We start from the raw sequence: 230,686 nt of genomic DNA, 5'->3' as shown, positions 1-230,686 counted from the left end.
TGGTTTCATCATCAACATACTGAATTAATTCTTCAGCAGCTCTCCATGCTTCCTCGTTGGTTTCGCGGACGATGACATGTAAACGAATACCGTAATCTAGGGTGCGACCTTTAGCTGCCGCCTTAGCGCGGACATTTTCAATTTTTTCTTTAACCGCTGCTGGAGGCTCTCCCCAAGTTAAATAGGTATCTACTTGATCAGTTGCCAGTTCAACAGCATCATCAGAAGAACCACCAAACCACAATGGTGGATAAGGTTTTTGGACGGGTGGATATAATAATTTTGCATCGTCCACGCTTAGACGTTCACCATGGAAAGTGAAGCTTTCACCCGTATGTGAGCGTTTTAAAATTTCGCGCCAAATCGTAGTATATTCAGTCGCAGTTTTATAACGCGTTTTATGATCTTCATAGACGCCGTCACCTTTTAACTCTTGCTCATCACCACCAGTGACCAAGTTCAATAGAACACGGCCATTTGAAAGACGGTCAAAGGTTGCTGCCATACGTGCAGCCAGTGCAGGAGTGGTTACCCCTGGACGCAAAGCAACGAGAAATTTAAGATTTTTGGTGGCATCAATTAAACTTGCGGCAGTCAACCATGGATCTTCACAAGAACGACCAGTCGGGATAAGCACACCTTCATAACCTAGATTATCCACCGCCACAGCGATTTGTTTCATGTAGGCATGGTCGACAACACGTCCGCCTTTGCTTGTACCTAGGTAGCGACTATCACCATGAGTAGGAATAAACCAGAAAATTTTCATTACTTAAGTCCTTAATATGAGTTACTTACCAGTCCATACGACTTGGTTAATTTGTATCGGTTTAGGAATGATTTTGAGTTCAGCAAAGCGATCAGCCAGTTGTTGCTGATCTGCAATGACTTTCGCGGTTAAAGGTGCTGCATAAGATGGACGAGGTCGGCGCTGAACAAAGGTTTGGCTCACATTCGGCTTTAAACCTGTTGTTTTGGCAAAAATCGTTGCTGTAGTTTTTAAGTTCTTTTGAACCCATTGATCAGCAAGATTAATCTGTTCAATGACACCTGAAATCGCTTGAGGATGTTTGTCGATAAACTTGCCTGAAGCGAGATAGAACGTGTAATTCGGGCTCAGCCCTTGTCCAGTGGTCAAAACTTTTGCTTTATCTTCAAGTTCAGCAGCAGCGTAATACGGGTCCCAAATGGCCCATGCATCAACAGCACCTTTTTGGAATGCTGCGCGTGCATCAGCAGGACTTAACCAAATTGGTTTTACATCGCTCCATTGCAAACCTGCTTTTCGGACGGCTTGGACCAATAGATAATGTGAACTAGAGCCACGATGTACTGCGACACGCTTGCCTTTGAGTTGTTTAAGCTGAGTAATGTTGGATTTTTGCGGTACTAAGATTGCTGAAGAAAGTGGCTTCGCCGCCTCATAAGCAATGTAATGCAAAGGTTTGTTTCCTGCTTGAGCATAAACAGGGGGGGTATCACCTGTTGCACCAATATCCACTGAACCCACTGCAAGTGCTTCTAAAATTTGAGGACCACCAGGGAACTCATTCCATGTAATTTTGGCATTGGGAAATTCTTGCTCAAACAGTTTTTGCTGTTGAGCAATCACCAAATTCACGGAAGATTTTTGGAAGCCAATGCGTAATTCTTTCACTGAGGGATCAACAGCCCATGCAGCTGAGCAACCCAACATCGCACAGGCAAATAGCATCGTTGTCATTGAATGACTCGAGGTTTTAAACCAAGTGTGTGCTGTATTTGCTGATTGATATTGAGTCATGTTCATCACCTTTTCATGTTGTTATTTGGGTGTAGGCGCAATAATTGCGGCCTGAATATTGATTTTGTTTGGAATCAATTTCTGTTGATGGAATACATCCGCAACTTTTTGCTGATGTTGAGCAACTTCAGTACTAATTGGGTAAACGCCGAAGCTCATACGTCCAATTGAGGTTTGAAGAATTTTGAAATCTAGACCTGTAGGCTTCACGAGCAGTTGAGCTGCTTCGTCTTTATTGGAAGCAATCCAATCTGATGCTTCATTAAGTTCTTGAACAACGGTTTGTATAATTTCAGGATTCTGTTCAACGAACTTACGATCAGCCATATAGAACTGGTAGTTATTGGCATTCCCTTCGCCAGAAGCGAGAACACGTGCGCCGATTTGATGCTCTGCTGCTGCAAAGAACGGATCCCAGATTACCCATGCATCGACTGCACCGCGCTCAAATGCTGCGCGAGCATCCGATGGTGGTAGGTAAACCACTTCAATATCATCAAGCGTCAAATGATTCTTTTCTAAGATCTTCAAGAGAAGATAATGAACGTTGGAACCTTTGTTTAACGCTACACGCTTACCTTTAAGTTGTTGAATATCTTTGATGTTCGAATTTTTTTGAACAATCAACGCTTCAGCGCGTGGAGTCGCAGGTTGATTTGCGACATAAACCAAATTTGAATTCGCTGCTTGGGCAAAAATAGGGGGTGCTTCACCGACTTCACCAAATGAAACACTGCCGACATTCAAACCTTCTAACAGTTGTGGTCCACCTGGGAACTCTACCCATTTCACTTGAATGTTTTGATCCTTCAAAGCGGCTTCTAATTCACCACGTTCTTTAATCACGGGCAGTAAGCCATACTTTTGATAACCGATATTTAACACTTGGGTTTTATCTTCTTTTTTTGAGTCGCAACCAGTGAGTAGCAAAGCACCTGTTAACGCAGAAGACAAAATGAGTGTTTTTTTCCAAAGATTAGCGTTAAAGCTGCTCATATTGAAAATCCTGAAAACTTAAAAATAAAAAAATCAAAAAAAATAAATGCGTCATGTAACGCGCCTAAGTTAATGAATTTTCTATTTCGTAAAAAATAAGAATTCAGGAATTCCTAATGAATAAAAAAGATAAAATTAAAAGAGAAAAAAATATCTAAAAAAATGCAAAAGGCTCAATCTAAGAATAACGATATTTTGTTTCTAAGTTTATGAAATATATAAATATATATTAAAATATTAAATTGTGATAAGGATATGATTTGTATGAATATATCGAATGATTGTGAAGATAGTTCACCTAGGAATATCGATATATAAAAGAAAGATAAAGCAGTTCATAAGGGTGCAATAAAAAAGCCACTTTAGAGTGGCTTTTTACAAACAATTGAGTTTCTTTGGAAATTATAAAGTGCCTGACGCGCTTGTGGTAAGTCATCCACCGATGCTTTGACAAACCCTTGTTCCAAAAACCAATGTGCGGTTCGTGTCGTAAGAATAAATAACTGTTGGATATTAGACTTTTTTGCTTTCTCTTCTAAATAGTGCAAGATTTGGCTACCACGGTTTGATTTTCGGTAACTTGGATGTACCGCCACACAGGCTATTTCTGCAGAACGAATTTCATTTGACTCAGTTGGTATTGGATATAATGCTGCACAAGCCAGAACCATACCGTCACGTTCAATCACAGCGAAATGATCAATTTCATTTTCCAAGCGTTCTCTCGAGCGGTATACCAAAATGCCTTCTTGTTCTAATGGGCGTAATAAACTGATTAATCCACCGACATCTTGAATCGTTGCCGTGCGGACTTCTTCATAATGTGCATCGGTGATCATCGTGCCATGCCCATCACGAGTAAATAATTCTTCGATTAATGCACCATCATGTTCATATGACAATAAATGAACGCGGTTAACGCCATTTAAAGAGGCTTCCTTGGCATTTTGTAAATGCAATGCCAATTCATAATTTTGCTCTAAAGCAACGTCAATATGTTGATCAAGCTGATGCGGGGTCACTTCGCGCAACAACTGCTGTGGGTTTTGCATTAAACCTTGTTCGGAACCGAGAAAAATGAGTTTATCGGCACCGAGTTGGATAGCTGTTTTGGTCGCCACTTCTTCAGCAAGCAGGTTATAGACTTCACCAGTGGTTGAATAACCTGAGGGGCCAAGCAATACAATATTGTGATTGTCCAAATGCTTTTGAATCGCATCTGCATCGACTGAACGCACTTCACCGGTAAGTTGATAATCGATGCCGTTACGAATGCCATAAGGTTTAGCTGTTATAAAATTACCAGATACCACATCAATGCGAGCACCATACATGGGTGAGTTTGCAAGTCCCATAGACAATAAGGCTTCGATTTGTAAACGGATTGAGCCTACGGCAGACATGACCGCACCTAATGAATCACGTGTTGTTACTCTACGATGATTATGAAAAGGGCTATCTAAATTCTTCTCAGCAAGATTTGCACTGATTTGTGGTCTTGCTCCATGAACCAGAATAAGTCGAATGCCGAGAGAATGTAAAAGCGCAATATCATGAATAATATGTTGAAAATTTGGTGATTGAACTGCTTCGCCACCAAACATTAAAACAAAGGTTTTATTACGATGGGCGTTGATATACGGCGCTGAGTTTCGGAACCAATGCACATATTGCTGTGTCATATTTTGAGTTGTATCTATTGAGTCCGATTGCATGCATGTACCGATAGAAGCGGGAAGTGGTCATCAGATTCTAAACAAAAAAATGATTTTCCACACCTGCATTAAAATAAAGACATAAAAAAGCCCAAACTGAGTTTGGGCTGAGTGCAGGGAAGATCAATTTGAGAAGATCTAGGAATAAGCTTATCCGATAATACGCACGATGCGATCTGTACGCTCATTCACTAAGACATAGTCACCATTAATTTTGTACCACTGCTGGTTACGCGCCGCTTTAGGTAGATTCTTCGCTTGACGATCACTTAACTCAAATTTTGAAGAGTTGAATTGACGTGGTAACTGTTGACCTACTCGCCATTGACGGCTTGGATTTACATTTTGGAAGCCACGATTTTGTTCATAGCGGTCATGTTGATATTTCGCAGGCTGACCTTTATTCCAATGCGCTGGTGGTGGAGTTGGTTTTGAATAGTGACGGCCATCGTCATGTGGACCAGCCATCGCAGATGTTGCCAATAAACCACTCATTGCTAATGTAAGTACTGATACTAACTTTTTCATGTGGGATACCTCTAACTTTGTTATTTATCCGATATCGCTAAAGTACAAAATGATTTGAGATAAACCGTGGAGAGATATAGTCAATTTGTGAAATGTATGAAGAAGTGATGAAGATGAATGATTAGGATTGCACTCAACAAAAAACCCGACATAAAGTCGGGTCGATTTACACGTCAAAATTAATCTTGCTGGATTTTCAAAATACTATTGCTGTTTGAATCCACCAGAATAAAGTCATTATTCACTTTGTACCATTGTTGGTTTTTACCAGGTTTTGGTAGGTTATGATCTTTATATTCGGTTTTATAACTATTGCCACGATAGTGTTGAGGCATGACGTAGCCAGTTTGCCATTTATGTTGACGTAAACGTTTTACGCCACGCTCTTCTCTGTTTTTACGACGATCTTGGAACTCTTGATCTGATGAAGCATCATATTGAGTACGTTGCTCAAATCCTTTACCGCGTTCACGTGAACCTTTATCTTGGTAGTCATCAGAGTAAGGAGCAGCATTGGCAATATTTGCTGTAAATATTGCACTTAAAGATAATGTCAAAACTGTCATAATCTTTTTCATATTCCGCCCTCGTTGACCTTATAAATTGGGGTTCACACTAATGTACTGAAAAAATGCAGAGAAACTGTGAAGATAGAATGTAATTTAGATTAAAAATAACGAGATAATAAGAACATATTTTAATAGGAATGAAAATAGAAACCGATGCTTTAGCTGAGTAATCGTTGCTTTGAGCAATTTTAAATTTTGAATCCTAATATGATTTTTAAATTGTAAATATTTTAATAACACAGAAGATGATCTTCCTTTAAATGTGAAAAATCATCTGATCCGTTTCATCTCAGTGCCACTGATTATGATATTCCTGCAATTGTTGAATGGCTTCGATAATGATCCACGCAGTTTCGGCATGATCTAAACCTTGAACTAATGAAGCATCCAACTGTAACTGTTCGATCGTTTGGATCGTTGATAATTTTCGAGCTTGGTCTGCCATATTATTTCCTTATAAAAGTGTTGAATTTCATGGCATTGATCATAGTTAAAATTTATAAATATAAAAAACCGAATATTTTTCTCAATTTAATCTGATTATTCGATTAAAGTTCAAATCAAATGCTTAGAAGACAGCATAATTTTTTATATCGATAAACTTAGCGTATGTATAGACTTTTGTTATAGTAAGAACAATTTTAAAGCAACACTAGGAATAGGTTATGTCTGTCGCTCCGCGTATTGGGATTTTAGGTGCTGGTGGCCGTATGGGTCGTACATTGATTCAAGCAGTTCAAGATGCCGGTTATCAATTAGCAGCAGCGGTAGAGCGTCCAGGCAGTAGCCTTATTGGCGCTGATGCAGGCGAATTAGCGGGTATTGGTACACTTGGTGTGAAAGTCGTGGGTGATATCCAAGATGTTTTAAATGATTGCGATGTATTTATTGATTTTACTGCACCAGTTGCAACTGAACAGCATTTGAAACTGTGCCGTGAGGCTGGTGTTGCATTAGTGATCGGTACGACGGGAATGAACGATGAGCAAAAAGCATTTTTAGATGAAAGTGCAACGATTGCTCCTGTAGTGTACGCAGCAAACTACTCCGTAGGCGTGAACGTATCCATTAAACTTTTAGAATTAGCATCTAAAGTCTTTGGTGACAGTGTCGATATTGAAGTGATCGAAGCACATCATCGTCATAAAGTTGATGCGCCATCAGGTACTGCTTTAATGATGGGTGAGGCGATTGCTGATGCATTAGGTCGTGATTTGAAGCAAGATGCTGTGTATCACCGTGAAGGACATACTGGTCCTCGTGAACGTCAAAGCATTGGTTTCCAAACCATTCGTGGTGGCGATATTGTGGGTGAACATACGGTAATGTTTATTGGTGAAGGTGAACGTGTAGAAATCACACATAAAGCCACGAATCGCATGAATTTTGCTGCAGGTGCAGTACGTGCAGCTGCTTGGGTTGTAGGTAAAGCACCGAAAAAATATGACATGAAAGACGTTTTAGGCTTCAACGATATCAAAGTTTAAGTTTAAAAAAACTGCGTGATCATCTAAATAATAATGTTAAATATGAAGAATAAAAATGAAGAAAATTTCTATGATCTGCTTGCTTGTCAGTGCCATTGGCCTGACAAGCCAAGTTCAAGCCAATGAAGCCTCACGACTCACCATTAACAAAAACAATATTAAGGTGTGGACGATACAAAATCCTGATCATCCTGTGTTGTCCTATCGTGCTGAAACAGTAGTGGATGCTTCACTCGAAAGAGCAGTTGCAATTGTTTTAGATGTAGAAAATGCAAAATCATGGGTACCCAATGTCGGTTCAGCACAGGTGATTTCTCAAGATTTGAAGCAAGGTGAATTTAAACTCTACATGGTGTTAGATTTTCCATTTCCTTTGAAAGATCGAGACCTGATTGTGCAAGGGAAAATGTATAAGGACTCAAAAGGTATTATTCATATTAAGAATAAAGCTTCGCAAACGGGAAAATCGAAGAATCCTCAGTATATTCGGCTGCAACACTATGTTGGAGACTGGAGCTTTGAACAGATTGGACCGAATAAGGTGAAGGTCAGTACTTCAGGATATGCGGATCCAGAAGGTGCAATTCCACAAAGTGTGACCAATATGTTTGTACAACAGCAGCCTTATCAAATGTTGCAAAAAATGAAAACTGAATTAGCAAAATCTCAATCTGCGCAGATACCGTTACCAGATATTTTGAAATAATGAGTTTAAATTAGGCATTTAATCATTTTTCAAAGTGTAAGCTGTAAATTGCTTTAACTCTGCTGCTTGAGGCAAATGAAAACTCAAAATTGGTTGCTTTGTCTTAGATGCCTGATCCAATAGAAAAACTTGGTAGGTCTGTTTTTTGGAATCATCACATTGAAAATTTAAATTTTTTTGTGTGGGACTATTGAGCTTGACTGCATGATCAGAAGACACGGTGTAAAGGTAAATTTTCTGCTGATCTGGAGATTCAATACTTTTTGTAAAACGATAATGACTGTTGTGCGTCACTTTTAAGAATCCATCAATTAAGGATGTACAAATAAATTTTTGCTCAAGTGCAGCTTGATCGATCGCATGCTCTGGTTGGCAAGCTGTCAAAAGTGTTACCAAGGGTAATATCAAATATAATTTATCGTTGTTCATGTGGCCTCCTGTGTCTTTTTAACTGTAAGACCATCATAAATTTGCTAGGTTTATAGATACAGATACACAAATTTTATAAAAATGAGCACAGTTCATGTTTCAGTATCAAATCTTAGCCAAACATATCAAACAGAAAATTTTGAGTGGAGAACTTTGTTCAGGACAGAAGCTCATTTCCCTTCGACAATTTTCAGCATTACATGCCGTCAGTTTAAATACAGCAAAAAATTGTTATACATTATTGGAATCGGAAGGGCTCATTACTGTTAAAAATAAATCGGGTTATTTTGTTCAACATTTGAAATCCAGAAACGATCCGCCAGTGTTGCCTTATCATCGTGAATTTGATGCTGAAGCAAAGGATATCACTAACTTAGATTTGCAAATTGAAATACAGGAGTCTTCAACCAATAATCGATCAATTCATTTAGGTGCAGTACAAATCTCTCCAAATCACGTGCCTGTAGATGCAATCCGAAAGTCAATTCAACGTGCTTTAAAACACAGTCAACCAGAAGATTTCCTTTATAGTAATCGACAAGGGCATTTGAGATTGAGACAAGCTTTATCAGACCATTGGGCTGAAGATGGGTTTTATATCAATCCAGACGAGATTTATATCACCAATGGCTGTATGGCTGCGTTATCACTCGTGGTTCAGCTCTTGACCAAGGAAGGGGATGGCATTGTGATTCCAACCCCAAATTTTAATGGTCAATTACAGTTGTTAGGGACACTGAAACGCAAGTTGATTGAGATACCTGCAAATGTGGATGGTTTTGATTTAGAACGTCTAGAAAGAGCTATGCAGCACCCCGATACCAAAGCCTGTCTATTGACTGTGAATTATCAAAATCCACTAGGATTTGAGCTTTCAAATCATGATAAGCAGAAGATTGTGCAATTGGCTGAACAGTATCAATGCTATGTGATTGAAGATGATATTTATGCTGAATGTAGTTTTAATTTACAACGACCTTTACCGATCAAACATTGGGATGAAGCAGGCTATGTCATTTTATGCAGTTCAATATCAAAATCATTGTCCAGCGCATATCGAGTAGGTTGGTTTTGTTTACCGCCAAGGCTTAAACATTTACATCGTCAAATTGTCATTCAAAATGTCAGTGTGAATACACCTTTGCAATTGGCTTTGGCTGACCTGATGTATAGTAGAGCCTATCGTGAGCATCTACTCCGATTAAAACCAAAATTAAATCATCAAGTTGATGAATATCGACAAACGATATTAAGCGCTTTTCACGGGATTGACATTGGTTTAAGTCAGCCAGATGGTGGCTATGTTTTATGGCTGCAATTGCCGACACATATTGATGGTTTAGAACTCTATTATGCCGCACGTCAACATGGTATTAACATTGTTCCCGGAGATGTTTTTGGAGAAGAGCGCCGTTATAAAAATTATATTCGCTTAAATGCAGGGCATGAACTGACTCATGAAATTCATGACTCCATCGTGTTTTTAGCGGATTGGGTGAAACAAAAAATGAGGTCATCATCCCAAGCACCTTCTTAAAAGGATTATGGCGCTAAACTAAGCTTTTTAAAGCAGTGATTTTCATGATCATCAATCATTCCTACCGCTTGCAGATAAGAATAGATAATGGTTGGACCCACGAATTTAAAACCATTCTTTTTTAGAGTTTTAGACAGTTGCAGGCTTAATTCGCTTTGTGTTGGTGCTAAGCGATAGTCTGGCACAGAATGAACTTTGGGTTGATGCCCTACAAAACTCCATAACCATTTGACCATATCAGGCATGATTTGGCGCATATTCAACCATGCTCGAGCATTATCTCGAATCGCCTTTAGTTTACCTAAATGACGAATTATGCCCGGATCTTGTGTTATTTCGATTAAATGTTCATCTGTAAAAGTCGCAATTTCTTCAATGGTGTATTGAAAGAAATGATGTCGATATCGCTCGCGTTTTTTTAAAACAATAATCCAAGCGAGTCCTGCTTGCTGACCTTCTAAACAGAGCATTTCAAATAAGGTGTGTTCATCATATACAGGAACACCCCATTCTTGATCGTGATAATCAATATAAATCTGCTCATCGGAGCACCAGCTACAGCGTTGAATCGTCATGCGAATGCTCCGAAGTGATCAAATGGTAAAAGCAACCCACTGATCGTTTTGATTGTCCCAAAAGAACAACTCTGCTTGTTCTAAATCCGAAAAATTAATCCAGAAATCTTTACCTGCTTTATTTGCAAAACCAGTGCTAATCAACAGAGCTTCTTCGGTAATTTCCATAATCCAGCCCTGATGGCTTTGTCCATTTAAGACAATACGTTGTTGATTGCCAGATTCTGCAAATTCAACTAGACGATTAATCAAGGCTTCTGACATGAAAACTTCCTAAAAATAAAAACTTTAATTTAACGTAAATAAGGGTATGGATTGACAGGGCCTCGACCGCGACCATCTAAGTAAATTCCATAATGTAAATGAGGGGCAGTATGTCGAGCATTACCCGTATTGCCGACATAACCAATATGGTCACCTCGTCGCACGAAGTCACCCTCATTGAGACCTTTTTTATGCTGATCTAAATGCGCATAATAATGCCAAGAACCAGCGGGTCCTAAAATCCAAATGACTTTCCCACCCAGCTTATTATCGCGCATACTGCGAACAATTCCATCAGTTGCACTATAAACTTTTGTACCACGAGCCGCCAAGATATCAATGCCTTCATGTGTTCGACCGTGACTTCGTGATGCACCCCAAGTGTCTGTCAGTTGTCGCGCTTTTACACCTTGTACTGGGATAGGTAATTTTCGATCCAAAGGAAGCATATGTAAGCGAGCAACGAGGGTTGGATCAAGCGGCGTTTGTTTTGGAGGTTGGCTACTGCAGGCGACAAGTAAAATAGCTACACTTAGGATGATGTAATGTCGCAAATACTTAGTCACTCGAACTCCTTGATATGATACAGCCACACTTATTTGAATCGACTATGTCACAAATTCACGGCTGAGATCAATTTTTTCATCGCAGTTGGAATGCCCATTTCTGTTACAACTTGTGGAGCGAGCCATTCACCTCCTAATTCTGTTTGGAGGTATTCCATCTGGTCGAGATCAACATGGAAAATATGTGCATTCAGTAACCAGGTAAAGTGGGTGAAACTGTGTGAAATTTGAGTTGGTAATTGATTACTCACCAAACCATATTGCTGAGTCAATTGACTAAATTCTGAAGTTTCATCAATGATGGGTAAGGTCCATAAACCACCCCATAAGCCTGAATGCGGACGTTGTTGCCATAACCATGTATTTTCAGTACTTCGCAGTAATAAAACATCCGCAGTCTTTATAGGCACTGCTTTTTTTGGCTTTTTAAATGGTAACTCTTGTGTCAGACCCTGCTTTAAAGCTTGGCATTCTGACTGCATTGGACAGTACAGGCAAAGTGGTTTTTTAGGAGTACAAATTGTTGCACCCAAATCCATAATGGCTTGCGTGTAATCATGGTTGCGTTGTTCAGGACAGAGTTGCTCGGCTAATTCCCACATTGCACGTTCATGGACAGGCTTCGATAAATCATCTTCAATGGCAAAGAAACGTGCTAAAACACGCTTAACATTTCCATCCATTATCACGCCGTATTTGCGTAATCCAAGTGACATCAATGCACCAGCAGTTGATCTACCTATTCCTGGCAGGGCCATCCAAGCTTCTAAAGTCTCTGGAAAATGTCCATTTTGACTTACGATTGTGGCTGCTTTATGCAGGTTGCGAGCACGCGCATAATAGCCTAGACCTGCCCAGTAAGGAGCAACTTCATCCCAAGTAGCACGACCTAAATCGGTGACCGTCGGAAAGCGCTCAATAAAACGATCATAGTATTTCAGAACAGTTTTCACTTGGGTTTGCTGCAACATAATTTCAGAGACCCAAACTTTGTAAGGATCATCTGCGACTTGCCATGGCAGGTCATGTCGACCATGTACATCAAACCAATCCAGTAACGCAGTTGAAAAAGAAAACATGAAAATACCATTAATACAATCTGTGCTCAGTATAACCAATCTAGGCAAAGACCTTTTAAAAAAGCATGAAAAAAGGCGCATATTGCGCCTTTTTGTAAAATCAACATTACTCTTGAATAATGCCCCAACGACTATCTAATTTAAGCGGTTGGTTTTTGTAACGAGGAATAATATGGATGTGTAAATGTTCCGACTCTTCATCGCCAAAAACTTTGCCATCATTAAAAGCGATATGAAAGCCTTCCGGATGATGACGGATTTTTAACTCGTTACGTGCCAGTTCTAACAATGACTGTAAACTTTTACGCTCTTTATCGGTAATTTCAAAAAAAGAACTCACATGACGTAAAGGAATAATAACGGAATGTCCTTTAGTCAACGGCTGCTGTTCTGGCAAAATCACACCGAATTCATTTTTATCAATCACATCATATTCATCGTGATTGCAATAAGTACATTGTTCACTCATCCTTATATTCCTCTTATATTTTATCTTCTTTCTTCAATAATCTTAGCGCTAATAAACTTTGAAAGTAATTAATCTAAGTGACGCGACAGTAACTCATACATCGCAGCTAAGCTTTTTTCCTCAGCTTCAGCGTTATAACCGAGATCTACATCATTGGCTTTTGCCCGTTCATCAGCTTGTGGATTGCTAAAACCATGTTTTGCATCCTCAAAGATAATGACCTCATGTGGTACCTGAGCTGCAAACATTTCTTCTTTAAATTGTGCCACATCATCTAGCGTGACCATGCTATCTAGCTCACCATGCAAAACCAGAATTTCAGCTTTTACTTGACCTTGTTGAGCAGGTGTTTGCGCAGATAAATTAGCATGGAAGGTAGCAACTGCTTTTAAGTTCGCACCAGAGCGAGCAAGATCTAAAACAACTTTTCCGCCGTAACAAAAACCAATCGCAGCTAATCGAGTTGCGTCAACTTCAGGCTGTGCAGATAAAGTGTCTAACGCAGCTGTAGCGCGTTGTACAATTGTTTCAGGCTGTGCGAAAGTTTGCATCATCCACTCATTTGCTTGAGAAGCTTCAGTGGTTACCTTTTTGTCGCCGTACATATCAATGGCAAAAGCAGCATATCCTTGTTCTGCAAGTTCTCGAGCACGTTGTTCTGTATATTCATTACGACCCCACCACTCTGGGGCTACAATAATACCCGCAGCTCCTGAAGAGTTTTCAGGTGCGGCAAAATAACCAATCAATTGTGTACCATCTGCCGCTTTATACTGAATTTCTCTTGTTTGAATTGCTGAAGTCATTATTGAAAGTCCTTTCGTTTATGAAAATCAGCAAAGATTAAAGCATAAATGTTTTCCGAAGTGATGAATTTGCAATAAGAAAGTAAAATCAAATGTGAGAATTTATGAAAGATTAGAATATGTAAAACGCGTATCAATGAACGGATAAAAAGAAATAAAAAAGAAGAAGGAGTACCTTCTTCTTTTCATCAATCTTGTGTTTTCAATTTAATCTAGTGATTTATAACACTAGACTTTGCCTCTTGAAATAAAGCCTACAATTGCGAGAATCACTGCAATCACAAGTAAGATAATTGCGAAATCTTTAGATAAGCCTGCTACACCACCAAACCCTAGCAAACTTGCTATCAATGCAATCACTGCAAAAATAATCGCCCAACGGAACATTTTGATTCTCCATAAATTTTTATTAATGTTCATTCAGTATAAGAAAATAAACTGAGCAAAATGTATACAAAGGGTATTTTAACGTAGAGTATTGATATTCTTTAGTTAATCAACTGTAACTGAGATTGATGAAATTTTATGAGAATTATTAGTGATATACTGACTCAAATTTTTGATATTTAGCTGAATCATGAGCACATCTTTACGCCCTGAATTTTGGAAACATTATTCACTGTTTGAAATGAACCAAGCAGAGTGGGAGGCACTGTGTGATGGTTGTGGTATGTGTTGTTTGGTTAAATTAGAAGATGATGAAACCGAAGAAATCGCATATACCAAAGTTGCTTGCAAACTTCTAGATTGTCAGACGGGGCATTGTTCAGATTATGAAAATCGTCAGGTGCATGTACCTGACTGTATTCAGTTAACGCCTGAAAAATTACAACAAATACGATGGCTACCTTCGAGTTGTGCATATCGACGTATTAATGAAGGTAAAAAGCTACCGAATTGGCATCACTTGGTGACAGGCAATACACAAAGTGTGATTAGTGCTCGAAAATCTGTAGCAGGTCGTTGTATATCTGAACAGCTTGTTAATGAAAATGAAATAGATGAATACATCGTGCGGTGGGTACGCTAGTACATTCAATTGCTAGACTGCACATATTTTGTAATATAAAAACACTTTTAAAATGATCATTGCCGTTTAATCCTTGAGACTGATATTCAAGGATTTAAAAAGGGAAAGGCATGTTAAAAGCTGCAAAACTGATTTGGATTGTTGGTTTGAGCGGAATCATAATGGCGTGTCATGCCAATCAAAATAAAGCCACTGAAGCACAGAATCCGCAGGAATCAACAGTCAAAAACGAAAATTCAAAAGCTCAAGAACAACGATATCAAGTTGAAAAAATTGCTCTATTTAATGAACCATGGGCGATTGCAACTTTACCAAATGGTCAACTGTTAATTACAGAAAAGTCAGGCATACTTAAGTTGTTTGACCCACAATCAAAACGTAGTTTTAACGTGGCTGGTGTGCCTCAAGTTGCTTATGGCGGACAAGGTGGGTTAGGTGATGTTTCAATTCATCCTAATTTCAATAATAACGCTTGGTTATATCTCAGTTATGCCGAAGAAAAAAATGGATTGTTTGGTGCAGTGGTAATCCGAGCGAAATTGGATTTATCGAATATCGAAGCACCGAAACTAACGGATATCGAACGCATATGGGAGCAAGTCCCTAAAGTGTCGGGTCAGGGGCATTATGCACATCGTATAGTGTTTGACCAGCAAGCGAATTTATGGATTAGTTCAGGGGAACGGCAGAAGTTTCAGCCTGCACAGGATATGCAGTCTAATCTAGGTAAAATTGTATATTTGTATGATGATGGTCGTGCTCAAGAATCTAATCCATTTGCCAAACAAGGTGGTGTCTCAGCGCAGATTTGGAGTTTAGGTCATCGTAATCCTTTAGGTATGGCATTTGATCATCAAAATCGTTTGTGGGTGGCAGAAATGGGCCCTAAAGGTGGCGATGAGTTCAATCTTATTGAAAAAGGTAAGAATTATGGCTATCCAATTGTATCTAATGGTGATCACTATGATGGGAAACAGATTCCGAATCATGAAACGCGACCTGAATTTATAGCCCCTAAACTTGATTGGTCTCCAGTGATTTCACCCTCGAGTCTGATTTTTTATAAATCTAACTATTTTCCACAATGGAAGAACAAAGCCTTAATCGGTGGATTATCATCGAAAGCCATTATTGTGGTAGATCCACAATCTGAACCTGTACGAGAAATTCAGCGCTTGGATATGGGGGTTCGAGTACGAGACTTGCATGAAGCGAAGGATGGCACAATTTGGGGAATAGAAGATGGACCGCAAGCTTATTTATTCAAATTAAAAGCAAAACTCGAATCTGAGTAAAATGAAAAATGTTGAATAGTGATGGTTGTTTTGACTATTAATATTGGAATTTGACTATTACATAGTAGACTAGTCAACAGCACTTTGAGATCTATAAAAAATATGTCCGATACACAAATTCCGCTACCTGAACGCTTACGTCCACGTGATTTGTCTGAGATTATCGGACAAGATCATTTACTTGGTGAAGACGCGCCTTTACGTCAAATGATTGACCAAGGACATTTACCTTCGATTATTTTTTGGGGGCCTCCAGGGGTCGGCAAGACCACTATTGCGCTGTTGTTAGCTCAAGCTGTAGATCGTACTTTTATTAGCTTGTCTGCACTCAACACTGGTGTTAAAGAGCTTCGAGAAATCATTGGGGAAAGTGGCGATCTCATTGTGCCAGTGGTTTTTATTGATGAAATTCATCGCTTTAATAAATCTCAACAAGATGCCTTACTGAGCGCAGTAGAAAAAGGCAAGATTACTCTGGTTGGTGCAACCACAGAAAATCCTTCTTTTGAAGTTAATAATGCTTTGTTGTCGCGCTGTCAGGTGTATACGCTGAATGCATTATCTGAGCATGATATTCAACATTTAATTGAACGTGCACTCAAGCATGACCAATTTCTGAAAGACCGTCATATTCACATCGAAGAATATGATGCATTAATTCAATTTGCCGCAGGTGATGCTCGTAAAGCACTCAATTTATTGGATCTCATTGCGAGCACATTTGAAGCAGATGTTGAAAATATGGTCACTAATGCCATCGTGGTAAAAGTAGCTCAACAAAATATCGCGCGATATGACAAATCTGGTGAGCAGCACTATGATTTAGTCTCAGCTTTCATTAAATCAATTCGTGGAAGTGATCCTGACGCTGCACTATATTGGATGGCGAGAATGTTAAAGGGGGGAGAAGATCCCGTCTTTATTGCACGTCGGATGTTGATTGCCGCTTCGGAAGATATTGGAAATTCTAATCCTAATGCGTTGTTATTGGCTGGGGAGTGTTTTAGATCCGTTCAAGCGGTTGGAATGCCAGAATGCCGTATTATTTTAGGCCAATGTGCAGTGTATTTGGCCACAAGCGCGAAAAGTAACAGCACTTACTTAGCAATCAATAAAGCATTAGAGTTGGCTGAACGTACGTCAAATCTTCCAGTTCCATTACATTTAAGAAATGCTCCGACCAAGTTAATGAAAGAGCAGGGATATGGTGTAGATTATTTATATCCACATCACTATCCAGAACATTTCGTGTTGCAGGATTATATGCCTCCAGAGCTGAAAGGCACCAAATTGTACGAATCAGCTCGTAATAAGCGTGAAGTCGAAGCAGAGCGTTTACAGCAGCGACGCTGGCAGCAAGAGCAGCAACAACAATAAAAAAAGCCCAGTTCTATGGGAAGCTGGGCGAAAAGCGATTCATTTGGTCGGCAACTACAGTCTCTCTCTTGAGCCACCAACTCCTGTAGTTGCCTGGTATAAAAATATATTAGTTGAACTTAGTAATATTGTAAAAACGATCATTTTAATAAATAACATTAATTTATTCGATTAATGGGGGTAAATTTAAAAACAAAAACAACAATTGAGTTTTTTAATGATCAATGACCCAGATTTGTCATCTTATTTAAATATCGATTCGATAAATTAATAGCATTACCAATGAGGAGAGAGCATTGGTAATGCTACTTAACAAAAATAATGAATGTATAACAATAATTTGAAAATATAAAAATAATATCACCAGATACAAAAAAGCCGAGTCATATGACTCGGCTTTATTTTATCTAAATTTTGATTTAGATATCAGAAAGGTCAACACCAATACGTGTTGCAACTTCTTCATAAGCTTCAACCACACCACCTAAACCTTGGCGGAAACGGTCTTTATCTAATTTTTTCTTGGTATCTTTGTCCCATAGACGGCAACCATCTGGAGAGAACTCATCACCAAGAACGATACGGTCATGGAACACACCAAATTCAAGTTTAAAATCAACTAAAAGCATGTTGCCTTGAGCAAAAAGATCTTTTAAAACCACGTTTACTTGGTGAGTTAACTCTTTCATACGCTCAAGTTGTTCAGCAGTAGCCCAACCTAAAGCAATTGCTTGAGATTCATTCACCATTGGGTCGCCCAAAGCGTCATCTTTGAAAAATAATTCAAATGTAGGTGGTGTAAGTTCTAAACCTTCTTCAACACCCAAACGACGGCAAAGCGAACCAGCTGCATAGTTACGGATTACACATTCAACTGGAATCATGTTTAACTTTTTAACCAAAACTTCGTTTGGCGTTAAAAGTTTTTCGAAATGAGTTTCGATACCTGCAGCTGCAAGTTTTTCCATGATAAAGGCGTTAAAACGGTTGTTCACCTTACCTTTGCGATCTAGCTGTTCGATTTTTTCGCCATTAAATGCTGAGGCATCATCACGAAAGACTAAAATCAGGTGGTCTGCACTATCGGTTTCATAAACGGATTTAGCTTTACCAGTATAGAGCAAGGTTTGTTTTAACATGGTGGAACCTTTTTCAGAAAAAATATGCCTAGAACGACTAGGCTGGCCAGTTTTGATAAATCTGGGTTAACAGGCTCGCAGCTTTTTGTTTGTCTGCAAACGCGTTAGTTGGGGTAAACACGGCCAAGGTATGACTCGAACCTACAGATGTCAGTTTAAGCACTAAACTTTCACCATCCACTTGAATTGTCGCGGAATGGGGATTCTTAGGTTGATTGACAAAGTTGTAGTTGAGGCTACTGAGGGTGGCGATTGTGTATTGCCAAATTGTAGCAGAATTTCCGTCAATTTTGATCAACGGATTGCCATTTCCATCAGTTAAAAGTTGTGGACGACCGACAGCAGTTGATTGTTCACTCTCAACAGGATTAGAAACGGTTGGTGCCACATTAGGACGAGGTAGCTCGAAACGATTACCTCGCTTATTAACCATTTGTGGCGCATTGTCTATTGCAAGCTGTTCAACAACAGGCGCTGGATAAAGCGGTGTTGCTGGTCTAACCATTGAACCTTCAGGAAATTTAAGCGGGGTTTGTGCAGTAGATTTTTTATAATCGAGTGAACCATTATCGATACCAATCGTACTACAACCGACCATGCTGAGGGCTGAAAGGGCAAGGGGTAAACCAAAACGTAGTTGCATAGTTGTTAAACTCTTCTTTAAATAATGCTCGCAGCTTTTAATGCATCACGCAGTGAAGCTCGATATTGTTCTGCTAATGGAGTAAGTGGTAAACGGATACCTGTACCAATTAATCCCATTTCATGAAGTGCCCATTTCACAGGAATTGGGTTTGATTCACAAAATAGAATTTCGTGTAAATTTGCAACTTGATCATTAATTGCTTTTGCTTGAGCTGCATCACCCACTAAACCAGCGGCACACACTTGGCTCATTTGCTTTGGAGCAACGTTAGCGGTCACAGAAATATTACCTTTCGCACCATGCTCAATCAGTTGATATGCTGTTGCGTCATCACCTGAATAGACCACCATATCTTTGCCTTCAAGTGCTTTTAAAAGCTCAGCACCGCGAGGAACATCACCTGTTGCATCTTTAATACCTACGATTTGAGGAATATCAGCAAGACGAACTACAGTTTCATTGCTCATATCAACGCCAGTACGGCCAGGTACGTTATAAAGAATTTGCGGTAAATCAACAGCTTCAGCAATTGCTTTGTAATGCTGATACAAGCCTTCTTGAGTCGGTTTGTTATAATATGGCGTTACTAAAAGTGCAGCATCTGCACCAAGCTCTTTAGCTTCTTTGGTAAGCTCAATCGCTTCATGCGTTGAGTTTGCGCCTGTGCCGGCAATAATTGGAATGCGTTTATTGGCTACACGAATGATTTCTTTAATCACTTGAGTGTGTTCAGCCATGCTTAAGGTCGAAGCTTCACCTGTTGTTCCCACGGCAACGATACTATTTGTACCTTGTTCAATGTGCCATTCAACAAGCTTCTCGAGACCCTTCCAATCAACAGTTCCATCTTCAAACATTGGAGTGACGATTGCGACGATTGAGCCTTGAATTACCTGAGCTTGCTGAGTAGTCATTTTAAAACACGATCCTATTTTTCCATCCAGTGAAGGTTGAGAAGCGAAGTTTGGATGGGTATGTATTTTGATTTATATCACGATCCAATATGCCTGCATACTGGATAATGCGTATGCAAATTATGAACTAAGCTACCAATAAGAACAATATGAATTCACTTCAGTCAAAAAAAAGTTTAGTTAAAACAAGTAACTTTTTTTAAAAAAAGCAATTTTAAGACCTTATGGTTAGGCATTTAAATAACAGGGAAGATAGATGTTCGTCTATGAAAGTATTGCGGATAAAAATGAAAATTCGAACTAAAATCTGACCAATTTACCCTGAATTAATAGCTTATATCACTTACATCAGATTTAAGATGTATGTATGTACAGGTGAATAGACTAATAATTTTTAAATTATGTGATTATTATAATTTATAAAACGTCTTAATTTTTTTACTTAAAGGTTAAATTATTCTAATACTTATAGATTTTATAATAGATTTTTCTTGGTTTTTTCCTAAATAAAAAAAATAATTAATCGTTTTGAAGACTAGAATTTATTTTGGTTGGCAAGAGGTATGAAATTTAATCTTATTTTGATTACATTTTATTACACCATTTGATAACTCTCACTTTCATTGACTTACATAGATAATCGGGCATCGGACTCAAATGCTGATGAGTGAGGGAAGTTCAATGCAAGAATCAGTAAGTAACAAACATGCAATTTTGACGGTAGGTATCTGCTTCCTCATTGCAGTAATTGAAGGCTTAGATATTCAGGCTGCAGGTATTGCAGCTGCGGGTATCCGTGAACATTTTGGTTTAGATAGTTCACAATTAGGTGTGTTTTTTAGTGCCGGTATTTTAGGTCTGTTACCTGGGGCACTGGTAGGTGGGCGTATTGCGGACCGTATTGGTCGTAAAACAGTTTTAATTTGGTCTGTTGCTGTTTTCGCTGTATTCACTTTATGTACGGTATGGGTAAATAGTTTTAACAGTTTATTGGCTGTACGTTTCCTTGCAGGTGCAGGACTAGGTGCAGCAATGCCAATTCTCATCACTTTGGCTTCTGAAGCTGTAACCCCACAAAATCGTGGTCGTGCTGTAGGGCTAATGTATTGCGGTATGCCTGTCGGTGCTGCGATCTTATCTTTAATTGCAAGTACAGATTTCGGTGCTAACTGGAAAAATATTTTCTATCTTGGTGGTTTATTACCATTAATTGTTATTCCAGTGATGATGAAGTTCTTACCTGAATCTAAAGAATTCTTGAAAACGCAAAATAGAACTGAAGCTGAAATTGCAGAAGCTCCACAAGGTTCGTTTAAAGATTTGTTTAATTCACAGAATCTTCTTCGTACGATGTTCATCTGGTGTAGCTATTTCTTCACGCTCATGGTGGTTTACATCATGCTCAGCTGGTTACCTTCTCTATTCCAGGAATTAGGTTTCTCAAGAAAAGAAGGTGCAACAGCGCAATTCTACTTCATGGTAAGTGCAACTGTAGGTACTGTGATTTTAGGTGTATTAACTGATCGCTGGAAAAAAGCTTATGTGATCTTGTTAATGTACGGTGGTATTTTGGCTGGTCTTCTTGCATTGAATGCAGCAAGCTCACTCACACAAATGTATTTGGCTTCAGCATTGGTTGGTGCTTTCGTGATTGGCTGTCAAGGTGTGCTTTACGCATTTGGCGGTATTGTGTACCCAACAGAAGTACGTGGTACAGGTGTTGGTGTGGCATCAGCAGTAGGTCGTATCGGTGCTATGCTTGGGCCAGCAATTGCAGGATCATTGTTAACGGCTGGATTTGGTGCAGCAGGAGTAATCTCTGCAGCAATCCCTTGTATTATTATTTCTGCAATCTTCATGTTAATGTTGGTACGTCGTATCCAAAATTAAGACAAAAACATAGATTAAAGCCTGCTTGATGCAGGCTTTTTTTATAGAATTTTGATATCAAATTTTCAACTCAAGCAATTGTAGTTCTCATGATCCTATGCAATAGTCCCTAACAATTTTAAAAATATTGGGAGCTGAAAAGGATGTTCCAACCACAACAAAGTGCACTTATCGTTGTTGATGTTCAGAATGGATTTACCCCTGGGGGAAATTTGGCGGTAGCGAATTCAGATCAAATTATTCCAACCATTAATTCACTTGCTCAGCATTTTGAAAATGTTGTCCTTACCCAAGATTGGCATCCTCAAGACCATATTTCATTTTTTGAAAATCATCCTGGAAAGTCTGCTTACGAGACGATTGAATTAGCTTATGGTCGTCAGGTGTTATGGCCTTCACATTGTGTACAGGGTACACATGATGCAGATTTCCATCCAGAGTTGAATATACCCAAAGCGCAGTTGGTCATTCGTAAAGGTTTTCATCCACATATTGATAGTTATTCTGCCTTTTTAGAAGCTGATCATCGAACATCGACTGGCTTAGCAGGTTATCTGCGTGAGCGTGGAATTCGTGACATCTTCATTGTCGGGATCGCCACTGATTTTTGTGTGGCTTGGACGGCAATTGATGCTGCAAAATTAGGTTTTAACAGTTATGTCGTGTCAGATGCGACTAAAGGCATCGATTTAAATGGTTCGTTGCAACATGCATGGCAAGAAATGCTTGCACAAGGTGTGAAACGAATTTACGCCAAAGAACTGATGACTCTCAGACACTCAGCGCAGACCATTTAAAGGCATGGCTCAAGATCATACGTCGTTAATCCAACAAGTGAACTTCTAAATGAAAGCTATCAATCAATTCGTGCAGAAAACCTTTGCGCTGTGGGTACTCCTATTTGCAGGAATTGCCATGTATATGCCAGAAGCTTTTATTTGGCTTAAGTCTTATATCACTTGGATGCTCGGGATTATCATGTTTGGCATGGGAATGACCCTGTCGTGGGAAGATTTTAAAAGTGTTCTCAGCCAGCCTAAGGCGGTTGCCGTTGGCGTGAGTGCTCAATTTATAGTGATGCCATTATTGGCATGGGGATTGTGCATAGCATTTCGATTACCCGCTGAAATTGCCGTTGGCGTACTCCTTGTTGGATGTTGTCCCGGAGGAACAGCATCTAACGTCATTGCTTATATGGCAAAGGCAAATGTGGCTTTGTCCGTCGCGTGTACCTCAGTTTCAACGATGTTAGCACCTTTGCTGACACCATTGATTTTTTATCTCTTAGCGAGTCAGTGGATCGATATAGATGCGGTAGCAATGCTTGTATCGGTAATGCAAGTGATTTTGTTCCCTATCATTTTAGGGGTGATCGTGAGCGGCCTATTTAAGCAAAAAATAGATCGATATATCGCAATGATGCCTATGGTTTCAGTCATCGCGATTGTATTGATTGTGGCTGCGATTATTGCTGGAAGTAAAGTGCAAATTTTACAGTCAGGTTTACTGATCCTTGCTGTTGTAATTTTACATAATGGATTAGGATATTTTATAGGTTATTGGGCTGCAAAATTATTGCAGCTCAATCAAGCAGATGCTAAAGCAGTTTCGATAGAAGTAGGGATGCAAAATTCTGGCTTAGGCGTTGCTTTAGCTGCGGTTCATTTTGCGGCAACCCCCATTACAGCACTTCCAAGTGCAATTTTTAGTTTGTGGCACAATATTTCTGGACCCGTCTTGGCAAGTTATTGGGCGACGCGTGACAAAGCTCACCTTAAAAAACATGAATATGACGATGATGTGATTAAGTAGCTGATTTTATTTCATTAACTGATCTAGAAATTCTTTTTCAGTCATGATGTGGATACCATGTTGCTTTAAAAGCGCTGCTGTAACACCGTCCGCATTTATTTTTGTACCCGAAAAAGAGCCATCATAAATCTGACCAAAACCACATGATGGACTTTTAGCTTTCAAAATCGCATGAGTAATCTCATGTTTTTTCGCAAAAGCTAATGTCTGTTTTGCTCCTAAAATAAATGCTTTGGTAACATCTTTTCCCGAAAGATCAATCACTTTTGCATGACCACTCAAAACATCGGAGCCTGTTCCTTTTTGAATTTCAGCAGGGGCTCTGGGAGTGCTAAGTCCTCCAGAAATTTCAGGGCAGGTTACGACGGCCTGATCGGTATCAATGAGCATTTTAATTTTTTGTTGAAGGCAATGTTGACCATCGTAGCGAACTGGATGTCCGACTAAACATGCACTGATAAGATATTTCATTTGATAAAAAAAAGACCGATAATTTTCATTATCGGTCTTTTTGTATGAGAGTAATAAAGTTTCATACTGATTGAGCCTTATCTCATTGATATTTCGACTTAGCAATAAATGGAAGAAAAAATAAAGTTTCATACTCAGCTTTATCTTTTCTTCTACTTTAACTTTTAATCGAGTAATAAAGTTTCATACTGAAATGAAACTTTAGGCTCGGTGAATCTACTTTGATATTATATCAGTGATGTTAGAAAGTCAGTATAAGCTTTCAGTTTTTCAATATCTTGAAGTAATTGGTTTTTCTTTCTTAATATTTCAGTTTTTAGTTCTGGAAAGTCTATAAGGGCTTGTTCAGAAGCTTTGATTTGGTTTTCGTAAATCATTTGCTTTTCTTTTAATTCACTTGTTTTGAAAGTAAGTTTTTTAAAATCATTTTTGACAGCTATTAGATTAAATTGTTTTCTAAACTCGAGCATGCTTTCTGTTTCAACGAATGTTGAAAGTCTTGGATTGTCAGAATGAATATTTTTGGCCAAGTGCCCTTGTTTAACAAGTTTTCTTAGAAGTCTATAAAGCTGCTGTTGGTTGATTCGTTGCTTTTCATCTTTTGAAAGATTCAAGTTTTTCCAAATTTTGTTTGATGTCCATCCATCAATTTGATTGTGGGATAGAAGTAATAGAAAAGATTGAAAGATAGGTGAAGCTATTTGTTTCATGATGAAAAACTATAAAACTCAAAAAAAAGAGGATTATAGTCCGTGGATATATAGTCCTCAAATAGTGATAGTTCTGTTTTTTAAGCATTTGAATGTTTATGTCAGAACTTACTATTCAATTTGGGCAATTGGTTCGAAAATACAGAAAAGAAAAAAGCATGTCACAAGAACAATTGGCATTGCTTTGTAACATGGATCGGAGTTATTTAGGGCGGATTGAAAGAGGAGAGGTAAATCCTACATTGGAGAAAATTTATGAACTAGCAGATCAATTAGGTGTTAGTTCAAAAGATTTATTGCCATAATTTCAATCTAGCAAAGATTCTTGAGCAACATAAAAAAAAAGTTCAGCTACTTTTTCATTATTTTCTTCTAAAATAAGATAATTAGTCTTCTTGTGAGTAATAACTTTAAAATAGTTATATGCTTCCTCCAATGAAGTACTATTAGAAATCATAAATCTAAGTACACAAGAGAAAATATCAGCTAAGTGAAATTTAAAAATATTAATATCTGTTTGGTTAAGATTTAATTTTTTCATGGCAGGATGAGCTGCTAGTTCATTTAGTTCTGAAGGAAGAAGACCGAAACCTAAGCATTTTGAGTAGTTTCTATGATTTCTTGAGCTTCTTAATAACTTCTCAGAAAAGCAGGAAATTAAAAATAGTTCTATATTTTTAAAAATAGACATTTGTGATAGTTCTAGTAAAGGTTTTTTTTGAAATTCACTACTTTGTCCTCCATATAAGGTTGCAGATGTACTATGCCCTATAAAGATAACTCTAGAGTTTTCAGAAATTTCATTTATTTGTTTAACCGCCTCTTGATAGGACTCATGATTTGCTTCACAACTAATAAGAACTATTGAACCATCTGCAATAAAATTACTTAAATTTTTAATAACTTTATTCATAAAGTAAATAGTTGGATCATTTGGATAAATTAGATAATACATATTATTCATTTAAATCCAATATATGAGCGTATGTTAGATCAATAAAATATTTCTGGAACTCTTTAGCATGGTGAGAGTCGTGATTAATTTGTTCAGAAATATATTGAAGATTTTTGCCTTTAAATGGAGGATAAACATTCTTAAACTCTAACTCAGGCATTTCTTCTAGTCGAATTTTTAAATAATCTGACATCGAAAAGTTAGAGTTAATTTTTTTTACTAATGCAGTAATATCATCAACTAAATTCTTTCTATGATAAAAGGCATGAATATTTAACTTAATTAACTTAAACAATTCATCATTATCAAGAATATGATCCTTAAATTTATTTTCTTCCGAAGAGTAGCATACAAATTTGGCCTTTCTAAATAGAAAATGTTGTGAATTTGAATGGTTTATGAGCCAGCGAATAAGCTCATAGCCATTTAAAGTATTGCTGGCAAAATTAAAATCACAAGCAACTACATCGTATTTGACAGCTTTGTGGTGCTCATTAATTTCATTTTTAATTTTATCAAAATCAATTTCAAAACTTCCAGAAGGTGTTTCTGTTTTAAACTTATGGTCTTGAGGATTGATAATTTCTATTTTAATTTCAATCCCTTCTCTTCTTAATTTTCTTGTAATACCTTCAATTGATTCAGAAATATTACCATCATCTAGCATTAAAATCTTTCTAAGAGTCATTTGAAAGTTACCTCAAAGCATGCTCCAGATAATAATTCATTATTACCTTTAAATCTAATTTCAGCGTTCATTTCTTCAAGAAGCTGTCTTGAATAAAAGAGTCCAATACCAGAACCTGATATTTCCTCAGGGGGAGTATCACGTACTCCTAAGCTAAAAATTTCTTCAGGTTGATCTATAAATAAATCTGATAAACCTATACCATCATCTGAGATTAAAATAATTAGTTTATTTTCAACTAAAGAAGGGGAGAATTCTATACTTGAAGCTCCCCATTTTACAGAATTTGAAATAATATTGTCTAAGACTATTGATAAATTAAGTACACTCAGACTACGGATAAAATTATAATTATTATTATATATAAACTTTATACTGTGATTACCAAAGGTCTCTTTATAAGTTTCTAGGTACTCGTAAATATATTGAACTATATTTATGTTTTTAATATCTATATCTTTATCAAAATCAGATCTAATTGCAAGTTCTGCCATCTTAAGTGTTTTCAAAGCATAAAGTCTAATATTATTTAGCTTTTTAATAATCTCATTATTATCAATATCATCATATTCAATACTATCAATTAGATTGTCAATTCCATTATTTATTTCTGAATTATTTATTTTAATAGTATGAATTAAGCCATCAGCATCTTTACTAAGTGTCTTTCTAGTAGCAAGAAGATATGCGTGTTTTTTCTTTTCAACTTCTAAAGTTTTAATAATTTTTTTTGTTTCTTCTTTAGCTTTTTTTGTTTCTGATTGAGCTTCACTCACCATTTTTTTGCTGGTATTAATAATGGTCTTTATCACACCTTTTTCTTTGGATGATAATTCTTCTAAAGATTTATTTTGTGTATTTTCAATAAAATCTTCTAAAAAACCTAAATATTTTTCCTGATTTATTAATTGAATTTTATTAATTAAATTATTATCTATTTCGAAATCAATAAGGTCAAAAACAGAGTCTTTAATTCTAAAAATTTCTTTTTGTATATTTTCAACAGATAAATCTTTTGTATAAAAGCGGTCTGGATTCTTTAAAACATCATCAGAAGAAACTGATAGTAGTTTACCCCATCTATCTTCTAACCTATTCCAATCAGTACCTTTAACTACAAAATTTTCTAATTGTCTTATTATAGTTGTAACAAAACCATATTCTTTTTTTCCATTCTTTAATAAAGCTTTTTCTTCTTGGTCGAAGGCTATTAATTCATAATATGCTTTATTGTGAGCTAGACCTTCACGACTAGTAATTACAGCAAAGGTATCATCCTGATCTATAACATCAATTCGACCTATAATTTCACGAGTTCCTAGATTACGAGAAGTCCCTTGTGATTTTCGTTGATCTAGTCCTAACCAGTCATTTTTTTCATTTCCATAAGGTGATATTCTAAAATTATTATAGAAAAGAAAAACAGAGCCATAATTATTAGGCTTGATACCAAAGTTTTTTGTGAAGTAAGATTTAGATAAAGGATCTAAATAATGAATTTCTACTTTAATATTTTTTAATAGCTGATAGGGGTTTTTAGCTTTATATTTATAAACTAATTCTCCCTGAAAATATAAAAAAGTTTCAATAAAATCTCCTGTAGAATCAATAAATGATTTTATATAAGTAGTTTTAAAAGCTAATTTTTCTAAAATATTATTAGTAATTTTGTTATTATTTATTTGCGCTAATTCTCTATCTTCAAACTTGATATTAGATTTAAAAATTACTTGAAAATCATCATCTAATGAAGGTGAGAACTTTTCAATTTCAGCAATTAATTTTTTTAACTTTTGTTCTGACCAATCATTTCTAAGTTTACTAATGATTAAAACAGTACCTTGGTCGAATTTTTGTTCATTAATATTTTTTAAGAATAGGCCTTCTTCTAAAATTTCGATTTCTAAAATAATATCTGAAATAACCTCAGATTTTCCTCTATTTTCAAAATTCTCCCAATTTATTGATAATTTTAAATATTCATCATTTTTTGATTTAGTATAAAGTTCTAAAAAGCTACCTAAGCGATCACAACTGAATCGTCCTACACCTTTATTTCCTGCATATTCTTTATTTCGACTATATTTCTTTTCAGAATAAGCAATATTTAACCATTTATCTTTAATATCTGATTTAGTCATACCATGACCGAAATCTTTAATAATAATTTTCCCTTCAGAAACAAGAGGACTGGTTTGTGTAGAAATATCATTGAATTCTAATATTACTTTGGGAGAGTTGGCATCTTTAGAATTTTTAATTAATTCAATGATTGCGACATTATCATTATAAATTAAACCCCTACCGACAATATCTTTGATACCAGCATTAGCTATAAAGTTAACTTGTAACTCATTATCATCATCTATGTTTAGATTTTCTTCATTTTGCATAATGATCTTCTATTTCTTTGATTAATAAACCTAATGCTTCAGCTAAGAAAGGAGGGACAGCATTACCAATTTGAGTATAACGTGGACATTCACTTGTTCTACGATCACCACCAGTAGTGTATTTTCCTAAGATTTTAAACGTATCAGGAAATGATTGAATACGGGCCATTTCTCTAACAGTCAGAATACGAGGCTCTGAATAATGTAATAAATCATCAGGTAAAGTAGTCAAGGTTCTCGATGGCTGAGATGCATCTAAAACTGTGATCGCCTGTTTTCTAGTACCAATATGAGCTCTCATTTCATCATTGAGACTCGTGCCTGGTTTACAGATTTTTTGAATTTCTTTAAATTTTTTAATAGTTGATTCTTTATGTCTAGCAAGTCTCAAACTATTAGGTACTAAGTCATTAATACCTTCTCGTATTACATTTTGGTATTCAGTAGGTGTAGGTCCAGGTTTATAATCGATTTGCTTAAATCCACTGATTTCATTTCCTGAATGGTATTTAACACCATTATTTTTAACAAGTAAGTCTCCGATTGCTTCTTCAGTCGTTATATGTCGGAAAGGTAAATTTTTAGAATCCAAGAATTTTTTTCTAGATCCGATTAATTGAGAGAAGGGGGCAAATTTTTTTGAAGATAATAACTCTTTTTTAATGCCGATCATGATGAATCGAGTTCTTTTTTGTGGAACACCAAAATCAGCACTGCAAACAAAATTATGGAAAACTTTATAGCCCAGTTTCTCTAGCTTAGCTTTTACGACTAGTGAATATGGTTTCTTAGTTTTACCATTCTCTTTGTTCTTGAAAGATGAGTTAAATCCTCTCACATTTTCCAACAGTAAATATTTCGGTGATATGACTTCAACCATCTTAATGTATTCTTCAGAAAGTTTATTTCGAGGGTCATTTTCATTTCTCTGTCCAGCCAAAGAAAACCCCTGACATGGCGGCCCACCAGCGATTAGATCTACTTTTCCTTTTAAATCATTTAGTTCTTCAGAATAGTTTTTAAGCAACTCTTGAATGGTTGTTTCTTTTTTAGGTAGCCAAGTCGGCCAGTAGAAATGTGAATTTTCACTATCAATTAAATTATATTTGAAAGTAGCAAAAGCCATAGAGTCTTTTTCAACAGCTAAAATACCTTGCCATCCAGCTTTGCCAAGCCCAAGAGACAATCCACCGCAACCCGAGAAGAGATCTATGTATGTTAGTTTTTGATTATTAACATCATTAAGCATTTACAGAAATTCTCTTGAAGTGTGAATCACAGATTTTTCCTATTATAAGATTTTACTCGTGAAAAGATACATGCCATAGCTGTGAATACCATAAAACTCTATTTAAAGTAAAATCTTAAACATACGATTCGCCCAACCAATTAATTCTAGATCAGATATTTCCTGATTCCTTGAATTCATCCTAGGGTGATTTAATGTACTATTTTTATAGCAAATGTGCTTAAAGATTCCTTTTGGCCAACGTAAGCATTGAGTGACAACAAGCTCAAGTACTTTAGTTCGATCAGTTAGGTTCCATTGATTCACATCTTTAAGTAACAAAACACGAGTTGAAAGAGGCTTTTTATTATCAGAAGTATCAACCTCTAAGATCACAATATTTTGACCATTGAATTGGAAGCTGACTTCTGCCACACATCTAGGATTACCATCAGTTTTAACATGCTTAGAGTGGCCTTGAATGTTCGGTAATTTGTGAAGTTGAAAAGTAAAATTTTGAACTGAATTTTCTTTGCAAAACAAATCAATCATTTGTTGAAATGCAGAGAAACGATCAAGATACAGATGAAGATCTTCAGTTTCATCTTCAATACCATTAAATTCAGCAGAGGGGACTGAGCCTTCAGAAATAGGTTCGTTGGTACTAACTCCAGATGATGGATTTGTAGATGGTAAATCTTGATCTTTTGTACCATGATTTCTAAGTCGTGATTTCTTAGTGGTTTTCCTTGTTTCAATGGCTTCTAGGAAGTCGAAGTGTGTCGGTACAACATCAATGATTTGAACATCATCGCTATTGCCATCCTCATCATCTTTAATGGTTGGCTCTTTTCCATTATTTTTAGTTCCTGAAGAGTTTTCACCTTTCCCTCCTGATTTAGACTCAATGAATTTATCGCTATAGAACTCAACTTCTTTAGAAATTCGGCTTGAGATTCTTTCGAAACCTGATATTTCATTGACAAAAAACTCAGAAGTTTCAGCTCTGTAATAGCCATATGTATCAAAGATTACACCATTGAGTAGGGGCGGTTTAAAACAAAAACTCCATATACGGTATTGGTCAACGTCATAGCCATATTTGGTACAAAACTGACTGATACTTTCAAAAGATTGTCGAATATCAGGATCAAGAAGAATCCAAGATAAAATGCGTCGTATACCTGAATCATTGAAATGAGAAATAGGGTATGAGCAGGCTGGTAAAATATTGATGAGATAATGATCTCGATTTGAAACAATATCGAAATCGATACTCAAACTATTCTCTATAATTGCTGACCTTGCTAAATATGGCGTATAGAAAAACAGAGATCGAGCAAGTTCAAATTGTGGTAGACGAACTTTGATTGTTTCGGACATTGGTTGACCGAATTGATCCACACGGACTGCATCAAATAAGAAATAATGTTCAACAAACTTGCCTATAGGTAAGTTTGAATTGTGGACAGAAGATAGCCAATTTTGAGTTGAACTAATTTTAAAGCGTAGGTTGTAGCCTTTGGGATATTCTTGAGTGGGGTTAATGTGACTATTTTTTCTTAATAACTTTGCATTAGAAAAATTAGTGGAAGTGGTCTCAGGTATTTTATTTTCATTTTCCAAAGCTAGATTTATTGCCCAACTGCCTGAGTTATGTTTTTTAAACAAAGAACCAATCTTTTTTATTTTCATGTTCTTAGCGATATGACTGATCTTAGCCATGATTAATCCTTTTAATTTGATTTAGGAATTTGAGTGCTTCATCTGTTAATCGTTCTTCACTTAATCCTGAATGTCGTAATAATTGCCAACTCGCTTGGCGTTGATTAGTTTTTTGAAATTGAATAATTGTTCGAGTGATTCTTCGGATTTGATAAGAGCTAATATCTTCTGAAAAAGTACTCAAAAATTTATGTGTTAAGGGCAGCTGATATAGGTTTTTCTCTACAGTGGAGTGTTGCGGTAGTTGCTTGAGATACCAGTTTCTAGATTGCCTAGGTAAACTCAAATCGTCTAATGATTGATAGAATATTTTGAATAATTGCCTCACCATGTACCAATCCCTAAGGGGCCAATCTACTTTCTTTGGAATACTTGCGGGCCAAGCATGAAAGCTTTTATTTTTTGTGAGTAACCAAGTTTTATCATTGCGATAAAGCCATGCATACAAAGCAGCATTTTTGGCTCTAGAAGGTTTTATTCCAAAATTTTTAATCAAAGACATCCATTCATTACGTTTTTCTTTGAGCATCAATATGTCTTTGCACTTTGTTCTTTCACTAGGTGTATCAGTATTAGAGTAATTAGCAGGTAATTGATGAATTTCACTCAGAATGGCTGTCCATGTCCAGCCTTTAGGGAAAAACGTCTCTAAGACAATAATATGTTCAAGATAACTGAATGACTTACGATGCTTTCTAAAGATAGCTTTAAACCAACTTGTTTCAGACTTCAGTTCATCTAGGTGATGTTGCTGTAGCCATTTTAAATCCCATGTTTTTATAACTGCTGCATGAATTTTCGAATGATCAATGTGTTTAGAACCTTTGTTAAAACCTAATCGCTTTGCAATACGTTGATAAAATTGACTCCATTGATGAAATGTAGGTGATGTTGTTGGTAGAAGTTCTAACAACTCATCAACATGCCTACTCACGATTAGATCTAATTTATGAGCAGGGTTATTAGGTTGCTTGAGATCTAGGATGAAACTTGCAGGAATAAATTGATGTCGTCCATTGAAATGGGCTGGTGGTAAAAATTCTGACAATTTAACTTTATGTTTGCTACAACAATTTGCGCCTTGGATGTACCAAACTCTTGACCAAAAGAATTCTCCATATTGTTGATATTGGTCTTCTAGACAATGATGACAATATCGATGCTTTGATATCTGCTTAACTTTGGATGCTACAACTCCTAATGCTAAATGGATAGAACCTTTTGATTGACTCCCCATCCATTGAAGGCATTTCAAACGTGTGTTTTCTGGAGAAAATAATGCATGGATTGGAAAAAGTGTATGTTTATAAGCAAGGTTTTCGAGCGCATGGTGTGGTGGTAAATGCTTTGAAAGACATATTAGATGGCTAGGTAAATCAATCGTGGCAATAACTTTACGATTAGCAAATACTTCTTCAAGTAATTGCTTCGGGCTTGTAATAGCATGGTGAATTCCAGCTCTTGCTATCGTGCTGTAAATTAACTCATTGGGATATGGTGTAGGAAAATTCAACATACCAATTCAACTATTACATTGATCGAACCCAAGTTTGAGTATCAAAAATTAAATCACTTGATTGAATAACGTCATAAAAATTTTGAGATTTTTGCTTTTGCGAAAACTTAAACCTTAAATCATCTGACGGTAAGGTCATCCATTCGCTCTGCTTTATTTTTTTGAGATTAATTTTTTCAGGTTTAGTTTCTTTATCTGCCTCAACTTCAGTGAGCCAATTCGAAACAATAGGCATGAGTTCTTGCATATTAAGATGAGGAAATTCGACAAAAGCTTTTTTGATTACAGCGATTACTTTAGATTCTGGATATCCAGTGGCGATAAGTAGGTTATGCAATCTTTGCGCATGTATATTTCCATTATATTGTTCAACTTTTTCTTGTTCTTCTTCTATTTTTTTCTGAAGTAGAAGTAAGGTTTTGTCCACATATGGAATAGTTAAGTCGGAATAAAGTGCGATGCGATTAGGATCTCCAGACTTGAGCGCTTCTATCATTGGGTGGACAAATTTGAGTTCATCCTCATAGACTTGTCTAAGCAAACTAGGAGTTATTCTTTCTAGTCCGGTCATGATCGCTCGACATTGAGCCAAAACAAAAAGTTTGACGACTATATCCAGTACTCCTTGAGAGAGTTCATACCAACAGTCTCGAATTTCTTCACTCAGTTGTTCTTTATTCGTTAGCCATTGGTATTTCCAAAGGGCATTGGTGAAAGCCATCCATTCTGTTCTCGTCGCGGTATCTGATAATGGAGGAGTATTCTTCATGGGTTCCCATATAACAGCCCCAAAACCAGCCCCACGACGTGCTGAACGTAGATCTTTATCAAAGATAAATCTGGCTTTAGGTGTGCCGACCATAACTACTGGTAAACCTACAACATTAATTAAGGTGACAAAGAAATTCAGCATTTTGTCAGCACCACCTGAATTCTTAACGCTCAAATGCTGAATTTCATCTATAACGAGAACACCAATAGCGTAGGTATTGGTAATTTGACGCATATAGTTGAGTAGAGCTTCGATTCCTAATCTTTTTAAGGCTACTTTTCTTTCAAAATCTGTTCCTAAAGCAACATCAATCGCTTTAAAAAAATGCAAACATAGATTTTTTAATGAGCCGTCATGAGGGCAGTCAATTTTGAGATAAACGAGTTGAGTGAAGTTGTATTTTTCATGGTAAATCACTTGAGGATAAAGGTTTAGGATGCGCTGTAACGTTGTACTTTTACCACTGCCTGAACAACCGATCAGTGAATAGCTTAAAGCTGTAGATTTTGGTGCATCAAAACGAAAGGCATTGATGTCTCCCGACATAATACGCTCATAACCATTTTGCAAGTGTTGGTGCAATTTACCATCAGCAATATTGCGCCCGACATAGCCTTGACGAATTAATATTGCAATTTTTTGCTCTAGTGAAATATGCCGAGTAATGGGTTGAAAAAATTGATGAAGCAGTTGAGATGAAAGATGAATTCTTTCGTTCTTAGATCTCAGAATATCTTCAGGGTTAAAGTCCACTTTACCAATCAGATTAGCTTTGATATCTGCAATTTCTTGCATGATTGGTGGTAGAGCTTCAATAAATGGATTGTCTTTATATTCACCAAAACTAGGCGTGTAACGTGCTTGAATAAAATTTAATGGCAAAGTCATTTAGTCATCCTCACCAAATAATTCGTCTGTTAAGTCTGGATAATGAACCGCTTCAGCATCTTGAGGCTTAATTGAGGTTTTCAGTTTAGGCATTGGAATAATATTGGTATCCACTATTTCTTGCTGTTTTACCTTAGCTTTACGTTCAATATTTTTTTCTTTTGCTTTATTTTCAGTTATTTCAGCGATTCGTTGAGATGGTTTAATTGGACTCTTCGGAAGCTTAGTTTTAAGTTTCTCACTGATAAAAGCTTCAAGCTCTCTTCGTTTTTTTGAAGCCTCTAGTTCATGCTGTACAAGGCTTTCTTTTTGGGCTTTTTGTTTGTCTTTGATTTCCCACAAAGTACAATCTTTAAATTCTCTCGATCGATCGGAGAGAGCTCCTATCCAATATTCGAGACTATTATCTTTAGGAAAAATATAAATTTTATTCATTGAGTAAGGATCATATGCAGCTTCAAGGTTTTGAGGACGAGAACTTCCTGTTTTACGATGCAACCAACCAAGATCAAGTACTTCTCTCGCTAGGTAATAAAGCCCAAATGCTTTGATGCCTAAGTCTGATATTGTGATTTTAGTACGTGGTAATAATGCGATTCTGAGAGCTTCCTCTGGAACATTTCTCAATTTTCCAGTTCTATTTTGAATACCCCAATTCCATAAATGTAAGGGAATGGTTGGTAAATCATTAGGCATATCTGCTTCACGGTCATATGTTTTTAAAACATGAAATTGATTATGTGAAATGATGCAGGCAAGAATGATTTCAGTAAATTGGTGAATATTTAATGTCGCATCTTGACGATAATCACGACCACCAAATTTTTTTACAGTGCTGCCGTCAACAACACCTTTTCCTTTACCTTCTTTTTTGAAATAAGCTTGATACGTATTGAAAGCCTGTTCCACTATGCCTTTAGCATCACCACGTCTCGCTGGTGCATTTTCGAGTCTTACAGCGAATGTTTTTTCTAAGGCTTCTATTTGATAGCCTAATAATTCTCCTCGATCCGCGAGTAAAGCATCAGGTAGACCGACTGCTGGCCAATCTTCTGGCTGAATTGAGATTCCGTACTCAGCACAATACTTAACCTTATCGGTCATCGCTATATTCAATGCTTGTATTGCAGCTAAATATGAAGGTGATTCAAAACCTATATAAAATCCTGCGACTAAACGACTGAAGACGTCAATCACGAAGTAAATAGTGGGTCTACCAACAATACTTTCAGGATTTGAGTTTGAAACTAGATAAATATCGGCAATCGTGGCATCAATTTCATAACGTGCTCCAGGACCTAAGGCTTGAGCGTTAGACGTTGATTGCAAAGGGCGATAGTCCTTACGGTAGTTTGAGGTACCAATACGAGCTTTTATACTTTCAATTTTTTTGAATTCTTTTTCGTAGTAATACTTAAACTGCCATATTGTCGGAATATCTGATTCTGCTATATCTGGGTAGAGATTTTTATAAGTGGTTTGAAATTTCCGATATACAAATGGAAGTGAATGTTTATTGTCTTTTAAAAAGAATAATTTAATGGTGCGATAAAAAAGTTTTTCAATGTCTTCATTAACATTAATTCCTTGTTCACTATTATAGATACGAGGCCGACCTAATTTTTTGTCTTTAGCCGTTCTTTTTTGACCTTTAGCTCCACTATTTCTGTAATCAGGAAGTAATGCATTAGGAGTTTGTCCTCTTTGCCAATATCTACGAGCTAAGCGATAAATAGTTTGTTTGGTGACTTCATGTTGATTCATGATTTCACTCACTATTTTTCCTCTTTGAGCTGGGATATAAAAGAATTCATGAGAGATCAGGGGATAAATAAGAGCATAATTTTGGTCACGTTTTATTTCTTGTATAGATTCCTTCTCAGTCTGAATGAAAGCAAGTGACTCATGTGGGTCTATTGCTCTTTCAATATTGCCATCTTCCAAACCTTTTAATATTTCTGTTCTACTAAGCTCGATTGGAAAAGCATTTTCAAGGTCAAGACGAATCCAAATCACAGAGTAAGGTAGGATCGTTAAAATCCTAAATAAAGAGCTTTCAAAACTTAATACTTCATTGATTTTCAGCATGAAGTACCTCATTCCAAATATTAAGCTCGCCCAATCGAATATGATCTGTATTCAAATCCTTAAAAGAAATATTCAGATCAAATATGAAATACCTTTGAGCAAGCAAGTCTCTAATTTCTCTTAGCGATTGTCCTAACTCAAAATGATATTTTTGATCAATAATTCTCGCTAATTCATTAATCTTTTGAGATTTATTTTTAATGAAAATATCTGCATAAAAGTGAAGTTTATCTAGCGTATTTTGTTCACTCAGTTGCATAGTATTTATTGAACTGTATAACCATTGGATGTTTTGGCTGACAGTTTTAGGAACTTGGTGCTCGGTAAAAATATAAAAAGGGATATTTTGCTGTTTCCAATACTGTCTTTCGATTTCTATTTTTTCTATTGTGCGTGGGTCATTGAGAGCATTTGAATATTTAACTTGGACTACAAATTTAGGTGTTATTGAACTATTTGTATCCACTAAAAAATCACTTGTCATGATTTGATAGTGTTTCCCAAATCTAGGGTGAGGGATTCCAATTTTCTCCGCAATTTCTAGAGTCTGTTCTAGGTCTAAGGGATATTGCTCTCGAATATCGATAGTCGTTGAATGCCATTCTAGTAATAGAAAAGTAGAAAGTTCTATATCAGAGAGAAGGTGATGAGTTCTTTGGCTTTTATGACCAAAAATTCGGTGAGATCGTCCTTCTGAACTCACATCTCGAATTGTGAGCCAAGGCTTATAGTTATTTCCAAAACCCTGTCCTCGTCCTTCTTTAATCCATTTTTGAATTTTGAGTTCATGATTTTGTGTGTTGTTAAAGTTGGCCATAAAAAAATCCACACATCATGCTGTTTAGAGCATAGCTTGTGTGGATTTTTTGAGCAATTCAGTATTACACTTTATTACTCAGTATGAAACTTTATTACTTAGTATGAAACTTTATTACTCTCATACACTTTTTAAGTGTAGATCAAATTGAATTATTCAACCGTAACTGACTTAGCTAAGTTACGCGGCTGATCTACATCGGTACCGCGTAGTACAGCGACGTGATAGGACAAAAGCTGCACAGGAATACTGTATACGATTGGTGATAATAGTGCTGAAACGCTCGGAACTTGAACAACGTGTTGGCGCTCTTTTTCCTTAATGCCACTATTTTCATCTGCAAATACAAACAGCTCACCACCACGTGCTTGAACCTCTTCCATATTTGATTTGAGCTTATCAAGCATGTCATCCTGAGGAGCAAGAATGACAACAGGCATATCATTATCAACTAAGGCCAATGGGCCGTGTTTCAACTCACCAGCTGCATAACCTTCAGCATGAATATATGAAATTTCTTTCAGTTTAAGCGCTCCTTCAAGCGCGATTGGGAACTGTGTTCCACGACCTAAAAATAGGCAATGTTGTTTTTCAACAAACAATTCAGATAGGCGTAAAATTTCTTTATCACATTGTAATGTGTCAAGAATCACTTTAGGTGTATGCCACAATCCAGTAATGATTTCTGTTACTTGTTCATTAGAAATCGTTTGTTTAACTTGACCGAACTTAAGCACGAGCAGCATCAGGGCAGCAAGTTGTGTGGTGAATGCTTTGGTCGACGCAACCCCAATTTCTGGACCCGCTAATGTCAATAAGCTGTAATCTGTTTCACGCACCATGGAAGATGTTGCAACGTTACAGATCGTCATAGTGGTGATATTAATATTTTTCGCTTTGGCACGTTTTTGTGTATCACGAAGAGCAGCCAATGTGTCGGCAGTTTCACCTGATTGAGAAATACACACATAGAGCGTATTGTTCACGATGACTGGAGTGCGATAGCGGAACTCACTTGCAATTTCAACTTGGCAAGGTACATCAATCAGTTGTTCAAACCAATATTTTGCGATCATGCCTGCATGGTAGCTGGTACCGCAAGCGATGATTTGAACTTGCTGAATATGAGAAAAATCTTCTACAGCATTTGCAAGAAAATCATCACGTAAGTGATCGGCATTTAAGGCTTGAGAGATGGTTTGCTTGATCGCTTCAGGTTGCTCATAAATTTCTTTCAGCATGTAATGCTTATATTCACCTTTTGAAGCATTACTCACTGTCGCATCAAGTTCTTTGACAGGGCGTTCAACGCGCTCACCTTGTACATAGACTTCGATCGTATCACGTGTTAAACGCGCAATATCACCTTCTTCAAGGTATATAAAACGATTGGTAATCGGTAATAGGGCCAATTGATCAGAACTGATAAAGTTCTCACCAATTCCCACACCGATCACGAGCGGTGAACCTTCACGAACAGTGATCAATTCATTTGGGTAATCTGTATGTACGATACCGAGTGCAAATGCACCTTTGAGTTGAGGCACAACTTGTTCAACGGCTTTAAGCAGGTTAGGAGCAGACTTCAGTGCATCATGAACTAAGTGTGCAACAACTTCAGTATCTGTTTGGGATGTAAACACATACCCTAATGCTTCAAGATCATCTTTAAGCTCTTGGTAATTTTCAATAATACCGTTATGAACCACAGCGACTTGACCAGAAATATGCGGATGTGCATTATTTTCTGTAGGTTTGCCATGAGTAGCCCAACGTGTATGTGCGATACCAAGCGCGCCAGTGATCGCTGCTTCTGAAACCGCTTCTTCAAGGTTGATAACTTTACCGACACGACGTTCACGTAAAACTTGACCTGCATTAATTAAAGCTAATCCCGCTGAGTCATAACCACGGTATTCAAGACGCTTTAAGCCTTCAATTAGAATATTCGTTATGCTTCGTTCTGCTACACCGCCGACGATACCACACATATTGTAATCCCCTTAATTCTTAATCTTTTGTGGACGTGGATAATTGTCTTTCACAAATTGTTTAGAGCGTTCTACGGCTAAACTATGATCATCCACATCACGAGTAATCGTCGATCCAGCACCAACTGTTGCACCATTACCAATTTTAACCGGCGCGACTAAAGAGCTGTTTGAACCTATAAAGGCTTGGTCACCAATGATCGTTTTAAACTTGTTGGCACCATCGTAATTACATGTGATCGTACCCGCGCCGATATTTGAACCCTCACCCACTTCAGCATCACCTAAGTACGTAAAATGATTGGCTTTAGAGCCTAAACCAATGGTGGTGTTTTTCACTTCAACAAAGTTGCCAATGTGTACTTCATTTGCCAATTTAGCACCAGGGCGCAAACGTGCGAATGGTCCAATTTGAGCCTGCTCACCCACAATGGCTGAATCAAATACGCTATACGGTTGAACTTTCGTGCCTGCAGCAATTTTGGAGTTTTTAATTACACATCCTGCACCGATTTCGACATTGTCACCAAGTTCACATTCGCCCTCGATAATGACATTGATATCGATACGTACATCTTGACCAACCTTGAGTGAACCTCGGAGATCGAAACGACTCGGGTCGATCAAATGTACACCTTGCTGCATCAGTAATTTCGCTTGGTAGGTTTGGTATTCTCTTTCCAATGCTGCCAATTGCACACGATCATTTACACCTTCAACTTCGAAAGCTAAAGCAGGTTCAACTGAAGCAATTTCGAGTCCATCGTCAATAGCCATTGCTACGATATCTGTTAAATAATATTCGCCTTGCGCATTATTATTATTCAGACGTGGCAACCACTCGTGCAATTTGGAATTGTTTACTGCATAAATGCCAGTATTAATTTCTTGAATTAAACGTTGCGCTTCTGAAGCATCTTTATGTTCAACAATGGCTTGGATTTTACCATTTTCTCTCACGATACGACCGTAACCTGAAGCATCGTCTAGTGTAAGTGTGACTAAGCCAATACCTTTAGATTGTGTTGCTTCAAGTAATTTTTGTAATGTATCGGCTGTAATACAAGGGACATCGCCGGATAAAATTAAGGAAATACCATCTTTGGGTAATACAGGTAAGGTCATTTGAACAGCGTGACCTGTACCAAGTTGTTCAGCTTGTTCAACCCAGTCAATATTTTCTGTCGAAAATGCTTGTTTAACTAGAGCGCCGCCGTGACCGAAAATAGTAATAATATTTTCAGCTTGTATTTTTTTTGCGGTTTCAATGACATGCCCTAAGAGTGGACGTCCTGCTAAAGGCTGTAATACTTTTGGTAGTTTTGAACGCATTCGCGTCCCTTTACCTGCAGCAAGAATAACAACTGTGGTTGACATACAACATCCTTTCTTTGGAGCTTGGCTTAAGCCATATCAATATAGAGATAAATTATAATACAAAGTGCTGCCCACAAACCTGCGATCAGGTCATCAAGCATAATGCCGAAACCACCGTCGACTTGACGATCAATGACGCGAATCGGCCAAGGTTTCCAAACATCAAAGAGACGGAAAAGTGCAAAACCAATAAAAAGCCATACCCAATTCATCAGACCTAGGTAGATTAAAGGGAGAAACGTGATCGATTGACCCGCAAATTCATCCCACACAATTCGTCCGTCATCATGGACGCGCATTATATCAGCGGCTCTTCCACAAATATATATCCCAATCAATGACATAACGATTATGGCAATCGTGCTATACAAAAAACCTATTGCCATGAAAGCAGGAATAAACAACAAGGCAAAAGCTGAACCAAAAGTACCAGGTGCTTTTGGCGCTAAACCAGAACCGAATCCAACGCCACAAAAAACAATGAAACGTTCAGACCAAGTCATCGCTTTAAAATTAATTGGTTGTTTTGGCAAAGTGCTGATATCCCTGTAATTCTAGTTCTTGTGGTTGTTGATGATGATAAAAATCTAATTGCTGAGTCTCTTTTACGACACCAATCACCGTGATCGGTGTATCGCAGTGTCGAGCTTTTAATTCATCCAAGGCAGGTGAAGGAATGGTAAAACACAATTCATAATCATCACCACCTGCTAAAGCCAATTGCCATTTTTGTTGATTGGGCAATGCTTGTAAGGCAGGACTAAGTGGAAGTTGATCTAAGTGTAGGTCGGCACCAACATGAGATGCTTTGAGAATATGTCCTAAATCTTGTGCTAAACCATCGGATACGTCAATCATACTATGCGCCAATCCTTTAAGCGCTTGACCGAGTTCACAACGTGGAGTGGGATAATCGAGACGTTTTTTTAAAGCATGATCGGGATATTTTAATCCGAATGCAGCATCACCGACAGTGCCTGATACACAGATTAAATCACCTGCTTGAGCACCAGAACGTGGCACGGCTTTCCCAATATCCACCCAGCCTAGAGCGGTAACTGATAATGTGAGATGTGGGCTTTGCGTTGTGTCGCCGCCAATTAAACTTACTCCAAATTGATCGCAACAATCATACAAACCCTGACTAAACCCTTTTAGCCAGTGATGATCAATTTGGGGTAGGCTCAATGCCAAGAGAATGCTTTGAGGTTTTGCACCCATGGCTGCAATGTCTGAAAGATTCACAGCTACAGATTTCCATCCAATCGCATGGGGATCTGTATCGATGGGGAAATGTCGACCAGCAACGAGGGTATCGGCACAAATGACCAATTGTTGCTGTAGAGGCGGGGTGAGCAGGGCTGAGTCATCACCGACACCTAGATCGACTGAAGAATAACTCGGTCGATTGAAATAGGTGTCAATAATAGAAAACTCAGCCATTTCAACAACAACTTATTTTGCTTGTTGTTTTTCTGCTTCACGTAGGCTTTGTGCCAAACGGTCTAATACACCATTGATGTATTTGTGACTATCTGCACCGCCGAAGTGTTTAGCCAATTCAATTGCTTCATCGAGAACGACGCGATATGGAATTTCAAGATGCTCTTTCAATTCATACGCGCCAAGACGCAAAGTAGCTAATTCAACGCCGTCCAGTGCCGAGATCTCACGATCTAGTACTGGAATTAATAACGCATCCAATGCTTCATGATTTGCAATCACTTGTGTGAGCAACTCGTGATAATAGCTGAGATCCACTTTGTGCATGGCATTTTCAGCACGTGTACGTGCTTCAATTTCATGCACAGGGTTGTGGCTCATTTGCCATTCATAAATCCCTTGTACAGCAAAACGACGTGCTTTGCGTTTAGCTGCATAAGTAGCTTGGAGTGTCTGCGACATGCTTTAGATCGCCTTTAGCAAGTTAACCATTTCAATTGCAGTCAAGGCAGCTTCGCCACCTTTATTACCTGCTTTTGTACCTGAACGCTCGATGGCTTGTTCAATGCTGTCTGTGGTCAATACGCCATTGATCACAGGTAAACCAGCTTCTAAACCAACAACACCAAGGCCTTTTGCACATTCACCAGCAACAAAGTCAAAGTGAGGAGTGCTACCGCGAATAACTGCACCAAGTGCAATTACCGCATCAAACTTACCAGAATTTGCGAGTTTTTTCGCCACAACCGGAAGTTCCCAAGCGCCTGGCGCGTGAACGACAGTGATATTATCGTCTTTAACACCATGTCGATGCAATGTATCAATTGCACCTTCTAATAAATGTTCAACAACAAAGCTGTTAAAACGACCAACTAGAATCGCGTAACGATCTTCGCTCGCGAGATGTAATAAACCTTCAATACGGCGAATCGCCATAGCAACCTCGATATTTAATAAGAGTTATGAATGAGAGCTCTGATCAGCTGTGATGTATTCGACCACTTCTAAATTAAAGCCAGACAATGCATTGAAGCGTAAAGGTGAGCTCAGGAGCTTCATTTTCTGTACGCCTAAATCACGTAAAATTTGTGCACCCACACCAATGGTTTGGTATTGCTGCGATAAGGCAGCATTTGACTTGGCTGGTTTTGGCGCAGTTAATGCCTCTAATGCTGGACCTAAATCAGACGGCTGACGTTGTCCAATCCATACCAAGACACCACGATCGCTTTGTGCAATTTCTTTTAAAGCACGATCTAAATTCCAAGCTGCTTCACCATCTTGCTTATTAAGCTTTAATAAGTCTCGCGCCGGATTGAAGCCATGAACGCGAACAGTCGTCACACCCTCTTCAGGTTGACCTTTAACCAATGCCAAATGAATATCAGGATTCCCGACTTCACGATAACGGTAAAGATCAAAAGTACCATACTCGGTATCGAGTTTTTGTTGATCCAAACGCTCTACCGTTTGTTCATTGGTCATACGGTAGTGAATAAGATCAGCAATTGTACCAATTTTTAGACCGTGTTTTTTAGCAAAAATTTCAAGGTCAGCACGACGGGCCATAGTTCCGTCTTCATTGATAATTTCACAAATCACAGAAGCTGGTTCAAGACCTGCAAGACGAGCTAAATCACAACCTGCTTCGGTATGACCTGCACGATGGAGCACACCACCTGGTTGTGCCATGAGTGGAAAAATATGGCCTGGCTGAACGATATCTGCTGGTTTTGCATGTGCCGCAACTGCTGTTTGAATCGTGTGTGCACGTTCTGCTGGAGAAATACCTGTAGAAATGCCATTTGCAGCTTCAATAGAAAGTGTGAAGTTTGTCCCGTGTTGAGCGCCATTCGCATCAACCATTAACGGTAAATTTAATTGTTTGCAGCGTTCACGGCTTAAGGTTAAACAAACTAAGCCACGAGCATGTGTGATCATGAAATTAATGTCTTCAGGTCGTACGTGCGTTGCAGCAATAACGAGGTCGCCTTCATTTTCACGATCTTCATCATCCATCAGGATGACCATTTTTCCTGCACGGATATCTGCTACAAGTTCTTCTACAGTATTGAGCGACATCAACCTTCACCTTTTTGTTATGTCATTCTGACATTTGAATAAATTTGTTGCGCCATAGTCTAACGCTTTTTTAGTCAGTTTGCCTATGCTTATGACTGTACCATTCAATACAGTCCAACATACACCTTCATAGCACATTGAAAAGAGAGATAAAATTACCAAAAGAGCAATTTTGTATACAAACTAGACGCTTAGTCTAACTTTTCACGCCTGTAAGCTTTAAAAAAGAAAAACCAGATTTAACTTAGCATCAAATCTGGTTTGCTTATTAAAATTTAATCTAATTAAGAGGTGATTGTACGATCCATCGAGGAGCTTTGGGCTTTGCCTTTCAAAATTTCAGTACGGATATTTTGTGCGAGTTCGGCACAGGCTTCGTTCATACCATTAATCATAAAAGCGTGACGAGTTAACACACTGGTCGGATTCGGCATCGGAACCAATTGATAGCATTCACCAATATGCTTTAACTGATCGTGGGTCAAATATAGCGCCATTTCTTTCGCAATCAGGTGATGTGTGAGTCTTTCCGCTGCTTGTACTGAATCGAGTTGCATTGCCTCCACTGGTGCGGTTACAGCACAACGTGTTTGCAATACGAACCGTTTATCCTCACGGTAACGTTTATAGAGTACTTCTGACAATAATTGAAAAACCGAACCAATCATTAAGATGCAAGCAATCGAATTATTCTTGAGTGAAGAAATACTAATGACAGCACCTTGTTGATCAAAACTACGATTCACAACGATATCATCAACATTCAAATGATAATGCGCTGTACACAGTTCGATACTCTTATTTAAGAAAATTTGACATAAATTAAAATAAGGTAAAGAGACAGATTTGTTGACCGTATTAATTAATTGTTTCGGATCATAAAATTGGATATTCAGTGATAAAGCATCCTGATTTAACTGCAGAGTCGGTACTTTTGGCGTAATTGCAGCTTGTTCTTTATTTTGCTCTGGCGTATGAGGTTGTTTAGGCTGACTCTTTTCCAGTTCTAATGCTTCAGTGAGCAGCTTGATCTCATGACGTAAACGGGACTCATTATTTAATCTCGCAAGATATTCGCTACGCGTAGGGCGAGCAATGGCACGATAAGCCAACCATAATAAGCCATGAATAAAGAGTGACGAGAGGATCGCCAGCCATTGTGTTCTTAATATTTCGCCGATACTTGGTTTAACCAATGTGATTTCCACACTGCCAATTTTCTTTTCATTTTGTAGTGCATCTCGAACGAAGATTTCACCCTGACGCGTCTTAGACAAGCCTGCAGTTGCGAGAACTTGGTCTCCTGTGCCAAGAATACGTATATATGCAACACTTGGATTCGTTGCATAGCGATTGGCTAATAATGCAAGAGATACAGTATTGGCAGGTTCAAGTTCAGTTAAGCTATCTGCGACCAGTTGAGTCGTCATTAGCAAACCTTGGCTTGCACGGTTTTCATTTAATTGATGTGTCGTTGCAATAACCAATAAAAAGGTATGCAAGGCAAAACTTACAATCAGCAGGCTAGCAAATAGCCCTTGTCTAGGCGCATTCAACGTAAACTTCCAAAGAAAATTAATTCAATTTCGATTATGATTCTTACAATATTCGTAGCTCAGACCCGAGTCAATTCATGCGAGAAATCATTCTTATTTCATTTTTAGGACCTGACCAACCGAATCAGTTTACTCGATTGATGCAGGTGTTGTCCGTACATTCTTTGCAAATTTTAGATGTAGGACAAGCAGTTATCCATAACCAATTGACTCTCGGCATCGTGGTTGCCTCCGAAGACCAGACAGCAACAGCTTTGGCCATGAAGGATATTCTGATTTTAGCACATGATATTGGTCTTACTGTGCGCTTTAAACCAATCAATTCAGAAGATTATGAGCAATGGGTGAAAGAAGGTGGGCGTACACGATATATTGTGACAGCATTGGCACCTGAACTTACTGCAGCACATTTGCAAGCAGTGACTAATATTGTTTCGAGTCAAGGCTTTAATATTGAAACAGTCACCCGTTTGTCTGGACGACCAACGTTAAATCATTTTGAAAATGAACCAAAACGTGCTTGTGTGCAATTTGGTTTGAGCGGTCAAATGTTAGATGCTGCAGCAATGCGAGCGGCATGTTTAAGTTTATCAAATGAATTAAGTGTCGATGTTGCAGTACAAGAAGACACGCCGTACCGTCGTAATCGTCGTTTAGTTTGTTTTGATATGGACTCAACCCTTATCGAACAAGAAGTAATTGATGAGCTGGCAATTGAAGCAGGTGTCGGTGAACAAGTCGCAGAAATTACTGAGCGTGCTATGCAAGGTGAGCTGGACTTTCAGAGCAGTTTCCGTGCGCGTGTGGCACTACTGAAAGGCATGGATGCTTCTGTATTGCCTAAAATTGCAGAACGTTTAACGATTACTGAAGGTGCAGAACGTCTTATTTCAACCCTGAAATCTTTGGGTTATCGTACGGCTATTTTATCTGGTGGCTTCCAATACTTCGCTGAATATTTACAAGCAAAACTAGGGATTGATGAAGTTCATGCCAATATTTTGGATGTTCAAGATGGGCAGGTCACTGGCGAAGTTAAAGGGCATATTGTGGATGGCGCTCGTAAAGCATTTTTATTAGGCCAAATTGCGGATGAAATGGGCATTTCACTTGAGCAAACGATTGCAGTAGGTGATGGTGCGAATGATTTGCCAATGCTCTCTATAGCGGGCTTGGGCGTTGCATTCCGGGCCAAACCACTGGTACGCCAAAATGCAAATCAAGCCATCTCTAGTGTTGGTTTGGATGGTGTTCTGTACCTATTAGGTGTACATGATAAAGATTTAAGCCGAGCTTAAAATCAAAAAAGCGCATTAAAAAGGCGACCAAATGGTCGCTTTTTTTAATCTAAGTGAATCATTCTTAGACAAATTTTAATCAGCTAAGTTCAGACGAAAAAACAGATGGTCATCATCGAAAAAAAGATGTTTTGACAAAAAATTACGAGGTATTTTTTTGTAATGACACGCCAAGTTTGACTGATTCTGACTCTATGAAAAATGTCTAATCTTAAAAAATGTAATGACAAAAGAATGTTGCGACAATATGTGTCGCTTACAAAAGCATCAGGTCTTTTTTTCTGAAAAAAACTCACCATAATGCTTTCATAGACGCCAACAAGACCATTGAAGAAAGTGAAGCGTTATTTAATTTGTTGTGAAACACCATTAGGCAGTATTTGAAACATCTAAATTTTGACGGAGATTTTTATGGTCACTTTAACTTTTGCAACGATACTCGGATTTGCTCTGATCGCTGTAGCATTGGCGGCCGTATTCTTTTCACCTTATCGTCATTGGCTAGGGTTTATGTTGGCGGGTATGGTCTTCTGGGGTTTACTTGAAGGTATTCGTTATAGTGTTCAACACGTCTTTGACATGTCCTTGGCATATAGTTATTTAACAGCGATTAGCTTAGCCATGGTGGCTTTAACGGCTTTCTTACTTCGCGAAGATAGTCGTGCGCAAAAGGCTTTAGAAAATCGTCGTTATATTGAACATACTCCTGTATATGAGGACGATTAAATCCTGCGCATGACAGATGAGATGTAGACCAAAACTGCGTAGTAACAATTTTATATTTAAAGGTGTATCAAAATGATATACCTTTTTTTTGCCTATACGTTTTGTTAAACAAAGCTGCATTTCCTTACTTATAAGATATGCTAGGATGAATCAATTATTTTTGATATTAAAAAAACGGACTTAAATTGTCATGAAACTATCTTCAATACCTGTTGTGAAATTACCTATCGTTGATGCAAGCACAGATCCACTAGACCTTTTGGTGTTAGGTTTGGCGTTGCGTATGAAACAATTGTCACGTACGAGTCCAAAATTTATTGAGTTAATTCATGATCGTCAGTTCCGTATTCAAATTGGTACAGATCTAGGTGTTGCACGTCAGATTTTAGTCAACAATGGTCAGATTGATTCTGTTTCAGGTGATGCAGAGAAAGCAGATTTCGTACTTCAGTTTGCTGATAGCGAGCAAGGTGTTAAAACCCTGATGAAAGGTGATCCAACTGCATTCATGACGGGTATGCAAAATGGCAGTATTAAAATGGAAGGTGATTTCAGCTTATTGGTATGGTTTAACCAAGTCGCTAAATTAATTCCACCAAAAATTCCTAAACCTGTAAAAGAAAAAATACAATTTGCTCGTCAATTTATTAAAGAAAAGACAGGTAAGTAATACATCACCTACATACGGACTTTTCTCGTTTTGATTCTAGAGATGAGTATTGAAATGCAAGAGAAAAAGCCCTCATAAGCGGGCTTTTTTTGTCATTCAACTTCAAGATTAAAGGTTACCGGACCATCATTGATGAGATGCACTTTCATATCCGCTGCAAAGATTCCTGTTTGTACATGTTCAAACTGAGATTTTGCGTATTCAACTAACTGTTCATACAGTTCTTTTGCTTCGAGAGGCGGCATTGCAGGGCCGAAGTCAGGACGCAAACCTTTTTGGGTTTGTGCCATCAGGGTAAATTGCGAGACTAATAATAATCCGCCTCCTGCTTGGCTAAGATTCCAACCCATTTTTCCTTGGTCATCATCAAAAAAACGGTATTTTAAAATCTTATCGATGAGCTTCTTACCTTTTTCAAAGTTATCTTCTTTGCCAATACCAATAAAAACTAAAATTCCTTTTTCGATTTGACCAGTAATCTCACCATCCACAACGACTTTCGCTTCAAGGACGCGTTGGAGTAAAGCACGCATAATTCAACCAAGTTTGATGTTTTTTAATTCAAATGAATTGTATCAAATTAAAAAAAAGAAAAGGGATAAAGTCGTCATCTATCGTCATAAGTTATTGATAAAAAAATAATTAATCAGAGTATATACTTTTAATCTAATAAAGCGATTGAAATGATAAAAATTAACCTTTTTACCAATTTTGTTAAAGGAGGTAATTTACGCGTGCAGGAAAGGTAAATTTGAGAGAGAAAACGATGTTTAAGCGTTCAATGTTGGTTGCAATGCTTGCAACTGCGACAGCAGCATCAGCTGCACCATTAACAAAAGATAACGGCGCACCAGTGGGTGATAACCAAAACTCAATCACTGCAGGTCCAAATGGTTCTGTATTATTACAAGATGTACAGTTGATTCAAAAACTTCAACGTTTCGGTCGTGAGCGTATCCCTGAGCGTGTTGTACACGCACGTGGTACGGGAGCTTATGGTGAATTCGTTGCAACTAAAGATTTATCAGATCTTACTATTGCTTCACTTTTCAAAGCAGGTACGAAAACTCCAGTATTCTTACGCTTCTCTACAGTAATTCATGGTAAGCATTCTCCAGAAACTTTACGTGACCCACATGGCTTCGCAATTAAGTTTTATACTCAAGAAGGTAACTGGGATTTAGTTGGTAACCAAACGCCTGTATTCTTCATTCGTGATGCGATCAAGTTCCCAGACTTCATCCACGCAATGAAACCAAGCCCAATTGACAACGTTCAAGACGCTAATCGCGTATTTGACTTCTTGTCTAGCCAGCCATGGGCAACAAATATGTTGACTTATGTATATGGTAACCAAGGTGTTCCTACGAGCTACCGTGAACAAGACGGTTTCGGTGTACATGCATTTAAATTGTACAACGACAAGGGCGAATATAAATACGTTAAATTTAACTTCCGTTCTAAGCAAGGTGTTAAAGGTCTAAACGTTAAAGAAGCTGCTGAATTACAAGGTAAAGACTTCAACCACTTAACGAATGATCTTTATAAGAACATCAATGCGGGCAATTTCCCGAAATGGGATCTTTATATCCAAGTGTTGGATCCTAAAGATTTGAATAGCTTCGATTTCGATCCACTTGATCCAACTAAAATCTGGCCTACTGATTTAGTACCAGAAACAAAAGTGGGTACTTTGACATTAAATCGTATGCCGAAGAATTTCTTCCAAGAAACGGAACAAGTTGCTTTAGCACCAGGTAATTTAGTACCAGGTATCGAGCCATCAGAAGACCGCTTACTTCAAGGTCGTATCTTCTCTTACTCTGATACACAAATGTACCGTTTGGGTGCAAATCACCAGCAAATTCCAGTAAACCGTCCATTGGTAAATGTGAACAACAATAACCAAGATGGTTATATGAATGTTGGTGCAACTTCATCTAACGTGAACTATGAACCAAGCCGTATGGAGCCAAAACCGTCGACTCCTAAAGCACGTGCTGTTGAAACTCCACTTTCTGGCACTGTTCAACAACGTGCTGTGAAAGAGCAAAACTTTAAGCAAGCGGGTGATTTATACCGTTCATACTCTGCTAAAGAGAAATCTGACCTCATTATGAACTTAGCAGCTGATCTTGGTAACGTAAAAGATTCAGAAACTAAACACATCATGTTGTCTTATTTCTATAAAGCAGATGCGGATTACGGCACACGTATGACTAAAGCTGTAAACGGTAACTTAGCGACTGTTAAAGCGAAAGCGGCAGCTTTAAAAGACTAATCAAGATTAGTCCTTAAATTGGTGATTAGGGTATAAGGTGTCACCTCAAAAAAGTCCTGTAAAACTCAATTCCTTTCCTGCAACCCTAGGGGAGTTTTACAGGCATTCGTTATCGAATTTAAACTCAGGTGAGGGAAGAATGAAAAATATTGTATATAGTTTATTAATCGCTTTACTGAGTTTAAGTTCAGTAATGCTTCACGCTCAAACGACGTCTGTCAGTAGCTCACAACAATCAGATCAGAAAGAAGTGATTGACTTATTTTTTGCAGCAGCGAAAACAGGAAACAAAGAAGTTATTCATGAATTTTTGAAACATGGTTTTCCAGTCAATATTAAAAACCATGCTGGTTTTACACCATTAATGATGGCGACCTACTATGGTCATCAAGATATTGTAACGACTCTATTGGAAAACGGCGCAGACCGCTGTGCTCGTGATAATAAGGGTAATACAGCTTTGATGGGTGCTATCTTTAAGCTTGAATGGTCGATTGCCAAACAATTGAGTCAGGTCGATTGTGATGCTCAAGCGAAACAGACAGGACACAAGACCACAGAAGAATTCGCAAAAGTTATTGGGCAAGATAAAGCATTGAAAGCTTTGACTGAGTCATATAGTCAAGACAATGCAAAAAAATAATCAGTTTAAGTTTTAGTAATTAGTCGAATAATCTTCGACAATTACTAAAACGAGCTATGAATCGCAACAAAATGTGCTTTAATGCAATAAGTTGCTAAAAACTGAAAAATAATATGTCTGCCATTATTCAATCCTTACTTGATACTGACTTGTATAAATTCACGATGTTACAAGTGGTATTACATCAATTTCCTCAAACGGATAGTGTCTATCAATTTCGTTGTCGTAACCTTGAAGATACAGCCTATCCACTCGTGGATATATTAGAGGAACTGAACGAACAGTTAGATTTACTGTGTCAGCTCAAATTTAAAGAAGACGAATTACAATATTTAAGAAGTTTGCGCTTTATTAAAAGTGATTTTGTAGACTATTTAGAATTATTTCAACTTAAGCGCCGCTTTATTAAAGCCAGTATCGATGATCAAGGCCGTTTAGATATCCGTATCGAAGGACCTATGGTTCAAGCAATGATGTTTGAAATTTTCGTACTTGCAATTGTCAATGAACTCTATTTTCGTCGTATTCGCGATGAGCAGGTATTGGCAGAAGGAGAGCGCCGTCTTAAAGCTAAAATTGAATTGTTGAAACACTATGAAAGTAGTCAACAACCGAATGATCCACCATTTCTTGTTTCCGATTTTGGAACACGCCGTCGCTATAGTTTTGACTGGCAAAAACATGTGGTAGAAGAGTTTAATAAGGCTGCACCACATATTTTTCGTGGCACAAGTAATGTTTTATTGGCAAAGCAGTTGGGTATTACACCAATTGGTACGATGGCACATGAATTTTTACAAGCTTTCCAAGCACTGGATGTTCGCTTACGTGATTTCCAAAAAGCTGCACTTGAAACTTGGGTGCAGGAATATCGCGGAGATTTAGGCATTGCACTGACAGATGTTGTTGGTATGGATGCATTCCTAAGAGACTTTGATTTGTATTTTGCCAAATTGTTTGATGGTCTACGACATGACAGTGGTGATCCATATACGTGGGGCGATAAAGCCTACGCACATTATAAAAAATTAAAAATTGACAGCAAAACTAAAATGCTCACTTTCAGTGATGGTCTAAACTTAGAGAAGGCATGGGATTTGCATCAATATTTTAAAGATCGTTTCCAAGTCAGTTTCGGGATTGGTACTAACCTCACCAATGATATGGGACAAACTGCTTTGAATATTGTTTTAAAGTTAGTCGAGTGCAATGGTCAATCAGTAGCTAAACTCTCTGATAGTCCAGGAAAAACCATGACTGATAATGATACCTTCCTCGCATATTTGCGTCAGGTATTTGATGTTGAGTCTCCTCAAGCATAATTTCCCTTTTCTGATTTTTTGCTAATACCATGCAAAAAATCAGAATAATTTTGAAAAAGTCTTGTGCTAAGATTTGAACAAGGCCAATAGAACTATTCAATAAATATGACCACTAACGCTTTTGATTTCGGGCTGCTCATTGAAGCAGAACAACTTGTTCCTCATTTAGGAAGTGAAAAGTTACGTATTGTTGATTTGACCCGAAGTTCGGTCTATGAGCAATTACATATTCCGCATGCTATACATCTGAAGCCAAAATTTTTAGTGCGCCAAGAGGAACAAGCTACGGGTTTATTGCCTGATGATGAAGGGCTTCAGCAGCTAGTACAGATATTAAACATATCACCTGAGCATCATGTCGTGGTCTATGATGATGAAGGTGGGGCATGGGCTGGTCGACTGATCTGGAATCTACACTGTATGGGTTTTTATAACACCAGTTTATTAAATGGTGGTATTCATGCATGGTTAGGCGCCAACTATCCTACTTCTTCAGAAGTTGAAGAGGTTCAGCCAGTCACATGTCTTTTTCAAGTTAAGACATCCAATGTTGATCAACACCGTATTGATTATTCAACTTTAATAAAAAAAATTGAAAATAAAACTTGCCAAGTATGGGACTGCCGAACGGCTGAGGAGTATACCGGGCAACGTCTCGCGGCACGTCGTGGTGGACATATTCCAACGGCTAGACATTTTGAGTGGAGTACTGCACTTAATCGTCAAAATCATTTAAAATTGCACCCCTTAGAACGCACGCAACAACGTTTAGAACAATTGGGCTTTCAATTTGATCAGCCAGTCGTCGTATATTGTCAGTCTCATCACCGTTCAGGTTTAGCTTACATTATTGGTCGATTACTGGGTTGGGATATCCAAGCTTATGATGGTGCGTGGAGCGAGTGGGGCAACCGCCTCGACAGTCCAATCATTACTGGAGAGTCACCTGAGTGAGTCTGACAAATTTAAAAAAGAAACTATTTATTCAAGCGCAGCAAATCGTCCCGCAACAAAAACTCAGCCGTTTGGTAGGTAAAGTCGCAGCCAGTGAAAACCCAGTATTAAAGAATGTTGTCATTCAAGCATTTAAAGCAAAATATGGCATTGATATGTCAATTGCTGAGCAACAAAATGCCTTGAAATTTAAATCCTTTAATGAGTTTTTCACTCGCTCTTTGAAAACAGGCGTTCGTTCAATTGATCCTAATCCTAAAAGTGTCGTGTCACCTGCAGACGGTGCAATTTCACAATTGGGTAAAATCAATGAGGGCGATATTTTTCAGGCAAAAGGTCAAAGCTTTTCAGTTGAAAAGTTAATTGGTGATCCTCAATTGGCAGCACCATTCAAAAATGGTGAATTTGCAACAGTGTACTTATCACCGCGTGATTATCATCGTGTGCATATGCCTTATTCTGGTACATTGACTGAAACTTTATATATTCCAGGTGAATTATTTTCAGTCAACCAAACTACAGCTGAAAATATTCCGGGTTTGTTTGCACGTAATGAACGAATGGTATGTTTATTCGATACTGATGTTGGTCGTATGGCTGTTGTTTTAGTTGGCGCAATGATTGTTGCTGGAATTGAAACTGTTGCGACAGGTAAAGTAAAACCAACGGGTCGCTTAGAGCTGAACCATCATGCGATGAAACTTGAAAAAGGTGATGAGCTCGGACGTTTTTATTTGGGTTCAACGGCTGTAGTTTTGTTTGAGAAAGATAAAATGCAATGGGACCAAGCATTTAAGGCGAACTCAACTGTAGTAATGGGTGAAGCGTTAGGTCATCTTATTTGAGTGTATCTTCTGACTAAAAAAAGCGCCTTAGGCGCTTTTTTTTATTCGTGCATTTTATACAAGCGTTCTTTGGGAAACACGGCAATAAATGTAGAGCCTTCGTTTTCTTTCGACTCGATTTCAATATGTGCGCCATGTTGCATAAGTACGTGCTTAACGATGGCAAGGCCTAAACCAGTACCACCTGTTTGACGACTGCGTGCACTATCCACACGATAAAAACGCTCAGTTAAACGCGGTAAGTGTTTTGGATCAATTCCAATACCAGTATCCTGAACAGAAAAATAGCCACGTTCCCCATCATCATGCCAGCCGATGGTGATGGTGCCACCTTTCGGGGTGTACTTTATGGCATTGGTAATTAAGTTACTAAACGCACTCGCCAATTCCATATCTGAACCAATTAAGTCACAGTGGCTGTCTATATCAAGGTTAAGTGTATGACCATAATCAATATTGTAAGCTTGCGCATCATCGAAAAGATGGTTCATTAAACTTGGCATTTCGATAATTTGATTTTTCGCAATTTGTTTTTCATTTTCTAAACGAGACAAAAGCAAAAGATCATTGACCAATGCATTCATGCGTTTAGTTTGCGATTGCATTTGCTCAAAGGCACGTTTCCAGCGCGGATTGATATCTTCTTGATCTGTGAATGTTTCGATATACCCACTTAACACTGTGAGTGGTGTTCTTAATTCATGTGAAATATTATCAACAAAATCTGAACGCATTTGCTCGAGATTTTTCATACGGGTAATGTCGTGCGCAACTAAGAGGCGACTTTCATTGCCAAAGCGAGTCAGTTTGATTTGCGCATACTTATTATCATGATTCACCAATTTAATTTTTACACCATCTGGTGCTTGATGGGTATTATGAAAATATTCAATAAAATCAGGTTGGCGAATAATCGTGAGCAGGTTGCGGCCACGATCAACAGCTTGAATGCCAAATAACTTTTCCGCAGCAGGATTCCACCATTCGATTTGATGGGAATCATCCGTAAGAATAATCGCCTCTGATAAAGCCACAAGAGAAGATTGGGTCCGATCGATCAGTCCAACCATTTCAGACTGTACAATACGTTCTTGGCGTTGAGACCGATATACATTGAACAGTAATGCCCCCCAGATTCCATTTAAATTTGGTGGTACATCGTAAGGACGATTCGAAATCCAATCATTGACTAAATATAATGAGCGTAATTGGATACCAAAAAATATGAGACAGGCAATGCCTAAGCATATCCAAAGATAGCCAATCCCTAACCCGATACAGCCCGCAATAATCAGTAGAAATACCAGTAAACGTAAGTCTTGCTTGGCAAAAGTCCATAAACTGCTATATAGAAACTTTTGATGTTCACGTGCCAATTCTGGGACGGGGTAGGGTTCGTACATAAAATCTAAATTAACCTAAAGCAACATCAGCTCGTGTTGAAAAACGATAGCCAGTACCACGCACAGTTTGAACATAACGGTCTGCACCATAAGGTTCGAGCACTTTACGTAAGCGACGGATATGGACGTCGATGGTTCTGTCTTCAATATACACATTTCCACCCCATACCTGATCAAGTAATTGAGCACGGGTATAGGCACGTTCTGGATGAGTCATAAAGAATGCCAATAGACGATATTCTGTTGGCCCCATATCAAGAATATTTTGATTATAGCTGACACGTTGGCTTACTGGGTCAAGAATTAAGCCATTTGCATCAATGGTTTTTTCGCCATTTAACGCATTTGCACGTCTTAACACCGCTTTAATACGGGATACCAACTCACGTGTTGAAAATGGTTTCGTCATATAGTCATCTGCACCAGCATCAAGACCTTGAACTTTATGGTCTTCTTCGCCACGCGCAGTCAACATAATGACTGGAATTTCTGAAAGTGTTTCATCACGCTTAAGGCGACGACACAAATCTACGCCACTCACGCCACCCGGTAACATCCAGTCGAGTAGGATAAGCGCTGGACGTTGATCAACAATCATTTGATGTGCTTGTTTCGCATCTTCTGCTTCCAAGCATTGAAAGCCTGCCATATCTAAAGAAGTATGGATCATTTCCCGAATTGGGAGCTCGTCGTCGACAATTAAAATGTAGTCATCTTTCACAACGCAATATCCTATGATGAACGGTGAACCGTTTTATATTTATGACAGGCTTATTACAAAGATTAATTATGACAGTATCATTGCAAGATGGAAATCGAAGTTAAATATAGCAATGTTTTGTGACAATTAAGCTGATATTTTGTCTCATTGATATTTATTAATCTGAAATTAAATCAATATCTTAAATTTACTTACGATTTGTCACAATTTCTTCATCTTAATTTGATGCTACTTTTTCATTAGATCATTCAATAGGGCGAGAAAAACGGTTTTACATGCCTGAACGACCTCAGCACGTGGAAGTTTAAAACCACCTACTACCCAGCGAACAGCAACTTGAGTGACATAGCCATTTAGACCAGTTGCAATCAAGGAGATCTCTTTTTCAGTGAGATGGGTATGTGGCATCATTAATGTGACAAAGGCATGAATCATTCGGTCGAAACGGCCCATTGTTTCTTGAATGGTTGCATGATTATGAAGTTCTTGGACGAGCATTGCATCAATATAAATAATCCGAGCGGTACGCGGATCATCTTCTAAAAAACTAAAGAACGCATTTAGACCTCCATCAATCATGTTTAGAGGCTCAGGAGAGGCTTTCATAATAGCTTGCATTAATGTTTGTTGAAGCTTCTCAATCAGTTCTAAAAAGATCGTTTGGAATAAGTTTTCACTTTTCTTAAAAGATTCATAAAAGTAACGTTCAGTTAATTTCGCTTGTGTGCAAATATCTTTAACGGTTACTGAGAAAAAACCATGAGTTCCATATGCTTCAATACCCGCTTCAATAAGTTTCTCACGGCGTGCTTGTTTGCGTTCAGTTAAGGACATCCCTTTAAATTGACGCTCTTTTGCGGGAGGCTTTTCAATCGCTTGCTCGTGTTCTGATGGAGTGAGGTTCTCTGGGTTCATAGCAATTCGAGTCTTTTTATAAAAGTGTTATGCTGCGGTCAGTATAGAGTACTGATCAGCTAAAGATACTAAATTGGCCTATAGTAACAATAAAAATGGTCGATAGTTACATTGACAATAATAATTGTCAAAATTATAGTGAACATGAATGACCCAGATCAACGCTGTGGTGCATAAAAATCAAAAAAAGGATTCACAATGAAAAATTTTAAAAACAAAGTGGCTGCAATCACAGGTGCAGGTTCTGGTATTGGTCAACAACTTGCAGTGTTACTGGCTAAGCAAGGTTGTCATTTGTCTTTAAGTGACGTAAATGAAAAGGGCTTAGCAGAAACAGTTGAACTGACGAAGAATGCAAATGTACGAGTCACAACCAAGAAAGTAGATGTTGCGAATCGTGACGAAGTTAAAGCATGGGCGGCTGAAACTGTACAGAATCATGGTTCAGTGAACATGATTTTCAACAATGCTGGGGTGGCATTGGGTTCGACCGTTGAAGGCGCAACATACGAAGAGTTGGAATGGATTGTTAATATTAACTTTTGGGGTGTCGTGTACGGCACTAAAGAATTTTTACCGTATATTAAAAAAACAGGTGATGGACACATTATCAACATTTCAAGTTTATTCGGTTTAACTGCGCAACCCACTCAGTCTGCTTATAATGCAACTAAATTTGCTGTACGTGGTTTCACTGAATCTCTTCGTCAAGAGCTAGATATTGAAAATGTGGGTGTGAGCGCGCTGTGCGTACATCCAGGTGGCATTCGTACCAATATTGCGAAAGCTGCAAAAATGAATGACAGTTTAAAATCTTTGGGCATGAATCCACAGAAATCTGCACAGACATTTGATAAGTTATTACGTTGTCCACCTGAAGAAGCAGCGCGTCAAATTCTAGAAGCAGTACAAAAAGATCGCCGTCGTTTACTGATTGGCAACGATGCGAAAGTGATTGATTTGATGCAACGTGTGATGCCAACGGGCTATCAAAAAGTGACTGCATTTGCGACTAAAATGAGTAAACGTTTCGATTCTAAATAATCGTTAAAAAAACCCGCGTCATGCGGGTTTTTTATTTTCTTGATTTCTAATTTAAATCAGTACTTGAACAGTTTTCTTTTTCCAAACAAATTGATAATACAAACCTTGCATCACACATAAGCAAACGAAAGCCAAAGCATAAGCGTACCAGATTCCCGCCAGCCCCCACCATGCGCTAAATAGATAAGCTGCTGGGAGTTCTATACAGAGTATGGCTACAATATTGATGATCATTGGCATAGTCACAGTGCCACTTGCACGCATAATTGAGGCGAAAATAGCACTCGCGCCAAAAAATAAAATTGACCACAGCACAATAAACAATAATTGTTGCCCGAGTATCACGACTTTTTCATCTGTAATAAATAATGCCATGAGATATTTTGAGAACAAATAAGCCAAGATTACGAGCCCGCCTGTAAAGACAAAATTCATCCCCAGTGCTGTTTTAGTTACACGTGATAAAGAATCCGCTTTACCTGCACCGATCGCTTGAGCCCCAAAAATAGAGGCAGCAATTGCGATAGACAGAGCAGGGAATTGGATGTAGTTCAAAACCTGATTAACTGCGCCATAAGCAGCTGTTGCTTCTGAACCATAGCGATTGACCAAGCCGACAATGACTAATCCTGCCACAGAGGTCGTGACCATTTGAATGCCTGTAGGAACGCCAAGTCTGAGAATAATTTTGCTCAGTTCAGGATTGTGGCGTACATGTTTACACATTGCTAAATCTGGACGTAATGGATGATTTTTTTTATTTAAATAAACGTACAGAAAAATAAGCACGGCCAGATAACCCACAATCGTGGCGATGGCAGGTGCAATGATACCCAATTGAGGAAATCCAAAATATCCAGCGATGAGAACAGGGGTAATAAAGAGCCCAATTAAACTGGTCATTCCCAAAGCGATGAGAGGTGTAATGCTATCACCGACACCACGTAAGATAGAGGTATAAATAATATAAATAAAAAGGAGTGGGCTACCTGCTAACATCCATTGAACATAAGGCAAAGATAAATGCATGACACTTGGGTCTGTGCCCAAGGCCTCAAGAATGTGGCGTGCAGATAGAACACCTAAAATGGCAATAATCGTCCCGCCGATCAATGTCATAAAAATAGTAGAGCCGACAACCGCTCTTACTTTTTCTAAATTTTGTGCTCCCCACGCTTGACCAACCAATACCGTCGAGCCAGCCGAAAGCCCAATTACAAAAGCCAAGAGACAGAACAAAATTGGGAAGAAGACGGAAACAGCAGCAATTGCTTGAACGCCCATCATTTGCCCGACGAAGATCGTATTAATTGTGCCGGATAAATTTTGCAGGATATTGGTTGCAATCAGCGGAACTAAAAAAACTAAAAAAACTTTCCAGAAACCAGGTTCATCAATCGGCCGTAAGGTTCTCGCCATATATAAGTCTTATCCATTATTGTTTTCTATATCAACGGATTGACCTTAGCACCTTATCATTCAAATTGCTTTAGTAATAAAGTAATCCGTCTCGTCTCTTTTCGTTATTGTGATTGAACCTTCGTTAAAATTTCTCCTGCAAGATGCAAGGTTTCCTCTCGTTTTGCAAAACAGACCCGAATGAGCTTCAGATCTTGAGGTGGCTGTTGATAAAACACTGATATAGGAATCGCTACCAGTTTGTGTTGTTCTGCAAGATATTGGCACATTTCTATATCTGTGAGCTCAGGTCTTAGTGTACTGAAATCTAAGTTTTGAAAATAAGTTCCTGGTGACGGCACATATTGAAATTTTGAATGTTGAATTCCATGGATGAATAAGTCACGTTTAGCTTGATAAAAATTGGGGAGATCTAAAATATGTTCAGGATGTTGTTCGATGAATTGATTAAGCGCGATTTGAATCGGATGGACACCACAGAAATTGGCAAATTGATAAATTTGACGAAATACTTTCATCAGTGCCTGAGGTGCAACGCAATATCCAGTTTTCCAACCAGTAACATGAAACGTTTTTCCGAATGAACCAATCACAAAACTACGATCTCGAAGTTCAGGAAAACTAAGCGCAGAATAATGTTGTTGACCATCAAACACTAAATGTTCATAGACCTCGTCAGATAGTACACAAATGTTTTTATCCTGAATCAACTCGATCAGTTGTTGCCAATCTTGCTTGGACCAAATTGCACCTGAGGGATTATGTGGTGTATTTACAATGATTAATCGCGTTCGTTCATTTATTCGATCTTTCACCACATTCCAGTCAACATGGAAGTCTGGATGTACCAAGTTGATATGGATCGCTTGCGCCCCAGCGAGTTTCACTGCAGGTGCATAACTATCATAAGCAGGATCGAAAATAATTACTTCATCTCCAGCATTTACAACAGCTTGAATCGCACACAAAATTGCAGTCGTTGCACCAGGTGTAATGGTGATTTCGCTGATCGGGTCTAAATCGACTTGGTCTCGTTGGCAGAATTGGGCTGCAATTTTTTGTCTTAAACTCAGCAGACCGTCACCAGGTGGATATTGGTTATAGCCTTGTTGTGTGGCTTGAGCTAAAGCTGCAATTAATTCAGGAGGAGGTGGAAAATCAGGAAAACCTTGAGAAAGATTTAACGCGTTCAACTTTTGGGCGAGTGCTGACATCACGCTAAAAATAGTGACACCTAAGTCTGGTAATTTAGATTCAATTTTAATCATGCTGGATAGTAATATTTAGCCCGTTTCTTCGTAGTTTAGCAGTTGAAATGCCTGCACTAAATACAAATATCTGCGACATATTCGTTTTAATTTTCATAAGATTCTAATGATCTTCAATTAAGTTTAAAACCTTAGATGATCTATGTGATCTCATGTTAAAAATGATTGATCTGACTTTGCTTCATTTCATTTTTTAACCAATTTAAAAAAATAATCTTCCGAGGATCTTCAATAAATCTAGTATGGGACAGTAGATAATAGGCAGAACCATCCTGAAGAATTGGTGTTATTTTTTTTACAGACTTGAGCTCTAATTCTTTTTCAATCATGTAGATAGAAATGATCGTCTTTCCTAGGCCAGCCAAGCAGCCTTCTAAACATAAGTAAAAATGCTCTAATTCTATTTTGGAATGTTTCTTCAAAATATCTTTGAGTTCATCCAATTGGTGTAATTTTTTTGAAAAATAAGGGCGTGATTTAGAAATTAACAATTCTTTGGTTTTAGGGTGGTGAGATGCTTGGACTGCCACAATATATTCATCGCCAATTTTCTCACTAAACAGATGCGATCCCCATTCAAAATCATTTCTTCGTATTGCGATATCGATATTATCTTTTTCAAAGTCGACTACACCACCACCTGTGAGCAAAACCACTTCAAAATCATGTCCAAGTTTTTTAAATTCAACAAGTCGTGGAATTAACCACTTCATCGAAATGGTTGGTTCACAGGACAGTACCAATTGTTTGTTTTCAGTTTTATTTTGAGTTAGTCCAATTAAACAATCATCCAATTGATTGAAAATATTCTGAGCGCAATGAAAAAGAGTTTCTCCTTCTTTGGTGAGTATCAAGGTTTTATTTCGCCGTTCAAATAATGTGATATTTAATATTTCTTCGAGATTGTAAATTTGCTTACTGACGGCACTTTGCGTAACAAATAATTTCTTTGCTGCAATCGTGACACTGCTGTATTTAGCGACAAAATAAAAAAACTTCAGTGAATTCAAAGATATTTTCTCTATCATTCCAAAAACTCATATATTTTTAGTCGATTTTATTGATTTTATTTTTTTAACTTTTGTTCAAAATGAAGATTACCAAAAGCAAAATAAAGCTAATACAATGGAAAATATATTAAAATTCAGTCCATTTAACAAGCAGCATCTCGATGAATACACATATTCAAAAGAGATAATCAAAAAGGGTTATGCGTTTATTGATTTAAATACATTCCAAGAAATACAGAAAAATAATAATTTTCACGATGTTAATGAGCAAGATGTCAGTGATTTTATAGACAGTTGGAACGCTCTAGATTTAGATCAATTTATGTCGGATAAAGGTAAATATCGAACAAGAAAACATGCAACTTTTACTATTAATGATAAGCATAAAATTTTACTGAAAAATTCTTATATTCCTCATTTTCAGACGATTGAATACAACACTTTGAATGGTGGAATTGCGAGATATTTTTCAGAGATTGATAAAAATACAATTGAAAATCCAATTTTTAGAAATTTACTACAATTCGCATATCTCACCTTTTCAGAAATTGAAACTGAAAATTGGTTTATCGAAGCGCATCAATTTCGCATTGAAGCAAAATTTAACGATAGTGGTAAGCCAACCCCTGAAGGGATACATCGCGATGGGGTGGATTTCGTTTTAATGGCCATGATCAACCGTCAAAATGTTCAGGGTGGAATGACCCGAATTTATGACTTAAATAAGAATTTGAAAGCAGAATTTATGCTTGAAAATTTTTTAGATATCGCACTTGTGGATGATCATCAGGTCTATCACAGCGTAACGGAAATCAAAGTCAATGATTTTACGTTGGGTGATATTGGATTAAGAGATGTATTAGTGATCACGTTTAAAAAGGCATAATGAATGGGTGAGTTTATAGCAGTTATTCTCATCACCATACTTGCTGTTGTGAGTCCTGGTGCTGATTTCGCTATCGTGACAAAAAACAGTTACTTATATGGTAGAAGGATAGGTGTTCTCACTTCACTGGGAATCTCTTTAGGTGTGTTGATTCATGTGACTTATACGCTCATTGCTGTCGCATTTGTCATGGCGTATACACCTCAAATTCTAAATATTGTGAAGTATATTGGAGCGATCTATCTCATCTATATCGGTTATAAAACTTTTGTACAAAGTTCGGTTGTCGAGACGTCATCAACTGCTGCAATTAATCCTTTTCAAGCAGTGAAATATGGCTTTTTCACCAATGCACTTAATCCTAAAACGACTTTATTTGTGATTAGTACATACACTCAAATCATCAGTGTGAGTACGCCTAAAGCGATTCTGGTCGGTTATGGGCTATTTATGTCTTTTGCTCATTTTTTATGGTTTGGATTGGTGGCTTTGCTTTTTTCATCGATTGTTTTAAGACAGAAAATGTTAGCTAAGCAAGTACAGATTAACAGAGTGATTGGGACTGTATTATGTCTGCTAGGGATAGCACTTCTGTTTGCTAAATTTCAGTAATAGGGTAGCAATATGAAAAAGATGGCTTTTATCGACATGGAAGGTGTTCTTGTCCCTGAAATATGGAAACACTTTTCAAATGTATACAATATCCCAGAGTTGGCGATTACAACTCGAGAAGTCGCAGACTATAAGTCTCTGATGGAATTTAGAATTAATTTACTGAAAGAAAATAAAATTCCTTTAAAACAATTAATCAATGACATTAAAGAACTGGATGTTATTCCAGATGCTAAGGAGTTTTTAGAATATTTGCAAAAGGCTGAAAATTTTGAAGTTAAAATTATTTCAGATTGCTTTTATGAGTTTTTATTTCCCTTTTTTGAAAAATTAAATCTTCCTGTTAAAAATACATATTGTCATCACTTAGAGATTGGACCAGATGGATTTATAGAAAATGTTCTATATACTCGAGATAAAGGGAAACATGAAATTATTGTAAAGTTCCAAAAAGAAAACGTTTCAATGACCAATAGTATTGCGATCGGTGATGCATTTAATGATTTTTCGATGTTGCATTTAGTTGATTATGGTTTTTTATTTCAACCTTCAGAAGAAGTGAGAAAGAACTCTCCAGCTTATTTTTGTAAAGTAGACTCTTATCAAGATATTATTTCACATTTAAATCGTAAAAAAGTGATATAACTTCATAATATTATTGTAGTTTATATAAGATAAAGCAGATAGAAATGACTCTAGTGAGAGCTTAGTTATTTGAATGACTAAGAATAATAAATACAGCCCATTCATGCAGAAATGGGCTTTTTTATGAGGTCAATTCACAATGAATTAAATTTTAGTCAGCGACCAAATTTAAATTTCATTTCTAAGTTAAATCAAAAATTCAACTGCTGCTCGGATGATCCCTAATACCAAACCGATAAATGCACCAACGACAACACCGTTGACGCGGATCATATGTAGGTCACCACCCACTTCACTTTCAATCTTATCAATCATTTCTCGTGAGTCCCATTCGTGAATGCGTTCACTGATAAATAAAATGACTTTTTCGCTGTATTGATCACTGAGATTGACTGCCATTGAACTCATTTTTTCATTTAATAATTGGCGTAATGCAGGATTGGAAATGATGTTTTGACCGACTTGTTGAATCGCAACACGTAAATTTTCAGCTATACCTGAATCTGCTTTCTCCAAATCTTCACGAATGGCGTTGCACAGAATGACGACGGCACCAGTAATAAAATTTAAAACTTGAGGACTATCTAACAATGCATTTTTAGTTTCATTTAATTTAAGACTCGCCTGACTTTCAGGATTTGCCAGTTCAGTCATTAAATGCTGTGCAATACTCTCAATTTTTTGACGCCATGGGTGCTCTGGATCTGCCAACATTGACTCGACACGCTCTATTAAAGAGTCAATCGTTCTTTGTTGAACATCGATACCGATCCAACTTGCGCCTTTGGCTAAACGCCACACTCCGAGTTCTTTAAATAGGGTGCGGGTTAGCTCCCGAGTTTGTTCAGGATGTGAAGTCACCCAACCGTGCGCAACATCGAGACCACGTTGTAAAACATCTTGGTGGAAGTCATTTTCTAATACGGCACGAATCATTTCACTGGCCAGGGTATTGATTTGAGTGTTCTTTACCCATTGCACACTGTTAGTTTGAATAAACCTACCGACTTGTTCTTGTCCAACAAACTCAAAAACTTTAGGCACTGTCTGTTGAATCACTTGAGTCACTTGACGATTGTTATCTGGATTGGCTAGCCATTGTCCTACTGCCAAACTCACATCTGTTTGACTCAAGCTTTTTGCCACAATTTGTGGCGATAGGAAGTTTTCTTGAACAAAACGTCCCATGGATTCTGCAATACGCGCTTTGTTACGTGGAATAATTTCGGTGTGATCTTTTAAAAACTTAGGAATAGGGATACGACCGAATGGGTTCCGAAACAAAACCGTAATGGCATACCAATCTGCTAAACCACCAACCACACCTGCTTCAGCAGACAACATTAAAATATGAATAAGCCAAACATATTCTGGAAAAATTTTGGCAGCCACCATGAGCGATATCCAAGCCAATACAGCGACAACCAGTGCGATCATGGCAAATCGTTTGCTTCGATCCAGACTAGGGGTAGTCATTGTTGGTGATGCACTCATGCATAATTCCTATGTAAGCTGTTGTATTAATATTATTTTATTGTGATAGAGAAGGCTGTGTTTGTACAGGCAGTACGTCGCCTGTAGCACTTAAACCATATTTAGACCCTAAGGCCTGTAAAATTAAACGTGCATCAAAAGCATCTTGAGGTGCTGTTTTTTGATCTTTAAAACAGGTGATGGTATAGGCTACTTGAACTGGCTCTAAACTGACCACCTGTGGCACATCATAAAAAGGATCAAAGAACATAGGATGTCTACGATATCCATAACCATACGGGTAAGGATTGGAATAAACCACAGCTTGACGAGGTGGTTGTTGTGTGCGATTGCTTGGATCATCTTGGACTTTAAAAAAATGAAAGCCCTGTTTGACCGTTGTTTGTGCAGCTTTAAGTAAGGTTATTTCTTCAGCTGTACCATAGCTCATGTTGGATGAGCCTTGAAAACTAATACGATACGTTGATTGGTTCAAGGGAATAGTTGCGAATTGCCCAAGCTGATCAAATGTAGGCGGTTTACTTGGCGTCGTGACACAACCAGACAGCAGGATCATGCCAGATAATCCCAAAATCATGCATAAGTTCTTCATTTCGCTCTCCTGAAGTCTGTTGTATCAATATCAATTTAGAAGCTACTGTTTGGCTGTTTTAAAAATTCTATTTCCTCAGGTGTAGAGAGACGATTTAAAATTTCATTACGATGAGGATAGCGACCGAAACGTTCAATGATGACTTGATGCTTCTTCTCAAAGTCTAAATTTACAGGGTTGCCTAATGCCTCAAACAGACGAAGTGCTTGAGTGTGAATGATTTTTGATTCGCTATGCATGAAAGGCATATATAAGAAGCTACGTTGTTCAGGTTCCAGTTCGAGATCTAAGCCAAGACGAACCGCTTCTTGAGCTAGCCCAAGTGCTAATGGATCTTGGGCAAAAGATTCAGGTTTGCCACGATAAACATTACGGGAAAATTGATCCAAGACAATGATTTCTGCTAAGCGTCCTAAAGCAGTTTCCCGCCATGTCCATAGTTCGCCTGCGGCAGCTTGTTGGATGGTGTGACCAAATTGCGCTTGAATAAGTTGATCGAAAGCATCGCTTTTCGCAAACCAATGCGGTTGAGTTTCAGCACTGAACCAAAAATCTATAACGTTGTGATAATTCATATTCTTTACAGTTTGTTAGCATTTATTCTGCAATAAAATCACAAATTTCAGATGTCTTAAAGACTAAGATTGTGTTAAAAATTTGCCAAAATAAAAGGTTTATCCAACTGAAATGTATATGCAAACTGCATTTGCGAATATAAATCACGGTATACTTGATATAAATCAATAATTTTTTATCTCAGTCGTTCTTCTAGATAAGCGAGTAAGTAATGAGTCAACCCGAAGCGCTCTCTGAAACAATTTTACCAAATTGGGTGGATTCGACGGTGTTTAAAGGTATGTTACGAGGCATTGAGCGCGAAAGCCTAAGGATGCAAAGTGATGGCTTTATCTCCCAGAAAGATCATCCTAAGGGTTTAGGCTCTGCGTTAACTCATCCTCATATTACGACAGATTATTCTGAAGCCTTACTTGAGTTTATTACCCCTCCTCAATCTTCAATTTCTGAAGCATTAAGCTACTTAGAAGATATTCATGCTTTCACCCATCGACACCTAGAAGATGGTGAAAAGCTATGGCCAATGTCGATGCCATGTATGTTGGATGATGAAGAAGAAAGCATTCGTCTTGCGCAATATGGCTCATCCAATATCGGTAAATTCAAAACTTTATACCGCCGTGGTTTAGGTGTACGTTATGGTCGTCGTATGCAGACGATTTCAGGTGTACATTACAATGTTTCATTCCCTGATGCGTTGTTTCAGCAGTTGCAAGCAAACGAGCAAGATGAAGCTTTAAAACAGCTCAGTTTGCAGGATTATCGCAGCCATCGATATTTCGCTTTAATTCGAAATTTCATTCGTTTAACCCCATTGGTTATGTTCCTGATAGGTGCAAGCCCATCGGTCTGTCGTTGTTTTATGACGGGTCGTGAACATCATTTATTGCCTTTAATTAAGGGAACATTGTATTTGCCATATGCCACTGCATTGCGTATGGGGCGCTTTGGATATCAAAATTCGGCGCAGAAAGAGTTAGGTATTCATTACAATGATTTGAAAGGATATTTAGCAGGTTTACAAAAGGCGGTGAAAACGTCTTATGCTGCTTTCAGTCGTTTGGGATTAGATGACGAAGCGGGTGAGCCGATCCAAATTAATGATCACGTACTGCAAATTGAAAACGAGTACTACAGTCTTGTACGTCCTAAACAAGTACCACAGTCTGGTGAAACACCATCTGATGCATTAGCAAACCGTGGTGTAGGGTATGTAGAATTGCGCGCAGTAGATGTGAATCCATACAGCCCAATTGGTATCAATGAAGATACTGCAGGCTTCCTTGAGGTATTAGCGCTTTATTGTTTATTAAAAGACAGTCCTGAACTGCTAGATGATGAACTTGAAGTGATTGAACAAAACCAGCAAGAAGTTGTGAATCGTGGGCGTGCACCAAATGCTGCCATTGTTGAAAATGGTCAATCAATTGAAATTGAGACATGGGCAAATCAATATCTCAAACAGATGCAGCCTTTAGCAGAAACGTTAGATCAAGCTCACTCGACCTCGTTGTATTCTGATGCAATGCAAATTATGCAATCACGAGTAGATGAAGTGGATGAAACCTTCTCTGCGAAAATAGTAGATGATACAGTAAAACATAGTGGTACTTGGAGCTTAGGTAGTGTGCTCGCGCATCAACATGCTGATCATTATCAAAATTATGTGTTATCTCAGGATAAAGTCACCTATTTTGAACAACTCACAGTGCAATCAATTGAACAGCAACAACAGTTGGAAGCAGAGTCTAGTCTAAGCTTTAAAGAATATCTAAAAGCATATCGATAAAAATATTGAGGAAAGTATATGCAGTGGCAAAATTATCGCATGGTGAGTGGTCTGTTGTTTGTAGCCAGCGTGATTGGAATGGCCTTCGCGTTGTATCTCGAACATGTCCAAGGACTTGAGCCTTGTCCATTGTGTGTATTTCAACGGTTAGGTCTGATCGGACTGGGACTGATTTCTTTTATTGCGGTTCTACACAATCCCGTCCGTAATGGTTTAAAACGAGCATATGCTTTCCTAGGGACATTATCGATTTTATGGTCAGCGGGTGTTGCTGCACGTCATGTCTGGCTGCAGAGTTTACCTCCAGATAAAGTGCCAAGTTGTGGGCCTGGTTTAGATTATTTGGTAGATGCTTTGCCGCTTAAAACAGTGCTTCAACAAGTGCTGTCAGGATCAGGCGAATGTGCGGTAGTAGACTGGACTTTCCTAGGTCAGTCTTTACCTGTATGGTCTTTGGTATTTTTTAGTATTTTGCTGATCATCTCGATTTGGCAGTTATTCAGAAAGTATCCTGCTTAAAATAAAAAAGCCAACTAATAGTTGGCTTTTTTATTGAAGATGGTCAGGTTTCTACGATTCCTTCCATGCTTTCTAATTTGATTAAATATTTACGGATTTGCTCTTCAGCTAATTCATCGTGATGTGGATAGAACCATTTAACGATTTGCTCAGCAACACTGGAATGGTATTGAATCTCCATATGATTGAGCCCGTAGAACACAGCTTTGTGTGATTCTGGCAATTTCAGTTGGAATCGCGGATTTGGATGCTCACCCAAAGCACTTTGCACACTCACTAAGTAATCGCCAATGACTTTGAGTGTACGATTTTTACGATTTTCAAACTCAATTGTTCCAGCTACTAAGAATGTATTGATATGTGAAGGCAGCGGTGCAGGTTTACGATTATCATCCATCATGCCAATACGAGCGTGATTGTGTTCCCAGTCATCATCACGGACACTACCATGGCGTAAATCCAAAATACCATCACTGCGAATATTCACAATGTGGCTGGCTAACTTGATGACGGGAAAGTGTCCAATTTTTTCTTGAACGGCAAAGCCAATACGTTCTAGAACCGCACCATGATGTGGAGAACCTAAGCAGACCAAATTCTCTGCCATGTGAAACCATTGATGGAGATTTTGTTTACCATAAAACAAAGCACTTCTAGAAACCAAACCACCCATACTGTGACCGATTAAATCAAGGCTGGTGATACGTGGATTGCGCTTTACCAAGTCTTCAAGCATATTGGCCAACGAACGACCATTCGCTGAAATTCTGCGACCAGTGTTGTAATGCAAATAAAGCATGGTGTTGTTGTCGCGTTGTGCAAGCAGTTTTTCACCAATACCGCCATAGTTGCGATTGGTCCAATCAAGATGATTCATGCACAGACCATGGCAAAAGATCACGACACGACCTGACAGGTCACCCTGTTGTAACTCTCCATAGTGATCATACAGATTACTGGTAATCGCCAACGGATTTTGATTTTTAAGTAAATAGTCGCCAATCACGCCATTAAGAGCACTGACCAAAAAAATCATTTTTGGCGTGAGGGGCTTATCATGGAGTTTCGGAAATTGATCAATGATTTTGCGCAGGGCTGGTGCGACCAAATAATTTCCGTAATTTAGAAGCGTGTCATATGAAAATTGATATAACTTTCGAACGTAGGTTTTCTTTTGAAATTCTTTTGATGTTTTTTTACTTAAACCAAATACGGTTAAGAGCACTTCACGTTGAAGTGATTGAATGAGATTTTGAACAGCGTGGTTAATTGGAGTGCTGACCAGTTGTGCCAAACCTTCAAGCACATCGGCCTGACTCGGAGGAGATCGATCCCATTTACAATAGGTTTCATGTAGTGGCGTTAAACTCGGCATCTAGTCTTATCCTGATAGTGCATGATCATCTAAAGACACTTTATTTTTAGCAATGATCACTGTATAAAATTCCTTGTATTTATCTTATGTTGTTCATCCCGAACAATTTTTAAGATAACTTTGATTTCAGGTCGGCTCTAATTTTTTTGTCTGACAATATTTGTTATCGTACAAAAGAGAAACAAATATGTGATCTGATTCACAATAAAAATTAGAACAATTTTGAGGAAAATGCAATTAATCAGTTTATGAATATTATCTATCTACATGGATTTCAAAGTAGTCCTTTTTCGATTAAAGGGCAACTGATTCGTCAGTATTTTGAAAGACATGAACATGTACAAGTGCATTTGCCCGATTTAAATATGCCGCCTGATCAGGTCATTACTTCGATTTCGGCACTCATCGAGTCTATGTCGAATGTCGTTTTGATTGGGAGCAGTTTAGGTGGATTTTATGCGACGCAGCTTGCCGCGAAACATGGAGTCGCAGCTGTACTGATTAATCCCGCTATGCAACCATGGAAATTATTTAGAAACTTGTTTTCAACGGCGCAGTTTCCTTATCCAGTCACTGCGAATTGGTCGTTAGATGAAGCTCAGCTTGATCAATTGGAGCATATGGCAGTTCCGTTTGTGCAAGATGCAGACAAAATCTTGGTCTTGTTACAACAAGGTGATGAAGTTTTGGATTATCGTGAAGCGGAACGTTATTATAATTGCGATGGTCATCAAGCGTTCCTCATTACAGAAACATATGGCAATCACGCGATGGATGATTTCGCGGATAAAATACCCTTGGTATATCAGTTTTTAGCTGACAGCTTAAAATAAGGAAACAATTCAACGTGTCTCAATATACGGCCCAATCCCTTGAAGTCTTATCTGGTTTAGATCCTGTACGCCGTCGTCCAGGCATGTATACCGATACCACACGTCCAAACCATTTGGCGCAAGAGGTCATTGATAATGCGGTCGATGAAGCATTGGCAGGACACGCGAATAAAATTACAGTGACTGTGTATAAAGATGGTTCATTGTCAGTAGAAGATAACGGGCGTGGTATGCCAGTTGATATTCATCCTGAATATGGTCAAAGCGGCATTGAAATTATTCTGACTAAACTGCATGCAGGCGGGAAATTCAGCACAGATAATTATCAATTCTCTGGTGGTTTGCACGGGGTTGGTATTTCTGTTGTAAATGCGCTTTCCACACGTGTGGAAGTTCAAGTTCAGCGCCAAGGTAATTTATACAAAATGGCCTTTGAGCAAGGTGAAGCAACGGCACCACTTGAAGTTCTGGAAGGTAAAGCACCTAAACGTGCATCGGGTACCTCAGTTCACTTTTGGCCTGAAGCGAAATATTTTGATTCACCTAAATTTGCATTAAAGGCACTTAAACACAATTTAAAAGCGAAGGCGGTATTAGCTGCTGGCTTACAAATCAATTATGTTGATGAAATTAACGACGAAAAAATCACGTGGCAGTTTGAAAATGGTCTCGTCGATTATTTGATGGATGAATTAGAAGATCGTGAAATCATCCCTACGCCTGCATTTGTCGCTACAGGTGACGCGGAACGTGCCAGTGCGGAGTTTGCGATTTGTTGGAATGTTGAAGGTGGAGAGAGCATTCAAGAATCTTATGTGAACTTGATTCCAACGGCTCAAGGTGGCACACATGTGAATGGTCTTCGTTCAGGTGTGACGGATGCGATCCGTGAGTTCTGTGAGTTACGTAATCTCTTACCACGTAATATGAAGCTTTCAGCGGAAGATGTGTGGGATGGCGTGAACTATATTCTGTCTTTGAAATTTCAAGAGCCACAATTTTCAGGTCAAACCAAAGAGCGTCTTTCAAGTCGTGAAGCCTCTGGGATTGTGCAGAACATCGCAAAAGATGCTTTTGCCTTATGGTTGAATCAAAACTCTGAAATTGCAATGCAATTGGCTGAAATGGCGATTTCAAAAGCGGGACGTCGTTTAAAAGCTGCAAAGAAAGTTGAGCGCAAAAAAATCGTTTCAGGTCCAACTTTACCAGGCAAATTATCTGATTGTGTGGGACATAGTTTGGAAGAGTCAGAACTATTTATTGTGGAAGGTGATTCTGCTGGAGGATCTGCCAAACAGGCGCGTGATAAGAATTTCCAAGCGATTATGCCGATCCGCGGAAAAATTTTAAACACTTGGGAAGTATCTTCAGATGAAGTACTTGCTTCTCAAGAGGTGCATAATATTGCAATCGCAATAGGAGTCGATCCGGGTTCTGATGATTTGTCTGAACTCCGCTATGGCAAGATCTGTATCTTGGCCGATGCTGACTCAGATGGATTACATATTGCGACTTTGCTGTGTGCATTATTTGTGAAGCACTTCCCAAGCCTAGTTGAAGCAGGGCACTTATTTGTTGCGATGCCACCTTTATTCCGTATTGATGACGGTAAAGATGTGCATTACGCGCTTGACGAAGCAGAATTAGAAGGCATATTGAAAAAAGCCAAAACTAAATCCCCACAAATCACACGATTTAAAGGTTTGGGTGAGATGAATGCAAGTCAGCTCCGTGAAACAACATTGGATCCCAATACTCGTCGTTTGGTGCAACTAGATTTGGATGATGTGCATTTTACTTCAGGTTTATTAGATAAATTATTAGCCAAGAAACGCGCAAGTGATCGTAAAGAATGGTTGGAACAAAAAGGCAACTTAGCTGAATTAGTCGTTTAATTTTCTGCAGACACGAGCATTAAAGCCCGCAGATGCGGGCTTTTTTATACTTCACAGAGTGAACAATTCACACCACGACAGTTGTGTAGCACTGAACTGCGTGCACTATTTTTATTGGTACCTGGACCGCCGACTAAAGGTCCTGCAAGTTGTTCTGCGCCTGACCCTGGACGCCATTTGGTCTTCATGTTGATTTGTTGTCTGCCAGTAATCATTGGTTTAGCTAAGGTGGGTTGTTGACAGTATTTACATTCGATAGTGTCAGTTGCAATCCTAGAAATAGGCACACGTTGTTCAAAAATTCCTTCGCAGTGCTCACAGCGGAAATCGTATAATGGCATGGTCGTGCTCCTACTTATTTTTAAGCATGTGCATGTTTAAAAGTTAAAAAGGAGGTAGCTCGCATGCTTACTCAAGCTACCCCGTAAAATGGTGAAACCTGTAACAACAATAATGCGCTAATTAGCGCTTATGCCCCCAAAATTTATCGTCATTTAAAGCACCTTGCGGCAATATATTTTGTTCAAAAATGGAGGTTGGGAGTGAGACGGTACATGCACAGTTTGGAATATCTACAATACCTCCGATACGACCTTCAACCGGTGCAGCGGTAAGTAACATGTAGGCTTGTGACCCAGTAAAGCCAAAATTTTCAAGATACTTGATGGCTTTTAGACATGCTTGGCGGTAAGCCACTGTCGCATCGAGATAGTGATTTACACCATCTTCAACACTGATCCCTTCGAAAGTCAGCCATTGATCATAATTTGGACGTACATTGCTTGGAACAAAGATAGGTGAATCAATATTGTATTTTTCCATCCCACCTTTGATTAAATCGAAACCGACACGTGTAACGCCATCCATTTCAATCGCACCACAGAAACCAATTTCACCATCACCTTGTGAGAAGTGGAGGTCGCCCATTGAGAAGCCAGCACCTTTTTGATAAACAGGGAAGTAAATACGGCTTCCTGCAGCAAGGTCTTTAATGTCTGTGTTACCCCCATGTTCACGTGGAGGAACTGTGCGTGCAGCTTCAGCCGCCATACGATCAAATTCGGGACCTTTTACACCACGCAGAACGGCTGTACGTGGATCAGGAGGGTTTGCTTGACCTTTAGGAACGAGCAATGCTTCACGGCGATTCCATTCTTTCAGTAAATCATGTGATGGTAGGGTTCCCATCAAGCCAGGATGTTTTAAACCTGCAATACGTACACCAGGGATATGACGTGAAGTTGCAAATAAACCTTTCAAATCCCAAATAGCTTTATCTGCTTCTGGGAAATAGTCCGCCAAGAAGCCACCACCATTTTCCTTGGCAAAAACACCCGAAAAAGCCACATCAGAAATCGGTTGAATGTCTAGTAGATCAATGACCAACAAATCACCTGGTTCTGCACCTTCAACATAGAATGGACCTGTTAAAGGATGAGCACGTGTTAAATCCACATTTTTAACATCAGAAATATCGTCAGTATCTTTAATTTGTGCGTCAAGGAAATCCAAGCTTTCAATCAGAATTTCTTCACCAGGTTTTACTGATGTTAGAAAAGGTAGGTCTGGGTGCCAACGGTTGTGACCAATTTCGGCTTGTTCCGCAAGTGGAATTCCTGGTTTGATTTTAATATGTTGCATAATGTATCCCCTGTATTGAGGTCAAATAAAGTTTAGGTCTCAGTGTTGTTGTGATGCTTCGTGTATCAGTAACGGATCAAGTTGTTTCACTGCAGGCTCAATCATCTGAATTTGAAGCTTCGTATTGTCGTAATCGATGATGAATTCACTAATGTGCTTGTTGTTTAGAAAAGCTTTCGCGAGTGCAGGTTCAACTAACACTTTAAAACGACGGCTTAAACCCCGAGCACCAAATCGAACATCATGTCCTGAACTCAGGAATCGAATGGCAGCATCGGTCAAAGCAATGGTTCGACTTTGCTTTTTTAGACGTTGGTTCATTTTGTCAATTTCGAGTTGGACTAAGGTTGCAGCAAAATCAGATTCAACTGGCTGATAATGTAAGATTCGCTCAATGCGATTTAGAAACTCAGGATCAAACTTTTTATCGAGTGCTTTTGTCGTGATTTCACTGTCATCTAATTTCAAATGCTTGGCTAATTTCTGGAGTGGTTTCGGTAATTGACTAAGTTGTTTCAGGCGCTTTTGAGCATCTTTAGCACCCACATTACTCGTCATAAAAATCATGCAGTTTTTAAAGTCTAAAACCTTTGTACCCGCAGTTAATTTTAAAGTTCCTGTTTCAAGCACATTGAGTAGCCCTCGAATGACTTCAGTACTGGCTTTTTCAATTTCATCAAAGAGAACAATGCCAGGTTTGGAGAAACTCCCTTGAATCAGGGCTTCATCGAATAAAGTATTTCCTTCTTTAGAGCCGACATAGCCTGGTGGGGCACCTGTCAGGGCGGCTGCATAATGCTCTTGTGCCAATGTATTCATATCAATTCGACTGAATGCATCAGCTTTACCGTGTATCGCTTCAGCAATGAGGCGGACTGTTTCAGTTTTTCCTACACCGGTAGGACCTAACATCAGTGTGACACTTAAAGGACGATGAGCTGCGTTAAAATCTGCTTTCACTGTGGTGAGCATATTTTCAATTTCATCAAGTGCGGCTTCTTGCCCAATAATATGTTCACGTAGATGGGTCATCACGGCATCTGGTTCAAAACTGAATCGGGAAGTACGTGCAATACATTCCTTGCTTTGCATGTCATAGCGTTGTTTTGCCAAACTTTCCTGATTGGCATGTATACGGTCACTGGCAAATGTCATGTTCGAAACCTCCTGAAATCAAGTCGGACGAAGCTTCTTTAAGAAGCTTCTTTCTCTAACCCTTCGTGAGGTAAGTTGCCAATTGGGCACTCTGCAACGCCAATGGTTGAACGCGTAAACTGCTCAACATTTTCCTGTGCTTTTTGTGCGTCTAAGACCCATGTCTTGTAGAAGTCGAATGGACAATCGGCAACCCCTTTATCACCATCACCATTGTTGTATACGCCTGTATAGCCACGGTGTAGAAGCTTGAACAAGTGATTTTGTGATTGATCGTATTTACGTGCATCACGTATTTCTGTGAGTGATAACTGTGCGTATTGGATACCATTTTCTTCCGTACCACATTCACCTAATGTACGTCCGTCAAAGCCGACCACTGCCGAATGTCCAAAGTAGGTATACACCCCATCAAAACCAGTACAATTGGCAACAGCGACATAAACGTTATTTGCCCAAGCCATACATTTGGCCATATTGATTTGCTGTTCATCAGCCGGGTACATATAACCCTGGCATCGCACCACAAGTTCAGCACCTTTCATCGCACAGTCGCGCCAAATTTCAGGGTAATTGCCGTCGTCACAGATAATGAGTGACATCTTGATGCCTTTAGGGCCTTCTGTCACATAAGTCGTATCTCCAGGGCACCAGCCTTCAATTGGGCACCATGGAATAATCTTGCGATATTTTTGAACGATTTCACCTTTGTTATTGATGAGCACTAAGGTGTTATATGGCACTTTATGCGGGTGTTCTTCGTGTTGTTCCCCAGTAATTGAGAATACGCCCCAAACATTTGCTTCAATACAAGCTTGAGAGAAAATTGCCGTTTCATCACCTGGGATTGTGGCTGCAGTTGCCATCATTTCATCATGATCATACATAATGCCCATGGTGCTGTATTCAGGGAAAACAATGAGATCCATACCTGGAATACCTTGTTTAATCCCTTTCAACATTTCAGCAATTTTTTTTGCATTCTCAAGTACTTCTGCTTTGGTGTGCAGGCGTGGAATTTTATAATTCACCACTGCTACACCCACTGTATTAGGACTACTTGAGATATCACCGTGACGCATTCAAATTACTCCCCATATCTTTAAAATTAAAATCTATGTAAGGAGTTTCGCGTGAAATTGATCGATGCAAAATACGGTGAATTGCGTATATGAAGCGATATTTCGAATGAGTTTTTAGATCGAAATAACAATACCACTCCAACAAATGGTCAAAAAAATCCCCCGAAAAAATCGAGGGGAATGCCAAATTAAGAGTTGATGAGATGACGTGCTTTAAACTGAAAGATATTTACTAATGGTTGCTTCATCGACATTCGCTCTGACATCTTCATAAGCAAAACGGCCTTTATCGATGACCAAGAAGCGATCTGCCATCGCCATAGTAAAGCTCAGTACTTGCTCGGAGACCACGATAGTGAGATCTCGCTGATCGCGAATTTCTTTTAGCGTTTTCGCAATATCTTTAATAATCGAGGGCTGGATTCCCTCGGTAGGTTCATCGAGCAGCAATACTTTGGGGTTAGTGGCGAGTGCACGTGCAATTGCCAATTGTTGCTGTTGTCCACCAGATAAATTTCCCCCTTTGCGTTTACGCATATCCCAAAGTACAGGGAAAAGCTCATACAGATCGTCAGGTACTTTTCCATGTGCAGACGCAGGGAGACCCGTTTGAATATTCTCTAGAACAGACATGGTTGAGAAAATCATTCGACCTTGAGGAACATAGGCAACACCATTTTCCACACGTTGATACGGGTCAAGCTTTTCTAAGTTTTTACCATCGAGCTTGATTTCGCCTTGAGTATTTTTAATATCACCGATAAGAGTTTTAAACAGTGTGGTTTTACCCATCCCGTTCCGCCCCATAATCGCCACAATTTCTTTGGGTTGAATTTTAAGTTCTAGATCATGAATGACTTGGCTTTGTTTATAACCTGAACACAAAGAACTAATTTCTAATAATCCGCTCATAAGGCCTCCTTAGTGTCCGAGATAGACTTCAATGACTTTTGGATCACTTTGCACATCATCCATTTTTCCTGCTGCGAGGATTTTCCCTTGATGCAATACAGTCACTTTATCTGCAATGGTTTTTACGAACTCCATATCGTGCTCAATCACGAGGACTGAGCGTCCTTTACTGATTTCACGAAGCAGTTGTGCTGTCTGTTCGCGCTCAGAAACACTCATGCCTGCCACAGGTTCATCCAGCATTAACAACTCGGGGTCTTGCATAAGCAACATCCCTATTTCAAGCCATTGTTTTTGTCCATGAGACAATAGGCCTGCGGAGGTGTGTAATAAATCAGTGAGGAAAATTTTTGAAGCGACTTCTTGGATACGTTCTTTGACATCTTTGGTTCGCTTAAAGAACAAAGCCCCAAACACATTACGACCACGTGGGAAAGACATTTCGAGGTTGTCATAGACTGAAAGGTTTTCGTAAATATTAGGGTTTTGAAATTTACGACCGACACCTTTACGAACGATTTCGAACTCTTTGAGCTTAGTCAGTTCAATATCATTAAATTTGATCGTGCCAGAAGTTGCTTTAGTTTTTCCGCAAATCAAATCCAACACTGTTGTTTTACCTGCACCATTAGGGCCGATCACCACGTGAACTTCGTTTTTATCGAGATAGAAGTTGAGATCGCTGACGGCTTTAAAGCCGTCAAACGAGACTGTGAGATCTTCAATTACAAGTACAGGTTTTGCCATTTCTACGCCGACTTTACTCATTTCACACCTCCTTCTACTTCAACATTGCTATCTTTATTGGACTCCATGGGTTGATGGGGGGGAGGCGAAGCCGTTGTTTTTTTATCTTTGAAGATAAGTGGGCGAACATATTTTTCATATAAGCCAGCTAAACCATTCGGTAAGAACATCACAACGCCTATGAACAATGCACCAAGGAAGTACAACCATACTTCAGGGAATGCTTCAGAGAAGTAAGTTTTACCGAGGTTAACTAAAACTGCACCATATACAGCTCCAATCAGTGATAAACGTCCGCCAACTGCAGCTAAGATCACCATTTCAATAGATGGGACGATGCCAATAATCGTTGGAGACATGAAGCCGACTTGCAGCGTAAACATTGCCCCACCGACGGAAGAAACGACTGCCGCAAAGCAGAAGATAAAGACTTTGTACATTGAAACGTCATAACCAGAAAAACGTACACGTTCTTCTTTTTCACGCATTGCAGAAAGTAAGCGACCTAACTTTGAGCTGAGAACAAAGCGACTGATCATGATGACTGCGATGAGTAACAATGCATTGATGTAATACAGAACGTACTTTGCCTCATCCGTACGGATGTCCCAGCCATGTAATGTCTTGAGATCAGTAATACCGTTAATACCGCCAGTAAAGCCTTGTTGACCAATAATCAAAATTGTCAAAATCGCCACAATCGCTTGCATGATGATAGAGAAATACACGTCTCCTACACGACGAGTAAACATTGCAAAACCAATAATAAAAGCCAATAAAATTGGAATAATTACAATCGCGAATAGGGTAAATGTGAAACTATGGAATGGTTCCCAGAACATTGGTAGGCTGGTAATTTGATTCCAGTCCATAAAATCAGGAATACCGGGTGTGGTTTGAGCTGCTGTGGATTGCATGTCAGAAGCTTCAAGTTTGAGGAACATAGCCATACAGTAGCCACCGATCCCAAAGAAAATACCCTGACCTAAACTCAAAATGCCGCCGTAACCCCAGCACAGCACTAAACCAATCGCAACAAAAGCAAACGTAAGATATTTACCCATTAAATTAAGACGGAAAACATCTAAAAACATGGGCATTACAAATAGGATCAGTACTGCCAATATAGCCAGTCCAATCGCACCTTCTTTACCGCCTAACAAGGCATTCATTGGATTACTCATATCAATCTCTCCTGAATACCTATTTACGAACTTTGATTGAGAACAAACCTTGAGGACGTAACATCAAAATGATGATGACCGTCGCTAAGGTAATGACTTTGGCAACAGAGCCTGAAAGGAAGAACTCTAGGATTGATTGGGCTTGTGCAATACTGAAAGCCGAAGCGATAGTGCCTAATAGACTTGCAGCTCCACCAAACACCACAACCAAGAACGTGTCTACGATATAGAGAGAGCCTGCAGTTGGACCAGTTGAGCCAATTGTCGTAAACGCCGCACCAGCAATACCTGCCAAACCACAACCTAACGCGAATGTTAGACTGTCCACACGCTTTGTATTAATACCAACGGCACCACTCATGAAACGGTTTTGGTTTGTCGCACGAAGCTGTAAGCCCCAGCGAGAACGATAAATAAGGAAATAGACGAAAGCAGTCACGGTGAGTGTGACACCGACAAGGAATAAGCCATTAATAGGAATATCAATCGTCTCTGTCGGTTGATAAGAGCCCATAAGCCAATCAGGTAGTGTTGGACTCACTTCTTTGGGACCAAATGTAGAGCGAAACACTTGTTGCATGATTAAGCTCAAGCCCCAAGTTGCAAGCAAAGTATCGAGTGGCCGCTGATAAAGCCGACTAATCATGAGCCGTTCGACCATATAGCCGATAATGCCTGCTGTCAGAAAAGCTGCCACAATCGCTACAATAAAATAATAGGGAAGCAATTGAGGAAAATAGCTTTCAGTCAGGGTTGAAATGACAAATGTGGTATACGCGCCTATTGTGAGGAATTCACCATGTGCCATATTGATGACACCCATTTGCCCAAAAATAATTGCAAGGCCCAGTGCCATTAACAACAGCACACAGAAAACAGAAAGACCATTAAAGCCTTGCATCGCAAATATTGCACCGAAGTCAGCTAAAGATAAATCCATCGCCTCATCCTCCAAGCTTTAAATAATAGGTTTGAAATGAAAAGATCAGGAGAGGTCTCTCCTGATCATGTGCTGTCGATTAGTAGCCTTTAGGGAATGGATTAGGCTTGATTAAACCTTTTGATTCGTAGACCACTTTGAATTGACCATTGGTTTGCACTTGTGCAATACGTGATTTGCTCCATAAATGATGATTGGCATCAATTTTCACGTAACCTTCAGGCGCATTTTTCATTTCGATGCCTGGAGAGGCTTTGGTCACTTTAGCAACATCAAAACTACCAGCTTTTTCAACTGCGGCTTTCCATAGCCACGGACCAAGATAAGCGGCTTGAGTCACATCACCAATTACTGCTTTAGGACCGTATTTCGCTTTAAATGCTTTTACGAAAGCTGCGTTACTTGGATTATTTAGACTTTGGAAATATTTCATTGAAGAGTAGAAGCCCTTCATATTTTCGCCACCAATCCCCAGTAATTCATCTTCTGTCACAGAGAAGGTGAGCAGTGTTTGCTTATCGCCGGTCACGCCTGCAGCTTTCATTTGCTTATAGAATGAAACGTTTGATCCACCCACCACGGCAGCGACAATTGCATCTGGTTTACGAAGTTTGGTTTTGTTAATTAAAGAACCAAATTGCGTATGTCCAAGCGGGTAGTATTCTTCACCGACGACTTTACCTTTCAACACTTTTTCAATGTGTGTACGGGCAATTTTCATGGTAGTACGTGGCCAAATATAGTCAGAACCGATCAAATAGAATGTTTTGGCTTTTTTCTCACGTGCAAGCCAATTCAGAGACTCAAGCACCTGTTGTGTAGCTTCTTGACCGGTATAAATCACATTTTTAGATTGTTCTAGACCTTCATAGAATGTTGGGTAATACAGAAGTGAATTATTTCGTTCAATAATAGGTAATACGGCTTTACGAGAAGCTGAAGTCCAGCAACCAAAAATTGCTGCAACACGATCCTTTTCAGTTAATTTTCGGGCTTTCTCAGCGAAAGTTGGCCAGTCAGATGCTCCATCTTCTTGAACAATTTTAATCTGACGACCTAATACACCACCTTGTTTGTTGATCTGCTCAATGGCTAAACGTTCTGCTTGGATGGCTCCTGTTTCAGAGATTGCCATCGTTCCTGTCGCTGAATGAAGCTGACCGACATAGACGAATTTATCATTTACGTTAAGTTTGGTTGTATTTACTTTTGCTGTCGCTGGAGCACTCGCAGTGGTCAAGACAGGTGCCAGTAAAAAAGGAACAGCGAGTAGTCCTGCGAGTAAGCCAGATGTTTTAACTTTAGATTTTAAGGTCATTGGTGTTCCCCTGATGAAGTAGATAAGGCCATTGCGCGATTTATTGTTTGCGCTTGCTATGGACTTAAGCCTAAGGGGTGTTAAAAAATGAGCATATACGTCACTTTACGTATATCGATGTTCCTCAAAATGATTTTTGATGAAAGTTAAGCTGGGCATAGATTTTGCTAACTGTAAGGGTCTATTTAAATTGCCTAGCTTTATGGTTTCATCTAGCAATACTCCTCAAGCACCGCAACGGGTGATTCATACACGCCGTAAATACAATACTTGGGTGGTTGATGAGAGTATTGAAGACTATGCACTACGCTACGCACCGAGGTCAGTAAGACGGTGGTCCCTTTGGACGGTGACCAATACAGCGCTTGCAGCAGTCAGTTTTCTAGCGATGGAAGCGCTTGGTGCAACCATGTTATGGCAATACGGCTTTAGCAATGCATTCTGGGCCTTAGTGGTCGTTTCAATCATTATCTTTTTGACCAGTTGGCCTATTGGATATTACGCGGCCAAATACAATGTTGATATTGACCTACTTACGCGGGGCGCAGGCTTTGGCTATATCGGCTCATCTATAACTTCAGTCATTTACGCCAGTTTTACTTTCATCTTCTTTGCTTTTGAAGCCGCTATCATGGCTTTGGCGCTTGAGCTTGGTTTAGGTGTGCCGCTGAGTCTAGGTTATTTAATTTCTGCGCTTATTATTCTGCCCCTAGTGATCAAAGGCATAGGGTTTATTAATAAAGTACAAGCGTTTACCCAACCATTATGGATTTTTTTATTATTACTACCATGGTGCTTTGTTTTGGTGAAGCATCCGACTCTGCTCTCTGAAGTTGCCCTAATAGAAGGCGCGCAAAGTCAAAGTGCAGGATTCAATTTGGCTTTTTTTGGCGCATCTTGCACTGTTTTGTTTGCGCTGATTACGCAGATTGGTGAACAAGCTGATTATTTAAGATTTTTGCCAGACAAAAAACATGCTCAAAAGACATGGAACTGGGCGGTATTTTTAGGCGGTCCTGCATGGATATTGGTGGGATTCATTAAAATTTTTATGGGAATGATTTTAATGGTTCTCGCCCTTAAATTTATGGTGCCGAATCATGAATTAAGCAATCCGAATTATCTATATTGGATCGCCTACCAACAAGTGATTGAGCATCCTGGTGCTGCATTATTTCTTACAGTCATGTTTGTGTGTATCGCACAGTTAAAGATCAACGTAACCAACGCTTATGCTGGCTCATTGGCGTGGTCTAATTTCTTTGCACGCTTAACACACAGTCATCCCGGACGTGTGGTTTGGTTAGTGTTCAATATTTTTATTGCGCTATTGTTGATGGAGCTAGGCGTCATCCATGCGGTGGAGCGTGTATTGGGGCTTTATAGTAATGTGGCCTTGGCATGGGTGGGAGCCATCGTTGCTGATCTCATCATTTGTAAGCCATTGGGGCTGAGCCCGAAAGGAATTGAGTTTAGGCGTGCCTATCTCTATGACATTAATCCAGTCGGTGTTGGCAGTTTATGTATTGCATCCTTGTTGTCGATTTTATGCTATTGGGGATTATTTGGTGATATCGCAAAATCCTTAGCAGGATTTATTGCTTTAGGTTCAGCTATCGTCTGTGTCCCAATGCTTGCTTATTTTACTCGTGGCAAATACTACATCGCACGTCATGAAGATAAATCATTAAAACCAATAGAGACACAACGATGTGTGGTTTGTGAGCATGAGTATGAAACAGCTGACATGGCGACTTGTCCTGCTTATAACAATATTATTTGTTCTTTGTGCTGTACCTTAGAAGCTCGTTGCCATGATTTATGTAAGCCTCATGCACGGTGGTCTGCACAACTTAAGCATTTTGCAGTTTGGTTTCTACCGCGCCAATGGTTGAGATACATCAATACTAGATTGAGTCTTTATATTTTGATGATCTTTGTTCTGAGTGTGGTATTGGCAGTCAGTTTAAGTCTGGTTTATTTACAAGAACTGAGTAAATTCGGCACAGTATTTGGATCAACTCAACAGCATGAGTTGCTGATGCTATTTGTGAAAATTTATGCCGTATTATTTTTACTGTTATGTGTTGCAGCATGGTGGTTGGTACTCAATGATGAAAGTCGCCGACAAGCTCAGCTTGAAAGTAATATGCAAACACAACTGCTCATGGACGAAATTGAAGCGCATAAAATTACAGATCGGCAATTACAAGATGCACGAACTCAAGCTGAAAAAGCCAATGAGGCCAAAAGTCGTTATGTTGTTGGGATTAGTCATGAACTGAGAACACCTCTAAATAGTATTTTAGGATATAGCCAGTTACTCAATAAACAAGAACAACTTTCTGAACAAGGAAAAGCTGCGCTGGGCGTGATTCGTCGTAGTGGGCAGCATTTAACGTCCTTGATTGATGGTTTACTTGATCTTGCAAGGATTGAAACAGGTAAAATTTCTTTAGAAATGTCGAATATTGAATTTCCGAAGTTTCTCCAACAAATCGTGAATATGTTTGAGCCACAATTCCAACAAAAACAACTGAAATTTACGGTCGAAATTAGTGAAAAAATACCACAATACGTACGTATAGATAAAAAAAGACTTGAACAGATCCTTATCAATTTAATGGGAAATGCTTTGAAATTTACGCTCGAAGGAGAGGTGAAATTTCGAGTGGATTATCGCTTTCAGACGGCATATTTTGAAATTCATGATACGGGATGCGGAATTGCTGAAGCAGATCTAGAGCGAATATTCCAGCCTTTTGAGCGCGGACAAAATGTCGTACAAGGTAGCTTTGCTGGAACAGGTTTGGGTTTATCAATTGTTAAACTATTGGTGGATATTCTCGGTGGGGAGTTAAAGGTCAGCAGTACGTTAAAAAACGGTTCTATTTTTAAAATAAAACTATATTTACCTTCAAAGTCGGTCATTCATCCGATTGCTGATGTCGCATCGAATACAGTATCTGGCTATACGGGACATCGCCGTAAAATATTGGTCGTAGACAATGAAGCAACTGATCGTGGACTAGTTTTAAATTTCCTTAAACCTCTCGGCTTTATTCTTGAAGAAGCAGAATCGGGATTGCAATGTCTAAGAAAAGTCCCTGAATTTCGACCAGATTTAATTTTAATGGATTTGAGTATGCCTTTGATGGGAGGGTGGGAAACTGCGAAATTATTGAGAAATAATAAAATGACCAATGTTCCCATCATCATTATTTCCGCAGATGCCAATGAACGAATGCAGAACCCTGAAACCGATGTATTGAATGAAGACTTTCTGGTCAAACCAGTGGACTTAAATCTGCTACTGAACAAAATTGGAGATAAATTAGGCTTGAACTGGGTTCATCAGAATGAGCCAACTCAAGTCGCAGAAGAACCTCAAAAACAGGTTGAACCCTTACACTATGATAGTAACGCTTTATCTGTCAGCGTGATTGATGAGGATGATGTAGCACCAGAACAAGCGCTAATCAAACTAGAAGATTATTTGAGTATTGGTTATATCCGTGGAGCCAAAGAGATCCTCGAAATTTGCAAGAAACGTAATGTCTGTGATCCTTCTATATGGCAACACATAGAATTTGATATTCAACGCTTCGATACCCAACGTGCATTACAACGATTACACGAGCACCTATCTGATATCAGATCTGATTTGGAAGGGAGTTAAGCTATGTTAGAAAGCATTTTAATTGTGGATGATATTCCTGAAAATCTAAGTTTATTACATGAGAGTCTTGATCAAGCAGGCTATCAGGTCTTAGTTGCTACCAATGGTTTTACTGCTATTGAAATTGCGCACCGTTCACAGCCAGATATGATTTTATTGGATGGGAGTATGCCTGAGATTGATGGTTTTGAAACCTGTATCCAGCTTAAAGCGAGTCCAATGACTGAGCACATCCCTGTCATATTTATGACGGGTTTGACGGAAACCGAACATATTGTAAAAGGCTTTCAAGTCGGGGGCGTAGATTATGTGACAAAGCCACTGAATATCGATGAAGTACAAGCACGTGTCAAAACGCATTTACTGCAAGCCCGTTTAATGCACCAACAGAAACAAATGCTCGATGCAACAGGCAGTGCAATTTTGTCGATGAATATGGATGGGGAAATTATTTGGCAGACACCTGTAGTGCAAGGTTTATTAACGCAACATGGAATTGATATTACTCATTTTAGAAAGAGTATAAATCATTGGTTAAAAGCACTTTTCCAGCAATCGTATCAAGAAGAAATGTTACATGGTCAATATGGTCATGGGCATCAGCAATTACAATTAAATTTATTGACCAAGCTGAAAGAAGGACAATTACCTAAACATGTTTTGGTTCAGATCAAAGAGCAAACACACATGCCAAGTGTTGAAGAGATCGCTCAAGCTTGTCCGAATTTAACACCACGTGAAGCTGAAGTTATGCATTGGGTAACGCTTGGCAAAACCAACCGAGATATTGCAGAAATTTTGGAGTTGAGTCCACGCACCGTCAATAAACATTTAGAGCACGTTTTTGAGAAGCTGTTTGTGGAAACGAGAACTGCTGCGGTGTTACATGTGATGTCAGCTTGTCAAAATCAAGCAGTCGTATAGAACTCATCGTTTCTAGCAAAATCTTTAAATCGCTATACCAGCTGATAGTGATCTTTCACTCTCCCTTCATTAACCTCTTTTTATCCTAAGATAAAAAGAGTAAATAAAATGAGTATGATCAATTCACTTCAAATCATAGACCAAATGTTTGAGGCATTTAGGTCTCAAGATTTACAGGCTGCTGTTGCAACAGTAACTGAGGATACGGTATGGATTCACCATGGCTCACAAAAACTGCCTTCAATTCGATTTGAAGGAAAAACGGGTGTAGAACAGTTCTTCAATACCAATTTCACAACCATGCATGTCGCATACTTTGATATTTTACGTATGGTCAAAGAAGGTAACAAAGTGGTGGTTTTTGGACGCGAAAAATTTACGATTGATGGTCAAGATGGTGAATTTGAGCAAAAATGGGTACAAGAGTACACCATTGAAAATGGACTAATTTCAAGAATGGAAGAATATGCGACATCGGTGAATGACAATGATTACCTGGTTGTAAAATAATAGTCAAAGATGGACATAAAATTAGATGGTCTCATGATCTGCATAACTGAGATGCATAAGCACCAGATTCAATGTGATATTTCAATTTGATCAAACTGAAACACATCACAATTATTCCCAGCACCAATCCGATCCACCACCGCAAAATCACTCGGGCTTTCCAATGTTAAAAGTGGATGATGCCAAGTCCCCGCCCGATAGTTCACACCTTGAGAGCCATTGGTTATAAAAGCTTGTAGGTTTGAAATATCGGGCTGATCCGCATTTAAGTTTGGTGCAACCACTACTAAAAACTTTTGTCCCTGCATCGGGATGAAAGCTTGTGATCCATGAGGATGACGTTCAAGCATTGAAATTTTGAACGGAATATTGGTACTTTGAATATTTCGAAAAATACTAATCCCGGCTTTGGCATCGCCAATAATTTCAGTGGTCACTAAAGCATGATAGCGCTCTGTATGCGCATCGTTAATATGAAAATAATCATTTCCTTGGCAAGCAATGACGTCACCAAAAGGTGCAAAATTTTCGGAGGTTAAAGGTTGTAGGGTAATGGTATGCTTCATAAAAATTCGCTAAAAAGATACTGCATTTTCAATTTAGAATTGAGTCGAAAATGCAGTCAAAATAAGATCGCTTTAAAAGTAACAAATGCTCAACTAAGGATTCACTTTACCCCAGAGGCGAATACGACTAATCCCACCATCAGGAATCATATTCACCCGAATATGAGAAATTTTTTCGTGTCCCAACACTTCATTTACAAAGTTATGAATGTGATCCATTTGCATCGGTTGAGGTGCGAGTAAAAAAGGCCAATACATACTTTGTGGAATCAATTGAGGATCCGTTGCATCTTCTATATAAATGGCTTGAATGGACACTTCAGCAGGATAATTTCCTTTAAAGTGGGCTGTATCAATCTCGATCTTTTCAATGTGACCAGCTTGCCCTAAAGCTAAAATACACCAGTCGAAACCGGGTGCACGACGGCGTGCGGTTTCCCAACCATCACCCATATTAACCCCACGTCCTGGATTGATCAGATTACGTGGATGTCCGAAGTGTGCATCACTATAGGCAATAACACGTCCACCATTTTCAAGTGCAAGCAGGTCGAGGGTTTGGCTTTGATCTTGGATTTTAACGCTGACTTCACCATATACGCGGAATCGTGCGATACCCCCATCTGGAAAAATATTTAAACGAAGATGGGTAAAGATCTGATTCATTGAAACTTCAAAGACATGGTGCTGACTTGGTCCCAATATACTATTTGGTAAAATTTGGTGCCATTCAGCATCATCCAAGTTTTCATTTGGTGCATAACACCCTTCTACTGAAGCAGAAGCGGGATAATTACCACTAAAAAAAGTAGTATCAATATCAAGTGCTTTAATTTTACCTGCAACACCTAACTGAACAATCGCCCAATCATAACCACTGTGACGCTTACGACGGGTTTCCCATCCATCCATCCACTTGCCATGATCATCAAATTTACCTTCTACAAAGATAGGCGCATCAAACTGAAGCATACGTTGAGCTTCAGCAAAAAAATCATCAGAACATGTTGTGACTTTTGCACCAATTCGGGCATCTGCAAGGTTAGTAAGTTGCTGTAAAGGAGTAGGGATTTCAAATTCCGGTGCCAATAGTGTTGCCATGTCATCTTCCATTATTGCTTTAAAACTTGATTCTTATCAAAAGAATGCATTCTTAGAATCGTAATGCGTTGTTATGTCGCATCTGCTCAAGGGCTTTAAAAAGAATGCACAGCATGTGCCAACCTTGCACTTATGTAGCGCTCTATTGGTGGAAATGGCACGTTTTTCGCTTTAAGCAGTGGGTTAAAGCAAAAAAAATTGTGGAAGTAAAAATGAATATCACCATTATTGGTGCCGGAATGGCAGGATTAACGACCGGAATTGCGCTGAAAAAATTTGGTCATCAAGTTTCAATATATGAACAAACTGAAAAAATTTTACCCGTGGGCGCTGCGATTTCATTGTGGTCAAATGGTGTGAAATGTTTGAACTATCTAGGACTCACGGATCAAGTCGCTCAACTTGGTGGGAAAATGGATCACCTTGCTTATGTCGATGGGCTCACGGGTGATGTCATGACGCAATTTAGTTTATATCCATTGATTGAAGAAGTCGGGCAGCGGCCTTATCCTGTTTCTCGCGCTGAATTACAAAATATGTTAATGGACGAGTTTGGACGTGAAGATATTCATCTTGCAAAAAAAATGATCGGACTTGAGGATCAAGGTGATGACGTAAAAATCCATTTTGCTGACGGAACAGAAATCACCACGGATTTATTGGTCGGCGCGGATGGCACTCATTCGATCACGCGTGCCTATGTTTTAGGTGAGCAAGTTGAGCGTCGTTATGCCGGTTATGTGAATTGGAATGGGTTGGTCGAAATTTCTGAGTCGCTGGCACCTGCTGATCAGTGGACCACCTTTGTGGGAGAAGGGAAGCGAGCTTCTTTAATGCCAGTCGCAGGTAATCGTTTTTATTTCTTCTTTGATGTACCACTTGCATTAGGTTTGGAAAATGATCGTACTCAATATAAAAAATTATTGAAACAATATTTTGACGGTTGGTGTCCGCAAGTACAAACATTGATTGATGCTATTGATGAACAGCGAACCAATCGTGTTGAAATCCATGATATAGAACCATTTGCAGATTTTTATAAAGGGCGAGTTGTGATTGTTGGCGATGCAGCACATAGTACAACACCTGATATTGGGCAGGGCGGTTGCCAAGCGATGGAAGATGCCATTTATTTGGCTCGGGCATTACAGATTAATACACTGGGAATTCAGGATGCTTTAAGACGTTATCAAAACAAACGTAATGAACGCACTGCTGAAATGGTATTGAGAGCGCGTAAACGTTGTGATGTGACGCATATGAAAGACGAATCGATTACTCGTGAATGGTATGAGGACTTAAGAAAAGAACAAGGACCTCATATTATGAAAGGTATTATCAGTAATATTGTTGGAAATCCTTTGGATTAAAGATTTTAACTAAAAGGGCTAAATGCCCTTTTTAAGTATTTAGATTCAGTTGGAATAAGACGAGATTGCGCCAAGATCCAAATTTTTGTCCGACTTCTGGTAAATAGCCTGTTTGTTTAAATCCAAAGTATTCATGTAATTTGATGGATGCAAAATTTTCATGATCTATAGCAGCGATCATGACATGAATTTTATGTTGGCTTGCGTGTTGAATTAAATGTTGGAGTAAAGCTTTGCCTAAACCCAAACGTGTAAAATTGGGATGAATATACACAGAGTGTTCGACAGTTTGTCTAAAACCACTGATCGCTCTAAATGTACTATATTCAGCATAGCCCGCAATTTGTTGGGTGAGTTCGTTTTCAACCACAAAAATAGGGAAATGATCTATTAGATGCTGACGATACCAATTCTGATAATAATAAATGTCTTGATCTTGCTCATTCCATGTTGCAAAACCATTCAGAATTTCATCGTTGTAAATATCTTGGATTTGAGTTAAATCCTGTTCAGTTGCGAAACGAATTTTAAAAGACATTTTTTATTCTAATCGTCAGTATTTATAACTTTATTTTGATTATTGAGCATAAAAAAAGCAAGACACTAGTCTTGCTTTTTTATTATAAATATCAATTAGAAATGATATTTAACCAATGCGCTTACATCGTTTTGGTCTTGACCTTTTTGACCGAATTTATTGTTCCAAACAGAGTGTTCAACACCTACATACAATTTGGTTTTTGGAGAGATATGTTTACCAACATTCCATTTATATTGGCTTGTCCAGTTCAATTCACTCGCATGACCAGGACCTTCATTTGTAGACCAATCAAGGAATGCATCTGCCAAGAATTCTTCATTGCCTAGCTTGAATGGAACAGCGTAAGTGATCGTCATTTGGTAGTCATCTTCAGTCAAGTCATTGTCAACTCGATAGAAGTTAATATTTGCATATTGCGTGTAAGGAATATCTAAAGCAAAGCCTACGCCATACAAGAAGTTATTGAACTCAGTATTGTTGTTATAACCAGCGTTGTGTTCCCAAGTCGTTGCAATCAATACATCTTTGATTGGACCAGCGCTTAGTTTTTGGCCAGAAACTTCACTTAAACTTAATCGTGGAGCTAATTCAAGGTAAGTTGAATCGCCATCTTTTCCGCCCCATTGTTGATCGACGAAAAAGAAAACATCCGAGTACTTAAGCTTTGCAGCATATTCAGCAGTGATGGTATAGCGTTCACCTTCTTGTTGAGAGAAAGGGTTTAGGTAGTTATCGCCATAAAGACCAGTTAGGCTGAAATCTTGCCAAACAATTGGACTTGCTTGAGTAAACGCTGCTGTAGAAGCTAATGCGCAAAGTGCTGCGATTTGATTAAGTTTCATAAAAGAATCCCCAGAGAAAGCGGTAACAGAATAACGATTCTTTTGCAAAAATAAAGCCAAAAGTGGATGAAAGGAAAAATTAATGCCCACGTATGCAGGCATTGATACAAAGATGGTTTAAATTAATGATGAGAATCAATTATTTGTTTACTTTTAATACTAATTTTCGGTCCAAATAATTTTAAGTGATTAAATAATATATTGAGGACTATCGCCATTAAGCAGGTTGAGCTAATACCCGAATGGAACAAGGTTTGGACCCATTTTGGGAAGTCGGAATAGAACGAATGGTCAATAATGGGTACCATTCCTGCAGCAATTGAAGTCGCGACAATAATTAAGTTTTTCTGATCGTTATAATCAATTTTTGCCAGTGTACGGATACCACTCGCGGCTACTGTACCAAATAAAACAAGGCCAGCCCCCCCAAGTACAGGCACAGGAATCGCTGCAATAAAACGCCCCATCACTGGGAGTAATCCAAGTACGACCAGAATTATCCCGCCAGCAGCGACAACATAGCGACTTTTAATCCCTGTTATTGCAACTAAACCAACGTTTTGCGCAAACGCACTTTGCATAAATGAACCAAAGATCGGTGCTGCTGCACTTGATAACATATCTGCGCGTAGACCATCTGAAATACGTTTTGAATCTACATCGGTACCGATAATTTCACCGACTGCAATGATATCAGCTGTAGTCTCAGTCATAATCACGAGGGTAACAATGATCATGGAAAGTATTGCTGTAAACTCAAAGGTCGGCATACCAAATGCAAAGAAGCTAGGAACCTGTAACCAATGACCTTCCCCAACTTTGCTAAAATCACCAAAGCCAAACATAAATGCTAAGACAGTGCCAAGAATAATTGCCAGTAAAATTGAAAGGCGTCGAATTGTGGCACTGCCAGCCATATTCAATATTATGACGATTGCAAGCGTCGCTAACGCTAAACAAATATTTTCAGCACTTCCCCAATCAGGGGCACTTTTATTGCCGCCCATCATCCAACGCACAGCAACTGGCAGGAGTGATAAGCCTATGATTGTAATTACACAGCCTGTAACAACTGGGGGAAAAAATCGAATAATTTTAGAGAAGTAGGGCGCTAAGAAAAACCCTAAAAGTGATGCCACAATGACGGCACCATAGACTGCCTGTAATCCGCCACCTGTGGTGACAATTGCGACCATTGTGGCTACACCAGCAAAAGAAACACCCTGAACCAAGGGCAATTGTGCGCCAATATGTTTAACGCCTATGGTTTGTAAAATTGTCGCTAAGCCACCGACAAATAAAGCAGCAGCGATGAGTAGCCCAATTTCCATACCTGATAAGCCTGCAGCCGTACCCACGATCAGAGGAGGCGCTATAATACCACCATACATGGTTAAAACATGTTGTAAGCCATAAGCAGCACTTTTACCAGCACCAAGATATTCATGTTCGGGTGATTGTTGTTGTTCGTGTGCAGTCATAATAAATCCCTCTATATTTTAAATTTGCGAGTGCTCAGCTGCCACGATAGGTGGAGTAGGCATAAGGGCTAATGAGCAAGGGAATGTGATAATGTTGGTGAGCATCGGTTACTGAAAAATGAATGACGGCTTTTGGAAAAAAAGTTGGGATGTTCTGCGCTGAGAAATAAGCTTGCGTCATAAATTCGATGCTGTATTCAGCGACATCAATTTGATCGAGTCCAAAATCTGCTGCTGTCACACGTCCATCAGAATTGGTTTTGGCTACCGCTAATAACTCTCCAGACGCAGAAAAAAGCTTAACTTCAACACTACTTGCAGGACGTCCAAGGTGGGTATCTAAAATATGTGAGCTGATCATGCTTGAATTTCCTGTGAGAGGCGCAGTAAAGCAATTTCTAAAAGTTGGCGATGGACGATTCTTTTTTCAGTCTCAAAATCGTTTAGCAAGCGGTATTCCAATGCAGTCAGAATGTCTTCGCTATTTAAACCAGAAGCTTTAATCAGAAAAATAAAACCGAATTTTTTTTCATAGGCCAAGTTGCCTTTATATAACGCATCTAGAACTTCTTGATCATGTGTGATGCGTGCTTGTTCACGCCTTGAAAAAGTTTGTTCTTGTTCTGATAATTCAAGTTTTGCTTTTCTTTCGCCAATCCTTGGGTGTGTATTTAGGGCTGCTAAAATTTCATCCCATGTCCATGTAATGGCATGTTGTTCAGCACACTTTAATAGTCCTTCTCGTGTGTCAAAAGGACCGTGATGAATGATTTCCTCGCCCCATCGTGGGATATGAACACATTGCAATAAAAATGCTTTCTGATGTTCAACAGATGTTTGATTAAATTCTGAAAGCAACACAATTCAAACCTATACATTGAAACTTTAGGCTTAAATTGCAATAACAATGCCAACGTAGATTTGGTGGAAAAAGTGACTGAAAAAGATCAAAAGAGCACTTTATAAAGCACTCTTTTTCTCATGAATGTGAAATTATGGTGCGAAATGATCGATCCAATGTTGCGCAATATCTCCACGACGACAAATCCAAACATGTTCATGAGATTGAACATAGTCTAAGAACTGTTGTAGTGCCTTGAAGCGTCCTGGGCGTCCTAAAAGACGGCAGTGCATCCCAATAGACATCATTTTTGGTGCAGTTTCCCCTTCGGCATACAAGACATCAAAGGCATCCTTTAGATATTGATAAAATTGTTCACCATGATTGAAGCCACCTGTTGAACTAAACTTCATGTCGTTGGTGTCCAGAGTATAAGGAATAATTAAATGCGGATGCTGCTCGCCATTGGGATGGGTGAGCTGTGTCCAAAAAGGTAAATCATCGCCGTAATAATCACAGTCGTATTTGATTTGAGGAAATTCAGTTAAAAGTTGACGTGTGTTGGGACTATCTCGACCTGTGTACCAACCGATTGGGGCTTGTCCGAATAGCGTTTCAAGTACACTAATGGCTTGATCCATATGCTGCCTTTCGGTCTCAATATCCATATTCTGATAATGCAACCAACGTTGACCATGAGATACCACATCGTAATCCGCAGATTTAATTGCTTCGACCACATCTGGATGACGTGCCAAAGCCATTCCCACACCAAAAATAGTCATGGGTAATTGACGTTTCTTGAACTCATTATGAATACGCCAAAAACCGACTCTTGACCCATACTCATACATAGAATCCATTGACATATGCTTAGCATTAAAACTGGCAGCACCAACGATTTCAGATAAAAATTGCTCTGAACCTTGATCACCGTGCTCAATGTGGTTTTCACCACCTTCTTCATAATTTAAGACAAATTGCACTGCGATACGCGCTTGATTAGGCCAACAAGGATGAGGTGGATTCGCCCCATAACCTCTTAAGTCTCTGGAATAAGGTGCATTTTGAATCGAATCAATAAGCGCCTGTCCGCGTAAGTAAGTACTTGTCACAATGAGTAATCCTTTTATTAATTTTTTAAAATACCACTTGCATATTTTTGAGTTAGGCCCGATATTCAAAGTATAAGGACACGGTTCTGCAGACTCAAAAGTGTTCATCATTCAATGTGGAGGGACGTATTCCAAACAGCAATTGAATATGTTCGATGCAATTAGATTGCAAGCTACAAACGTGCCAAGATAAAAAGTTTTGCACAAAAATGATTCAGAAGAAGAGTGAGGATGATATTTATGAACATAGAAATCCGTACAGATAAGAATATTCAAAACAGTGAGCGATTAATTGATTATGTACGTGCAGAACTAAATACAGAGTTTCAACGCCATAGTGAAAGAATTACCCATTTTTCGGTTCATTTAAGTGATGAAAATGCCCATAAAGGCGGTGCAGACGATATTCAATGTATGATCGAAGCTCGCCCAGCTGGATTAAAGCCAGTCGTGGTCAATCACAGAGGTCATAATATTGACACAGCGATTCATGGTGCGATTGACCGATTAAAGCGTAGTATTGAACATGTATTCGAGAAAAAAGAGAATCCTCGTGGAGCGCCCATCCAACTGAAAGAAGATGAAGTGGATGTGGAATAGCAAAAAGCCCTTCGGGGCTTTTTTTTTTGAATAAAATTTTGAATGAACAGTTTTGATTTATTTAATTGAATAATGATCTGCATTATTAGGCATAATGTCGTTATAGATAAATAGTAGAGAAAGTAAATGCTAACAGCACATCAACAAGTGTTTTTACAGGCCTTAGAAGAATTAGACCTAGCACAGGTACAGCGCCTGTTAGCAGAAGGTTTAGATCCAAACTTTATCGCAGGAGAGAAAGGCCCTGCGGTTTCAGTGTGGTCAGATACTTTATTTCAATGGTGGGAAGAAATTTGTGAAGCGTATGAGCAAGGAAATGCGCTTTCAACAGAAGAAAAACAACAGAAATTACAAGTACATCTTGATATTCTAGATGCACTGATTGCAGCGAAAGCTAATTTCCATTTATGGGATGCAGAGGAATGTTACGGCCCACTTTGGGATGCTGCAAGTGCTGCTTGTGTACCAGCAGTTCAACGCTTACTTGATCATCAAGTTGATCCTAATACCAAAGATGAAGAGGGGAATACCATTCTGAGTTCAATTAGTGATTTATTTTTCGACTGCGATTTTGATACCATTGATTGGTCACAGGCTTTACCGGAAGAACGTGAGACACTCGAGTTATTACGTAGCCGTGGCGCAAAAATGACGAAAGAATTAAATTAATTTGGGTGCCCCATGACAAAATTAAAACAACTGAGCTTGATACTTTGCTCAACCGCGAGTGTAAGTGCGATGGCTGCAGATTTTGCCTTCGATCGACCTGGTACGAGTTTCAGCACAGGCATTACGCCCGTAGGTCAATTGGCATGGGAGCAGGGACTTCCAACTGCACAGTATGTTGAAAGTACTGAAAATGGTTTTAAAAATAAATCATTGCGACTCAATGCTGATGTCCTGTTGCGTACGGGATTGAGTAAGAATACTGAGCTTCAATTGGGTTGGGATGGCCCAGCGTGGGAGCGGACCCGAATCCAAAATCGAACTGATGACCATGATGGTTTAGGTGATGTTTCTGTTGGGATTAAGCATCACGTTGACTTACAAGATGATCAACTGAAAATGGCAATTTTGGCACAAGCTAAAATCGCAACAGGAAATGATCGTTTTACTTATGTTGATGATATTTACACTTTGGGCTCATCTGTTGAGTATCAATATAACGATACTGTAACGACAGGAATAGGAATGTTCTATTCAGCTCAAAATAGTGACTGGTCGGTGACTGCTGTACCTACTATTGGGTATAAAATCGTGGGTAATTTATCGGGCTATTCTGAAGCAGTATTTACCAAGAAAGAAAGCCAAGAGCGAGAGTATGGACTGGCATCTGGTTTAATCTATGCGTTGAATGATCGTGCGCAGTTAGATGCAAGTATCGGTGTAGACCTAAGTGGATCCGATCGAAGTTATCATGGTGGATTTGGTGTCTCATACTTATTCTAAATGAATAAAAAAAGGAGTAGCGTAAGCTACTCTTTTTTTATGTTTACTTCAGTTCTGATTCAATCAGTCTTTATCCAAACGATGGGCAAACTCTGCAATATCGGTCAAAGCTTGCTTTGCTTCATCAAACCAAGCGCTAAACATTTGGAAGTTATGCCACATACCGGTGTATAACTTAAACTCAACATCTACTCCAGCTGCTTTAGCCTTTTCTTCAAATCGCGTAGAGTCGTCTAACAAAATTTCTTTTGAACCCACCTGAACCAATGTCGGTGGCAATCCTTTGAGATCTCCAAAAATTGGGGAAATTTCGGGAATTGAGACATCTACACCTTTAGGAACATAATGATTTATGCCTGCTTCTAAAGCTTCAATTGACAATAAAGCATCATGCTTTTGATTGTAGCGTAGAGATTCACTGGTCAAAGTTAAGTCAAGAAAGGGTGACATTAAAATCAAGCCACTTGGAAGAAGTTTTGGATTTTCTTCTTTTAAACGTAAAGCCAGTGCAAGTGCTAAATTGGCACCACAAGAATCGCCAGATAAAATAATATCTTTCGGTTGAGCACCTTGCTCTACCAATAATTGGTACACATCATAGATTGCTTCTCCGAGATCTGGGAAACGTTGTTCAGGTGAAAGAGGGTAATCGATATGTAGCACTTGCATTTGAGTGCGAAGTGCCATTTCAGTCATTAATGCACGGTGTGTATTTAACGATCCTAAAAAGAATGCGCCACCATGAATATGAAAAATGAGCTGAGTCGTTTCAGGCTGAGGCAAAATTTCTTCAGCACGAATACCTGCGATTCTTAATTTTCGAATACTGACATCTTTGGACTGTGGAAAAACACGCGTCATCTGCTCTAAAGCAACACGAAGTACGGTGGGGGGAAGATTAAAGCGACTCGGAAAGCGAAGACTCGTTTTTAAAAAAGACTCTGTTATGTATTGTTTCAAAACCGGATTGATCTTCATTGTTTTTCCATATTAATGAAATTATGTTTATTATCAGAACACAGCATTACAATGGTACACTAAATAGTCACATTCAAAAATTGCTTAAATGTTATCAATTTTTAATAATATTAAAGTCAACTCAGCAAGGGAAACGAAAAACAATGAAAAAAATTGCACTAGCGTTAGGATTACTCGCTTCAGCAGTATTTGCAAATGCTGCAGATCCACTCAATGGTACCGTGTGGAATACGATTGATGAGAAAACTAAAAAAGCTAAAGCTTTTGTAAAATTCACTGAACAGCCAAACGGAACATTGAATGCAACGATTCAGAGTGTTGTCACACCGGGTCAAGAAAATTCATGTACGAACTGTGAAGGTCCTTATCACAAGAAATCTTTAAAAGGTTTAACCATTGTGAAGGGTCTTAAAAATGTAGGTGGAACGAATTACGATGGTGGTTCAATCTTAGACCCACAATCTGGAAAAACTTACAAATTGAAGGGTTCATTGAAAGACGGTGGTCAAAAACTTGAACTTCGTGGTTTCATCGGTGTATCAGCGCTTGGTCGTAACCAAACTTGGGTACGCGTGAACTAATTTAAGATTCATAAAAAAGCCGAGTAGTTGCTCGGCTTTTTTTATTTCTTATTTCTTTAATGCTTTTATCGCATTCTCATCAAAACCAACTACATAGCCTGATTCAGTAGTGATCACTGGTCTTTTAATAAGGCTCGTATGTGTAGTCAGTGCTTCAATCAAACCTTGTTCAGATGCAAGGGCAGTTTGTTGATCTTCCTCAGACAATTTACGCCAAGTCGTTCCCTTTTTATTGAGGACAAGTTCAGCACCAAGATCCTTTAGCCATTTTTGTACTGTTTCAGCATCAATACCTTGTTTCTTATAATCGTGGAACTCATAACTAAGCCCCAACTCATTGAGTAAATCGAATGCTTTCTTCATCGAGTTGCAATTTTTAATGCCGTAAACTTTAATCATCTCTAACAGTCTTATTCATTGTGATCAGTCTAGAGCTTAGCAAAATTTACGCAAAAACATAAATGTGATCAGAATATTTTAAATAGGTTTGAAATCTACAGTGTGGCTTCATGGTGGTTATCAATAAAATGGTGGAAAATTTCTTATGTTAAAATTTGTATTGATCTTTTAAATAGAGAAAACCCGCATTAAATCATCCTGATCATGCGGGTCTCAATTCAACGTCCAATGTCTTCATCCTTGGAAAATAAACCGAAATTTATTTTCTTTTCATCCTACGGCTTCCAATCCCTATTGTCATCCTGACATGTCCCTGTGCCGTGCGACAATAATGCACTGAATTAGTCGGAATAAAAATACGTTAACACGACAAGATTTGTGAGCAATTAGCGTACATTTAGTAAACAGTTGTTCACTCAGTTTGCACGACACTAAATTTTATAATCGATAATGACAGGGGCATGATCGCTAAACCACGTTTCTTTATATACCCATGCATTCACAGTACGATCTTTCCAATCTGGTGAGCAAGCTTGATAGTCAATCCGCCAACCCACGTTCTTGGCACGGGCTTGTCCTCGGTTTGACCACCATGAATAAAGTTCTGCTTCTTTACGCACTTCACGGAAGGTATCGACATAGCCTAAATCATCATAAATATGATCGAGCCATGCACGTTCATGTGGTAAACAACCTGAAGCTTTTTGATTGCCTGACCAGTTCTTAATATCAATGCGTTTATGTACGATATTGTAGTCACCGCAAACAATCACAGATTTACCTTCATCACGCCATTGTTTCAAGATCTGCTTGTATTCATTTAGAAAGTGATCTTTACGGGCTTGTGCTTCTTCACCAGAAGAACCTGATGGTAAATAGAGTGAGCAAATATGAGCTGTTTTCTCTAAGCCTAGATCAAATTCTGCTGAGATAAAACGACCTTGTGAATCAGCCAATTCAAAACCCAGACCATCGGTAACTGAGATAAACGGCAAACGACTATAGATTGCGGTACCAGCATAGCCAGGACGCTCAGCTGGGAATAGGTGTGTATACCAACCTTCTGGCTTAAATTTATCTGTCCATTGTTCGTGTGTAATACGGGATTCTTGCATGCAAATGACATCGGCATCTGAAGTTGCCATCCAGTCAAAAATTCCTTTTTTTTCTGCAGAACGAAGACCATTTACGTTGATTGATACGACACGTAAAATTTTTTGATCACTAGGATAGCTACTCTTTGGTATCATGCTCGAGTTTAACCTCAATTTAATAAATGGAGCACCTCATGACAGCGCAAGCGGCATTTAATCCACAAGCTTTTATCGAACTGGCATTATCACGTGGTGTGCTTAAATTTGGTGAGTTTACTTTAAAATCAGGTCGTGTGAGTCCTTATTTTTTCAACGCCGGTTTGTTAAATGACGGTGAAGCCTTAACTGGCTTGGCTTCTGGCTATGCAGCAAAATTAACTGAATGTGATAATGTTGAAGTGATTTTTGGCCCTGCGTATAAAGGGATTCCATTTGTAGCTGCAACGGCTGTAGCATTGTCACAAAACCACGGTGTAAGTGTACCTTGGGGCTTCAACCGTAAAGAAGCTAAAGATCACGGTGAGGGTGGTGTGCTTGTGGGTGCTTCGGTAGAAGGTAAAAAAGTGTGGATCATTGATGATGTGATCACTGCGGGTACAGCCATTCGTGAAGTTGTGACCATTTTAAAAAATGCAGGCGCGCAAATTGCCGGTGTATTGGTAGCACTTGATCGTCAAGAAAAAGGTCAGGGTGAATTGTCTGCGATTCAAGAAGTTCAAAAAGAGCTTGAAATTCCTGTGCATGCGCTTATCACAATGAAAGATTTAATGGATTACTTAGATGCTAAAGGCGACAAAGATGCTTTAGCGAAAATGGAAGCGTACCGTGTGAAGTACGGAATTTAAGACTTATAAAGTTCTACTTAATATTAATGTGAAACATTGCTTAATAAATAAGCGTGGAACGTGAAGAATCTATAAAAAAGCCCAGATCTATAGGTCTGGGTTTTTATATCGATATAAGTTGTTGATTTGTATTTAATAAAAAATCATTGCGTATAAGGTGTATTATGTTAATTTTAGGAAATCTAAATACTCTTTTGATTCACACGCTTTGAAAGCTCTTCTGCACTTTCTACACGTTCAGAGTAACGGTCAGTGAGATATGAGGACTGTCCCCTGGTTAAAAGCGTAAATTTATAAAGTTCTTCCATCACATCGACAATCCTCATGTAATAAGAAGAAGGCTTCATACGACCATCCTCTTCAAACTCTAGAAATGCTTTAGGGACTGAGGACTGATTTGGTATCGTGATCATACGCATCCAACGCCCTAAAATACGTAATTGATTTACAGCATTAAAGGATTGCGAACCTCCACAAACTTGCATTACAGCTAAGGTTTTACCTTGCGTTGCACGGATTGCACCCGCTGCTAATGGAATCCAATCAATTTGAGCTTTCAATATTGAACTCATTGAACCATGACGCTCAGGAGAACACCAAACCATGCCCTCTGACCATGCTAACAGCTCATGTAATTCTTTGACCTTTGGATGTTGCATATCACCATCTTCAGGCAGAGGTAGCCCTTTTGGATGGAAAATTTTAACTTCCGCACCAAAATATTCAAGAATTCGACCAGCTTCCTGAATAGCTAAACGACTATATGATCGATCACGATTTGAGCCATACAGAAGCAGTATTCTTGGAGGATGTTCAAGGTTTTTTGCCTGAACTTTTTCTAAAGTCGGTTTTTCTAAAAGACTAGGATCAATATTTGGTAGGTTCATTCGACTCATGCCTCTTTAAACACTTTTTTTCTCAGCCATAGCGAAACTGTCACTAAGGCAATCAATACAGGAACTTCAACAAGCGGACCAATCACGGTTGTGAAAGCCACAGGTGAAGCTAATCCAAAAGTGGCAATCGCTACAGCCAGTGCTAATTCAAAATTGTTGCCTGCCGCAGTAAAGGAAATAGCAGTTGTTTTAGGATAATCGTTACCCATCCACTTACTCATAAAGAAGCTGATGAAGAACATCGCAACAAAGTAAATTGTCAAAGGAATAGCGATTCTAAGCACGTCTAGAGGAAGGCTAATCACTTCACCACCTTTAAGACTGAACATGGCTACAATCGTGAATAAAAGGGCAATAAGGCTGATTGGGCTAATCTTTGGGATAAATTTATCCTGATACCAAGCCAAACCATTCTTTTTAACCAAAATCAGTCGGGTTAAAAACCCAAGTAAGAACGGAATACCTAGATAAATAAGAACAGCATGGGTAATTGTCCAAAAGCTCACATTAATGATTTGTGCTTCTACCCCAAAGAATGGTGGTAAGAAGGTTAAGAATAACCAAGCATAAGTACTAAAGAATAAGATCTGGAAGATACTGTTAAACGCGACTAAGGCAGCGACATATTGATTATCCCCACATGCCAGATCGTTCCAGACGAGGACCATCGCAATACATCGGGCTAAGCCTATGAGAATTAGGCCAGTCATGTATTCAGGATAGGCATGTAAAAAAATGATTGCCAAACCAAACATTAAGCAAGGTGCTATTAGCCAGTTTTGAACGAGAGATAATGTAAGGGTTCGCTTGTCCTCAAAGACTTTAGGCAAAGTCGCATAGTCTACTTTGGCAAGTGGTGGATACATCATCAAAATAAGCCCTATTGCGATAGGGATATTCACTGAATTAATGCTTAATTGATCGAGTACCGCAGATGCTTGAGGAAAAAATACACCAATACCTACTCCTAATGTCATGGCAATGAAAATCCATAGCGTTAGATTTCGATCTAAGAATGAGAGCTTTGATCCGGACATTGAATTACTCGCATTGCATAGAGATAGATAAGTTGCTTGCAGGTTTATTCAGTACTTCATCATTTAAGACATTGAGCACTGCATTTACCCATTCTGGTAAATCAGGATTTAATCGGTAATACACCCATTGTCCCTTGCGCTCATCTAGCAAAATTGAGAGGTTACGGAGTAAAGCCAAGTGACGAGAAATTTTGGGTTGGCTCAGTTGTAAGATCTCTGTGATTTCACAAACACATACATTTTGTCTTGCTAAAATAATTTTTAAAATATCTAGACGTGTCGGGTCAGATAGGCATTTAAAGAAATCTGCTTGATCCATCATCTACACTCCAATATATGCTATTGCGAATATACGCATATCCATATATAAATGCAATATTATTAAGTTCTGAGTTAATCCAATGTCATCGAAAGTTAAGATCTATCACAACCCAGCTTGCGGAACATCAAGAAATACATTAGCTCTCATTCGAAATACAGGAGAAGAACCTGAAATTATTGAATACCTTCTTACCCCTCCGAGTAAGATTGAACTCATTAATTTAATTGAAAAAGCAGGGATTTCTGTACGTGAATCCATTCGTAAAAATGTAGAACCCTTTGAAACGCTCAAGTTGGATCAGCAGCACTGGACAAATGAACAGCTCATTAATTTTATGGTTGAGTATCCAATTTTAATTAACCGTCCATTTGTAGTGACTGAATTAGGTGTAAAACTATGTAGACCATCTGAACTCGTTTTAGATATTTTATCTGCACCTCAAATAGGTGCTTTTACTAAAGAAGATGGTGAAATAATCATCGATAAAAATGGTAAGCGGATTAAATAAATCCGCCTCATTTAACATAATAGAGCTTATGCGAAATGCAATTAAAATAATTATTTAAAATCAATTGTTTAAAAATTTTCAACCACCCTGAAAAACAGCAAAAAACCGACTTTGAAACATGTCGGTTTCTTTTTGAGCATATTTGTCATTTTTCGCCAATAAAATTGGTTAAAAAGCGATCAAAAACCGCAATTCCCTATAAGATATATGCCTTTTAAGATCAAATTCATCCCCAATTTCTGCGGACAACTTTTGGGATAAGTTTTAATCAATTTTGTACGCCTTGGCTCACATTCATTCAGGTATTTTGCGTCTATACCGATCCCCCTCAATTTTCTATGATGAACATATAGAGAGCAGGATGCTCCAGATAACAATAAGAAATCGTAGCAATGGAATATGCAGGTACGACAGGAGTTATACCAACGCATCAAATACGTAAAAAAGCCCAACAGGATGTTGGGCTTTTTTTATGCAGATGTATTACTTTAGATTTATTTCCCTAATATAAATTGCACATTAGAACCATTAGGAATATTACTAATTTGATTTGCTATTTCGGCTCTTAAACGCATTCCCTTGATACGATCAATAGAGTGAAGGTTACTCACTTCATACTCTCCGCCTAAAACAAAAGGTATTATAGGCACTAACCTTTCATTAATACCTAACTTATCATTCTCCTCTTGCCACTCTTTTTCTAATGAATATCCTGTCAATACATTGTAATCATTTAAAATTTATTCAGTTTTTCATACATAATAAGTGTCTAAAAAATCGGTGGCTATTCAGTGTTAACTTTAATCGTGAAATAAAATTAACGTTGAAAACTATGGACAAGAAAGGAATAAGACTGGAGTAGGCATAATGGCCGTATATGAGACTGAGAAATATAACGATTCTTTGACTTTCACTAGCGATCAGATAAGTAATTTACATCAAAAAATTGATGAGTTAACTCATGATTTAATAAAAATATTGCATGCATTTTTCGAAAAATTCTCACAAGTAATTAGCATGCTTGATTGGGATTATATGGCGGTTGAGCTCTGGTTGGACTGTGGCCAATTATATTTATTTCCAGAAAAAATCGTTGATAAAACAATTTCTTTTAGTGACTTAGGTGCAACTGAAAGACTTGATCCCTATCTTACTATTTGCCTCATATCTTATCTAAAAAAATATGATGCTTATGTTGAAAATTATTATATCTCAGATGATGAATTTGAAGCATGGTATTTAGAAAATGTTAAAGAAATTGTTAATAGCCTTGATATTGCTTTGAGTGATTATAGGCTCTCAAGTTTTATTCTGAAGTCATTAAATAATCAAAAAATTGTTTTTCGTTACTTTGGTTGCTCTAGAGAAACAGAATATGGAGAAACAACAATATCAACCATTAAAAAGTGAAAATTTCTAAAATTAAAATAATACATCTTATACGCAATTAAAAATGGGAGCCTATATCCGACATAGACACCAACATCTCAAACCGTCCGCTAAGAAAATTGCATGTGCATATATTCTAAAAGCGGACATTTCTATTTTGGGCTTACATTGGAATTTCGCATAAGAGATTTTATGTTAATTACCTATTTTCATACATAGTAAGTGTCTACAAAATCGATGGCTATTCAGTGGGCACGTATCTAGATAACGTAAATCATACATATCCTAAGACAAGTGAGGAAGCTGCAAAATATCTTTTTAATTTTAATCGAGAGTTAAGATTTATGTTAAGACAAATGGATAAAACTGGAAACAGATTTGAGTGAGTTATGACAATTCAATTTATTAAAAAAGATAGGTATTATATAGATTTCACTTGCAATGAAAATGCCAAAGATGAGGGTTTATCATTTGATATTAAATTAATGATCAATGAATATTTGAATGAATTTTCTTCAGAAATAAAGAGTCAACTTTGGGATTACTTTGCAGTGGAATTTTGGTTTGATTCTGGACAACTAATATTTTTCCCAGAAATAAAACTTGATGAAACGCCTACGGAATATGATCCTTATCCTGCTGATAGGTTAGATCCTTATCTTATTGTAAGGCTTACATCGTATTTGAAAAAATATGATACCTATATAGATCATAACAAGTTTACTGAGAGTGAGCTTGAAAAATGGTATTTCGAAAACTTAAAAGAAGTTTTTAATAGTATTGATATCGCCTTGAATAATCACGAACTTTCAAAATTTATTCTAAATTCTTTAAATCGAAAAAATATTGTTTTTTATTACTTTGGTACTTCTAGAGAAATTAAGTTTGGCGAAAAAACCATATCATACGACTAAAAAGTGAAAAATTCACAAATTAACATAATACACCTTATGCGTAATTCTTATCTGCATCACACAACCTACACTCCAACAACATCCCCAACTTTTCATTCCGTCCTTGTTCAGTCATTACCCAAGGGCGATTTTGCCAAGGTGGATTATGTCGAACATGCTGATTGTGTCCACAAGCCAGCTCGGTGACCCAATGGTTTTCATCATCTAGATGAAAACTAATAATGGCTTGTTGCATGATGAATATCCTCAGAGTTAAAACGTTACTGCAATTACCGCCAACAATATTAAAACAAAGAATAGTCAAGAAGTGTTGTCACCGAACCATACCCAGCAATGCTAATGAGAATCACGCCACACAAGGCTAAGATCTTTGAATAAAAACGTTGTTGAGAAATAGCGTTAAAACCTAAATAGACCAAAGATAGTACGACAAAATCTAGAAGAATCCATGTGATGATTAACAGCGTCAAACTTAAATCTATATTTGGTGTAATTTGAATAAACTGCGGAAAAAAAGCAGTGAAGAAAATAATATCTTTTGGATTGGAAATTCCAACTAAAAACCCTTTGGAAAAACCGCCATCGATAGGCTTGATCTTTGAAGAGGCAGTTTGATTGTGCTGAAAAGTTTCTCTAAGAATTTCAAAACCTAAATAGCCAATGTAAAGACATCCTAGGACTTTGATGACGTTGAAAATATGCTCATTAAAATGCAGAACACCCTTAAGTGCAAGAATTGAAAGGGTAATTAAACATAGTGAGGCAACATTAGTGCCTAAAATAGTTTGTAATGCTTTTCGATAACCGCCTTTTGCACCTGCACTGGCCACCAAAATCATAACAGGGCCTGGAGTGGCAATCATAATAATGACGGTGAAAATATATAAAAAATACTCAAGATAATTCATGAAAATACTATTTTTTAAATTTTATTTATATGAATATTATAACCTCTTTAGATTTTATTCATCTCATTTATTTAAAATATCTCATAGAGCGAAATAAATAATAAAAAAGGAAGCTTAAGCTTCCTTTTTTACTATATTATTGAATATTAATAACCTACGCTAAAGCGCTCTTGAATATGGTTATTATTTTCAAGCTCATCACTGAGCGCTACTGCGAAATCTTCTGCAGAGATTTTACTGCCTTCTTCACCAACGATAAGTTCATCTTTACCAGAGCGATATTCACCAGTTCGCTTACCAGGACCGAATTCCGCTGCAGGAGCAATAAAGGTCCAGTCAATGTCGTCCACTTGTTTTAACTTATCAAAGAACTGAATACCTGCTTCCGCCTCAGCTTTATATGCATCAGGGAAGTCTTCTGTATCGATTACACGCACATTTTGATTTGGTACAGTTAAACCGCCAGCCCCACCTACAACAATATAACGTTTAACTTTTGATTCACGAATAGCATTAAGAAGTGAATTGATATCAAGACCTTGGAAACGTACTGCACTAATTACAGCATCTTGACCTTTCAGCTCATTTACAAGTGCTTCTTGATCATTTAAATCTAAATCTACAGTTAACACACGCTCTGTATCTGAAACTTTGCTTGTATTACGCGCAATCGCTTTGACGTAGTGTCCACGTGAAACAAGCTCTTCAAGAATACGAGAACCTGCCATGCCTGTTGCACCAATTAAAACTATTTTCATAATGCCCTCATTGAATTTATAACTATGATTATTGGAGTGCTAAATATTTAGTCATCACGATTAAAAAAATGAAATCATGAATGATTAAAATGTAATATTAATTTAGCTTAAAATAAAAAAGATTAATGTATTAAATCTATGTTGATTTATAGTTAAAATAGGAGTGAGAAGTTATTTAATTATTTTAAATGTAAATTTTATGTAATTATAAGCTTGAAAAATATTCATATAAAACCAGTCTAACTTTTATTTATTGTTGAAGTTGGTTTAAAGAAAATCGCCATATATCATTTTTATATCCATAGCTTTCATCTTTCGAGCTTGGTGGATGCTGTAAGATAAAATTATGTAGTTGCTTTTTTTGATCATTATTCAGAACTTCAACAATAGCTGGTTGGTCGACAATTTGATTATTTAAATTCGCAATAATGTCTTCAATCATCTTCGGATTTTTATGCGCAAGTTGTTCTAAAGTCGTGTTATTTCCCTGACCATTTAGCAGATATTGAGAAAGAAATTGTGCTTCGTTTGGTGAGATAGAATTTTGTTGAAGAAGTTCTTGTACAAGATTGTGCTGAGTTTGGACAGATGCGGTATGCGGTAGGCTAGAAATAAGAACTTGTTTAACCTTTGGATCTAAATTTGGATCCTGAAAACGTTGCTCTAAAGCGTGACTAATTTTCTGTCGAATCAAATCATTTTCAGGTAGGGATTTTTTGAGTTCATGTTCTCGATCAGTCAGCAACATCGCATTATTCAGTGCACCTATCGCTAAGCTTTGAATTTTAGGATTCTGATGTGTTAGAAATGGCAAAATTTGTTCAGCTGCTTCTAAAGGATTGAGAGAAGTAAGTTGAGTCAGGATTTCTTCTATTGCATTTTCATCATGCTGGTTTTGTTCAAGGAGCTGAATTAAATCATGTATTTTTTCTTCTCGATTCGCAGCAGATTGATCCAGTTGAAGTAACTTTTTTGCCCATACGGGTAGGTTAGTGTTGAGTTTCATATCTGCACTATTTTCAGACAAGCTAGTCGCGCGATCTTCATTGCTTTTTAGCGTTGAAGTATTATTATTTTGATTTGATATACTTTGAGTCGTATCTGCTGTCGATTTCAAATACACCCATAAAATTACTGCACAGATCACGAAGATCAAAATAACCAAAAAAATATTTTTCTTATTCATAATATTAAAATATTAAGCTGTCGTTGCCTTCAACATCAGAGATGTGAAGGCAATATAATGGGAATGATTTATTTACACTCGTGTAATTGTGAGTAAGCTACTGTTGAAAGTTCCACGCGGTGTGCTTCCTCCTAGATTACCATTACCTGTCTGAGTGTAGAGCCATTTCGTAAAGCTGTCACATCGGAACGTTCCCTTTTGCCATGTATATTTGCTACAAGCACCGTTGGAGTTATATTGTGAACAGACTTGCACAGCTGGGTTCGGTGTTGCTGAATACAGCGTGTAAGCGACATGAGGTCGTTGCTGATTTGAAATCGCAGTGATTTGATTAGCAGCAGATGAGTAAGGAGATTTATATCCGAAACTTGTTTTGGCCTTTGCTCCCCAATATTTTGTAGTTTTAAATCCACTTAAGCTGACATATTCAATCACATCTACATATGCCGTTTTGTTCATGACTTGAACAATATTGTTTGAACTTACATATACACCTGTATGACCTAATGCACCAACAATTGGAACGTCGAGGTCTCGACCGAGTACATCACCGACTCGTGTAGGATTGCCTGCTGCTAAAGTAACTGAACTGATAGTGAGTAAACAGAGTGTAGAAATTATTTTAATCATGGACTTGTACCTATTGTTGGAATATCAAGTCCTGTTAGTTTTATTCAACGATGTTAACGTTTGATGTAATTCGTATTTGAAGTTGTAACAATAATTTTGTAATTTTTCTTAATAATTTAATTTGAAATAGTAATCATATTTTGTGAGTAAATCTTAATAAAAACGTAATAATTTTAGCGTAACTATGATATTTATTTAGTTATTCTTAAGGATTAATTGTGCTTGATCAATTAGACGCTAATACTGAATCGTTTGGCAATTTGACTGCTATAAAACATCAAGAAATTGATTTGAAGAAAACCTTTAAAGAAAAAGGGTATCTACATTATAAATCTATAGAGGTGGATCATTTTTCTAAACTATTACTAGCTAAAGAGTTTGAAAAACTTGAAAAAGATCCTTTTGCACCTACACATACTCAAAGGTTTAGAAGATACGGGAATGCCTTAATTTTACCTTGGGAAAAAGATCTTAAGCCTATTTGGTTGCCGACAGTGCGTGATAATATAGGGCAGGAGTTATCTGGATATGATCAGGGAGGGAACAATCCCGAGCATCAGTCGATTCGTTATTTTAACGCGTTGAGCCAAGAAGCTAAATCAACGCAATATCTTAATGATTTGATTGTAGATGATTATCAACTTACTTTTGGTTTGGAAAATGCCTATCTGCCAATTTACGTGGGTGTCCATTTTGTCAAACTGCGTTCAACTCATGCCGATCAGCTAGGAATTAGTTCGCCTAATTGATTTCACCAGGACGGTGAGCCATTCACATTTGCTCATTTGTTTTATAGGAGCAATAACATTGAAGGAGGTGAAAACTTTATTGCATCACCTTAGGAAAGAAATAAGCGTTTAGATGAGGTAAATAATTATAATATTTATCAAAAATTTACGTTGAGACAAGCTTCTGAAAGTTTTGCTGTACACGATCCAGCAGTTTCACATTATGTATCACCTATTAGAAAAATAGATCAAGCCACAAATGCTGAGGCTGGTGAGCGCTGGATGATTTTGATTGATTTCTCTCTTACAAAGCAAAAAATATGATTCAAAATTTAATAATTTCGCTTTTACCTATTCTCATTTCTCTTATATTGGGTTGGGGCATAGGTAAAGCTGCAAACGTTCAAGTTCGCAATATACTGGTTGGTCAAATTACGTTCTTGGTGTGGTTGCTCCTCATCTCTATAGGCTTTCAATTTGGCAGTGTATTGTTTGATAAAGACCTCGGTTCAAAAATATTAATTGAAGCTTTTATTTATTCAACAGTGTTAAGTGTGATTACCTTTGGGCTTTTATTTAATCGTAGCTACTTTAAGGCTGAGCACCAAAAATCATTCAAGGATATGCTCAAACCTATTACCGAATGCTTGATTGCGATTGGAATGGTGTTGATCGGGATGGGGCTATATTGGCTATTACCCAAGAATTTATCAGGGGAAATGTTAAGCGCGATTCTTTTGTATGTGTTGATTTTTTTAATCGGAGTGGATTTGTCTACGATTAAAATTCAAGCCCTCACCATGAATCATATTAAAGTGCCATTTTTTTCAATCATTGCGCTGTTTATTGCGGCTTATTTGACGAGTCATATCATGACTCAATCTTTTGTCGAACTCGTGGTGATGGGGAGTGGATTTGGTTGGTTCTCTCTTTCTGGTCCTTTAGTTGCTAAAGTTTTAGGACCTGAGCAGGGAACTTTTGCTTTGATCACAGATCTTGTACGAGAGTTTTATGCGATTGCATTGTTGTATTTATTAGGTCAGCGTTATCCAAAGCCAATCATTGGTGTATGTGGTGCCACGGCGATGGACTCGACTTTACCCTTTGTAAAAAACAATTGTTCACCATTAGATGTACAAATTGCAATTCTCAGTGGATTTTTCCTGACGCTCATTGCGCCGTTTTTTATTATTTTTTTTAGTAGTTTGATATGAATCCAAATTCTAGTGCTCAGCAGAAATAGGAAAGAGCTTCTCTGAATTTATACAATTGATCCTTTGATAGATCAGTAGATCGTTCACTAAACTTCGTTATAATCGCTTCATTGATAAAATAGAGAACAGATCATGCGCGTACTTGTGGTGATGGATCCCATCGAAAATGTAAACCTCAAAAAAGATTCGACCATGGCAATGCTTTGGGCTGCTGCACGTCGCGGTCATGAGTTAGGGTATGCACTTCAGGAAGATTTATATATCGATCAAGGCAAAGCTTTTGGTTTGATCTCACCACTTAAAGTGTTTGAGGATTATAATCATTACTATGAACTTGGTGAAAAACAGAAAGAATCTTTAGCCGCATACGATGTTGTACTCATGCGTAAAGATCCACCTTTTGATATGAACTTTGTTTATACAACTTATATTCTGGAACAAGCGGAACGTGAAGGTTCGTGGATTATCAATAAACCTCAAAGTTTGCGAGACTGTAACGAAAAGCTGTTCGCTACACAATTTCCAGAACTGCAGGTTCCGACTTTGGTAACTTCACAGCAAAGTTTAATCCGAGAGTTTATTGCTGAACATCAAGATGTGATTGTAAAACCACTAGATGGGATGGGCGGTATGGGAATTTTCCGTTTAACCGCTGCAGGGGCAAATATCGGTTCAACTTTGGAAATGTTGACTCAAATGGGTCAGCAACCGATTATGGCGCAACGTTATATTCCTGAAATCGTGGATGGGGATAAACGTATTCTGATGGTCAATGGTGAGCCAATTCCATATTGTTTAGCGCGTATCCCACAAAATGGTGAAACGCGAGGTAACCTTGCTGCTGGTGGGCGTGGTGAAGCACGTCCGTTGACTGAAAATGATAAGGCGATTGCTGCTAAAGTTGGACCATTCTTGCGTGAGAAGGGGCTAGTATTTGTGGGTCTTGATGTCATTGGAAACTATGTAACAGAAATTAATGTGACTAGTCCAACATGTATACGTGAAATAGACGCACAATTTGGTACTTCTATCGCAGATACATTATTTGATGTTTTAGAAGCTGGACGTTAGTTGATCTGCAAAAAAGAGCCTAAATAGGCTCTTTTTTTTGCGTATATATTTTAAATAAATAATAGCTGGTCAATAGTCCTAGGGTGGAAAGACTTACGGTAACCCATGCGGCATTGGACCACTGGTGAGAAGACGAAACGAGAGCTGCTGTTGCTGGGGGAACAAGGAACTGCGCACATGCAGAAATTTGCAGCACTAAGCCCATACTGGATGCTGCTGCATTGACCTGTGGCGCGTATCTAAGCGTATTGGCAAAGACGGTCGTCGGAATAATGCCACCGATAAAAGAAAACAAAATAGCGCACAAATATTGCAACTCAAAAATCAACCAATTGGGTTGTGAAAATACAACCCAGCTACATAAAATTAGACTTAAAAAACTAAATTGAAGTAATTTAAAAGGAGCTATGCCTTTTTGAAGTAATACGCCTGCGCCGAAGGTTCCACCTAAGTTAGATAACACAACCATTGACACCAAAATTCCTGCAAGCTTTAAATCCATATTGAATGAGACATACAAGCTGGGTAAAAAACCTGTGAGTGTGATCCATTGACTGGTATAGCAAGCAAAGATAACGGCTAGACAGAGAATGGGTGGATGGGTCACGGTGACTTTAACAATAGATAAAAAAGAGTTGGAGGTTGATGTGCTCAGTGCCTTTGTCGTTACAGTGGTTTGTTTATCGTCATAACGTAAAAAATGGTAAATCATCAAGGCAACTAGCCAACACAAGGCACCAAATAATGCCCAAATGTGTTGCCAACTGAGCCATTCGAGTAATACAGGAATGGTCAAAATAGCAAGACTAACCCCAACTCCCATATAAGAACTCCATAACCCCATTTTAAAATTCATGGTTTCAGGTGTGCTCAGTCGTTTTAAAATTGCGGGAGCGCAAAGACTAATGGTGAGAAATCCAATGCCTTCCATAAATCGAAAAAAATAAAGGCTAATACTATGATCAATCCATAAGCCTGCAAAACTACTCATCCCCAATAGAATGAGTGCAAAAATAAGACATTTTTTGAGTCCTATTTTCTCAGATACAGCACCAATACACAGGGCAAATAGCATTCCAGCACCTTGAACCAGTGATAAGGATAGGCCTGCTTGGGTGAAACTTAGATTTAAATCTTTTTGAAGAATTGGAATAACAGCAGAAAGTTTACCGACATGAATTGCAGCAAGGTAGCCTGCCAAAATAATCCAAATGTCATAAGATGATATTTTTGACATTTGCGTTTAAAAATCCTTTTATTCGCGAGCTGAATCTCAATGAGATATAGCAATATCATAAATAGAACTATTGCCTCATACCATTTAGACATAAGTTTATATCCAATATGGCGGTATCGCAGATACGAAGGAACAATAGAGCCAATACTGTGGTGGTTTTTAATGTGCACATTAATCATTATTTTGGTGCGTTATAAACTAGATCGAATGGTAAAATACATAAAAAAGGCACACCTCATAATAAATCTAGTTTAAACTCTGAAATCATATGAAAAAAACAATTAAAGGGTCCGTGAAAAAAAGTAAATAAACTTTCATGGATATACGATTGTGATTACAATTGATACCTTATATAAAATTTTCTGTTAGCTCTTAGATTTGAAGAATTAGACCGTGACACAAGCTCAGCATAAACAACCTAAACATGTCATGATGATGGCTGCAGGTACAGGTGGACATGTATTTCCTGCCCTAGCAGTTGCTCAGGAATTACAACAGCAAGGTGTCGAAGTGTCATGGTTGGCAACGCCTTCAGGCATGGAAAATCGCCTGCTTAAAAATCACCACATTCCAATTTATCAAATTGATATTCAGGGTGTCCGTGGCAATGGAATCGTCCGTAAGCTGCAAGCCCCTTTTAAAATTTTAAAAGCAACGCTTAGCGCAATGCGCTATATGAAACGATTAAACGTAGATGCAGTCGCTGGTTTTGGCGGTTATGTTGCGGGTCCTGGTGGTTTGGCAGCGCGTATTCTTGGTATTCCTGTCATCATTCATGAGCAAAATGCAGTAGCGGGTTTCACCAATACCCAATTGGCTCGTGTTGCTAAAACGGTCTGTCAGGCATTCCCGAAAACATTTCCAGAAAATCATAAAATCGTGACTACAGGTAATCCCGTACGTAAGGAAATTTCTGCGATATTGAGTCCTGCTTGGCGATATCAAGAGCGAGAAAAAGCCAATCAACCTATTCGTATTTTAATTGTAGGCGGCTCTTTGGGCGCACAAGCATTGAATGAGCGCGTACCCGAAGCACTGAAACAATTAGGTGTTCCTTTAAGTGTTTATCATCAGTGTGGTCAAAATCATGCTGATAGCACGCGGGCACGTTATGCCGATGCTCCTGATCATTTACAGGTAGAAGTTCAACCGTTTATTGAAAATATGGCGGAAGCCTATGCCAATGCCGATCTTGTAATCTGTCGTGCTGGTGCACTGACGGTCACTGAGATTGCTACTGCGGGTGTTGCAGCCGTATTTGTACCTTTGCCAAGTGCAGTAGATGACCACCAAACCGCGAATGCCAAATTCCTAGCAGATATTAATGCTGCAAAAATTTGTCCACAAGCGACACTCACTCCTGATTCATTAAAAGCAGTTTTATTGCCACTCATGAACCGTACATTGTTGACGGAAATGGCTGTTAAAGCACGTCAACAAGCTCAACCAGATGCAACTCAGCGTGTGGTTGGTTTAATTCAAGATTTGTAAGTTTTAGAGAAAATTATGTCTTCAACGAACCCAGCTGATAAAGCAAAAAACCTGATTAAAATTCCTGAAATGCGCCGTATCAAGCATATCCATTTTGTGGGTATTGGTGGTGCAGGAATGTGCGGGATTGCGGAAGTCTTAAAAAACCAAGGCTATAAAGTGTCAGGGTCGGATATTAAAGCCTCTAAAACCACTGCACAGCTTGAAGAAAATGGCATTAAAGTTCATATCGGACACGCTGCTGATAATATTAACGGTGCGAATGTATTGGTTGTATCGACTGCGATTGACCAAGAAAACCCAGAAATTAAAGCAGCGATTGAAACACGCATCCCTGTAGTTCGTCGTGCGGAAATGTTGGGTGAGTTGATGCGTTACCGTCATGGTATTGCGGTTGCAGGTACACATGGTAAAACCACAACGACAAGTTTGGTGACCTGTATGCTCGCTGAAGAAAATATGGATCCGACTTATGTGATTGGTGGTTTGCTTAATCGCTCTGGAGTAAATGCTGCTTTAGGTGCGAGTCGTTATATTGTAGCTGAAGCAGATGAATCTGATGCTTCATTCCTATATTTAGAACCAATGGCCGCTATTGTCACCAACATTGATGCTGATCATATGGACACTTATGGTGGTAGCTTCGATGTTTTGAAAGATACTTTTGTACAATTCTTGCAGAAGCTTCCATTCTACGGTTTAGCCGTAGTGTGTGGCGATGATCAAAATATTCGTGAAATTATGCCACGTATTGGTCGACCTGTTTTAACTTATGGGTTTAACGAAGATAACGATATTCGTGCTGTAGATGTGGTACAAGAAGGGATGCAATCACATTTTACTGTGCTTCGTAAAAACAAAGAGCCACTCAAGTTAACCATTAATATGCCTGGTTTGCATAACATCCTTAATGCGTTAGCTGCGATTGGTGTGGCAACTGATGAAGGTGTATCTGATGCTGCAATCGCTCGTGCTTTAGAAAGTTTTAGTGGTGTAGGGCGTCGTTTCCAAATTCAAGGTGAATTTGAGTTAGGTGATGGAACGGTCAAACTGGTTGATGATTATGGTCACCATCCAAAAGAAGTTGAAGCAACGATTAAAGCTGCGCGTGCAAGTCATCCTGATCGTAGACTTGTGATGATGTTCCAACCTCACCGTTTTAGCCGTACACGTGATTGTTTTGATGATTTCGTTGATGTCTTGTCACAAGTCGATCAATTACTGCTATTAGAAGTATATTCTGCAGGTGAAAAGCCGATTGTTGGTGCAGATAGTCGCTCACTGGCAAGAAGTATCCGATTACGTGGTGATGTTGAACCAATCTTGATTGATCCAGTAGAAGGGAATTTGCCAAATGTGATACAAAAAGTGTTACAAGCAAATGACTTGTTATTGACTCAAGGTGCGGGTAACGTTGGAGCAATTTCAATTGAGCTTGCTCAGAACCAGCTCTATTTAAAATAATCGTCGTTTGATGATTTGGCTAAATTGAAAATTTTATAAGTTTAAGGAACTAAACGTGTCAAATGCTTCTAAATTCGGCAAAGTTGCTGTATTGCTTGGTGGTAAATCTGCAGAGCGTGAGGTGTCATTAGATAGTGGTAAGGCTGTACTTGAAGCATTGGTACGTTCAGGGGTGAATGCAGAGGGTTTTGACCCTCAAGAACGCAGTGTGACTGAATTGGTAAATTACGATCGTGCATTTATTGTGTTACATGGTCGTGGTGGAGAAGATGGTCAAATCCAAGGCGCATTAGAGTGGTTAAATATTCCATATACTGGAACTGGTGTGCAGGGGTCGGCTATTGGAATGGATAAAGTAAAGACCAAGCAAATTTGGCAAGGTTCTGAACTTCCTACAGCACCATACCGCATTGTTTCTAAAGATACTGATGCACAAGCACTCGTTGCAGAGCTTGGATTACCACTGATTATCAAACCCGTGCACGAAGGCTCGAGTGTAGGCATGAGTAAGGTTGAGAAAGCAGAGGATTTAGCTGAAGCAATTAAAAAAGCCACTCAACATGATGCCGTGGTCATGGCTGAGAAGTGGATTACAGGTCGTGAATTTACGATTTCATTTTTAAACGGACAACCATTACCAGTCATCCGTTTACAACCTCCAGCCGATGTAGCCTTTTATGACTATGAAGCTAAATACCAACGCAATGATGTTGAATATGGTATCCCTTGTGGTTTGAGTGAAGCTGAAGAAAGAAGTTTACAAGCGCTTTGCTTACGAGCGTTTCAAGCTGTTGGGGCAAGTGGTTGGGGTAGAATTGATGCTATGCAGGACGAGCAAGGTCAATTTTGGTTGCTAGAAGTGAATACTGTTCCAGGCATGACCAGTCATTCATTGGTACCAAAAGCAGCTCAAGCAGTAGGTTATAGTTTTGAAGATTTGTGTTTGGCTATTTTAGAGCAAACCTTAGCGAAAGAATCACACTAAGTTATGGCTCAACTACCCCCATCGATGCGTCGCAAACGTGCGGCGATTACATCGATTCATGACAAACCACCGACTCGCAAAGAGAAAATGATTAATGCGGGTGGTTGGGTCATGCTTATTTTTGCATGTTGTGTACTTTTGGTCGGGATTTATGGCTTATATAGCGTCATGACCAGTGCAAAGGTAGCATCTTTGGATGTGGTTGGTCTGCAAGCCGAGCCTGAAATTAGTCAAGTGAAACAGCAGTTAATGCCTACCATTACAGGCAATTATTTTACTGCTGATCTTGAGCAAATTCGTGATAAGGCATTAGAGATTTCTTGGGTAGATCGAGTGGTCATTTCTAGAGCTTGGCCAGACGGTATTAAGGTTCGTGTTATTCCGAAACATCCGATTGCACGTTGGGGAACAGGACGTCTGTTAAGTGATCAGGGTGTGGTCTATACAGAGGCATATTCTAGAAATCACGCAAATTTACCACTTATGCATGGTCCGTCAGATCAGTCAAAAGTCATGATGAGACGTTATCATGAAATTAATCAACTGTTTAGTCCAGTGAATCTGCGTTTGAAAGAGCTATATTTAACAGATCGTCGGACATGGTTTATGCAGTTCGATTCGGGTTTACGTATTATTGTGGATCAGGATCAGACCATGAGCAAACTGCAACGATTGAGTCACTTATCTCAAGCAGATCTGAAAGTGGTTTGGCCAAGAGTTTCAGCGATTGACTTACGTTACCGTAATGGCTTGGCGATTCAATGGAAAAATGCGACACCACCAAAGATTATAAATGGTCAGTTTGTTGTAACCATTAATGACATTAACATTGCAGATTCAAGAGTTGCAAAGCCATAATACGTGGCTTTAAAAATAGGCATAAGCCAGATATAAACAATGAAGAAAATGGTAGTGAATCATGAATGAGGCTGTTCCCTCAGTTGTTGCGATAGACATTGGGACACATAAAGTTTCAGTTCTAATTGGTAAAGTGCATGCGCCGGATAATATCCAGGTCATCGGTATGGCGACTGCGCGAAATAAAGGCATGAACAAAGGAAAAATTGTTAGCCTTGAAAAAGTGATCTCTGCGATTAAGAATGCGGTACAAGAAGCAGAAGATATGGCGGAGTGCCGTGTGCATTCAGCATGGGTATCGATCCCGAGTACAGAACTGCAAAGTGCTTATGCGACAGGCCGGACACCGATTTCTAATCCAGAACGCACCATTACGACTTCAGAAGTGGTTAAAGCTTTAGAAATGGCAAAAGCCAGTCATTTAACTTCTGATCATTATCTTGCAAGTGCAGTCCCATTGGGTTTTGAGTTGGATGATTCACCTGAGTGGGTGCATAATCCAATTAACCTTTCAGCAAATAGCATGACGGCGCATTATCAACTCATGATGCTACCAATCAGCACCATGCAAAATTTAGATCGTGCAATGAAAGGCGCCAATATTTTTGTCGAAAAGATGGTGATTTCATGTTTGGCAACGGCTGAAGGTGCATTGCTGAAAGATGAAAAAGAGTATGGTGTATGCTTATTGGATATTGGGGCTGGTACAACCAATATTGCAGTTTATATTGAAGGTCATTTAGTGCTAGCACACACCATTCAACGTGGTGGTGAAAATGTAACGCGTGATATCGCCGCAGTATTGCAAACGACGACCGAAGAAGCTGAACGACTCAAATTGCTTTACGGTTGTGTTGATTTACAGCAAGTCAAACCTGAACATATGATCGAGTTTGAAGCGATCGATGGTCCTCAAGCGATCAGTCGGATTGAGCTATCAGAGATTATTATTGCACGTTACGAAGAAATTCTTTCTATGGTGCGTGATGAGTTACAACAACGTGGTGCGCTACAAAGTTTATATCACGGTGTAGTTTTAAGTGGTGATGCATGTCAGATTGAGGGTATGATCACATTATCACGTCGTATGTTGGGTGTTTCTGCTCATTTAGGCAACCCTCCGCTACAAGTATATGCGGATGATCAACATTTACCTGCATTAAGACGTTCAATGTATTCTACCGCAACAGGACTGCTGTTATTTAGTCAAAGCGATTTACAAGAATCGGTTGAGCAACCTGAAGAAGTGAATAAGCGTCCATTATTAGAGCGCATAGCGAATGGTTGGAATGCGTTTAATAACAAATTGAAAGGTATTTTTTAAGTTTAGTTTTTAAGGGAGTATTGTTTGCAACTTGTAAGAGCAACTTCATGTGCTTGACAAGAATGTGATTGCAACGCATCCTAAAAACAAATTTTTATTATTGAAGATCAAGGCAGTATACGGGCTTAAGTGACTGCCAAATTTATTAGGAAAAGTTAAGGTCATGGCTTCATTTGAATTTTTAGAAGATGAACAAACCGATAATAACGGTCAAGCCCGTTTTACTGTGTTTGGTGTTGGTGGCGGTGGTGGTAATGCCGTACAACACATGGTGCAATCTGATATCAAAGGCGTGAAATTTGTTTGTGCAAATACAGATAAACAAGCTTTGGATCGTATGAATGCGCCATTCAAAATCCAATTGGGCCAACAAAGTACGCGTGGACTAGGTGCAGGAGCAAATCCTGATGTCGGTCAAATTGCAGCAGAAGAAAGTCGCGAATTAATCCGTCAGCATCTGGAAGGTGCAGATATGGTATTTGTTACTGCCGGCATGGGTGGTGGTACTGGTACTGGTGCAGCACCAGTCGTGGCTGAAATAGCACAAGAAATGGGTATTTTGACGGTTGGTGTTGTCACCACTCCATTTAACTTCGAGGGTCGTCGTCGTCAACGTTCTGCTGAAAAAGGGATCGAAGAACTTGAAAAGCATGTTGACTCATTGATTATCATTCCAAACCAACGCCTACTTAGCGTTTATGGTGATATCTCAATGCAAGATGCTTATCGCAAAGCGGATGATGTCTTGCTTAACGCAGTACGAAGTATCTTTGATCTAGTTGTGCGTCCTGGTCATATCAACCTGGACTTCGCCGATTTAAAAACAGCGATGAGCACACGCGGTTATGCGATGATGGGTGAAGGTAAGAGTAGCGGTCCAGATCGTGCTGAAGATGCAGCGCGTCTTGCGATTCGCAGTCCGTTGCTTGACAACGTAAATATTATGAACGCGAAGGGTGTTTTAATTAATATCACTGGCGGTAATGATGTTACCTTACGTGAAACTGAAATTATCACAGATGTTGTCAATCAAATTGTTGATCTGGATGAAGGTGAAGTCTTCTTTGGTACTGTATTTGATCCAGATGCGCGTGATGAAATCCGTGTTACTGTGATTGCGACAGGTTTAACTCGTAATGCGAATGAAACGGAAGTGAAGCGCCGTGCGCCAGTGAGTGTAAACCCATCAGTTGGTGGACAAGCTGCTGCTTTGGATGAAGATGATGTTCCAGCAATCAGTAAACGTCAGAATCAAGAGAGTGTAGCCCCAGAGCCTTCTGCAGCGCCTCGATCTGCACCAATGAGCATTCAAGATTATCTTAAAAATCAACAGCGTAAATAACATGTAACATAATGTGTTTACGATGATCAAACAGAAAAGGTGGCGCTTATGCCACCTTTTTGATTTTTATCAATGGCTAAATGTGCTAACGTATACTAGATTTTAGATGAATATTGAAGAAACATGTTGAAACAACGCACCCTGAAACGAGTCGTGAAAGCGAGTGGTATCGGATTACACAGTGGGCAAAAAGTAATGATTAACTTTGTACCACATGTAGCTGATGGGGGTATTGTTTTTCGTCGTATTGATTTAAATCCGCCTGTAAATATTCCTGCTAATGCGATGCTGATTCAAGAAGCATTTATGTGTTCGAATTTGGTACAAGAAAATGCCAAAGTTGGGACTATCGAACATATTATGAGTGCGATTGCAGGTCTTGGTATTGATAATCTGATTATTGAAGTATCAGCTTCAGAAGTTCCAATTATGGATGGAAGCGCCGGTCCATTTATCTATTTACTCATGCAAGGTGAGTTGATGGAGCAAGAAGCGCCTAAAAAATTTATAAAAATATTAAAGCCTGTAGAAGCATTAATTGACGATAAGCGCGCTATTTTTAATCCGCATGATGGTTTTCAACTTAATTTTACGATTGATTTCGATCACCCAGCCTTTGCCAAAGAATATCAGTCTGCCAGTATTGATTTCTCAACGGAAACATTTGTTTATGAAGTAAGTGAGGCACGTACTTTCGGCTTTATGAAAGATTTGGATTATCTTAAGGCGAATAATTTAGCTTTGGGTGCTAGTTTAGAGAATGCAATTGGTGTTGATGATTCAGGTGTTGTGAACGAAGAAGGCTTACGATTTGCTGATGAATTTGTACGTCATAAAATATTAGATGCGGTGGGTGATCTTTATTTACTCGGACATCAAATTATTGCGAAGTTTGATGGTTACAAATCTGGACATGCACTCAATAATCAACTGCTTCGCAATGTTCAGAGTGATCCATCTAATTATGAAATTGTAACATTTGATGACGAAAAGTCTTGTCCAATTCAATATGTAAGTGTGATCTAAGTCATTGTCTTCAGGTTAAATGTTATAGTGTAACATTGTTAAGTGTGACTTAATTCGCTTTTAAAATAGTGAATGACGTTTAAATCAAATGGTCCAGTTACTTTTTATTGCTTGCCAAACGTATCATAGCTTGGCTAAGCTTAGGATCGTTCACAAAACTAGCAGCGTTGAGTAACATTTCTTGCGTTGTCGGACATAAAGAAGTTTTGGAATTTTCAGTTTGTGTTTGGGGAATTTCTTTTTTTGCTCGAAGACGAACTTGGATTTTTTGTAAATCTTTGAGTTCAGGGATTTGTGATAACTGAGAAATATACTGTTTTTGAAGGTAACCGAGTTGACTAATCATGGCTTGATTTTCACCGGTGATGGTCAAAATACCGTATTGATAACAGACAACTTGCCATTGTTCATTTTTGGGCAATAGCGGTTGAATTAATTTTGTAAGTCTCTGCCAGTCAGCAACTTGCTTTGTGAGAAACGATAAGTTTCCTGTTTTTATGTGTTGTCTTGTTTGTTGAAACATATTTTTTGGTTCTGACATACATTGTTCCTACATTGTTTTGTCTTAATCTTAAACGCTTGTTTCTTTCGATATCAAGGAAGAGATCACACAAGAGACTTGAGTAAGAACAGTTTAATGAGGTTTATATGTATACGCGACGTATTTTATTAGCGTTTTCTTTAGCAGCTTCAGCAGCTTCGGTTGCATTTGCAGATTTAGTTCAATTAGATGCCACACAAGCCTCCAATCCTGATCGATTGGAAGAGTTAACAAGAACACTATCACAAGGTTCTTATAGTCATCCTGATGACATGGACATTCCAGCGACAGCACAAGTCGATGTGACAGTTCGAGCGAAGGCGGATCCAATCGAATTAAATAATGCGCTGCTTAATAGTAAATACCCTGCTCAAAAAACTACAACGACAAGTTCAAATCGTTACTCTTCAAATAATGCATATTCATGGTTAGTGACACACCCACTTCCAACTGGTCGTGTCAGTTCAAATTATGGCGGCCGAACAATGGGCGGACGTGCTGAAAACCATTCTGGTTTAGATCTTGCTGCACCAACAGGAACTCCAATATATGCAACTGGTCCAGGAATAGTGACTAAATCAGGTTGGGGCACAGGTTATGGTCAATATGTCGAAATCAACCACGGTAATGGGTATATCACACGATATGCACATGCTTCACGCTTAATTGCTAAAGTAGGTGATAAAGTCACTGCTGGTGAGCATATTGCCAATGTAGGTTGTACTGGACGCTGTACTGGTCCTCACTTACATTATGAAGTGGTCAAAGATGGTCAGCGTAAAAATCCTTCAACTTACCTAGCGATGTTGCCTTAATTAATTATCGAACCTCATTAATACGCATCCATTGTTAAGTCATTTGAATAAATCGCCAAGCATAGTCTTGGCGATTTTCGTTTTTGCAGTCAGGTCACCTGACTAAATTCAAGATTAAAATAAAGCTTTGTATAAAAAAACAGCAGAATTGGCGTTTTAGTGTTAATTTGTGTAATAAACGGTCAAGTACTATTTATTATCGAAATATTAGTCTAATGTCGTATTCATTTATAGCCATAACTGCGTATCGCGAAAATATGTTAAATATAGGGCATACAAATAGGCATGAATATAGGTGTAATATGGCGTATTACGGTGATACCGACGCACAAGAAACCCAAGAGTGGCAGGACGCTTTTGACTCTGTTTTACAGCATATGGGGACGGAAAGAGCAGCCTTTCTTCTTGAAAAACTGTATCAACGTGCGATTGCGAAACATGTTCCCATTCAGCGTCTAAATACTCCTTACTTAAATACGATTTCAGTAGAAGAGCAACCTGCAATGCCTGGCGATCCAGATATGGAGCGCCGAATTCGTGCTTTGATTCGTTGGAATGCTTTAGCAATGGTGCTTCGCGCCAATAAAACAGGCGACGATCTTGGTGGTCACTTAGCCAGCTTTGCATCTTCTGCAACTTTATATGATGTTGGCTTTAACCATTTCTTCCGTGCCAACAGTGATAACTTCGGCGGTGACATGATTTATTATCAAGGTCACTGTGCACCAGGGATTTATGCGCGTTCATTCTTGGAAGGTCGTTTAACTGAAGAGCATCTAAACAATTTCCGTCGTGAAGTTGATGGTATCGGTTTGCCTTCGTACCCACATCCATACTTAATGCCAGACTATTGGCAGTTCCCAACGGTATCGATGGGTCTGGGTCCAATCATGTCCATTTATCAAGCACATATTCAAAAGTACTTGATGAACCGCGGTTTGATTAAAGAAGAAGATCGTAAGGTTTGGGCTTATCTTGGCGATGGTGAGATGGATGAACCAGAAAGTACTGGTGCAATCTCGTTGGCAGGTCGTGAAAAGTTAGATAACTTGGTTTGGGTTGTAAACTGTAACTTGCAACGTTTAGATGGTCCAGTTCGTGGTAATGGTAAGATCATCCAAGAACTTGAGTCTTTATTCCGTGGTGCAGGTTGGCGCGTGATTAAAGTAGTATGGGGTCGTCATTGGGATCCACTACTTGCTAAAGATGAATCTGGTGCGCTTAAAGCCATTATGGAAGAAGCTGTAGATGGTGATTATCAGCGTTATCAAGTGAAAGGTGGTGCTTATACACGTGCGCACTTCTTTGGTAAATATCCTGAAGCTGAAGAGTTAGTTAAACACTTAAGTGATGAAGATATCGATAATTTAAATCGTGGCGGCCACGATCCTTACAAAGTATATGCTGCTTATGCAGAAGCCATGAAATCTACAGGTCAGCCAACGGTTATTCTCGCGAAAACTGTTAAAGGTTACGGCTTATCTGAAGAAATTGAAGCGGTCAATAAAACGCATCAAATCAAGAAAATGCAACTTGAATCGCTTAAATATGTACGTAACCGTTTCAACTTGCCATTTACCGATGAGCAACTTGAAGAAGTTCCATTTTATCGACCAAGTGAAAACTCGCCTGAAATTAAGTATATGAAGGCTCGTCGTGAGGCTTTAGGTGGTTACTTACCAGCACGTCGTAAAGAAAGTGAATCCTTAGCGATTCCTGAGTTGTCTGTATTTGATGCAGTGTTAGCTGGTTCTAATGGTAAGCAACAATCAACGACCATGGTGATGGTACGTTTGATTTCTGCACTACTGAAAGAAAAAGCAATTAAAGACCGTGTGGTACCAATTGTTCCAGATGAGGCGCGTACTTTCGGTTTAGAAGGGATGTTCCGTCAATTGGGCATTTATGCCGCGCACGGTCAAAAATATACCCCTGAAGATCAAGAGCAGTTGATGCATTACCGTGAAGCGAAAGATGGTCATATGCTTCAAGAGGGGATCAATGAAGCAGGTGCGATGAGTGCTTGGGCTGCTTTAGGAACAAGTTATTCAACCAATAACCTTCCTATGATCCCAATGTACATGTATTACTCAATGTTTGGCTTCCAACGTATTGGTGATATTGCATGGGCGGCAGGTGATGCACAGGCGCAAGGTTTCTTATTGGGTGCAACTGCTGGTCGTACTACGCTGAATGGTGAAGGTCTACAGCATCAAGATGGTCACTCACATATTCTTGCGAATACGATTCCAAATTGTATTTCTTATGATCCATGTTTCGGATATGAACTTGCGGTGATTGTACATGACGGTCTAAAACGCATGTATGTGGATCAGGAGCGTGTGTTCTATTACTTAACTGTAATGAATGAGAACTATGAGCATCCAGCGATGCCACAAGGTGCTGAAGAAGGCATTAAACGTGGTATGTATTTACTTGAGGAAGATGAAAAAGCCACAGTTCAGCTTTTAGGTTCAGGTGTAATTCTGCGTGAAGTGATTAAAGCGGCTCAAATCTTACGTGATGAATATCAAATTCATTCGAATGTCTACAGCGTAACAAGCTTTAATGAGCTTGCACGTGATGGTATGGCGTGCGAAGAATATAATCGTTTACATCCACTTACTGAAGATGTGAAAGAAGCATGGGTGTCGAAGCAGTTGCGTGGTACGAAAGGTATCGTCGTTTCTGCAACAGATCATATGCGTGCTTACAGTGAGCAAATTCGCGCTTACCTTCCAGATAATCGTCCATTTGTAGCATTAGGTACAGACGGTTATGGTCGCTCAGATACACGTGCAAAACTTCGTAGCTACTTTGGTGTAGATGCTGCGCATATTGTGGTTGCGACACTGAAGAAACTTGCCGACGAGGGTGAAGTAGATGCGCGTCTAGTTAAGGATGCGATTTCTAGCTTTGAATTAGATACTGACCGTCCAGTCGCTTGGGCACCTCAAACAACGCCTGAACTTCACGCTGTAGCTGACTACAAAGAGGAGAACTAAGCATGCAAATTACGACTCCTGATATTGGTGTAGATAAAGCCACAGTGGCTGAAATTTTGGTCAAAGTGGGTGATACGATTAGTGTCGATGACAGCATTGTTTTGTTGGAGTCTGACAAAGCATCTGTTGAAGTGCCAAGCACTTCAGCAGGTGTGGTGAAAAGTATTTTGGTGAGCCTTGGTGACGAAGTTGCTGAAGGTGCGATTTTGGTAGAGCTTGAAGCGGAAGGGCAAACGTCATCTGAAGCACCTACAGCACAAGTTGAAGAATTGAAAGCACAAGCTCAAGCAGAACCTGTAGCTCAATCTCAAGTGGAAGCACCAAAAGCAGCAGCAACGGCATCTGAAACCGTTGATGTACAAGTACCAGACATTGGTGTTGAAAAAGCCACTGTGGGTGAAATTTTGGTTGCTGTTGGCGACGAAATTGATGCCGATCAAAGTATCATAGTCGTTGAGTCAGACAAAGCAACAGTCGAAGTTCCAAGTGCTGTTGCGGGTACAGTTGAATCGATTGAAATTTCAGTTGGTGATACAGTGAAAGAAGGTGTTGTGATTCTGAAAGTGAAAACAGCAGCTTCAGTATCAACCGCGGCGCAAGCTGCTGCAGAAACTGCATCGTCTTCTGCTCCAGCTGCAGAAGCACCACCTGCAGAATCAACAAAAGCGACAGTTGCTTCAGCGCCAGCAGGTAAAGTTGAGATTGCTGTCCCTGACTTAGGTGTAGACAAAGCTGCTGTAGCTGAAATTTTAGTGGCTGTTGGTGATAAGGTTGAAAAAGACCAAAGCATCATTGTGGTTGAATCGGACAAAGCGACCGTTGAAGTACCAAGTACTACCACAGGTGTGATTACCGCAATTCATATTGAATTGGGTCAAAACGTGTCTGAAGGCGTGGCTTTAGTTACGATTGAAGCTGAAGGTCGAGTAACCCCAGTTACAGAAGCCCCTGTAGCAGCACCAGTGAGTACAAAAGCGGAAGCACCAAAAGCAGTCCCTGCGCAAGCTGCTGCTCCTGTACAAACAGCTGCTCCTTCAGCAGATAAGCTGACCAAAGAGCAAAATGCAGCAAATGCTAAAGTATATGCTGGTCCTGCGGTACGTAAGTTGGCGCGTGAGCTTGGTGTTGTGTTGGCAGAAGTGAAAGCTTCTGGTCCACATGCACGCTTAATGAAAGAAGACATCTTTGCGTATGTGAAAACACGTTTAACTGCACCAGCACCTGTAACTGCTGCACCGACAGTTGCTGCACCAGCAGGATTGCCTAAATTACCAAGTTTTGACGCCTTTGGTGGTGTAGAAGAAAAAGCGTTAACACGTTTACAGCAAGTGTCTATTCCACAGTTGTCATTGAACAATTATATCCCGCAAGTGACCCAATTCGATGCGGCAGATATTACGGAGCTTGAAGCATGGCGTAATGAGCTTAAAGGCAACTTTAAGAAAGAAGGCATTAGCCTGACCATTATGGCATTCATCATCAAGGCTGTAGCGCATTTGCTAAAAGAAGAGCGTGAGTTTGCAGGTCACTTGTCTGATGATGGCAAAACCGTATTACTGCGTAAAGAAATCCATATGGGCATTGCTGTTGCTACACCAGATGGTTTAACAGTGCCTGTGCTACGTAATCCAGATCAAAAATCAATTAAGCAAATCGCAGTTGAACTCGGTGAGTTGGGTCAAAAAGCACGTGATAAGAAATTGTCACCGAAAGATCTGCAAGGTGCCAACTTCACGATTTCAAGCCTAGGCGCAATTGGTGGTACGGCATTCACTCCGCTTGTCAACTGGCCGCAAGTGGCAATCTTGGGTATTTCACCTGCAACGATGCAACCTGTGTGGAATGGACAAGGTTTTGATCCACGTTTAATGCTTCCATTGTCATTGTCTTATGACCATCGTGTCATTAATGGTGCTGATGCTGCTCGCTTTACCAATAAACTGACGAAGCTGCTTAAAGATATTCGTACATTGCTCATCTAAATATTTTTAACGTATTTTGTCTGCAGAATCAAAACCTCACTTCGGTGGGGTTTTTATTTGTAAAAACAAAAAGCCAGGCTTATAATGGATAAACTTCATTGGGGAGTAGCCGCTGTTCTGCAATAGAACAGGTGATGGTCAACATATTTGCTCTAAAACGAGCATGGTCATCATAGCAAAGAACCAAATGAGCTCTATTTGAGCTTTCTTTTGTTGGCAAGACCTTTGATTTACCATTCTGCGGATTTTTGGCTAGCAGGGATGGTGGGTCATTGGTATTTGTTATGCTAGCCAGAGAAAGACATCATGTATGAATTCCTTCTGTCTACAGGTATCGTCGCACTAGCTGAAATGGGTGATAAAACCCAATTGTTAGCTTTACTTCTTGCTGCACGCTTTCGTAAACCCGTTCCAATCTTAATTGCTATTTTGTTAGCGACAATTGTCAATCATGGAGTTTCCGCTGCTCTAGGACAATGGGTTACAACAATTTTAAGTCCCGAGATCCTCATGTGGATTCTAGCAATAGGATTTATTGCTATGGCTGCTTGGATGCTGGTCCCTGATGAACTAGAGGATGAGTCAGGAAGTATTCAAAAATGGCAAAAATTTGGCGTTTTTGGAGCGACATTTATTTTATTTTTCTTGGCTGAAATTGGCGACAAAACGCAGATTGCGACAGTGGCACTTGCTGCACGTTTTGACAGTATCTGGTGGGTGATGGCTGGAACGACATTAGGTATGATGATCGCTAATGCGCCGGCAGTATTTATTGGTGATAAATTGGCGAATCGATTACCTATTTCCTTGATTCACAAAATTGGCGCAATAATTTTCCTTGTCATAGGTGTGGGCACTTTAGTGCAACATTATTGTTTATAAATGGTTGTATACGCATAAAGATCTGAATCTTCAAAAGATTTAGTTTATTTATAAATAGTATTGAAATAATGCACCATGAAAGTGATTCATAATGGTGCATTTTTTTAATGGAAGTTATTGATTAGTAAATAAATATAATAAAAATAAATCTTGTTTTTGAAATTAAGTTTTTTTAGGATTTCGTCACTAAAAAATTATTTTTAAGAGATTTAAAAATGCTCTCTCAGATTTCTGCACAGGATGCGTGTTTAAGTTGTGGTGCTTGTTGTGCCTATTTCCGTGTTTCATTTTATGGTGCGGAAGCGATGAACATCCCTACCGAGATGGTTGAGGATATTAACCCTGTATATGCTTGTATGGTGGGGACGAATCAAACTAACCCGCGATGCGTTGCTCTAGAAGGAGAAATAGGGAAGCAGGTCTCTTGCTCGATCTATACGGTTCGCAGTTCATCGTGTAGAGAGGTCCAAGCCGGAGATGCGCAATGTGCCAAAGCTCGACAAGCCCATCATCTGATCCCATTAATTGATATTGAAATTGTTCCATCGTCGAATGATGACGATTACGATCAGGTCAGTTAATTTGAATGATTTAAAATATGCTTCTGTTTTATATGCTCTTATTATGATTTTTTCGGATAGTAAATTGCATAAAAATAGGGGTGGTGGGTAAATTTCATAAAATTGTCGATAATAAGAAATGAAATTTACCTTAAAATTTGTATATAATGGCGCACGGAAATTACCAGTGAGACTGTTATGTTGACCATCGTTCAAGACGCGTTAACTTTTGATGATGTCCTATTACTCCCTGCCTACTCTACTGTTCTCCCAAAAGATGTCTCTCTAAAGACACGTTTAACTCGCGGCATTAATTTGAATATCCCTCTTGTGTCTGCAGCAATGGATACGGTGACTGAATCCCGTATGGCAATTGCAATGGCACAAAATGGCGGTATTGGTATCCTTCATAAAAATATGGATATTGCAGCGCAAGCTGCTGAAGTACGCCGTGTGAAAAAATTCGAAGCAGGCATGGTGAAAGATCCAATTACAGTAACCCCTGAAACGACTGTGCGTGAGTTAATCGCAATTACGCAAGCGAACAATATCAGCGGTGTGCCAGTGGTGAAAGATGGCAAAGTAGTTGGTATTGTGACAGGTCGTGATACACGCTTTGAAACTAATCTTGAACAGCCAGTAAGCAACATCATGACTGGTCAAGATCGTTTGGTCACCGTTCGCGAAGGTGAATCGAAAGAAAACATTCAGGCACTTCTCCAAAAAAATCGCATTGAGAAAGTGATTGTTGTTGGCGAAAACAACGAACTAAAAGGTTTAATCACTGTAACAGATTTTAATAAGGCTGAGCTTTATCCAAATAGCTGTAAAGATGACTTAGGTCGTTTACGTGTGGGTGCTGCAGTTGGTACAGGTGTAGAAACTCCAAGCCGTGTTGAAGCATTGGTTGATGCGGGTGTTGACGTGATTGTAGTCGATACTGCACATGGTCACTCTGCTGGTGTTATCGAGCGCGTACGTTGGGTTAAAGCCAACTACCCACAAGTTCAAGTCATTGGCGGTAACATTGCGACTGGCGATGCTGCATTGGCTTTACTTGATGCAGGCGCAGATGCTGTGAAAGTAGGTATCGGTCCTGGTTCAATCTGTACGACTCGTATTGTTGCAGGTATTGGTATGCCACAAATTTCGGCGATCGATTCTGTTGCTAACGCACTGAAAGATCAAATTCCATTGATCGCAGACGGTGGTATCCGCTTCTCAGGTGATATGGCAAAAGCGATCGGTGCAGGTGCAAGTACGATTATGGTGGGTTCTTTACTTGCTGGTACTGAAGAAGCACCAGGCGAAGTTGAATTCTTCCAAGGTCGTTATTACAAAGCTTACCGAGGAATGGGTTCATTGGGTGCAATGGCGGGTGCAACAGGTTCTGCGGATCGTTATTTCCAAGACTCTAAAGCAGGTGCTGAGAAGTTGGTTCCAGAAGGTATTGAAGGCCGCGTACCTTACAAAGGGCCAATGGGCAACATCGTGCATCAAATGATGGGTGGTTTACGTTCATCTATGGGTTATACAGGCTCTGCAGTGATTGAAGATCTTCGTCAAAATGCGAAATTCGTGAAAATCACGTCTGCGGGTATGTCTGAATCACACGTTCACGATGTGACCATTACTAAAGAAGCACCGAATTACCGTGTTGGTTAATTGCCTGTTATAAAACAATTTTTAAAAAAAACCGTCATGTAAATGACGGTTTTTTTATTTTGGTGTAAAGTGGTGCGCATTGAAAAAGGATGATGTTAATCACCCGCTAAGAAGTGAGAGAATGAATGAGTTATTTTGGTACTGATGGTATTCGTGGGAAATTCGGTGTATTTCCAATCACACCTGAGTTTGCACTCAAATTAGGGTTTGCTGCGGGTAAAGTACTTAAGCGTAGAACAAAAAGAAATAAACCGATTGTGGTGATGGGCAAAGATCCTCGTTTATCAGGTTATATTTTAGAAGCGGCTTTACAATCGGGTTTAAACGCAGCTGGTGTTTATGTGCATTTATTGGGGCCATTACCTACGCCTGCCATTGCTCATTTAACTCGTGCTTTGCATGCCAGTTTAGGGATTGTCATCTCAGCTTCACATAACCCTTATCATGATAATGGCATTAAGTTTTTTTCTTCAGAAGGAAAAAAATTACCAGACGAGTTTCAAGATGAGATTAATGCTGAACTCGAGAAAGATATTGTCATTGATGATATTGCGAGTCTAGGAAAAAGTGTGCGTGTTGATGATGCTCCAGGTCGTTATATTGAATTTTGTAAATCAACATTCCCATACCATTATGATTTAAACAATTTAAAGATTGTCGTCGACTGTGCCAATGGAGCAGCATATAACGTGGGTCCTGCGGTATTCCGTGAGCTCGGTGCCAAAGTGATTGCGATTCATAATGAACCGAATGGTTTGAATATTAACCAAGGCTGTGGCTCAACTCATCCTGAGAGTTTGCAAGCTGCTGTTGTTGAGCATCAAGCAGATTTGGGTATTGCATTTGATGGCGATGCAGATCGTGTCATTCTAGTGGATCAGAATGGAAAGCTGATTGATGGCGATCATATTCTATATATCTTGGCGACACAAAGTGCCAATAAACCAGCCGGTATTGTCGGTACGCTCATGAGCAATATGGCACTTGAATTAGCACTTGAAAAAGCAGAAGTTCCACTGCTACGTGCCAAAGTTGGTGACCGTTATGTACTGCAAGGTTTAGAGGAAAACGGTTGGGTTATTGGTGGTGAACCTTCAGGTCACATTTTAACTCTAGACAAGAGCACCACAGGTGATGCGATTATTGCAGCCCTACAAGTCTTAACTGTCATGGTTGAACAGAAGAAAGCATTGCATAAGTTGGTTGCTGACTTTAAATTACTGCCAAACGTGCTTGTAAATGTCCGTTTAGATGCAATGTTTGATCCATACTCAGTACCTGCATTGGCTGCAGAATTTGCCAAAGCCGAAGCGCAACTTAAAGGTCGTGGTCGATTACTGATTCGTAAGTCAGGGACTGAACCTGTAATTCGTGTGATGGTTGAAGGTGATAATCTTCAAGAAGTGACTGCACTGGCACATGCTTTGGCAGATGCTGTACGTGCTAATGCAGCAGCTTAATCGGGGATTGATCTCATGAGTGATTTGATTAAAGATCTCAGTGAACTGCGTCTAAATTATCAAAAAGGCGAATTACATGAGGATCAAGTGAATGCTAATCCACATGAACAGTTTTTATTGTGGTTTAACGATGCGTTAGGAGCTCAGCTTCACGAACCTTATGCGATGTCATTGGCTACAGCAAATGCTGAGGGTCGACCGCACGTACGTACCGTATTACTTCGCGGTGCCGATGAAAATGGTTATGCGTTTTATACCAATTATGACAGCCAAAAAGGACTCGACTTAGTAGCCAATCCTTATGCGCAAATTCTGTTTTATTGGGCAGAACAAGAACGCCAAATTCGCATTTCAGGTCGAGTGGTAAAAATTTCGGAACAAGAATCCGCTGATTATTACCATAAGCGCCCGCGTGATAGCCAAATTGCAGCGCATATTAGTACCCCACAAAGTGGTGTGATTGCGAGCCGTGACGAACTACAGCAACGCTTTAATGAATTACATGAGCGTGTGGCAGATCAACAGACTTTAGATAAGCCTGATTTCTGGGGTGGTTACCGTATAGAGCCAGATTATTATGAGTTCTGGCAAGGTCGCCCAAACCGTTTGCACGACCGTTTGTGTTATGAAAAAATCGACGGTGCGTGGAAATTACAACGATTGATGCCATAAATGCCAAAACTTGAAATCAAGCAACGTCCATTTTTAACACGCCCTGAAAATTTTCAGGGCGTGCCTTCATTTATTGCCGAAATTTTGGCACGTCGAGGCGTTGAATCTGAACAAGAACTAGAACTGAAATTGAAATACTTATTAGCGCCAACCATGAAGGGTTTGGATGCTGCAATTCAGTTGATCGACCAAGCCATTGATCAACACAAAAAAATTGTGATTGTCGGTGACTACGATGCTGACGGTGCGACCAGTACAGCACTGATGATGCTTGCACTACGTGACATGGGGGCAGATGTTGATTATTTAGTCCCTGATCGCTTTAAGTATGGCTATGGTTTGACACCTGCTATAGCAGATCTTGCGTTTGCCAACTTTACGCCTGATTTGTTGATTACGGTCGACAATGGCATTTCAAGTCATGATGGAGTTAAGCAAGCTCAAGATCATGGGATGCAAGTAATTATTACCGATCACCATCTCACAACCAAGCCAACGCCTATGGCTGAGGCAGTGGTGAATCCGAATCAACTCGGTTGTGAGTTTCCAAGTAAAGCTTTGGCAGGGGTGGGGGTTGCTTTTTATGTGTTGGCGAACCTATCCAGTCATCGTAAAAAAATGGGCAAGTCTTTTGCACAAATGACTAACTATTTGGATTTGGTTGCGCTTGGGACCTATGCCGATGTTGCCAGTTTGGACTATAACAACCGAATCTTAATCGACAGTGGTCTAAAGCGAATTCAACAAGGATTATGTCGCCCTGGGATTTCAGCTTTATTGGATATTGCCAAACGTGATCCTTTAGGACTTAAAGCACAAGATTTAGGTTTTGTGATTGGACCGCGAATTAATGCGGCAGGGCGTATGGAAACCATGGATATTGGCATCGAATGTCTCTTGGCATCCGACTTGGCTACAGCATATCCTTTAGCGGAACAGCTGAATCAACTCAATGTGGAACGTCGTCAGGTAGAAGGTAAGATTAAACAAGAAGCATTGACTGCATTAGATCAAATTCAGCTAGATAAGGATGCAATACCTGCAGCGTTAATTATGTTTGAGCCACATTGGCATCAAGGCGTGATTGGAATTGTGGCAGGACGCTTAAAAGAGCAGTTCCATCGTCCAAGTATCGTTTTTGCCCGTGATGAAGATGGCATTCATATCAAAGGTTCAGCGCGTTCGATTGAGGGAATTCATATTCGGGATGCGATTGAGCGTGTGGCTGAGCAATATCCGTATCTTGTTAGTCATTTTGGTGGTCATGCAGCAGCAGCTGGATTGACCATTAAAAAAGAACATTTTGCTGAGTTTAAGCAGGTATTTGAGCAGTTGATCGGCAGTCAAGATGAAAGTCTGTTTACTGCAACTTTATGGACGGATGGGGAGTTGCCAGCTTCAGCTTTCCAAATTGAAACGGTGGACGTATTACAAAATTTAAGTCCTTGGGGGCAAAAGTTTCCTGCGCCTGTATTCGAGGGAATATTTAAAATTTTGGATTATCGCTGGCTTAAGGATCAGCACTTGAAACTGCGTGTAGCTTTAGAAAATGGTCAAGTGGTGGAGGCAATCGCCTTTAACGCAGCAGATAAATATCAGTTTGATCCGATGCTCAATGAAATTCGCTTGGTCTATGAGCTGGATAAAAATACCTTTAATGGTAATACCAGTTTACAAATGCGCATTGTACATATGCATCAATAAAAAAACCGCTCATCAGAGCGGTTTTTAGCACTCAAAGATTAGAAGCGGTATGCACCACGTACAGCAAAGGTATTACCGTCATCTGCAAAACCAATTCGACCTTCGACACTTACTTGCTGATTGAAGAATTTTTTAGCATTTACACCAAATTCATCAAAAGATCCGCCGTTGAAATCTTGATTGAAATAGTCGACACCCACGCTGAGTGTTTTATCAATGTAATAATCGCCTCTTAAAGAGAACTCGTCTAAATCACCAAATGCAGCACCAGCCTCTAAATTCACATCGTTTGCGCCAATTTGAGTGACATATTTTGCTCGAATAGTAGGGTCAATACCATCATCGTTGTCATCATCCCAACCACGTAAACCAGCTGCGACCAATAAAGATGGTGCTAAGAAATAACCAGCTTCAATTTTATAGTTTGTGACATCATTATCAGGGGTGTTAGGTATTTTTTGAGTTTCCTGAGAAAGATTGGCATTTAGATAGAAATCAGTATTTGGAACAAAGTATTCAATTCCAACACCATAATTCCAGTATTCGACTACATCAAAGTCGTCATAAGATACTTTTGCATTCACGTTGCTCGAACGATTTAAAAATGCAGCTTCGTTCAATGGAGAGTTCTTGATTTGAACAGGATTAAAATAATATGTGCCATCAAGCGCAAAACCTGCAGAATTGCTACCATTATCAGGATCGATCAATTTGGCTGTAGCCCCAACTTCAGCTTGATACGCATGTGCAGTTCCTAAGCTTGCAATAAGTGCAGTCGCAAGTGTAATTTTTTTAAACATATATTGACTCTCTTTGTTATAGAAATATGACTGTTTTGTGACAGCTGGTTTCTATTGTAAGAACAAAAGGGGATGAGTCAATGTACATAAAATGACATTCCATCGGGTTTTTGCACAAAAAAAGCCCATCATTAAGATGGGCTTTTAAGAAACATTAAATCTTAATCAAGATATTAGAAGCGATATTTAGCAGCTAAACCGAATTTGTTGTAATCATTATTCGCAAGTTCACCAAAACCTACACGACCTTCTAAGCTTACTTGAGGTGTGAAGAATTTACGTGCGCTTACACCAAACTCGTTTGTATCTGCAGGACCAGTATCTTTACTATAGTAATCTACACCAACACTTAAAGTTTTATCGATGAAGTAATCAGCAGCTAGATTATATTCATCAAGGTCACCAAATGCAGCGCCAGCTTCTAAGTTGATATCTTTACCGTTAGACAATGTAGTTACATATTTAGCACGTAATGTTGGGTCAACACCATCATCATAGTCGTTATCGTAACCCTTAAGACCTGCTGCAATTAATAAGCCAGGTGCAGGCAAATAACCTACTTCAGCACCATAAACTGTCTCATCAAAATCAGGTCCAATATCAAATTTACGATCATCACGACCAACATTACCGCTTACATAAAAATCAGAATTAGGTACGAAGTATTCAACACCTACGCCGTATTGATGTCTTTCATCATCACCAACTTCGCTGTATTGGTATTTCGCATTTACATTACTTGCACGATCAAGGAATGCAGCTTCAGCTAGTGGAGCATTGCGTGTTTGAACTGGTTGGAAATAATAAGTACCATCAACACCAAATGAACCACTTGTACTACCATTATCAGGATCGATAAGACCTGCAGAAGCACCTACTTCAGCTTGATATGCATTTGCAGTTCCAGTTACAGCTAAAGCAGAAAGAAGTGCAGACGCGATTGCTAATTTTTTCATGGATACTTCCCCTCAATAGAGTTAGTTGTTAATACATTTTTTGTTACAAGTTCAGTGTAGGGGAAAATCATGAAGGATCAATCAAGCAAAAGTAACAGTAATGTATCTTGTGTAATTTTTATGTAAAAATAAAACTTTAAATTATTGATTTTAAAAAATAAAAAATCATGTTAATTCATGTGAAAGATAAGGTGTTTTAGTCATTTTATGTTGTTTTTGAATATGAATTGTATGCAATTTGAACGAAAGTAGCAGTTTTGGCACTGCTACTTCCCCATGTTGAATGGAATTAGAATCGATATGTTCCGTTTACATTAAACTTATTTTCATCATCACTGAATCTTAAAATACTCCCAAGAGAGAGGTTATTATTGATAAAGTATTTGCCACGTAATTGGTATTCGTCTTTATGAATTTTACTAGTGCTATTCGTATCTCGCGTATAAGCACTACCTAGGCTTAAGCGTTGAGTTAAATAATAATCCCCACCAAATGTAATCGAATCAATATCATGTCCAAAGCTACCATCCAATTCTAAATTGAGATATTGACCATTTTGGCCTAATGGGGTGACATATTTGGCTTTTAAAGCAAAAGCATTTTCATCAAAGCCTTCACCTTTATAAGCATTAATACCTACTGCTATCAGTAAATTTTGAATAGGAGTATAACCAACGAGAGCTCTATAGGTGGTTAGATCGAAACGCTGCTTAGCATGAGATGAACCGTTTAGTGAGCTTGAGCGTGACTCCACTTTATAATGTTGACGACCGACCTCACCTGTGAAGTACAGTTGATCAATATAATATTCTCCCCCTATTGAATAGCCGTGCAGCTCTTGTTTGCTTTGTGCAACTGTTTCATTTATATACACTTTATCGTCTTTAATATGCTGAAAACTATATTTCGCTGAAACGCGATTATGGTGGCCAAGAAATGCAGCCTCATTAAGTGGTTTATTTTCAGTATCAACTGCTTTGAAGTAATAAGTACCTTCTGTTTCAAATACACCGTGATAATCAACCTTGAGACTATCATGGTCAAAATAGGTATATCCAGCATCAATTTGAGCTTGGTAGGCCATAGCTGAAGTTGTCAAAGGGAGGATGGCCAAAGCCAAATAGGTTTTGTTCATTTTCATAAGTCTCTGCTTATTGTTGTAAAAATAAAGTAAGTATTTTTTAATAATTAAATATATTGTTAATAATAACTAAACAATGGTCAAGAGAATATTGAATAAAAAAGCAAACTCTCAAGTTTTACTTGGCTGTGTTAAAATATTGGCAATTTTGATATAGACATATTTAGGATCTACACCGTGGAAATTAATCCTTATCTTCTCCAGCTGAAAGACTTGAACGAACGTGGTCAAACACTACGGGGGTATCTTTGACTACGATCTAAAGAAAGAGCGTTTAGAGGAGGTTCTCCGCGAACTTGAAGATCCAGCAATTTGGAATGATCAAAATCGTGCTCAAGCGATGGCAAAAGAAAAAGGTGAGCTCGAAAACGTTTTAAATGTTTTAGATGGTTTAGCAACACAACTTGATGATGCACAAGCGATGCTTGATCTTGCTGTAGAAGCGGATGAAGAAGAAATGCTTGCAGATGTTCAAGCAGAACTTGATTCAGCTGAGGCTGAACTGGCTAAACTTGAATTCAGACGTATGTTTAGTAATCCAATGGATCCAAATCCTTGCTATGTCGAAATTCAAGCGGGGTCAGGTGGTACTGAAGCTCAAGATTGGGCATCTATGCTATTACGTATGTACTTACGTTGGATTGAGCGTCATGGCTTTAAAGCTGAGTTAATGGAAGAGTCTGACGGTGATGTGGCTGGGATTAAATCGGCAACTATTCGTGTAGAAGGCGAATATGCTTATGGTTGGTTACGTACTGAATCAGGTGTACATCGCTTAGTCCGTAAATCACCTTTTGACTCAGGCAACCGTCGTCACACTTCATTCTCAGCGGTTTTTGTGTCTCCAGAAATTGATGACAACATTGAAATTGAGATCAATCCAGCAGATGTTCGAACGGATACATACCGCGCTTCAGGTGCAGGTGGTCAGCACATTAACAAAACAGATTCTGCCGTGCGTTTAACCCATGCACCAACTGGAATTGTGGTTGCTTGTCAGAACCAGCGTTCACAACATGCTAACCGTGATCATGCTTGGAAACAGCTTCGTGCTAAATTGTACGAATTGGAAATGAATAAGCGTAATGAAGCAGCTCAAGCACTAGAAGATTCTAAATCGGATATTGGGTGGGGGAGCCAAATTCGATCTTATGTGTTGGATGATTCACGTATTAAGGACTTACGTACTGGCGTTGAAAATTCAAATACGGGTGCCGTGTTAGATGGTGATCTTGATAAATTTATTGAAGCTAGTTTGAAACAAGGGCTTTAATATTTTTTTAAAAAAAGGCAGGGCAAAAGCCCTGCCTTTTTCGTTCTAGCACGAAGCTTGCTAGATTAAATCAGTTCAATGTTAGAATCAGAATTATTCGGCACAGTCATTCATAAACTCGATTTGTTAAATATCGTAATAATTCGATATTAATATCTATAAAAATCGATATAATGAGTTCAGCACAGTGCAGATCATTAACTTGAGTGAAATGAGATGGATACTGAAGCAATTTTTAAAGCCTTATCGAACCCGATACGCCGCCAAATTTTACAATGTTTAAAAGATCCAGAGCGCTTTATTCCACAAGATGAGTGCGTGCAAGATTTTAGTCGTGGCGTATGTGCAGGACAGATTGAAAAAATTGCAGATGTATCTCAGTCAACCATGTCTAATCATTTATCTGTTTTACAGCAAGCAGGTTTGGTTCATGTTACTAAGCATGGTCAATGGTCTTATTTTTCTCGTAATGAAGCACTGATAAAAAGTTTTGCAGAACACCTTCAACAATCACTCTAACGATAATGAGTGAAGAGGATAGATGAATGACTGATTTTAGTAGCCCAGTAGTCTTTGGTGAATTAAAGCTCAAAAATCGCGTGGTTATGGCACCTTTAACGCGTAGTCGTGCGACAGATGATCGCGTACCAACAGAAATGATGGCTGAGTATTATGCGCAACGTGCAAGTAGTGGATTAATTATCTCAGAAGCGACCGTAATTTCTGAGGAGGCGAATGGCTATTTAAATACGCCAGGATTATTCACTGATGCTCAAGTAGAAGGGTGGAAGAAAGTAACCCAAGCTGTTCATGATAAAGATGGCTTAATTGTCGCTCAGCTTTGGCATGTTGGACGTGTGTCACATCCAGATTTACTGAAGGGTGATATACCCGTTTCGGCGAGTGCTGTTCAACAAGCCGGACATGTCAGTTTGTTGCGTCCGAAACGTCCTTATGTCTTGCCACGTCCATTAAAAATTTCTGAAATTCACGCGATTACAGCGCAATATAAAGAAGCAGCAATTCGTGCTAAAGAGGCAGGATTTGATGGTGTGGAATTGCATGCGGCGAATGGTTATTTAATTGATCAATTCTTGCAATCGAAAACCAATCAGCGTGAAGATGAATATGGTGGCTCGGTTGAAAATCGTGCGCGTTTCTTGTTAGAAGTCGTGGATGAGCTAATTGAAGTTTGGGGTGCTGGTCGAGTAGGTGTACATTTAGCTCCTCGTGGTGATGAACACGATATGGGTGATGATGATCCACGTGAAACTTTCGGTTATGTGTTAGAACAACTCGGTCAAAGACACATTGCATTTTTCTTTACACGTGAATATTTGGCAGAAGACAGTATTAGTCAAGAATTAAAAGCGCGTGGACAAGGTATTCCTTTTATTGCCAATATGCGTTTAAGTCGAGAGGATGCTTTACAACTTCTCACTTCAGGTCAAGCTGATGCAGTGTCTTTTGGTAAAGATTATATCGCCAATCCTGATTTATATGAGCGTTTGGTACACAATGCTCCTTTGAATGAATTAAAGTTAGAAAATATGATCGGGACGAATGTGGCTGAAGGCTATATCGATTATCCTTTTTTACAAGGAAATTGAAATTTAAGATAAGTATTTGAACCGAAAAAATTCGCAGGGTATGATCTCAACTTCGTGGTCATGCCCTATTTTTTTAAGAAAGCTCGAGGTCTTACGTTTTGACAACTCCATTTTGGTATAACGCAGCATTGGCTTTATTAAAGCCAATTTATAAATGGCGTATAAAAAAGCGAGCAGACAATATTGAGCAATTTTATCAAGAGTGCTTAGAGCGCTTCGGTCCGTTTCAATCTCCAAAAAATCTTAATGCGATATGGTTTCATGTGGTTTCAGTTGGAGAAACCAATGCTGCACAACCTCTGATAGAACATTATTTAAAGCTTGGATATGCTGTGTTGGTTACGAATACCACCAAAACAGGTCAGGCACGAGCTAAATCCTTATTTGCAAAAGCACCATATGTAGATCTTTTTCAAGCAGTATATTTACCTGCAGATCAAAAAAAATTAGTCAGTACTTTTTTTAAAAAATATCAACCCAAAATGTTGGTGTTGGTTGAAACGGAACTGTGGCCCAATTTAATTGATCAGGCGAAAATTAATAAAATACCCACTTTTTTGGTGAACGCACGCTTATCTGAAAAATCAGCGAAAGGATATGCCAAAGTACCAAGTATTACTCAGCCTATGCTCAGCGGTCTGACTCAACTCTTGGCTCAAGATGAAGCTTCACTGAATCGATTTAGGGCTTTAGGTGCTGCTACAGCGCATAGTCAAACAGTGGGTAGTATTAAGTTTGATATTCATGCGCCCGAAGAAATGCTATTGAAAGCGCAACAAATTCATCATGATTGGGATTTGCAAGCACGCCAAATTATTACGATTGCAAGCACACATCATCCTGAAGAGAAAAATCTGTTATCCAAGTTTAAAGATTATTTAAATGATCATCCTGCCGTCTTGCTGATTATTGTGCCGCGTCATCCAGAACGTTTTGATGAAGTTGCACAAGCCATTCAAAGTCATGAGTTAAAAATGCATCGACGTAGTTTAGGTGAAATCATTGCGGCTGATACACAAGTTTATCTTGCTGATAGTATGGGTGAAATGTGGATTTGGTATGCATTGAGCCAAACAAGTTTTGTGGGTGGATCATTAAATGAACCTGGTGGTGGACATAATATATTAGAGCCAATATCACTCAATGTCCCGACTGTGATTGGACCGAACTACTTTAACTTTCAAACCATTGTCGATGAATTTGTGGAAGAAAAAGGGATTCTAATCGGTCAAACTACGGAAGAGGTGGTGAATCATCTTATTCAGTGCTTATCTCAGGATGAAACGATTTTAGCAGTACAAAATCAGGCTCAAAAGATCATGCAACGGAATACAGGGTCATTGCAAAAACATATTCATGTCCTGAATCAATACCTTTAGTTTTAAGTATATGAATATTGTATTGCTTGATCCTGTATCAGCACAGGATGACCTCTGGACGATTCAATCAGCACGCCAAATTGAGCATCTGAAGCATCAACTTGATATTAAAATTGGAGATACTTTAAAGGTTGGTATTAGAGGTGCTGGTCGATATACAGCTGAGGTCATAGAAATTTCTGAAAGGAAAATCTTAATTCAGCCACTTTATGAAGAGCCTGTACCGAAGAAATTACCTGTAACGTTAATCGTTGCTATGCCTAGACCGAAAGTATTGAGACGATTGATTCAAGATGCTGTAACTTTAGGCGTAGGAAAAATCATTTTGCTACACAGCTATCGGGTCGATAAAAGCTATTGGCAAACACCATTTTTACAGCAAATTGATCACTATGTTCAACTGGGCTTAGAGCAAGCGGGTGATACATTTCTACCTAAAATCGAAATATATAAACGCTTTAAACCTTTTGTAGAAGACGTTCTTCCTCAAATGATTTCCGTTGAACGACCAGCTTATGTAGCACATCCTTATGCAACCCACAGTATGCCTCATGCGATTGAGCACCCGTGTACAATATTGATTGGGCCTGAAGGTGGTTATATTCCTTATGAGATTGATTTACTCATAAAAAACGGCTGCCAAGCTGTCAGCTTAGGCAACCGAATTATTCGTACTGAGACGGTGATTCCTTATGTGTTAGGTCGTCTGTTTAGCACGTGGTGATTCATCTTCTTGTGAAGAATCTCCGCGATAGACTTTAACCTCTTGAACTGGATATGGAATCGAGATTTCATGTTCAGCAAAAGCTTGAATCACTTTTTCTTGAACTAAACTGATAGATGTAGATGTCGCAGTTTCACCCGTGTTCACCCACCAACGTACAGTGAGGTTGATTGAGAAATCAGCTAAGGCAGAGACATTCACGCTAAATCCAGGTTGACTGAGGATTTGTTGATCGCGGTCTAAAATACTCAAAATAATATCTTTCGCTTTTTGAACATCATCTTCGTAACCAATACCGACCACGAATTCACAACGACGACGTGGATAAGCTGTATTGACGGTCACTGCATTGGTATAGACCGTTGCATTGGGAATGACGATACGACGACCATCAGGTGAACGTAAGTAGGTTGCACGAATTTGAATATCTTCAACGGTCCCTTCTAAACCATTCACAATGATATCGTCGCCAATTTTGAAGGGTTCACCGAGTAGAATTAAGATACCAGAGAGCAGGTTTTGAAAAATATCTTTAAATGCAAAACCAATTGCGACAGATCCGATCCCCAGAGCACTCATCAGCTGTCCAGGTGTAAACCCTGGAATTGCAATAACCATCGCGATTAAGAAACCAAAGAAAATAATAAAAGAGCTGCCGACGCGGTTGAGGACGAGCACTAAATTTTGTTTGGTATATGAACGCTCTGAAAGTGCTTTTCTGACAAATAATTTGAACAGCTTAGACAACAACCAAAATAAGGTAAATACAATCAAAGCAATACAGATATAAGGGATTCGTTCCCAAAAGCCATCCATGATTTTATCAATGGTGGTATATGCATCATTGTATTTCGCAGTATGTGCAATGACGGTTTGAGCCGTTTTCTCACTTGCATCTTGTAGAAGTTGAGTCGTACCTTGAGCTACCTGACTCAAAGAATTCTGTTGTTCAGCCACGAGTGTTCCAAATGTATTGAATGTTTACATTTTGCCTGAAAATAGAGTGAATAAAAATCACGTTCTCAAGTTTTATCGTCATTTTTATTCATTGAATAAACTGAAAATAACAAAAAAAATTGTATGTTTTTATAAACATTCAGCACCTTGTCCAACAAAAAAATCGAAATGGTATTTATTGATAAAAAAATGGAGTTTTTTGACAACGACAGATTTTACTTGCTTAGGAATGATGATCAGCAATGATTCGGATCATTGATTGTTAGATATTTTAGGTCGTTCAATTGGCAAGAAGATACGGATAACTTTTGAAATAAATGAATGCTCAGTCTACGACCAAAGCATGATTGTTTGAAATTTTAAAGTATAGTCATACTCAAGATATAAGACAAAAAATGATCAGTATGATCAAGACAACTCTCGAGATGAGAAACATAAATCAAGGATGCGAATTATGAATGAAATATATCCAGTACCCGAAGTTTTTAAAAAAACTGCACGAACCAATGAAGAGCAATATTTCGAGCGGTATAAAGCATCTATTGAAAACCCCGAAGCATTTTGGACCGAAGCAGCCAAGAAACTAGACTGGATTAAGCCTTTTACACAAGTCAAAAATACCAACTTTGATAAAGAGAATTACAAAGTTGAATGGTTTGCAGATGGCCAATTAAATGTCAGTGAAAACTGTCTCGATCGACATTTAAAAGAACACCCACATAAGCCTGCGATTATTTGGGAAGGTGATCATCCATCACGCCATAAAATTATTTCATTTGAAGAATTACACGATGAAGTTTGTCGTTTTGCCAATGTCCTCAAGAAGCATGGCGTGACTAAAGGCGACCGTGTTGTTCTGTATATGCCAATGGTCCCTGAAGCAGCCATTGCGATGTTGGCATGTACGCGTATTGGTGCGGTACATTGCGTGGTGTTTGGAGGTTTTTCACCAGATTCTCTAGCAAGTCGTATTGATGATAGCCAAGCAAAAGTCATCATTACAGCAGACTCGGGCATGCGTGGTGGAAAGCCAATTCCACTGAAAGAAAACGTTGATGCAGCGATGGAGCTTGACGGGACGAGTTCTGTACAAAATGTCATTGTGGTACATCGTACTGGTAACCCAATCACGATGCATAAAGGGCGTGACCTGTGGTATCACATGGAAATCATGACAGTCACAGATATCTGTCCACCTGAACCAATGAATTCAGAGGATCCGTTGTTTATTTTATATACTTCAGGCTCAACGGGTAAACCTAAAGGTGTGCTACATACTACAGGCGGTTATCTGACTTACGCGAACTTTACCTTTAGGGAAGTATTTGATTTAAAACAAGACGATATTTTCTGGTGTACCGCTGACGTCGGTTGGATTACTGGTCATTCTTATGTGTTGTATGGTCCGCTTTCAAATGGGACGACAACATTGATGTTTGAGGGTGTTCCACAATACCCAACTTGGGCACGCACAGGACATATTGTAGATAAGCACAACGTCACAATTTTATATACGGCACCAACGGCGATCCGAGCGATGATGCGTGAAGGTGATGCATTTATCCGTGAAAGTGACCGTAGTAGCTTACGCTTGTTGGGCTCCGTCGGTGAGCCAATTAATCCTGAAGCTTGGAACTGGTACTACACCGTAGTTGGTGAAAGTCGTTGTCCAATTGTAGATACATGGTGGCAAACTGAAACAGGTGGCTTCATGATTTCGCCTTTACCGGGCGCAACTGCACTTAAACCTGGTTCTGCAACACGCCCATTCTTTGGTGTACAACCTGCTTTGGTTGACGCTGATGGTAAAGAGCTAGAAGGAGAGGCTGAAGGTAATTTGGTGATCAAAGATTCTTGGCCAGGACAAATGCGTACCATTTGGGGTGATCCAGATCGTTTTATCGAGGCATATTTCTCAACTTATCCAGGGAATTATTTCACGGGAGATGGTGCACGCCGTGATAAAGATGGTTATTACTGGATTACGGGGCGAGTGGATGATGTTCTGAACGTTTCGGGACACCGCTTGGGGACTGCAGAGATTGAAAGTGCATTGGTTGCACATGAACATGTTGCAGAAGCAGCCGTTGTGGGTATGCCACATGACATCAAAGGTCAAGGGATTGCAGCCTATGTAACTTTACAGGCAGATACGCCAGAGTCAGAAGAACTCAGGAAAGAGCTGGTAGGTTGGGTAAGAAAAGTTTTAGGACCTGTGGCTACACCAGATGCAATTTATTGGGCGCCAGCATTACCCAAAACACGTTCAGGCAAGATTATGCGCCGAATTTTGAGAAAAATTGCCGCTAATGAGCTAGATAGTTTGGGCGATACCTCAACTTTGGCAGATCCACAGGTCGTGGATCAATTAATTGCTGAAGTGAAATCACAGCAGTAATCCCGATTAAACAGACGAAGTCATGTTTTAAATACCGTTAGTTCAACTAGCGGTATTTTTAGTTCAGTGATAAGAAAAGCAGGCATTGTGATAAGTCAAATCATGTTGATCTGATAAGCTTATCAGCAGATGCGATACGGAATATAACAATGAATTCTCCCCTAAATTTTAATCCTGAAACGCCACTTGAGACTGCGCAAATACTTGCATCTGAGTTTGCGAAAACCGCAGCAGAACGAGATAAACAAGGTGGAAATCCAAAGGCTCAGCGAGATCTAATTCGACAAAGTGGTTTGTTGTCTTTATCTATTCCAAAAGAATTTGGTGGGCAAGGTGCAACTTGGAGCACGATTTTTAAAACTATTCAAACCATTGCTCAAGTTGATAGTTCACTTGCGCATGTATATGGCTTTCATCATTTGCTTATTGCGACGGTACAACTTTTTGCACAGCCAGCTCAATATGGAGATTGGTTTAGACAAACCGCCAAACACAACTTATTTTGGGGAAATACGTTAAATCCATTAGATCGTAGAACAACCGCGAAACAAGTTTCTGATGAAGAATTTATCTTCCATGGTGATAAAAGTTTTTGTTCTGGATCAATTGATTCAGATATCCTGCTCTGTTCGGGATTTAATGAAGATGGAAAGTTACTGATTGGCGTGATTCCAACAGCACGAGAGGGCGTGAGCTTTCTTGGGGATTGGAATAATATGGGGCAACGTCAAACGGATAGTGGTACCAGTCATTTTGAACAGGTCAAAATTCGCAAGGATGAATTACTCCTCAATCCCGGTCCTTTAAGTACACCTTATTCAAGTTTGAGACCGCTAATTGCTCAACTGATTTTCGTGCATTTATTTTTAGGTGTTGCTGAGGGAGCGTTCAATGTTGCGAAAGAGACAGTTCAAACACAAAAAGCTTGGTCGAAATCACTGGTTGAACAAGCGGTGAATGATCCATTTACCCAAAAGCATTTCGCCGAATTTTATGTGCAACTTGAAGGTGTGCGCTTGCTCGCGGAAAAAGCGATCAATACATTACAAAAGGCGTGGGATCAAGGGGAAACATTAACTGCGGAGCAACGTGGTGAAGCCTCAATTGCAATCGCCACCGCCAAAATCGCAGCGACTCATACTTCACTTTATGTAACACAAAATATTTTTCAAGTGATGGGCGCGCGCGCGACTACTGCAAAACTGAATTTAGATCGATTCTGGCGTAATGTACGAACCCAAACCCTGCATGATCCAATTGATTATAAATATCAGGAAGTCGGAGAGTGGGCATTAACTGGAAAAGTTCCAGATCCGAGTTTCTACTCTTAGATCGAATTGATTATGAAAAGAGCCTCTATCGTAGAGGCTTTTATTTATTTTTGATGAATATTTTCTAAAGTATCGACAAGCGTACGTGTCATCTGATCAATTTCGTAATTGACTTGATCGCCGACTTGAACATATTTCCATGTGGTTAAGCGTAAAGTTTCTGGAATAAGATCGATTGAGATTTGGTTGTTTGCACGATCAACCCGATTGATTGTCAAACTGCAGCCATTTAAACCGATAAAGCCCTTTAAGAAGAAATATTTGATATTGCCATTTGGAATTTCAAGGTCGATATGAAACGTTTCACCATTTTTGCTTAAATGCTTTACGGTTGCAGTGCCTTCAATATGACCATATAAATTATGCCCACCATTCTCAGCACCTACTTTAGCGGAGCGTTCAATGTTGACCTCATCACCGACGTTGAGTTGACCTAAAGTGGTTAATTCAAGTGTTAGATTTGAAACATCAAAATGCACTTGACCAGCGATCAAATCAATTTGTGTAGCGGTTAAGCAAACACCATTAATCGCAACACTGGCGCCGATAAATACATCATGAAAAAGATTGAGCGCATTAGAAATAACAAAAGTCCGATATCCCTCTTTATGCTGTATATCTAATACTTTTTCTAACCCTTGCACGATACCTGTATACATAATAAACCTTTGCCTAAAAATAAATCTTAATTGCTTTTAATCCTACCGGAGATCGTAGAGATGATCATCTTACGCAGATCAATTGGTTCTAGGTAAAAAGAAGGTCAATAAACCCAGTAGTGGTAAGTATGAGCTAAAGTGAAATACCCAACGAATACCTTGATGATCTGCTACATAGCCCAAAGCTGCTGCCGCGATACCGCTGATCCCAAACATCAAACCAAACATCAAACCAGAGACCATGCCGACACGACCTGGCATCGCTTCTTGTGCATATACAACCATTGCTGAAAATGCGGAAGACATAATCAATCCAGCAAGAATCGCAAAGATACACGTCCACATCAAATTCACATGTGGCATGAGTAATGCAAAGGGTGCCATGCCAATAAAGGAAATCCAAATGACAGCTTTACGACCTATTTTGTCACCGATAGGGCCGCCAGCAAAAGTACCGATTGCTACTGCGGCTAAAAAAGCAAATAAATAAAGCTGAGCTTGTTGAATACTGACCTGAAACTTTTCGATCAAATAGAAGGTATAGTAATTTCCAATGCTTGCAATGTACGTGAATTTTGCAAACATTAACGCACAGATAATCACAATTCCCTGTACAAGTTTAGAACCTTTCAACGGTGTTGATTGCTTGGCTTTTACTGCTGAAGCAGCTTGAACACCATATTGAATGGTCCATCGACTTATTCTGTAAAGCAGATAAATAGCGAAAATGGCAAATATCATGAGCCAAGCAACTGAGGCTTGGCCGTTCGGTACAATGATTGCTGCGGCCAACAGTGGCCCAACGGCAGAGCCGCTATTACCACCCACTTGAAAAGCGGATTGAGCAGTTCCGAAGCGACCACCTGATGCTGTTCTCGCTACTCGTGAGGCTTCTGGATGAAAGGCAGATGAGCCCACACCGATGAGTGCTGCTGAAATCAGTAAGATTGGAAAAGTCCATGCAAATGCCAGCAGAACGATACCTAGCAGTGTAACGCACATACCCAAAGGGAGGAGGTAGGGCTGAGGATGCTTATCAGTGTAGAGTCCAACCCAAGGTTGCAGAATAGATGCAGTCATTTGATAGACCAAAGAAATAATCCCGATTTGGGTAAAGCTCAAGTCAAAATTGAGTTTCAGCATGGGATAAATGGCTGGTAAGCAAGACTGGATCAGATCATGTAATCCATGCGCTAATGCAATAGCGAAAATAATATGAACCGCCATTTTATTCGCTGAAGCACTAGAGGAATTGTTTGAATGTTCTATTGATTGAATTGAACCCATAAGGCTGTGCTGTCTTCATTTTTGAGGTGATTATAACCGTGCAACAGCGGAACAATGTACGATTTATTCAATTTTTGATGTACTGTTGCTGATCAGATTATATGAACTATCCAATAAAAAGCCCCCAAGCCGAGCCTTGGGGGTTAAGTTGCTACTGCATGACGCTATTATTATAGTTATCAGGGTCAAAACAAGACTGAACAAAGCGCTGATTTCATTCAGATCGTTGTTAATTAATCGAAGACCAATTAAGCTGATTTAGCGGTGATGTGTTGTTGCTGTTCAGCTTCGAGTTTTCGAACTAAAGGCAGTACTTTTTCACCAAAATATTCAACTTCCTCTATAAAATGTAAGAAGCCAGATAAGATCAGATCCACACCAACTGATTTTAATTCAACGATACGTTCAGCAATTTGTTGCGGTGTACCGATGAGATTTGTTTTGAACCCGTCGTTGTATTGGACAAGATCTTCAAATGTTGATTTTGCCCAGTTACCTTCACCTTCTTGAGTTGCGGCACCTGCTTCACGAGTTGCATCACCAAAAGCATTGACTGCTTCTACATTTGCATTGTCAATGATTTCTTGAAGTACAGCTTTTGCTTCCTCTTCAGTATCACGAGCAATGATAAAGGCATTCACCCCAATTTTGACTTGATGGTGATTCAGCTTGGCTTTTTCACGGATGTCATCAATCTGCTTTTTAATTTCAGCAGGCGTGTTTCCATTGGTGAAATACCAATCAGAAACACGAGATGCCATATCACGTGCGGCACGCGAGCTACCCCCTTGGAAAATTTCAATATGTGGGCTTTGAACAGGTTTTGGCTTCAAGGTGTAGTCTTTAAATTGATAATATTTTCCATCAAAACTAAAGTTATCCTGCGTCCAAATGCCTTTTAAGCTACGAATAAACTCCTCTGAACGTGCATATCGTTGATCGTGTTCAGGCCATTCTTCACCGATGGCATCAAATTCACCACGGAACCATCCGCTCACAACATTAATAGCGATACGACCATTGGTTAAATGATCAATTGTCGCGAGCTGTTTAGCCGCCAGCGCGGGTTTCCAAGGGCCTGGTAAAATTGCTGCGATTACACGTAATTTTTCAGTTTTTGCCAATAAGCCATGACTAAAGCTTACAGATTCATGCTGATTCTCCGCACCGTATCCTGCCGTGAATCGAATCTGTGTCAAAGCATATTCAAATCCACTTTTTTCAGCAGCTTGCGCGAGTCGAACATTGTAGTCGTAGCTCCAGTCTGTTCGTTGTTCAACATTACTGACGACAAGACCACCACTGACATTTGGAACCCAATAGGCAAATTTAATCGCTTGTTTTTGTGCATTAGACATGGCTTATACCCTCATTGATTCAATTATATTTATGCCACTTCAATTTTTGGGGCAGCATTATTCTTGTGATGCAAGCGTGACTCTGCTGCATCTAAACTTGGTACTGCTGCTGAAGGTAATACTTCTTCTTGTTCAATTTGTTTGTTAATGCCCAAGTTTTGATTGGCTTGTTGGGTTTTATCTTTCACAACCTCAGCACGTTTACCTTTGGCTGGTGCCCACTCTAAAATTGGTAAAGCACGAGCAATGGCTAAGGTAATGCGCGCACGTAATAGTTCACTGTGAATGGTGTATTCAGGCGTAAAATCACGATCAGTTGCATAAACGCCAATTGGCAAAGTCTGTGCTTGGAAGAAGCTAAATAAAGGACGCAATTGATGCTCAAGTACTAAGGCATGGCGATCACTGCCCCCTGATGCAGCTAGTAATACAGGCACATCAACCAGCGCAGTTTGTTCTACAAAGTCAAAGAAATGTTTAAATAAACCTGTGAAAGATGCGCGATATACGGGCGTTCCCACAATCAACGCATCCGCGGCTTCAACAGCAGCAAGATCATCTTGAACACGTTGCGGCAGCTGATTGCGATAAATGGCACCACCTAATAAATGACCGATTTCGCTAAATTTAATAAAATGCACATTAATAGGTGTTGCTTCACCTAACTCATCCAAAATCGCTTGAACAAGCGCTTCAGTTTTTGAAGGATTATTTAGACCGCCAGAGACAGCAACGATATTTAATGGTTTTTGTTGAGCAGTAGACATAGTACAAACCTAAAAATTTAAAATTAATCTCGGATGCACTATTTATGTGGATTTATGCTTATTCTGTAAAATAAGCAAAATAAGAATAAATATCATTTTTGCGTATATGGCGATAATTAAATCTTTTTGAGATACAAATAAGTGATAAATAACTGAATAAACGTATATTTATGATTATGAATAAGCTATTTCAGTATTTGAATAAATTTTATATTTAAAAGTGATGTGCTTATCGAATTTTCAAAATTACATAAAAAAATCGCGTTTGTAAGATTTAGCCCGACATTTTCTGCAAAAATTCGTTAATATTTATATATCCTTAACAGCTATAGCACAGTTAGTATATTGATTGTGTTTGAGATCTCTCGCCTCGCTTATGAATATTTTAATCGTTGATGATCATCCACTGTTTCGTCATGCTTTAATTCAAGCAGTTCGTTACAGCTTACCGCAAGCCCAAATCCATGAAACAGCTGCTGTTAATGAATTTTATGAACGTTTAGAAAAAGGTCCTGAACCAGATTTAGTACTTTTAGATTTGAATCTTCCAGGTGCATCAGGCTTCTCAGCGTTGGTGCATGTGCGTGCACAGTATCCATCGTTACCAATTATTGTCGTATCGGCGCATGAAGAAGTTTCAATTATTCAACGCTCGATTGCACATGGTGCAATGGGCTATATTCCAAAATCAGCGCATCCAAGTCACATTGGTGAAGCGATTCGTCAGGTATTAGAAGGGGATATGTGGTTACCGCCAAATCTGCCTGCGAATTTAAACTTTGATCCACGTGCTGCAGATGAAACAGCTTTAGCAGAACGTATTCAATCTCTAACACCACAACAATTCCGAGTGTTAATGATGGTGGCGGAAGGTTTGTTGAATAAACAGATCGCATACGAACTTGATGTTTCTGAAGCAACGATTAAAGCGCATGTGACCGCGATTTTCCGTAAATTAGGCGTTCAAAATCGTACACAGGCTGTATTAGCGATTAATGCATTAAACATCGAAGAAAAACGTGTTTAATTGATTCTTAGATTTGAAAAAAAGACCTAATCAAAGGTCTTTTTTTCGATGTGTATCTACTTTAGGCTAAACAGTCCTGTTTAGGTGTCAACTCATTACAATATAGAGGATTGAGTGCACATTGAAGTTCATCAATTTGATCTTGTGTTACATAGCCCTTACGTTTTAAATATTCTGCAACGCGATCATCTCTAAGACTTAAAAAAGCGGCATCATAAACTTTCAGATCAACAAAGAATGCAGCCGTTTCAAGCCCATTAAAACGATCTAAAAACACCTCATTGCCATACATGAGAAAAATATGATCGAAATCTGCATGTGCATCGATGCCTAATTTTTCTGCGAGTGCAAGCGGCGGTGTTTTGATAAAGAGTAAATCTGAAATTTCATCAAACTGCGTGGTATCAAGCGTATTTTCACCAGTTTTCACTTTACCAAGCCAAGCTTTAAATACCAAAACGGCACCACCACGCAACAACATACTCCACACTTGATGACGCGTATGTTCATCTAAATCTCGGCATTCTGATGCTAAACGTTGAATAAGTTGATTTTCTTGTTGTGCCAATTTATCAAATAAACCTAAGCCTTGAGGGTGATAAGCTGCTGGTGTAAATACATCAAATTTTAATTGTTCAAAAACCTGTAAAGCCAAAGGTACTGCAGTTTGGTAAATCTGTTCCAAGGCACGTACATGTACATTTTTTAAGGATGTAGATGGAAAAATTTCTTGCCACTTGATTTCAGGCAAAATTGCATTGGCACCATATTGGCGATGAAATTCGTGATTACGATCTAAACCATGTGGCATAGCTTCTGAAATGTTCATTGCAAGACTCCATTTGATACTTTTATTCTCGAGAAAATTTGAGGCACTTTGATTGCTTTAATCGAAAGAAGATGTGCTGATGGCTAGATTTAGAATTATGTTGATTGCAATAAGAATAAGACTAAAGTATTAATTTTTATTTGATGAGTAAATTTGTCATCTAAAAACATGATGTTAGTAAACTTGTAACTATTTGTTTTAAATGATATTTCAACTTTTGATGTGTTTTGCCATAGAAAATCGGACTTTGATTTTTTTGGTCAATTGCCAACGCTCTCTTTAGCTTTATTTTGTTCTCTTTTGCCACCTCTAAAGCTAAGGTCTGCCAATCATTGTAAAGTATGGTGTGAATATGTATAAAAATCACCCAGCTCTTCTTGGAAAAACTGGGTGATGAATGTATCAAAATATGACTATTTCGAATCTTATTTTGAAATTTTTAAACCTGATAACCATGAACGTAGAGAGGCAGGTTTGAGAGGTTTTTTCAATAGGACAATATTCAGCTCTTTGAGTCTTTGCGGAAGCTCAGGATCTGAATCAGCTGTAATCAATGCCACAGGTACATTTTCTTGACGATGGTCTACAATAAAATCTAATCCTATTTTATTTGAATTCAGGTGTTGATCGACCAACCAAACTTGAATGTTCTCTTGTTGAATAATCTCAAGCGCTTGTTCAGGTTCTGTGGCTTTAAACACTTGATAACCCCATTTAGTAAGCAAAGTTGCCATGCCTTCTAAAATAGTTTCATCATTGTCTAAACATAAAATTTTATACGCTGCAGATTTTAATGGTGTGGCTTGAACTGGTGCGGTCACAACCTTTGGTGCATCGATGAGTGGGACTTCAATCATAAAACATGAACCCTTACCCAACTCGGAATACACATGCACAGGATAACCCAACATGCTGGTCATTCTCTGAACGATAGCGAGTCCAAGACCTAAACCTTGTTCACCCCATGGCGAGGTATGTCCACAACGTTCAAACTCTTGGAAGAGTTTAATACGTTGTTGTTCAGCAATCCCTGGACCAGTATCCCAAACACCAATACGAATATGGTTTGCTCTTTCTGCTGAACGTAACACCCCAACAATTACACGACCTTTTGCTGTGTATCTTAGAGCATTACTGACAAAGTTTTGAATAATACGGCGAATCCATTGAGGATCTGTATCAATCCAGAACTTCACGTCATGCACTCGGAAGGAGATTGCTCGTTGTGCTGCAATTGATTTAAATTGTAGTTCTAAGTCACTCAATAGGTCATGTAATGGATAGGCTTGTCGTTTAGGTTGTATTGTTCCACCTTCTAAACGTGCAATGTCTAATAATGCAGAAAGCATACTCTCCGCACCATGTAAGGCACGATCGAGTTGCTGTAGCGTTTTAGCATCTTCTTCATTTTGAATGCTTTGTTCTAATGCCGTACTGAATAACCGTGCAGCGTGCATAGGTTGAAGTAAATCATGACTTGCTGCAGCAATGAATCGACTTTTTGACATATTGGCTTTGTCAGCTTGTTCACGTGCCAATTGTTGTTCTGCCAAGGCATTGGCAAGTTGTTGAGTACGATCTTGAACGCGTCCTTCAAGTAGCGCTTCAGTTTCTCGGAATGCCGTAATATCAGCAAATGTCGTCACGAAGCCACCGCCTTCGATTGGATTTCCTCGCATTTGGATAACACGACCATCTTTACGAATACGTTCAAACTCATGAGCGCTACCTACTTTCATCCAATGAATACGTTTACGCACGTGCTCTTCAACGGAACCAGGTCCACATTCACCGCGCTCTGCGTTGTATCGGATCAAGTCTGCAATCGGGCAGCCCACATATACCAAATCTTTTGGATAATCGAATAAAACGAGATATTGATTATTCCATGCGACTAAACACATATTTTCATCGACAACACTTACCCCTTGGGTCATGTGGTCGATCATGGTCATAATTAGATTTTGGTTAAAGCGTTGCCATTGTGATGCTTGGTCTAGAATATTAGCGACCTGTCCAAGTGCTAATCCATTGTTAACCATGGCTGTAGTGAGTAGGGTACGTGCCGATGCAGCTCCAATCGTACCAGCAAGATATTGTTCAGTGAAACGCCACCACATCCCATTGGCACTGCTGTTTTCGTTTAATATCACATTATTGGATAAGCAGAATTGATTAAACGCATGCATGGTCGGACCTTCACCCGTAATCCGTTTGGCAAGCGTGATCAGGTCACCCACTTTTAATCGTGCGACATCATGATGTAAATAATTAACTTCATTTGAGGTTTGTTGCGTTTGTAGGGGTTTTGTTTCGTAATAGAAGAAACTTTCTGCCTGTATTTGCTCAGCAATACTTGGACGATAAATTCGTGAGATCCAGATGTAGAGCACGATATTTAAGCCAAGTGACCAAATTACACCATGTGTTAATGGCGCAAATGATTCAAAACCAAGTAATGCTTCAGGCTTTAATAAGTCAAATCCCAGAGGTCCAAACATCAGAAACGAATAGGTAAATTGATAATATTCATCTGGTAAACTTCTTAAAATTGTTGGTAAGAGCAGTGTGTAACTCCACATCACAAAACCAACGATCAGACCGGCATAGACCCCTTGTTTACTTCCACCACGCCAGTACAACCCCCCAATAAGTGCAGGTGCAAACTGTGCAACAGCACTAAATGCCAAAAGACCAAATACTGACAGCTGATCAATGTCATTAAAGAAATGGAAGAATAAGAATCCAAGTAGCATGACCGCCAAAATACATACGCGACGTGTGAATTTCAGCATTCGAGGTAAACGCTTGTCATGACGAGAAATCCAACCCAAGCGCCATAGCGCAGGCATAATCAAGTCGTTACTGAGCATGATTGAGAGTGCGACTGAAGAGACTAAAAGCATACCAGTTGAAGCCGAAAATCCTCCAAGGAATGCTAAGAGCGTTAGCCATTCTTGGTTATAGCTCAAAGGCAGTGACAGCACGGCAACATCAGGGACTGCCATGTATTCTGGTGCAGCATGAAGTGCCCAACTTGCAATCGGAATAATCGCGACAACGGTTAAAATGATGTAAGCGGCAAACCATCTGCGCGCACCACGAATATGTTTTTCATCACGTAATTCAACTACAGCAACATGAAACTGGCGTGGCAAACATATAATCGCTAATGCTGCTAAAAGTGTTTGAATCCAAAAGGTATCTGGCACGCCCATCAGTTGAATTTCATGGAAGGTTTTGGATACGTCTGCGGAAACTTGAATGAGGTTTTCGGGGCGTTCAAATAAAAAGAAAAAAGCGACACAGAGGAGTGCAAATAATTTAACAAAGGATTCAAAAGCGACTGCCAGCATTAAACCACCATGCTGTTCGGTGTTGGCAATCTGACGTGTACCAAACATCATAGCCAAAATTGCGAGAACCCCTGTAAGTGCAAGAACACCATTGGTGGTCAGATTCATCACTTCTGAATCTTGTTGCAACATCACGGATGCACTGAGTGCAATGGCTCTCAGTTGTAAGGCAAGATAAGGAATGATGGCGATCACGGCTAAAATGGTGACGAGTGAGGCGAGAGGTCCGCTTTTGCCATAACGTGCTGCCACAAAGTCAGCAATTGAGGAAATAGCATGGTGCTGACGTACCCGACCTAAGCGACGCCAAATATCATAACCAAACCAGACAAACAGAAGTGGGCCTAAGTAGATTGGAAGGAAAATGATCCCTTCACGAACAGCAGCACCCGTTGCACCGTAGAATGTCCAAGACGAACAGTACACGCCTAAGGTCAAACTAAACAATAACATGCGTCCACGTGGGCTGAGCCGACTGGCATGTTTTTCACCAAAAAAGGCGCAAATAAAAAGGATGAGGATGTAGAGGGCGAGTACCCCAATAATCAACCAACTGTTCATAGGACTTACACTTGAGAATCTCGTGTAATGATAACGCATCCATGAACTGTCACGTTCAAATTGATCAAAATTTAGCGACCAAAGTCTAAATTACAACCAATGCAAAATCTTGCTAATTTAAAAATCGGAATAATTTAAATAAAAAAAATGACCTACGGTTGGGTCTCATATGGAGTCTTGTTTATGGATGAGAGACAAGTAGAGCAAATTCTACAGAATCCCAAGTTCAAAGAAATGGTCAAAAAGAAAAGCACACTGAGCTGGACATTGACAGGCATTATGCTGTTTGTCTACGTTGGTTTTATGCTTTTAGTTGGCTATAACAAAGAATTTTTATTGTCATCGCTTTCAGGTGGTGTAACCACTTGGGGTATCCCTCTAGGATTAGGCATCATCGTGCTGTCTTTCTTGTTATGTGGTGTGTATTCGTACATTGCCAACAATAAGCTCGATCAATTAAACGAAGAAGCTATGCGCGAAGTTGAAGCCATCACTCACGAGAAGGGACTACACTAAGATGAAATGGAATTCTTTACTCACATTTGCAGGGACTGCAATGTTATCTGGATTGGCATTCGCAGGTCCTGATTTAGGTGCAGCAGAACAACAAGCAACAAATTGGCCTGCGATTATCATGTTCTTGATTTTCGTCGGTGCAACGCTGGGGATTACCAAATGGGCAGCTAAACAAACCACAAACACCAAAGATTTCTATACCGCAGGCGGTGGAATTTCTGGTTTCCAAAATGGTTTAGCCATTGCTGGTGACTATATGTCCGCAGCATCGTTCCTTGGTATTTCTGCGATGGTTTTCCTGTCAGGTTTCGATGGCTTACTCTATTCACTTGGTTTCATGGTAGGTTGGCCTATCGTACTTTTCTTGATAGCAGAGCGTTTGCGTAACTTGGGTAAATACAATTTATCTGACGTTGTATCATTCCGTTTACAAGAAAAACCTGTACGCACACTGGCAGCGTTAAGCTCTCTTGTTGTTGTTGCATTCTACTTGATTGCCCAAATGGTCGGCGCTGGTCAGTTGATCAAGCTTCTGTTTGGCTTGAACTATAACATTGCTGTCGTCATCGTCGGTCTGCTCATGATGGCATACGTTATGTTTGGCGGTATGTTAGCGACAACATGGGTGCAAATCATTAAGGCAGTGATGTTGTTGTCAGGTGCTACCTTCATGGCATTTATGGTGATGAAAGGTGTTGGCTTTAGCTTCACTAATATGTTTGAGCAATCGATTCAAGTATTCTCTAAAGTACATGATTTAACCTTAGATGATGCAACGAAAATCATGGGACCTGGTAGTTTGGCATCAAACCCAATTGATGCGATTTCTCTTGGTTTAGCATTGATGTTTGGTACAGCTGGTTTACCACATATCCTCATGCGTTTCTTCACAGTAAAAGATGCGAAAGAAGCACGTAAATCAGTTGTTGTTGCAACAGGCTTTATCGGTTATTTCTATCTTTTAACTTTCATCATAGGTTTCGGTGCGATTCTCTATGTATCGAACAACCCGCAATTCCTTGATATTGCTAAGATGGCAGTGACTGGCAAGCTAGAGCTTGTTGGTGGTAATAACATGGCTGCGGTTCACTTGTCTGATGCTTTAGGCGGTGACTTGTTCATGGGCTTCATCTCAGCGGTTGCATTTGCCACGATTCTCGCGGTTGTTGCTGGTTTAACTTTGTCAGGTGCTTCAGCTATTTCACATGACCTATATGCGAATGTATTTAAGAAAGGACAAACCACACCTGAATCTGAACTTCGTATGTCTAAAATCGCGACTTTAGGTCTTGCGATCTTTGCGATGATCTTGGGTATCTTGTTCGAGAAACAAAACGTTGCCTTCATGGTAGGTTTAGCATTCTCTGTTGCTGCATGTGCAAACTTCCCAGTGCTTGTACTTTCAATGTTCTGGAAAGGTTTAACAACGCGTGGTGCGGTTGCTGGTGGTGTTGTTGGATTAGTTTTAGCGGTTGTACTCATCGTACTTTCTAAAGCAGTTTGGGTAGATACGCTTGGTATTTCTGATACACCAATTAATCCATATAACGGTCCTGCATTATTTGCGATGCCTTTAGCATTCTTCTTCTGCTGGTTATTCTCTGTGACAGACAATTCTGCACAAGCGCAAGCTGAACGTAAAGCATTTGATGCACAGTTTGTACGCTCACAAACAGGTATTGGTATTTCTGGTGCATCAGACCACTAAGCCATACTGATGATGATAAAAAGCCCCTTTAAGGGGCTTTTTTCTTTACCAAATTTCTATTTTAAATGACATACAATTCATCAACTGTCCGCTATGCTTTCATTCAAACAAAACAATAAAAATAGTTGGAGTTGAGATGAGGTTAATATGCCGCGCGATACGTGATCTGGTACGTTTACCATCCGCTTGTCTACTGATTTTACAGCTGCTGATTTTATTCCTCGCAGTGGTATCAAGTCATGATTTGGCTTATCGCTCCATGACTTGGATTCTCGGTGCTTTAGTCCTTCTTATTATTGCTAAAGTCATCAAAATGACCCCAATTTTTAGTGCTGTAGGTTTATTTGGGGTACTAGGGGCTCTCATTTTTTCTTTCTTGATTCTGATTGGATACCATCAAGCCTATATTCAAATTACAGCGCATGTATTTGAAGTTATCGCGTATACGACAGCGGCTTATGGTTTGGTTCGATATATGTTCGAAGACCGCTATTTGACCAAAGATGAATTATTTGCGGCAGCGGCTGTTTTTACTTTAATTGCATGGAGCTTCGCATTTTTGTATAGCATCTGCCAGCTATATGACCCACTGAGTTTTAGCATAACGCCTGAACAATCTGTTCAACATAGTTGGTTAGATTTGTTGTTTCTCAGTTTTAGTATTCAGTCGGCAACAGGTCTTTCAGATATTATGCCCTTGAGTCCGCTGGCGAGACTGATTGCCATGATTCAAATGTTTAGTGGAGTCATGTATCTGGCTTTGATTGTTTCGCGCTTAATTGCACTGCAATACATTGCTCATTTGCCAAAGCATCAGGATGATTAAAACAGAACGTTACATCTTGCTAACGGCATTCATCTGCAAAATCATGAATAATAAGTAATTAGATCAAAAAACAGTCTCCGATGCTCTATATTGAGTCGATTTTTCTATTCCGTCTTTGATGAAACTAACTCGGCTTTGTATGAGGTTGAGAATAAATGATCTCATTTCATATAGCGTTTTATCCAGTTTGAAGCGTTTCACCGAAAAATAAATATATAGGGGAATTATGTCTTCTCAGCATCCTTCATGGTATTCAAATGTGAATCCACGTGTTTTTATCAGCACGGTTCTCATCATTTTTGTATTTTTAGCCACTGTGGTGTTATCTCCTCATGGTTTTGAATTAATTACTCAGCAACTGAACCAATGGATTACGGATTCTTTTAGTTGGTTCTATGTTTTAGCAGTTGCCATATTTCTGATCGTGCTGGCTTATATCGCAATTTCTGAATACGGCAAAATCAGGCTCGGCCCAGATCATAGCCAACCGAGTTACAGTAATGGCTCTTGGTTTGCAATGCTCTTTACCGCAGGTATGGGTATCGGCTTGATGTTTTTTGGAGTAGCAGAACCTGTAATGCATTATGTCTCTCCGCCAGTCGGTGATGGAGAAACGGTTATGGCAGCGCAGCAAGCGATGCGAGTGACTTTCTTCCACTGGGGACTTCATGCATGGGGAATCTATGCATTGATTGGATTGTCCTTGGCCTATTTTGCTTATCGACATCAATTGCCTTTAAAAGTACGTTCCGCGCTTTATCCGATCATTGGAAAAAAAATTCATGGTCCCATGGGGGATGCCGTAGACACATTTGCCACGATTGGAACAGTATTTGGTGTGGCGACAACATTGGGTTTTGGTGTAACGCAAATTAACTCAGGCTTGAATTATTTATTTGATGTTCCTCAATCAGCAAGTACACAAGTGATACTGATTATTATCGTCAGTACATTGGCATCACTGTCCGTTTTTCTAGGTTTAGAAAAAGGAATTAAACGGTTGTCTGAGTTGAATTTGGTATTGGCAATAAGTTTATTGCTCTTTGTATTCTTCGCGAGTTCTACCATTTATCTTTTGCAAACCACAATTCAGAACATGGGTCAGTATGTTTCTAATCTCTTTACCATGACATTTAATTTATATGCTTATCAACCCAATGGTTGGATTGGTGGTTGGACGATTATGTATTGGGCATGGTGGATCTCATGGTCACCATTTGTCGGGATGTTTATCGCACGTGTGTCACATGGAAGAACCATTCGAGAGTTTATTGTTGGGGTTATGTTGATTCCTACTGGATTCACACTCATTTGGATGGGCTTTATGGGGAATGCTGCACTCTTCAGTATTATGCAAGAAGGCAATGAAGCACTGATGCTAGCAGTACAGAAGGATTCTTCTGTTGCATTATTCGAATTTTTAAATAGCTTACCACTCGCTTCAATCATGAGTGTAGTAGCAACATCGCTGGTTATTTTATTCTTTGTCACTTCAGCGGATTCAGGTGCATTAGTTACAGACTATTTGACGGCTAAAGGTGAAGGTTCACCGACATGGCAACGACTCTTTTGGACTGTGCTTATGGCGGTATTGGCAATTGTATTATTATTGGTCGGTGGGCTTGGTGCTTTACAATCTGCGACCATCATGAGTGCGTTGCCATTCTCCGTCATTATGCTTTTTATTTGTTGGGGATTACTCAAAGCCTTAAAAGTAGATTTAATTAAAATGAATGCTCTGCAAGAGGCGAGAATTACACCTCGAGCAATTCATCAACCACGGAGTTGGCAAAAACGCTTAGGATTGATTATGCACTATCCTCATTCTAAGGAAGAGGTTGATGTATTTATTGAATCTCAAGTATCTCAAGCATTAGAGCAAGTGCAGAAAGAGTTCAAGAGAAGACAGTTTAAGGTTAGTGTAAATCGATTGGCTGAAGGGGTAGAGTTGAGGGTAGATCATCATGACGAGTTGAATTTTGTATATCAAGTGATGTCACAAAGAACAACGCCACCGAGCTTTATGCCAGATACAATGGTGACTGAGCAGGATTATTATCAGGCGGAAGTGTTTTTAAGAGAGGGTGGACAGGCCTATGATGTAATGGACTGGACACAAGAAGACTTAATTCAAGATGTTATTGATCAATACGAAAGACATTTACATTTTTTAAGTGTAATTCGTAGCCCTGAGTAACTAGTGACTGATAAAAAAAGGACGCATTATGCGTCCTTTTTTGATTCTGTATCTAATAACTTATTAGAAACGGAATTTAGCATTTAAGCCAACAGTTTCAGTATCACGGCTAGAACCATTTTCAGCGTTAGCATTTACATAACTTGCACCAACAGCTACAGCTGGAGTGATGAAGTAGTTTACGTTAGCACCGATAGCTGAGCTTGGAGTGTCATTAAAGCTTGATTCAGTATAAGATACGCCTGCGCTTAACTGTGGATTGAAGTAAAGGTCAGATTTTAATTGGTAAAGTGTATCTTCACCGTATACTAAACCAGCTTCAAAGCCAATAGACATATTTGTATCAGTGATACCGCCTACATATTTAGTACGTGCTGTGATCGCATCTTGATCTTCAGCAATAGTACCTGTTTCAAGTGCTGAGAATACGCTGCCGTTGTTGATTGCTTTAAAGACATCAAAAGAGTATTGATCAGCAACGCTCGTATAACCTACAGCAACCAAGAAGTTTGGAAGTAACATTGCACCAAGTTCTAATGCATAACGATCGCCGTTACCATCTGCTAATTTAGCAACTTGTGGGTGGTTAGATGGATTGGTTGCAGTGAATTCATTTTTAGCATCAGTTTTTGAGTGGCTATATGACGCGCTTGCATATAAAGGAATAAGTTTAGTTGGGATATAAGCTTCAGCTTTTGCACCATAGTTATGTTGCTGAGCTTCAACTTTCTGATTAGCAGCTTTAATATCAGCAGAATATTCACCGAAGTTATAAGCCACAGATACATTAGATGCCTGATTTAAGAAAGCCGCTTCAGCTAAAGGACCTTTAGTTGAGTCTACATTCTTGAAGTAGTAAGTACCTTGTACAGAACCAGTGTAGTTATCATTGTTCAATGAGTCATCAAAGTATTCAGCAGCCCCTTGTACTTCAACTTGATATGCGTGTGCCCCAGTCATTGCTACTAATAAAGCAGTGGCTAAACTAATTTTTTTCATAATAGTTACCAAATAAATGTCGAATGAATATGCAGTAAATATTGTATTGTAACAATGTATTAAGTCAATGATCTTTAAGGTAATAGTCTGCTGGTCTAAATTTATGTTGTGTGTTATGTCTTGATACAAGAAGATTAAGAACATGAATTTTTGAACATTTTATTCAAAAATAACAATGTGATAAGGAGATTTTCAAGGTTGATTAAGCTAAAAAAATTGCATCGAAATTATACAAAAAAAAGATTATTAGAATCGGATAAAACGTATAAAGAAAATGTTAATTTACATGAAATTTAAGATTTTCGTTTAATTTTAACTCATTTTAAAATAAATAATGTGACTTTTTTCACCTACTTGGCTGTAAAGTGTTAGGTCGATTCGGAATTTCAAAGAGTTACGATCTTTGCAATTTAAGTTAATTTTCATATAATTACATGCTCGTTAACTAAGTTTTTTTTTATATTTAAATAAATTGAGTTTTACCTTTTAGATTTACTAAATATTATAGTGGTTATTTCTCTTATATACCCAGCTTTCTCCAAGGCTGGATTTTTTTTAACTTATATTTATTTGCACCATTATAGTGCATAATTGGGTGTATTCTTTATCAATACTGAGCAAAAAAAAACCTAGTTTTCTATGAAAACTAGGTTTTTTCGCCAAAACTTGAGGGAAATACAGAAATTCTGCTGAGGTATATTTCTATCTCGCCCTAATGTGGGGCATTATGCACCAGCATATTGCACATGTAAATAATATTTTTAAAAAAAGTGTTAAAAATAGACAAAAAAATTGGAAATAGTCTGTCAAAATTGAATTAAATGCATTGGTCAAATTGGAACATTGAATTGAAAGGAATCTACGTTGTTGCACTTGTTTTAACGTCTGTTTTTTTATCTGCCTGCCAGACCTTAGATCATATTAATCCGAGAACAAAAGCATACGATTTAAAAGATGATTCAATGCTGAATAGCAGTGAATCAAAGAATCAGCATCATATTGAGACCCTATTTAATCAGCAAAATATTCAAGGTGTATTTATCACCTATGATGGCAAACACGTTAAAACTTACGGTTCTGATCGAACAAGAGCAAAAGAAAATTTTATCCCTGCATCTACTTTTAAAATAGTGAATGCTTTGATTGGATTAGAACATCATAAATCAACTCGGTATGAAGTGTTTAAATGGGATGGAAATAAGCGTTCATTTGATAGTTGGCAACGTGACTTTACGCTTGGTGAGGCCTTACAAGCATCTGTTGTACCTGTGTATCAAGCCTTAGCACACCGTATTGGACCAACATTGATGCAACAGGAATTAATTCGAATTCAGTATGGAAATGCAAAAGTCGGGGATGAGATAGATCAGTTTTGGTTAAAAGGTCCTCTAGAGATTACACCTGATCAACAAGTTAAATTTGTTTATAGATTGGCACAGTTGTCATTGTCGTTTCGTAGAGATGTACAACAAGATGTAAGAGACATGATGTATGTCGAATCACGTGGTGCGAATAAGCTATATGCCAAAAGTGGTTGGGGAATGGATATTGAGCCTCAGGTGGGCTGGTATGTGGGTTTTGTAGAACAAGCCAGCGGTCAAGTCACCGCCTTTGCATTAAATTTAGAAATGAAAAATGGTGATAAAATTCAGCAACGGAAGGAAATCACTTTAGATATTTTAGATCGACTTGGTTTATTTCATTATTTACGTTAAAAGTCACATAAAAGATAAAAAAAACCCAGCCGATTGGGATGGCTGGGCTGAAAAAGGATGTTCTATATGTGGGAGAAACATCCGAGGGTAGAGCAAAATTCATTAAGCAAATCTGATATGAATCAGTGTCTTTGCGATGTAAGTATTATGGTTTAAAGGATGAAGTTTGTATAATGATTAAATATTATGCGCGTGATCTATTTTTTCGATGCTGATTAAGTGATCAAAATAATCATCTGATTTTAATTCAAAAAAATTAAATACTGCGAAATACATCACTTGTATATTGGTGGAAAAATAATTTAAATATTAAACAAAAAAAAATACGGCATTACAATAGTGTGATATTTATCACATTGTTTCTTAAATAAAAACTTGTGCTTTAAGTGCTTTTTAAGCATGGTTATATTGTAAAATATAACCAAGTTCAAAGAAATTTTATAAATCTCACCGCTTCATACGGTCTTTTATTTTAGAGGTAGTTTGGATGTTAAAATCACATTCCGAGCAAATTGGTCGCCGCCTATTTGTGTTCGTGATGATTATCGTCTTATCTATCCTCTGTATTTCAATCCCATTGGTCATTAGCCATTATCGCGAATATCAGAAATCACAAACAGCATTGATTGAAATTGAAAATCTTCGAGCTGTTGCTGCTCTAGCGAACCGTATTTCACGCGAGCGTGGCCCTGCGAACATGGCAATGTCGAGTTCACAAGAAGAGTTTGAAAAAAATAAACAAGCGCTTATTGAGTATCGCGCGGGAGTAGATGAACAAATTAAGGTCTCGATTCATCGATTAGATCAGTCTGGATATGATGGGTTAGAAGAGTACGTCGCTCAATACCTAAATCCAAAATTAGCGGAAGGTCGCAAACAAGTCGATCACTATATTTCGTTGCCATTTGCAGAGCGTACGCCTGAAGCTTTAGATCAAGCTATTCTTACAATGTTTAATGCGTGGGATAGCAGCCATGATTTACTGAAAAAACTGGTAATGCAGTCTAAAAGTAAAGACAGTTCGATGGGGCATTATTACACCATGATTTTGGTGTTAGCAGATTTGCGTGATCAGGCTGGACGTGTTGCTTCAAATGTAACTGCACATGTGACATTTCAGCAGCCGTTACCAAGTGACAATATTGCACGCGCATTACAAACGCAAAAACAAGTTCGCTATTTGTGGGATTTAGTGAATACCATCCAACCCGAACGCCATCGTACAGCTGAATTCGCTCGCTTACACCAAGAAGTGAAAACTCAGTTTATTGATCAAGGTTTACCTATCATCATGCGATTAATTGATGAAAGCCGAAAGGGACAACCTTATTTTTTATCAGGGACTGAATTAAGTGTAGCTGTATCTGGTAAATTCTTAACAGTTATCGATTTACAAGACTATTTGCTAAATAAGAGCGTTGAAATCGCAAAGTCAGAAAAAGACGCGAATCAACTGAACTTCCTACTCACTTTGATTGTCTCTTTAATTTCACTATTGGCTGCTTTATTTACGATGATCTATGTTCAACGTAAAGTTATTTCGCCGCTTATCATGGTGAGAGATAAATTAGTTGAATTGTCGTATGCCAATGCTTTGGTCGATAGTCATTTTATTGAAGATCAGCAGAAGCAAGTACATTCATTACACGAAGCGATGCAAAAACTTCAGAAAATGTTGCATCAACGTGATGAGTTTGAATTTGAATTAAAGAATATTGCCAATACTGATAAATTAACAGGTGTTTCAAATCGTTTTGCTCTAGAAGCTTATACCAAACTTATGGAAGCTCAGCCCAATAAGTTTACCCAAACGTGTTTGATGATTGTAGATATTGATTATTTTAAACAGGTTAATGATCAATATGGTCATGTTGCAGGGGATCAAGTCATTCAGCAGGTGGCAAATTGTTTAAGTCATAATGTTCGATCAACTGATTTAGTCGTTCGCTTTGGTGGGGATGAGTTTTTGGTGTTGATTGAAAATTTAGACTTAGCGCATGGGTTACGTGCTGCAGAAAAGATGCGTAAGAGTATTGGTGATTTACAATTTACAGATGAGCAAGGTCAATCATTTACGGTTTCGATCAGTGTGGGTGTCGCTGTCGGTGCTGATTCTTGGAAAGCCTTATTTGCTAAGGCAGACCAAGCATTATTTAGAGCGAAAGCACAGGGGCGTAATACGGTTTCAAGCTAAGATTATGTGAATATTGGCGGTAGTTACGTCCTCAATTGTCAGTTAGGTTTTTTATTAAATTTGCGTAGGAGTTTCCTACTTTTGAAAGAAAAAAAGTAGGCAAAATGCTTTTGTTTGATTGAGGACACATCCTTATATTCCAATCAAACGAGCGACATCCATGTCGCTTGTCATATCATTAAATTTCAGTTTTAATCTTTGGTTTTCTCAATTAAATAGTTAATAAAGTTGGTGCACGCAACGAGCATAAATTTAGCGTCGATATAGGTTAGATTAGATTCTTCTAACATTGCATGGCGAATACCATCGCTATCGGATGTATAGCCATAAAGTTGGCTTAAACTTCCTTTAAGTGCAGGGTGTAAACCGAATTGATCTTCAATAATTTTAAGTGCTTTTCCTAAAGTGGCTTTATCGTCTTTTGTAACAGTCTTGCAAATAGATTCGACCGCACTAATCGATTCTTTAATCGAGTTTCTGTAGTCAGGATTTTGGCGGTCGGACATAAGTGTTAGAGCTTGATTTAAATGTTGTTGAACACCTGAAAATGGATTTGAATTTTCTAAGGCTTCTTCGATAGATTGGATTTCTTCTTCTGATGTGATTTCGGTAATTTGATTGGCAACTAATCTATATACTGACTGCTCGGATTCTAGAACTACGTTAATTTCTTTTATAAATTTTCTGATATCAAAAACAGTTTTGTAATCAACATAGATAGAATTTTTTTGATTTTTTATGATGAATTCTATTAAATCATAAAATTTAAACCATTCACCTGCAAATAAGTGTTTCTTTATGAAAGCATTAAATTGTATAGGGGGAAGTATTTCATCAATCGGAATTTTAAAGAAGTTTTTGCATAGTTCTACTCTTAAAGGGGAAAAATGTTTAGCAATATTGTCATAAGATAAATCTTGAGAAAAAATATGCTCATAAAGTAAAGACCATAATTTATTTCTTAAACTTTCATCAATACTCTCTTTTTGAATAGTTTCTCGAACACTTTTATAACCATATCTTTCTGAAAACAGCATTGTTTCCCCTAATAAAAAAACGGTGAATTAATCACCGTTTTAGCATAAAATTTATTATTTAAAAATCCTCCCCCTCTTTGTTAAAGAGGCGTTAGGGGAGATTATTTCAACATCGGCTTTAAGAATCTCGCCGTATGCGAAACCTTATTTTTCGCTACTTCTTCAGGCGTACCTTCAGCAATAATCATACCGCCACCAGCACCACCTTCAGGACCTAAGTCCACAATCCAGTCGGCAGTTTTAATCACATCTAAGTTATGCTCAATCACCACAATGGTATTACCTTTATTGCGTAGCTCATGAAGAATATCCAAAAGTTTCGCAATATCGTGGAAATGTAAACCTGTGGTTGGCTCATCAAGCACATACAGTGTTTTACCTGTATCACGCTTCGCCAACTCACGTGCAAGTTTCACACGCTGTGCTTCACCACCTGAAAGCGTGGTTGCCGACTGACCTAAACGGATATAGCCCAAACCAACTTGATGTAAAGTTTCTAAACGACGATGAATGACAGGAATCGCATCAAAGAAATGCATGGCGTCTTCAACCGTCATCTCTAATACGTCAGAAATGTTTTTGCCTTTATAGCCGACTTCCAATGTTTCACGGTTATAACGCTTGCCGTGGCAGGCATCGCATGGCACATACATATCCGGTAAGAAATGCATCGCAACTTTAATCATACCGTCGCCTTCACAGGCTTCACAGCGACCACCTTTCACGTTAAATGAGAAACGACCCGCGGCATAACCACGCGCTTTGGCTTCTGGGGTTTGAGCAAAGAGTTCACGAATTGGCGTAAACAAACCTGTATAAGTTGCAGGGTTTGAGCGCGGTGTACGTCCAATTGGGCTTTGGTCAATATCCACGACTTTATCGAGGAATTGTAAGCCATCAATCGAATCAAATTTTTCTGCCGTTAACGTCGTTGCACCATTCAATTGTGTTGCTGCAAGTGGCAATAAAGTACGGTTAATTAAAGTCGATTTACCTGAACCCGATACACCCGTCACACAGGTCATCACACCTAAAGGAATGGTGAGATCAACATTCTTTAAGTTGTGACCACATGCACCCATCAATTTAATTTGCTCATCAGGTTTTGGCGGTTGCACACGCATTTTTGGCACTTCAATTTTTAACTTACCTGACAAGTATTTACCAGTCAGAGAGTCTTCATTGGCTGCCAATTCATCGTACGTTCCTTCAGCAATAACATGACCGCCATGGACACCTGCACCCGGACCAATATCAATAATATGATCAGCTGCGCGAATGGCATCTTCATCATGCTCTACCACTAAAACGGTATTGCCGAGATCACGTAAACGAACCAAAGTCTCCAGCAAACGGTCATTATCACGTTGATGCAAACCAATCGATGGCTCATCAAGCACGTACATGACGCCCATAAGACCTGCACCAATTTGCGAAGCCAAACGGATACGCTGTGCTTCACCACCTGATAAGGTTTCGGCTGAACGAGATAGACTTAAATAGTTCAAGCCGACTGATACAAGGAAGTGCAAACGCTCACGAATTTCTTTAAAAATCTTATCGGCAATTTCACCTTTGGCGCCTTCAAGATTGAGATCTTGATAATAGCTTTCAGCATCGCCAATCGACATTTTGGTGATTTCGGCAATGGTTTTGTCTTTGACACGCACATGACGTGAAATTTCATTGAGACGTGAACCGCCACAAGCGTCACACGCAGCATTAGATAAGTATTGTGCTAAATCATCACGCACATAGTTTGATTCAGTTTCACGGTAACGACGTTCTAAATGTGGTAAAACTCCTTCGAAAGCCATCACACGGTTATGACGGCGACCACGTTCATCGATATAGCTTAAGTCAATTTTTTCTTTGCCTGTACCGTAAAGGAATTTCTTTTTGGTATCCGCATCAAGTTCATTCCACGGCGTATCAAGAGAGAAGTCGAAGTGTGCAGCGACTTTTTCAATCATGCTGTAATAGTATGGACGCTGACGATCCCAACCACGAATTGCCCCTTGGCTAATGCTGACTTCAGGGTTTGGAATGAGTTTGTCAGAACTAAAATGGCTGCGTGTCCCTAAACCATCACAGACTGGGCAAGCACCAAATGGGTTGTTAAAAGAAAACAGACGAGGTTCTAATTCGGCAACGGCACGGTCACATTCAGGACATGAGTGTTTTGCTGAAAACACACGATCAGATTGCTCGCCTTTCATCCATGACAAAATAGCAATATCACCACCTAAACGCAGTGCGGTTTCAAAACTTTCTGCAATACGGTTGCCTAAGTCATCGCGGACTTTAAAACGGTCGACAACGACTTCAATGGTATGTTTTTTCTTCTTATCCAGTTCAGGCGGTGGATCAATTTCCATGATTTCACCGTCTACACGTGCACGGACGAAACCTTGGCTTTGTAATTGCTCAAATAAATTGGTGTATTCACCTTTGCGCTCACGTACAACAGGAGCAAGTAACAATAAAGCCGTACCTTCTTCAAGTGCTTTAACCGCATCAACCATTTCCGACACGGTTTGTGCCACCATCGGCAAGTCATGCTCAGGGCAGTAGGGTGTACCCACTCGAGCATACAACAAACGTAAATAGTCATAAATTTCAGTAATCGTACCGACCGTTGAACGTGGGTTATGACTGGTTGATTTCTGCTCGATGGCAATAGCTGGGCTTAAACCTTCAATCGAATCGACTTCAGGTTTTTCCATTTGTGACAGGAATTGGCGTGCATAGGCAGATAAAGATTCAACATAGCGACGTTGACCTTCTGCATATAAGGTGTCGAAAGCCAGTGAAGATTTACCTGAACCTGAAAGTCCCGTAATCACCACGAATTTATCGCGTGGAATATCAAGGTTCACATTTTTTAAGTTATGGGTGCGTGCGCCTCGAATACGGATATGACTTTGGCTCATAAAACATCTCGAAAATATGCTGAGTGAAGGTGATATATGATAGCGATTTAATTTTGTTCAAGCACAAATGAAAAATAAAACACGACAAATTATGTCGGTAAAATTTCATTGAACAGCAAAAGTCCACTGTAAAGTGCTTTGAGAGCTCCTGCAATCTGATTTTAAATAGATGAACAAGACAGAATCAATTCACAAATTTGATGTCATGATGAGCCATAGGATGTTAAATATAAGTGAATTTCGGGTGAATATTGATCAGCAAGCACGTGAATAGTGACGTTCGAAAATAGAGTCCACCTGTTCAAAACATATATGTCTTTCAATAGCATGATGTTGACGTGCGTAAAAATTTACTTCTTTTTCTAAGTGTTGAAGAAAATCGTTATATTCGGCTTCGAAATGTTGTAAATCTAGAAAATCAAAACGTATAGAGCTTGAACAAGAGTATTGAGCAATGAAGTCGAGCATTAAATTTTGAATATGATGATTGGTAAAATAAATGAGATATGTGGCAGCAGATCCACAGTGTGTACAGCCTTTTTCTAAATAAACTTCTTCATTATTTAACCAACAGCATTGTAAAGTGAAATATGCACGGATTGCTTCTGTTCCCAGTGAATGTTGCATAGAAAACCTCAAGTAAATTTTATTTATGATAATGAGAATTATTATCAATAGTAATTGTGCTTGAAGTTTGCTTTAAAATCCAGTTTTAAATCCATTTAAATCGAAATGAGCCTGAAAGTCGGCAATGCAGTTTAGATCACCGACCTTTAATTTGGTTATGCAGGTGATAGCATCATGAGTGATCTAGGCTTAACCATTGACGTTGATGATAAGCACTATCCCAGAATAAATATTCGAGTTCAGCTCCCCGTGTGTAAGCTTGATGCATTTTTTCAATGGTATGTTGATCGCTTTCTGCCGCAACTCGGTCAATAATTTCAATGACTTTGCGTACTTCTTCGTTGAAATGCTCGCCAGCATAAGTGTCAATCCACGCTTGATAAGGATTATTTGCAATATTACGTTTAAGAATGTCTTTGCCTACTTCCGCATAAATCCAATAGCACGGCAGTAATGAAGCTAAAACGACAGGATAACTCTCTGACCATGCAGTAGCTGTCAGAAATGAGGTGTAATGATGGCAAGCAGCAGTCAAAGGTGTATTTTCAAAATCAGCTTTAGTGATGCCAAATTCGTGCATAAAACCATTGTGCAGTTCACGCTCAACCACAATTGCTTCATTAGCGCCTTGCGTAAATTGAATAATGGCATCGGAGTCATATGCTTTAGCACCACAAATAGCCAATGCACGACCATAGGCAACTAGGTAATGCGCATCCTGGATGACGTAATGGCAAAAAACTTCTCGATCGAGTGTTCCAAGCGCCAGTTCTTGGTTAAAAGGGAGTGCTAATGTTTTTTGATATAAATCGTAGTTTCGTTGCCAAACGGCTTCTGAAAAACGCATAAATCCATCCTGAATAAAATTATCTCTAGGTATCATCTAAGATCATATCAATTTGTCGTTACAAAACTAGCTTGAGCGATACATCATCTTCAACAAAAAAATCATACGAAGAACTTTGGATAAATTTTGAAAACTCGTCATAATTAGCACAGTTTAATTGAGTGTCTTTTAGCGCTAGAAATCAGACATTCAATTTATAGAATTTTTACAAATCACTAAGCACAGACTTCGTTTAATAATCGTCATATAAAAACTCTAAGTTTATGTTTTGTAAAATTTTTATTGATTCACATCATTTTTATAAGGTCGCTAGATTATGTGGAAACATTTTGGTTTCTCTATCGTATTCACGATCGTGTGTCTTGCGCTGTCTGCCTATTGGGGTTATACCCATGGTCCAGAAGCTGGCCTCAAGACCATGTTCACCGTACTGACCATCACTGCAATTTTAGCTGTGATGGAAGTTTCACTTTCTTTTGATAATGCTGTCGTGAATGCTTCAGTGCTTCGTCATTGGGATCACTTTTGGAAAATGCTTTTCCTGACTGTGGGTATTCTCATTGCAGTATTTGGTATGCGTTTAATCTTCCCAATTGTGATCGTCGCGGTCACAGCGGATATGGGTATGATGGAAGTTGTCAATTTGGCATTAAATGACCCTAAAGAATATTCGGCACGACTGATGAATCATCATCCTGAAATTGCAGCATTTGGTGGTGCATTCTTATTGATGGTATTCCTTAACTTTTTCTTGGATGATGGCAAAGACACGCATTGGTTCAAATGGATTGAGCGTCGTTTAGCGAAATTGGCATCTGTACCTGCACTATCTGTATTTGTTGCTTTGGTGGCTTTACTGATCATGGCAGCTAATGTTGATGAAGCTAAACGCTTAGTCGTGACTATGGCGGGTATCTGGGGCATCGTCATTTATATTGGCGTACAAGTACTGAGCCATTTGCTGGGTGGTGAGCCTGAAATTGATGAAAATGGTAATGCAATTGGTCACGATAGTAATGGTGTGCCAACAGGCGTAGTCAAAGCAGGTATCGGCGGGTTCTTGTATTTAGAAGTATTGGATGCATCATTTAGTTTTGACGGTGTGATTGGTGCTTTTGCGATTACCTCAGATGTTGTGGTGATTATGTTAGGTCTTGCGATTGGTGCAATCTTTGTTCGTTCGATTACCATCTATCTCGTTGAAAAAGGCACTTTAGATGCTTACATCTATTTAGAACATGGTGCGCACTATGCAATTGGTGCATTGGCTTTCATTATGATTGCGAGTGGTACAGGTGTACATGTTCCTGAAGTGGTAACAGGTCTGATTGGTGTAGCATTTATTGTTTGGGCAGTGATTGCATCTATTCAATATAAAAAACGTCAAGCGCTACAAGGCTAGATGAACACATCAAAAAAAGCACAGCACAAGCTGTGCTTTTTTTGCTTAAGGCATTTGTTCTAGGGAAAACAGATGGTGTTGATCTTTATTTCAAATAAAATTCATGCCTGTTCATCAGCCGAATATTCTATAATCAAAGTAGACATAGAAATCACGCGATAACCTAAATTTTATGATGAATGCCTTAGAACGCCGTTCCACATTTGCATTGAGCAGCATTTTTGCATTGCGAATGTTAGGTTTGTTTATGATTGTCCCGGTCTTTTCTGTTGCGGGACAGGCTTATGAATATGCAACACCTGCTTTGATTGGTTTGGCCGTAGGTGTGTATGGTTTGACTCAGGCAATACTACAAATTCCTTTTAGTTTGATTGCAGACCGTTATAGCCGAAAGCCGCTGATCGTATTGGGTTTATTGCTGTTTGCCTTGGGTGGTGCAATCGCCGCAATGTCAGACACAATCTATGGTGTGATTATAGGTCGTGCAATAGCTGGGGGTGGAGCTGTCTCTGCTGTCGTCATGGCGTTATTGGCAGATGTTACGCGTGAAGAAAATCGTATGAAGGCGATGGCAATGATGGGGATGAGTATTGGTCTCTCTTTCGTTATTGCATTTAGTTTAGGGCCATGGTTGACCAGCGTGGTGGGTATTTCAGGCTTATTCTGGGTGACCACACTCATGGGATTACTTGCCATTGCAATGCTATTTCTTGTTCCCAAAACAACACGTCATCATAAAAATTTTCAGCAAGGTTATCTCACTCAGCTAAAACAAGTTTTGAAAATGGGCGATTTAAATCGCTTACATGTTTCTGTGTTTGCTTTGCATTTATTGCTGACGGCGATGTTCATCTATGTGCCTTCTCAATTGATTGACTTTGCAGATATTCCTTTAGCTCAGCATGGTTTGATTTATCTTCCTTTATTGGTAATCAGTTTATTTTTCGCTTTTCCTAGTATAATTCTTGCTGAAAAATATCGAAAAATGCGAGGTATTTTTCTGACGGCGATTACTGGGATCATCGCCGGTTTGATCGTGATGATTTTTGGATTTGAATCGAAATACATTTTGTTGCTTGGTTTAGGTCTTTTCTTTATTGCCTTTAATGTGATGGAAGCACTACTGCCATCTTGGTTATCGAAGGCAGCACCTATCCAATCCAAAGCGACAGCAATGGGTGTGAATGCCAGTGGTCAATTCTTAGGTGCTTTTTTTGGCGGTATATTGGGTGGTCAATTGCTGATGTTAAATAACACTGCTCTAGGCTGGGGTGTACTGACAGGAATTGCCATTCTTTGGCTGTTGATTAGTTTTGGGTTAAAGCAGCCACGTTATTTATCATCACTGATTTTGAGTTTGCCCAAAGTCCAAGAAACAGATGAATGGACTTCTCAATTACTGGCAATTCGTGGTATTGAAGAGGTCGTGGTAATGACTGATCAACAAGTGGTCTATGTCAAAGTTGATAAGCAGCAGTTAGACGAAACTGCGCGACAACATTTAACGCACTTGTTGGGTAAAGAGGTAGCCATTTAATCATAACTCTTATAAAGTAAAACATAGAATCGAATAGGAAGATTAGAGCACATGCGCGGCGTGAATAAAGTTATTTTAGTTGGTACTTTAGGTAAAGATCCTGAGACAAAAACATTTCCCAATGGTGGTTCATTAACGCAGTTTTCAATTGCAACAAGTGAATCTTGGACAGATAAAAACTCAGGTGAACGCAAAGAACAAACAGAATGGCACCGTATCGTCTTACATAATCGTTTAGGTGAAATTGCACAGCAATATTTACGTAAAGGTTCAAAAGTTTATATTGAAGGCTCTTTACGTACCCGTCAGTGGACAGACCAAAATGGTCAAGAGCGTTATACGACAGAAATCCGTGGCGAACAAATGCAGATGTTAGATTCTAATAATCGTCAGCAAGGTGATAATCAAGGTGATGGTGGTTATCAGCAACCTCGTTTCAATAATAATAACCAAGGTGGTTATGGGAACCAAGCGCCTGCTCAAGGTGGTTATGGTAATCAGGCGCCTCAAGGCAACTATGGCAATGTTAATCAAGGTTTCCAATCACCTAAACCTCAGCAGCAGCCGGTAAAGCCTATGGCGACAGCACCGTCTGATTTAGATGATGATTTACCGTTCTAGATCATATATTTAAATAGTTAAAAACCCTTTGTATAACAAAGGGTTTTTTGTTTTTATGATGATATAGTAAAACGTTTATTCATAGTTGAATTAGGGAAAGTTGAATGAAACAAGGAATCATGTTTTTAACTTTTGTGCTGTGTAGTAGCATGAGCTTAGCAAAATCACCACAATGGACCGTGTTTGATCGAGATGATGCAGGCTGGTCTTATATTGATAAAACGACCATTAAATCACTCAATCAAGCCCCTCATATTTTTGAAATTGATTATAAATATGTTTATGAGCATGGCGTACCCTCATTAAACATCAAACCCAAGGGCTACATACAAGCCGTTCATCAAATTGATTGTCAAAATAAAGCCAAAGCCTATGTCAAAAGCCAGCGTTTTACGCCGCAAGGTAAAGCTGTAGATGATAATAATTCATTCGATACGATTTATTTTGAACCCATGTCAATGCAACTTCCTAAAAATATTAAGTTAATTGAGATGTTATGCATTAAATAAAATTTATTAAAGACTTTGTATAACGCTACAACTTATTGAGATTTGATGCGAATCCATGAATGATCCTTCAAAGCCTTTTTAAATAACAAGGCTTTGAAGGATAGTTAACCTAAAATTAGAATTTACCATTCATAACGTAAACGGAATAAATGCATATCTGGGGTTTGGAACGTATCATGTGTATATAAACGTTCATAATCAAATCCAAAACCATGGTTAAATCTAGCTGCTATACCAACACCGAGATCACGGCGTTTAAACTCTGAGCCACTGGTATATTCAAGTTGATTTCCCATGATATAGGGCTGAATGAATTTGATACCGTATTCTTCAATCTTGAAGTGCTGTCCCGCATAAAATTCAACGCCATAAGCCTCAGTATTCAGCAATGATTGAAGTTGAAAATCGCTCGATTCACTGTAAGCATCAAAATTTGGAACTAGATTTTTATACCAACCAGCGCCAAAGCTAAGCATCCATTTTCCATCAAAATAAAATAATGAACTTGCCCAAATTTCTTGCTTTAGATCATGTTTATCTTGTTGATTGTTCAGACTAGCATCGTTGTACTTCCATGAGGTCGCCCAACTTAAATTTTTATTTAAATGCACATCAAATGCCAATTCGGCACCATTTTTACGTTGATATTGCACATCCGTATCTGCGACCGTCGTACTATCCTTGAACAAATAGCTGGCATATAAGTCTGCTTTATCTGTTTTGAACTCATAACGTAAAGTTTTATGAGCTGCTTGCGTACCATCTGTATAAGCGACAGGGCTCCACGTTTGGGGCTGAGCCAAGGTTGAGTAATTCCATAGGTCAGTTTTGGCACCTACAATGTCGTAATATATACTATAGATTTTTCCAAATTTAACGGTACCGTATGCTGAATCACACAGACCAATATACGCCTGTTCGGTGGTGATGTTTTCATCAGACGAACGGTAATGACCGTCCCAATCCAGCATCTTGGGAAGATTGATATAGTTTTGATAGCCTGCAATTAAATGCAAACGTTCATTCCATGCATAATCAGCATTGGCATACATACGGCTATTTGAGCTATAACCATCTCTGCGATATTTCTGATTTTCGTTAGATTGATCGTAATGATCGAAATTTAAGGCTTGTAGACGAATACTACCAGACGTAGTAAGTTTTAAACGATCTGATTCACTCAAAATTTGCTGTTCATCAATGAGTGTTATCTCGGCAAATGTAAGATTTGAAAAAATATAGGTGCAGGAAAGCAATAGCTTGTAAAAGCATGATTTTGACATAGTAACATCCGTGTGACTAAATATAAATTAAGCTGGTAATTCTGCTGATTAAAGCTGAGTAGAAATTAGGTGGTCTTTGTCGATTGAAAATATCGTTCCAAAATGGAATAGTGGTTGGTGTCTGCAAAACTCAAGAGATGCGTGAATTCAGGCTCTAGTTGCTGCCGAAATTGATAATATTTTTGGCTTTGCCATCTCAGTTCTGGTAACTCATCGAGTCCATACACAATCGTACAGGGCTTAGCAAAGTGCGTAGAATGTTCAACTGGACTTAAGTTTTTAATGTCTAGCTCAGATAAATTTAAAGCCTTGTTTAAATGCGTTTCTTGAATCGGTTTTAGGTCATAGATACCACTGAGTAATACCGCTGAACAAATCAAGGGATGATCTAAATTTAAAGCAGCCAAATGGGCACCAGCAGAATGTCCAACCACAATGACATTGGGGCTGATCCAAGTTTGTTTGTGGATATAATCGAGCGCTTTGCGAATTTGTAGATTTATCAGATTTAAACTACTTTGAGGTGCTAAATCATATTCAACCAACACACATTGAGCATTTTGCTTTAAAACAAATTCAGCAACAAAGGCAAAATCCCTTTTTTCACACCATTGCCAATAACCACCATGTATAAAAATAACAGTAGTATTGGTGGCAACAGGTGTGGGGAAAAAATCAAGTGTAGATCTTCGCTGAAAGTCGTACTGTAAATCGGCAATATGATGGTGTTGCTTATAAGTCGCTTGGCTCATTTTTTTAAAATCAGACAAGATCTGATTTTCATCCTTCACAGTTTGCGAGTTGTCATAGAGCATGATTTACAGCTCCTTTACTAGGCTTGTTCATTTTCAGTTAATTGATGCTTTAAGGATGATTTCTTCATTTGATAGAAAATGATTAACATCACAATAAAAGGCACGCCAAACTGGAGAGTTGATTTAAATTCTTGCGTAAACCAGGTGGTAAGCGTGATTGCAAGAATGGCAAACAAACCAATAAAGGAAATATAACGACTACCAGGAATGCTGTATTTGAGGTGGATATTATTTTTTGCTAAATTCTTTCTAAAGAAATAGTGTGTGGCAAAGATCGCCCCCCAAGTAAATAAAGCTCCAAACATGGACAGTGCAATCATGATTGGAAATGCTGATTCGGGATTAATGCTATATACAATACTCGCCACGGCAATACCTGTTGCCGAAAGTAGCAAGGCATTGATGGGCACCCCATTTTTACGAATTCTACCAAACAGCTTAGGTGCATCTCCTGAACGTGACAAACTGAATAACATACGCGTTGAGATATATAACATGCTGTTCATTGCGGACAGTGCTGCCACAATCACAATGAAGTTTAAAATATGATCAGCAAAAGGAATGCCGACAATTTGCATAACAGACACGAAAGGACTGGTTGCACCTGGTGCTATCAATTGAGTCCATGGAACGAGAGTGACAATTAAACTCAGCGATAGTAAATAAAATAGAAATAAGCGAATCGCAGTGCTTTTGAAAGCGTATTTAACTGCTTTTTCAGGATCATTGGCTTCACCTGCAGCAACCGCGATCATTTCGATACTGAGATAACTAAAAATAGAAATAATGACACCAATCCAAACACCTTTAAATCCATTTGGCATAAAGCCATCATGTGCAGTGAGATTGTGAGTTAGCGCTTGATGAGGATTTGGATCTTGCGTCAAAATACCTATTGCCAACAGAATAAACACAATGATGGCAAACACTTTGATCGTCGAAAACCAATATTCAACTAAGCCAAATGCTTTGACACTATAAGCATTTACTGCGAGAAGTACGGTTGAAAAAAACACGATCCAAATACCTGAACCGACATGAGGAAACCAAAGTTTCATGTAGTCAGCCACGGCGGTAATTTCTGTGCCTACAGCCAACACGATACATGCCCAGTAGCTATAACGAACTAAGAAACCAGAAAGTGGATTTATATAATGTTCAGCGTAAGCACCAAACGAGCCTGAAGTGGGGTGTTGTACAGTCATTTCTGCCAGGCAAGCCATTAGTGCAAAAGCAATTAATCCGCCGATCGCATAGCTTAGAATGACAGCAGGTCCTGCAAAACTAATGGCAAATTTACTACCCATAAATAGACCAGTGCCAATGGCACCGCCTATTGCAATCATGCCCATTTGTTTAGCGGTTAATTTTTTATGTAATCCTGCTTCGCGTGTTTGAATTTTATCGAAGTTACTCATAAGCCCTCCTGGCCATGGTGATGTAAAGTGAGTAACTGAATTAAGTTACTTGACCTCGCACCGAATATTTTTCATTTTTCCATTCTTCATTCAGCATCACTTGTTTAAGATGTTGAACAGCATGCCAAATGTCTTCATGGCTTAGGTACAAAGGTGTGACCCCGAATCTGAGCACGGCTGGCTCTCGGTAATCTCCAATCACACCACGTGCAACAAGCGCTTGGACAATGGCATAACCGTGTTCATGGCAATAACTCACATGACTACCACGCTGTAAATGATCGATTGGTGTAATTAACTCAAAACCAAATTCAGCACATTCCTGTTCAACCAATTGAATAAAGAGATCTGTTAAATTTAGAGATTTTTCTCGGATCTTTTGCATGTCAGTTTTTAAGAACACATCTAAACCACATTCGATCAAACTCATGGACAAAATACTTTGGGTGCCACATAAAAAACGACGAATGCCTTGAGCTGGCTCGTAGTGATCAGCCATATCGAAAGGACGTTGATGACCCCACCATCCTGAAAGAGGTTGCCAAAATTTATTTTGGTGTTTTGCATTTACCCAGATGAGGGCAGGAGAACCTGGTCCACCATTAAGGTATTTATATGTGCAACTTACGGCAAAATCACTTTGGGTCTTGTTTAAATCGATTGGAACAGCGCCTGCAGAGTGGCATAGATCCCAGATGACCAAAGCGTTATGTTGATGAATCGTTTGGTTGACCTGTTCCATGTCATAGAAATAGCCTGAGCGGTAATTGATATGTGACAACACCACAACTGCCGTTTGATGGGCTTTCAGAGTGGTTTCTAATTCATCAGGATGTTCGATTAAAACCAGTTGGTAGCCTTTTTGAACAAGGTCAATATAACCTTCAATAATATAGAGGTCAGTCGGGAAGACGTCCTTTTCCGCAATAATCGCTTTACGTTCAGGAGCGATTTCAGCTTGGATTTTGACAGCAGCAGAGAGCGCTTTAAACAGATTGAGTGTGGTTGAGTCAGAGATCACCGTTTCGCCTGGATTTGCCCCAATGAGCTGAGCCACCTTATCACCTAACCGAGTCGATAATCCCCACCAATCCGCTTTGTTCCAGCTATTGATGAGATCTTCTCCCCACTCTTGACTCACCACTTCGTGAGCACGTGTTAAAGCAGATTTAGGGCGTGCCCCAAGGGAATTTCCATCTAAATAAATGGTGTTCTCAGGTAAAGCAAATTCATTCTTTAAGTAGCTTAGTTTGTCTTGAGCATCCCATGCTTTGCATTGATCTAAGGTAATCATTTTTAACCTAACTTAGTCCGTGTTATTTCATTCGATTTTATCACGGCATTTTTTCATATTTATCCGATAATTATGCTTGAAATTGTTCTAAAACTGGATAGTATTCGAATTAAATATAAAAAATCAGGATGATATTTAGGAATGAATTTAGACCTCATTGATCATAAAATTTTAAGACTATTACAACAAAATGCACGACTAAGTCATCAAGAATTGGCAGATTTAGTGAATCTCTCTGCTTCAGCATGTCATCGACGTGTCAAAATTTTAGAAAACAATGGAGTCATCGAAAAATACCAAGCAAAAATTAATTATGAAAAATTGGGTATTGAAGTTGAGGCGATTGTTGAGATTAAACTCAATCAGCTGACAGAATCAGATCATCAGCACTTTCTGAGTCAGATTCGTAATTTTGATGAAGTGATCAATGCTTTTATCATTACAGGGGATTCGAATTACGTTCTCTTTGTGGCCACCAAAGATTTGAATGGGTTTTCCCAGTTTATTATTAATAAGTTAAACAAAATTAAAGGCATAGCCAACATTAATTCTAAAATTATTCTTGAGAAAGTGATCGAGAAGACCTTCATGTGATCATTAATTTTTTATGAAAAAAAGTGAATCCGTATTTTAAAATCAACCTCGAATTGATTTTACAAGCGATATTTTTTTATGAGTTAAAACACATAAAACTGCTATTATAGTTCATCTTTTTTTTTAAATAATTCTATGAACGAACATTACAAATATATATACACTAAATTTAGTTTTTTTGGTTCATTACCTACATATAAGGTGTTTCTGAATGAACAAAATAAGATCGTAAAATGGGTCTTTGCTGATAACTCTTTTATCTATGGGTATATATCTGATTGGGCATTGAATCATTCTGGTTTAGATGTGGGAAAGGCTACTTGGGCTGAAGAGTCGACATTATTACTAAATAATGAAAAATCTAAACTCAATTTGTATAGGTCTTTACATCAAAAATTTAAAACAGAATTATCTGAGTAATTTATCTAGTAACGATAATGATTTTATAGTTTTAGATAAAAAAATTATTTAGATTGCTATATATCTCAAATTAGCGTACAAATACACTTGTTGATGCGGGATGGAGCAGTCTGGTAGCTCGTCGGGCTCATAACCCGAAGGTCGTTGGTTCAAATCCAGCTCCCGCTACCAATTAAAAACTAATTTAAAAGTTTACAACCTAATTGCGGTCGATCTGTAGTTAGGTTTTTTTACTAAAGAAAATTAAATCAATAAATCAATTAAATATGTGTTATATTGGTTTTCTAGAATTATAATTTTATTGTTTACTAATTTTATTTTGATCTGATATTAATTACATCTTTCATTCTATTAAAAGTCTATCTTCAAAATTATTTTCTAATTATTCATTACATAATATAGGAAATAAATGATGTCTAATTTAACAACTGGTACAGTTAAGTGGTTCAACGAAACTAAGGGTTTCGGATTTATCGCTGTAGATAATGGTCAAGATGTATTTGCTCATTTTAGTGAAATTCGAGCAAATGGTTTCAAGAATCTAGTCGAAGGACAGCGAGTTCAATTTGTTGTGCAACAAGGTCAGCGTGGCTTACAAGCAAGTGATATTGTAGCTATTTCATGAATACCTCATTAATTGAGGTGAAAGATCAGTTTGAAGTTAAATATGCAGTGATAGGTACATTTAATACTTCGCAGCATGCTTCGAACTTATCTCAAATAAATATTAAATTTATCACTGTTGATAATGAAAATATAAGACCTAGTTTTGATTTAAATTTTCATAGTTTAAATACTGGTAAAATTTACCAGCTCATTTAAATATTAAAATTAAACCATAAAATATTTTTTATGGTATAATCGTTGTTGATCGAATCCGTAAGCGAAACGGAAGTGTTTAGATAGAACTTAGAATTGCGTATTCTCAATTTATAGATTTTAATATCTATGATATCTAAACAGTTAACGCAGAGCATGAACTCGCACCATGCCGATCTTAGAAGTCCACAATCTCATTGTGGGCTTTTTATAATTAAATACATGCTAATGTAAAATTGTAATTTGAATTATAGGCTTGAGCCTCTTCGATATCAGAATCCATACTCTCGATTTAAATATTTAATATTATTTTTAATTTTACATGAGCTCATTAATGAGTAAGTGAAAATGAATATCTCTAATGGCTGGACTACAGCAAAAGCAGTGAATGGTGAAACCATTCGAATTAACATTATCCCATTTCATAAAGTTCAAAATACGATGAGAGGGCAAATTCTTGTAGAAGTTTCTAAACAAGTTGAAGTCGAATCAGGTGAAGTATTTGAAATAAACTTAGATGGCCGATCTTTTTTCTTGGGATTTAATAATCTATATAAGATTATGATTTAAAAATATTTTCCATAAAAGTCTAATGCGAAAAATTAGACTTTTATGGAAATAGAATCATAATACTAGTAAAAGAATTATATAGATCACGATTAAGATTTACCCCATACATACCAATGGTGATTGTATAAAAAATATCCGAAAATTATGTGAATAAAAGTTGGACAATTCATTTTTTAACATTGTTATTTTTAAGTAAAACTATAATGAGAATATCTTTTTAACGTACTAAGATAAATTCCTGTACAAATAGTGACCTGTATAAGTGCAATCTATAAAGCACAACTTATTATCTTAACAACTATGTAATAAGGAAAATAACATGAGTAAGAAGAAGATCAGTATCAATGCAAAAATTCAACAGTTTGAACAGGATAGCTATGTCGACCCTAAAGGTAAAACACTTACGACTTCACTAGGGGTTCCTGTAGTTGATAATCAGAATAGTCTTAAAGTAGGGGAGCGTGGTCCTACACTGTTAGAAGATTTTCTATTACGCGACAAACTAATTCACTTTGATCGTGAGCGTATACCAGAACGGGTTGTCCATGCTCGAGGATTTGGTGCTCATGGATATTTTGAACCTTATAAAGGCAATGAAAAATGGACTAAAGCCAAATTTCTGACTGATACCAGCAATCCTACCCCTATTTTTGCGCGGATATCTACAGTTCAAGGTGGACGTGGCTCAGCAGATGTTGTGCGTGATGTTCGAGGTTTTTCTATTAAGTTTTATACGCAAGAAGGAAATTATGACTTAGTAGGAAACAATATTCCTGTTTTCTTTATACAAGATGCTATTAAATTTCCTGATTTTGTTCATGCTGTCAAGCCAGAAGATCCGAATGAAGTCCCGACTGGACAATCAGCACATGATACCTTCTGGGATTTCATTTCTTTAAACACCGAAACAGCACATATGACAACTTGGGTGATGTCAGATCGTGCTATTCCTCGTAATTTGCGTTCTATCCAAGGTTTCGGTGTACATACATTCAGACTTATCAATGCGCAAGGCAAAGCTCATTTAGTCAAATTTAATTGGACTCCAAAGCAAGGGGTTGCTCAAGTCGTATGGGACGAAGCATTAAAACTGAATGGCAAAGATCCTGATTTCCATCGACGAGATCTATGGGATGCAATCGAAAATGGAAATTATCCTGAATGGGAGCTAGGAGCTCAAATTTTCACGGAAGAAGAAGCTTCTGAATGGGATTTTGATGTTTTAGATCCAACTAAGCTTGTACCAGAGGAATTAGTACCTGTAACTCCATTAGGCAAATTTATATTGAACCGTAATACAGATGATTTCTTTGCCGAAACGGAGCAAGTTGCTTTTAGCCCAGCAAATATTGTATCTGGTATAGATTTTAGTAATGATCCTTTACTTCAAGGAAGATTATTTAGCTATACAGACACCCATCTACATCGTTTAGGTACAGCTAACTTTAACCAAATTCCAATTAATAAACCTGTATGCCCTTTTCATACCAATAGACGTGGTGGATTTGCTAACCATGAAGTTTACAAGGGAAAAGCAAATTATGAACCAAATTCAGTGGATGATAATTGGCCACGAGAAATTGGGCAGCAAGAAGGGGGATTTAGTTCTTATCCTGAACATGTGGAAGCAAGTAAATTACGTATTCGACCTGAAAGCTTTGCAGATCATTTCTCACAAGCGACACTTCACTATATGAGTTTGAAGAAGCATGAACAACAGCATATTAAAGATGCTTATGCATTTGAACTCTCTAAAGTTCAAGATGAAGAAATTCGTCAACGCGTGGTTGATCGAATTCTAGTAAATATCGATAAAGATCTCGCGACATACGTTGCAAATGAGTTAGGTTTAAAACTGTCTGATAAGCCAGCGATTAAAAAACAAAGTAAAGTTAAAGTTTCAGAAAAACTTAGCATTGAGGCTTTCCCTGCACCAGATATTAAACAACGTAAAATTGCAGTACTTGTGCATAATGGTGCAAATGCAACTTCTGTAGATGCCGTGAAAGCATGGGCTGAAAGTGAAAATGCGATTGCAGAAGTTTTAGCTCCAAGTGCAGCTCCAGTTAAATCTAAAGATGGAAAAGAAATTGCAGTAGATGGTCGACAAAATGGTGAGCCGTCAGTCACATATGACGCAATTGTTGTTATTGATGGCGATAATCTAGATGCATTTAAGGCTGATGGAGTTGCAAAACACTATGTTCTTGAAACTTTTAAACATCTTAAACCAATTTATTTGATTGGAGATAAAGAAAACCTTCTCGAATACTGTGGTATCGAACAAGATGATGCTATTTTTAGTAGTAAAACCTTTAAAGATCATCAAGATAAATTTAAGAAAGCGATACAAAATCACAGACTCTGGTCTCGAGAGGATATAGTAGCAAGTATCCCAGCATAAAAATAAGAGAAGCCTAGATTCACTATCTAGGCTCTTTTTTTAGGTAGTCATGATAGGTTTATTGATCGAATTATTTTGATTGGTCTTAAGTAAATATACCGTGAATAATCTGAGCACAGTTCATCATAGAGCTTTTAGACTCGTAATTCGAGCGACGTTAGATCGCTACTTGATTTATTTCTATTGATGACCCTGAGTAATTTGATACAAAGTTAATTTTGATTTGTCTAGAGAATTGCTATTCTTGAGCTAGCGCTTGAAAATTTGAAATGTGAAGCCGCCATACATATTTGTAAAAGTAATTCTATGAAAGATAATAAAAATGGGAAACGAACTTTGAGTAATGAACGGCGTCCTTTTGAAACGTCACTCCCGATACTACAAAAATCTAAGTTGGGGCATCATTTCTTTAGAGTGCAAAACTCACATATATCCATGGATCTTATTGAACTGATTCGTGGAAGATAGTCATAATCGGTGTAATCGATGTGGCAACCAATCAAATTGAAACACTTGACGAAGTGGTGAACACTTTGCGTAAAGTTTTGCAATTTGTCGATGCTGATAAGCTATACCCTTCAACCAACTGTGAAATGATACCACTGTCTCGTCACGTGGGACGTGACAAACTTGAAGCCTTAAGTACGGGTTCAGCGATCTTAAACTAAGAAGTTAGTGCTTTAGCTGAGTTTATTTTCTACATTCAAGATGGATCATCTGTGCAATCACCTATATCCTAGGTTCGCACGAGTTTAGCAATTTATATTTGAGAAGAGAAAAATGGTTGAAGCTTCAGACTACAGAAACGCAATGTCTTTATTAACCACTGCAGTCAATATTATTACAACAGCTGGTGAAACAGGACAGCATGGTTTCACGGCTTCTGCTGTATGTAGCGTTACTGATTCACCTGCTACGCTTTTGGTGTGTATGAATCAATCATCCCGATCTCATCAGTATTTTATTGAGAACAAAGTTTTATCTGTCAATGTGCTCAGTTCTCAACATGAGTCTCTTTCAAATGCTTTTGCATCGAGTCAATTGAGTGCAGAACAACGTTTTGGATTAGCCCAATGGGGTAAATTGAAAACAGGTTGCCCGGTCTTAAAGGACGCTTTAGTCAGTTTTGATTGTGAGATTGAGCAAATTCAACAAGTGGGCACACACAGTATTTTTATTTGCCGAGTTGTAGCTATTCAACAAAGCTCGCAAGAGGAAAGTCTTGTCTATTTTAATCGATCTTATCATCAGGTGAGTGCAAAAGAGGAAGTTTAATGAGCTAGAGCAGCAAGATTTTCAATCGTTTCATATAATGATTATAGAAATAGATCAGCGCTTGATTAATGATCTCGGGAAAAGATGGTGAATTGTAAGCCTCGAACAGTGAGCTTTCATAGTGTGAGGTTAAGCCCAATGGATATTACTCGAATCGTTTATGATCATACAGAGTGAATGATCTTTCTCTTTGGGATGAAAAAAGACAAGTATTATTTTCAAAAATTTGAAACCAATTGAATAAATTTCAAAAAATAAACAGTGTTTTATATTTGATTCATTCTCTTAAAGAAATATATTAACTTTTAAATCTATAAATTCGATTGTTTTTATAAATACTTTCGGTTTTACCAATTTAATCATCTTTTGTATTCTCTATTTCAATGAAGCAACACTCTCACAAAGAAATAGAGGAAAACACATGAGTTTAATCAATACTGAAGTCAAACCATTCAATGCAACTGCTTATCAAAATGGTGAGTTCATTGAAGTTTCTGAGCAAGATTTTAAAGGTAAATGGTCTGTTGTCTTTTTCTATCCTGCAGATTTTACATTTGTATGTCCAACAGAATTAGGCGATCTTGCTGATAACTATGCTGAATTCCAAAAGTTAGGTGTAGAAATTTATGGTGTATCTACAGATACTCATTTCACACATAAAGCTTGGCATGATACTTCTGATGTGATTGGTAAAATTCAGTATCCACTTATTGGTGACCCAACGTGGATATTGTCTAAAAACTTTGATGTATTGATTGAATCTGAAGGTTTAGCAGATCGTGGTACATTTGTAATTGATCCTGAAGGAAAAATTCAAATTGTAGAGATTAATGCAGGTGGTATTGGTCGTGATGCTCAAGAACTTCTTCGCAAAGTGAAAGCGGCTCAATATGTTCATGCCCACCCAGGCGAAGTATGTCCTGCGAAATGGAAAGAAGGTGATGCTACACTTGCACCATCAATCGATCTTGTAGGTAAGATCTAAATTAAGTTGAAAAGTAAAGAACCAGCACGATGTGCTGGTTTTTTATTAAGAGGCATAACCTTCTTGATTTTGTGCTGCTTGTCGTAAACCTTCAACCAAGTGGTCGATGAGTTTTTCCATCACGAGTCGTTGTCCTTTACGTGATGCATAAACGAGTTGCACAGTCCCTATATTTGAGCACCAGTCAGGTAAGATGTGTACAAGCCGTCCTGCTGCCAAATCCTTTTGTACTGTAAGATAAGGTAGATCTGCAATACCTAATCCATCCATCACTGAATAATACACACCAGCCAAATCATTACTTTTAATACGTGGTTGTAATGGAATTTCAATGAGATCATGCCCTTCAATTCGGTGCAAATTCCATTGATAGTGTGTTTTTTGAGTTCCTAAAACAATTGTTGGAAAATCATTGATTTCAGTTGGATATTCTAAAACGCGACCCTGTAAAAGCTCAGGGGTTGCCACTAAACAATGAGTGGTTTTGATGACATCACGAACCACGATGGTGGAGTCTTCATTGGCAGAAAAATTAGTTCTGATCGCCAAGTCAATATCATCGTGCAATACATCTACGCGTCGGCTGGTTAATTCCATCTCGACTTGAACTTTTGGATAGCGCTTCAAAAAATCATTGAGTAAAGAGCGAATTTGATAACGCATCATTACGGGTGGGCAACTAATTTTAACTAGACCCTGAGGTTCACTTTTCTGTTTAAGTAAAACATTATGAGCGCAATCAACTTGGTTGATTACTTTTTCACATTCTTGAAAAAATTCTTGACCTAAAGGCGTTACTTTGAAATGGCGAGTAGAACGTTGAATGAGTGTGACATTAAATTTTGCTTCGAGTTCTAAAATACGTCGACTAAGCTTTGATTTAGTTATATTTGACGCGTCACTAGCAGCACTGAAACCGCCGTATTTAACGACCAAATAAAAATAGTAATAGTCATCAAATGAATGCAATTTTCACCTCGACGCCTGATCCGATAAAGTTTAAGCATAGGTTAAACTAAGCCGTTCAAGAAATCATCTTGGGTTTTGAATATGGTAAAAAAAAGCGACCCAAAGGTCGCTTTTATTAAATATTATTTTTTAGTGGTATTCTTTACATAGCTAACCATTAAGTTTTTATAGTCAGGAATATGCTCACCGAATAAAGCACCTAAACCTTCGATATCATTACGCCAGTCACGATGTAACTCACCTGCAGCACCAAACCATGTCATAAGTTGAGCACCTGCTTGAGACATGCGGTTCCATGCAGCATCGCGCGTAATTTGGTTGAATGTACCAGATGCATCAGTAATCACGAATACATCAAAGTCTTCAGCAAGAGCTGAAAGTGTAGGGAATGCAACACATACTTCAGTCACAACACCAGCGATGATCAGTTGTTTTTTACCTGTCGCTTTAACAGCATTTACAAAATCTTCGTTATCCCAAGCATTGATTTGACCTGGACGCGCGATATATGGAGCATCAGGGAACATTTCAAGTAATTCTGGAACGAGTGGACCATTAGGACCATCTTCAAAACTTGTTGTTAAAATTGTCGGCAAGTTAAAGTATTTTGCTGCTGCTGCGAGTGCTAAAACATTGTTTTTAAACTTATCAGGATCGATATCACGTACAAGAGAAAGAAGACCTGTTTGGTGATCGACTAAAAGCACTACTGCATTATCTTTATCTAAACGAACGTAAGGTTTGCCCATTATTATTAGCCTCTATGATGTTAGTAAGTGTGAATACGTATCAATGAACTCGTATTCAGTCACCAGTTATATTAGACTGAAAATGAGATAAATTTGTGACCATTTTTAGGATAATTAGTCTTATTAATAGGAATATTGTAATTATAAATTTCAAATTTCAGTGAATAGTCACATTTATGAATTAATTTAGATTGTTATAATCATAAAAATAGGAATCTGTGTGGCAGTAAAGCTCTTTTTATTTTCTGTGCAAAGTCTAAAATGAGCGCATGTTCATCCTATCGAATATAGGAGTAAAAGATGAAAAGAGTAATTGGGGTTTATCGTAACCAACATACACATTGGGTTGGTGATGGTCTGCCAGTGCGTAACTTATTTTCTTATGATCGGTTAGGTCAAGCACTTAGTCCTTTTTTGTTATTAGATTATGGTGCACCACATCACTTTGAGCCAACGACACGTCAGTTAGGTGTTGGTTCACATCCTCATCGCGGATTTGAAACAGTGACTATCGCCTACCAAGGTGGTTTAGCACATAAGGATTCCAGTGGTGGTGGTGGTGTTATCGAGGCAGGAGATGTGCAATGGATGACTGCTGGGGCCGGATTGGTTCACGAAGAGTTTCATTCTCCTGAATTTGCTCAAAAAGGTGGAATTCTTGAAATGGTACAGCTTTGGGTCAATCTACCAGCCAAAGATAAAATGACTCAACCACGTTATCAAGCGATCACATCTCATGATATTCCAACAATTACCATGGATGATGATGCTGGTCACATCCGTGTAATTGCGGGTGAGTTTGGTGGTCATTATGGTCCTGCTGAAACATTTACTCCAATAAATGTGTGGGATGGTCAGCTTAAAGCTGAGTATGAAACATTCATACATGTTCCTGTAGATCACAATGTATTGGTTGTAGTGTTGAATGGAGAACTCGTAATTAATGGGACTCAAAAAGTTCTAGACAGTTCAATTGTGATGTTTGCTCGTGATGGTGAGGCGGCAATTCAATTGCAAGCATATAAAGATACACAATTTTTAGTGCTTACAGGTGAGCCACTAAATGAGCCAATTCAAGGGCATGGACCATTCGTCATGAACACCAAAGAAGAAATCATTCAAGCTTTTCATGATTTCAATAATGGTAAATTTGGTGAAATTGCACGTTAATTGGAACGAGAAAAGCGGAAATATCATTTCCGCTTTTTTTGTGATCATCATTTTAAAAAAATAAAGGACCTCTATCCCACACAACAGAGGTCCTTATACGCTGTAATTTATATTTATTTTCTAGATCACATTCTATTTGTGCTTCTTATTAATGTGATGTAGTTCTCATTTTCAAAACAATGATAATGCATTTTTTTTAAGCTGTAAACTAAAAAATTAAATTATTGGTGAAAATATCTATTTTGTTTTTAAACATATTTTTTGATTTCTTAAAAAATACAAGTGTATTAAATATTTAGCGTATGACAAATAGTGTAGCAAGAATTTTACGCAAATTTATTTGATTAAAAATTAATCAAAAACAAATAAAATCTGGAAGTTTTTAATAGCAAGTTTCAAAGTGTTCTATCGCATAATTAAAAAAATTTTTAATGCTTGGATCATAATTTTGAAAATTGCAGTGATTGGAAGTGGTATGGCAGGGTTGGCAACTGCGAGAATTCTCAAGGATGCTGGTCACCAGATCACAGTTTTCGAGGCGCTTCCAGGGCGTGGTATGGATAGTTATAGTCTTGAGTATGAAGGTGGGATTATTGATTCGCCATTACGTGTCATGAATCCAATGCTCTGGAAAAATACATTGAGTCTTGCCACACATTTGGGTCTCAACACTTTTCCAGTACGTACATATATGTCATGTAGCTGGTTATTTGAAGATAAAATCGATACTTGGCTGACAACATCACGTTCACGCATAGGCAACTTTCCAATCATTAACAATCGAAAAGGATTAAAGCAATATGGCATCCGTTTAGTGAAAGGGATGTTACAACTTAGATCTGCATTGAAGCAGTTTTTTAAATCTAAGAATCAAGATATCACTTTAGATGAGTTCGTTAAATATAACCAAATAGAAGAGGTATTTTGGAATGGGGCAGTCATGCCTGTCCTATTTACCATTTGTACATGTGATGCAAAAACAATTGGTGAATGGCCAGCGAAACCATTGTTGATTTTCTTACGCCAACTGACGGATGGAGATGCACTTCTTCGAATTCAAGGTGGGACGCCAGCTTTCGTTGATAAATTGCTGGAAGATATCGATTTAAGAAGTGGGCAGCCTATTACTCGTGTACAAGAGCAGGGTGATTTAGTCTATGTGGAAAATGAAGCAGGTGAATCTGACTTATTTGATCGCGTGATTGTCGCGACACCAACAACAAAAGTTCATGAGTTTTTAGATGCTGAACAGTTTGCGGATGATATTGCACTTCTCAAACAATTTAAGTTTGTTGATGGTGAATTGGTCATTCATACTGATTCAGTGGTAATGCCTGTGAAGCGTAAAGATTGGTGCGTATTGAGTTATATGATGGATCGTAAATTTACTAAACAGCATTTCACTGTTTGGCTGAATTCGATTGAGCCAACATTAGTGGGTAAATCTCCTGTTTTTCAAACTTGGAATCCAGTAATTGAGATTGATCCTAAAAAAGTAATACATAAAGTGAAACTCACTAGAGCTGTTGTAGACCGTCATACTCTACCACTAACGCATGAGTTGAGTGCTCGTCACCAACAACAAGGTCGTAAAGTATTTTATTGTGGCTCTTGGTCATGTGATGGATTACCAATTTTGGAGTCCGCGGTGACTTCAGCAATGGATATAGCAAAATTACTTGATGCGCCGTTACCATTTTTAGGTTTAAAGCCTAAGGTACAGGTTGCACCAGAGTTAGGATATTAAGGGATTGAATGAAGAAGCTCCAAGCATGGATGAAAGCACCTCAACATAAATACGCGATCAATGCAGTTTTATTGGGGGATCACCGTAATTGTGCTTGGAGTAATTTAGGTCTATGGCAAACTGACCAGCTGAATTATCCACAAGCCTGCGAGTTACTCGCAATAACCCTTGCTCAATCTATCGATTTAAATTCAAAAGATAAATTAATTGATTTAGGTTGTGGGCAAGGTGCTAGCTTAATTTTATGGAAAGAAAAATTTCAAATCGAATACTTGGAAGGAATTGAATTACAACAATATTATGTAAATCATACGCGTAAGTTTTTACCTCATGTCAATCGGATCTCGCAGGGAACATTTTTAAATTTAGAATCTAGATCATTTGAATTTAAATTTGATGCGGCAATTTGCATCGATGCTGCTTATCACAGTAATTTGAATTTATTTCTTCGTTCTGTAGATGGTATTTTGAATTCAAAAGGACGCTTAGCATTTCATTATCTTGCTTTGAATTCAAAGTTCTATACTTTGAGTCCTCTAGCGCAATTGAAAGTTAAATTATTATTAAAAGCAGCTGACGTTCAACTGAACCATTTGCACTCATTCGATGAAACACAATCAATCTTAGTGCAAACGGGTTTTAGAGATATACATATTCAAGATTTGAGTCGCGAGGTATTTGCAGGATTTGCAACGTATATTCAGAGTGATATTTTTAAAAAGAACATCCAAGCTCATTCGTATCACGTTTTAGATTTGGCAAAAATTAAGATGACAGCAAAGTTGTGTGCGAAACTTTATCAAGAGGGAATCGTACGATATGTACAAGTGAGTGCAAGTAAAAAATAAATCATCAAAAACAACAAAGCCTCACTAAAAAGCGAGGCTAAGTATAAAATGGTGCCGGCACACGGATTCGAACTGTGGACCTACTGATTACAAGTCAGTTGCTCTACCAACTGAGCTATGCCGGCAACGTGGAGAGAATAATAGCGTTTTTTCACTAAAACGCAAGTCAAAAATTAATCGATTAATTAAAATTGAGCAGGATGAATTGTTTTTGCTTTATTTTTGATCTTCTTTTCTCCTCATTTTATAGTGATGCCCGTCGTAGCGTGTACAGGCATCTTGAGAGAATTTTATAGGATCAGCTATTTGTTTTTTAGAATACGATCAAGGTCTTGTGCACACTCTTCAAGAGTATAAGCCATATCAAATTGCATTTGAGGTTTTAACTCTTGTGCTAATTTTCTCCATTGCTCAATTAATCTTAGCGCTTTTTGAATTTTGTGTTTATTCACATCTTTAGCGATAGTGGGTGTGTAGCCACCACGTTTTGCGTTTTTAATTTGTTTTACATAGTTGGCGCTGTTATTCATATTATCTCCGGAATAGCAGGTTCTCTATTTTATAGGTGTGCAAAAATCATCTATTTGAATAACGTTGTTAGGTTGTTCAGCTCCTTAAGTATTGTTTTCATTAACTTAACATGATGTTGATGACAGTAAAATGAAGCGAGATACGTGCCAAAAGCGAAGTTTTAGGCGAAAAAAAACCGAATCATGAGATTCGGTTTTTTAAATTCTGGCGGTGAAAGAGGGATTCGAACCCTCGATACGCTATTAACGTATACACACTTTCCAGGCGTGCTCCTTCAGCCACTCGGACACTTCACCAAGGCGTGCGATGATAACTAAAAAAAAAGCAGATGCCAAGTTGAAACAATTGATTTAAAGAAAAAGTTTTTAGCCAGTGATATGATTGCCGAAAAATTCTGTCGAATGCATGAAGACTAAAATATGCAAAGCACTGCAAAAAAAGCCGCACTTCCTGCGGTAACATTGGCAGCATTAGGGGTGGTGTTTGGTGACATTGGAACCAGTCCTCTGTATGCATTGCGTCAATGCTTCCTTACGGCTCATATTGCAATTACTGAGGCAACCGTTCTGGGCATTTTGTCGCTCATTTTCTGGTGCATGATGCTCACCATCAGCTTTAAATATGTCTCAGTCATTATGAAGGCAGATAACAATGGTGAAGGCGGTATTATGTCGCTTCTTGCCTTAAATCTACGTTCAACTCGTATTGCAGATCAGCGCAAAATTTATCTCATTGCCTTGGGCTTTATCGGTGCATCACTGTTTTTTGGTGATGGCATTATTACCCCAGCAATTTCTATTTTATCCGCGATTGAAGGTTTAAGTATTGCGACTCCGATGTTTAATCAATGGTTATTACCATTGGCCATCGGTATTTTAACAGCACTGTTTTTAATTCAGCGCCACGGCACGGCGACCATGGGTAAGTTCTTTGGACCAATCACATTATTGTGGTTTGCATCAATTGGACTATTAGGCTTATGGAGTGTTATGCAAACACCGTTCGTGTTGGCAATGATCAGTCCGCATTGGGCGTTTGGCTTTATCATCAACCAACCTTTTGTTGCATTCCTCACGATGGGTGCCGTCATTTTAACGATGACGGGGGGTGAAGCACTATATGCAGATATGGGGCATTTTGGTCGTATGCCTATTAAGCTTGCTTGGTTTGTGATTGTATTGCCAAGTCTAGTTTTTAACTATGCGGGTCAAGGTGCTTTACTTTTACGAGATCCAAATGCAATTGAGAACCCATTTTATCTGTTGGTCCCTGATTGGGCTTTATTTCCAATGATTGGTCTTGCAACCGCTGCTGCCGTGATTGCGTCTCAAGCGGTGATTACGGGCGTATTCTCAATGGTCAATCAAGCGATTCAATTGCGCTATTTACCGCGTTTAACCGTGCAACATACATCTGATGTTGAACAAGGACAAATCTATGTCCCGTTCATCAACTGGGTATTATTTATTTCAGTCATTATTCTCATTTTATTATTTGAAAATAGCGCGAATCTTGCCAGTGCCTACGGTGTAGCAGTGACCATGACGATGCTGTGCGGTACGATTTTAATTTCGATTTTAGCTTATGGCGTTTGGCGCTGGCCTGTTTGGAAAGTAGCCCTTTTTGCTGTGCCTTTATTGATCATCGACCTCATTTTTGTTGCTTCGACTTCTTTAAAAATTGTTGGTGGTGGATGGGTGCCGATCTTGATTGGTGCAATTGTATTTACTGTTTTAATGACGTGGAAAGATGGTCGTCAAATCGTACTTAATAAGCTTGAGTCTGATGCGTTACCAATTGATCTCTTCATTCAAAGTGTCAAGATGAGTGATGAAACGCTCATTGTTCCTGGGGATGCAATTTTCCTCACAGGAACACCCAATATCGTTCCACATGCGATGTTGCACAATATTAAGCATAATAAGGTTCTACACGAACGTAATATGATGATTACGGTCATTACTAAAGATGTACCATATGTACCTGATATTGAGAGAATTCGTGTAGAAAAGATGGATAATCGATTCTTTAGGATTTTTGTATATTATGGGTTTAAAGACCAACCCAACATTCCAGTTGCGCTGAAAGCGGCATATGAGCAGTTAAATTTTGAATTTGATATGATGCAAATTAGTTTCTTTATTTCACGTGATCGTCTGATTCATACCGTGGGAGAAGGAATGGCGCCATGGCGTGAAAAATTATTTATTTCAATGCAGCGGAATACCAGTCCTGTGAGTGATTTCTATTTAATTCCACCAAATCGTGTGGTCGAAATGGGAAGCCAGATCGAAATCTGAGTAAGCGTTTGCTAAAATTTTGGATATAAAAAAACCGCCTCAAAGGCGGTTTTTTTATTAAGTCTAATACATTACTCAGCCGCTGGTGCTTCTACAGGCGCTTCTTCAGTTGCATTTACTTCAGGTTGAGCTGGAACTGCAGTTTGTGCTTGAGGAGCAGTTTTTTCTGCTTCAGCAGGTGGTAAGTTCCCAATAGGCGCTTTCGCATCAGCAGGCGCTTGTGTTGTAGCACCTTCAGAAATAACTTTCATCTGACCATTAGCTAATACTTCTTGTAAAGTACCAGGCTGACCATTCACTGTTGTTACGACTTTAGCTTTAGAAAGGCTTTCCAAAGTTTCGCCAGCTTGAACTGGTGGCTCAGCAAATGCACTTGCACTTGCCAAAGATAAACCCATTACTAATGCTGTCAAAGAAGTATGTGCTAATTTCATAGTGTCCTCACTTTCAATTCTTTTAATTTACTAAATAACTTTTATACCATCTCACAAGTAATTGATGTAATTCAATCAAATACACGTAAAACCTTAAAGAGTATTAAAAAACTATTCTATAAAAACAACAATTTGTTACTTATTTTGAGTGATATTTGAACGGAATGCGAAGATCCTTTATTCACTTGAAAATTCACTTGATGTACTTCAAATTCATAGCTTGTTAAGCTGTGGCCGGTTTTGAATAAAGCCCACGTATTGGGCCAGAAGTTGAACACGGAATGAATAGGTAATCTGAGTTTGAATAATATTGTGGTAAAAGCTGTATTAGGTATTGTTGCAGCAGGAAGCTTTGCAATTGCTTTCGGTCAAGAAAAGTTGTCTTCATATCTGCCATTTTCAGGTTCGGTTAATAATACAGCTTGTCTAAATCAATTTTATCGCCAAGAGCCACCTTATTTAATCAAAGAGAGCTTAAATAAAGATCGCTACCCATTATGCTTTAATGGATTTACCACCATGTATTCTGGTGTCTCAAAAACACCATTATGGGTAGCTGAATATCTGAATCCAGATCGGCTGAGCCAAAAAATAAAAAGAGAAGACAGTTTCCATGAGGAGACTCGTGTAGCAGAAAAGCATCGAGCATTATTAGCAGATTATCGTGGGTCGGGATATGACCGTGGCCATATGGCTCCAAATGCTGATATGCCAAATAAAGCAGCACAATACGACAGCTTTTCCTTAGCCAATATGGTTCCTCAAGCTCCGCAGAATAACCAACAAATCTGGCGAGAAATTGAGGAAGCGACACGTGCAATCGTTACGAAGCAGAAACATGATGTGTATGTGATTACCGGGCCTGTATATAGTGGCAAAAAATTGAAAACCATTGGACGTGGTGTTATTGTTCCAACAGCGGTGTTTAAAGCCGTGTATATACCTAAAACAGGTGCTATTGGCGCATATTACGCTCCCAATAATAATTCACTACAGATGCAAGTGGTCAGTGTATGTCAGTTAGAAGAAGTGCTTGGCATGAATTTGTTTCCTCAACTTACATCTGAGCAAAAGCGAAATACTTATAAATTGCCATTAAAAGCCAATCAGGTCAAAGCCCAACAAGCCATAGAGTATTCGCACTGGGATGCCGAAAGCCAATGTGCAGTTGATATCTCAACAGATCAACTCAAAGCGCTGCAAAAAGAGTTTAGTAGTCAAAGCGTACCTGTCAATACAACCGCAACGAATCAAGAGGCTAAGATCGATGAACAAGCACAAGATGCAATCGTGAAAGAGTTGGTTCAAGCGTTGTTGCAATATTTATTACAAATCCTTAAATAAAAAAGCTCGAATTCGCCCTGAAGATTCATTTATCTTCAGGGATTGATATTTATAAACTTAAAGAGATTTGCCATGTTTAAGCCTTTTGAAAATGGGACTGAGTCACATTCCATTCATGACTTGACGCTTGAAAACGATCTTGATCGTGTGAGTATTTATGGCAACTTGCAAATCACCAAAGACCAAGCCGGTTTAGCCGCTGCGAAAGCGTTAAAACAATATTTAGATGCAATGGTCATCTACTTAGAAGATCAAAAAAATTTAGCAGAAAAAATAGAAACGACGGCTGAGAATGAAATAGAAAATCCTTTCTTGTGATTCATCAATCATCTTTAGACTGAAGACTTAAATTCACAATCATCAAGTGCGAATATGATGTTGAATACGCCACTGTTGGGGTGTCATCTTCATCCACTGACGAAATGCGCGTTGGAATGCACTTTGTTCAGAATAACTGAGCAATAACGAAATCTCATGTAAGCTGAGATAAGGATCTTGTAGATATTGAATCGCTAGAAGTTTGCGGACTTCTTGAACACGCTGCTGATAGGTATCACCTTGATTTTGTAAATGGCGCTGAAGTTGTCTGACGGACATTCCCACTTGTTCTGCGACAGTTTGAATTTGATAATTGTGTCTCTGTATTCCAATCAGAATGGCTTGCTGTAACCGCTCATCGATTTGTGTGTTGTTTGGGAGTCGACTTAACAAATCTTGAGCTTGTTGCATCAGGAGTTTTTGTAAAGTTTGATCAGCTTGTTTAATCGGTGCTTGTAGGAGCTGGCTTGGAAAAGTAAGCTTGACATGAGGCTGAGAGAATTTTACTTTGCTCTGAAAAAAACGCTCATAAATCGCAATATTTTTTGGTGCTGGAAAGCGAAAGTGAATTTCTTGAATATGTAAATGCTCAATACCCGCATAACGTTTTAGAAATTCAACCAATAATGCCATCGCAATTTCATCCGTGATTTGTGTCGACAAATGCATTGGCAAATCTTCCCAACGTACGCTAAATACGCCTTGCTCCAGATCAACGGCGAGAGGTGTACCATCATAAATTAAACGATGATATTCATGATAACGGGTGAGTGCTTCTGCTAGGTTATCGCATGATAAAGCGATATACGCGATAATGCCTAAATGTTGTGGTTTGACCCATTGAGCAATTTCTAACCCTAACGCAGGTTGTGGGTGTACTTCATAAATTTCATTTAATATTTCACGCCAAATGCTAAAGTCAAAGCGTTCGGCTTGCTGAATACTTGCCAATTTTGCAGAAATAGGGAGACCGTTCTCTTCACAATAATTATGTAAGAGATGTCCAAGTCCACCATGAACCGAGCCTGAATAATCCTTTATCTGCTGCATGTGATTAATACTTTTCTTGTTTTATCAATTGAAATCACGATGAGTTATTAAGCACTGTTTTTACAGTGCCATACAAGCGCTTTTTCTACCATACGACATTGAAAAATATGTCGTGATTTGTCAATGAAAATTTTATCTTGCGTCAATGGTTGAGAGCTTGAGTTAGATATATTGAAAGAAAAGAAACAGGGATTTTGAACATGATTAAAGGTTTTGTTGCAGGCTTAATCATTGCCAATGGATTTGAATGGGTCGCGCATAAATATGTTCTACATGGTGTACACCGTCCGGGTAAAGCGAGGTTTAGTCCTGTGCCTAAAAATATGGAATCTCATTGGGCACATCACCGTGAAGTTAGAACACAAGATTTCCATGATGAGGGTTATGTAGAGGGAATCTCAAATTGGCGAACAAAAAATGAAATCGTATCATTGGGGATTGTTGCTGCTGTATTTGGAACAGCATTTTATCCAATCTCGAAAGGCATGAGTTTATCCGTGCTTTATAGTGCTTGTAACTACTACTACACGCATCGCAGAGCTCACCTCGAACCTCATTGGGCAAAAAAGAAAATTCCTTGGCACTATGACCACCATATGAACGCCAATCAAGATGCAAATTGGTGTGTCACTAAGCCTTGGTTTGATTACATTTTAGGGACACGTGTCATTTCAACGCCAGATTTGAAGGAAGATAACCCTTTAGGGGTGCAGTTACCGTCTTTTATTTCAAAACGAGTCAATCATATTGTTGAACAATATTTCCCCGCAAAGTGGGTTGAGCAGAAAGCAGCGCGCTCCGAGATTTCAAAAAAAGCTTTGGCTATAGTGGAGTAAGTCAGATTAGATATGGAATTGGCTGAATTGACGTCTGATTTGTCATGATTGGTCAATAAAATATGTAGCTTTTGTCAAGATTTCGTGCAGATCTGTCATTTATGATATGAGATGAATAAATCGGAGAATGAAAATCTGATGGTAGAACTCTCCAGTTTATCGCTTTGCATAACGAACCAAGCGCTGTTTTTTCTTGGTTTTTAGGGCCTTCGGGCTCTTTTTTTTGCAAAAAAAAGAGGCATTTGCCTCTTTTTTATGGGGCGTGATTAAAGACGCATTTCAATGCCTTGTTCAGCTAAATATTGTTTTGCTTCCGGGATGGTGTGTTGACCAAAGTGGAAGATAGAGGCTGCCAGCACCGCATCAGCACCCCCTTGTAAAATTCCGTCTGCTAGATGTTGAAGATTACCCACACCACCTGAAGCAATCGTTGGAATCGTTACACGATCATTAATCTGACGCATCAGTGCTAAGTCATAACCAGCTTTTGTACCATCTGCATCCATTGACGTAATGAGCAATTCTCCTGCGCCGTATTCTGCCATTTTCACAGACCATTCAATCGCATCGATACCCGTTGGTTTGCGACCACCATGTGTGAAAATTTCCCACTTATTTTCACCCGTTTTTTTTGCGTCAATCGCAACTACAATACATTGTGCACCAAAACGTTGAGAGGCTTCTTGAACGAATTCAGGGTTAAAGACAGCAGCTGAGTTAATACTGACTTTGTCTGCACCAGCGTTAAGCAATAAACGAATATCTTCAACTTTACGAACACCGCCACCTACAGTCAGTGGTACAAATACAGTTTCAGCCATACGCTCAACCGTACGGTAAGTGGTGTCACGGCCATTAGATGTTGCAGTGATATCGAGAAAAGTAATCTCATCTGCACCTTGTTCGTTATAACGACGTGCTACTTCAACTGGGTCACCTGCATCACGAATATCAAGGAATTGAACACCTTTTACAACTCGACCGTTATCTACGTCGAGGCAAGGAATAATACGTTTAGCAAGCATAATTTTTTCCAAAAATAACAGCCGATTATGAAACTTACAGACTTTGGTGCTACACCTTGGTAGTCGGAGCAGGTATTCTATCAAAATAATGTAAGTTTTTTCGCAGGTTTTTTATGTCGGTTTATACCACTTTGACTTTAAAGGAAGTTCAGGATTTTGCTACGCCTTATGGATTAGAGGTGATTGACCTGATTCCGATTCAAGGAGGTATTCAAAATACGAACTATTTTCTAGTTTGTGCAGATCAAACCGAATTTGTTTTAACAATTTTTGAAGATATGGATGAGCAAGGCGCAGGTGAACTCGTCCCTGTACTTGAGCATCTGGGTCAGGCAGGTCTGCCTGTGCCTGTACCTTTGAAACATTCAGGACGTTCGATTCAGATCTTAAAAAATAAACCTGCACAAATTGCGCCTAGAATGCGTGGCAAGCATCCTATGCCTTCATCACTTGAACAGGTTCAGTCCATTGCTATTGCACAGGCTCAAATACATGTGGCTCTCGATAACTTTCCCTTAGAGCGCGCAGAGTATCGTAATCATGATTATTGGTTAAGTGTGGCTCAGCAGCTTCGACCTACGCTAAATCCAGCCGATCAAGTATTATTAAATAGTTTGTTAGGTTTATATGACGCTCTTACCGCAATGTACCCTGATCGTCCACGAGGTTTTATCCATTCTGACCTATTTAGAGATAACACTTTATTTGAAGGGGCTACTTTAAAAGGGATACTCGATTTTTATGAGTTGAATAAAGATGAACTTTTGTTTGATATCGCTATTACGATGAATGATTTCTGTACAGAATATCCAAGTGTTCATTTGAATGAGGAAAAGGCCTTAGCATTCTTGGAGGCTTATCAAAGTGTACGTGAAATGACCAGTGATGAAAAATCATGCCTAGAACTCTATTTAGCGATGGCAGCTGGACGTTTCTGGATGATGCGTTTGCTAGTGGCTCAAAAGAACAAAGAAATGGGGCGTGTTAGCGAGGATATTTTGCAAAAAAATCCTTTAGAAATGCGCAATATGCTGGTTGAAAGATTAAAATTTGTAACAGCTTAAAAATTTAAAAAATCTGGGGGAAATATGCGTGATCAAGGTCGTCTAGTTGAATGGTTTGATGAAAAAGGCTATGGATTTATTCAACCCAATGATTCATCCAAAGATCGCGTTTTCCTTCACATTAAAGATTTTGCCAAACCAGGCCCAAGACCGATTCCAGGTTGTGCTTTGGAGTATATCGTTCAATTGGATGGTCAAGGTCGATTTAAAGCGAAACAAGTAACATACTTAAAAGCGACTCAGGCAAAAAAAGTAAAAACGAAGCCGCGTCATTCACCAGTTACTCAACAAAAAATGCAACCGATGCAAGTAGCGATTATTGCTTATATCTTGACGCTTGCTACATTAGTCCTATTGGGGCTATTGAGTATGATGGTGGTGTTGGTCATTTTATTGATGAACCTGATCACCTATGGCTTATATGCACACGATAAAGCGGCGGCTCAACAGGGGAGTCAACGTGTACCAGAAAATACATTACATGTGGTTTCTCTATTAGGAGGATGGCCGAGTGCTTGGCTTGCTCAGCAACGCTTGCGTCATAAAACACAAAAACAACCATTTCGAAAAATTTATTTCTGTACTATAGCGTTTAATATACTGATTATTTTATGGATAATTTCACCATTTAATGGTTTGAAATTATAAAGCCTCAAAAAAATTAAAAAGGTGACTTTATGAATTATACAGCTGATCAAGATCCAAACCGCAGCTTAACGATTTTACTTTATATCCTGTATATCATCGCTATTTTTTCAGCAGGTATTTTGGCGGTTATTGCGCTAATTATTAACTATTGGAAACGATCAAAAGTACAGGGCTCAATTTTTGAAAGTCATTTTACTTGGCAAATTCGTACTTTTTGGTGGTATTTAATTTGGAATATCATCGCGTTCCTCCCGTTTTTATTCTTATTCTTCACGGGTGACAATCCTAATGCCTTTGCTGGTGTAGCACTGGGTGCAACAACATTTTGTATTGCAGTGATTGGTTTGTCATGGGTTTGGATTGTTTATCGTGCGATCAAAGGGATTATTAAGGTCAATGATAACGAGCCAATGTATCAATAATTAAAACTCATGAATGGGGTGGTGTCATGATTATTGAGCATGTTCATTTAAATATCAAAATGAATCAGAGTCAGGCATTCGAAAATGCTTTTAAATTAGCTAAAGACATTATTTCACCAATGAAGGGGCTAAATGCGGTTCAGCTGATTAAAAATACGAATAATGAACATGCTTATATTTTACTGATTTATTGGGACAAACTTGAAGATCATACGGAAGGTTTTAGGCAGTCAGAGGCGTATTTAAAATGGAAGGCTCTTTTGCATCCCTTTTATGCGCCTATGCCTGAAGTGCAGTATTTTCAACCATGTATGATGTTAAAGCTAAAAGAACCCCAATAAGCTTATTCTTTCTTCTTAAATTTTGGTCTCCACTCACTGGTAATTACACCGAGCACAACCAACACGCCACCTAAAATTGAAAGCATAGCTAAACGCTCACCTGCTAATCTCCCAATCAAAGCCGCCCAAACAGGTTCGCCAGAATAAATAATGGCAGCCTGTGAAGGGTCAACCACGCGTTGAGCCCAGTTCATGACCAACTGAATGATTGCACTTGCAAGTCCTAAACCTCCAATAATCGCAACGAAGATCCAGTTAAACTCAGGGAGTTGTGTTTCACCCACCAATGGTGCCATTAGAAAACAAATTAACGATGCAAAAATGAGTTGTAATATCGTCACTCGGCGTAAATTGACTCGAGGCGCAAAGTAACTAATGAGAATAATTTCAAGTGCAATCGCAATTGATCCTATCAAGGTAATGATCTGACCAAATTCAAGCCGAATAGCACCAAACCCATTGCCTGTTAAGAAAACTAAACCTACAAAGGCGAGTGCTGCCCCCATCCATGTCATGACATGTGGCCTTTTTTTAAAGAGCAACCACAATAAGATGGGAACCAACGGCACATAAAGTGCTGTCAAAAATGCAGACTCGCTACTGGTGATGGTCTGTAAGCCAATGGTTTGCGTTCCATAGCCAATTGCAATCACTGTTCCAATGCAAAATCCTGCCCAAATATCTTTGGCACTAAAATTTTTACAATATTGAAGTGAGATGAGACCAACAGCCAGCGCAGCTGCTGCAAATCGAAAGGCAACGAAAAGCACTGGTGTGCTGAAGCTCAATCCATATTTGACTGTAATGAAACTGGCACCCCAAATCATCGTAATTGCAATGAGGGCAAGTTGTGGTGTTTTGGTTTTAAGGGTAGGAGATAAATTCAACATATTTTTTAAGTAAGAAAAAAGAGGTCCTAAGACCTCTTTAGAAACATGCGCTATTAGAGCGCTTGTTCATCAAGTAATAATTGAGCTTCACGAAGATTTAAAGTGCCTTCATAAATTGCACGACCAGTAATCGCACCTAAAATACCAGGCTGACCTTTTAAGTTGCGAACGTCGTCAAGATTGGTCACACCGCCTGAAGCGATCACAGGTAAACCTGAATAATTCGCAAGATTAACTGTTTGTTCGATATTCACACCTTGCATCATGCCATCACGTGCAATATCGGTATACACGATACTAGATACACCAGCATCTGCAAAGCGTTTAGCTAAATCAGTTGCTTTTACGTCAGTTACATTTGCCCAGCCATCAGTTGCGACCATGCCATTGATTGCATCAATACCGACAATGATGTGACCTGCGAATTTTCTACACGCCTCCTCAACAAACTCAGGTTCTTTGACTGCTTTTGTACCAATAATGACGAATGATACACCTGCATCTAAGTAGTGTTCGATGGTTTCAAGAGAACGGATGCCACCACCAATTTGAATTGGCAGTTCAGGTTGTGCTTTTGCAATCGCTTCCACAACAGGTTTGTGAATAGGTGTACCAGCGAAAGCACCATTTAGATCAACTAAATGTAAACGGCGAGCGCCAGCGTCTACCCAATGTTGTGCTGTTGCCACAGGATCATCAGAGAAAACGGTATCGTCTTCCATACGACCTTGTTTTAAACGGACACATTTACCATCTTTAAGGTCAATTGCAGGGATAATCAGCATGCTTTCGCTCCTTGCCAGTATTCTGGAGTTTATTCGCAGCAATCTTAGCAAAGAAACATCAAATGAGCGAAGTAACAATGAAAAAAAACCGTCAGAACAATGTTGACGGTTTTTTATACGAACTTTGAATTAAATGTATGGTGTTGTATCTAAGCTAGAGATTAGATCAAAGCTGGTTGGTGTGATACTGGTTGGGATTGCACCTAAAGCATTTGTGATCTCTCCCGTGAATCCTACAAGATCACCCACGACAGGAATCGATGACAGAGCATCTGTTACAGGCGATAAATCATCCAGTAAATTATCCAATGTTCCTGAGACATCTCCTAATGTTCCTGTGACACTGCCTAAAGGATCATCAATGAGACCAGTCACGAGATCAAGAGGTTTGGTACTTGCGACATAATCTCCCGTTTCACTCACGAATCCCAAAAGATTTGAAGAAGTTTCTCCGACAACATCTACGACAGCACCTAAACCTGGCACTTGGCTGAGCAGGTCGGTCACGGGATCGGCTAAACCAGCGACTTCACCTACAACATTTGAAACATCTTTGATGGTTTGGCCTACAGTTGCAGTAGTGCCATTCAATGCAGTATTAATGCCCCCTAATAGATCTCCCTTCGAAAAATCATCAGCGATAGCGTGTAAGCCTCCGCTTAAATTTCCTAGTAAATTATTTTCAAGATTGAGTACCGATTCCACTGTATCTCCGATCAGTGGCAATTCTGTTAACTTATCCGTTAATGGTTTGGTCAGCGTCCCTACTGTGTCAACAACGGTATCTACAACTGTCGTTACGGTTTCTAGAATAAAACCAACTGCTTTCGTAATTCCCTGTAAAGCAAGGCTTAGAACGCCACTGATTTTTCCAGTAAAAAGTTTAAACATGTGCAGATTGCTCCAAAATATATGTGGTTAGTGTTGGATCTTTGTTGTTTCAGCAAGTTCATAATTAACAAAGAAAAAAATTTCAGACAAATCGAAAAAAAACAATATAAGTGGAATAATTTTGAAGATATGCCGTAAAAACAGCAACTTAATACAACACAAGGGTAATGTTTAAAAATGTTAACAAAATCAATTATTTATTGTGGTTTAATTTGGTGCTTGATAGAATAAATGTACACTTATAATGCATGAATATTATCGAGTAGCATGGTGTAAATACCTAAAATGCCAACTTGTTCGATTCGTTGATTGATTTTGTGAATTTTGTGTATTTTTTTAATGATTAAAATTGGTGCTCATTGTCTTTACATAAGTTAACAATTAATCATTGGGTCAATTTATTTTTCTTTTTTAATTCAAACTGAGTAATGAGAAAAATTAGATCACACTTTTATTTGTGAATTATCTATATTGAAAATAATTTCAATTTCATCTGATTTGTTTGGCAATATTAGACTCAACTGCATAGGCTTAATGTTAAATTGAGACTGCAGACAGTGAATAAGATTTGGACAGAAGCGATGGCAGTTCAAGAAGATGATTTATTTAGCGAAGGTGCTAAAAAACTTAGAAAATTGATCAAAGAGAAAAACATTAAACCGACTGATGTGGTGAATGCATTGGGAGTCTCTAAGGAAACGCTGTCGAAATGGGTGCAAGAGTCAACTCCTGCCAATGCTCAACATCTAGTTGAATTAGCGAAAGTACTGAGTGCTGCAGAACGATGGGTTTCAGACGCTAAAGATGGTAAAAAATCAGAAAGTTTTAAACAGTATCCTTTGAAGGATGAGTTGGCTTTAAAAGATGCAACGCCAGAACAATTAATTTCAGAACTTAAAAGTCGTTATGCTGCGCTGAATCTAAAAGCAGAAATTAAAGTAACTGTTGAGCCAATTGAAGGTGGCTTTGTCGTAAAAGATATTTAGAGTAAAGTCTGAAAAAAAGCTCACTGAAAACAGTGAGCTTTATTATGGCTTTAAATTTTCCACTCTACAAAATTTTTCAACAACTGTAAGCCAGCTGTATGACTTTTTTCTGGATGGAACTGCGTAGCAAACAAATTATCTTTATGGATTGCGGTGCAGAATTCCAAACCGTAGTTACATGTCGCAGCAATGATCTCAGATTGTTTCGGTTCAACATAGAAACTATGTACGAAATAGAAACGAGCATCTTGATCAATGTTGTTCCACATTGGATGGCTTGGATCTGCTTGGTGTACCTGATTCCAACCCATATGGGGAACTTTTAAACCTTCAATATCTGGAAAGCGTTTAACAGCACCATCAAAAATGCCTAATGCATCTGCACCACCATTTTCTTCAGAGTGTTGCAGCAGAGCTTGCATGCCGACACAAATCGCAAGGACAGGCTTGTTGAAAACGGCATTGCGTACAACCTCGTCAATGCCAGCCTCGTGCATACCTTGCATGCAATCACGCATTGCACCAACGCCTGGGAACACAATTTTATCTGCTTGAGCAATCAGCTTAGGATCATTGGTCACATCAACGGTTGCACCAACATGCTCAAGTGCTTTTGCTGCTGAGTGAAGATTTCCCATGCCATAATCAAGAAGGGCAATACGGGTCATTACAAAGTACCTTTGGTTGAAGCTACAGTATTTTCTGCACGTGGATCTACTTCACAAGCCATACGAAGTGCTCGTGCAAATGCTTTAAATACACTTTCAATTTGGTGATGGCTATTTTTACCTTTCAAATTGTCTATGTGGAGTGTCATTAATGCGTGATTCACAAAGCCTTGGAAAAACTCAGAGAATAGGTCGACATCAAAAGTACCAATGCGCGCGCGCGTAAATGGAATGTCCATCCATAAGCCAGGGCGGCCTGATAGGTCAACAACGACACGACTCAAGGACTCATCAAGTGGTGCATAGAAGTGACCATAGCGACGTAAACCTTTTTTGTCACCTAAAGCCTGTGCAAATGCCTGACCAAGGGTAATACCACAGTCTTCTACTGTATGGTGATCATCAATTTCTAAATCGCCGTCGCAATGAATATCGATATCAAATAAACCATGACGCTTGATTTGGTCGATCATATGGTCTAAAAATGGAACACCTGTATTGAGGGTGCCTTGACCAGTACCATCAAGATTCACGCGAACACGAATTTTGGTTTCGTTTGTGTTTCTTACCACTTCACTGATACGTTGCGTCATAGACACGTTCCTCAAAAACGTTAAAAATGATGAATGTAGATTTTCGATGTCACGAAAGTGACAGCATATTAGATTGCTCAGGAGGGTTAATCAATGCCTATAACCGTACATGCAATAACTTCGCTTGATAATGTTGAAGTTCGTGAACAGCTTGAGCGCTTATATGACACCAGTCCAGAATTTAGTGACGGACAAGATGCCATTGAACAACTTGAGCAAAACTTAGCTCAGTATACCTTACTTTACACGGCAGAATTTAATACAAAGATCATTGGGGCCATTTGGTCAACTGGACAAGGTGAAAGTCGAACGCTTGAAAATATCGTAGTTCATCCGGCTAACCGTGGACGTGGTGTCGCAGAGCGCTTAGTGAGTGAAGCATGTCGAATGGAAGAAGAGAAAGGCGTTAATCATTTTGAGCCTGGATGTGGTGCAATACATCGTTGTTTAAGTAGTTTGGAAAAAATTTAAAACTATTGTTCGATTTTAAATATTAAAAGTCAGTCAATACTGGCTTTTTTTATTGGATTTGTATGTATTTACATCGAATAATCTAAATGTTGTTTTAAAAACATCCATTTGTTTAAATATCCCAAAAACTTGCTTGACTATATCGAGATGAAACTGTTTAATACGCGACATCGGCGTGATAGCTCAGTTGGTAGAGCAACGGATTGAAAATCCGTGTGTCCCCAGTTCGATCCTGGGTCTCGCCACCATATTCTTTTAAGAATTTGTATTTTCAATCTCTGATCCCATCAGAGATTTTTTTTTGGGTAAAATTTACTCGAACAAATAAAAAATGCATGATTTTTATTGACTATTGAGCTCAGTTACGGCTTAATACACCCCATCGGCGTGATAGCTCAGTTGGTAGAGCAACGGATTGAAAATCCGTGTGTCCCCAGTTCGATCCTGGGTCTCGCCACCATATTCGAAAAATCCTCAACAATGTTGAGGATTTTTTTTGCTTATAAAATAATACAAAATGAATCGAAGTCATTCATCATCCATTTTTTTTGATGTGCTAAGGTTGATTTCTCGATCAAATTCAGAATAAAAAATGAAAGACCTATTTTCTGATCAAAGTGAGCTTTATCAACAAGCTCGTCCAAGTTATCCACAAAGTGTGATTGACGAAATCTTCAAATATGTTCAGAACTATGAAATGGCTTGGGATTGCGGGGCAGGTTCAGGACAATTCACCCGCTTATTGGCTCCGCATTTTAATCAAGTCATTGCAACGGATATAAGCGCAGCACAACTTCAGCAAGCCCCAGCAATAGATAATGTAATTTACCGAATTGATAATGCTGAACATAGCAATTTTAAAGCACAATGTTTTGACCTGATTACAGTTGCCCAAGCCATTCATTGGTTTGACTTCGAGTTATTTTTTCAAGAGGTCTATCGAACACTGAAGCCCCAGGGTGTCTTTGCAGTGATTGGATATGGGCTTATTGAAGTGGAGAATGAGGAGCTTCAAAGCTGTATTGAAAAGCTATATCACCAAGTATTGAAAACATATTGGGAGAGTGAGCGTCACTATATTGATCTGAAATATCAAACGATTCCATTTCCTTTTGAAGAAATCCCGACCTGTGAGCAGCACATGCATTGTAAATGGCGGATTGATCAATTGATTGATTATTTAAATACATGGTCAGCTTTAAAGAAATATCTTAAACAAAATACGCAAGCCAATAATCAGGCGACACAAATCTTAAATCAGATGAGCCAATATGCCTTAACTTTGAATAATGATACCGGTCATAAATTTAATATTCGATTCCCAATATTTTTACGGATCGGTAAATTGATAAATGCTCCTGTTTTATAAAATTTCTTAATGGTCGTGAATGAGTCTTTTAGCAAGGCATACAACTTCTTTTTCGTCATATCCCAATTGTTCATAAAAGTTTTGAATATCAATAAATTCTTTTTGCACTAAAAGCTGAACTTCTGGACAACCAAGTGCAATCAATCTTTTTTCCAAATGTTGAATCAACGCTGTAGCAACACCATTCCGTTGATGATTGGGATGTACCGCGAGGTAATTGATCCACCCGCGATGACCGTCGTAACCACCCATTAATGTTGCGATAATGAACTGATCTTTCACAGCCACCAAGAATAAGTCATCTTTTTGTGCAGCCTTCCTAAAAATATCAATTTCCGGATTATTCCATGGTCGTGTTAGATCACATCTTTCCCAGAGTTGAATGATGTCTTCTAAGTCAGTCTCAATATAAGGACGAATGATAAACATGATGCGCTCAAATGGTGGTTAATTTTAATACAGAGATTAGCCTACTCTGATGAAATTGATAACTCATAATCATCTTATGTGTCTATTTTCTGCTTTACATTTATGCAGTCTTTTTTAGATAGCAAGATAAATATCAATAAAAAAGATTTGTCTGTGACGTGAGTCTAACAACTCTTGTTAAGTAAATGATATTTAAGATAAATGGTAGTTGTGTTTGGCTGAAATGTTTTTAAAGATGGCTTTTATTACGTTCAGTGAGAGCGATGGGGAATGAGACAATTTAAGCAAGTTTTGTGGGGAATCTGTGCTTGGGGTCTTTCGAGTATGAGTTGGGCGGCACATCCTAACAATGGGCATTTTAAATTACTGCCAGACGATCAGTTAAGTTTGGTCAATGCTTTAGGTATTGAGGAATCTCAAATTCGTGAAATTACATCTTTTAAATCTCAGGATTTAAACCATTTAGAAAATTTTGTGAGTGATAGAAAAAGGATTCATTATATAAAGGATGAAGAGCAACCTTTTAAAGCGCTTATGGACTTAACATCTATGAACTCTTTACAATTCAATGGACAGGTTTTGGAGCAGCGGTTTGATCTTCAAAATCGGCAGATTTACATTAAATTTGGCCCAATTCGTGTTGACCGAATGGAGATGCAGTTAAATATGGATGGAGTTTACCAATTAGGTCATATTTTAAATCCACCACAAGCACTTCTTTCGTCAGCTAAATTTTGACTCCATTGATATTTATTTGATGTCCCATAAAAAAGGACCTCTATTACGCAGATTCTTTTGGGATTAAAGCCTGTGCACACCTTCTGTGTTTTTCTTGCCTAATTTTTAAAGTAACGCATAAAAAAGAATCCCCAAAGATGGGGATTCTTTTTAGATTAAAGCCTACGCGGACTTCGTCCTTATCTTACGTAAAAAAGAAAAGCAGTGCTTTCTTTTTTACTCAGGCTTTAGGCCTTCAGCTTTTTCTAAAGTTTCATCATTGTTGAAGAACTTTTCACGTTGTTCTTCAAGAAATTTCTTTGCATCAGCTTCAAAGACATTTAAACGTTTTTCATTGATTAAAGTAGTTTGATGCTTTAACCATTCGCCCCATGCTTGCTTAGAAACACTATCAAATAGTTCCTGACCTTTAGGACCAGGGAATGGTGCAAAATCCAAACCTTCCATTTCTTTTTGATACTTACGGCAAAATACTTGGCGAGACATATCAATACTCCAAAAATAAAATCAGAAATTAAGCGTAAAGAGCTTCTAAACGCGTATGAGCACGCTCAATTGCTGCTTCAACTTGAGCAGGTGCTGTTCCACCGATGTGGTTACGTGCATTGACAGAAGCTTCTAAAGTTAATGCTTTTTCAAAGACGTCAGCTTGAATTAAATCAGAGAATTGTTGAAGTTGTTCAAGCGTAAGTTCTGATAAATCCTTACCTTCTTGTACGCCAAGCGCAACTGCTTTACCGACGATTTCATGTGCATCGCGGAATGCAACACCATTTTTCACTAAGTAATCAGCAAGGTCGGTTGCTGTTGAGAAACCACGCAGCGCAGCTTCGCGCATTTCAGGAATATTTGGAACAAGTGCAGGAATCATGTCTGCGAAAGCCATCAAAGAGCCTCGAACTGTATCGATAGCATCAAATAGTGGTTCTTTATCTTCTTGGTTGTCTTTGTTATATGCCAAAGGTTGACCTTTCATGAGGGTAAGTAGACTCATTAAGTCGCCATATACACGGCCTGTTTTACCACGAACAAGTTCAGGTACATCAGGATTTTTCTTCTGAGGCATAATCGAAGAGCCTGTGCAGAAGCGGTCAGGAATATTCACAAACTTGAATTGTGCAGATGTCCAAAGAATTAATTCTTCAGACATGCGAGATAAGTGCATCATGATGAGTGATGCCGCAGCATTAAACTCAATACCAAAATCACGATCAGATACAGCATCTAATGAGTTTTCTGCAACTGCTTCAAATCCTAAAAGTTCTGCTGTATAAGCACGATCGATTGGATAAGTGGTACCTGCAAGCGCAGCAGAACCTAAAGGCATGCGATTCACGCGTTTACGGCAGTCAATCAGGCGTTCTGAGTCACGTACCAGCATTTCAAACCATGCCATTAAATGATGTCCAAACGTCACAGGTTGTGCAGTTTGAAGATGGGTAAAGCCAGGCATAATTGTATTTGTATTTTTAGCAGCCAAACCTAGAATGCCTTTTTGCAGTTTGTGTAATAACCCTAGGATGGCATCAATTTCATCACGTACATACAAACGAATATCCGTTGCTACTTGGTCATTACGGCTACGACCTGTATGTAATTTCTTCCCTGTAATCCCAATACGTTGTGTTAATCGAGATTCAATGTTCATGTGAACATCTTCTAAATCAATACGCCATTCGAAGTTGCCAGCTTCAATGTCCGCTTTAATTGCGGTTAAGCCTGCGATGATGTCATCACGCTCTTGTTCAGTGAGTACACCGACTTTTGCCAACATCGTTGCATGTGCGATTGAACCTGCAATATCTTGTTTATAAAAGCGTTGGTCAAATTGGACAGATGCTGTAAATTCAGCGACAAAGGCATCAGTTGCTTCGGAAAAACGACCGCCCCACATACCTGAAGTTTGGGCTTGTGACGGATTAGAGGAATTAGAAGATGTGGTCATGTCGGCTCAGTAAAAGAAAAAGCAGTAATTTTGCATCCAGTATAACAAATTCAAATCAAGATGCCGAAGTCTTGCCTATGGATAATTCTTCAAAAGATAAACAAGAATTTATTGATGCGAATTTCTTTGTACGTATTGGGCAATGGCAATATTTTGCAGAGTTATTTATTGCCAGTATTTTTTTGGCGTTATTGCTGTGCCTAGCAGAGTCACAGTCTTGGTCAAATTTACAGACATCACAAGTGATCAAGTATGTGCTTTATATCAATTGGGTGGTATTGGTCTTTATTGCCGTAATTGATTTATTTAGGGAGTTTTGGCAAAAACTAACCACTTTGCAGTCTGCGATTTATACATTTGTACTATTAGAACTCATCATCCTCTTCACTACTTGTAGTTTGAATTTTCTGTTTTTTTGGGGAAGTAACTTTTCTTTACAAAAATTTTCATGGTTACTTTTATTTGATCATGTGATTTTACACATGAGCTATGGCGTATTGTTGATCACTTTTTGTTTACGATATATCTATGTTCGGGGTGAGTGGTTAAAGCAGCAACAAGGTGAATTGAATGCTCGAATTCAAGCCATGCAAGCAAGAATACATCCACACTTTCTTTTTAATAGTTTAAATAGTGTGGTGAGTCTGATTGGGAGTGATCCAGATAAAGCAGAGCAAATGCTCATCGATCTTTCAAGGTTGTTTAGAGCAAGCTTTCAAGAGCTGAAAATTGTCACATTAAAAGAAGAAATCCAATTGTGTGAACATTATTTGGCGGTTGAAAAGCTAAGGTTGGGTTCGAGATTAAATGTGGAATGGAATATCTTGCAACCAGAGCAGTTGGGCCAAGCAAGTATTCCTTTTTTAACTTTACAGCCTTTAATTGAGAATAGTATCTTTCATGGGGTGGAGAAAAAGTTAATTGATGCAAAGATTGTCATATTGGTTGAAATATTACAAAATCAAGTCACTATAGTCATTACTAACCCTTATATAGCCGATAAAATGGCCAATAGGGAGGGGAATGGTATTGCGATAGAAAACGTGAAACAGCGTTTGAAAGCACACTATGGGTATACGGTACAGTTTAGGAGTCATGCAGGTAATGGAATTTACACGACTGTAGTCCAGTACCAATATAAATAAAATCAAGTTAATACATTAAAATAAGTAACGTTAACTTGAGCAAGGAGGAACAATGGACATCCTAATTTGTGATGATGAGCCACTCGCGGTTGAGCGCTTATCTCGCTTGGTCACTCAATTGGGGCATCAAGTTGTTGCAACTGCGCACCATGGAAAAGAAGCTTTGACCTTAGTGCAACAATATGAGCCTGATGTAATTTTACTTGACATCCAAATGCCTGAAATGGATGGTTTGACATGTGCTCAGCATCTTTCACAGCTAAACCCAATGCCCGCTATTGTTTTTTGCACGGCCTATGATGAGCATGCTTTGACTGCGATTCAGGCACAAGCGAAAGGCTATTTATTAAAACCGATTATCAAATCAGAATTAGAAAATACACTCAATAATTTAACTAAACTTACTCAAGCTCAAATGTCGAATATAGAGCAAAAAGAAAATATGGAAGAAAAACATCAACGTCAGCAAATCGCTGCGAAAACGTATCGTGGTCTTGAACTCATTCCTATCGAAAATGTTTACTATTTTCTAGCTGATCAGAAATACGTAACAGTACGACACAAAAACGGCAGTGTGTTGATTGATGAGACTTTAAAAGATCTAGAGCGTGAGTTTTCAAATAAATTTATACGAATTCATCGAAATGCGCTGATTGCATTGGATTATTTGGATGGATTGGAGTTGGTTGCTTCAGGCCAGTATCAAGTTCGTTGTCGTGAACTTGAAGAGAAATTGGCGGTCAGTCGCCGTCACTTACCTTTGCTTAGAGAAAGAATTCAAAATATTTAGTTGCCTAAAATTATAGTGATTGCCGAACAATTTACTTGCAATTTTGGGACAGCAGGGTAAGTTTAGGATGTCTAAAGTTTGGCAGCATTAAAATGATCAAAACCTTAAAAATTGCAACTCGTCAAAGTCCATTGGCTTTATGGCAAGCGGAGCATATTCGTGAGCGACTTGAGACCCTACATGCTGGCCTAAAAGTTGAGTTGGTGACGTTTGTGACCCAAGGTGATAAAATTTTAGACACTCCTTTAGCCAAGATTGGTGGAAAAGGTTTATTTGTTAAAGAGCTTGAGGCTGCATTACTTGATGGTCGTGCAGATCTGGCTGTCCATTCCATGAAAGATGTGCCGATGGCGCTCCCAGAAGGATTAAGTCTTGCCGTGATTTGCGAGCGAGAAGATCCTTTAGATGCTTTTGTTTCGAATAATTATAGCAAGTTTGAAGATTTGCCCCTTGGTGCCAAAGTAGGAACCTCAAGTTTGCGTCGTAAATGTCAAATTTTAAAAGCCCGTCCAGATCTTGAGATTATAGATTTACGTGGAAATGTAGGCACACGACTATCTAAGCTTGATGATGGGCTTTACGATGCCATCATTCTGGCAAGTGCAGGCTTAAAACGTTTAGGTTTAGCAGAGCGTATTCGACACACGCTGGATGCACAGACGAGTTTACCCGCAGTTGGCCAAGGTGCATTAGGTCTTGAGTGTCGAGGTGACGATGCACGCGTATTAGAGTTGATTCGACCTTTATTACATGCAGAAACTGATGCGTGTGTTCGTGCAGAACGGGCATTTAATGCTTATTTGGAAGGCGGGTGTCAGGTACCGATTGCGGGATATGCGACTTTAAATGATCAACAGATTCAATTAGAGGGGCGCGTAGGCAGTGTGGATGGTCAAACATTATTGGTTGCTAAAGTAGAAGGTCCAGTTGAACAAGCTGAAACGTTGGGTGTTTCACTAGCAAAAGCTTTGATTGACCAAGGTGCTGCTGATTTATTAAAAGCACTGTATAAATAAAAAAATGAAATGAAGTTTATCAATACTCGACCTGCAGATCGTGCTAAGCCTCTCAATGAGGCACTGGTACGTGCAGGATATGAGCCTATCGAGTTATCTGTACTAGAGTTGGCTGCTGTTCATTGGAGTGATGAACTTGATCAGCTCTTTCAGCAATTAATTTCAGCACAAGTGATTGTGGTCGTCAGTCCAACAGCCGTTGAAGTTGGCATGCAGTTTCTCGAAAAATCGGGACTTAGATTGACCGATTTAAATCATATCAAATGGATTGCAGTTGGCCGGAAAACAGCTGAAGCTCTAAGTCGATATGGTGTTAAAAGTTTAGTTCCAGATGTTGAAACATCTGAAGGAATGTTAAGTCTTCCGGTTTTAACACAAAATGCTGATCTCAAACGTATTGCGTTTTGGCGGGGAGAAGGTGGCCGTCAGTTCATGATGCAGCAGTGTCGTACTGCTAAAATTGAAGTACTTAATTTTGTTTTATACTCCCGCTACTGCCCAAGTGATGCTCAAGATAAATTTAAACATCTACTTGAAGCATTCACTGCAAATCCACAACCTTATGCTGTATTGATTAGTAGTGAAGCCAGTTGGAAAAATTGGCTGAGTTTATGCAAAAATTATCCTGTATTTATGCAACACGGTCATTACTTGGTTTTAGCGGATCGTTTATATCAGATCGTGTGTATGTATCAACAGACCTCAAATACTAAATTTCAAATCACTCAAATTGCGGACTTAATGCCAGATACGATTTTGTCGCAGCTTGAAAGTGAACATAGGCACTCATGAAGAAAATTTTATATCTATTCATTTTAGGCTTAATCATTTGGTTGATTAAACTCAGCTATGATCATTTTTCATTACAAGAAAAAGTTGAGTTGCTACAACAAACTCAACATAAATCAGAGCAATTAGTGGCAAGTTTGAATGATCAGTTGGTAGCAATTCAGCGCTCAAATCAGCAGGTTTCGTCTCAATCCAATCCACCTCAGCAAAACAATAATCAACAAGAAATTCAATCTGAAATCAATCCAATCAAACTCTTAAGTCAAAAATTAGAGCTAATTCAATTTGCCTTAGATCAACATGAGTTTGTATATGCACTTGAGCAACTCAATCAACTGGATCAACTGGTTGAGCGCTTGGCTTTGGCAGATACATTGCAGGTTTCAATGCATCGAGCTGTTGAGCATGATCAAAAAATGATTCAACAATATGTTGTGGCAAAAAATATTCAAATTGCTCAGTTAGGTGACTTGCTTGAAAATATTGATGCAAATTTGAAAAATGAACAACAAGTACAGCAACTCACGAGTGATAACTCTTCGCAATCCTCATGGTTTGAGCGTGTATTCAAAGTTGAACGCGTTGATGAACAGATGCCGGTATTACTTAATCGAAGATTAGTTTTAAAAGAAGTTCAATTGAGAGTGTTATTTGCTCAAAGAGCACTACAACAAGGACATTACATTGATTATCAAAATGCACTGACCTCAATTATCGATGAACTGGATCAACTGCCTGATGCTGCGGCAATCAAAATAAAAAATAAAGCGAAACATCTCAAACAAGCACAACTTTTACCTGTCCCTAAATTGAACAGTAAAGCAATTTTAGAGGGCTAATCATGAAACATATTTTTATAGTTTATGCATTAGTTGGTTTAATGATATTAGCCGTGTTAAGTGTGCTGAGTTATCAAGAAGGGCCAGGTTATATTTACATGCTTTGGCACGGTATTCAGATTCAAACGAACCTCTGGTTTGTTTCATTTTTTCTTCTATTCGTTGCTTTATCTCTTCATCTTTTATGGTTTTGGGTTGGAAAGATGAGATCAAGAGAGCAGCGTAAAATTCAACAAGTGACAGACTTTTCAAGGTTACATACGTATGAAAAATTAGGTGTTTTGTGGGTTTTGGAGGCCAACACAAAACAGCGAGAATATTTACAACCTGTGTTTGAGAACTCAGGATTACTCAAAGAAGTTATTCAATCTCGTATTTGGTTGAAGCAAGATCGTATTGATGATGCGTTGAGAGTTTTACAACAAAGTCCTGCAGATGCTTTTGAATTGGCTGAACTCCAGCGTATTGAAATTTATTTAGCTCAAGAGCTTCCAGATCAGGCTTTAACCCATTTAGAGTTTTTACATGGTCATATGCTGTCACCTTGGTTAAAAGATCTTGAAGATGCTTATCAGCATAAGTTGAATCATCTATGGGGTAGATTTGCGATTCAATATCCATGGCATTATTTAAAAGCCACGCAATATGGTCATTTAGATTTGGAACATAAAAAGAAATGGCTTTTAAAGCTACTCAATGATTTTGACAACGTTTCAAATACAGATTTAGAGCTTATTCAAATTCGGTATGCTCAAATGAGTGATCAAATTGTGTCGTCTTCATATGGTATTAAATCGTTATGGTTAAAACTTATTTCTCGCATTCCTGAGATGGCTTTTGATGAAACTCAACTTTCTTTGTCTTTATTAGAAGAACGGTTCGATCAGGATATTTTTTATTTATGGTTTCAACAACAATTGTTAAAACAAAATCCTGATTATGAAATGCTTGAAAACCAGATTGATCATTTTGAAATGAAATATCCTGGATTACCGATTTTGAGTTTTTCTAAATGGCATATTTATACTGCGACTCATCGTGAACAGGATGCTGAGGCATTATTGCAATTATATCCTGATCACCCTTTAATGAACTATTTAAGAATTAAATCTGTATTAAAAGGCGATGCTGTATTAACTCAGCAATTGAACAGTGTCTTTGAGACCCATAATAAATTTATTCAATTTAAGTTATGAGAATGATGAATGAAACAAATGAATGAGTACAAAGTCATTACCCATCAAAAAGTCGCTTGGGGTGATATGGATGCTTTTGGACATGTCAATAATGTGATTTATTATCGCTATATTGAAACTGCTCGAATAGAGTATTTAAATCAATTAGAAATCTTAGCGTTAAATATTAATACTGTTGTGGCTTCAAATAGTTGTAAATATCTTAAACCAGTGTTTTATCCTGATTATTTACGCATTGGAACTAAAGTGGTTGAATTGCGTAACTCTGCCTTCAGGATGGAATATACAGTTTGGAGTGAGCAGCAGAATGAAATTGTGGCAATTGCTGAGGCCGTTATAGTTTGCGTGGATAAAAATACAATGCAAAAGGTTTTGATTCCAGAGCATATTAGAGAAAAAATAATAGAAATAGACTCGGTTAATTAATGTGTTAAATTATTTGTTTTATTTATGTATATTAAATAACATGATGGATTGATTAAAATAATTTATAACAATAAGATGACGCTTTATAAATCTAATAATGATATTGAATTTTTTGGAGTAAATGTTATGCCTGATATTAGTAATTTATCTGTTGAAGAGTTAAGAAAGTTAACTGCTGAAGCCCAAGCTTTGATCGAGTCTAAGAAAGATCAGGAAATTGAAGATGCTTATCATCAGATTACTCAAATTGCTGAATCAGTGGGTATGTCTTTAGAGCAATTCATTGAATATGGTGCACAAAAGCGTAAGAAAAGCACGCGTAAATCTGTAGAGCCTCGTTATCGTAATAAAAATAATACTGCGGAGACTTGGACAGGGCGTGGAAAGAAGCCACGTTGGTTGGTTGCAGAGCTTGAAAAAGGTGCCAAATTAGAAGATTTTCTTATCTAATTTCACTGATTTGTCATGTAATGACACTAATATTAAAAAAACCAAGCAAATCTGCTTGGTTTTTTTATAAGTGAATTGGAGAAGTGTAAAAATTATGCATAATACCAAGATAGAAAATTTTCAAACATTTTGCGGTTAATTAGACTTAGATGTTGGTATACATGGAATGATAAAAAAATCAAAAAAAATGGTGTGGTTAAGCGTCGCTATCTTCGCTTTTTTATTATTTGTTTTTTTACAAGTTCCAGCATCGTGGCTTATAGCTAAATTTTATAAAAATAATCAAATTTTAAAAAATGTCAGTGGCAATATCTGGCAAGGTCAAGCAGATTGGCAAAAAGGAAATCTCGCGGGTTCTGTCATCTGGCAAACACGTCCTTTCGATCTGATTTTATTAAGGGCTGGTGCCAACTTAGAAATACATAGTGGTCAGACTCAACTCAATGGTGTAGTGGGTTATGGGCTTGGGAAAAAAATAATTATCAAAAATATGAGTGGAAATATTGCTCCTGAAACACTTAAAACATTTGTGGATTGGCAATGGCCTCAGAATAGTATTCAACTGAAGGATGTAGCATTTCAATTCAAACAAAACGATGGTTTTGCAAAAACTGACGGAGAGATGCAATGGGGTGGTGGTACGCTAACTTATACATTTGCCCAAAAACAAGAACGAATGAATATGCCATCCTTAAAAGGGCAATTTTCAGACGAAGCTGGAAAACTGCTCATTGATGTACAAGATCAGCGCGGGCAAAAAATGGCCAACCTTAGTTTAGATCCTGCATTAATGTTGGATGCACAGGTGACCCAAAGATTATTAATGAATGTGCCTTCATATGATGGTAAAGCTGGTTTGGATACCTTTGTTGTCAGTACGAGACAGCCACTGCTGAGTGGAGGCTTCTAATGAAGGGATTCCAAGATAAGTTCTCACAAATTTCATTTAAAGATTTAGATCGAATTGCTCCACTTACTTTATTTGTTCTGATTTTAATCATGATGTGGAAGCTCGCTTCATTATTTTGGTTGGTGGTTGCACCACCGCAAGTCATGCAAGTTGAGCAAGTCGCATTAGGTTCGCAGCAACTTCCTGTTCCGAATATATCGAGTTTCTCATTGTTTCAAGAAACAGGTGCGCAAGTAAGTGCTGCTGATGCTAATTTAGCGCTTACGTTGCAAGGGGTTGTGGTTTCGACGCCGAGTAGTCAATCTTCAGCCGTGATTAAAGTTCGAGAGGTTGCTGATCGTTATACCATTGGACAAACCTTAGAAGGAAGTTCTTATCAGCTTTCAGAAGTATATTGGGATCATGTGGTATTGAAACAGTCAAGTGGTGCGACGACTGAGTTGAGATTTACCGGAATAGAAAATCTTAATCAGCCACTGATACCTGATGCACAGCAAAATTCTGCTAACGTAACACCGAATTCTGGTCAAACGACCACTCAAAATGCCATTGGGCAGGCAATCAATCAAATTCAAGAAAATCGTGAACAATACTTAAGTAATATGGGTGTCAACACTGACAGTGGTCAAGGTTATGAAGTCACTGATCGAACGCCTGCATTTTTGAGAAGTAAACTGGGATTAAGACCTGGCGATCGCGTTTTATCCTTGAATGGGCAATCAGTCGGTCAAGGACAAAGCGATGCACAACTGCTAGAACAGGCTAAACGAGAAGGTAAAGTTCGCATTGAAGTAAAACGAGGTGATCAAGTGATGACCTTCCAACAAGAATTTTAAAATGTGTTAATTTGCATAAAGTATTAGGAAATATAACAAGTTATGGATTTTTTTAATCGAAATCGGTCACTTTGGGCGATGGTCGCAGTAGCACCAGTATTGGCTGTCGTAAGTACCGCTGCGCAAGCGCAAACTTGGAAAATTAACCTGCGTGATGCAGATTTGACTGCATTTATCAACGAAGTTGCAGATATCACGGGAAAAAACTTCGCAGTTGATCCGCGGGTTCGGGGTAATGTGACGGTTATTTCAAATAAGGCTTTAAACAAAGCTGAAGTCTATGATCTGTTCTTGGGTGTGTTAAACGTTAATGGTGTTGTTGCTGTACCTACGGGTAACACTATCCGCTTAGTCCCTGACAATAATGTAAAAAATTCAGGTGTGCCTTTTGATGCCTCTCGGAACGCACGAGGTGATCAAGTGGTCACTCGTGTCATTTGGCTGGAAAATACTAACCCCAATGATCTAATACCCGCGTTAAGACCACTCATGCCGCAATTTGCGCATTTGGCGGCGGTACAAGGAACAAATGCGCTTATAGTCTCAGATCGTGCGAATAATATTGCACAGCTTGAAACGATTATTCGTAATTTAGATGGAACGGGACAAAACGATATTGAAGCTATTAGCTTGCAGTCTAGCCAAGCTGAAGAGCTGATAGTTTTGTTGGATTCAATGTCTTCTACGGGTGGTGCCAAAGACATTTCAGGTTCTCGAGTACGTATTATTGCAGATGCACGTACTAATCGGATTTTGATCAAGGGTGATCCAAGTACTCGTAAACGCATTCGTCAAATGATCGAAATGCTTGATGTTCCTTCAGCTGATCGCTTGGGCGGTCTAAAAGTATTTAAGCTTAAGTATGCAAGCGCAAAAAATTTGGCTGAAATTTTACAAGGTTTAGTATCTGGTCAGGCGGTGAATAGTACCAGTAATTCAAATAGTGCAAGCTCCAATTCAAGTGCTAGTAACTCATTAATTAATAATACCTCGAGTAATACGTCTTCAAATGGGAGTGTTAGTACCCCAGCGATTAATTTGAATAGTGGTTCAAATCAAAATCAACAAGACATTACAAGTTTTAATAGTAATGGCGTGAGTATTATTGCTGATGGTGCACAAAATGCATTAGTGGTAAAAGCAGATCCTCAACTCATGCGTGAAATTGAATCTGCTATTCATCAACTTGACGTGCGTCGTCAACAAATTCTCATTGAGGCTGCTATTGTTGAAGTTGAAGGAAATGACGTAGATCAATTGGGTGTTCAGTGGGCACTAGGTGACATCAGTAGTGGTATTGGTGTAATCAATTTTGATAAAGCGGGTGTAGGGCTGAGTCAATTGGCTTCTGGATTCCTTGGTAATGTAGCTACGGGTGCTGGTTTGATTGGAGCTGGTGCTTCATTGGCCTTGGGTGAATATAAAGAAGGTGCGAATGGATCGCGTAAACTGTATGGCGCACTGATTCAGGCATTAAAGACCAATACCAAGTCGAACTTACTGTCTACACCATCGATTGTCACCATGGATAACGAGGAAGCTTATATCGTTGTGGGTGAGAATGTCCCATTCCAGACAGGATCTGTGACAACAACAGGTGGAACAGCAAACCCTTATACTTCAATTGAGCGTAAAGATGTTGGTGTAACATTAAAGGTTATTCCACAAATTGGTGAAGGTGGAACAGTTCGTCTTGCTGTAGAACAAGAAGTATCCTCGGTGAAGCCAGATAGTGGTGAGGCGAAAGACTTGGTGACCACTAAGCGTGCCATAAAAACCTCAATTTTGGCTGAAAATGGTCAAACAATTGTGCTGGGTGGTCTGATTTCAGATGATACTAAGTTAACGCGTCAAGGCGTCCCAGGTCTAAGCTCGATTCCTGGTTTGGGTAGACTGTTTAGAGCAGATGCAAAGAATAATGTGAAACGAAACCTACTCGTTTTTATTCATCCAACAATCGTAGGAGATACGGCTGATATTCGTAGATTGTCACAGCAACGCTATGATCGTTTATACAGTTTGCAGTTAGCACTGGATGGTGATGGGACATTTAAAAAGTTACCGGATAATGTTGATGATATCTTCCAACAGCGGTTGCCTGTATCAAGTACTCCTCAACCCGTCAAGCCTATCGTAGTGCCATCAACACCTCAAGCAGTAGAGCCGCAGGTACAGCGTTATACTGCTCCAACAGCACAGTCTAAGCCAGTAGGGCGTGTGATTGAACGTCCAAATGTCATCGTGACTCAGGATCCTGTGGTGAAATCAACGCGAGTGCTGCCAAAGCCTGTGATTTACAATCAAGTTGCCACAACAAATACAAACAATGCCCAAGTCGTGGTGGAAACCCCTATCGCGATTGAGCCAAAACAAGATGTGCAAAGAACACAAAATACGGTCACAACCACGACATTGAGACCATCTCGATAACATGCGTTCAATGTGAATCTCGAAAACAGCCATGTTAAAATGTCAAAACTTGAATAATGGATCGAAACTATGACTTGGAAATTACAAACAATTACTGGCGAATTTGCGGGTAAAGAAGTTGATATCGATCGAGACATGTTGGTGGGTCGTCATCAAGATGCAGATATTTTGATTCAGTCTGCAGATGTATCACGTCGTCATGCTGCTTTGTTTCTAAAAGAGCAGGTGCTCACTGTTCAAGACTTAGGTTCGTCAAATGGCACGTTTATTAACGATACAAAAGTTGCTGAAGGCGAAACTATTGTTAAAGATGGCGATATTCTGCAATTTGCTAGCCATAAATTTTTAGTTTTAGCACCTGCGCAATCTGCACAAACATTACAAGATATTCAGCAGCCTAGCGAAGCAATCGCAACAGCTGAAATTTCTTCAAAGGTTGCAGTAGAGAAGACAGCAGCAGCTGAAATGCTTGAGCAGGGTATGCCTGATCTGAAAGAGCGAGATAGCTCAGTTCAGCTTACACGAGATGGTATGCCTCAAAATGTAGGAATTCCTAAACCAGCGCCAATTCCTGAGGGAGTTGATGTTAATGCAACTGTCAATAAGCATGAAGCGTGTGAGGTAAATATTCCTGCAGCTTGTACGGAAAAAGAGTTGGAAACTCAAAAAAATGCCAATATTGGCTTAATGGCATTATTGGTGTTAGTGATTGTGGCACTGGTTGCCTGGTTTATTTTCAACTAAGTTGCATGTGATTTTTTAAGGCATGCTTTCGCATGCCTTTTTTGTTAGGTTTAAAATAATGAATATTGCGAATTTGGAACAGCGTGACTTAATTCTTTTTGATCTGGATGGAACCTTGGTTGATTCGGCATTTGATCTATATCGTGCCATGAATATGAGTTTGAATGTATTAGAACTGCCTTTGGTCACAGAAACTCAAGTTCGAAATTGGATTGGCAAAGGAACTTCATTGTTCTGTCAGAGTGTTTTAATGCATCTGACTGGGCGTGTAGAGCCTTCTGAGCATCAACAATTATTGGATACTTTTTTAGAAATTTATAATGCCGAACCGTGCGTGGATACGCGTCCATTTCACGGCATTATCGAATTTTTAGAGTGGGGTCGAGCTCATCAAAAAAAAATGGTGTGTGTCACGAATAAGCCGGAATTACCCGCTAGAAAAATATTAGCTGAATTAAACATGGATCACTATTTTGTGGATACGGTGGGTGGAGATCGTTTTGAGGTGAGAAAACCAGATCCCAAACCTTTGTTGCATTGTGTTGAGGCCTTTGGAATTGATGTGGACAATACCTTGATGATTGGTGATTCATCGAATGATGTAGAGGCAGCGCGCCGTGCGGGTATTGATTGTATTGTCGTAAGCTATGGTTATAATCATGGTGATGATATTCAGTTATGTAAGCCGCAACTAGTAGTTGATGATTTAACTGTGTTGATTTCTAAATAAGTTGTAATAAATAAAGAAGGGTAGAGGAATGAATAGTTTTAATGTTTTTCGATGGCGTCTCTCAGCACAGACTTTATAGAACATTCAATATGCATCGAAAACTACAGAGAATTCCTCATGACAACGTCAACTCAATTTCAACAACTTCAATCGCAAGGTTTTAACTTAATTCCAGTTTATCGCCAACGCTTAGCAGATACTGATACTCCATTGTCAGTATTTGCACGTTTAAAACAACATCAACAAGCCTATTTATTTGAGTCTGTAGAAGGTGGTGAAAACTGGGCGCGTTATTCCATTATTGGTCTGGGCGAGTCAACGGTATTCTCTTGTAATGAAGGACAGTTAACAATTCAGCATGCTGATGGCCAAGTCGAATCGTTTGAGTGCCAAGATCCTTTCCAGTATATCCGTGACTTTCAATCGCAGTTCAAAGTGCCGTCAAAAGCAGAACTCCCAGATTTACCCAACTTTACAGGGGGCTTGGTGGGCTATTTGGGATATGACGCGGTACGCTATATTGAGCCACGCTTAAATAACGTTCCTGATGCTGATCCTGTTGGATTGCCAGATTTATGGCTCATGTTGTCTAAAACAGTTGTGGTTTTTGATAATTTAAAAGACACGCTATTTATTATCGTACATGCGGATACACAGGATGCAGATGCTTTTAATAAAGCACAAACCCAGCTGGATGAAATCGAATCATTACTTGCCACACCGGTGAGCTTGCAGGCAAAGCCTCACACGGCCCCTCATTTTGAATCATTAACAGGTAAAGAAAAATTCTTAGAATCGATTGAAACTGTTAAAGAGTACATTCGTGCGGGTGATGTGATGCAGGTGGTTCCTGGTCATCGCATGGTATCGGACTTTGATGGTGATCCTTTACAAGTATATCGTGCATTACGTCATCTTAATCCTTCACCATATCTGTTTTTAGTACAAGGAAAGACGCTTAGTGATGAAAAGCCATTTTATATTGTGGGCTCATCACCAGAAATTTTATCGCGTTTAGAAAATGGGGTGGCGACTGTGCGCCCATTAGCGGGCACACGACCACGCGGTAAAACAAAAGAAGAAGATCTAGCGCTGGAAAAAGATTTACTTTCCGATGAGAAAGAAATCGCAGAGCACTTAATGTTGATTGATTTGGGTCGCAATGATATTGGGCGTGTATCAAAAATCGGTAAAGTGCAAGTCACTGATCAAATGGTGATCGAACGTTATTCACATGTCATGCATATTGTTTCTAATGTGCAAGGGGAAGTTGCGGAAGGCGTAGATGCTTTGGATGTTTTTAAAGCAACATTCCCTGCAGGAACACTTTCTGGGGCGCCAAAAATTCGTGCTATGGAAATTATTGACGAAGTTGAGCCAGTAAAACGTGGAATTTTTGGCGGTGCTGTTGGTTATTTAGGCTGGCATGGTGAAATGGACATGTCTATCGCAATTAGAACCTGTGTTATTCGCGAAAATAAGGTTTATGTGCAGGCTGGTGCGGGTCTTGTTGCAGACTCAAATCCTGATTCTGAGTGGAATGAAACCCAAATAAAAGCTCGCGCAGTGATCAAAGCGGTTGAATTATCATCAAACGGATTGATTTTGTGAGTTTTTAGGGTTTTTTTTGAAAAAAACACTTGCACGGATTTCAAGTTTTGCTAAACTGCACACCGTTCCGATACGAAACGTACGAAACACTAAGAAACGCCGGCATAGCTCAGTTGGTAGAGCAACTGACTTGTAATCAGTAGGTCCACAGTTCGAATCCGTGTGCCGGCACCATCTTAGAGAGTTTAAGTAGTCGAGTAAAGAACAACACTGAAGTAAGTGTAAATGGTGAGATTCCCGAGCGGTCAAAGGGAGCAGACTGTAACTCTGCCGCGTAAGCTTCGAAGGTTCGAATCCTTCTCTCACCACCAATTTTAAAACTTCGATCTAGTGTCTTACCAATATGCGGGAGTAGCTCAGTTGGTAGAGCGGCAGCCTTCCAAGCTGCATGTCGCGAGTTCGACCCTCGTCTCCCGCTCCATCGAAGTATTAAATGCTCTTATAGCTCAGTGGTAGAGCACTCCCTTGGTAAGGGAGAGGTCTCGAGTTCAAATCTCGATAAGAGCTCCAGATATACAGTTTAGTAGAAAATTCTACAAAGTTTTAAAGAAAGCAGGCTTATTAGTCTGCTTTTCAAGTATTTAAAGTGTCATTTTTTTGGCGACAGGTCGATACTGAACAATCTTAGAATTGTGTTCGACGTAAACGAGGAAGATCTCATGGCTAAGGCTAAGTTTGAACGTAATAAGCCACACGTTAACGTGGGCACAATCGGTCACGTTGACCATGGTAAAACAAC

At 38.8% G+C, this 230,686-nt stretch carries 222 protein-coding genes, 9 tRNA genes, 2 pseudogenes and 1 riboswitch (1 of these 234 cut by a window edge); of the genes and pseudogenes, 119 read left to right on the top strand and 114 right to left on the bottom strand.

The features are described 5' to 3' along the window. The 7 genes from ssuD to AC1M9C_RS03805 form a co-directional block, all read right to left on the bottom strand. Window positions 1-769, bottom strand: partial view of an FMNH2-dependent alkanesulfonate monooxygenase gene (gene ssuD, locus AC1M9C_RS03835; RefSeq protein ID WP_092766595.1) — the 5' portion only. 407 nt of this gene lie to the left of the window's left edge; only the first 769 of its 1,176 coding nucleotides appear in the window; the start codon lies at window positions 767-769; its stop codon lies off the left edge, out of view. Window positions 770-790: 21 nt separating this feature from the next. Next, the gene (locus AC1M9C_RS03830; RefSeq protein ID WP_481611851.1) at window positions 791-1,723 is read right to left on the bottom strand and encodes a sulfonate ABC transporter substrate-binding protein; all 933 of its coding nucleotides are present in this window, start codon (window positions 1,721-1,723) and stop codon (window positions 791-793) included. An 81-nt stretch (window positions 1,724-1,804) separates the two neighbouring features. Beyond that, window positions 1,805-2,779, bottom strand: a complete 975-nt coding sequence (locus AC1M9C_RS03825; protein ID WP_481591997.1) for a sulfonate ABC transporter substrate-binding protein — start codon at window positions 2,777-2,779, stop codon at window positions 1,805-1,807. 362 nt (window positions 2,780-3,141) lie between these two features. Beyond that, the gene (gene argA, locus AC1M9C_RS03820; RefSeq protein WP_481953244.1) at window positions 3,142-4,494 is read right to left on the bottom strand and encodes an amino-acid N-acetyltransferase; all 1,353 of its coding nucleotides are present in this window, start codon (window positions 4,492-4,494) and stop codon (window positions 3,142-3,144) included. 150 nt (window positions 4,495-4,644) lie between these two features. Continuing rightward, the gene (locus AC1M9C_RS03815; protein ID WP_180000335.1) at window positions 4,645-5,022 is read right to left on the bottom strand and encodes an RcnB family protein; all 378 of its coding nucleotides are present in this window, start codon (window positions 5,020-5,022) and stop codon (window positions 4,645-4,647) included. Window positions 5,023-5,201: 179 nt separating this feature from the next. Further along, window positions 5,202-5,600, bottom strand: coding sequence for an RcnB family protein (locus tag AC1M9C_RS03810; RefSeq protein WP_180000337.1), 399 nt, complete (start codon window positions 5,598-5,600; stop codon window positions 5,202-5,204). Window positions 5,601-5,880: 280 nt separating this feature from the next. Then, entirely contained in the window at window positions 5,881-6,036 is a 156-nt protein-coding gene (locus tag AC1M9C_RS03805) for a hypothetical protein (RefSeq protein WP_171076739.1), read from the bottom strand. Window positions 6,037-6,256: 220 nt separating this feature from the next. Here AC1M9C_RS03805 and dapB point away from each other — a divergent pair, with 220 nt between their 5' ends. Further along, complete coding sequence (dapB, locus tag AC1M9C_RS03800; protein WP_035264896.1) at window positions 6,257-7,078, top strand: 4-hydroxy-tetrahydrodipicolinate reductase; 822 nt, start codon at window positions 6,257-6,259, stop codon at window positions 7,076-7,078. Window positions 7,079-7,133: 55 nt separating this feature from the next. Continuing rightward, on the top strand, window positions 7,134-7,784 hold the full coding sequence (locus AC1M9C_RS03795) for an START domain-containing protein (RefSeq protein WP_180000339.1): 651 nt from the start codon (window positions 7,134-7,136) through the stop codon (window positions 7,782-7,784). An 18-nt stretch (window positions 7,785-7,802) separates the two neighbouring features. Here the strand turns inward: AC1M9C_RS03795 and AC1M9C_RS03790 are convergent, their stop codons facing one another. Next, window positions 7,803-8,213, bottom strand: a complete 411-nt coding sequence (locus AC1M9C_RS03790; protein ID WP_481586939.1) for a hypothetical protein — start codon at window positions 8,211-8,213, stop codon at window positions 7,803-7,805. 94 nt (window positions 8,214-8,307) lie between these two features. On the opposite strand from AC1M9C_RS03790, the gene AC1M9C_RS03785 reads away from it, so the two are divergent. Beyond that, the gene (locus AC1M9C_RS03785; RefSeq protein WP_481953243.1) at window positions 8,308-9,750 is read left to right on the top strand and encodes an aminotransferase-like domain-containing protein; all 1,443 of its coding nucleotides are present in this window, start codon (window positions 8,308-8,310) and stop codon (window positions 9,748-9,750) included. 5 nt (window positions 9,751-9,755) lie between these two features. Here the strand turns inward: AC1M9C_RS03785 and AC1M9C_RS03780 are convergent, their stop codons facing one another. From AC1M9C_RS03780 to AC1M9C_RS03750, 7 genes are all read right to left on the bottom strand, one after another. Next, window positions 9,756-10,325, bottom strand: a complete 570-nt coding sequence (locus tag AC1M9C_RS03780) for a DNA-3-methyladenine glycosylase I (protein ID WP_481586937.1) — start codon at window positions 10,323-10,325, stop codon at window positions 9,756-9,758. 18 nt (window positions 10,326-10,343) lie between these two features. After that, entirely contained in the window at window positions 10,344-10,589 is a 246-nt protein-coding gene (locus AC1M9C_RS03775) for a hypothetical protein (RefSeq protein ID WP_481953242.1), read from the bottom strand. Window positions 10,590-10,618: 29 nt separating this feature from the next. Then, window positions 10,619-11,143, bottom strand: coding sequence for a M23 family metallopeptidase (locus AC1M9C_RS03770; RefSeq protein WP_035264946.1), 525 nt, complete (start codon window positions 11,141-11,143; stop codon window positions 10,619-10,621). Between the two features lie 59 nt (window positions 11,144-11,202). Further along, the gene (gene mutY / locus AC1M9C_RS03765) at window positions 11,203-12,234 is read right to left on the bottom strand and encodes an A/G-specific adenine glycosylase (RefSeq protein ID WP_416224315.1); all 1,032 of its coding nucleotides are present in this window, start codon (window positions 12,232-12,234) and stop codon (window positions 11,203-11,205) included. Window positions 12,235-12,340: 106 nt separating this feature from the next. Continuing rightward, the gene (locus AC1M9C_RS03760; protein WP_265596980.1) at window positions 12,341-12,709 is read right to left on the bottom strand and encodes an HIT family protein; all 369 of its coding nucleotides are present in this window, start codon (window positions 12,707-12,709) and stop codon (window positions 12,341-12,343) included. A 62-nt stretch (window positions 12,710-12,771) separates the two neighbouring features. After that, on the bottom strand, window positions 12,772-13,509 hold the full coding sequence (locus AC1M9C_RS03755; protein ID WP_092766589.1) for a dienelactone hydrolase family protein: 738 nt from the start codon (window positions 13,507-13,509) through the stop codon (window positions 12,772-12,774). A gap of 228 nt (window positions 13,510-13,737) precedes the next feature. Further along, complete coding sequence (locus AC1M9C_RS03750) at window positions 13,738-13,896, bottom strand: DUF1328 domain-containing protein (RefSeq protein ID WP_035264869.1); 159 nt, start codon at window positions 13,894-13,896, stop codon at window positions 13,738-13,740. A gap of 190 nt (window positions 13,897-14,086) precedes the next feature. On the opposite strand from AC1M9C_RS03750, the gene AC1M9C_RS03745 reads away from it, so the two are divergent. The 3 genes from AC1M9C_RS03745 (at window position 14,087) to AC1M9C_RS03735 (ending at window position 17,211) form a co-directional block, all read left to right on the top strand. Continuing rightward, the gene (locus AC1M9C_RS03745) at window positions 14,087-14,539 is read left to right on the top strand and encodes a YcgN family cysteine cluster protein (RefSeq protein ID WP_481953241.1); all 453 of its coding nucleotides are present in this window, start codon (window positions 14,087-14,089) and stop codon (window positions 14,537-14,539) included. Between the two features lie 110 nt (window positions 14,540-14,649). Next, window positions 14,650-15,834 (top strand): PQQ-dependent sugar dehydrogenase, encoded by a 1,185-nt coding sequence (locus AC1M9C_RS03740; protein WP_180028374.1) that lies wholly within the window; start codon window positions 14,650-14,652, stop codon window positions 15,832-15,834. A gap of 102 nt (window positions 15,835-15,936) precedes the next feature. Further along, window positions 15,937-17,211 carry a replication-associated recombination protein A gene (locus AC1M9C_RS03735; RefSeq protein ID WP_481586932.1) on the top strand — a complete coding sequence of 425 codons (1,275 nt, stop codon included), beginning with the start codon at window positions 15,937-15,939 and terminating at the stop codon, window positions 17,209-17,211. 419 nt (window positions 17,212-17,630) lie between these two features. Here AC1M9C_RS03735 and purC read toward each other — a convergent pair whose 3' ends face one another. The 3 genes from purC to dapA are packed head-to-tail and all read right to left on the bottom strand — an operon-like array spanning window position 17,631 to window position 19,910. Beyond that, complete coding sequence (gene purC / locus AC1M9C_RS03730) at window positions 17,631-18,350, bottom strand: phosphoribosylaminoimidazolesuccinocarboxamide synthase (RefSeq protein ID WP_092766585.1); 720 nt, start codon at window positions 18,348-18,350, stop codon at window positions 17,631-17,633. Between the two features lie 37 nt (window positions 18,351-18,387). After that, complete coding sequence (locus AC1M9C_RS03725) at window positions 18,388-18,993, bottom strand: lipoprotein-34 precursor (NlpB) (RefSeq protein WP_035264860.1); 606 nt, start codon at window positions 18,991-18,993, stop codon at window positions 18,388-18,390. Window positions 18,994-19,010: 17 nt separating this feature from the next. Beyond that, window positions 19,011-19,910, bottom strand: coding sequence for a 4-hydroxy-tetrahydrodipicolinate synthase (dapA, locus tag AC1M9C_RS03720; RefSeq protein WP_179999608.1), 900 nt, complete (start codon window positions 19,908-19,910; stop codon window positions 19,011-19,013). Between the two features lie 681 nt (window positions 19,911-20,591). Between dapA and mhpT the strand changes: the two genes are divergently transcribed. The 3 genes from mhpT (at window position 20,592) to AC1M9C_RS03705 (ending at window position 23,612) form a co-directional block, all read left to right on the top strand. Continuing rightward, window positions 20,592-21,800, top strand: coding sequence for a 3-(3-hydroxy-phenyl)propionate transporter MhpT (gene mhpT, locus AC1M9C_RS03715; protein ID WP_035264856.1), 1,209 nt, complete (start codon window positions 20,592-20,594; stop codon window positions 21,798-21,800). Between the two features lie 143 nt (window positions 21,801-21,943). After that, window positions 21,944-22,597, top strand: a complete 654-nt coding sequence (gene pncA, locus AC1M9C_RS03710; protein WP_481586931.1) for a bifunctional nicotinamidase/pyrazinamidase — start codon at window positions 21,944-21,946, stop codon at window positions 22,595-22,597. Window positions 22,598-22,646: 49 nt separating this feature from the next. Beyond that, window positions 22,647-23,612, top strand: a complete 966-nt coding sequence (locus tag AC1M9C_RS03705) for a bile acid:sodium symporter family protein (RefSeq protein ID WP_481953240.1) — start codon at window positions 22,647-22,649, stop codon at window positions 23,610-23,612. 6 nt (window positions 23,613-23,618) lie between these two features. On the opposite strand, the gene AC1M9C_RS03700 is transcribed toward AC1M9C_RS03705, so the two are convergent. Both AC1M9C_RS03700 and AC1M9C_RS03695 read right to left on the bottom strand, forming a co-directional pair. Then, a complete protein-coding gene (locus AC1M9C_RS03700) occupies window positions 23,619-24,083 on the bottom strand; it encodes a 2-thiouracil desulfurase family protein (protein ID WP_481953253.1) in 465 nt (154 codons plus the stop codon). Window positions 24,084-24,310: 227 nt separating this feature from the next. Then, window positions 24,311-24,793, bottom strand: coding sequence for a hypothetical protein (locus AC1M9C_RS03695; protein ID WP_481953239.1), 483 nt, complete (start codon window positions 24,791-24,793; stop codon window positions 24,311-24,313). A gap of 92 nt (window positions 24,794-24,885) precedes the next feature. Between AC1M9C_RS03695 and AC1M9C_RS03690 the strand changes: the two genes are divergently transcribed. Beyond that, window positions 24,886-25,098 carry a helix-turn-helix domain-containing protein gene (locus AC1M9C_RS03690; RefSeq protein ID WP_481953238.1) on the top strand — a complete coding sequence of 71 codons (213 nt, stop codon included), beginning with the start codon at window positions 24,886-24,888 and terminating at the stop codon, window positions 25,096-25,098. A 2-nt stretch (window positions 25,099-25,100) separates the two neighbouring features. Here the strand turns inward: AC1M9C_RS03690 and AC1M9C_RS03685 are convergent, their stop codons facing one another. The 17 genes from AC1M9C_RS03685 to AC1M9C_RS03605 form a co-directional block, all read right to left on the bottom strand. Further along, the gene (locus AC1M9C_RS03685) at window positions 25,101-25,757 is read right to left on the bottom strand and encodes a hypothetical protein (protein WP_481953237.1); all 657 of its coding nucleotides are present in this window, start codon (window positions 25,755-25,757) and stop codon (window positions 25,101-25,103) included. Beyond that, complete coding sequence (locus AC1M9C_RS03680) at window positions 25,750-26,436, bottom strand: hypothetical protein (RefSeq protein WP_481953236.1); 687 nt, start codon at window positions 26,434-26,436, stop codon at window positions 25,750-25,752. The genes AC1M9C_RS03685 and AC1M9C_RS03680 overlap by 8 nt, the downstream gene beginning before the upstream one ends. Next, the gene (locus tag AC1M9C_RS03675) at window positions 26,433-28,829 is read right to left on the bottom strand and encodes an ATP-binding protein (RefSeq protein ID WP_481953235.1); all 2,397 of its coding nucleotides are present in this window, start codon (window positions 28,827-28,829) and stop codon (window positions 26,433-26,435) included. The genes AC1M9C_RS03680 and AC1M9C_RS03675 overlap by 4 nt, the downstream gene beginning before the upstream one ends. Beyond that, window positions 28,819-30,078: a DNA cytosine methyltransferase gene (locus AC1M9C_RS03670; RefSeq protein WP_481953234.1), complete on the bottom strand. Its 1,260-nt coding sequence runs from the start codon at window positions 30,076-30,078 to the stop codon at window positions 28,819-28,821. The genes AC1M9C_RS03675 and AC1M9C_RS03670 overlap by 11 nt, the downstream gene beginning before the upstream one ends. A 102-nt stretch (window positions 30,079-30,180) precedes the next feature. After that, complete coding sequence (locus tag AC1M9C_RS03665) at window positions 30,181-31,782, bottom strand: Tn7-like element transposition protein TnsE (protein WP_481953233.1); 1,602 nt, start codon at window positions 31,780-31,782, stop codon at window positions 30,181-30,183. Further along, window positions 31,775-33,298, bottom strand: a complete 1,524-nt coding sequence (locus tag AC1M9C_RS03660) for a TniQ family protein (protein ID WP_481953232.1) — start codon at window positions 33,296-33,298, stop codon at window positions 31,775-31,777. The genes AC1M9C_RS03665 and AC1M9C_RS03660 overlap by 8 nt, the downstream gene beginning before the upstream one ends. 13 nt (window positions 33,299-33,311) lie before the next feature. Further along, window positions 33,312-34,958, bottom strand: a complete 1,647-nt coding sequence (locus AC1M9C_RS03655; RefSeq protein WP_481953231.1) for an AAA family ATPase — start codon at window positions 34,956-34,958, stop codon at window positions 33,312-33,314. Continuing rightward, the gene (locus tag AC1M9C_RS03650) at window positions 34,959-37,046 is read right to left on the bottom strand and encodes a transposase (RefSeq protein ID WP_481953230.1); all 2,088 of its coding nucleotides are present in this window, start codon (window positions 37,044-37,046) and stop codon (window positions 34,959-34,961) included. Beyond that, a complete protein-coding gene (locus AC1M9C_RS03645; RefSeq protein ID WP_481607171.1) occupies window positions 37,030-37,863 on the bottom strand; it encodes a TnsA endonuclease N-terminal domain-containing protein in 834 nt (277 codons plus the stop codon). Before AC1M9C_RS03645 ends, AC1M9C_RS03650 begins: the two co-directional genes overlap by 17 nt. A 152-nt stretch (window positions 37,864-38,015) precedes the next feature. Next, the gene (gene glmS / locus AC1M9C_RS03640) at window positions 38,016-39,854 is read right to left on the bottom strand and encodes a glutamine--fructose-6-phosphate transaminase (isomerizing) (protein WP_481953229.1); all 1,839 of its coding nucleotides are present in this window, start codon (window positions 39,852-39,854) and stop codon (window positions 38,016-38,018) included. Between the two features lie 12 nt (window positions 39,855-39,866). Next, window positions 39,867-41,231 (bottom strand): bifunctional UDP-N-acetylglucosamine diphosphorylase/glucosamine-1-phosphate N-acetyltransferase GlmU, encoded by a 1,365-nt coding sequence (gene glmU, locus AC1M9C_RS03635; RefSeq protein ID WP_481586919.1) that lies wholly within the window; start codon window positions 41,229-41,231, stop codon window positions 39,867-39,869. 26 nt (window positions 41,232-41,257) lie between these two features. Next, window positions 41,258-41,734 carry a phosphatidylglycerophosphatase A family protein gene (locus AC1M9C_RS03630; RefSeq protein WP_081403227.1) on the bottom strand — a complete coding sequence of 159 codons (477 nt, stop codon included), beginning with the start codon at window positions 41,732-41,734 and terminating at the stop codon, window positions 41,258-41,260. Between the two features lie 10 nt (window positions 41,735-41,744). After that, the gene (gene thiL / locus AC1M9C_RS03625; RefSeq protein WP_481586918.1) at window positions 41,745-42,674 is read right to left on the bottom strand and encodes a thiamine-phosphate kinase; all 930 of its coding nucleotides are present in this window, start codon (window positions 42,672-42,674) and stop codon (window positions 41,745-41,747) included. Window positions 42,675-42,686: 12 nt separating this feature from the next. Then, window positions 42,687-43,136 carry a transcription antitermination factor NusB gene (gene nusB, locus AC1M9C_RS03620; RefSeq protein WP_035264834.1) on the bottom strand — a complete coding sequence of 150 codons (450 nt, stop codon included), beginning with the start codon at window positions 43,134-43,136 and terminating at the stop codon, window positions 42,687-42,689. A 3-nt stretch (window positions 43,137-43,139) separates the two neighbouring features. Next, window positions 43,140-43,610, bottom strand: coding sequence for a 6,7-dimethyl-8-ribityllumazine synthase (gene ribH, locus AC1M9C_RS03615; RefSeq protein ID WP_035264832.1), 471 nt, complete (start codon window positions 43,608-43,610; stop codon window positions 43,140-43,142). A 24-nt stretch (window positions 43,611-43,634) separates the two neighbouring features. Beyond that, window positions 43,635-44,756: a bifunctional 3,4-dihydroxy-2-butanone-4-phosphate synthase/GTP cyclohydrolase II gene (ribBA, locus tag AC1M9C_RS03610; protein ID WP_481586917.1), complete on the bottom strand. Its 1,122-nt coding sequence runs from the start codon at window positions 44,754-44,756 to the stop codon at window positions 43,635-43,637. Window positions 44,757-45,040: 284 nt separating this feature from the next. Continuing rightward, the gene (locus AC1M9C_RS03605) at window positions 45,041-46,312 is read right to left on the bottom strand and encodes a hypothetical protein (protein ID WP_481586916.1); all 1,272 of its coding nucleotides are present in this window, start codon (window positions 46,310-46,312) and stop codon (window positions 45,041-45,043) included. Window positions 46,313-46,389: 77 nt separating this feature from the next. On the opposite strand from AC1M9C_RS03605, the gene serB reads away from it, so the two are divergent. The 3 genes from serB (at window position 46,390) to AC1M9C_RS03590 (ending at window position 49,006) form a co-directional block, all read left to right on the top strand. Further along, window positions 46,390-47,610, top strand: coding sequence for a phosphoserine phosphatase SerB (gene serB / locus AC1M9C_RS03600; protein WP_481586915.1), 1,221 nt, complete (start codon window positions 46,390-46,392; stop codon window positions 47,608-47,610). 411 nt (window positions 47,611-48,021) lie between these two features. Beyond that, a complete protein-coding gene (aciT, locus tag AC1M9C_RS03595; RefSeq protein ID WP_035264816.1) occupies window positions 48,022-48,336 on the top strand; it encodes a ciprofloxacin tolerance protein AciT in 315 nt (104 codons plus the stop codon). A 190-nt stretch (window positions 48,337-48,526) separates the two neighbouring features. Beyond that, window positions 48,527-49,006, top strand: a complete 480-nt coding sequence (locus tag AC1M9C_RS03590) for an SCP-2 sterol transfer family protein (protein WP_092766561.1) — start codon at window positions 48,527-48,529, stop codon at window positions 49,004-49,006. Between the two features lie 92 nt (window positions 49,007-49,098). Here the strand turns inward: AC1M9C_RS03590 and dtd are convergent, their stop codons facing one another. Continuing rightward, entirely contained in the window at window positions 49,099-49,539 is a 441-nt protein-coding gene (gene dtd, locus AC1M9C_RS03585) for a D-aminoacyl-tRNA deacylase (protein WP_035264810.1), read from the bottom strand. A 233-nt stretch (window positions 49,540-49,772) separates the two neighbouring features. On the opposite strand from dtd, the gene AC1M9C_RS03580 reads away from it, so the two are divergent. From AC1M9C_RS03580 to asd, 5 genes are all read left to right on the top strand, one after another. Further along, window positions 49,773-51,287: a catalase gene (locus AC1M9C_RS03580; protein ID WP_481953228.1), complete on the top strand. Its 1,515-nt coding sequence runs from the start codon at window positions 49,773-49,775 to the stop codon at window positions 51,285-51,287. A 139-nt stretch (window positions 51,288-51,426) separates the two neighbouring features. Then, on the top strand, window positions 51,427-51,930 hold the full coding sequence (locus AC1M9C_RS03575) for an ankyrin repeat domain-containing protein (protein WP_481586912.1): 504 nt from the start codon (window positions 51,427-51,429) through the stop codon (window positions 51,928-51,930). 113 nt (window positions 51,931-52,043) lie between these two features. Further along, on the top strand, window positions 52,044-53,252 hold the full coding sequence (gene pncB, locus AC1M9C_RS03570; RefSeq protein WP_481586911.1) for a nicotinate phosphoribosyltransferase: 1,209 nt from the start codon (window positions 52,044-52,046) through the stop codon (window positions 53,250-53,252). A 105-nt stretch (window positions 53,253-53,357) separates the two neighbouring features. Continuing rightward, the gene (locus tag AC1M9C_RS03565; protein ID WP_092766557.1) at window positions 53,358-54,206 is read left to right on the top strand and encodes a sulfurtransferase; all 849 of its coding nucleotides are present in this window, start codon (window positions 53,358-53,360) and stop codon (window positions 54,204-54,206) included. Next, the gene (asd, locus tag AC1M9C_RS03560) at window positions 54,203-55,051 is read left to right on the top strand and encodes an archaetidylserine decarboxylase (RefSeq protein ID WP_179999637.1); all 849 of its coding nucleotides are present in this window, start codon (window positions 54,203-54,205) and stop codon (window positions 55,049-55,051) included. The genes AC1M9C_RS03565 and asd overlap by 4 nt, the downstream gene beginning before the upstream one ends. A 41-nt stretch (window positions 55,052-55,092) precedes the next feature. On the opposite strand, the gene phoR is transcribed toward asd, so the two are convergent. From phoR to AC1M9C_RS03545, 3 genes are all read right to left on the bottom strand, one after another. Continuing rightward, complete coding sequence (phoR, locus tag AC1M9C_RS03555; RefSeq protein WP_179999639.1) at window positions 55,093-56,454, bottom strand: phosphate regulon sensor histidine kinase PhoR; 1,362 nt, start codon at window positions 56,452-56,454, stop codon at window positions 55,093-55,095. 10 nt (window positions 56,455-56,464) lie between these two features. Beyond that, window positions 56,465-57,175: a phosphate regulon transcriptional regulator PhoB gene (gene phoB / locus AC1M9C_RS03550; RefSeq protein WP_035264799.1), complete on the bottom strand. Its 711-nt coding sequence runs from the start codon at window positions 57,173-57,175 to the stop codon at window positions 56,465-56,467. 228 nt (window positions 57,176-57,403) lie between these two features. Beyond that, a complete protein-coding gene (locus tag AC1M9C_RS03545; protein ID WP_481597151.1) occupies window positions 57,404-58,090 on the bottom strand; it encodes a TetR/AcrR family transcriptional regulator in 687 nt (228 codons plus the stop codon). 198 nt (window positions 58,091-58,288) lie between these two features. On the opposite strand from AC1M9C_RS03545, the gene AC1M9C_RS03540 reads away from it, so the two are divergent. Beyond that, window positions 58,289-59,134 (top strand): SDR family NAD(P)-dependent oxidoreductase, encoded by an 846-nt coding sequence (locus tag AC1M9C_RS03540; RefSeq protein WP_035264797.1) that lies wholly within the window; start codon window positions 58,289-58,291, stop codon window positions 59,132-59,134. A 51-nt stretch (window positions 59,135-59,185) separates the two neighbouring features. On the opposite strand, the gene AC1M9C_RS03535 is transcribed toward AC1M9C_RS03540, so the two are convergent. The 3 genes from AC1M9C_RS03535 to AC1M9C_RS03525 all read right to left on the bottom strand — a co-directional run bounded on the left by AC1M9C_RS03535 (window position 59,186) and on the right by AC1M9C_RS03525 (window position 62,849). Then, window positions 59,186-60,553: an MATE family efflux transporter gene (locus AC1M9C_RS03535; protein ID WP_092766554.1), complete on the bottom strand. Its 1,368-nt coding sequence runs from the start codon at window positions 60,551-60,553 to the stop codon at window positions 59,186-59,188. 104 nt (window positions 60,554-60,657) lie between these two features. After that, the gene (locus AC1M9C_RS03530) at window positions 60,658-61,821 is read right to left on the bottom strand and encodes a methionine aminotransferase (protein WP_481595706.1); all 1,164 of its coding nucleotides are present in this window, start codon (window positions 61,819-61,821) and stop codon (window positions 60,658-60,660) included. A 155-nt stretch (window positions 61,822-61,976) separates the two neighbouring features. After that, window positions 61,977-62,849, bottom strand: coding sequence for a LysR family transcriptional regulator (locus AC1M9C_RS03525; RefSeq protein WP_035264791.1), 873 nt, complete (start codon window positions 62,847-62,849; stop codon window positions 61,977-61,979). Window positions 62,850-62,946: 97 nt separating this feature from the next. On the opposite strand from AC1M9C_RS03525, the gene AC1M9C_RS03520 reads away from it, so the two are divergent. The 3 genes from AC1M9C_RS03520 to thrH are packed head-to-tail and all read left to right on the top strand — an operon-like array spanning window position 62,947 to window position 64,974. Then, a complete protein-coding gene (locus tag AC1M9C_RS03520; protein WP_179999648.1) occupies window positions 62,947-63,717 on the top strand; it encodes a 2OG-Fe dioxygenase family protein in 771 nt (256 codons plus the stop codon). 3 nt (window positions 63,718-63,720) lie between these two features. After that, window positions 63,721-64,329, top strand: a complete 609-nt coding sequence (locus AC1M9C_RS03515; protein ID WP_481586907.1) for a LysE family translocator — start codon at window positions 63,721-63,723, stop codon at window positions 64,327-64,329. Window positions 64,330-64,341: 12 nt separating this feature from the next. Then, the gene (gene thrH, locus AC1M9C_RS03510; protein WP_481586906.1) at window positions 64,342-64,974 is read left to right on the top strand and encodes a bifunctional phosphoserine phosphatase/homoserine phosphotransferase ThrH; all 633 of its coding nucleotides are present in this window, start codon (window positions 64,342-64,344) and stop codon (window positions 64,972-64,974) included. Window positions 64,975-65,160: 186 nt separating this feature from the next. On the opposite strand, the gene AC1M9C_RS03505 is transcribed toward thrH, so the two are convergent. The 3 genes from AC1M9C_RS03505 to AC1M9C_RS03495 are packed head-to-tail and all read right to left on the bottom strand — an operon-like array spanning window position 65,161 to window position 67,635. After that, a complete protein-coding gene (locus AC1M9C_RS03505) occupies window positions 65,161-66,468 on the bottom strand; it encodes a DUF445 domain-containing protein (protein WP_481586905.1) in 1,308 nt (435 codons plus the stop codon). Between the two features lie 37 nt (window positions 66,469-66,505). Then, complete coding sequence (locus AC1M9C_RS03500; RefSeq protein ID WP_481586904.1) at window positions 66,506-67,060, bottom strand: CC0125/CC1285 family lipoprotein; 555 nt, start codon at window positions 67,058-67,060, stop codon at window positions 66,506-66,508. A 35-nt stretch (window positions 67,061-67,095) separates the two neighbouring features. Beyond that, on the bottom strand, window positions 67,096-67,635 hold the full coding sequence (locus tag AC1M9C_RS03495; protein ID WP_481586903.1) for a DUF924 family protein: 540 nt from the start codon (window positions 67,633-67,635) through the stop codon (window positions 67,096-67,098). A 212-nt stretch (window positions 67,636-67,847) separates the two neighbouring features. On the opposite strand from AC1M9C_RS03495, the gene gshA reads away from it, so the two are divergent. Together gshA and AC1M9C_RS03485 are read left to right on the top strand one after the other, a co-directional pair. Further along, entirely contained in the window at window positions 67,848-69,425 is a 1,578-nt protein-coding gene (gshA, locus tag AC1M9C_RS03490) for a glutamate--cysteine ligase (RefSeq protein WP_481953227.1), read from the top strand. Between the two features lie 18 nt (window positions 69,426-69,443). Then, entirely contained in the window at window positions 69,444-69,944 is a 501-nt protein-coding gene (locus AC1M9C_RS03485) for a disulfide bond formation protein B (RefSeq protein WP_180028388.1), read from the top strand. A 43-nt stretch (window positions 69,945-69,987) separates the two neighbouring features. Here AC1M9C_RS03485 and AC1M9C_RS03480 read toward each other — a convergent pair whose 3' ends face one another. Then, a complete protein-coding gene (locus AC1M9C_RS03480; RefSeq protein WP_035264768.1) occupies window positions 69,988-71,319 on the bottom strand; it encodes a PGAP1-like alpha/beta domain-containing protein in 1,332 nt (443 codons plus the stop codon). A gap of 248 nt (window positions 71,320-71,567) precedes the next feature. Between AC1M9C_RS03480 and AC1M9C_RS03475 the strand changes: the two genes are divergently transcribed. After that, window positions 71,568-72,152 (top strand): YqiA/YcfP family alpha/beta fold hydrolase, encoded by a 585-nt coding sequence (locus tag AC1M9C_RS03475; protein ID WP_481953226.1) that lies wholly within the window; start codon window positions 71,568-71,570, stop codon window positions 72,150-72,152. Window positions 72,153-72,166: 14 nt separating this feature from the next. After that, window positions 72,167-74,047 carry a DNA topoisomerase IV subunit B gene (gene parE, locus AC1M9C_RS03470; protein ID WP_035264762.1) on the top strand — a complete coding sequence of 627 codons (1,881 nt, stop codon included), beginning with the start codon at window positions 72,167-72,169 and terminating at the stop codon, window positions 74,045-74,047. 44 nt (window positions 74,048-74,091) lie between these two features. Here the strand turns inward: parE and AC1M9C_RS03465 are convergent, their stop codons facing one another. The 9 genes from AC1M9C_RS03465 to urtA all read right to left on the bottom strand — a co-directional run bounded on the left by AC1M9C_RS03465 (window position 74,092) and on the right by urtA (window position 83,026). After that, window positions 74,092-74,388 carry an FmdB family zinc ribbon protein gene (locus tag AC1M9C_RS03465; RefSeq protein ID WP_035264759.1) on the bottom strand — a complete coding sequence of 99 codons (297 nt, stop codon included), beginning with the start codon at window positions 74,386-74,388 and terminating at the stop codon, window positions 74,092-74,094. A 121-nt stretch (window positions 74,389-74,509) separates the two neighbouring features. Next, window positions 74,510-75,688 carry a formamidase gene (fmdA, locus tag AC1M9C_RS03460; RefSeq protein ID WP_481953225.1) on the bottom strand — a complete coding sequence of 393 codons (1,179 nt, stop codon included), beginning with the start codon at window positions 75,686-75,688 and terminating at the stop codon, window positions 74,510-74,512. Between the two features lie 39 nt (window positions 75,689-75,727). Continuing rightward, window positions 75,728-76,843 carry an AAA family ATPase gene (locus AC1M9C_RS03455; protein WP_481586900.1) on the bottom strand — a complete coding sequence of 372 codons (1,116 nt, stop codon included), beginning with the start codon at window positions 76,841-76,843 and terminating at the stop codon, window positions 75,728-75,730. A 38-nt stretch (window positions 76,844-76,881) separates the two neighbouring features. Beyond that, a complete protein-coding gene (locus AC1M9C_RS03450; RefSeq protein WP_035264753.1) occupies window positions 76,882-77,925 on the bottom strand; it encodes an aliphatic amidase in 1,044 nt (347 codons plus the stop codon). A gap of 213 nt (window positions 77,926-78,138) precedes the next feature. Then, the gene (urtE, locus tag AC1M9C_RS03445) at window positions 78,139-78,837 is read right to left on the bottom strand and encodes an urea ABC transporter ATP-binding subunit UrtE (RefSeq protein ID WP_035264750.1); all 699 of its coding nucleotides are present in this window, start codon (window positions 78,835-78,837) and stop codon (window positions 78,139-78,141) included. 9 nt (window positions 78,838-78,846) lie between these two features. Further along, complete coding sequence (gene urtD, locus AC1M9C_RS03440; protein ID WP_481591967.1) at window positions 78,847-79,605, bottom strand: urea ABC transporter ATP-binding protein UrtD; 759 nt, start codon at window positions 79,603-79,605, stop codon at window positions 78,847-78,849. Next, window positions 79,602-80,768 (bottom strand): urea ABC transporter permease subunit UrtC, encoded by a 1,167-nt coding sequence (gene urtC / locus AC1M9C_RS03435; protein ID WP_481586899.1) that lies wholly within the window; start codon window positions 80,766-80,768, stop codon window positions 79,602-79,604. Before urtC ends, urtD begins: the two co-directional genes overlap by 4 nt. 19 nt (window positions 80,769-80,787) lie before the next feature. Further along, window positions 80,788-81,708, bottom strand: coding sequence for an urea ABC transporter permease subunit UrtB (urtB, locus tag AC1M9C_RS03430; protein ID WP_035264743.1), 921 nt, complete (start codon window positions 81,706-81,708; stop codon window positions 80,788-80,790). Between the two features lie 79 nt (window positions 81,709-81,787). Further along, window positions 81,788-83,026, bottom strand: a complete 1,239-nt coding sequence (urtA, locus tag AC1M9C_RS03425; RefSeq protein WP_179999684.1) for an urea ABC transporter substrate-binding protein — start codon at window positions 83,024-83,026, stop codon at window positions 81,788-81,790. A 202-nt stretch (window positions 83,027-83,228) separates the two neighbouring features. Here urtA and AC1M9C_RS03420 point away from each other — a divergent pair, with 202 nt between their 5' ends. The 3 genes from AC1M9C_RS03420 (at window position 83,229) to AC1M9C_RS03410 (ending at window position 88,139) form a co-directional block, all read left to right on the top strand. After that, window positions 83,229-86,705, top strand: coding sequence for a hybrid sensor histidine kinase/response regulator (locus AC1M9C_RS03420; protein WP_481953252.1), 3,477 nt, complete (start codon window positions 83,229-83,231; stop codon window positions 86,703-86,705). 3 nt (window positions 86,706-86,708) lie between these two features. After that, window positions 86,709-87,629: a response regulator transcription factor gene (locus AC1M9C_RS03415; RefSeq protein WP_180028395.1), complete on the top strand. Its 921-nt coding sequence runs from the start codon at window positions 86,709-86,711 to the stop codon at window positions 87,627-87,629. A gap of 108 nt (window positions 87,630-87,737) precedes the next feature. Then, window positions 87,738-88,139 carry a nuclear transport factor 2 family protein gene (locus AC1M9C_RS03410; RefSeq protein WP_218945362.1) on the top strand — a complete coding sequence of 134 codons (402 nt, stop codon included), beginning with the start codon at window positions 87,738-87,740 and terminating at the stop codon, window positions 88,137-88,139. Between the two features lie 68 nt (window positions 88,140-88,207). Here AC1M9C_RS03410 and AC1M9C_RS03405 read toward each other — a convergent pair whose 3' ends face one another. Both AC1M9C_RS03405 and alc read right to left on the bottom strand, forming a co-directional pair. Beyond that, the gene (locus tag AC1M9C_RS03405; RefSeq protein ID WP_481609717.1) at window positions 88,208-88,705 is read right to left on the bottom strand and encodes an ureidoglycolate lyase; all 498 of its coding nucleotides are present in this window, start codon (window positions 88,703-88,705) and stop codon (window positions 88,208-88,210) included. Window positions 88,706-88,798: 93 nt separating this feature from the next. Continuing rightward, window positions 88,799-89,806: an allantoicase gene (gene alc, locus AC1M9C_RS03400; protein ID WP_481953224.1), complete on the bottom strand. Its 1,008-nt coding sequence runs from the start codon at window positions 89,804-89,806 to the stop codon at window positions 88,799-88,801. 212 nt (window positions 89,807-90,018) lie between these two features. Here alc and hpxO point away from each other — a divergent pair, with 212 nt between their 5' ends. Next, the gene (gene hpxO / locus AC1M9C_RS03395) at window positions 90,019-91,176 is read left to right on the top strand and encodes an FAD-dependent urate hydroxylase HpxO (protein ID WP_481953223.1); all 1,158 of its coding nucleotides are present in this window, start codon (window positions 90,019-90,021) and stop codon (window positions 91,174-91,176) included. A 31-nt stretch (window positions 91,177-91,207) separates the two neighbouring features. Here the strand turns inward: hpxO and AC1M9C_RS03390 are convergent, their stop codons facing one another. The 6 genes from AC1M9C_RS03390 to puuE all read right to left on the bottom strand — a co-directional run bounded on the left by AC1M9C_RS03390 (window position 91,208) and on the right by puuE (window position 95,996). Next, window positions 91,208-91,714: a GNAT family N-acetyltransferase gene (locus AC1M9C_RS03390; RefSeq protein ID WP_179999697.1), complete on the bottom strand. Its 507-nt coding sequence runs from the start codon at window positions 91,712-91,714 to the stop codon at window positions 91,208-91,210. Window positions 91,715-91,809: 95 nt separating this feature from the next. Then, entirely contained in the window at window positions 91,810-92,559 is a 750-nt protein-coding gene (locus AC1M9C_RS03385) for an outer membrane protein OmpK (protein WP_035264928.1), read from the bottom strand. Window positions 92,560-92,681: 122 nt separating this feature from the next. Continuing rightward, the gene (locus tag AC1M9C_RS03380; RefSeq protein ID WP_481586894.1) at window positions 92,682-94,040 is read right to left on the bottom strand and encodes a nucleobase:cation symporter-2 family protein; all 1,359 of its coding nucleotides are present in this window, start codon (window positions 94,038-94,040) and stop codon (window positions 92,682-92,684) included. A gap of 34 nt (window positions 94,041-94,074) precedes the next feature. Then, window positions 94,075-94,401, bottom strand: a complete 327-nt coding sequence (uraH, locus tag AC1M9C_RS03375) for a hydroxyisourate hydrolase (RefSeq protein WP_481586893.1) — start codon at window positions 94,399-94,401, stop codon at window positions 94,075-94,077. Continuing rightward, entirely contained in the window at window positions 94,398-94,901 is a 504-nt protein-coding gene (gene uraD, locus AC1M9C_RS03370; protein WP_481586892.1) for a 2-oxo-4-hydroxy-4-carboxy-5-ureidoimidazoline decarboxylase, read from the bottom strand. The genes uraH and uraD overlap by 4 nt, the downstream gene beginning before the upstream one ends. Window positions 94,902-95,033: 132 nt before the next feature. Beyond that, window positions 95,034-95,996 carry an allantoinase PuuE gene (gene puuE, locus AC1M9C_RS03365; RefSeq protein WP_481586891.1) on the bottom strand — a complete coding sequence of 321 codons (963 nt, stop codon included), beginning with the start codon at window positions 95,994-95,996 and terminating at the stop codon, window positions 95,034-95,036. Window positions 95,997-96,236: 240 nt separating this feature from the next. On the opposite strand from puuE, the gene AC1M9C_RS03360 reads away from it, so the two are divergent. The 3 genes from AC1M9C_RS03360 (at window position 96,237) to AC1M9C_RS03350 (ending at window position 98,045) form a co-directional block, all read left to right on the top strand. After that, window positions 96,237-96,596 (top strand): HPF/RaiA family ribosome-associated protein, encoded by a 360-nt coding sequence (locus AC1M9C_RS03360; protein WP_481953222.1) that lies wholly within the window; start codon window positions 96,237-96,239, stop codon window positions 96,594-96,596. A gap of 126 nt (window positions 96,597-96,722) precedes the next feature. Continuing rightward, entirely contained in the window at window positions 96,723-97,265 is a 543-nt protein-coding gene (locus tag AC1M9C_RS03355; protein ID WP_035264700.1) for an ankyrin repeat domain-containing protein, read from the top strand. 12 nt (window positions 97,266-97,277) lie between these two features. Further along, window positions 97,278-98,045: a transporter gene (locus AC1M9C_RS03350; RefSeq protein WP_035264697.1), complete on the top strand. Its 768-nt coding sequence runs from the start codon at window positions 97,278-97,280 to the stop codon at window positions 98,043-98,045. A 63-nt stretch (window positions 98,046-98,108) separates the two neighbouring features. Here AC1M9C_RS03350 and AC1M9C_RS03345 read toward each other — a convergent pair whose 3' ends face one another. Further along, entirely contained in the window at window positions 98,109-99,023 is a 915-nt protein-coding gene (locus tag AC1M9C_RS03345; RefSeq protein WP_035264694.1) for an alpha/beta hydrolase, read from the bottom strand. Between the two features lie 143 nt (window positions 99,024-99,166). On the opposite strand from AC1M9C_RS03345, the gene AC1M9C_RS03340 reads away from it, so the two are divergent. Next, window positions 99,167-99,604 carry a DUF2147 domain-containing protein gene (locus tag AC1M9C_RS03340; RefSeq protein WP_035264927.1) on the top strand — a complete coding sequence of 146 codons (438 nt, stop codon included), beginning with the start codon at window positions 99,167-99,169 and terminating at the stop codon, window positions 99,602-99,604. A gap of 48 nt (window positions 99,605-99,652) precedes the next feature. On the opposite strand, the gene AC1M9C_RS03335 is transcribed toward AC1M9C_RS03340, so the two are convergent. Together AC1M9C_RS03335 and AC1M9C_RS03330 are read right to left on the bottom strand one after the other, a co-directional pair. Continuing rightward, entirely contained in the window at window positions 99,653-100,003 is a 351-nt protein-coding gene (locus tag AC1M9C_RS03335) for a Spx/MgsR family RNA polymerase-binding regulatory protein (RefSeq protein ID WP_481588790.1), read from the bottom strand. 431 nt (window positions 100,004-100,434) lie between these two features. Next, window positions 100,435-101,253 (bottom strand): exodeoxyribonuclease III, encoded by an 819-nt coding sequence (locus AC1M9C_RS03330; RefSeq protein ID WP_092766525.1) that lies wholly within the window; start codon window positions 101,251-101,253, stop codon window positions 100,435-100,437. A 38-nt stretch (window positions 101,254-101,291) separates the two neighbouring features. On the opposite strand from AC1M9C_RS03330, the gene pyrE reads away from it, so the two are divergent. After that, window positions 101,292-101,942 (top strand): orotate phosphoribosyltransferase, encoded by a 651-nt coding sequence (gene pyrE, locus AC1M9C_RS03325; protein WP_067727823.1) that lies wholly within the window; start codon window positions 101,292-101,294, stop codon window positions 101,940-101,942. 182 nt (window positions 101,943-102,124) lie between these two features. Here pyrE and arsH read toward each other — a convergent pair whose 3' ends face one another. The 3 genes from arsH to AC1M9C_RS03310 are packed head-to-tail and all read right to left on the bottom strand — an operon-like array spanning window position 102,125 to window position 104,194. Next, window positions 102,125-102,829, bottom strand: a complete 705-nt coding sequence (gene arsH, locus AC1M9C_RS03320) for an arsenical resistance protein ArsH (RefSeq protein ID WP_481607315.1) — start codon at window positions 102,827-102,829, stop codon at window positions 102,125-102,127. A gap of 5 nt (window positions 102,830-102,834) precedes the next feature. Further along, window positions 102,835-103,875 (bottom strand): ACR3 family arsenite efflux transporter, encoded by a 1,041-nt coding sequence (gene arsB / locus AC1M9C_RS03315; protein ID WP_481953221.1) that lies wholly within the window; start codon window positions 103,873-103,875, stop codon window positions 102,835-102,837. Between the two features lie 4 nt (window positions 103,876-103,879). Further along, window positions 103,880-104,194: an ArsR/SmtB family transcription factor gene (locus tag AC1M9C_RS03310; protein WP_035264683.1), complete on the bottom strand. Its 315-nt coding sequence runs from the start codon at window positions 104,192-104,194 to the stop codon at window positions 103,880-103,882. Between the two features lie 82 nt (window positions 104,195-104,276). Here AC1M9C_RS03310 and arsC point away from each other — a divergent pair, with 82 nt between their 5' ends. Then, window positions 104,277-104,705 carry an arsenate reductase (glutaredoxin) gene (gene arsC / locus AC1M9C_RS03305; protein ID WP_481586884.1) on the top strand — a complete coding sequence of 143 codons (429 nt, stop codon included), beginning with the start codon at window positions 104,277-104,279 and terminating at the stop codon, window positions 104,703-104,705. A gap of 494 nt (window positions 104,706-105,199) precedes the next feature. Here the strand turns inward: arsC and AC1M9C_RS03300 are convergent, their stop codons facing one another. After that, on the bottom strand, window positions 105,200-105,424 hold the full coding sequence (locus tag AC1M9C_RS03300) for a hypothetical protein (protein WP_481953220.1): 225 nt from the start codon (window positions 105,422-105,424) through the stop codon (window positions 105,200-105,202). A 148-nt stretch (window positions 105,425-105,572) separates the two neighbouring features. Between AC1M9C_RS03300 and AC1M9C_RS03295 the strand changes: the two genes are divergently transcribed. Both AC1M9C_RS03295 and AC1M9C_RS03290 read left to right on the top strand, forming a co-directional pair. After that, a complete protein-coding gene (locus AC1M9C_RS03295) occupies window positions 105,573-106,115 on the top strand; it encodes a hypothetical protein (protein ID WP_481586882.1) in 543 nt (180 codons plus the stop codon). Between the two features lie 368 nt (window positions 106,116-106,483). Then, on the top strand, window positions 106,484-107,008 hold the full coding sequence (locus AC1M9C_RS03290) for a hypothetical protein (protein WP_481586881.1): 525 nt from the start codon (window positions 106,484-106,486) through the stop codon (window positions 107,006-107,008). 34 nt (window positions 107,009-107,042) lie between these two features. Here the strand turns inward: AC1M9C_RS03290 and AC1M9C_RS03285 are convergent, their stop codons facing one another. From AC1M9C_RS03285 to AC1M9C_RS03265, 5 genes are all read right to left on the bottom strand, one after another. After that, the gene (locus AC1M9C_RS03285) at window positions 107,043-107,243 is read right to left on the bottom strand and encodes a DUF3565 domain-containing protein (protein ID WP_481586880.1); all 201 of its coding nucleotides are present in this window, start codon (window positions 107,241-107,243) and stop codon (window positions 107,043-107,045) included. 49 nt (window positions 107,244-107,292) lie between these two features. Beyond that, entirely contained in the window at window positions 107,293-107,916 is a 624-nt protein-coding gene (locus AC1M9C_RS03280; RefSeq protein ID WP_481953219.1) for a LysE family translocator, read from the bottom strand. Between the two features lie 146 nt (window positions 107,917-108,062). Next, entirely contained in the window at window positions 108,063-108,674 is a 612-nt protein-coding gene (locus tag AC1M9C_RS03275; protein WP_092766521.1) for an NAD(P)-dependent oxidoreductase, read from the bottom strand. Between the two features lie 250 nt (window positions 108,675-108,924). Next, window positions 108,925-109,791 (bottom strand): hypothetical protein, encoded by an 867-nt coding sequence (locus AC1M9C_RS03270; RefSeq protein ID WP_481953218.1) that lies wholly within the window; start codon window positions 109,789-109,791, stop codon window positions 108,925-108,927. A gap of 141 nt (window positions 109,792-109,932) precedes the next feature. Further along, the gene (locus AC1M9C_RS03265; protein WP_180028493.1) at window positions 109,933-110,490 is read right to left on the bottom strand and encodes a hypothetical protein; all 558 of its coding nucleotides are present in this window, start codon (window positions 110,488-110,490) and stop codon (window positions 109,933-109,935) included. Between the two features lie 218 nt (window positions 110,491-110,708). On the opposite strand from AC1M9C_RS03265, the gene AC1M9C_RS03260 reads away from it, so the two are divergent. The 3 genes from AC1M9C_RS03260 (at window position 110,709) to gshB (ending at window position 113,503) form a co-directional block, all read left to right on the top strand. Continuing rightward, window positions 110,709-111,239, top strand: coding sequence for a hypothetical protein (locus AC1M9C_RS03260; RefSeq protein WP_481953217.1), 531 nt, complete (start codon window positions 110,709-110,711; stop codon window positions 111,237-111,239). A 299-nt stretch (window positions 111,240-111,538) separates the two neighbouring features. Further along, complete coding sequence (locus AC1M9C_RS03255) at window positions 111,539-112,432, top strand: LysO family transporter (protein ID WP_481953216.1); 894 nt, start codon at window positions 111,539-111,541, stop codon at window positions 112,430-112,432. 132 nt (window positions 112,433-112,564) lie between these two features. After that, on the top strand, window positions 112,565-113,503 hold the full coding sequence (gshB, locus tag AC1M9C_RS03250) for a glutathione synthase (RefSeq protein ID WP_179999165.1): 939 nt from the start codon (window positions 112,565-112,567) through the stop codon (window positions 113,501-113,503). A gap of 19 nt (window positions 113,504-113,522) precedes the next feature. Here the strand turns inward: gshB and AC1M9C_RS03245 are convergent, their stop codons facing one another. Then, window positions 113,523-114,740 (bottom strand): MFS transporter, encoded by a 1,218-nt coding sequence (locus AC1M9C_RS03245; protein ID WP_481953215.1) that lies wholly within the window; start codon window positions 114,738-114,740, stop codon window positions 113,523-113,525. A gap of 393 nt (window positions 114,741-115,133) precedes the next feature. Between AC1M9C_RS03245 and murG the strand changes: the two genes are divergently transcribed. The 7 genes from murG (at window position 115,134) to lpxC (ending at window position 123,230) form a co-directional block, all read left to right on the top strand. Then, entirely contained in the window at window positions 115,134-116,231 is a 1,098-nt protein-coding gene (gene murG, locus AC1M9C_RS03240) for an undecaprenyldiphospho-muramoylpentapeptide beta-N-acetylglucosaminyltransferase (RefSeq protein ID WP_481953214.1), read from the top strand. 15 nt (window positions 116,232-116,246) lie between these two features. After that, window positions 116,247-117,695, top strand: coding sequence for a UDP-N-acetylmuramate--L-alanine ligase (gene murC / locus AC1M9C_RS03235; RefSeq protein ID WP_180028490.1), 1,449 nt, complete (start codon window positions 116,247-116,249; stop codon window positions 117,693-117,695). 55 nt (window positions 117,696-117,750) lie between these two features. Continuing rightward, window positions 117,751-118,680: a D-alanine--D-alanine ligase gene (locus AC1M9C_RS03230; protein ID WP_481591844.1), complete on the top strand. Its 930-nt coding sequence runs from the start codon at window positions 117,751-117,753 to the stop codon at window positions 118,678-118,680. 3 nt (window positions 118,681-118,683) lie between these two features. Further along, complete coding sequence (locus AC1M9C_RS03225; protein WP_035265833.1) at window positions 118,684-119,538, top strand: cell division protein FtsQ/DivIB; 855 nt, start codon at window positions 118,684-118,686, stop codon at window positions 119,536-119,538. 61 nt (window positions 119,539-119,599) lie between these two features. Next, window positions 119,600-120,862 carry a cell division protein FtsA gene (ftsA, locus tag AC1M9C_RS03220; RefSeq protein WP_035265831.1) on the top strand — a complete coding sequence of 421 codons (1,263 nt, stop codon included), beginning with the start codon at window positions 119,600-119,602 and terminating at the stop codon, window positions 120,860-120,862. A 163-nt stretch (window positions 120,863-121,025) separates the two neighbouring features. After that, window positions 121,026-122,204: a cell division protein FtsZ gene (gene ftsZ / locus AC1M9C_RS03215; RefSeq protein WP_035265829.1), complete on the top strand. Its 1,179-nt coding sequence runs from the start codon at window positions 121,026-121,028 to the stop codon at window positions 122,202-122,204. A 123-nt stretch (window positions 122,205-122,327) separates the two neighbouring features. Further along, window positions 122,328-123,230, top strand: coding sequence for a UDP-3-O-acyl-N-acetylglucosamine deacetylase (gene lpxC / locus AC1M9C_RS03210; RefSeq protein ID WP_092766514.1), 903 nt, complete (start codon window positions 122,328-122,330; stop codon window positions 123,228-123,230). Between the two features lie 97 nt (window positions 123,231-123,327). On the opposite strand, the gene AC1M9C_RS03205 is transcribed toward lpxC, so the two are convergent. Beyond that, window positions 123,328-123,771, bottom strand: a complete 444-nt coding sequence (locus tag AC1M9C_RS03205; protein ID WP_035265826.1) for a DciA family protein — start codon at window positions 123,769-123,771, stop codon at window positions 123,328-123,330. 107 nt (window positions 123,772-123,878) lie between these two features. On the opposite strand from AC1M9C_RS03205, the gene AC1M9C_RS03200 reads away from it, so the two are divergent. The 9 genes from AC1M9C_RS03200 to recJ all read left to right on the top strand — a co-directional run bounded on the left by AC1M9C_RS03200 (window position 123,879) and on the right by recJ (window position 136,516). Next, window positions 123,879-124,586: a M23 family metallopeptidase gene (locus tag AC1M9C_RS03200; RefSeq protein ID WP_481586873.1), complete on the top strand. Its 708-nt coding sequence runs from the start codon at window positions 123,879-123,881 to the stop codon at window positions 124,584-124,586. A gap of 302 nt (window positions 124,587-124,888) precedes the next feature. After that, window positions 124,889-127,591: a pyruvate dehydrogenase (acetyl-transferring), homodimeric type gene (aceE, locus tag AC1M9C_RS03195; protein ID WP_092766512.1), complete on the top strand. Its 2,703-nt coding sequence runs from the start codon at window positions 124,889-124,891 to the stop codon at window positions 127,589-127,591. Between the two features lie 2 nt (window positions 127,592-127,593). Further along, a complete protein-coding gene (locus AC1M9C_RS03190; RefSeq protein ID WP_481594505.1) occupies window positions 127,594-129,573 on the top strand; it encodes a 2-oxo acid dehydrogenase subunit E2 in 1,980 nt (659 codons plus the stop codon). 88 nt (window positions 129,574-129,661) lie between these two features. Next, window positions 129,662-129,804: riboswitch (yybP-ykoY riboswitch) on the top strand. A 75-nt stretch (window positions 129,805-129,879) separates the two neighbouring features. Continuing rightward, complete coding sequence (locus AC1M9C_RS03185; protein ID WP_035265818.1) at window positions 129,880-130,455, top strand: TMEM165/GDT1 family protein; 576 nt, start codon at window positions 129,880-129,882, stop codon at window positions 130,453-130,455. Between the two features lie 215 nt (window positions 130,456-130,670). Next, window positions 130,671-131,036 carry a YkgJ family cysteine cluster protein gene (locus AC1M9C_RS03180; RefSeq protein WP_179999146.1) on the top strand — a complete coding sequence of 122 codons (366 nt, stop codon included), beginning with the start codon at window positions 130,671-130,673 and terminating at the stop codon, window positions 131,034-131,036. A 177-nt stretch (window positions 131,037-131,213) separates the two neighbouring features. Continuing rightward, window positions 131,214-132,680 carry an IMP dehydrogenase gene (guaB, locus tag AC1M9C_RS03175; protein ID WP_035265814.1) on the top strand — a complete coding sequence of 489 codons (1,467 nt, stop codon included), beginning with the start codon at window positions 131,214-131,216 and terminating at the stop codon, window positions 132,678-132,680. 125 nt (window positions 132,681-132,805) lie between these two features. Next, window positions 132,806-134,140: a phosphoglucosamine mutase gene (gene glmM / locus AC1M9C_RS03170; RefSeq protein WP_481953213.1), complete on the top strand. Its 1,335-nt coding sequence runs from the start codon at window positions 132,806-132,808 to the stop codon at window positions 134,138-134,140. A gap of 15 nt (window positions 134,141-134,155) precedes the next feature. After that, window positions 134,156-134,812 (top strand): pyridoxamine 5'-phosphate oxidase, encoded by a 657-nt coding sequence (pdxH, locus tag AC1M9C_RS03165; RefSeq protein WP_481953212.1) that lies wholly within the window; start codon window positions 134,156-134,158, stop codon window positions 134,810-134,812. Beyond that, a complete protein-coding gene (gene recJ / locus AC1M9C_RS03160) occupies window positions 134,813-136,516 on the top strand; it encodes a single-stranded-DNA-specific exonuclease RecJ (protein WP_481953211.1) in 1,704 nt (567 codons plus the stop codon). A 38-nt stretch (window positions 136,517-136,554) separates the two neighbouring features. Here recJ and AC1M9C_RS03155 read toward each other — a convergent pair whose 3' ends face one another. From AC1M9C_RS03155 to AC1M9C_RS03145, 3 genes are all read right to left on the bottom strand, one after another. Beyond that, entirely contained in the window at window positions 136,555-137,316 is a 762-nt protein-coding gene (locus AC1M9C_RS03155) for a putative porin (RefSeq protein ID WP_481586868.1), read from the bottom strand. 173 nt (window positions 137,317-137,489) lie between these two features. Next, complete coding sequence (locus tag AC1M9C_RS03150) at window positions 137,490-138,272, bottom strand: putative porin (protein WP_035265806.1); 783 nt, start codon at window positions 138,270-138,272, stop codon at window positions 137,490-137,492. 289 nt (window positions 138,273-138,561) lie between these two features. Then, window positions 138,562-139,413, bottom strand: a complete 852-nt coding sequence (locus AC1M9C_RS03145) for a putative porin (protein WP_481597182.1) — start codon at window positions 139,411-139,413, stop codon at window positions 138,562-138,564. Between the two features lie 177 nt (window positions 139,414-139,590). Here AC1M9C_RS03145 and prfB point away from each other — a divergent pair. The 5 genes from prfB (at window position 139,591) to AC1M9C_RS03120 (ending at window position 144,399) form a co-directional block, all read left to right on the top strand. Beyond that, window positions 139,591-140,686, top strand: a protein-coding gene (gene prfB / locus AC1M9C_RS03140; protein ID WP_481591851.1) for a peptide chain release factor 2 whose coding sequence is annotated in 2 segments (ribosomal slippage) — window positions 139,591-139,662 and window positions 139,664-140,686 — 1,095 coding nt in all. Because the reading frame shifts where the segments join, the coding sequence is not laid out codon by codon here. A gap of 216 nt (window positions 140,687-140,902) precedes the next feature. Beyond that, on the top strand, window positions 140,903-141,205 hold the full coding sequence (locus tag AC1M9C_RS03135) for an ArsR/SmtB family transcription factor (protein WP_035265803.1): 303 nt from the start codon (window positions 140,903-140,905) through the stop codon (window positions 141,203-141,205). A gap of 26 nt (window positions 141,206-141,231) precedes the next feature. Beyond that, window positions 141,232-142,296, top strand: a complete 1,065-nt coding sequence (locus AC1M9C_RS03130) for an alkene reductase (RefSeq protein ID WP_481953210.1) — start codon at window positions 141,232-141,234, stop codon at window positions 142,294-142,296. Window positions 142,297-142,394: 98 nt separating this feature from the next. Beyond that, window positions 142,395-143,675 carry a 3-deoxy-D-manno-octulosonic acid transferase gene (locus AC1M9C_RS03125; RefSeq protein ID WP_481953209.1) on the top strand — a complete coding sequence of 427 codons (1,281 nt, stop codon included), beginning with the start codon at window positions 142,395-142,397 and terminating at the stop codon, window positions 143,673-143,675. Window positions 143,676-143,685: 10 nt separating this feature from the next. Next, window positions 143,686-144,399, top strand: coding sequence for a 16S rRNA (uracil(1498)-N(3))-methyltransferase (locus AC1M9C_RS03120; RefSeq protein ID WP_481953208.1), 714 nt, complete (start codon window positions 143,686-143,688; stop codon window positions 144,397-144,399). Here the strand turns inward: AC1M9C_RS03120 and AC1M9C_RS03115 are convergent. Beyond that, window positions 144,373-145,356: a mechanosensitive ion channel family protein gene (locus tag AC1M9C_RS03115; protein ID WP_035265796.1), complete on the bottom strand. Its 984-nt coding sequence runs from the start codon at window positions 145,354-145,356 to the stop codon at window positions 144,373-144,375. The genes AC1M9C_RS03120 and AC1M9C_RS03115 overlap by 27 nt on opposite strands. A gap of 454 nt (window positions 145,357-145,810) precedes the next feature. On the opposite strand from AC1M9C_RS03115, the gene acs reads away from it, so the two are divergent. Together acs and AC1M9C_RS03105 are read left to right on the top strand one after the other, a co-directional pair. After that, window positions 145,811-147,754 (top strand): acetate--CoA ligase, encoded by a 1,944-nt coding sequence (gene acs, locus AC1M9C_RS03110; protein WP_481953207.1) that lies wholly within the window; start codon window positions 145,811-145,813, stop codon window positions 147,752-147,754. 149 nt (window positions 147,755-147,903) lie between these two features. Continuing rightward, window positions 147,904-149,085 carry an acyl-CoA dehydrogenase family protein gene (locus tag AC1M9C_RS03105; RefSeq protein ID WP_481953206.1) on the top strand — a complete coding sequence of 394 codons (1,182 nt, stop codon included), beginning with the start codon at window positions 147,904-147,906 and terminating at the stop codon, window positions 149,083-149,085. A gap of 44 nt (window positions 149,086-149,129) precedes the next feature. On the opposite strand, the gene AC1M9C_RS03100 is transcribed toward AC1M9C_RS03105, so the two are convergent. From AC1M9C_RS03100 to msuE, 4 genes are all read right to left on the bottom strand, one after another. After that, entirely contained in the window at window positions 149,130-149,744 is a 615-nt protein-coding gene (locus tag AC1M9C_RS03100; protein WP_180028482.1) for a riboflavin synthase subunit alpha, read from the bottom strand. 78 nt (window positions 149,745-149,822) lie between these two features. Then, the gene (locus AC1M9C_RS03095; RefSeq protein ID WP_481953251.1) at window positions 149,823-150,971 is read right to left on the bottom strand and encodes an MFS transporter; all 1,149 of its coding nucleotides are present in this window, start codon (window positions 150,969-150,971) and stop codon (window positions 149,823-149,825) included. A gap of 308 nt (window positions 150,972-151,279) precedes the next feature. After that, window positions 151,280-152,389 carry a dimethylsulfone monooxygenase SfnG gene (gene sfnG / locus AC1M9C_RS03090; RefSeq protein WP_481953205.1) on the bottom strand — a complete coding sequence of 370 codons (1,110 nt, stop codon included), beginning with the start codon at window positions 152,387-152,389 and terminating at the stop codon, window positions 151,280-151,282. 29 nt (window positions 152,390-152,418) lie between these two features. Beyond that, window positions 152,419-153,156 (bottom strand): FMN reductase, encoded by a 738-nt coding sequence (msuE, locus tag AC1M9C_RS03085; RefSeq protein WP_035265789.1) that lies wholly within the window; start codon window positions 153,154-153,156, stop codon window positions 152,419-152,421. Between the two features lie 376 nt (window positions 153,157-153,532). Between msuE and AC1M9C_RS03080 the strand changes: the two genes are divergently transcribed. Next, window positions 153,533-154,183 carry a response regulator gene (locus tag AC1M9C_RS03080; RefSeq protein WP_035265788.1) on the top strand — a complete coding sequence of 217 codons (651 nt, stop codon included), beginning with the start codon at window positions 153,533-153,535 and terminating at the stop codon, window positions 154,181-154,183. 61 nt (window positions 154,184-154,244) lie between these two features. Here the strand turns inward: AC1M9C_RS03080 and AC1M9C_RS03075 are convergent, their stop codons facing one another. Together AC1M9C_RS03075 and AC1M9C_RS03070 are read right to left on the bottom strand one after the other, a co-directional pair. Next, complete coding sequence (locus AC1M9C_RS03075; RefSeq protein ID WP_481953204.1) at window positions 154,245-155,012, bottom strand: hypothetical protein; 768 nt, start codon at window positions 155,010-155,012, stop codon at window positions 154,245-154,247. Window positions 155,013-155,437: 425 nt separating this feature from the next. After that, on the bottom strand, window positions 155,438-158,929 hold the full coding sequence (locus AC1M9C_RS03070; protein ID WP_481590142.1) for a hybrid sensor histidine kinase/response regulator: 3,492 nt from the start codon (window positions 158,927-158,929) through the stop codon (window positions 155,438-155,440). A gap of 183 nt (window positions 158,930-159,112) precedes the next feature. Between AC1M9C_RS03070 and AC1M9C_RS03065 the strand changes: the two genes are divergently transcribed. From AC1M9C_RS03065 to betT, 4 genes are all read left to right on the top strand, one after another. Then, on the top strand, window positions 159,113-159,445 hold the full coding sequence (locus AC1M9C_RS03065) for a DUF485 domain-containing protein (RefSeq protein ID WP_035265779.1): 333 nt from the start codon (window positions 159,113-159,115) through the stop codon (window positions 159,443-159,445). Window position 159,446: 1 nt separating this feature from the next. Beyond that, a complete protein-coding gene (locus AC1M9C_RS03060) occupies window positions 159,447-161,153 on the top strand; it encodes a cation acetate symporter (RefSeq protein WP_481953203.1) in 1,707 nt (568 codons plus the stop codon). 136 nt (window positions 161,154-161,289) lie between these two features. Next, window positions 161,290-161,979 carry an ion channel gene (locus AC1M9C_RS03055; RefSeq protein WP_481594493.1) on the top strand — a complete coding sequence of 230 codons (690 nt, stop codon included), beginning with the start codon at window positions 161,290-161,292 and terminating at the stop codon, window positions 161,977-161,979. Between the two features lie 226 nt (window positions 161,980-162,205). Next, on the top strand, window positions 162,206-164,176 hold the full coding sequence (betT, locus tag AC1M9C_RS03050) for a choline BCCT transporter BetT (protein WP_481953202.1): 1,971 nt from the start codon (window positions 162,206-162,208) through the stop codon (window positions 164,174-164,176). Window positions 164,177-164,239: 63 nt separating this feature from the next. On the opposite strand, the gene omp33-36 is transcribed toward betT, so the two are convergent. Further along, complete coding sequence (omp33-36, locus tag AC1M9C_RS03045; RefSeq protein ID WP_481591857.1) at window positions 164,240-165,175, bottom strand: porin Omp33-36; 936 nt, start codon at window positions 165,173-165,175, stop codon at window positions 164,240-164,242. 821 nt (window positions 165,176-165,996) lie between these two features. Between omp33-36 and blaOXA the strand changes: the two genes are divergently transcribed. Both blaOXA and AC1M9C_RS03035 read left to right on the top strand, forming a co-directional pair. Continuing rightward, entirely contained in the window at window positions 165,997-166,890 is an 894-nt protein-coding gene (gene blaOXA / locus AC1M9C_RS03040; RefSeq protein ID WP_481953201.1) for a class D beta-lactamase, read from the top strand. Between the two features lie 487 nt (window positions 166,891-167,377). Next, window positions 167,378-169,084 carry a GGDEF domain-containing protein gene (locus AC1M9C_RS03035; RefSeq protein ID WP_481586854.1) on the top strand — a complete coding sequence of 569 codons (1,707 nt, stop codon included), beginning with the start codon at window positions 167,378-167,380 and terminating at the stop codon, window positions 169,082-169,084. A 191-nt stretch (window positions 169,085-169,275) separates the two neighbouring features. Here the strand turns inward: AC1M9C_RS03035 and AC1M9C_RS03030 are convergent, their stop codons facing one another. The 4 genes from AC1M9C_RS03030 to tenA form a co-directional block, all read right to left on the bottom strand. Next, complete coding sequence (locus AC1M9C_RS03030) at window positions 169,276-170,121, bottom strand: AbiJ-NTD4 domain-containing protein (protein ID WP_481586853.1); 846 nt, start codon at window positions 170,119-170,121, stop codon at window positions 169,276-169,278. A 101-nt stretch (window positions 170,122-170,222) separates the two neighbouring features. Next, window positions 170,223-173,054 carry an excinuclease ABC subunit UvrA gene (uvrA, locus tag AC1M9C_RS03025; RefSeq protein ID WP_481586852.1) on the bottom strand — a complete coding sequence of 944 codons (2,832 nt, stop codon included), beginning with the start codon at window positions 173,052-173,054 and terminating at the stop codon, window positions 170,223-170,225. 255 nt (window positions 173,055-173,309) lie between these two features. Then, window positions 173,310-173,681, bottom strand: a complete 372-nt coding sequence (locus AC1M9C_RS03020; protein ID WP_180028470.1) for a hypothetical protein — start codon at window positions 173,679-173,681, stop codon at window positions 173,310-173,312. A 172-nt stretch (window positions 173,682-173,853) separates the two neighbouring features. Further along, window positions 173,854-174,528, bottom strand: coding sequence for a thiaminase II (gene tenA / locus AC1M9C_RS03015; RefSeq protein ID WP_481586851.1), 675 nt, complete (start codon window positions 174,526-174,528; stop codon window positions 173,854-173,856). A 316-nt stretch (window positions 174,529-174,844) separates the two neighbouring features. Between tenA and AC1M9C_RS03010 the strand changes: the two genes are divergently transcribed. The 4 genes from AC1M9C_RS03010 (at window position 174,845) to AC1M9C_RS02995 (ending at window position 178,597) form a co-directional block, all read left to right on the top strand. Next, window positions 174,845-175,930: a DUF475 domain-containing protein gene (locus AC1M9C_RS03010; RefSeq protein WP_179999088.1), complete on the top strand. Its 1,086-nt coding sequence runs from the start codon at window positions 174,845-174,847 to the stop codon at window positions 175,928-175,930. Window positions 175,931-176,102: 172 nt separating this feature from the next. After that, the gene (locus tag AC1M9C_RS03005; RefSeq protein ID WP_481953200.1) at window positions 176,103-177,467 is read left to right on the top strand and encodes an MFS transporter; all 1,365 of its coding nucleotides are present in this window, start codon (window positions 176,103-176,105) and stop codon (window positions 177,465-177,467) included. Between the two features lie 51 nt (window positions 177,468-177,518). Beyond that, window positions 177,519-178,088 carry a single-stranded DNA-binding protein gene (gene ssb, locus AC1M9C_RS03000; RefSeq protein ID WP_481586849.1) on the top strand — a complete coding sequence of 190 codons (570 nt, stop codon included), beginning with the start codon at window positions 177,519-177,521 and terminating at the stop codon, window positions 178,086-178,088. A 104-nt stretch (window positions 178,089-178,192) separates the two neighbouring features. Beyond that, the gene (locus AC1M9C_RS02995; protein ID WP_481953199.1) at window positions 178,193-178,597 is read left to right on the top strand and encodes a hypothetical protein; all 405 of its coding nucleotides are present in this window, start codon (window positions 178,193-178,195) and stop codon (window positions 178,595-178,597) included. Window positions 178,598-178,719: 122 nt separating this feature from the next. On the opposite strand, the gene AC1M9C_RS02990 is transcribed toward AC1M9C_RS02995, so the two are convergent. The 4 genes from AC1M9C_RS02990 to kynU form a co-directional block, all read right to left on the bottom strand. After that, window positions 178,720-179,880 carry a porin gene (locus tag AC1M9C_RS02990; protein WP_481953198.1) on the bottom strand — a complete coding sequence of 387 codons (1,161 nt, stop codon included), beginning with the start codon at window positions 179,878-179,880 and terminating at the stop codon, window positions 178,720-178,722. Between the two features lie 65 nt (window positions 179,881-179,945). Continuing rightward, a complete protein-coding gene (locus tag AC1M9C_RS02985) occupies window positions 179,946-180,698 on the bottom strand; it encodes an alpha/beta hydrolase (RefSeq protein WP_481953250.1) in 753 nt (250 codons plus the stop codon). 14 nt (window positions 180,699-180,712) lie between these two features. After that, complete coding sequence (locus tag AC1M9C_RS02980) at window positions 180,713-182,113, bottom strand: amino acid permease (protein ID WP_481953197.1); 1,401 nt, start codon at window positions 182,111-182,113, stop codon at window positions 180,713-180,715. Between the two features lie 40 nt (window positions 182,114-182,153). Next, on the bottom strand, window positions 182,154-183,407 hold the full coding sequence (kynU, locus tag AC1M9C_RS02975) for a kynureninase (protein WP_481586846.1): 1,254 nt from the start codon (window positions 183,405-183,407) through the stop codon (window positions 182,154-182,156). A 141-nt stretch (window positions 183,408-183,548) separates the two neighbouring features. Between kynU and gigD the strand changes: the two genes are divergently transcribed. The 8 genes and pseudogenes from gigD to ahpC all read left to right on the top strand — a co-directional run bounded on the left by gigD (window position 183,549) and on the right by ahpC (window position 190,474). After that, window positions 183,549-184,001, top strand: a complete 453-nt coding sequence (gigD, locus tag AC1M9C_RS02970; RefSeq protein ID WP_481586845.1) for an Lrp/AsnC family transcriptional regulator GigD — start codon at window positions 183,549-183,551, stop codon at window positions 183,999-184,001. Between the two features lie 514 nt (window positions 184,002-184,515). Beyond that, window positions 184,516-184,592: transfer RNA gene (locus AC1M9C_RS02965), tRNA-Met, on the top strand. 241 nt (window positions 184,593-184,833) lie between these two features. Beyond that, the gene (locus AC1M9C_RS02960; protein WP_035267602.1) at window positions 184,834-185,046 is read left to right on the top strand and encodes a cold-shock protein; all 213 of its coding nucleotides are present in this window, start codon (window positions 184,834-184,836) and stop codon (window positions 185,044-185,046) included. Window positions 185,047-185,588: 542 nt separating this feature from the next. Continuing rightward, entirely contained in the window at window positions 185,589-185,810 is a 222-nt protein-coding gene (locus AC1M9C_RS02955; protein WP_035267598.1) for a hypothetical protein, read from the top strand. Window positions 185,811-186,129: 319 nt separating this feature from the next. Continuing rightward, window positions 186,130-188,214, top strand: coding sequence for a catalase (locus tag AC1M9C_RS02950; protein ID WP_481953196.1), 2,085 nt, complete (start codon window positions 186,130-186,132; stop codon window positions 188,212-188,214). Between the two features lie 234 nt (window positions 188,215-188,448). After that, a pseudogene (locus tag AC1M9C_RS02945) lies at window positions 188,449-188,882 on the top strand (uroporphyrinogen decarboxylase/cobalamine-independent methonine synthase family protein); the annotation flags it as partial. Window positions 188,883-188,994: 112 nt separating this feature from the next. Further along, on the top strand, window positions 188,995-189,489 hold the full coding sequence (locus AC1M9C_RS02940) for a flavin reductase family protein (RefSeq protein ID WP_481612716.1): 495 nt from the start codon (window positions 188,995-188,997) through the stop codon (window positions 189,487-189,489). Between the two features lie 421 nt (window positions 189,490-189,910). Then, on the top strand, window positions 189,911-190,474 hold the full coding sequence (gene ahpC / locus AC1M9C_RS02935; protein ID WP_481953195.1) for an alkyl hydroperoxide reductase subunit C: 564 nt from the start codon (window positions 189,911-189,913) through the stop codon (window positions 190,472-190,474). A gap of 45 nt (window positions 190,475-190,519) precedes the next feature. Here ahpC and AC1M9C_RS02930 read toward each other — a convergent pair whose 3' ends face one another. Both AC1M9C_RS02930 and ycaC read right to left on the bottom strand, forming a co-directional pair. Then, a complete protein-coding gene (locus AC1M9C_RS02930; protein WP_481953194.1) occupies window positions 190,520-191,443 on the bottom strand; it encodes a LysR substrate-binding domain-containing protein in 924 nt (307 codons plus the stop codon). 122 nt (window positions 191,444-191,565) lie between these two features. Beyond that, window positions 191,566-192,192 (bottom strand): isochorismate family cysteine hydrolase YcaC, encoded by a 627-nt coding sequence (ycaC, locus tag AC1M9C_RS02925; protein ID WP_481953193.1) that lies wholly within the window; start codon window positions 192,190-192,192, stop codon window positions 191,566-191,568. Window positions 192,193-192,492: 300 nt separating this feature from the next. Here ycaC and AC1M9C_RS02920 point away from each other — a divergent pair, with 300 nt between their 5' ends. The 3 genes from AC1M9C_RS02920 (at window position 192,493) to AC1M9C_RS02910 (ending at window position 195,957) form a co-directional block, all read left to right on the top strand. Further along, on the top strand, window positions 192,493-193,362 hold the full coding sequence (locus tag AC1M9C_RS02920; protein WP_481953192.1) for a pirin family protein: 870 nt from the start codon (window positions 192,493-192,495) through the stop codon (window positions 193,360-193,362). A gap of 448 nt (window positions 193,363-193,810) precedes the next feature. After that, complete coding sequence (locus AC1M9C_RS02915; protein WP_035267588.1) at window positions 193,811-195,109, top strand: FAD-dependent oxidoreductase; 1,299 nt, start codon at window positions 193,811-193,813, stop codon at window positions 195,107-195,109. Window positions 195,110-195,117: 8 nt separating this feature from the next. Then, window positions 195,118-195,957 carry a class I SAM-dependent methyltransferase gene (locus tag AC1M9C_RS02910; RefSeq protein ID WP_481591879.1) on the top strand — a complete coding sequence of 280 codons (840 nt, stop codon included), beginning with the start codon at window positions 195,118-195,120 and terminating at the stop codon, window positions 195,955-195,957. A 49-nt stretch (window positions 195,958-196,006) separates the two neighbouring features. On the opposite strand, the gene AC1M9C_RS02905 is transcribed toward AC1M9C_RS02910, so the two are convergent. The 3 genes from AC1M9C_RS02905 to AC1M9C_RS02895 all read right to left on the bottom strand — a co-directional run bounded on the left by AC1M9C_RS02905 (window position 196,007) and on the right by AC1M9C_RS02895 (window position 196,784). After that, a tRNA-Thr gene (locus AC1M9C_RS02905) sits at window positions 196,007-196,082 on the bottom strand. Window positions 196,083-196,259: 177 nt separating this feature from the next. Further along, complete coding sequence (locus AC1M9C_RS02900) at window positions 196,260-196,487, bottom strand: hypothetical protein (RefSeq protein WP_035267585.1); 228 nt, start codon at window positions 196,485-196,487, stop codon at window positions 196,260-196,262. 206 nt (window positions 196,488-196,693) lie between these two features. Further along, window positions 196,694-196,784 (bottom strand) — tRNA-Ser (locus tag AC1M9C_RS02895). Window positions 196,785-196,907: 123 nt separating this feature from the next. Between AC1M9C_RS02895 and AC1M9C_RS02890 the strand changes: the two genes are divergently transcribed. Beyond that, the gene (locus AC1M9C_RS02890; protein WP_035267583.1) at window positions 196,908-198,788 is read left to right on the top strand and encodes a potassium transporter Kup; all 1,881 of its coding nucleotides are present in this window, start codon (window positions 196,908-196,910) and stop codon (window positions 198,786-198,788) included. A gap of 71 nt (window positions 198,789-198,859) precedes the next feature. Here the strand turns inward: AC1M9C_RS02890 and AC1M9C_RS02885 are convergent, their stop codons facing one another. Next, the gene (locus tag AC1M9C_RS02885) at window positions 198,860-199,222 is read right to left on the bottom strand and encodes a hypothetical protein (protein WP_481953191.1); all 363 of its coding nucleotides are present in this window, start codon (window positions 199,220-199,222) and stop codon (window positions 198,860-198,862) included. Window positions 199,223-199,522: 300 nt separating this feature from the next. Between AC1M9C_RS02885 and AC1M9C_RS02880 the strand changes: the two genes are divergently transcribed. Further along, entirely contained in the window at window positions 199,523-200,566 is a 1,044-nt protein-coding gene (locus tag AC1M9C_RS02880) for a DNA/RNA non-specific endonuclease (RefSeq protein WP_481586840.1), read from the top strand. Between the two features lie 72 nt (window positions 200,567-200,638). Continuing rightward, a complete protein-coding gene (locus AC1M9C_RS02875) occupies window positions 200,639-200,884 on the top strand; it encodes a hypothetical protein (protein ID WP_179999072.1) in 246 nt (81 codons plus the stop codon). A 42-nt stretch (window positions 200,885-200,926) separates the two neighbouring features. Here AC1M9C_RS02875 and AC1M9C_RS02870 read toward each other — a convergent pair whose 3' ends face one another. Beyond that, complete coding sequence (locus AC1M9C_RS02870; RefSeq protein WP_481586839.1) at window positions 200,927-201,934, bottom strand: AraC family transcriptional regulator; 1,008 nt, start codon at window positions 201,932-201,934, stop codon at window positions 200,927-200,929. 200 nt (window positions 201,935-202,134) lie between these two features. On the opposite strand from AC1M9C_RS02870, the gene AC1M9C_RS02865 reads away from it, so the two are divergent. Then, window positions 202,135-202,770, top strand: a complete 636-nt coding sequence (locus AC1M9C_RS02865; RefSeq protein ID WP_481953190.1) for a sterol desaturase family protein — start codon at window positions 202,135-202,137, stop codon at window positions 202,768-202,770. Window positions 202,771-203,036: 266 nt separating this feature from the next. Here AC1M9C_RS02865 and hisF read toward each other — a convergent pair whose 3' ends face one another. Continuing rightward, window positions 203,037-203,795 (bottom strand): imidazole glycerol phosphate synthase subunit HisF, encoded by a 759-nt coding sequence (hisF, locus tag AC1M9C_RS02860; protein ID WP_035267573.1) that lies wholly within the window; start codon window positions 203,793-203,795, stop codon window positions 203,037-203,039. A 113-nt stretch (window positions 203,796-203,908) separates the two neighbouring features. On the opposite strand from hisF, the gene AC1M9C_RS02855 reads away from it, so the two are divergent. The 4 genes from AC1M9C_RS02855 to AC1M9C_RS02840 are packed head-to-tail and all read left to right on the top strand — an operon-like array spanning window position 203,909 to window position 206,270. Next, window positions 203,909-204,859 carry a homoserine kinase gene (locus tag AC1M9C_RS02855; RefSeq protein WP_179999064.1) on the top strand — a complete coding sequence of 317 codons (951 nt, stop codon included), beginning with the start codon at window positions 203,909-203,911 and terminating at the stop codon, window positions 204,857-204,859. Between the two features lie 24 nt (window positions 204,860-204,883). Next, window positions 204,884-205,507, top strand: a complete 624-nt coding sequence (locus tag AC1M9C_RS02850; protein WP_035267569.1) for a DUF1294 domain-containing protein — start codon at window positions 204,884-204,886, stop codon at window positions 205,505-205,507. A gap of 29 nt (window positions 205,508-205,536) precedes the next feature. Continuing rightward, window positions 205,537-205,929 carry a DUF4870 family protein gene (locus tag AC1M9C_RS02845; protein WP_035267567.1) on the top strand — a complete coding sequence of 131 codons (393 nt, stop codon included), beginning with the start codon at window positions 205,537-205,539 and terminating at the stop codon, window positions 205,927-205,929. A 26-nt stretch (window positions 205,930-205,955) separates the two neighbouring features. Next, entirely contained in the window at window positions 205,956-206,270 is a 315-nt protein-coding gene (locus AC1M9C_RS02840; RefSeq protein ID WP_481586837.1) for an antibiotic biosynthesis monooxygenase family protein, read from the top strand. A gap of 2 nt (window positions 206,271-206,272) precedes the next feature. On the opposite strand, the gene AC1M9C_RS02835 is transcribed toward AC1M9C_RS02840, so the two are convergent. The 3 genes from AC1M9C_RS02835 to AC1M9C_RS02825 form a co-directional block, all read right to left on the bottom strand. Continuing rightward, entirely contained in the window at window positions 206,273-207,160 is an 888-nt protein-coding gene (locus tag AC1M9C_RS02835; protein ID WP_481586836.1) for a DMT family transporter, read from the bottom strand. A gap of 53 nt (window positions 207,161-207,213) precedes the next feature. After that, window positions 207,214-207,945, bottom strand: a complete 732-nt coding sequence (gene hisA, locus AC1M9C_RS02830; RefSeq protein ID WP_481586835.1) for a 1-(5-phosphoribosyl)-5-[(5-phosphoribosylamino)methylideneamino]imidazole-4-carboxamide isomerase — start codon at window positions 207,943-207,945, stop codon at window positions 207,214-207,216. Window positions 207,946-208,074: 129 nt separating this feature from the next. Continuing rightward, window positions 208,075-208,836, bottom strand: coding sequence for a hypothetical protein (locus AC1M9C_RS02825; RefSeq protein WP_481586834.1), 762 nt, complete (start codon window positions 208,834-208,836; stop codon window positions 208,075-208,077). A gap of 557 nt (window positions 208,837-209,393) precedes the next feature. On the opposite strand from AC1M9C_RS02825, the gene AC1M9C_RS02820 reads away from it, so the two are divergent. Further along, window positions 209,394-209,822 (top strand): helix-turn-helix domain-containing protein, encoded by a 429-nt coding sequence (locus AC1M9C_RS02820; protein WP_228133253.1) that lies wholly within the window; start codon window positions 209,394-209,396, stop codon window positions 209,820-209,822. Between the two features lie 50 nt (window positions 209,823-209,872). Here the strand turns inward: AC1M9C_RS02820 and hisH are convergent, their stop codons facing one another. Together hisH and hisB are read right to left on the bottom strand one after the other, a co-directional pair. Further along, complete coding sequence (gene hisH / locus AC1M9C_RS02815) at window positions 209,873-210,490, bottom strand: imidazole glycerol phosphate synthase subunit HisH (protein ID WP_035267559.1); 618 nt, start codon at window positions 210,488-210,490, stop codon at window positions 209,873-209,875. Continuing rightward, window positions 210,490-211,083, bottom strand: coding sequence for an imidazoleglycerol-phosphate dehydratase HisB (gene hisB, locus AC1M9C_RS02810; protein WP_035267557.1), 594 nt, complete (start codon window positions 211,081-211,083; stop codon window positions 210,490-210,492). Before hisB ends, hisH begins: the two co-directional genes overlap by 1 nt. Before the next feature lie 93 nt (window positions 211,084-211,176). Between hisB and AC1M9C_RS02805 the strand changes: the two genes are divergently transcribed. From AC1M9C_RS02805 to AC1M9C_RS02790, 4 genes are all read left to right on the top strand, one after another. Beyond that, window positions 211,177-211,554 carry a GNAT family N-acetyltransferase gene (locus AC1M9C_RS02805; protein WP_035267556.1) on the top strand — a complete coding sequence of 126 codons (378 nt, stop codon included), beginning with the start codon at window positions 211,177-211,179 and terminating at the stop codon, window positions 211,552-211,554. A 172-nt stretch (window positions 211,555-211,726) separates the two neighbouring features. Then, a tRNA-Phe gene (locus tag AC1M9C_RS02800) sits at window positions 211,727-211,802 on the top strand. 136 nt (window positions 211,803-211,938) lie between these two features. Then, window positions 211,939-212,014 (top strand) — tRNA-Phe (locus tag AC1M9C_RS02795). 132 nt (window positions 212,015-212,146) lie between these two features. Beyond that, the gene (locus AC1M9C_RS02790) at window positions 212,147-212,923 is read left to right on the top strand and encodes a class I SAM-dependent methyltransferase (protein ID WP_481586833.1); all 777 of its coding nucleotides are present in this window, start codon (window positions 212,147-212,149) and stop codon (window positions 212,921-212,923) included. 6 nt (window positions 212,924-212,929) lie between these two features. Here the strand turns inward: AC1M9C_RS02790 and AC1M9C_RS02785 are convergent, their stop codons facing one another. After that, window positions 212,930-213,352, bottom strand: coding sequence for a GNAT family acetyltransferase (locus tag AC1M9C_RS02785; RefSeq protein ID WP_179999046.1), 423 nt, complete (start codon window positions 213,350-213,352; stop codon window positions 212,930-212,932). Between the two features lie 270 nt (window positions 213,353-213,622). Between AC1M9C_RS02785 and AC1M9C_RS02780 the strand changes: the two genes are divergently transcribed. Then, the gene (locus AC1M9C_RS02780) at window positions 213,623-214,090 is read left to right on the top strand and encodes a hypothetical protein (protein WP_481612709.1); all 468 of its coding nucleotides are present in this window, start codon (window positions 213,623-213,625) and stop codon (window positions 214,088-214,090) included. 216 nt (window positions 214,091-214,306) lie between these two features. Here AC1M9C_RS02780 and AC1M9C_RS02775 read toward each other — a convergent pair whose 3' ends face one another. Beyond that, on the bottom strand, window positions 214,307-214,576 hold the full coding sequence (locus tag AC1M9C_RS02775; protein WP_035267550.1) for an oxidative damage protection protein: 270 nt from the start codon (window positions 214,574-214,576) through the stop codon (window positions 214,307-214,309). Between the two features lie 28 nt (window positions 214,577-214,604). After that, complete coding sequence (gene argH, locus AC1M9C_RS02770; RefSeq protein ID WP_481953189.1) at window positions 214,605-216,035, bottom strand: argininosuccinate lyase; 1,431 nt, start codon at window positions 216,033-216,035, stop codon at window positions 214,605-214,607. On the opposite strand from argH, the gene AC1M9C_RS02765 reads away from it, so the two are divergent. The 19 genes and pseudogenes from AC1M9C_RS02765 to AC1M9C_RS02675 all read left to right on the top strand — a co-directional run. Continuing rightward, window positions 216,026-217,180: a sensor histidine kinase gene (locus AC1M9C_RS02765; RefSeq protein WP_035267548.1), complete on the top strand. Its 1,155-nt coding sequence runs from the start codon at window positions 216,026-216,028 to the stop codon at window positions 217,178-217,180. The genes argH and AC1M9C_RS02765 overlap by 10 nt on opposite strands. Before the next feature lie 52 nt (window positions 217,181-217,232). Continuing rightward, window positions 217,233-217,970: a LytR/AlgR family response regulator transcription factor gene (locus AC1M9C_RS02760; protein ID WP_481586831.1), complete on the top strand. Its 738-nt coding sequence runs from the start codon at window positions 217,233-217,235 to the stop codon at window positions 217,968-217,970. A 95-nt stretch (window positions 217,971-218,065) separates the two neighbouring features. After that, window positions 218,066-218,986 carry a hydroxymethylbilane synthase gene (gene hemC, locus AC1M9C_RS02755; RefSeq protein ID WP_481586959.1) on the top strand — a complete coding sequence of 307 codons (921 nt, stop codon included), beginning with the start codon at window positions 218,066-218,068 and terminating at the stop codon, window positions 218,984-218,986. 9 nt (window positions 218,987-218,995) lie between these two features. Beyond that, window positions 218,996-219,778, top strand: a complete 783-nt coding sequence (locus tag AC1M9C_RS02750; RefSeq protein ID WP_481609762.1) for a uroporphyrinogen-III synthase — start codon at window positions 218,996-218,998, stop codon at window positions 219,776-219,778. After that, the gene (locus tag AC1M9C_RS02745) at window positions 219,775-220,614 is read left to right on the top strand and encodes a hypothetical protein (protein ID WP_481586829.1); all 840 of its coding nucleotides are present in this window, start codon (window positions 219,775-219,777) and stop codon (window positions 220,612-220,614) included. Before AC1M9C_RS02750 ends, AC1M9C_RS02745 begins: the two co-directional genes overlap by 4 nt. Window positions 220,615-220,616: 2 nt before the next feature. Next, window positions 220,617-221,810 carry a heme biosynthesis protein HemY gene (locus AC1M9C_RS02740; protein ID WP_481586828.1) on the top strand — a complete coding sequence of 398 codons (1,194 nt, stop codon included), beginning with the start codon at window positions 220,617-220,619 and terminating at the stop codon, window positions 221,808-221,810. Between the two features lie 9 nt (window positions 221,811-221,819). After that, window positions 221,820-222,236, top strand: a complete 417-nt coding sequence (locus AC1M9C_RS02735) for an acyl-CoA thioesterase (RefSeq protein ID WP_481586827.1) — start codon at window positions 221,820-221,822, stop codon at window positions 222,234-222,236. Window positions 222,237-222,362: 126 nt separating this feature from the next. Further along, window positions 222,363-222,686, top strand: coding sequence for an H-NS histone family protein (locus AC1M9C_RS02730; RefSeq protein WP_035267603.1), 324 nt, complete (start codon window positions 222,363-222,365; stop codon window positions 222,684-222,686). A gap of 166 nt (window positions 222,687-222,852) precedes the next feature. Then, entirely contained in the window at window positions 222,853-223,596 is a 744-nt protein-coding gene (gene gspN, locus AC1M9C_RS02725; protein WP_180028789.1) for a type II secretion system protein N, read from the top strand. Beyond that, window positions 223,596-224,432 carry a type II secretion system protein N gene (locus AC1M9C_RS02720; RefSeq protein WP_481586826.1) on the top strand — a complete coding sequence of 279 codons (837 nt, stop codon included), beginning with the start codon at window positions 223,596-223,598 and terminating at the stop codon, window positions 224,430-224,432. Before gspN ends, AC1M9C_RS02720 begins: the two co-directional genes overlap by 1 nt. A 42-nt stretch (window positions 224,433-224,474) precedes the next feature. Continuing rightward, window positions 224,475-226,862 carry a type II secretion system secretin GspD gene (gspD, locus tag AC1M9C_RS02715; protein ID WP_481586825.1) on the top strand — a complete coding sequence of 796 codons (2,388 nt, stop codon included), beginning with the start codon at window positions 224,475-224,477 and terminating at the stop codon, window positions 226,860-226,862. A gap of 69 nt (window positions 226,863-226,931) precedes the next feature. Further along, window positions 226,932-227,606, top strand: coding sequence for an FHA domain-containing protein (locus AC1M9C_RS02710; protein ID WP_481586824.1), 675 nt, complete (start codon window positions 226,932-226,934; stop codon window positions 227,604-227,606). 58 nt (window positions 227,607-227,664) lie between these two features. Continuing rightward, window positions 227,665-228,336 (top strand): HAD-IA family hydrolase, encoded by a 672-nt coding sequence (locus AC1M9C_RS02705; protein ID WP_481953188.1) that lies wholly within the window; start codon window positions 227,665-227,667, stop codon window positions 228,334-228,336. 117 nt (window positions 228,337-228,453) lie between these two features. Beyond that, window positions 228,454-229,947: an anthranilate synthase component I gene (gene trpE / locus AC1M9C_RS02700; protein WP_179999025.1), complete on the top strand. Its 1,494-nt coding sequence runs from the start codon at window positions 228,454-228,456 to the stop codon at window positions 229,945-229,947. Between the two features lie 98 nt (window positions 229,948-230,045). After that, window positions 230,046-230,121 (top strand) — tRNA-Thr (locus AC1M9C_RS02695). Window positions 230,122-230,174: 53 nt separating this feature from the next. After that, a tRNA-Tyr gene (locus AC1M9C_RS02690) sits at window positions 230,175-230,258 on the top strand. Between the two features lie 34 nt (window positions 230,259-230,292). Further along, a tRNA-Gly gene (locus AC1M9C_RS02685) sits at window positions 230,293-230,368 on the top strand. A 14-nt stretch (window positions 230,369-230,382) separates the two neighbouring features. Beyond that, a tRNA-Thr gene (locus AC1M9C_RS02680) sits at window positions 230,383-230,457 on the top strand. Between the two features lie 149 nt (window positions 230,458-230,606). Beyond that, window positions 230,607-230,686: pseudogene (locus AC1M9C_RS02675) on the top strand (hypothetical protein); the annotation flags it as partial.

It is taken from the genome of Acinetobacter sp. 24-47-39, assembly GCF_056783825.1.
This window is presented reverse-complemented; position numbering and strand designations above follow the sequence as displayed.

Excerpts from the sequence above, each read along its gene's own strand:
- AC1M9C_RS03830 (WP_481611851.1), bottom strand. The coding sequence starts at position 1,723 with ATGACAACGATGCTATTTGCCTGTGCGATGTTGGGTTGCTCAGCTGCA.
- AC1M9C_RS03825 (WP_481591997.1), bottom strand. The coding sequence starts at position 2,779 with ATGAGCAGCTTTAACGCTAATCTTTGGAAAAAAACACTCATTTTGTCT.
- argA (WP_481953244.1), bottom strand. The coding sequence starts at position 4,494 with ATGCAATCGGACTCAATAGATACAACTCAAAATATGACACAGCAATAT.
- AC1M9C_RS03815 (WP_180000335.1), bottom strand. The coding sequence starts at position 5,022 with ATGAAAAAGTTAGTATCAGTACTTACATTAGCAATGAGTGGTTTATTG.
- AC1M9C_RS03810 (WP_180000337.1), bottom strand. The coding sequence starts at position 5,600 with ATGAAAAAGATTATGACAGTTTTGACATTATCTTTAAGTGCAATATTT.
- AC1M9C_RS03805 (WP_171076739.1), bottom strand. The coding sequence starts at position 6,036 with ATGGCAGACCAAGCTCGAAAATTATCAACGATCCAAACGATCGAACAG.
- dapB (WP_035264896.1), top strand. The coding sequence starts at position 6,257 with ATGTCTGTCGCTCCGCGTATTGGGATTTTAGGTGCTGGTGGCCGTATG.
- AC1M9C_RS03795 (WP_180000339.1), top strand. The coding sequence starts at position 7,134 with ATGAAGAAAATTTCTATGATCTGCTTGCTTGTCAGTGCCATTGGCCTG.
- AC1M9C_RS03790 (WP_481586939.1), bottom strand. The coding sequence starts at position 8,213 with ATGAACAACGATAAATTATATTTGATATTACCCTTGGTAACACTTTTG.
- AC1M9C_RS03785 (WP_481953243.1), top strand. The coding sequence starts at position 8,308 with ATGTTTCAGTATCAAATCTTAGCCAAACATATCAAACAGAAAATTTTG.
- AC1M9C_RS03780 (WP_481586937.1), bottom strand. The coding sequence starts at position 10,325 with ATGACGATTCAACGCTGTAGCTGGTGCTCCGATGAGCAGATTTATATT.
- AC1M9C_RS03775 (WP_481953242.1), bottom strand. The coding sequence starts at position 10,589 with ATGTCAGAAGCCTTGATTAATCGTCTAGTTGAATTTGCAGAATCTGGC.
- mutY (WP_416224315.1), bottom strand. The coding sequence starts at position 12,234 with ATGTTTTCTTTTTCAACTGCGTTACTGGATTGGTTTGATGTACATGGT.
- AC1M9C_RS03755 (WP_092766589.1), bottom strand. The coding sequence starts at position 13,509 with ATGACTTCAGCAATTCAAACAAGAGAAATTCAGTATAAAGCGGCAGAT.
- AC1M9C_RS03750 (WP_035264869.1), bottom strand. The coding sequence starts at position 13,896 with ATGTTCCGTTGGGCGATTATTTTTGCAGTGATTGCATTGATAGCAAGT.
- AC1M9C_RS03745 (WP_481953241.1), top strand. The coding sequence starts at position 14,087 with ATGAGCACATCTTTACGCCCTGAATTTTGGAAACATTATTCACTGTTT.
- AC1M9C_RS03740 (WP_180028374.1), top strand. The coding sequence starts at position 14,650 with ATGTTAAAAGCTGCAAAACTGATTTGGATTGTTGGTTTGAGCGGAATC.
- AC1M9C_RS03735 (WP_481586932.1), top strand. The coding sequence starts at position 15,937 with ATGTCCGATACACAAATTCCGCTACCTGAACGCTTACGTCCACGTGAT.
- purC (WP_092766585.1), bottom strand. The coding sequence starts at position 18,350 with ATGTTAAAACAAACCTTGCTCTATACTGGTAAAGCTAAATCCGTTTAT.
- AC1M9C_RS03725 (WP_035264860.1), bottom strand. The coding sequence starts at position 18,993 with ATGCAACTACGTTTTGGTTTACCCCTTGCCCTTTCAGCCCTCAGCATG.
- dapA (WP_179999608.1), bottom strand. The coding sequence starts at position 19,910 with ATGACTACTCAGCAAGCTCAGGTAATTCAAGGCTCAATCGTCGCAATC.
- mhpT (WP_035264856.1), top strand. The coding sequence starts at position 20,592 with ATGCAAGAATCAGTAAGTAACAAACATGCAATTTTGACGGTAGGTATC.
- pncA (WP_481586931.1), top strand. The coding sequence starts at position 21,944 with ATGTTCCAACCACAACAAAGTGCACTTATCGTTGTTGATGTTCAGAAT.
- AC1M9C_RS03705 (WP_481953240.1), top strand. The coding sequence starts at position 22,647 with ATGAAAGCTATCAATCAATTCGTGCAGAAAACCTTTGCGCTGTGGGTA.
- AC1M9C_RS03700 (WP_481953253.1), bottom strand. The coding sequence starts at position 24,083 with ATGAAATATCTTATCAGTGCATGTTTAGTCGGACATCCAGTTCGCTAC.
- AC1M9C_RS03695 (WP_481953239.1), bottom strand. The coding sequence starts at position 24,793 with ATGAAACAAATAGCTTCACCTATCTTTCAATCTTTTCTATTACTTCTA.
- AC1M9C_RS03690 (WP_481953238.1), top strand. The coding sequence starts at position 24,886 with ATGTTTATGTCAGAACTTACTATTCAATTTGGGCAATTGGTTCGAAAA.
- AC1M9C_RS03685 (WP_481953237.1), bottom strand. The coding sequence starts at position 25,757 with ATGAATAATATGTATTATCTAATTTATCCAAATGATCCAACTATTTAC.
- AC1M9C_RS03680 (WP_481953236.1), bottom strand. The coding sequence starts at position 26,436 with ATGACTCTTAGAAAGATTTTAATGCTAGATGATGGTAATATTTCTGAA.
- AC1M9C_RS03675 (WP_481953235.1), bottom strand. The coding sequence starts at position 28,829 with ATGCAAAATGAAGAAAATCTAAACATAGATGATGATAATGAGTTACAA.
- AC1M9C_RS03670 (WP_481953234.1), bottom strand. The coding sequence starts at position 30,078 with ATGCTTAATGATGTTAATAATCAAAAACTAACATACATAGATCTCTTC.
- AC1M9C_RS03665 (WP_481953233.1), bottom strand. The coding sequence starts at position 31,782 with ATGGCTAAGATCAGTCATATCGCTAAGAACATGAAAATAAAAAAGATT.
- AC1M9C_RS03660 (WP_481953232.1), bottom strand. The coding sequence starts at position 33,298 with ATGTTGAATTTTCCTACACCATATCCCAATGAGTTAATTTACAGCACG.
- AC1M9C_RS03655 (WP_481953231.1), bottom strand. The coding sequence starts at position 34,958 with ATGACTTTGCCATTAAATTTTATTCAAGCACGTTACACGCCTAGTTTT.
- AC1M9C_RS03650 (WP_481953230.1), bottom strand. The coding sequence starts at position 37,046 with ATGCTGAAAATCAATGAAGTATTAAGTTTTGAAAGCTCTTTATTTAGG.
- AC1M9C_RS03645 (WP_481607171.1), bottom strand. The coding sequence starts at position 37,863 with ATGGCCAACTTTAACAACACACAAAATCATGAACTCAAAATTCAAAAA.
- glmS (WP_481953229.1), bottom strand. The coding sequence starts at position 39,854 with ATGTGTGGTATCGTCGGCGGTGTAGCAGAACGAAGCATAACGAATATT.
- glmU (WP_481586919.1), bottom strand. The coding sequence starts at position 41,231 with ATGTCAACCACAGTTGTTATTCTTGCTGCAGGTAAAGGGACGCGAATG.
- AC1M9C_RS03630 (WP_081403227.1), bottom strand. The coding sequence starts at position 41,734 with ATGACTTGGTCTGAACGTTTCATTGTTTTTTGTGGCGTTGGATTCGGT.
- thiL (WP_481586918.1), bottom strand. The coding sequence starts at position 42,674 with ATGGCTGAGTTTTCTATTATTGACACCTATTTCAATCGACCGAGTTAT.
- nusB (WP_035264834.1), bottom strand. The coding sequence starts at position 43,136 with ATGTCGCAGACACTCCAAGCTACTTATGCAGCTAAACGCAAAGCACGT.
- ribH (WP_035264832.1), bottom strand. The coding sequence starts at position 43,610 with ATGGCGATTCGCCGTATTGAAGGTTTATTACATCTCGCGAGCGAAGAT.
- ribBA (WP_481586917.1), bottom strand. The coding sequence starts at position 44,756 with ATGTCGCTCAATACTGTAGAAGAACTTGTAGCAGATATCCGTGCAGGA.
- serB (WP_481586915.1), top strand. The coding sequence starts at position 46,390 with ATGCGAGAAATCATTCTTATTTCATTTTTAGGACCTGACCAACCGAAT.
- aciT (WP_035264816.1), top strand. The coding sequence starts at position 48,022 with ATGGTCACTTTAACTTTTGCAACGATACTCGGATTTGCTCTGATCGCT.
- AC1M9C_RS03590 (WP_092766561.1), top strand. The coding sequence starts at position 48,527 with ATGAAACTATCTTCAATACCTGTTGTGAAATTACCTATCGTTGATGCA.
- dtd (WP_035264810.1), bottom strand. The coding sequence starts at position 49,539 with ATGCGTGCTTTACTCCAACGCGTCCTTGAAGCGAAAGTCGTTGTGGAT.
- AC1M9C_RS03580 (WP_481953228.1), top strand. The coding sequence starts at position 49,773 with ATGTTTAAGCGTTCAATGTTGGTTGCAATGCTTGCAACTGCGACAGCA.
- AC1M9C_RS03575 (WP_481586912.1), top strand. The coding sequence starts at position 51,427 with ATGAAAAATATTGTATATAGTTTATTAATCGCTTTACTGAGTTTAAGT.
- pncB (WP_481586911.1), top strand. The coding sequence starts at position 52,044 with ATGTCTGCCATTATTCAATCCTTACTTGATACTGACTTGTATAAATTC.
- AC1M9C_RS03565 (WP_092766557.1), top strand. The coding sequence starts at position 53,358 with ATGACCACTAACGCTTTTGATTTCGGGCTGCTCATTGAAGCAGAACAA.
- phoR (WP_179999639.1), bottom strand. The coding sequence starts at position 56,454 with ATGTACGAACCCTACCCCGTCCCAGAATTGGCACGTGAACATCAAAAG.
- AC1M9C_RS03545 (WP_481597151.1), bottom strand. The coding sequence starts at position 58,090 with ATGAACCCAGAGAACCTCACTCCATCAGAACACGAGCAAGCGATTGAA.
- AC1M9C_RS03540 (WP_035264797.1), top strand. The coding sequence starts at position 58,289 with ATGAAAAATTTTAAAAACAAAGTGGCTGCAATCACAGGTGCAGGTTCT.
- AC1M9C_RS03535 (WP_092766554.1), bottom strand. The coding sequence starts at position 60,553 with ATGGCGAGAACCTTACGGCCGATTGATGAACCTGGTTTCTGGAAAGTT.
- AC1M9C_RS03530 (WP_481595706.1), bottom strand. The coding sequence starts at position 61,821 with ATGATTAAAATTGAATCTAAATTACCAGACTTAGGTGTCACTATTTTT.
- AC1M9C_RS03525 (WP_035264791.1), bottom strand. The coding sequence starts at position 62,849 with ATGATAGAGAAAATATCTTTGAATTCACTGAAGTTTTTTTATTTTGTC.
- AC1M9C_RS03520 (WP_179999648.1), top strand. The coding sequence starts at position 62,947 with ATGGAAAATATATTAAAATTCAGTCCATTTAACAAGCAGCATCTCGAT.
- AC1M9C_RS03515 (WP_481586907.1), top strand. The coding sequence starts at position 63,721 with ATGGGTGAGTTTATAGCAGTTATTCTCATCACCATACTTGCTGTTGTG.
- thrH (WP_481586906.1), top strand. The coding sequence starts at position 64,342 with ATGAAAAAGATGGCTTTTATCGACATGGAAGGTGTTCTTGTCCCTGAA.
- AC1M9C_RS03505 (WP_481586905.1), bottom strand. The coding sequence starts at position 66,468 with ATGAGTGCATCACCAACAATGACTACCCCTAGTCTGGATCGAAGCAAA.
- AC1M9C_RS03500 (WP_481586904.1), bottom strand. The coding sequence starts at position 67,060 with ATGAAGAACTTATGCATGATTTTGGGATTATCTGGCATGATCCTGCTG.
- AC1M9C_RS03495 (WP_481586903.1), bottom strand. The coding sequence starts at position 67,635 with ATGAATTATCACAACGTTATAGATTTTTGGTTCAGTGCTGAAACTCAA.
- gshA (WP_481953227.1), top strand. The coding sequence starts at position 67,848 with ATGAGTCAACCCGAAGCGCTCTCTGAAACAATTTTACCAAATTGGGTG.
- AC1M9C_RS03485 (WP_180028388.1), top strand. The coding sequence starts at position 69,444 with ATGCAGTGGCAAAATTATCGCATGGTGAGTGGTCTGTTGTTTGTAGCC.
- AC1M9C_RS03480 (WP_035264768.1), bottom strand. The coding sequence starts at position 71,319 with ATGCCGAGTTTAACGCCACTACATGAAACCTATTGTAAATGGGATCGA.
- AC1M9C_RS03475 (WP_481953226.1), top strand. The coding sequence starts at position 71,568 with ATGAATATTATCTATCTACATGGATTTCAAAGTAGTCCTTTTTCGATT.
- AC1M9C_RS03465 (WP_035264759.1), bottom strand. The coding sequence starts at position 74,388 with ATGCCATTATACGATTTCCGCTGTGAGCACTGCGAAGGAATTTTTGAA.
- fmdA (WP_481953225.1), bottom strand. The coding sequence starts at position 75,688 with ATGCAACATATTAAAATCAAACCAGGAATTCCACTTGCGGAACAAGCC.
- AC1M9C_RS03455 (WP_481586900.1), bottom strand. The coding sequence starts at position 76,843 with ATGACATTTGCCAGTGACCGTATACATGCCAATCAGGAAAGTTTGGCA.
- AC1M9C_RS03450 (WP_035264753.1), bottom strand. The coding sequence starts at position 77,925 with ATGCGTCACGGTGATATCTCAAGTAGTCCTAATACAGTGGGTGTAGCA.
- urtE (WP_035264750.1), bottom strand. The coding sequence starts at position 78,837 with ATGAGCGGATTATTAGAAATTAGTTCTTTGTGTTCAGGTTATAAACAA.
- urtD (WP_481591967.1), bottom strand. The coding sequence starts at position 79,605 with ATGAGTAAAGTCGGCGTAGAAATGGCAAAACCTGTACTTGTAATTGAA.
- urtC (WP_481586899.1), bottom strand. The coding sequence starts at position 80,768 with ATGAGTAATCCAATGAATGCCTTGTTAGGCGGTAAAGAAGGTGCGATT.
- urtB (WP_035264743.1), bottom strand. The coding sequence starts at position 81,708 with ATGGATTTATCTTTAGCTGACTTCGGTGCAATATTTGCGATGCAAGGC.
- urtA (WP_179999684.1), bottom strand. The coding sequence starts at position 83,026 with ATGACCTTAAAATCTAAAGTTAAAACATCTGGCTTACTCGCAGGACTA.
- AC1M9C_RS03420 (WP_481953252.1), top strand. The coding sequence starts at position 83,229 with ATGGTTTCATCTAGCAATACTCCTCAAGCACCGCAACGGGTGATTCAT.
- AC1M9C_RS03415 (WP_180028395.1), top strand. The coding sequence starts at position 86,709 with ATGTTAGAAAGCATTTTAATTGTGGATGATATTCCTGAAAATCTAAGT.
- AC1M9C_RS03410 (WP_218945362.1), top strand. The coding sequence starts at position 87,738 with ATGAGTATGATCAATTCACTTCAAATCATAGACCAAATGTTTGAGGCA.
- AC1M9C_RS03405 (WP_481609717.1), bottom strand. The coding sequence starts at position 88,705 with ATGAAGCATACCATTACCCTACAACCTTTAACCTCCGAAAATTTTGCA.
- alc (WP_481953224.1), bottom strand. The coding sequence starts at position 89,806 with ATGGCAACACTATTGGCACCGGAATTTGAAATCCCTACTCCTTTACAG.
- hpxO (WP_481953223.1), top strand. The coding sequence starts at position 90,019 with ATGAATATCACCATTATTGGTGCCGGAATGGCAGGATTAACGACCGGA.
- AC1M9C_RS03390 (WP_179999697.1), bottom strand. The coding sequence starts at position 91,714 with ATGTCTTTTAAAATTCGTTTCGCAACTGAACAGGATTTAACTCAAATC.
- AC1M9C_RS03385 (WP_035264928.1), bottom strand. The coding sequence starts at position 92,559 with ATGAAACTTAATCAAATCGCAGCACTTTGCGCATTAGCTTCTACAGCA.
- AC1M9C_RS03380 (WP_481586894.1), bottom strand. The coding sequence starts at position 94,040 with ATGACTGCACACGAACAACAACAATCACCCGAACATGAATATCTTGGT.
- uraH (WP_481586893.1), bottom strand. The coding sequence starts at position 94,401 with ATGATCAGCTCACATATTTTAGATACCCACCTTGGACGTCCTGCAAGT.
- AC1M9C_RS03360 (WP_481953222.1), top strand. The coding sequence starts at position 96,237 with ATGAACATAGAAATCCGTACAGATAAGAATATTCAAAACAGTGAGCGA.
- AC1M9C_RS03355 (WP_035264700.1), top strand. The coding sequence starts at position 96,723 with ATGCTAACAGCACATCAACAAGTGTTTTTACAGGCCTTAGAAGAATTA.
- AC1M9C_RS03350 (WP_035264697.1), top strand. The coding sequence starts at position 97,278 with ATGACAAAATTAAAACAACTGAGCTTGATACTTTGCTCAACCGCGAGT.
- AC1M9C_RS03345 (WP_035264694.1), bottom strand. The coding sequence starts at position 99,023 with ATGAAGATCAATCCGGTTTTGAAACAATACATAACAGAGTCTTTTTTA.
- AC1M9C_RS03340 (WP_035264927.1), top strand. The coding sequence starts at position 99,167 with ATGAAAAAAATTGCACTAGCGTTAGGATTACTCGCTTCAGCAGTATTT.
- AC1M9C_RS03335 (WP_481588790.1), bottom strand. The coding sequence starts at position 100,003 with ATGATTAAAGTTTACGGCATTAAAAATTGCAACTCGATGAAGAAAGCA.
- AC1M9C_RS03330 (WP_092766525.1), bottom strand. The coding sequence starts at position 101,253 with ATGATACCAAAGAGTAGCTATCCTAGTGATCAAAAAATTTTACGTGTC.
- pyrE (WP_067727823.1), top strand. The coding sequence starts at position 101,292 with ATGACAGCGCAAGCGGCATTTAATCCACAAGCTTTTATCGAACTGGCA.
- arsH (WP_481607315.1), bottom strand. The coding sequence starts at position 102,829 with ATGAACCTACCAAATATTGATCCTAGTCTTTTAGAAAAACCGACTTTA.
- arsB (WP_481953221.1), bottom strand. The coding sequence starts at position 103,875 with ATGTCCGGATCAAAGCTCTCATTCTTAGATCGAAATCTAACGCTATGG.
- AC1M9C_RS03310 (WP_035264683.1), bottom strand. The coding sequence starts at position 104,194 with ATGGATCAAGCAGATTTCTTTAAATGCCTATCTGACCCGACACGTCTA.
- arsC (WP_481586884.1), top strand. The coding sequence starts at position 104,277 with ATGTCATCGAAAGTTAAGATCTATCACAACCCAGCTTGCGGAACATCA.
- AC1M9C_RS03295 (WP_481586882.1), top strand. The coding sequence starts at position 105,573 with ATGGCCGTATATGAGACTGAGAAATATAACGATTCTTTGACTTTCACT.
- AC1M9C_RS03290 (WP_481586881.1), top strand. The coding sequence starts at position 106,484 with ATGACAATTCAATTTATTAAAAAAGATAGGTATTATATAGATTTCACT.
- AC1M9C_RS03285 (WP_481586880.1), bottom strand. The coding sequence starts at position 107,243 with ATGCAACAAGCCATTATTAGTTTTCATCTAGATGATGAAAACCATTGG.
- AC1M9C_RS03280 (WP_481953219.1), bottom strand. The coding sequence starts at position 107,916 with ATGAATTATCTTGAGTATTTTTTATATATTTTCACCGTCATTATTATG.
- AC1M9C_RS03275 (WP_092766521.1), bottom strand. The coding sequence starts at position 108,674 with ATGAAAATAGTTTTAATTGGTGCAACAGGCATGGCAGGTTCTCGTATT.
- AC1M9C_RS03265 (WP_180028493.1), bottom strand. The coding sequence starts at position 110,490 with ATGATTAAAATAATTTCTACACTCTGTTTACTCACTATCAGTTCAGTT.
- AC1M9C_RS03255 (WP_481953216.1), top strand. The coding sequence starts at position 111,539 with ATGATTCAAAATTTAATAATTTCGCTTTTACCTATTCTCATTTCTCTT.
- gshB (WP_179999165.1), top strand. The coding sequence starts at position 112,565 with ATGCGCGTACTTGTGGTGATGGATCCCATCGAAAATGTAAACCTCAAA.
- AC1M9C_RS03245 (WP_481953215.1), bottom strand. The coding sequence starts at position 114,740 with ATGTCAAAAATATCATCTTATGACATTTGGATTATTTTGGCAGGCTAC.
- murC (WP_180028490.1), top strand. The coding sequence starts at position 116,247 with ATGTCTTCAACGAACCCAGCTGATAAAGCAAAAAACCTGATTAAAATT.
- AC1M9C_RS03225 (WP_035265833.1), top strand. The coding sequence starts at position 118,684 with ATGGCTCAACTACCCCCATCGATGCGTCGCAAACGTGCGGCGATTACA.
- ftsA (WP_035265831.1), top strand. The coding sequence starts at position 119,600 with ATGAATGAGGCTGTTCCCTCAGTTGTTGCGATAGACATTGGGACACAT.
- ftsZ (WP_035265829.1), top strand. The coding sequence starts at position 121,026 with ATGGCTTCATTTGAATTTTTAGAAGATGAACAAACCGATAATAACGGT.
- lpxC (WP_092766514.1), top strand. The coding sequence starts at position 122,328 with ATGTTGAAACAACGCACCCTGAAACGAGTCGTGAAAGCGAGTGGTATC.
- AC1M9C_RS03205 (WP_035265826.1), bottom strand. The coding sequence starts at position 123,771 with ATGTCAGAACCAAAAAATATGTTTCAACAAACAAGACAACACATAAAA.
- AC1M9C_RS03200 (WP_481586873.1), top strand. The coding sequence starts at position 123,879 with ATGTATACGCGACGTATTTTATTAGCGTTTTCTTTAGCAGCTTCAGCA.
- aceE (WP_092766512.1), top strand. The coding sequence starts at position 124,889 with ATGGCGTATTACGGTGATACCGACGCACAAGAAACCCAAGAGTGGCAG.
- AC1M9C_RS03190 (WP_481594505.1), top strand. The coding sequence starts at position 127,594 with ATGCAAATTACGACTCCTGATATTGGTGTAGATAAAGCCACAGTGGCT.
- AC1M9C_RS03185 (WP_035265818.1), top strand. The coding sequence starts at position 129,880 with ATGTATGAATTCCTTCTGTCTACAGGTATCGTCGCACTAGCTGAAATG.
- AC1M9C_RS03180 (WP_179999146.1), top strand. The coding sequence starts at position 130,671 with ATGCTCTCTCAGATTTCTGCACAGGATGCGTGTTTAAGTTGTGGTGCT.
- guaB (WP_035265814.1), top strand. The coding sequence starts at position 131,214 with ATGTTGACCATCGTTCAAGACGCGTTAACTTTTGATGATGTCCTATTA.
- glmM (WP_481953213.1), top strand. The coding sequence starts at position 132,806 with ATGAGTTATTTTGGTACTGATGGTATTCGTGGGAAATTCGGTGTATTT.
- pdxH (WP_481953212.1), top strand. The coding sequence starts at position 134,156 with ATGAGTGATTTGATTAAAGATCTCAGTGAACTGCGTCTAAATTATCAA.
- recJ (WP_481953211.1), top strand. The coding sequence starts at position 134,813 with ATGCCAAAACTTGAAATCAAGCAACGTCCATTTTTAACACGCCCTGAA.
- AC1M9C_RS03155 (WP_481586868.1), bottom strand. The coding sequence starts at position 137,316 with ATGTTTAAAAAAATTACACTTGCGACTGCACTTATTGCAAGCTTAGGA.
- AC1M9C_RS03150 (WP_035265806.1), bottom strand. The coding sequence starts at position 138,272 with ATGAAAAAATTAGCAATCGCGTCTGCACTTCTTTCTGCTTTAGCTGTA.
- AC1M9C_RS03145 (WP_481597182.1), bottom strand. The coding sequence starts at position 139,413 with ATGAAAATGAACAAAACCTATTTGGCTTTGGCCATCCTCCCTTTGACA.
- AC1M9C_RS03135 (WP_035265803.1), top strand. The coding sequence starts at position 140,903 with ATGGATACTGAAGCAATTTTTAAAGCCTTATCGAACCCGATACGCCGC.
- AC1M9C_RS03130 (WP_481953210.1), top strand. The coding sequence starts at position 141,232 with ATGACTGATTTTAGTAGCCCAGTAGTCTTTGGTGAATTAAAGCTCAAA.
- AC1M9C_RS03120 (WP_481953208.1), top strand. The coding sequence starts at position 143,686 with ATGAATATTGTATTGCTTGATCCTGTATCAGCACAGGATGACCTCTGG.
- acs (WP_481953207.1), top strand. The coding sequence starts at position 145,811 with ATGAATGAAATATATCCAGTACCCGAAGTTTTTAAAAAAACTGCACGA.
- AC1M9C_RS03105 (WP_481953206.1), top strand. The coding sequence starts at position 147,904 with ATGAATTCTCCCCTAAATTTTAATCCTGAAACGCCACTTGAGACTGCG.
- AC1M9C_RS03100 (WP_180028482.1), bottom strand. The coding sequence starts at position 149,744 with ATGTATACAGGTATCGTGCAAGGGTTAGAAAAAGTATTAGATATACAG.
- AC1M9C_RS03095 (WP_481953251.1), bottom strand. The coding sequence starts at position 150,971 with ATGGCGGTTCATATTATTTTCGCTATTGCATTAGCGCATGGATTACAT.
- sfnG (WP_481953205.1), bottom strand. The coding sequence starts at position 152,389 with ATGTCTAATGCACAAAAACAAGCGATTAAATTTGCCTATTGGGTTCCA.
- msuE (WP_035265789.1), bottom strand. The coding sequence starts at position 153,156 with ATGTCTACTGCTCAACAAAAACCATTAAATATCGTTGCTGTCTCTGGC.
- AC1M9C_RS03080 (WP_035265788.1), top strand. The coding sequence starts at position 153,533 with ATGAATATTTTAATCGTTGATGATCATCCACTGTTTCGTCATGCTTTA.
- AC1M9C_RS03075 (WP_481953204.1), bottom strand. The coding sequence starts at position 155,012 with ATGAACATTTCAGAAGCTATGCCACATGGTTTAGATCGTAATCACGAA.
- AC1M9C_RS03070 (WP_481590142.1), bottom strand. The coding sequence starts at position 158,929 with ATGAACAGTTGGTTGATTATTGGGGTACTCGCCCTCTACATCCTCATC.
- AC1M9C_RS03065 (WP_035265779.1), top strand. The coding sequence starts at position 159,113 with ATGGATGAGAGACAAGTAGAGCAAATTCTACAGAATCCCAAGTTCAAA.
- AC1M9C_RS03060 (WP_481953203.1), top strand. The coding sequence starts at position 159,447 with ATGAAATGGAATTCTTTACTCACATTTGCAGGGACTGCAATGTTATCT.
- AC1M9C_RS03055 (WP_481594493.1), top strand. The coding sequence starts at position 161,290 with ATGAGGTTAATATGCCGCGCGATACGTGATCTGGTACGTTTACCATCC.
- betT (WP_481953202.1), top strand. The coding sequence starts at position 162,206 with ATGTCTTCTCAGCATCCTTCATGGTATTCAAATGTGAATCCACGTGTT.
- omp33-36 (WP_481591857.1), bottom strand. The coding sequence starts at position 165,175 with ATGAAAAAAATTAGTTTAGCCACTGCTTTATTAGTAGCAATGACTGGG.
- blaOXA (WP_481953201.1), top strand. The coding sequence starts at position 165,997 with ATGCATTGGTCAAATTGGAACATTGAATTGAAAGGAATCTACGTTGTT.
- AC1M9C_RS03035 (WP_481586854.1), top strand. The coding sequence starts at position 167,378 with ATGTTAAAATCACATTCCGAGCAAATTGGTCGCCGCCTATTTGTGTTC.
- AC1M9C_RS03030 (WP_481586853.1), bottom strand. The coding sequence starts at position 170,121 with ATGCTGTTTTCAGAAAGATATGGTTATAAAAGTGTTCGAGAAACTATT.
- uvrA (WP_481586852.1), bottom strand. The coding sequence starts at position 173,054 with ATGAGCCAAAGTCATATCCGTATTCGAGGCGCACGCACCCATAACTTA.
- AC1M9C_RS03020 (WP_180028470.1), bottom strand. The coding sequence starts at position 173,681 with ATGCAACATTCACTGGGAACAGAAGCAATCCGTGCATATTTCACTTTA.
- tenA (WP_481586851.1), bottom strand. The coding sequence starts at position 174,528 with ATGCGTTTTTCAGAAGCCGTTTGGCAACGAAACTACGATTTATATCAA.
- AC1M9C_RS03010 (WP_179999088.1), top strand. The coding sequence starts at position 174,845 with ATGTGGAAACATTTTGGTTTCTCTATCGTATTCACGATCGTGTGTCTT.
- AC1M9C_RS03005 (WP_481953200.1), top strand. The coding sequence starts at position 176,103 with ATGATGAATGCCTTAGAACGCCGTTCCACATTTGCATTGAGCAGCATT.
- ssb (WP_481586849.1), top strand. The coding sequence starts at position 177,519 with ATGCGCGGCGTGAATAAAGTTATTTTAGTTGGTACTTTAGGTAAAGAT.
- AC1M9C_RS02995 (WP_481953199.1), top strand. The coding sequence starts at position 178,193 with ATGAAACAAGGAATCATGTTTTTAACTTTTGTGCTGTGTAGTAGCATG.
- AC1M9C_RS02990 (WP_481953198.1), bottom strand. The coding sequence starts at position 179,880 with ATGTCAAAATCATGCTTTTACAAGCTATTGCTTTCCTGCACCTATATT.
- AC1M9C_RS02980 (WP_481953197.1), bottom strand. The coding sequence starts at position 182,113 with ATGAGTAACTTCGATAAAATTCAAACACGCGAAGCAGGATTACATAAA.
- kynU (WP_481586846.1), bottom strand. The coding sequence starts at position 183,407 with ATGATTACCTTAGATCAATGCAAAGCATGGGATGCTCAAGACAAACTA.
- gigD (WP_481586845.1), top strand. The coding sequence starts at position 183,549 with ATGAATTTAGACCTCATTGATCATAAAATTTTAAGACTATTACAACAA.
- AC1M9C_RS02960 (WP_035267602.1), top strand. The coding sequence starts at position 184,834 with ATGTCTAATTTAACAACTGGTACAGTTAAGTGGTTCAACGAAACTAAG.
- AC1M9C_RS02955 (WP_035267598.1), top strand. The coding sequence starts at position 185,589 with ATGAATATCTCTAATGGCTGGACTACAGCAAAAGCAGTGAATGGTGAA.
- AC1M9C_RS02950 (WP_481953196.1), top strand. The coding sequence starts at position 186,130 with ATGAGTAAGAAGAAGATCAGTATCAATGCAAAAATTCAACAGTTTGAA.
- AC1M9C_RS02940 (WP_481612716.1), top strand. The coding sequence starts at position 188,995 with ATGGTTGAAGCTTCAGACTACAGAAACGCAATGTCTTTATTAACCACT.
- ahpC (WP_481953195.1), top strand. The coding sequence starts at position 189,911 with ATGAGTTTAATCAATACTGAAGTCAAACCATTCAATGCAACTGCTTAT.
- ycaC (WP_481953193.1), bottom strand. The coding sequence starts at position 192,192 with ATGGGCAAACCTTACGTTCGTTTAGATAAAGATAATGCAGTAGTGCTT.
- AC1M9C_RS02920 (WP_481953192.1), top strand. The coding sequence starts at position 192,493 with ATGAAAAGAGTAATTGGGGTTTATCGTAACCAACATACACATTGGGTT.
- AC1M9C_RS02910 (WP_481591879.1), top strand. The coding sequence starts at position 195,118 with ATGAAGAAGCTCCAAGCATGGATGAAAGCACCTCAACATAAATACGCG.
- AC1M9C_RS02900 (WP_035267585.1), bottom strand. The coding sequence starts at position 196,487 with ATGAATAACAGCGCCAACTATGTAAAACAAATTAAAAACGCAAAACGT.
- AC1M9C_RS02890 (WP_035267583.1), top strand. The coding sequence starts at position 196,908 with ATGCAAAGCACTGCAAAAAAAGCCGCACTTCCTGCGGTAACATTGGCA.
- AC1M9C_RS02885 (WP_481953191.1), bottom strand. The coding sequence starts at position 199,222 with ATGAAATTAGCACATACTTCTTTGACAGCATTAGTAATGGGTTTATCT.
- AC1M9C_RS02875 (WP_179999072.1), top strand. The coding sequence starts at position 200,639 with ATGTTTAAGCCTTTTGAAAATGGGACTGAGTCACATTCCATTCATGAC.
- AC1M9C_RS02870 (WP_481586839.1), bottom strand. The coding sequence starts at position 201,934 with ATGCAGCAGATAAAGGATTATTCAGGCTCGGTTCATGGTGGACTTGGA.
- AC1M9C_RS02865 (WP_481953190.1), top strand. The coding sequence starts at position 202,135 with ATGATTAAAGGTTTTGTTGCAGGCTTAATCATTGCCAATGGATTTGAA.
- hisF (WP_035267573.1), bottom strand. The coding sequence starts at position 203,795 with ATGCTTGCTAAACGTATTATTCCTTGCCTCGACGTAGATAACGGTCGA.
- AC1M9C_RS02855 (WP_179999064.1), top strand. The coding sequence starts at position 203,909 with ATGTCGGTTTATACCACTTTGACTTTAAAGGAAGTTCAGGATTTTGCT.
- AC1M9C_RS02850 (WP_035267569.1), top strand. The coding sequence starts at position 204,884 with ATGCGTGATCAAGGTCGTCTAGTTGAATGGTTTGATGAAAAAGGCTAT.
- AC1M9C_RS02845 (WP_035267567.1), top strand. The coding sequence starts at position 205,537 with ATGAATTATACAGCTGATCAAGATCCAAACCGCAGCTTAACGATTTTA.
- AC1M9C_RS02840 (WP_481586837.1), top strand. The coding sequence starts at position 205,956 with ATGATTATTGAGCATGTTCATTTAAATATCAAAATGAATCAGAGTCAG.
- AC1M9C_RS02835 (WP_481586836.1), bottom strand. The coding sequence starts at position 207,160 with ATGTTGAATTTATCTCCTACCCTTAAAACCAAAACACCACAACTTGCC.
- hisA (WP_481586835.1), bottom strand. The coding sequence starts at position 207,945 with ATGCTGATTATCCCTGCAATTGACCTTAAAGATGGTAAATGTGTCCGT.
- AC1M9C_RS02825 (WP_481586834.1), bottom strand. The coding sequence starts at position 208,836 with ATGTTTAAACTTTTTACTGGAAAAATCAGTGGCGTTCTAAGCCTTGCT.
- hisH (WP_035267559.1), bottom strand. The coding sequence starts at position 210,490 with ATGACCCGTATTGCCCTTCTTGATTATGGCATGGGAAATCTTCACTCA.
- hisB (WP_035267557.1), bottom strand. The coding sequence starts at position 211,083 with ATGACGCAACGTATCAGTGAAGTGGTAAGAAACACAAACGAAACCAAA.
- AC1M9C_RS02805 (WP_035267556.1), top strand. The coding sequence starts at position 211,177 with ATGCCTATAACCGTACATGCAATAACTTCGCTTGATAATGTTGAAGTT.
- AC1M9C_RS02790 (WP_481586833.1), top strand. The coding sequence starts at position 212,147 with ATGAAAGACCTATTTTCTGATCAAAGTGAGCTTTATCAACAAGCTCGT.
- AC1M9C_RS02785 (WP_179999046.1), bottom strand. The coding sequence starts at position 213,352 with ATGTTTATCATTCGTCCTTATATTGAGACTGACTTAGAAGACATCATT.
- AC1M9C_RS02780 (WP_481612709.1), top strand. The coding sequence starts at position 213,623 with ATGAGACAATTTAAGCAAGTTTTGTGGGGAATCTGTGCTTGGGGTCTT.
- AC1M9C_RS02775 (WP_035267550.1), bottom strand. The coding sequence starts at position 214,576 with ATGTCTCGCCAAGTATTTTGCCGTAAGTATCAAAAAGAAATGGAAGGT.
- AC1M9C_RS02765 (WP_035267548.1), top strand. The coding sequence starts at position 216,026 with ATGTGGTCATGTCGGCTCAGTAAAAGAAAAAGCAGTAATTTTGCATCC.
- argH (WP_481953189.1), bottom strand. The coding sequence starts at position 216,035 with ATGACCACATCTTCTAATTCCTCTAATCCGTCACAAGCCCAAACTTCA.
- AC1M9C_RS02760 (WP_481586831.1), top strand. The coding sequence starts at position 217,233 with ATGGACATCCTAATTTGTGATGATGAGCCACTCGCGGTTGAGCGCTTA.
- AC1M9C_RS02750 (WP_481609762.1), top strand. The coding sequence starts at position 218,996 with ATGAAGTTTATCAATACTCGACCTGCAGATCGTGCTAAGCCTCTCAAT.
- AC1M9C_RS02745 (WP_481586829.1), top strand. The coding sequence starts at position 219,775 with ATGAAGAAAATTTTATATCTATTCATTTTAGGCTTAATCATTTGGTTG.
- AC1M9C_RS02740 (WP_481586828.1), top strand. The coding sequence starts at position 220,617 with ATGAAACATATTTTTATAGTTTATGCATTAGTTGGTTTAATGATATTA.
- AC1M9C_RS02735 (WP_481586827.1), top strand. The coding sequence starts at position 221,820 with ATGAAACAAATGAATGAGTACAAAGTCATTACCCATCAAAAAGTCGCT.
- AC1M9C_RS02730 (WP_035267603.1), top strand. The coding sequence starts at position 222,363 with ATGCCTGATATTAGTAATTTATCTGTTGAAGAGTTAAGAAAGTTAACT.
- gspN (WP_180028789.1), top strand. The coding sequence starts at position 222,853 with ATGATAAAAAAATCAAAAAAAATGGTGTGGTTAAGCGTCGCTATCTTC.
- AC1M9C_RS02720 (WP_481586826.1), top strand. The coding sequence starts at position 223,596 with ATGAAGGGATTCCAAGATAAGTTCTCACAAATTTCATTTAAAGATTTA.
- gspD (WP_481586825.1), top strand. The coding sequence starts at position 224,475 with ATGGATTTTTTTAATCGAAATCGGTCACTTTGGGCGATGGTCGCAGTA.
- AC1M9C_RS02710 (WP_481586824.1), top strand. The coding sequence starts at position 226,932 with ATGACTTGGAAATTACAAACAATTACTGGCGAATTTGCGGGTAAAGAA.
- AC1M9C_RS02705 (WP_481953188.1), top strand. The coding sequence starts at position 227,665 with ATGAATATTGCGAATTTGGAACAGCGTGACTTAATTCTTTTTGATCTG.
- trpE (WP_179999025.1), top strand. The coding sequence starts at position 228,454 with ATGACAACGTCAACTCAATTTCAACAACTTCAATCGCAAGGTTTTAAC.